This is a genomic window from Sinomonas atrocyanea (assembly GCF_030812675.1).
GTDB classification, from domain to species: Bacteria; Actinomycetota; Actinomycetes; order Actinomycetales; family Micrococcaceae; genus Sinomonas; species Sinomonas atrocyanea_B.
The window spans coordinates 171,710-363,276 of record NZ_JAUSTE010000003.1 but is presented as its reverse complement, the minus strand read 5'-3'; the positions used below and the strand labels follow the sequence as shown (position 1 = coordinate 363,276).

The 191,567-nt window shown below is 70.5% G+C and carries 180 protein-coding genes, 1 tRNA gene, 1 rRNA gene and 1 pseudogene (1 of these 183 cut by a window edge); 79 read left to right on the top strand and 104 right to left on the bottom strand.

Annotated features, from left to right (window positions below; translation table 11 throughout):
- The 4 genes from J2W20_RS07515 to J2W20_RS07500 all read right to left on the bottom strand — a co-directional run.
- A 16S ribosomal RNA gene (locus J2W20_RS07515) occupies positions 1 to 61 on the bottom strand; the annotation flags it as partial.
- 459 nt (positions 62 to 520) lie between these two features.
- Positions 521 to 4,393, bottom strand: coding sequence for a 1,4-alpha-glucan branching protein GlgB (gene glgB, locus J2W20_RS07510; RefSeq protein ID WP_307005841.1), 3,873 nt, complete (start codon positions 4,391 to 4,393; stop codon positions 521 to 523).
- Positions 4,390 to 6,186, bottom strand: coding sequence for a maltose alpha-D-glucosyltransferase (treS, locus tag J2W20_RS07505; protein WP_307005862.1), 1,797 nt, complete (start codon positions 6,184 to 6,186; stop codon positions 4,390 to 4,392). Before treS ends, glgB begins: the two co-directional genes overlap by 4 nt.
- 79 nt (positions 6,187 to 6,265) lie before the next feature.
- The gene (locus J2W20_RS07500) at positions 6,266 to 8,293 is read right to left on the bottom strand and encodes an alpha-1,4-glucan--maltose-1-phosphate maltosyltransferase (protein ID WP_307005840.1); all 2,028 of its coding nucleotides are present in this window, start codon (positions 8,291 to 8,293) and stop codon (positions 6,266 to 6,268) included.
- A 191-nt stretch (positions 8,294 to 8,484) separates the two neighbouring features.
- On the opposite strand from J2W20_RS07500, the gene glgP reads away from it, so the two are divergent.
- Entirely contained in the window at positions 8,485 to 11,100 is a 2,616-nt protein-coding gene (glgP, locus tag J2W20_RS07495; protein WP_307005839.1) for an alpha-glucan family phosphorylase, read from the top strand.
- Here glgP and J2W20_RS07490 read toward each other — a convergent pair whose 3' ends face one another.
- Genes J2W20_RS07490 through glgX form a run of 3 tightly spaced genes read right to left on the bottom strand, consistent with a single transcriptional unit; the run spans position 11,101 to position 13,951 of the window.
- Positions 11,101 to 11,433: a barstar family protein gene (locus J2W20_RS07490; RefSeq protein ID WP_307005838.1), complete on the bottom strand. Its 333-nt coding sequence runs from the start codon at positions 11,431 to 11,433 to the stop codon at positions 11,101 to 11,103.
- Positions 11,433 to 11,885, bottom strand: a complete 453-nt coding sequence (locus J2W20_RS07485; protein ID WP_307005837.1) for a ribonuclease domain-containing protein — start codon at positions 11,883 to 11,885, stop codon at positions 11,433 to 11,435. Before J2W20_RS07485 ends, J2W20_RS07490 begins: the two co-directional genes overlap by 1 nt.
- Positions 11,882 to 13,951 (bottom strand): glycogen debranching protein GlgX, encoded by a 2,070-nt coding sequence (gene glgX / locus J2W20_RS07480; protein WP_307005861.1) that lies wholly within the window; start codon positions 13,949 to 13,951, stop codon positions 11,882 to 11,884. The genes J2W20_RS07485 and glgX overlap by 4 nt, the downstream gene beginning before the upstream one ends.
- 174 nt (positions 13,952 to 14,125) lie before the next feature.
- On the opposite strand from glgX, the gene J2W20_RS07475 reads away from it, so the two are divergent.
- Positions 14,126 to 14,920 carry a carbon-nitrogen hydrolase family protein gene (locus J2W20_RS07475; RefSeq protein WP_307005836.1) on the top strand — a complete coding sequence of 265 codons (795 nt, stop codon included), beginning with the start codon at positions 14,126 to 14,128 and terminating at the stop codon, positions 14,918 to 14,920.
- A 161-nt stretch (positions 14,921 to 15,081) separates the two neighbouring features.
- On the opposite strand, the gene rlmB is transcribed toward J2W20_RS07475, so the two are convergent.
- The 6 genes from rlmB to J2W20_RS07445 form a co-directional block, all read right to left on the bottom strand.
- Positions 15,082 to 16,086: a 23S rRNA (guanosine(2251)-2'-O)-methyltransferase RlmB gene (gene rlmB / locus J2W20_RS07470; RefSeq protein WP_307005835.1), complete on the bottom strand. Its 1,005-nt coding sequence runs from the start codon at positions 16,084 to 16,086 to the stop codon at positions 15,082 to 15,084.
- Positions 16,087 to 17,607, bottom strand: coding sequence for a cysteine--tRNA ligase (gene cysS / locus J2W20_RS07465; protein WP_307005834.1), 1,521 nt, complete (start codon positions 17,605 to 17,607; stop codon positions 16,087 to 16,089).
- Positions 17,608 to 17,707: 100 nt separating this feature from the next.
- A complete protein-coding gene (locus J2W20_RS07460; RefSeq protein WP_307005833.1) occupies positions 17,708 to 18,040 on the bottom strand; it encodes a hypothetical protein in 333 nt (110 codons plus the stop codon).
- Between the two features lie 66 nt (positions 18,041 to 18,106).
- Entirely contained in the window at positions 18,107 to 18,592 is a 486-nt protein-coding gene (gene ispF, locus J2W20_RS07455) for a 2-C-methyl-D-erythritol 2,4-cyclodiphosphate synthase (RefSeq protein WP_307005832.1), read from the bottom strand.
- Between the two features lie 55 nt (positions 18,593 to 18,647).
- A complete protein-coding gene (gene ispD / locus J2W20_RS07450; RefSeq protein ID WP_307005831.1) occupies positions 18,648 to 19,415 on the bottom strand; it encodes a 2-C-methyl-D-erythritol 4-phosphate cytidylyltransferase in 768 nt (255 codons plus the stop codon).
- Between the two features lie 102 nt (positions 19,416 to 19,517).
- Positions 19,518 to 20,000, bottom strand: coding sequence for a CarD family transcriptional regulator (locus J2W20_RS07445; protein ID WP_066495480.1), 483 nt, complete (start codon positions 19,998 to 20,000; stop codon positions 19,518 to 19,520).
- A 281-nt stretch (positions 20,001 to 20,281) separates the two neighbouring features.
- Here J2W20_RS07445 and J2W20_RS07440 point away from each other — a divergent pair, with 281 nt between their 5' ends.
- A complete protein-coding gene (locus J2W20_RS07440; RefSeq protein ID WP_307005829.1) occupies positions 20,282 to 20,887 on the top strand; it encodes a hypothetical protein in 606 nt (201 codons plus the stop codon).
- 222 nt (positions 20,888 to 21,109) lie between these two features.
- On the opposite strand, the gene J2W20_RS07435 is transcribed toward J2W20_RS07440, so the two are convergent.
- Together J2W20_RS07435 and J2W20_RS07430 are read right to left on the bottom strand one after the other, a co-directional pair.
- Positions 21,110 to 21,790 (bottom strand): response regulator transcription factor, encoded by a 681-nt coding sequence (locus J2W20_RS07435; RefSeq protein WP_307005828.1) that lies wholly within the window; start codon positions 21,788 to 21,790, stop codon positions 21,110 to 21,112.
- Positions 21,787 to 22,968 carry a sensor histidine kinase gene (locus tag J2W20_RS07430; RefSeq protein ID WP_307005827.1) on the bottom strand — a complete coding sequence of 394 codons (1,182 nt, stop codon included), beginning with the start codon at positions 22,966 to 22,968 and terminating at the stop codon, positions 21,787 to 21,789. The genes J2W20_RS07435 and J2W20_RS07430 overlap by 4 nt, the downstream gene beginning before the upstream one ends.
- A gap of 173 nt (positions 22,969 to 23,141) precedes the next feature.
- On the opposite strand from J2W20_RS07430, the gene phoU reads away from it, so the two are divergent.
- A complete protein-coding gene (phoU, locus tag J2W20_RS07425; protein WP_307005826.1) occupies positions 23,142 to 23,801 on the top strand; it encodes a phosphate signaling complex protein PhoU in 660 nt (219 codons plus the stop codon).
- Positions 23,802 to 23,876: 75 nt separating this feature from the next.
- Here phoU and J2W20_RS07420 read toward each other — a convergent pair whose 3' ends face one another.
- From J2W20_RS07420 to J2W20_RS07405, 4 genes are all read right to left on the bottom strand, one after another.
- A complete protein-coding gene (locus J2W20_RS07420; RefSeq protein ID WP_307005825.1) occupies positions 23,877 to 24,623 on the bottom strand; it encodes a phosphoglyceromutase in 747 nt (248 codons plus the stop codon).
- Positions 24,620 to 25,447: a class I SAM-dependent methyltransferase gene (locus tag J2W20_RS07415; protein ID WP_373457970.1), complete on the bottom strand. Its 828-nt coding sequence runs from the start codon at positions 25,445 to 25,447 to the stop codon at positions 24,620 to 24,622. Before J2W20_RS07415 ends, J2W20_RS07420 begins: the two co-directional genes overlap by 4 nt.
- Positions 25,448 to 25,526: 79 nt before the next feature.
- Positions 25,527 to 25,850 (bottom strand): DUF2516 family protein, encoded by a 324-nt coding sequence (locus J2W20_RS07410; RefSeq protein WP_307005824.1) that lies wholly within the window; start codon positions 25,848 to 25,850, stop codon positions 25,527 to 25,529.
- Between the two features lie 9 nt (positions 25,851 to 25,859).
- Positions 25,860 to 27,029 (bottom strand): trans-sulfuration enzyme family protein, encoded by a 1,170-nt coding sequence (locus tag J2W20_RS07405; protein ID WP_307005823.1) that lies wholly within the window; start codon positions 27,027 to 27,029, stop codon positions 25,860 to 25,862.
- A 163-nt stretch (positions 27,030 to 27,192) separates the two neighbouring features.
- Here J2W20_RS07405 and tmk point away from each other — a divergent pair, with 163 nt between their 5' ends.
- Genes tmk through J2W20_RS07390 form a run of 3 tightly spaced genes read left to right on the top strand, consistent with a single transcriptional unit; the run spans position 27,193 to position 30,628 of the window.
- Positions 27,193 to 27,855 (top strand): dTMP kinase, encoded by a 663-nt coding sequence (gene tmk / locus J2W20_RS07400; protein WP_307005859.1) that lies wholly within the window; start codon positions 27,193 to 27,195, stop codon positions 27,853 to 27,855.
- On the top strand, positions 27,852 to 28,994 hold the full coding sequence (locus tag J2W20_RS07395; protein WP_307005822.1) for a DNA polymerase III subunit delta': 1,143 nt from the start codon (positions 27,852 to 27,854) through the stop codon (positions 28,992 to 28,994). The genes tmk and J2W20_RS07395 overlap by 4 nt, the downstream gene beginning before the upstream one ends.
- A gap of 8 nt (positions 28,995 to 29,002) precedes the next feature.
- Entirely contained in the window at positions 29,003 to 30,628 is a 1,626-nt protein-coding gene (locus tag J2W20_RS07390; RefSeq protein WP_307005821.1) for an alpha/beta hydrolase, read from the top strand.
- Between the two features lie 25 nt (positions 30,629 to 30,653).
- Here the strand turns inward: J2W20_RS07390 and J2W20_RS07385 are convergent, their stop codons facing one another.
- A complete protein-coding gene (locus J2W20_RS07385; RefSeq protein WP_307005820.1) occupies positions 30,654 to 31,370 on the bottom strand; it encodes an HAD-IA family hydrolase in 717 nt (238 codons plus the stop codon).
- A 224-nt stretch (positions 31,371 to 31,594) separates the two neighbouring features.
- Between J2W20_RS07385 and J2W20_RS07380 the strand changes: the two genes are divergently transcribed.
- Positions 31,595 to 31,667 (top strand) — tRNA-Thr (locus J2W20_RS07380).
- A 74-nt stretch (positions 31,668 to 31,741) separates the two neighbouring features.
- Here the strand turns inward: J2W20_RS07380 and J2W20_RS07375 are convergent.
- Positions 31,742 to 31,948, bottom strand: a complete 207-nt coding sequence (locus J2W20_RS07375) for a DUF4177 domain-containing protein (protein ID WP_307005818.1) — start codon at positions 31,946 to 31,948, stop codon at positions 31,742 to 31,744.
- 226 nt (positions 31,949 to 32,174) lie between these two features.
- On the opposite strand from J2W20_RS07375, the gene J2W20_RS07370 reads away from it, so the two are divergent.
- The 7 genes from J2W20_RS07370 to J2W20_RS07340 all read left to right on the top strand — a co-directional run bounded on the left by J2W20_RS07370 (position 32,175) and on the right by J2W20_RS07340 (position 37,646).
- On the top strand, positions 32,175 to 32,498 hold the full coding sequence (locus tag J2W20_RS07370) for an EthD family reductase (RefSeq protein WP_307005817.1): 324 nt from the start codon (positions 32,175 to 32,177) through the stop codon (positions 32,496 to 32,498).
- A 333-nt stretch (positions 32,499 to 32,831) separates the two neighbouring features.
- On the top strand, positions 32,832 to 33,569 hold the full coding sequence (locus J2W20_RS07365) for a response regulator transcription factor (protein WP_307005815.1): 738 nt from the start codon (positions 32,832 to 32,834) through the stop codon (positions 33,567 to 33,569).
- Between the two features lie 449 nt (positions 33,570 to 34,018).
- Complete coding sequence (locus J2W20_RS07360) at positions 34,019 to 34,291, top strand: hypothetical protein (RefSeq protein WP_307005814.1); 273 nt, start codon at positions 34,019 to 34,021, stop codon at positions 34,289 to 34,291.
- Between the two features lie 283 nt (positions 34,292 to 34,574).
- Positions 34,575 to 35,033, top strand: coding sequence for a hypothetical protein (locus J2W20_RS07355; protein WP_307005812.1), 459 nt, complete (start codon positions 34,575 to 34,577; stop codon positions 35,031 to 35,033).
- 369 nt (positions 35,034 to 35,402) lie between these two features.
- The gene (locus J2W20_RS07350; RefSeq protein WP_307005811.1) at positions 35,403 to 35,909 is read left to right on the top strand and encodes a hypothetical protein; all 507 of its coding nucleotides are present in this window, start codon (positions 35,403 to 35,405) and stop codon (positions 35,907 to 35,909) included.
- Positions 35,910 to 36,053: 144 nt separating this feature from the next.
- Complete coding sequence (locus J2W20_RS07345; protein ID WP_307005810.1) at positions 36,054 to 36,695, top strand: hypothetical protein; 642 nt, start codon at positions 36,054 to 36,056, stop codon at positions 36,693 to 36,695.
- A gap of 474 nt (positions 36,696 to 37,169) precedes the next feature.
- Positions 37,170 to 37,646, top strand: coding sequence for a hypothetical protein (locus J2W20_RS07340; protein ID WP_307005808.1), 477 nt, complete (start codon positions 37,170 to 37,172; stop codon positions 37,644 to 37,646).
- A gap of 58 nt (positions 37,647 to 37,704) precedes the next feature.
- On the opposite strand, the gene J2W20_RS07335 is transcribed toward J2W20_RS07340, so the two are convergent.
- From J2W20_RS07335 to J2W20_RS07325, 3 genes are all read right to left on the bottom strand, one after another.
- Positions 37,705 to 38,103 carry a YybH family protein gene (locus J2W20_RS07335; RefSeq protein WP_307005806.1) on the bottom strand — a complete coding sequence of 133 codons (399 nt, stop codon included), beginning with the start codon at positions 38,101 to 38,103 and terminating at the stop codon, positions 37,705 to 37,707.
- 66 nt (positions 38,104 to 38,169) lie between these two features.
- Entirely contained in the window at positions 38,170 to 38,829 is a 660-nt protein-coding gene (locus J2W20_RS07330) for a cyclodeaminase/cyclohydrolase family protein (protein ID WP_307005805.1), read from the bottom strand.
- Positions 38,830 to 38,831: 2 nt separating this feature from the next.
- Entirely contained in the window at positions 38,832 to 39,317 is a 486-nt protein-coding gene (locus tag J2W20_RS07325; protein ID WP_307005858.1) for a magnesium transporter CorA family protein, read from the bottom strand.
- Here J2W20_RS07325 and J2W20_RS07320 point away from each other — a divergent pair.
- The gene (locus tag J2W20_RS07320; protein WP_307005803.1) at positions 39,282 to 39,554 is read left to right on the top strand and encodes a hypothetical protein; all 273 of its coding nucleotides are present in this window, start codon (positions 39,282 to 39,284) and stop codon (positions 39,552 to 39,554) included. The two genes, J2W20_RS07325 and J2W20_RS07320, sit on opposite strands and share 36 nt — an antisense overlap.
- Here J2W20_RS07320 and J2W20_RS19200 read toward each other — a convergent pair.
- Together J2W20_RS19200 and J2W20_RS07315 are read right to left on the bottom strand one after the other, a co-directional pair.
- Positions 39,479 to 39,658, bottom strand: a pseudogene (locus J2W20_RS19200) (magnesium transporter CorA); the annotation flags it as partial. The gene J2W20_RS07320 and the pseudogene J2W20_RS19200 overlap by 76 nt on opposite strands.
- A 188-nt stretch (positions 39,659 to 39,846) precedes the next feature.
- Positions 39,847 to 40,503: a hypothetical protein gene (locus J2W20_RS07315; RefSeq protein WP_307005802.1), complete on the bottom strand. Its 657-nt coding sequence runs from the start codon at positions 40,501 to 40,503 to the stop codon at positions 39,847 to 39,849.
- Between the two features lie 201 nt (positions 40,504 to 40,704).
- On the opposite strand from J2W20_RS07315, the gene J2W20_RS07310 reads away from it, so the two are divergent.
- The 3 genes from J2W20_RS07310 to J2W20_RS07300 are packed head-to-tail and all read left to right on the top strand — an operon-like array spanning position 40,705 to position 43,784.
- A complete protein-coding gene (locus tag J2W20_RS07310; RefSeq protein WP_307005801.1) occupies positions 40,705 to 41,529 on the top strand; it encodes a slipin family protein in 825 nt (274 codons plus the stop codon).
- Between the two features lie 15 nt (positions 41,530 to 41,544).
- Positions 41,545 to 42,621, top strand: coding sequence for a hypothetical protein (locus J2W20_RS07305; protein ID WP_307005800.1), 1,077 nt, complete (start codon positions 41,545 to 41,547; stop codon positions 42,619 to 42,621).
- Complete coding sequence (locus J2W20_RS07300) at positions 42,618 to 43,784, top strand: cytochrome P450 (protein ID WP_307005799.1); 1,167 nt, start codon at positions 42,618 to 42,620, stop codon at positions 43,782 to 43,784. Before J2W20_RS07305 ends, J2W20_RS07300 begins: the two co-directional genes overlap by 4 nt.
- 15 nt (positions 43,785 to 43,799) lie before the next feature.
- Here J2W20_RS07300 and J2W20_RS07295 read toward each other — a convergent pair whose 3' ends face one another.
- Complete coding sequence (locus tag J2W20_RS07295; protein ID WP_307005798.1) at positions 43,800 to 44,531, bottom strand: hypothetical protein; 732 nt, start codon at positions 44,529 to 44,531, stop codon at positions 43,800 to 43,802.
- A 170-nt stretch (positions 44,532 to 44,701) separates the two neighbouring features.
- Here J2W20_RS07295 and J2W20_RS07290 point away from each other — a divergent pair, with 170 nt between their 5' ends.
- The 4 genes from J2W20_RS07290 (at position 44,702) to map (ending at position 48,712) form a co-directional block, all read left to right on the top strand.
- Complete coding sequence (locus tag J2W20_RS07290) at positions 44,702 to 45,418, top strand: response regulator transcription factor (protein WP_307005797.1); 717 nt, start codon at positions 44,702 to 44,704, stop codon at positions 45,416 to 45,418.
- Positions 45,415 to 46,758, top strand: a complete 1,344-nt coding sequence (locus J2W20_RS07285) for a sensor histidine kinase (protein WP_307005796.1) — start codon at positions 45,415 to 45,417, stop codon at positions 46,756 to 46,758. Before J2W20_RS07290 ends, J2W20_RS07285 begins: the two co-directional genes overlap by 4 nt.
- Positions 46,759 to 46,896: 138 nt before the next feature.
- Positions 46,897 to 47,901: an FUSC family protein gene (locus tag J2W20_RS07280; protein WP_307005795.1), complete on the top strand. Its 1,005-nt coding sequence runs from the start codon at positions 46,897 to 46,899 to the stop codon at positions 47,899 to 47,901.
- Between the two features lie 28 nt (positions 47,902 to 47,929).
- Entirely contained in the window at positions 47,930 to 48,712 is a 783-nt protein-coding gene (map, locus tag J2W20_RS07275) for a type I methionyl aminopeptidase (protein WP_307005794.1), read from the top strand.
- Positions 48,713 to 48,772: 60 nt separating this feature from the next.
- Here the strand turns inward: map and J2W20_RS07270 are convergent, their stop codons facing one another.
- Entirely contained in the window at positions 48,773 to 51,766 is a 2,994-nt protein-coding gene (locus J2W20_RS07270; protein WP_307005793.1) for a transglycosylase SLT domain-containing protein, read from the bottom strand.
- 157 nt (positions 51,767 to 51,923) lie between these two features.
- Between J2W20_RS07270 and J2W20_RS07265 the strand changes: the two genes are divergently transcribed.
- On the top strand, positions 51,924 to 52,547 hold the full coding sequence (locus tag J2W20_RS07265) for a hypothetical protein (RefSeq protein WP_307005792.1): 624 nt from the start codon (positions 51,924 to 51,926) through the stop codon (positions 52,545 to 52,547).
- Between the two features lie 54 nt (positions 52,548 to 52,601).
- Here the strand turns inward: J2W20_RS07265 and J2W20_RS07260 are convergent, their stop codons facing one another.
- The 11 genes from J2W20_RS07260 to J2W20_RS07210 form a co-directional block, all read right to left on the bottom strand.
- A complete protein-coding gene (locus tag J2W20_RS07260) occupies positions 52,602 to 53,468 on the bottom strand; it encodes a sigma-70 family RNA polymerase sigma factor (RefSeq protein ID WP_307005791.1) in 867 nt (288 codons plus the stop codon).
- 167 nt (positions 53,469 to 53,635) lie between these two features.
- Positions 53,636 to 53,881, bottom strand: coding sequence for a carbon storage regulator (locus J2W20_RS07255; RefSeq protein ID WP_307005790.1), 246 nt, complete (start codon positions 53,879 to 53,881; stop codon positions 53,636 to 53,638).
- 36 nt (positions 53,882 to 53,917) lie between these two features.
- On the bottom strand, positions 53,918 to 54,913 hold the full coding sequence (locus tag J2W20_RS07250) for a hypothetical protein (protein WP_307005789.1): 996 nt from the start codon (positions 54,911 to 54,913) through the stop codon (positions 53,918 to 53,920).
- On the bottom strand, positions 54,891 to 56,927 hold the full coding sequence (locus J2W20_RS07245) for a flagellar biosynthesis protein FlhA (protein ID WP_307005788.1): 2,037 nt from the start codon (positions 56,925 to 56,927) through the stop codon (positions 54,891 to 54,893). Before J2W20_RS07245 ends, J2W20_RS07250 begins: the two co-directional genes overlap by 23 nt.
- Entirely contained in the window at positions 56,924 to 58,093 is a 1,170-nt protein-coding gene (locus tag J2W20_RS07240; protein WP_307005787.1) for an EscU/YscU/HrcU family type III secretion system export apparatus switch protein, read from the bottom strand. Before J2W20_RS07240 ends, J2W20_RS07245 begins: the two co-directional genes overlap by 4 nt.
- Positions 58,093 to 58,851 (bottom strand): flagellar biosynthetic protein FliR, encoded by a 759-nt coding sequence (locus J2W20_RS07235; protein WP_307005786.1) that lies wholly within the window; start codon positions 58,849 to 58,851, stop codon positions 58,093 to 58,095. Before J2W20_RS07235 ends, J2W20_RS07240 begins: the two co-directional genes overlap by 1 nt.
- A 7-nt stretch (positions 58,852 to 58,858) precedes the next feature.
- Positions 58,859 to 59,134, bottom strand: coding sequence for a flagellar biosynthesis protein FliQ (gene fliQ, locus J2W20_RS07230; RefSeq protein ID WP_307005785.1), 276 nt, complete (start codon positions 59,132 to 59,134; stop codon positions 58,859 to 58,861).
- Positions 59,131 to 59,976, bottom strand: a complete 846-nt coding sequence (gene fliP / locus J2W20_RS07225) for a flagellar type III secretion system pore protein FliP (protein ID WP_307005784.1) — start codon at positions 59,974 to 59,976, stop codon at positions 59,131 to 59,133. Before fliP ends, fliQ begins: the two co-directional genes overlap by 4 nt.
- A 29-nt stretch (positions 59,977 to 60,005) precedes the next feature.
- Positions 60,006 to 60,449 carry a flagellar biosynthetic protein FliO gene (gene fliO / locus J2W20_RS07220; protein WP_307005783.1) on the bottom strand — a complete coding sequence of 148 codons (444 nt, stop codon included), beginning with the start codon at positions 60,447 to 60,449 and terminating at the stop codon, positions 60,006 to 60,008.
- Entirely contained in the window at positions 60,450 to 61,139 is a 690-nt protein-coding gene (fliN, locus tag J2W20_RS07215) for a flagellar motor switch protein FliN (RefSeq protein ID WP_307005782.1), read from the bottom strand.
- The gene (locus tag J2W20_RS07210) at positions 61,136 to 62,131 is read right to left on the bottom strand and encodes a flagellar motor switch protein FliM (RefSeq protein WP_307005781.1); all 996 of its coding nucleotides are present in this window, start codon (positions 62,129 to 62,131) and stop codon (positions 61,136 to 61,138) included. The genes fliN and J2W20_RS07210 overlap by 4 nt, the downstream gene beginning before the upstream one ends.
- 103 nt (positions 62,132 to 62,234) lie before the next feature.
- Between J2W20_RS07210 and J2W20_RS07205 the strand changes: the two genes are divergently transcribed.
- Positions 62,235 to 62,474, top strand: coding sequence for a CsbD family protein (locus J2W20_RS07205; protein ID WP_307005780.1), 240 nt, complete (start codon positions 62,235 to 62,237; stop codon positions 62,472 to 62,474).
- 17 nt (positions 62,475 to 62,491) lie between these two features.
- Here the strand turns inward: J2W20_RS07205 and J2W20_RS07200 are convergent, their stop codons facing one another.
- Both J2W20_RS07200 and J2W20_RS07195 read right to left on the bottom strand, forming a co-directional pair.
- A complete protein-coding gene (locus tag J2W20_RS07200; protein ID WP_307005779.1) occupies positions 62,492 to 62,791 on the bottom strand; it encodes a hypothetical protein in 300 nt (99 codons plus the stop codon).
- 120 nt (positions 62,792 to 62,911) lie between these two features.
- Positions 62,912 to 63,400, bottom strand: a complete 489-nt coding sequence (locus J2W20_RS07195) for a hypothetical protein (RefSeq protein ID WP_307005778.1) — start codon at positions 63,398 to 63,400, stop codon at positions 62,912 to 62,914.
- 159 nt (positions 63,401 to 63,559) lie between these two features.
- Here J2W20_RS07195 and J2W20_RS07190 point away from each other — a divergent pair, with 159 nt between their 5' ends.
- Complete coding sequence (locus J2W20_RS07190; protein WP_307005777.1) at positions 63,560 to 64,297, top strand: phosphotransferase family protein; 738 nt, start codon at positions 63,560 to 63,562, stop codon at positions 64,295 to 64,297.
- A 46-nt stretch (positions 64,298 to 64,343) separates the two neighbouring features.
- On the opposite strand, the gene J2W20_RS07185 is transcribed toward J2W20_RS07190, so the two are convergent.
- The 7 genes from J2W20_RS07185 to J2W20_RS07155 all read right to left on the bottom strand — a co-directional run bounded on the left by J2W20_RS07185 (position 64,344) and on the right by J2W20_RS07155 (position 68,638).
- Entirely contained in the window at positions 64,344 to 65,141 is a 798-nt protein-coding gene (locus tag J2W20_RS07185) for an OmpA/MotB family protein (RefSeq protein ID WP_307005776.1), read from the bottom strand.
- The gene (locus J2W20_RS07180) at positions 65,138 to 65,938 is read right to left on the bottom strand and encodes a motility protein A (protein WP_307005775.1); all 801 of its coding nucleotides are present in this window, start codon (positions 65,936 to 65,938) and stop codon (positions 65,138 to 65,140) included. The genes J2W20_RS07185 and J2W20_RS07180 overlap by 4 nt, the downstream gene beginning before the upstream one ends.
- Positions 65,939 to 65,950: 12 nt before the next feature.
- Positions 65,951 to 66,241, bottom strand: a complete 291-nt coding sequence (locus J2W20_RS07175) for a flagellar FlbD family protein (protein ID WP_307005774.1) — start codon at positions 66,239 to 66,241, stop codon at positions 65,951 to 65,953.
- Between the two features lie 534 nt (positions 66,242 to 66,775).
- Positions 66,776 to 67,273: a hypothetical protein gene (locus J2W20_RS07170; RefSeq protein ID WP_307005856.1), complete on the bottom strand. Its 498-nt coding sequence runs from the start codon at positions 67,271 to 67,273 to the stop codon at positions 66,776 to 66,778.
- A 23-nt stretch (positions 67,274 to 67,296) separates the two neighbouring features.
- The gene (locus tag J2W20_RS07165; RefSeq protein ID WP_307005773.1) at positions 67,297 to 68,073 is read right to left on the bottom strand and encodes a metallophosphoesterase family protein; all 777 of its coding nucleotides are present in this window, start codon (positions 68,071 to 68,073) and stop codon (positions 67,297 to 67,299) included.
- Entirely contained in the window at positions 68,070 to 68,378 is a 309-nt protein-coding gene (locus tag J2W20_RS07160; protein ID WP_307005772.1) for a hypothetical protein, read from the bottom strand. The genes J2W20_RS07165 and J2W20_RS07160 overlap by 4 nt, the downstream gene beginning before the upstream one ends.
- Before the next feature lie 53 nt (positions 68,379 to 68,431).
- Positions 68,432 to 68,638 (bottom strand): hypothetical protein, encoded by a 207-nt coding sequence (locus tag J2W20_RS07155; RefSeq protein WP_307005771.1) that lies wholly within the window; start codon positions 68,636 to 68,638, stop codon positions 68,432 to 68,434.
- A gap of 87 nt (positions 68,639 to 68,725) precedes the next feature.
- Between J2W20_RS07155 and J2W20_RS07150 the strand changes: the two genes are divergently transcribed.
- The 4 genes from J2W20_RS07150 (at position 68,726) to J2W20_RS07135 (ending at position 72,333) form a co-directional block, all read left to right on the top strand.
- On the top strand, positions 68,726 to 69,067 hold the full coding sequence (locus J2W20_RS07150; RefSeq protein ID WP_307005770.1) for a helix-turn-helix domain-containing protein: 342 nt from the start codon (positions 68,726 to 68,728) through the stop codon (positions 69,065 to 69,067).
- Positions 69,068 to 69,270: 203 nt separating this feature from the next.
- A complete protein-coding gene (locus tag J2W20_RS07145) occupies positions 69,271 to 69,954 on the top strand; it encodes a hypothetical protein (protein ID WP_307005769.1) in 684 nt (227 codons plus the stop codon).
- Between the two features lie 249 nt (positions 69,955 to 70,203).
- On the top strand, positions 70,204 to 71,490 hold the full coding sequence (locus J2W20_RS07140; RefSeq protein WP_307005768.1) for a hypothetical protein: 1,287 nt from the start codon (positions 70,204 to 70,206) through the stop codon (positions 71,488 to 71,490).
- 156 nt (positions 71,491 to 71,646) lie between these two features.
- Positions 71,647 to 72,333, top strand: coding sequence for an SRPBCC family protein (locus tag J2W20_RS07135; RefSeq protein ID WP_307005767.1), 687 nt, complete (start codon positions 71,647 to 71,649; stop codon positions 72,331 to 72,333).
- A gap of 156 nt (positions 72,334 to 72,489) precedes the next feature.
- On the opposite strand, the gene J2W20_RS07130 is transcribed toward J2W20_RS07135, so the two are convergent.
- The 3 genes from J2W20_RS07130 to J2W20_RS07120 all read right to left on the bottom strand — a co-directional run bounded on the left by J2W20_RS07130 (position 72,490) and on the right by J2W20_RS07120 (position 74,182).
- Entirely contained in the window at positions 72,490 to 72,975 is a 486-nt protein-coding gene (locus J2W20_RS07130) for a hypothetical protein (RefSeq protein WP_307005766.1), read from the bottom strand.
- 24 nt (positions 72,976 to 72,999) lie between these two features.
- Complete coding sequence (locus J2W20_RS07125) at positions 73,000 to 73,521, bottom strand: helix-turn-helix domain-containing protein (RefSeq protein WP_307005765.1); 522 nt, start codon at positions 73,519 to 73,521, stop codon at positions 73,000 to 73,002.
- A gap of 61 nt (positions 73,522 to 73,582) precedes the next feature.
- Positions 73,583 to 74,182 (bottom strand): hypothetical protein, encoded by a 600-nt coding sequence (locus J2W20_RS07120; protein WP_307005764.1) that lies wholly within the window; start codon positions 74,180 to 74,182, stop codon positions 73,583 to 73,585.
- 998 nt (positions 74,183 to 75,180) lie between these two features.
- On the opposite strand from J2W20_RS07120, the gene J2W20_RS07115 reads away from it, so the two are divergent.
- The 6 genes from J2W20_RS07115 to J2W20_RS07090 all read left to right on the top strand — a co-directional run bounded on the left by J2W20_RS07115 (position 75,181) and on the right by J2W20_RS07090 (position 82,488).
- A complete protein-coding gene (locus J2W20_RS07115) occupies positions 75,181 to 75,765 on the top strand; it encodes a TetR/AcrR family transcriptional regulator (RefSeq protein ID WP_307005763.1) in 585 nt (194 codons plus the stop codon).
- A gap of 592 nt (positions 75,766 to 76,357) precedes the next feature.
- Positions 76,358 to 77,383, top strand: coding sequence for a branched-chain amino acid ABC transporter permease (locus tag J2W20_RS07110; RefSeq protein WP_307005762.1), 1,026 nt, complete (start codon positions 76,358 to 76,360; stop codon positions 77,381 to 77,383).
- Positions 77,335 to 78,576 (top strand): ABC transporter substrate-binding protein, encoded by a 1,242-nt coding sequence (locus J2W20_RS07105; RefSeq protein WP_307005761.1) that lies wholly within the window; start codon positions 77,335 to 77,337, stop codon positions 78,574 to 78,576. The genes J2W20_RS07110 and J2W20_RS07105 overlap by 49 nt, the downstream gene beginning before the upstream one ends.
- 68 nt (positions 78,577 to 78,644) lie before the next feature.
- Complete coding sequence (locus J2W20_RS07100) at positions 78,645 to 80,351, top strand: branched-chain amino acid ABC transporter ATP-binding protein/permease (protein ID WP_307005760.1); 1,707 nt, start codon at positions 78,645 to 78,647, stop codon at positions 80,349 to 80,351.
- A gap of 2 nt (positions 80,352 to 80,353) precedes the next feature.
- Positions 80,354 to 81,043, top strand: coding sequence for an ATP-binding cassette domain-containing protein (locus J2W20_RS07095; RefSeq protein WP_307005759.1), 690 nt, complete (start codon positions 80,354 to 80,356; stop codon positions 81,041 to 81,043).
- Positions 81,044 to 81,072: 29 nt separating this feature from the next.
- Positions 81,073 to 82,488, top strand: coding sequence for an amidase family protein (locus tag J2W20_RS07090; protein ID WP_307005758.1), 1,416 nt, complete (start codon positions 81,073 to 81,075; stop codon positions 82,486 to 82,488).
- Between the two features lie 633 nt (positions 82,489 to 83,121).
- Here J2W20_RS07090 and J2W20_RS07085 read toward each other — a convergent pair.
- Entirely contained in the window at positions 83,122 to 83,619 is a 498-nt protein-coding gene (locus J2W20_RS07085; protein ID WP_307005757.1) for a MarR family winged helix-turn-helix transcriptional regulator, read from the bottom strand.
- A 388-nt stretch (positions 83,620 to 84,007) separates the two neighbouring features.
- On the opposite strand from J2W20_RS07085, the gene J2W20_RS07080 reads away from it, so the two are divergent.
- From J2W20_RS07080 to J2W20_RS07050, 7 genes are all read left to right on the top strand, one after another.
- Complete coding sequence (locus tag J2W20_RS07080; protein WP_307005756.1) at positions 84,008 to 85,051, top strand: flagellar motor switch protein FliG; 1,044 nt, start codon at positions 84,008 to 84,010, stop codon at positions 85,049 to 85,051.
- A gap of 45 nt (positions 85,052 to 85,096) precedes the next feature.
- The gene (locus J2W20_RS07075) at positions 85,097 to 86,287 is read left to right on the top strand and encodes a helix-turn-helix domain-containing protein (protein WP_307005755.1); all 1,191 of its coding nucleotides are present in this window, start codon (positions 85,097 to 85,099) and stop codon (positions 86,285 to 86,287) included.
- Between the two features lie 72 nt (positions 86,288 to 86,359).
- Positions 86,360 to 86,875, top strand: coding sequence for a response regulator (locus tag J2W20_RS07070; RefSeq protein ID WP_307005754.1), 516 nt, complete (start codon positions 86,360 to 86,362; stop codon positions 86,873 to 86,875).
- Positions 86,876 to 87,348: 473 nt separating this feature from the next.
- Positions 87,349 to 87,735: a hypothetical protein gene (locus J2W20_RS07065; protein WP_307005753.1), complete on the top strand. Its 387-nt coding sequence runs from the start codon at positions 87,349 to 87,351 to the stop codon at positions 87,733 to 87,735.
- An 85-nt stretch (positions 87,736 to 87,820) separates the two neighbouring features.
- Entirely contained in the window at positions 87,821 to 89,380 is a 1,560-nt protein-coding gene (locus J2W20_RS07060; RefSeq protein WP_307005752.1) for a signal peptidase I, read from the top strand.
- A complete protein-coding gene (locus tag J2W20_RS07055) occupies positions 89,377 to 89,700 on the top strand; it encodes a hypothetical protein (protein ID WP_307005751.1) in 324 nt (107 codons plus the stop codon). Before J2W20_RS07060 ends, J2W20_RS07055 begins: the two co-directional genes overlap by 4 nt.
- A gap of 40 nt (positions 89,701 to 89,740) precedes the next feature.
- Positions 89,741 to 90,253, top strand: a complete 513-nt coding sequence (locus J2W20_RS07050; RefSeq protein WP_307005750.1) for a hypothetical protein — start codon at positions 89,741 to 89,743, stop codon at positions 90,251 to 90,253.
- Here the strand turns inward: J2W20_RS07050 and J2W20_RS07045 are convergent.
- From J2W20_RS07045 to J2W20_RS07030, 4 genes are all read right to left on the bottom strand, one after another.
- On the bottom strand, positions 90,150 to 91,862 hold the full coding sequence (locus J2W20_RS07045; protein ID WP_307005749.1) for a sensor histidine kinase: 1,713 nt from the start codon (positions 91,860 to 91,862) through the stop codon (positions 90,150 to 90,152). The genes J2W20_RS07050 and J2W20_RS07045 overlap by 104 nt on opposite strands.
- A 539-nt stretch (positions 91,863 to 92,401) precedes the next feature.
- Positions 92,402 to 92,659: a hypothetical protein gene (locus J2W20_RS07040; RefSeq protein WP_307005748.1), complete on the bottom strand. Its 258-nt coding sequence runs from the start codon at positions 92,657 to 92,659 to the stop codon at positions 92,402 to 92,404.
- A gap of 305 nt (positions 92,660 to 92,964) precedes the next feature.
- Positions 92,965 to 93,831, bottom strand: a complete 867-nt coding sequence (locus J2W20_RS07035; RefSeq protein ID WP_307005747.1) for a PASTA domain-containing protein — start codon at positions 93,829 to 93,831, stop codon at positions 92,965 to 92,967.
- 192 nt (positions 93,832 to 94,023) lie between these two features.
- On the bottom strand, positions 94,024 to 94,788 hold the full coding sequence (locus J2W20_RS07030; RefSeq protein ID WP_307005746.1) for a DUF6994 family protein: 765 nt from the start codon (positions 94,786 to 94,788) through the stop codon (positions 94,024 to 94,026).
- Between the two features lie 94 nt (positions 94,789 to 94,882).
- Between J2W20_RS07030 and J2W20_RS07025 the strand changes: the two genes are divergently transcribed.
- Positions 94,883 to 95,707 (top strand): SHOCT domain-containing protein, encoded by an 825-nt coding sequence (locus J2W20_RS07025; protein WP_307005745.1) that lies wholly within the window; start codon positions 94,883 to 94,885, stop codon positions 95,705 to 95,707.
- Between the two features lie 223 nt (positions 95,708 to 95,930).
- Here the strand turns inward: J2W20_RS07025 and J2W20_RS07020 are convergent, their stop codons facing one another.
- Genes J2W20_RS07020 through J2W20_RS07010 form a run of 3 tightly spaced genes read right to left on the bottom strand, consistent with a single transcriptional unit; the run spans position 95,931 to position 97,734 of the window.
- A complete protein-coding gene (locus tag J2W20_RS07020) occupies positions 95,931 to 96,305 on the bottom strand; it encodes a shikimate kinase (RefSeq protein WP_307005854.1) in 375 nt (124 codons plus the stop codon).
- A gap of 29 nt (positions 96,306 to 96,334) precedes the next feature.
- A complete protein-coding gene (locus tag J2W20_RS07015) occupies positions 96,335 to 96,646 on the bottom strand; it encodes a putative quinol monooxygenase (RefSeq protein ID WP_307005744.1) in 312 nt (103 codons plus the stop codon).
- 50 nt (positions 96,647 to 96,696) lie between these two features.
- The gene (locus J2W20_RS07010; protein WP_307005743.1) at positions 96,697 to 97,734 is read right to left on the bottom strand and encodes a LacI family DNA-binding transcriptional regulator; all 1,038 of its coding nucleotides are present in this window, start codon (positions 97,732 to 97,734) and stop codon (positions 96,697 to 96,699) included.
- 193 nt (positions 97,735 to 97,927) lie between these two features.
- On the opposite strand from J2W20_RS07010, the gene J2W20_RS07005 reads away from it, so the two are divergent.
- From J2W20_RS07005 to J2W20_RS06965, 9 genes are all read left to right on the top strand, one after another.
- Positions 97,928 to 99,271 carry an NAD(P)H-dependent oxidoreductase gene (locus tag J2W20_RS07005; protein WP_307005742.1) on the top strand — a complete coding sequence of 448 codons (1,344 nt, stop codon included), beginning with the start codon at positions 97,928 to 97,930 and terminating at the stop codon, positions 99,269 to 99,271.
- A gap of 89 nt (positions 99,272 to 99,360) precedes the next feature.
- Complete coding sequence (locus J2W20_RS07000; RefSeq protein ID WP_307005741.1) at positions 99,361 to 100,389, top strand: DctP family TRAP transporter solute-binding subunit; 1,029 nt, start codon at positions 99,361 to 99,363, stop codon at positions 100,387 to 100,389.
- Between the two features lie 80 nt (positions 100,390 to 100,469).
- Positions 100,470 to 102,368: a TRAP transporter large permease gene (locus J2W20_RS06995; RefSeq protein ID WP_307005740.1), complete on the top strand. Its 1,899-nt coding sequence runs from the start codon at positions 100,470 to 100,472 to the stop codon at positions 102,366 to 102,368.
- Between the two features lie 37 nt (positions 102,369 to 102,405).
- The gene (locus J2W20_RS06990) at positions 102,406 to 103,458 is read left to right on the top strand and encodes a sugar ABC transporter substrate-binding protein (RefSeq protein ID WP_307005739.1); all 1,053 of its coding nucleotides are present in this window, start codon (positions 102,406 to 102,408) and stop codon (positions 103,456 to 103,458) included.
- Between the two features lie 21 nt (positions 103,459 to 103,479).
- Complete coding sequence (locus J2W20_RS06985) at positions 103,480 to 104,982, top strand: sugar ABC transporter ATP-binding protein (protein ID WP_307005738.1); 1,503 nt, start codon at positions 103,480 to 103,482, stop codon at positions 104,980 to 104,982.
- Positions 104,979 to 106,082, top strand: a complete 1,104-nt coding sequence (locus tag J2W20_RS06980) for an ABC transporter permease (protein WP_307005737.1) — start codon at positions 104,979 to 104,981, stop codon at positions 106,080 to 106,082. The genes J2W20_RS06985 and J2W20_RS06980 overlap by 4 nt, the downstream gene beginning before the upstream one ends.
- Positions 106,079 to 107,005: an NAD-dependent epimerase/dehydratase family protein gene (locus J2W20_RS06975; protein ID WP_307005736.1), complete on the top strand. Its 927-nt coding sequence runs from the start codon at positions 106,079 to 106,081 to the stop codon at positions 107,003 to 107,005. The genes J2W20_RS06980 and J2W20_RS06975 overlap by 4 nt, the downstream gene beginning before the upstream one ends.
- Positions 107,002 to 107,910 (top strand): NAD(P)-dependent oxidoreductase, encoded by a 909-nt coding sequence (locus tag J2W20_RS06970; RefSeq protein ID WP_307005735.1) that lies wholly within the window; start codon positions 107,002 to 107,004, stop codon positions 107,908 to 107,910. Before J2W20_RS06975 ends, J2W20_RS06970 begins: the two co-directional genes overlap by 4 nt.
- Complete coding sequence (locus tag J2W20_RS06965) at positions 107,907 to 108,875, top strand: amidohydrolase family protein (protein ID WP_307005734.1); 969 nt, start codon at positions 107,907 to 107,909, stop codon at positions 108,873 to 108,875. Before J2W20_RS06970 ends, J2W20_RS06965 begins: the two co-directional genes overlap by 4 nt.
- Before the next feature lie 254 nt (positions 108,876 to 109,129).
- Here the strand turns inward: J2W20_RS06965 and J2W20_RS06960 are convergent, their stop codons facing one another.
- The 10 genes from J2W20_RS06960 to J2W20_RS06915 all read right to left on the bottom strand — a co-directional run bounded on the left by J2W20_RS06960 (position 109,130) and on the right by J2W20_RS06915 (position 119,003).
- On the bottom strand, positions 109,130 to 109,837 hold the full coding sequence (locus tag J2W20_RS06960; protein ID WP_307005733.1) for an IclR family transcriptional regulator: 708 nt from the start codon (positions 109,835 to 109,837) through the stop codon (positions 109,130 to 109,132).
- A gap of 339 nt (positions 109,838 to 110,176) precedes the next feature.
- Complete coding sequence (locus J2W20_RS06955; protein ID WP_307005732.1) at positions 110,177 to 110,968, bottom strand: SDR family NAD(P)-dependent oxidoreductase; 792 nt, start codon at positions 110,966 to 110,968, stop codon at positions 110,177 to 110,179.
- Positions 110,969 to 111,131: 163 nt separating this feature from the next.
- The gene (locus J2W20_RS06950; RefSeq protein WP_307005731.1) at positions 111,132 to 111,944 is read right to left on the bottom strand and encodes a sugar phosphate isomerase/epimerase family protein; all 813 of its coding nucleotides are present in this window, start codon (positions 111,942 to 111,944) and stop codon (positions 111,132 to 111,134) included.
- Positions 111,945 to 112,042: 98 nt separating this feature from the next.
- Positions 112,043 to 112,792 carry an SDR family NAD(P)-dependent oxidoreductase gene (locus J2W20_RS06945; protein WP_307005730.1) on the bottom strand — a complete coding sequence of 250 codons (750 nt, stop codon included), beginning with the start codon at positions 112,790 to 112,792 and terminating at the stop codon, positions 112,043 to 112,045.
- 223 nt (positions 112,793 to 113,015) lie between these two features.
- Positions 113,016 to 114,437: an MFS transporter gene (locus tag J2W20_RS06940; RefSeq protein WP_307005729.1), complete on the bottom strand. Its 1,422-nt coding sequence runs from the start codon at positions 114,435 to 114,437 to the stop codon at positions 113,016 to 113,018.
- Between the two features lie 134 nt (positions 114,438 to 114,571).
- Positions 114,572 to 115,573, bottom strand: a complete 1,002-nt coding sequence (locus J2W20_RS06935) for a Gfo/Idh/MocA family protein (protein ID WP_307005728.1) — start codon at positions 115,571 to 115,573, stop codon at positions 114,572 to 114,574.
- Positions 115,570 to 116,472: a sugar phosphate isomerase/epimerase family protein gene (locus J2W20_RS06930; RefSeq protein ID WP_307005727.1), complete on the bottom strand. Its 903-nt coding sequence runs from the start codon at positions 116,470 to 116,472 to the stop codon at positions 115,570 to 115,572. The genes J2W20_RS06935 and J2W20_RS06930 overlap by 4 nt, the downstream gene beginning before the upstream one ends.
- Positions 116,473 to 116,474: 2 nt before the next feature.
- Complete coding sequence (locus J2W20_RS06925; protein ID WP_307005726.1) at positions 116,475 to 117,047, bottom strand: VOC family protein; 573 nt, start codon at positions 117,045 to 117,047, stop codon at positions 116,475 to 116,477.
- Positions 117,044 to 118,030 (bottom strand): LacI family DNA-binding transcriptional regulator, encoded by a 987-nt coding sequence (locus tag J2W20_RS06920; protein ID WP_307005725.1) that lies wholly within the window; start codon positions 118,028 to 118,030, stop codon positions 117,044 to 117,046. Before J2W20_RS06920 ends, J2W20_RS06925 begins: the two co-directional genes overlap by 4 nt.
- A complete protein-coding gene (locus J2W20_RS06915) occupies positions 118,023 to 119,003 on the bottom strand; it encodes a Gfo/Idh/MocA family protein (protein ID WP_307005724.1) in 981 nt (326 codons plus the stop codon). Before J2W20_RS06915 ends, J2W20_RS06920 begins: the two co-directional genes overlap by 8 nt.
- Before the next feature lie 248 nt (positions 119,004 to 119,251).
- Here J2W20_RS06915 and J2W20_RS06910 point away from each other — a divergent pair, with 248 nt between their 5' ends.
- From J2W20_RS06910 to J2W20_RS06900, 3 genes are all read left to right on the top strand, one after another.
- Positions 119,252 to 119,899, top strand: coding sequence for a bifunctional 4-hydroxy-2-oxoglutarate aldolase/2-dehydro-3-deoxy-phosphogluconate aldolase (locus J2W20_RS06910; protein WP_307005723.1), 648 nt, complete (start codon positions 119,252 to 119,254; stop codon positions 119,897 to 119,899).
- Positions 119,896 to 120,450, top strand: coding sequence for an AAA family ATPase (locus J2W20_RS06905; protein ID WP_307005722.1), 555 nt, complete (start codon positions 119,896 to 119,898; stop codon positions 120,448 to 120,450). Before J2W20_RS06910 ends, J2W20_RS06905 begins: the two co-directional genes overlap by 4 nt.
- Before the next feature lie 314 nt (positions 120,451 to 120,764).
- Positions 120,765 to 121,346: a recombinase family protein gene (locus J2W20_RS06900; RefSeq protein ID WP_307005721.1), complete on the top strand. Its 582-nt coding sequence runs from the start codon at positions 120,765 to 120,767 to the stop codon at positions 121,344 to 121,346.
- 86 nt (positions 121,347 to 121,432) lie between these two features.
- On the opposite strand, the gene J2W20_RS06895 is transcribed toward J2W20_RS06900, so the two are convergent.
- From J2W20_RS06895 to J2W20_RS06850, 10 genes are all read right to left on the bottom strand, one after another.
- On the bottom strand, positions 121,433 to 123,118 hold the full coding sequence (locus J2W20_RS06895; RefSeq protein ID WP_373457972.1) for a thiamine pyrophosphate-dependent enzyme: 1,686 nt from the start codon (positions 123,116 to 123,118) through the stop codon (positions 121,433 to 121,435).
- Positions 123,119 to 123,259: 141 nt separating this feature from the next.
- On the bottom strand, positions 123,260 to 124,294 hold the full coding sequence (gene dmpG / locus J2W20_RS06890) for a 4-hydroxy-2-oxovalerate aldolase (protein ID WP_307005719.1): 1,035 nt from the start codon (positions 124,292 to 124,294) through the stop codon (positions 123,260 to 123,262).
- Positions 124,291 to 125,235: an acetaldehyde dehydrogenase (acetylating) gene (locus tag J2W20_RS06885; RefSeq protein WP_307005718.1), complete on the bottom strand. Its 945-nt coding sequence runs from the start codon at positions 125,233 to 125,235 to the stop codon at positions 124,291 to 124,293. Before J2W20_RS06885 ends, dmpG begins: the two co-directional genes overlap by 4 nt.
- Entirely contained in the window at positions 125,232 to 126,026 is a 795-nt protein-coding gene (locus J2W20_RS06880) for a 2-keto-4-pentenoate hydratase (protein ID WP_307005717.1), read from the bottom strand. Before J2W20_RS06880 ends, J2W20_RS06885 begins: the two co-directional genes overlap by 4 nt.
- Before the next feature lie 16 nt (positions 126,027 to 126,042).
- Positions 126,043 to 126,990 carry a 3-carboxyethylcatechol 2,3-dioxygenase gene (locus J2W20_RS06875; protein ID WP_307005716.1) on the bottom strand — a complete coding sequence of 316 codons (948 nt, stop codon included), beginning with the start codon at positions 126,988 to 126,990 and terminating at the stop codon, positions 126,043 to 126,045.
- A gap of 28 nt (positions 126,991 to 127,018) precedes the next feature.
- On the bottom strand, positions 127,019 to 127,882 hold the full coding sequence (locus tag J2W20_RS06870) for an alpha/beta fold hydrolase (RefSeq protein ID WP_307005715.1): 864 nt from the start codon (positions 127,880 to 127,882) through the stop codon (positions 127,019 to 127,021).
- A 20-nt stretch (positions 127,883 to 127,902) separates the two neighbouring features.
- Positions 127,903 to 129,741, bottom strand: coding sequence for an FAD-dependent monooxygenase (locus J2W20_RS06865; protein ID WP_307005714.1), 1,839 nt, complete (start codon positions 129,739 to 129,741; stop codon positions 127,903 to 127,905).
- Between the two features lie 264 nt (positions 129,742 to 130,005).
- Positions 130,006 to 130,728 carry a GntR family transcriptional regulator gene (locus tag J2W20_RS06860; RefSeq protein ID WP_307005713.1) on the bottom strand — a complete coding sequence of 241 codons (723 nt, stop codon included), beginning with the start codon at positions 130,726 to 130,728 and terminating at the stop codon, positions 130,006 to 130,008.
- 68 nt (positions 130,729 to 130,796) lie between these two features.
- The gene (locus J2W20_RS06855; protein ID WP_307005712.1) at positions 130,797 to 131,405 is read right to left on the bottom strand and encodes a cysteine hydrolase family protein; all 609 of its coding nucleotides are present in this window, start codon (positions 131,403 to 131,405) and stop codon (positions 130,797 to 130,799) included.
- Positions 131,406 to 131,415: 10 nt separating this feature from the next.
- The gene (locus tag J2W20_RS06850) at positions 131,416 to 132,528 is read right to left on the bottom strand and encodes an alcohol dehydrogenase catalytic domain-containing protein (RefSeq protein ID WP_307005711.1); all 1,113 of its coding nucleotides are present in this window, start codon (positions 132,526 to 132,528) and stop codon (positions 131,416 to 131,418) included.
- Positions 132,529 to 132,719: 191 nt separating this feature from the next.
- On the opposite strand from J2W20_RS06850, the gene J2W20_RS06845 reads away from it, so the two are divergent.
- The 3 genes from J2W20_RS06845 (at position 132,720) to J2W20_RS06835 (ending at position 136,349) form a co-directional block, all read left to right on the top strand.
- Positions 132,720 to 134,057, top strand: coding sequence for an MFS transporter (locus J2W20_RS06845; RefSeq protein ID WP_307005710.1), 1,338 nt, complete (start codon positions 132,720 to 132,722; stop codon positions 134,055 to 134,057).
- A 170-nt stretch (positions 134,058 to 134,227) separates the two neighbouring features.
- Complete coding sequence (locus J2W20_RS06840) at positions 134,228 to 135,421, top strand: NAD(P)-dependent malic enzyme (protein WP_307005709.1); 1,194 nt, start codon at positions 134,228 to 134,230, stop codon at positions 135,419 to 135,421.
- 232 nt (positions 135,422 to 135,653) lie between these two features.
- Positions 135,654 to 136,349, top strand: coding sequence for a hypothetical protein (locus J2W20_RS06835; RefSeq protein WP_307005708.1), 696 nt, complete (start codon positions 135,654 to 135,656; stop codon positions 136,347 to 136,349).
- Positions 136,350 to 136,696: 347 nt separating this feature from the next.
- On the opposite strand, the gene J2W20_RS06830 is transcribed toward J2W20_RS06835, so the two are convergent.
- Genes J2W20_RS06830 through J2W20_RS06820 form a run of 3 tightly spaced genes read right to left on the bottom strand, consistent with a single transcriptional unit; the run spans position 136,697 to position 140,695 of the window.
- Positions 136,697 to 137,167: a hypothetical protein gene (locus J2W20_RS06830; RefSeq protein ID WP_307005707.1), complete on the bottom strand. Its 471-nt coding sequence runs from the start codon at positions 137,165 to 137,167 to the stop codon at positions 136,697 to 136,699.
- On the bottom strand, positions 137,164 to 139,380 hold the full coding sequence (locus J2W20_RS06825; RefSeq protein WP_307005706.1) for a hypothetical protein: 2,217 nt from the start codon (positions 139,378 to 139,380) through the stop codon (positions 137,164 to 137,166). Before J2W20_RS06825 ends, J2W20_RS06830 begins: the two co-directional genes overlap by 4 nt.
- A complete protein-coding gene (locus tag J2W20_RS06820) occupies positions 139,373 to 140,695 on the bottom strand; it encodes a hypothetical protein (protein ID WP_307005705.1) in 1,323 nt (440 codons plus the stop codon). The genes J2W20_RS06825 and J2W20_RS06820 overlap by 8 nt, the downstream gene beginning before the upstream one ends.
- A gap of 316 nt (positions 140,696 to 141,011) precedes the next feature.
- On the opposite strand from J2W20_RS06820, the gene J2W20_RS06815 reads away from it, so the two are divergent.
- Complete coding sequence (locus J2W20_RS06815) at positions 141,012 to 142,010, top strand: IS481 family transposase (RefSeq protein WP_307005704.1); 999 nt, start codon at positions 141,012 to 141,014, stop codon at positions 142,008 to 142,010.
- Positions 142,011 to 142,077: 67 nt separating this feature from the next.
- On the opposite strand, the gene J2W20_RS06810 is transcribed toward J2W20_RS06815, so the two are convergent.
- Positions 142,078 to 142,314: a hypothetical protein gene (locus J2W20_RS06810; RefSeq protein ID WP_307005703.1), complete on the bottom strand. Its 237-nt coding sequence runs from the start codon at positions 142,312 to 142,314 to the stop codon at positions 142,078 to 142,080.
- A 117-nt stretch (positions 142,315 to 142,431) separates the two neighbouring features.
- On the bottom strand, positions 142,432 to 142,668 hold the full coding sequence (locus J2W20_RS06805; protein WP_307005702.1) for a hypothetical protein: 237 nt from the start codon (positions 142,666 to 142,668) through the stop codon (positions 142,432 to 142,434).
- 149 nt (positions 142,669 to 142,817) lie between these two features.
- Here J2W20_RS06805 and J2W20_RS06800 point away from each other — a divergent pair, with 149 nt between their 5' ends.
- Positions 142,818 to 143,252, top strand: coding sequence for a hypothetical protein (locus tag J2W20_RS06800; protein ID WP_307005701.1), 435 nt, complete (start codon positions 142,818 to 142,820; stop codon positions 143,250 to 143,252).
- Between the two features lie 133 nt (positions 143,253 to 143,385).
- Here J2W20_RS06800 and J2W20_RS06795 read toward each other — a convergent pair whose 3' ends face one another.
- Together J2W20_RS06795 and J2W20_RS06790 are read right to left on the bottom strand one after the other, a co-directional pair.
- Positions 143,386 to 146,607 (bottom strand): UvrD-helicase domain-containing protein, encoded by a 3,222-nt coding sequence (locus tag J2W20_RS06795; protein ID WP_307005700.1) that lies wholly within the window; start codon positions 146,605 to 146,607, stop codon positions 143,386 to 143,388.
- Positions 146,604 to 149,297, bottom strand: coding sequence for a PD-(D/E)XK nuclease family protein (locus tag J2W20_RS06790; protein ID WP_307005699.1), 2,694 nt, complete (start codon positions 149,295 to 149,297; stop codon positions 146,604 to 146,606). The genes J2W20_RS06795 and J2W20_RS06790 overlap by 4 nt, the downstream gene beginning before the upstream one ends.
- Positions 149,298 to 149,445: 148 nt before the next feature.
- Here J2W20_RS06790 and J2W20_RS06785 point away from each other — a divergent pair, with 148 nt between their 5' ends.
- The 4 genes from J2W20_RS06785 (at position 149,446) to J2W20_RS06770 (ending at position 154,056) form a co-directional block, all read left to right on the top strand.
- Positions 149,446 to 150,882: a wax ester/triacylglycerol synthase domain-containing protein gene (locus J2W20_RS06785; protein WP_307005698.1), complete on the top strand. Its 1,437-nt coding sequence runs from the start codon at positions 149,446 to 149,448 to the stop codon at positions 150,880 to 150,882.
- 9 nt (positions 150,883 to 150,891) lie between these two features.
- Entirely contained in the window at positions 150,892 to 151,695 is an 804-nt protein-coding gene (locus J2W20_RS06780) for an alpha/beta fold hydrolase (protein ID WP_307005697.1), read from the top strand.
- Positions 151,692 to 152,453 (top strand): maleylpyruvate isomerase family mycothiol-dependent enzyme, encoded by a 762-nt coding sequence (locus J2W20_RS06775; RefSeq protein WP_307005696.1) that lies wholly within the window; start codon positions 151,692 to 151,694, stop codon positions 152,451 to 152,453. Before J2W20_RS06780 ends, J2W20_RS06775 begins: the two co-directional genes overlap by 4 nt.
- A gap of 109 nt (positions 152,454 to 152,562) precedes the next feature.
- On the top strand, positions 152,563 to 154,056 hold the full coding sequence (locus J2W20_RS06770; RefSeq protein WP_307005695.1) for a long-chain-fatty-acid--CoA ligase: 1,494 nt from the start codon (positions 152,563 to 152,565) through the stop codon (positions 154,054 to 154,056).
- 18 nt (positions 154,057 to 154,074) lie between these two features.
- Here J2W20_RS06770 and J2W20_RS06765 read toward each other — a convergent pair whose 3' ends face one another.
- The 7 genes from J2W20_RS06765 to J2W20_RS06735 all read right to left on the bottom strand — a co-directional run bounded on the left by J2W20_RS06765 (position 154,075) and on the right by J2W20_RS06735 (position 160,552).
- Entirely contained in the window at positions 154,075 to 154,869 is a 795-nt protein-coding gene (locus J2W20_RS06765) for a potassium channel family protein (RefSeq protein ID WP_307005694.1), read from the bottom strand.
- A 63-nt stretch (positions 154,870 to 154,932) separates the two neighbouring features.
- Positions 154,933 to 156,189, bottom strand: a complete 1,257-nt coding sequence (locus J2W20_RS06760; RefSeq protein WP_307005693.1) for an ABC transporter substrate-binding protein — start codon at positions 156,187 to 156,189, stop codon at positions 154,933 to 154,935.
- Positions 156,186 to 157,304 carry a branched-chain amino acid ABC transporter permease gene (locus J2W20_RS06755; RefSeq protein WP_307005692.1) on the bottom strand — a complete coding sequence of 373 codons (1,119 nt, stop codon included), beginning with the start codon at positions 157,302 to 157,304 and terminating at the stop codon, positions 156,186 to 156,188. Before J2W20_RS06755 ends, J2W20_RS06760 begins: the two co-directional genes overlap by 4 nt.
- On the bottom strand, positions 157,304 to 158,185 hold the full coding sequence (locus J2W20_RS06750) for a branched-chain amino acid ABC transporter permease (protein WP_307005691.1): 882 nt from the start codon (positions 158,183 to 158,185) through the stop codon (positions 157,304 to 157,306). The genes J2W20_RS06755 and J2W20_RS06750 overlap by 1 nt, the downstream gene beginning before the upstream one ends.
- A 5-nt stretch (positions 158,186 to 158,190) precedes the next feature.
- Complete coding sequence (locus J2W20_RS06745) at positions 158,191 to 158,901, bottom strand: ABC transporter ATP-binding protein (RefSeq protein WP_307005690.1); 711 nt, start codon at positions 158,899 to 158,901, stop codon at positions 158,191 to 158,193.
- Positions 158,888 to 159,670, bottom strand: a complete 783-nt coding sequence (locus J2W20_RS06740; protein ID WP_307005689.1) for an ABC transporter ATP-binding protein — start codon at positions 159,668 to 159,670, stop codon at positions 158,888 to 158,890. The genes J2W20_RS06745 and J2W20_RS06740 overlap by 14 nt, the downstream gene beginning before the upstream one ends.
- A 90-nt stretch (positions 159,671 to 159,760) precedes the next feature.
- A complete protein-coding gene (locus tag J2W20_RS06735) occupies positions 159,761 to 160,552 on the bottom strand; it encodes an NAD(P)-dependent oxidoreductase (protein ID WP_307005688.1) in 792 nt (263 codons plus the stop codon).
- Positions 160,553 to 160,639: 87 nt separating this feature from the next.
- Here J2W20_RS06735 and J2W20_RS06730 point away from each other — a divergent pair, with 87 nt between their 5' ends.
- Positions 160,640 to 161,347: a GntR family transcriptional regulator gene (locus J2W20_RS06730; protein ID WP_307005687.1), complete on the top strand. Its 708-nt coding sequence runs from the start codon at positions 160,640 to 160,642 to the stop codon at positions 161,345 to 161,347.
- Between the two features lie 47 nt (positions 161,348 to 161,394).
- Here the strand turns inward: J2W20_RS06730 and ligM (J2W20_RS06725) are convergent, their stop codons facing one another.
- Positions 161,395 to 162,810 (bottom strand): vanillate/3-O-methylgallate O-demethylase, encoded by a 1,416-nt coding sequence (gene ligM / locus J2W20_RS06725; protein WP_307005686.1) that lies wholly within the window; start codon positions 162,808 to 162,810, stop codon positions 161,395 to 161,397.
- Positions 162,811 to 162,996: 186 nt separating this feature from the next.
- On the opposite strand from ligM (J2W20_RS06725), the gene J2W20_RS06720 reads away from it, so the two are divergent.
- From J2W20_RS06720 to J2W20_RS06685, 8 genes are all read left to right on the top strand, one after another.
- The gene (locus tag J2W20_RS06720; RefSeq protein WP_307005685.1) at positions 162,997 to 164,403 is read left to right on the top strand and encodes an aminomethyl transferase family protein; all 1,407 of its coding nucleotides are present in this window, start codon (positions 162,997 to 162,999) and stop codon (positions 164,401 to 164,403) included.
- Complete coding sequence (locus tag J2W20_RS06715) at positions 164,396 to 165,526, top strand: 4-oxalomesaconate tautomerase (RefSeq protein ID WP_307005684.1); 1,131 nt, start codon at positions 164,396 to 164,398, stop codon at positions 165,524 to 165,526. Before J2W20_RS06720 ends, J2W20_RS06715 begins: the two co-directional genes overlap by 8 nt.
- Positions 165,527 to 165,562: 36 nt before the next feature.
- On the top strand, positions 165,563 to 166,516 hold the full coding sequence (locus tag J2W20_RS06710) for a VOC family protein (protein WP_307005683.1): 954 nt from the start codon (positions 165,563 to 165,565) through the stop codon (positions 166,514 to 166,516).
- Positions 166,517 to 166,565: 49 nt separating this feature from the next.
- The gene (locus J2W20_RS06705) at positions 166,566 to 168,068 is read left to right on the top strand and encodes an aldehyde dehydrogenase family protein (protein WP_307005682.1); all 1,503 of its coding nucleotides are present in this window, start codon (positions 166,566 to 166,568) and stop codon (positions 168,066 to 168,068) included.
- A gap of 318 nt (positions 168,069 to 168,386) precedes the next feature.
- Positions 168,387 to 169,205, top strand: coding sequence for a methylenetetrahydrofolate reductase (locus tag J2W20_RS06700; RefSeq protein WP_307005853.1), 819 nt, complete (start codon positions 168,387 to 168,389; stop codon positions 169,203 to 169,205).
- A gap of 6 nt (positions 169,206 to 169,211) precedes the next feature.
- Complete coding sequence (purU, locus tag J2W20_RS06695) at positions 169,212 to 170,084, top strand: formyltetrahydrofolate deformylase (protein WP_307005681.1); 873 nt, start codon at positions 169,212 to 169,214, stop codon at positions 170,082 to 170,084.
- Positions 170,085 to 170,123: 39 nt separating this feature from the next.
- Positions 170,124 to 171,536: a vanillate/3-O-methylgallate O-demethylase gene (gene ligM / locus J2W20_RS06690; protein WP_307005680.1), complete on the top strand. Its 1,413-nt coding sequence runs from the start codon at positions 170,124 to 170,126 to the stop codon at positions 171,534 to 171,536.
- 60 nt (positions 171,537 to 171,596) lie between these two features.
- Positions 171,597 to 172,217, top strand: coding sequence for a PadR family transcriptional regulator (locus J2W20_RS06685; RefSeq protein ID WP_307005679.1), 621 nt, complete (start codon positions 171,597 to 171,599; stop codon positions 172,215 to 172,217).
- Between the two features lie 70 nt (positions 172,218 to 172,287).
- Here the strand turns inward: J2W20_RS06685 and hxlB are convergent, their stop codons facing one another.
- Genes hxlB through J2W20_RS06660 form a run of 5 tightly spaced genes read right to left on the bottom strand, consistent with a single transcriptional unit; the run spans position 172,288 to position 176,455 of the window.
- A complete protein-coding gene (gene hxlB / locus J2W20_RS06680; RefSeq protein WP_307005678.1) occupies positions 172,288 to 172,842 on the bottom strand; it encodes a 6-phospho-3-hexuloisomerase in 555 nt (184 codons plus the stop codon).
- The gene (locus J2W20_RS06675) at positions 172,832 to 173,485 is read right to left on the bottom strand and encodes an orotidine 5'-phosphate decarboxylase / HUMPS family protein (RefSeq protein ID WP_307005677.1); all 654 of its coding nucleotides are present in this window, start codon (positions 173,483 to 173,485) and stop codon (positions 172,832 to 172,834) included. The genes hxlB and J2W20_RS06675 overlap by 11 nt, the downstream gene beginning before the upstream one ends.
- A gap of 18 nt (positions 173,486 to 173,503) precedes the next feature.
- Entirely contained in the window at positions 173,504 to 174,466 is a 963-nt protein-coding gene (locus tag J2W20_RS06670; protein WP_307005676.1) for a sugar kinase, read from the bottom strand.
- The gene (locus J2W20_RS06665; protein WP_307005675.1) at positions 174,463 to 175,227 is read right to left on the bottom strand and encodes a fumarylacetoacetate hydrolase family protein; all 765 of its coding nucleotides are present in this window, start codon (positions 175,225 to 175,227) and stop codon (positions 174,463 to 174,465) included. Before J2W20_RS06665 ends, J2W20_RS06670 begins: the two co-directional genes overlap by 4 nt.
- Before the next feature lies 1 nt (position 175,228).
- Positions 175,229 to 176,455 carry an MFS transporter gene (locus J2W20_RS06660; RefSeq protein ID WP_307005674.1) on the bottom strand — a complete coding sequence of 409 codons (1,227 nt, stop codon included), beginning with the start codon at positions 176,453 to 176,455 and terminating at the stop codon, positions 175,229 to 175,231.
- Between the two features lie 254 nt (positions 176,456 to 176,709).
- Here J2W20_RS06660 and J2W20_RS06655 point away from each other — a divergent pair, with 254 nt between their 5' ends.
- The 5 genes from J2W20_RS06655 to J2W20_RS06635 all read left to right on the top strand — a co-directional run bounded on the left by J2W20_RS06655 (position 176,710) and on the right by J2W20_RS06635 (position 183,482).
- Positions 176,710 to 177,471, top strand: coding sequence for an IclR family transcriptional regulator (locus J2W20_RS06655; protein WP_307005673.1), 762 nt, complete (start codon positions 176,710 to 176,712; stop codon positions 177,469 to 177,471).
- A gap of 296 nt (positions 177,472 to 177,767) precedes the next feature.
- Positions 177,768 to 179,363: a kelch repeat-containing protein gene (locus J2W20_RS06650; RefSeq protein ID WP_307005672.1), complete on the top strand. Its 1,596-nt coding sequence runs from the start codon at positions 177,768 to 177,770 to the stop codon at positions 179,361 to 179,363.
- Between the two features lie 79 nt (positions 179,364 to 179,442).
- Positions 179,443 to 179,820 carry a hypothetical protein gene (locus J2W20_RS06645; protein ID WP_307005671.1) on the top strand — a complete coding sequence of 126 codons (378 nt, stop codon included), beginning with the start codon at positions 179,443 to 179,445 and terminating at the stop codon, positions 179,818 to 179,820.
- Positions 179,821 to 179,836: 16 nt separating this feature from the next.
- Positions 179,837 to 180,616 carry a C1 family peptidase gene (locus J2W20_RS06640; RefSeq protein ID WP_307005670.1) on the top strand — a complete coding sequence of 260 codons (780 nt, stop codon included), beginning with the start codon at positions 179,837 to 179,839 and terminating at the stop codon, positions 180,614 to 180,616.
- Between the two features lies 1 nt (position 180,617).
- The gene (locus J2W20_RS06635; RefSeq protein WP_307005669.1) at positions 180,618 to 183,482 is read left to right on the top strand and encodes a hypothetical protein; all 2,865 of its coding nucleotides are present in this window, start codon (positions 180,618 to 180,620) and stop codon (positions 183,480 to 183,482) included.
- A gap of 21 nt (positions 183,483 to 183,503) precedes the next feature.
- Here J2W20_RS06635 and J2W20_RS06630 read toward each other — a convergent pair whose 3' ends face one another.
- The 5 genes from J2W20_RS06630 to J2W20_RS06610 all read right to left on the bottom strand — a co-directional run.
- A complete protein-coding gene (locus J2W20_RS06630) occupies positions 183,504 to 184,805 on the bottom strand; it encodes an FAD-dependent oxidoreductase (protein WP_307005668.1) in 1,302 nt (433 codons plus the stop codon).
- Positions 184,806 to 184,913: 108 nt separating this feature from the next.
- Positions 184,914 to 186,128: a formaldehyde dehydrogenase, glutathione-independent gene (fdhA, locus tag J2W20_RS06625; RefSeq protein ID WP_307005667.1), complete on the bottom strand. Its 1,215-nt coding sequence runs from the start codon at positions 186,126 to 186,128 to the stop codon at positions 184,914 to 184,916.
- Between the two features lie 410 nt (positions 186,129 to 186,538).
- Positions 186,539 to 187,204: a LysM peptidoglycan-binding domain-containing protein gene (locus tag J2W20_RS06620; RefSeq protein ID WP_307005666.1), complete on the bottom strand. Its 666-nt coding sequence runs from the start codon at positions 187,202 to 187,204 to the stop codon at positions 186,539 to 186,541.
- Between the two features lie 302 nt (positions 187,205 to 187,506).
- Positions 187,507 to 190,899 (bottom strand): DEAD/DEAH box helicase, encoded by a 3,393-nt coding sequence (locus J2W20_RS06615; RefSeq protein ID WP_307005665.1) that lies wholly within the window; start codon positions 190,897 to 190,899, stop codon positions 187,507 to 187,509.
- A gap of 72 nt (positions 190,900 to 190,971) precedes the next feature.
- On the bottom strand, positions 190,972 to 191,567 hold the 3' portion of the coding sequence (locus tag J2W20_RS06610) for a hypothetical protein (protein WP_307005664.1). It continues 55 nt past the right edge of the window; only the last 596 of its 651 coding nucleotides appear in the window; its start codon lies beyond the right edge, outside the window; it ends in the stop codon at positions 190,972 to 190,974.

Below are 191,567 nucleotides of genomic sequence, written 5' to 3'. Positions count from 1 at the left end.
CTTGCATGTGTTAAGCACGCCGCCAGCGTTCATCCTGAGCCAGGATCAAACTCTCCGTCAAAGAACACACCAGCCAGGCACCCCAGGAAAATGAGGCAACCCGGCCGGCAGAAAATGATCCGGCATCAAACACCCGCCACCATGCACAGGGGCGCACAGCAGCAGGCACATTTGACAACCATAAAAAATGGCATCAACAAACTTGGCACACTATTGAGTTCTCAAACAACACGCCGCACCCGGTAACAACCACACCAGCCAAACCGGCCAGGCCCTCCCGGAGCAACTTCTCTAACCTACCCGTTCGTTCTTTCCGAGTCAAACCGCGCTGGGCGGCTCGATGACTGTTCGGGAACTGTCGGGGTTTGGTTGCGCCTTCCGGGATGTTTCCCGGTCTCCGGCGCGGATAGAACTATACCACCGGTCCGCAGGCAACGCCAACCGGCCCCCAACGCGCAGTGGGGAGGCGGCGGACCGCCTCCCCACAGCACTGGGCGAGCCGCTTCGCAGCGGCCCGTGACTACTCGGCTGCCTCGGCGGCGACGTCGGGGACGAGGTACACCACGCCCAGCGGCGGAAGGGTGAGGACTGCCGAGGCCGGCTTCCCGTCCCACTCCCTTGCTTCCGCGACGACGAGCCCGCCGTTCGTCACGCCCGAGCCGCCGAACTCGGTGGCATCGGTGTTCACCAGCTCCCGCCAGCGGCCCGCCTGCGGCAGGCCGACGGTGTAGTCGATGTGCGGGTTGCCGGCGAAGTTCGCGATGCACACCAGGGGGGCACCGTCGTCGGACCAGCGGATGAAGGAGATGACGTTGCGCTCCGCGTCGTCGCCGCGGATCCACTCGAAGCCGGCCGGGTCGTTGTCCTTCTCGTACAGCGCCGGCGTGGACCGGTAGACCGAGTTGAGCTCGCGGAAGAGCCGCTGGACGCCCTGGTGCGGCTCGAGGTCAGCCATCCACCACTCGAGCCCGTGCTCCTGGTTCCACTCGGCCTCCTGCGCGAACTCGCAGCCCATGAAGATCAGCTGCTTGCCCGGGTGGGCCCACTGGAAGGCGTAGAAGGCACGCAGGTTGGCCAGCTGCTTCCACCGGTCGCCCGGCATCTTGCGCAGCATGGACCCCTTCCCGTGGACCACCTCGTCATGGCTGATGGGGAGGAGGAAGTTCTCGCTGAACGCGTACACGATCGAGAACGTCATCTTGTTGTGGTGCCAGGACCGGTTCATCGGGTCCTCGTGCATGTACTGGAGCGAGTCGTGCATCCAGCCCATGTTCCACTTGATGCCGAAGCCGAGGCCGTTGAGCGACGTGGGCTTCGTGACGCCGGGGAAGGCGGTCGACTCTTCCGCGATCGTCACGATCCCGGGATTGCGCTTGTAGGCGGTCGCGTTCGTCTCCTGCAGGAAGGAGATGGCCTCGAGGTTCTCACGGCCGCCGTACTGGTTGGGCCGCCACTGGCCTTCCTCGCGGGAGTAGTCCAGGTAGAGCATCGATGCGACCGCGTCGACGCGCAGCCCGTCGATGTGGAACTCCTCGAGCCAGTAGAGCGCGTTCGCCACGAGGAAGTTGCGCACCTCGGTGCGCCCGAAGTTGAAGATGAGCGTGCCCCAGTCGGGGTGCTCGCCCTGCATCGGGTCGGCGTGCTCGTACAGCGGTTCGCCGTCGAACTTGGCCAGTGCCCATTCGTCCTTCGGGAAGTGCGCGGGGACCCAGTCGACGATGACGCCGATACCGGCCTGGTGCAGCCGGTCGACGAGGTAGCGGAAGTCGTCCGGGTGGCCGAAGCGCGAGCTCGGCGCGTAGTAGGACGTGACCTGGTAGCCCCACGATCCCCCGAACGGATGCTCGGCGACCGGCATGAACTCGACGTGGGTGAAGCCCATGTGCGTGACGTACTCGACGAGTTCCTCGGCCAGCTCGCGATAGCCCAGGCCCGGCTTCCACGAGCCGATGTGCACCTCGTACACGCTCATGGGGGCGTTGTGCGGATCCTTCGTGGCCCGCGCGGCCATCCACTCGTCGTCCTTGAAGGCGTAGTTCGACTCGTCGACCCGGGAGGCAGTGTGGGGCGGGACTTCCGTGGCGAACGCCATCGGATCGGCGCGCTCGACCCAGTGGCCGTGCCGCGTGAGGATGCCGAACTTGTAGCACATCCCTGCTACAACGCCGGGGATGAAGATCTCCCAGACGCCGGAGGTCCCGAGGCTCCGCATCGCGTGCTCGCGCCCGTCCCAGCCGTTGAAGTCGCCCTTGACCTGGACGGCCTGGGCGTTCGGCGCCCAGACCTTGAAGGACGTGCCCTCGACGTTCCCGAGCACGGAGTGGTGCCTCTCCACGTGGGCGCCGAGCGCCTTCCACAGCTCCTCGTGGCGGCCCTCCCCGATGAGGTGGAGGTCGAGCTCGCCGATGCTGGGCATGTAGCGGTACGGGTCGTCGACCGTGACGAGGTGGCCGTCCCCGTACTCGACCTCGAGCCGGTAGTCCGGCACGTGGCCCGGGTCCGCCTCGGGAACGGTCCCCGCCCACACGCCGTGCGACTCGTGGGCCAGCGGGACCCGGCCCTGGGGCGTAACCGCCGTGACCGAGCTAGCGAGGTGCTTGAGGGCGCGGATGGTCACCGTTCCCTCGCCGTCCAGATGCGCGCCGAGGACGGCGTGCGGCTGGTGGAATGCTCCGGCCGCAACCTTCGCCAGGACGTCCCCGTCGACGGGGATGGGCGCCTTCTCGCCGGCGCCGGGGACGGTTCCCGAGGGTGCCTCGACGGCGTTCCCCGCCAGGCTCTGGGCGCGGACCGCGCCGTCATGCTGTGCGGCGGTCTGCCCTGCAGCGCCCTGCGCTGCTCCCCCTGCATGCTCTCCGTGTGCCACGTGCGCCTCCTCTCCGGGCGGCGGTGCTGCCGTCCCGACTGCTGCCCCCTCCGGTGTGCCTGCGGGCCCACCGGGGATGCCTTCCCGTGATCGGTCCTGTGATTGGCCCTGGTCCCGGCCGCCCGGAAGCCAGGCCCCCAGCGCCGTGCGTGCGGCGTGCAGGGGGATCTCGGCCCATGCCGGCCGGTTGCGCTCCTCGTACGAGACCTCGTACAGCGCCTTGTCGAGCCACAGCGCGTCGAAGAGCGCTGTACCGAAGGGGCTCTCGCCTCCTGCCACGGAGGCGTACCCATCCCAGTAGGCGCGCCCTGCGGCGTCGGCCCAGCCCTCGGGAACGCGCGCGGCGGGATCGGTCCGCCGTGCGGCCCCGGCGGCGTAGTCGAAGGAGCGCAGCATCCCGACGACGTCCCGCAGGACCACGTCGGGCAGGCTGCGCTCGGCGACCGGCCGAAGCGGCTCGCCCTCGAAGTCGAGGATCGCAAAGGGCCGCTCGCTGCCGGCGAAGTGGAGGATCTGGCCCAGATGCAGGTCACCGTGGATCCGCTGCAGGACCAGGCCCTCCCGGGCTGCGGGCAGGGCCGCCAGCAGGGAGTCGAGGGCGGCATCCGGCACCCCCACGCTCGTGCGGACCTCTGCCCACGCGGCCCGCAGCCGCTCCGAGAGCCGCCCGATGAACGTCTCGGCGGCCCCGGGGTCGAGCGTCTCGGTCCCGAGCGTCGTCGCAAGCGCCGTGTGGATGCGCGCGGTGGCCGCCCCGAGCCCGCGGGCTGTGTCCGAGATGTCACGTCCGTCCGCTGCGGCGTCGAGGGCGACGCCCCACATGTCCGCGCCGCCGGCGAGGAACTCGTGGGCCACAGCGAGCTGGCCCTGCGCTCGGCCCCCCGACTGCCGTTCCCACCCGGCGTCGATCCAGCCGAGCGCCGTGGGAGCGTCAGTGGCGTGGGCGCGGGCCAGGGCAGCCCCCAGCTCCACCTCGGGGTTGAGCCCCTCGGAGAGCTGGCGGAAGACCTTGACCATCGCATCGCCGGCAGCCGAACGGACCACAATCGAGGTGTTCGACTGCTCGCCCCGCAGCACCGACGCCGTGAGGGCGCCGCCGGGGAGGCCAGCCTGCCCGCTCGAGGACCCCACCGCGTCGGCGTGGTCTCCCTCGACCGCGGCGCCGTCCGCCATGAGGCCCAGGAGCGCCGCCGCGAACACGGGCTCGTGGACGGCGTCGTACACCCAGACGACCGTTCCGCCCGGCCCGCCGACCTTGCCGATGAGGGCAGCCTCACTGCCCTCGGCCGGCTTCTGGCGGAGGCTCAGCGGAACGTTGAGGACGGTGTCGAGCCGGCCGGCGCTGGCCCGGATGAAGTGCACCTCCAGGCGCGGGGCGTCGGGGCCCCCGCCCGAGAGCACGAGGCCGCCCACCGGCTGGAACTCGACCTCGCGGCCCTTGGCCGGGAACCACCGCTGCTCGGGGATCCACTCGGTGAGCAGCGCCTCCAAGGACGGGAAGAGGCCTCGGGTCTCGGTGTCCGTCACTGGACCAGCTCCCCGGCCGGGGACTCGGGCACAATGACTGGCAGCGCCGTGGTCAGCGGGCTGGTGGGCACGGAGGCGGCGTTGCGGACGCGCAGCCAGAAGTACCCGTGCGCCCCGAGCGTCACGTGGAAGCGCCCGTCCTGCCCCACCTGCGAGAACGGCTCGCCCCCGAAGATGTCGCGCAGGCCGCGCCCGGCGAACTCGGGCAGGTCGAGCGCGGTGGCCACCGGGTGTCCGGCGAGGTTGAAGACGCAGAGGATGGCCTCGCCGCGCCGGCCGTGCGCCACGTCGTCGGGCATCTCCCTCAGGTAGGCCAGCACACGCTCGCTGTCCGCCGGGACGTTGCGGTAGCCGCCGAGCCCGAAGACTGGGTGCGCGCGGCGCACCCCCAAGATGTTGCGCATCCACCGCAGCAGGCTGCCGGAGTGCGCCATCTCCGCCTCCACGTTCGCCATCCCGTAGTGGTACACCAACGACTGGATGGTGGGGAGGTAGAGCTTCCCCGGGTCCGCCGTCGAGAAGCCCGCATTGCGGTCCGGGTTCCACTGCATCGGCGTGCGCACCGCGTCGCGGTCCTCGAGCCAGATGTTGTCCCCCATCCCGATCTCGTCGCCGTAGTACAGGAACGGGCTGCCCGGCAGCGAGAGCAGGAGGGCGTTGATGAGCTCGATCTCCGCGCGGGAGTTGTCCAGCAGGGGCGCCAGGCGGCGGCGGATGCCGACGTTGGCCCGCATCCGCGGATCCGAGGCGTACCAGCCCAGCATGGCCTCGCGCTCCTCCACGGTGACCATCTCGAGGGTCAGCTCGTCGTGGTTGCGCAGGAAGGTGCCCCACTGCGCGCCGCCGGGGATGGCCGGGGTGTCCACCATCGTGTCGATGATGGGCTGCGACTTCTGGTCGCGCAGCGCGTAGTAGAGGCGCGGCATGATCGGGAAGTGGAAGGCCATGTGGCACTCGGGCTCGGTCTCGGTGCCGAAGTACTCCACCACCTCGTGCGGGGGCTGGTTGGCCTCGGCGATGACGATGCGGCCCGGGTAGTTGTGGTCCATGAACTCGCGCAGCCGGGCGAGGAAGACGTGCGTGGCCGGGAGGTTCTCGCAGTTGGTCCCCTCCTCGGCGTACAGGTACGGGATCGCGTCGGCCCGGATGCCGTCCACTCCCTGGTCGAGCCAGAACTGCACCACGTCGAAGATCGCCTGCTGGACCTTGGGGTTCTCGTAGTTCAGGTCAGGCTGGTGGCTGAAGAAGCGGTGCCAGAAGAACTGCCGGCGGATCGGGTCGAAGGTCCAGTTGGACTCCTCGGTGTCGATGAAGATGATGCGGGCGTCCTGGTACTTCTCGTCGGTGTCGCTCCACATGTAGAAGTCGCCGTAGGGGCCGTCCGGGTCCCGCCGGGACTCCTGGAACCAGCGGTGCTGGTCAGAGGTGTGGTTGAGCGGCAGGTCGATGATGATCCGCACGCCACGGGCGTGGGCCTCGGCGACGAGCCGCTGGAAGTCGCTGATCGAGCCGAACTCGGGCAGCACGGACTCGTAGTCGGAGACGTCGTAGCCGCCGTCGCGGAGCGGGGACTCGAAGAACGGCGGCAGCCACAGGCAGTCGACGCCGAGCCACTGCAGGTAGTCCAGCCGGTCGATCAGGCCCTGGATGTCCCCGGAGCCGTCCCCGTTCGCGTCGTTGAACGCCCGCACGAGGACCTCGTAGAAGACCGCCTTCTTGTACCAGAAGGGATCGTGCTTGAGGCCTGGTGCGTTGACGTTGAAGTTCGGCTGTGCCTGCTGGCCGATGTTCATGGACTCGGAGGTCTCCTTAGCGGCGGGGGTCACGCTGGTTCGGGTCTACGCCACGTTAGCGTGGCGCCTGAAGGACCGGCTACCGACGCACGTGGAGGATGTGCGCCGGCTCGGCGTGCGCGTCGAGCCGCACGTAGTTGTGCTCGCCCCACATCCACGACTGTCCGGACAGGAGGTCGTCGACGCGGAACCTGCCCTCGAGGTCGAGGTCCTCGCGGTCGAGGTGCAGCGCCGGCAGATCGAGGGTGACGGTGCTCTCGCGGGCGGAATGCGGGTCCACGTTCACCACGACGATGAGGGTGTCCTTGGTCCCGTCCGCGTTCTCCTTGTGCTTGGAGAACACCACCGTCGCATCGTCGGTGCTCGAGTGCAGGGTGAGGTTCTGCAGGTCCATGAGCGCCGGGTGCGCGCGGCGGATCTCGTTCAGCCGCGTCAGGTACGGCGCGAGGGAGCGGCCCGCGGCCTCCGCACCGGCCCAGTCCCGCTGCTTGTACTCGTACTTCTCGTTGTCGATGTACTCCTCGGCACCCGGGCGGGCCACGTGCTCGAACAGCTCGTAGCCGGCGTAGACGCCCCAGAGCGGGCTCGCCGTCGAGGCGAGGACGGCCCGGATCTTGAACGCCGGCCAGCCGCCGTACTGGAGGTACTCGGTGAGGATGTCCGGGGTGTTCACGAAGAGGTTGGGCCGGTAGAACGGGGCCCAGTCCTTCGAGATCATCGTGAAGAACTCCTCGAGTTCCACCCGAGTGTTCCGCCACGTGAAATAGGTGTACGACTGCTGGAAGCCGGCCCGGCCGAGGGCCTTCATCATTGCCGGCCTCGTGAAGGCCTCGGCGAGGAAGACGACGTCGGGACTCTTCTTGGCCACCTTGCCGATGAGCCACTCCCAGAACCACACGGGCTTCGTGTGCGGGTTGTCGACGCGGAAGATCTTCACCCCGTGGTCGATCCAGAGGTTCACGATCCGCAGGATCTCCTTGGAGAGCCCCTCCGGGTCGTTGTCGAAGTTCAGCGGGTAGATGTCCTGGTACTTCTTCGGCGGGTTCTCGGCGTAGGCGATCGAGCCGTCGACGCGGGTGGTGAACCACTCGGGGTGGGATGTGACCCACGGATGGTCCGGCGAGGCCTGCAGCGCGAGGTCGAGCGCCACCTCGAGGCCGAGCTCCTCGGCGCGGGCGACGAACGCGTCGAAGTCCTCGAACGTGCCGAGGTCCGGATGGATCGAGTCGTGGCCTCCCTCGGCGGCGCCGATGGCCCACGGCGAGCCGGGATCGCCCGGGTCGGCGGTGAGCGAGTTGTTCGGCCCCTTGCGGAAGGCACGCCCGATCGGGTGGATCGGGGGCAGGTAGATCACGTCGAAGCCCATGGCGGCCACCCCGGGGAGGCGCTCCGCCGCAGTGTGGAGCGTGCCGGAGGTCCACGCTCCGGTGGCGTGGTCTCGCACGGCGCCCTCCGAACGGGGGAAGAACTCGTACCAGGCGCCGCGGCCGGCCCGCTCGCGCTCGACCAGGAGGGGGTAGTGCTCGCTCTCCGTGACGAGCTCGCGGATCGGGAGGCGCTCGACGGCGGCCCGCACCTCGGGCGCGTCCCCCGCCGCGAGGCGGTCCTCGACCGTGCGGGAGGCGTCGGCGAGGGTGTACGACGCCGAGCGGAGCGTTGCGCGGTCCGCCTCGCTGCGCTCGTCCTCCTCCGCCGCGGCCGCGAAGAGCGCGGCCCCCTCAGCGAGCATGAGCTCGACGTCGATGCCGGCGGCGACCTTCACGGCAGCGTTGTGGTGCCACGTCCCGTAGCGGTCATGCCAGGCCTCGATGGTGAAGGTCCACTCGCCCTCCTTGGTGGGGGTGAGGATGCCGTGCCACCGGTCCAGGCCCTGGCCCAGTTCCCGGAGCCGGACGCGCTGCTTCTCCTTGCCGCGCGGGGAGTAGAGGACCGCGCTCACGCCGAGCGCGTCGTGGCCCTCGCGGAAGGCGGTGGCGCCCACCACGATTCCCTCGCCCGCGACGGCCTTCGCGGGGAAGGCCCCACCCTCGACCACGGGGGAGACGTCCGTGATGGGGAAGCGGCCGAAGCGGAGCTTGCCGGGGATGTGAGGTTCGACAGCGGGCACAGGTTGTCCTTTCGCGTGACGGGCGTGGTCCTTGAAGGCCTGTCCATCCGTCACGATAGCCCGGCGCGCGGACGATTGCGAAGGACGTGACTGGCCGCCAAGTGGCACACTCCCCGACCAGTACCCGCAGTTCACCGCCATGTAACGTGGCGCTCTTCATCGGTGCTCGCGGCTCGGCTAGTGTGGCGCAGGTGAAGGCCATCCGTAGATTCACCGTCCGCACCGTGCTCCCCGAGCCGATCGCCGCGCTCGACACGCTTGCCACGAACCTGCGCTGGTCCTGGCACCAGCCGACCCGTGAACTGTTCGCCGGCCTCGACCCCGAGCTGTGGGAGGAGAGCCGGCACGATCCGGCGGGCCTGCTGGGCCTCATCACCCGCGAACAGCTGCAGCACCTGGCACTCGACCCGGACGTGGTGTCCCGCGTGCGCGCGGCCGAGGAAGACCTGCGTGCCTACCTCGAGGAGCCGCGCTGGTACCAGGGGCTCGGTGACGCGGCGCCGAAGTGCATCGCCTACTTCTCCCCCGAGTACGGCATCACGGAGGTCCTCCCCCAGTACTCCGGCGGCCTCGGGATCCTCGCAGGTGACCATCTCAAGAGCGCCTCGGACCTCGGCGTGCCGCTGATCGGCGTCGGCCTCCTCTACCAGGCCGGCTACTTCAAGCAGTCCCTCTCCCGCGACGCGTGGCAGCAGGAGACGTACCCGGTGCTCGACCCGGACGCGCTGCCCCTGACGCTGCTCAAGGAGGAGGACGGCACCGCCTGCGTGGTGACCCTGCCGCTGCCGAACGGCCGCAAGCTCCACGCCCACATCTGGCGGGCAGACGTGGGCCGCGTCCCGCTGCTGCTGCTCGACTCGAACATGCCGGCGAACGACGACGGTGCCCGCTCCATCACCGACCGCCTCTACGGCGGCGGCGGGGACCACCGGCTCCAGCAGGAGCTGCTGCTGGGCATGGGCGGGGTGAAGGCCCTGCGCATCTTCCAGCGGCTCACGGGCGGACCCGCCCCCGAGGTCTTCCACACGAACGAGGGCCACGCGGGCTTCCTGGGCATCGAGCGGATCCAGGAGCTCATGTCCGCGACCCCGCCGCTCACGTGGGACGAGGCACTCGTGGCCGGCCGTGCCTCCACCGTGTTCACGACGCACACGCCCGTGGCGGCCGGCATCGACCGGTTCGACGCGGCGCAGATCAAGTACTTCTTCGACGCCGGCCTGGCCCCGGACGTGCCCACCGCGAAGGTGCTCGAGCTGGGGCGCGAGAGCTACGAGGGCGGCGACCCCTCGGTGTTCAACATGGCCGTGATGGGCCTGCGCCTCGCGCAGCGGGCCAACGGCGTCGCGAAGCTGCACGGCCGCGTCTCGCGGGAGATGTTCTCGGGGCTCTGGCCGGGCTTCGACCACTCCGAGGTGCCGATCACGTCCGTCACGAACGGCGTGCACGTTCCCACGTGGATCGACCCGAGGATCAACGCGATGGCCGAGGACCTCGCTCCCGGCGGCGGGGTCGGCGGGCGCTGGGACGTCGTCTTCAACGTCACGGACGAGAAGATCTGGCAGATCCGCCGCGAGCTGCGGGCGCGGCTCATCGAGGACGTGCGCCGGCGCGTGCGCGCCGCGTGGCACAAGCGCGGCGCGGGCGAGGCCGAGCTGACCTGGACCGACTCGATCCTGAGCCCGGACGTCCTCACCATCGGGTTCGCGCGCCGCGTCCCCACGTACAAGCGCCTCACCCTCATGCTCCGCGACCCGGCGCGCCTCAAGCGGCTGCTCCTGGACCCCGAGCACCCGATCCAGATCGTGATCGCCGGCAAGTCGCACCCGGCGGACGATGCCGGCAAGAAGATGATCCAGGACCTCGTCCGGTTCACGGACGACCCGGAGGTCCGCCACCGCATCGTGTTCCTGCCGAACTACGACATCGCGATGGCGCGGACCCTGTTCCCGGGCTGCGACGTGTGGCTCAACAACCCCCTGCGCCCCCTCGAGGCGTGCGGGACGTCCGGGATGAAGGCCGCGATCAACGGCTCGCTCAACCTCTCGGTCCTCGACGGCTGGTGGGACGAGCTCTACGACGGCTCCAACGGCTGGGCGATCCCGACCGCGAGCGGCGGCGCGAGCGCCCAGGAGCGGGACGACATCGAGGCCGCAGCCCTCTACGAGCTCATCGAGACCCAGGTTGCCCCGCGCTTCTACGGCCACGCCGGCACGGACACCGGGGCGGAGTCCGCCGGCGCTGCGGGGCCCTCGTCCGGCCGCACCGAGGGTGCACCGACCTCGTGGATCTCGATGATCAAGCACACCCTCTCGTTCCTCGGCCCCGCCGTCTCGGCGGACCGGATGGTGGGCGACTACGTCACGGAGCTGTACACGCCCGCGGCCCAGGCCGGCCGCGCGGCGGTGGCGGACGACTACCGGGCCGCACGCGAGCTCGCCGCGTGGACCAAGCACGTGCGCAGCAACTGGTCCCAGGTCCACGTCGAGCACATCGACTCCGGCGGCCTCTCGGAGGTCCCGCAGATCGGCGACAAGCTCAACGTCAGCACCTACCTGAACCTCGGCGTCCTCAACCCCTCCGACGTGCTCGTGGAGCTCGCCTACGGCAAGGTGGACGAGGCCGACCAGCTCACGGGGGTGGGCCTGACGGAGCTCGAGCCGAGCGAGCACCTCGGCAACGGCCGCTACGTCTTCACCGGGGCGGCGACGATCGAGCACTCGGGTGCGTTCGGCTACACCGTGCGCGTCATCCCCCGGCATGACGGGCTCGCGTCCAAGGCCGAGCTCGGCCTCGTGGTCAACGCCTGATCAGGCGTCCACGACGCGCACCGTGAGGGCATCCTCGCTCACGCCGACGGCGTCGGCGAGGATGCCCTCCACGGCGGCGAAGGCAGCAGTGGCCCGGAAGGCCGGGTGCACGCGCCATTCGATCTCGAGGGGCGCCCCCTCGCCGTTGGCGAGCTCGGAGGCGAGGTCCTGGAGGCAGTCGTTGAGGGCATCGAGGTTCGCGCCGTAGTAGTCCGGGAAGCCGAGAGCGGCCCCGAAGGCGACGAGCACCTCCCGCTTGGACGGCGCGCCCGGGACGACCACCCGGCGGCGCTGTCCGGAAGGTCCGGAATGTCCGGAATGACCCTGTGCCATCACTGGTCCTCCCTGATGAACCGGAACGACGCATAGTGGTCGTCCGTGTAGTAGGAGTCGCCCTGCTGGCCCGCCACGATCCGGCGTGCGCCGCGGTCCGACGAGCCAGGCGTGGTGACGGTGTACTCGTGGTAGTAGCCGCTGGGCCTCGCCGGCAGGATCTTCTCGAAGTTGCTGTAGACCACCCCGTCGCGGCTGTACGGGTACGGGCCGCCGCGGGCAATGCGCGCGAGCGTGTCACGGGCCTCGCGCGGCAGCTGCGACGCCCTCACCTCGGCGAGCCGGCTCGGGTTGGTCCGCGCCGTGGACGGGGCCGCGACGGGAGCGGAGGCGGACGGCGAGGGCGAGCGGCCGGCGTCGGCCGTCAGCCCGCCGCAGGCGGACAGCAGGCCCGGGACCGCCACCGCGAGCAGCACGAGGGGCACGGCCGCCCGGTGCAGGGCCGGCCTCATGCCGCGGACCGGGCCCGGTAGATCGTCAGGGAGTACGGCTCGGCGGCGTCCTGCTGCCCGGAGGCGAACACCGTGCCGATGCGCTGCTCGGCGTGGCGGGCGGTCGAGTAGCGCAGCTCGTAGGCCATAGCACGCCCCTTGGCCTCGGGGAACGTCACCACGGTCCGCTCGGGGCTGCCGTTGACCACCACGAGGCCGTCGAGGTAGCCGTCCTTCGAGCCGAGGAGGAACTGCAGGAGCCGCTCCCGCGGGTCCTGCCAGCGTCCCGGGTCCATGGGCTCCCCGTCCGCGCCGAACCAGTGGAAGTAGTTGCTCTCCTCGCGCGCCGGGTAGCTCGGGGGCTGGCGCTGGAGGAAGTCGCGGCGGATGCGGATGAGCCAGGCCGTGTGCTCGAGCAGGTGCTGGCCCGTCGAGTCCAGGTTCCAGTTCAGCCACGTGAGCTCGTTGTCCTGGCAGTAGGCGTTGTTGTTGCCCTGCTGGGAGCGCCCGAACTCGTCGCCGGCCGTGATCATGGGCACCCCGAGGGAGACCATGAGGGTGGCCATGAGGTTCTTCCCCGACTGGATGCGCGCCTCGAGGATCGTCTCGACCTCGGTGGGGCCCTCGAAGCCGTGGTTGTAGGAGCGGTTGTGGGTGGCTCCGTCCCGGTTCTGCTCGCCGTTGGCCTCGTTGTGCTTGCGGTGGTACGCGGTGAGGTCTGCGAGCGTGAAGCCGTCATGGGCAGCGACGAAGTTGACCGAGGCCAGGGCGGTGCGGCCCGACGCGGCGAACAGCCCGTGCGAGCCCGAGAGCGCGTCGGCGAGCCTCGCCGTCGGGCCCCCGAGGCCGCCGGCGTCGAGTTCGGCGCGGTCGGTGAGCCAGAAGTCGCGGACGGTGTCGCGGTAGTGGTCGTTCCAGTCCGACCAGCCCAGCGGGAACCGCCCCGTCTGCCAGCCGCCGAATCCGAGGTCCCAGGGCTCGGCGATCAGCTTGGTCCGCGAGATCACGGGATCCGCGGCGGCCGCGACGAGGAAGGGGTGCGCCGGTGTGAAGGAGTGCTGGCCGTCGCGGCAGAGGGACACCGCGAGGTCGAAGCGGAAGCCGTCGATCCGGTACTCCTCGGCCCAGAGCCGCAGCGAGTCGAGGGCCAGCTGGACCACGCGCGGGTTCGAGAAGTCGAGCGTGTTGCCGCAGCCCGTCGTGTCGATATAGCGCCCCTCGGGGTCGCAGCGGTAGTACTCGTGGTCGCCGAGGCCGCGGAAGCCGACCACCGGGCCGTCCTGGCCCTCCTCCGCCGTGTGGTTGTAGACCACGTCCAGGAAGACCTCGATGCCCGCCTGGTGCAGGAGCTTCACCATGCCCTTGAACTCGTCCTGCACCGCCTGCGGGCCGGCCGCGCGGGCGGACTCGGTGGCGTACGCCGGGTGGGGGGCGAAGAACGCCGCCGTGTTGTAGCCCCAGTAGTTGGTCAGGCCGAGGTCCTGGAGGTGCGACTCGTCGAGGTGGAAGTGGACGGGCAGGAGCTGGACGCTCGTGATGCCCAGCCGCCGGAAGTAGTCGATCATCACCGGGTGAGCGAGGCCCGCGTACGTTCCGCGCAGCTCCTCGGGGATGTCCGGGTGGAGCATGGTCTGGCCCTTGACGTGGGCCTCGTAGACGATCGTGTCCCGCAGCGGGACCGTGGGGCGGTCCACGTCGCCCCAGTCGAAGCCGTTGTGCACCCGCACGTTCAGCCAGCGGCCCTCGGCCTCCTCGACCGCCCGGCCGTAGGGGTCCAGGAGGAGCGTGCCCTCGCCGGGTGCCGGCGCCTCCCCCGCCTCGTCGGTGCGGGCGGCGAACGCGTACCGGGTGCCTTCGGGCATGCCCGGGATCAGGCCGTGGTGCACCCCGTCCGTGTACTCCGTCAGGGGCGCCTTGCGCCAGGCGCCGCCGTGGTCGAGGAAGTGGACGTCCACCGCGTCGAGCCCCGGGGCGTATACGGCGAGGTTGACGGTATGGGTTGCCTGCTGCTCGGCCGAGCGGGCAGGGGTGAGTCCGAGCGGAAACGGCTGCGACGGCGTCACCACGAACGCCAGCGGCATCGTCATGTTGCTCATGCTCATAAGCATCCTTGGCCCGGGCGAGCCGGGCCGTGGTCCTTCCTCGTCGGTGTCGGGGTCGACAAGAGCGTGGGGCCACCCTCGGCACGCTCATCCTAGTATCCGCACGCGATCCGCCGGGAAAGCCGGGCCTTCTGCGACGCCTTCGGACATACTGGTGCCATGCGGATCGCACTCGTCCAGCTGACCTCATCCGGCTCCGTCGAGGAGAACCTCGCCCTCGTCCGCGCGCGCGTGGCCGAGGCGGCGCGGCGGCACGCCGACGTCGTTGTGTTCCCCGAGGCGACCATGCGTGCCTTCGGGCACTCGCTGACGGAGATCGCCGAGCCCCTCGACGGGCCCTGGGCGCAGGCGGTGCGGGCGGCCGCCGACGACGCCGGGGTGATCGTGGTGGTGGGCATGTTCACGCCCGGGGAGGCCGGCACTGTCCGGAACACGCTCCTGGTCCACGGCCGCGGCGTCGACACCCACTACGACAAGATCCACCTCTACGACGCGTTCGGCTTCCTCGAGTCGGACACCGTCACGGCCGGCAAGGAGCCTGTCACGTTCACGGCCGGCGGCGTCACCTTCGGCCTCGCCACGTGCTACGACGTGCGCTTCCCGGACCTCTTCACCGCGACGGCCGACGACGGCGCCCAGGTCCAGCTCGTGTGCGCCTCGTGGGGACCCGGGCCCGGGAAGGCCGAGCAGTGGGACCTGCTCGTGCGGGCCCGTGCCGTGGACTCGACGTGCTTCGTCGTGGCCGTGGGCCAGTCCGACCCGGAGGCCGCGGGCGTGGACGCCAAGCACGGGGCGCCGACCGGGATCGGCCGCTCCGCGGTGGTGAGCCCGTTCGGGCACCTGGTCGAGCGCGCCGGGTCCGGGCCCGAGACGCTGTACGTGGACCTCGACATCGCCCAGGTGGCGAAGGCGCGCGAGGCCTTGCCTGTCCTCGCGAACCGCGTCCGGTTCTAGCCCGAGCCACCCCGCGCGACGCCGAAGTCAGCCCGCGCGACGCCGAGGTGCCCCTGCAGGCGAGGTCTGACACGCCTCGCTCCACGCCTCGGCGGCCCATCGCCGTCGTCCGCCGGAAGCCCCGGGCGACCTCGCGCGCCCACGGGGCGACCTCGCGGGCGCTACTTGGCCTCGGCGGCAGCCCGGCGGGTCGAGACCTCGTAGAGCGAGATCGCCACGGCCATTCCGGCGTTGAGGGACTCCATGTCCGAGTCGATCGGGATCGAGACGATCTGGTCGCACAGCTCGCGCGTGAGGCGGGAGAGGCCTTTGCCCTCGGACCCCACCACGAGGCACACCGGCTCGGGTGCCAGGGCGAGGCCGGGCAGCGAGACGTCGCCGTCCCCGTCCAGGCCGAGCACGAAGATGCCCAGCTCCTTCATCTGCCGCAGCACCGTGTTGAGGTTCGGGGCCTTGGCCACCGGGACGCGGACCGCCGCGCCGGCAGACGTCTTCCACGCCGAGGCCGTCATGCCCACGGAGCGCCGCTCCGGCACGATCACGCCGTGCCCCGAGAATGCCGAGACCGAGCGGATGATCGCGCCCAGGTTGCGCGGGTCCGTGATCCCATCGAGCGCCACGAACAGCGGCGCGTTGGCGATGTGTCCCCGCCGCCACTTCTCGATGGTCTCCTCCGCGAGCTCGAACGCGTCCGGGTAGTCGTACGGGGGAACCTGGAGCGCGACGCCCTGGTGGATCGCGTCGTCCGTCATCCGGTCGAGCTCGGGCTTCTGCGACTCCATGAGCGGGATGCCGGCCTCGGCGGCGAGCTTCATGGCCTCGCGCACCCTGTCGTCCATCTCGATCCGCACGGCGACGTAGAGGGCCTTGGCCGGCACGCCGGCGCGCAGCGCCTCGACCACCGAGTTGCGTCCGGTGACCATCTCCTCGGCGCCCTTCGAGCGGCCGGTCCCGCCGCGGCCGGCGGCGAGCCGCCCAGGCTGCCCGGTGCGCTTGGCGGCCGAGCGCTCGGCCAGCTCCTTGGCCCGGTGCGCCTTGTGGTAGACGCGGTCCTCGGCCTTGGGAGTGGGGCCCTTGCCCTCGAGGGCCTTGCGGCCGTGGCCGCCGGTGCCCGTGGTGGGGCCCTTCTTCTTCCGGGTTGCTCCCGGGCGTCCCTTGGCGGCCATCTAAACTCCCATTCGGTTGGTCTGTGCGGTGTGCGGGGCGACGAGGCTCCAGGCGGCACCGTCGGCTGAGTCTTCGACGGCGATGCCCGCCGCCGAGAGGGTGTCGCGGATCGCGTCTGCGGCTGCCCAGTCCTTCGCGGCCCGCGCGGCGGCCCGCGCCTCGAGCTGCGCGTCGACGAGGACGGCGAGGGCCTGGTGCGCGGCGCTGTCGGACGACGGCGTGTCGGTGCGGGCGGCGTCGAGGCCGAGGACGGCGGTCATCGCCAGCACTTCGGCCAGCGCCGCGGAGGATTCCTCGGCGTCCCCGTCGGCCAGGGCCGAGTTGCCGCGGCGCACGGTCTCGTGGAGCACGGCCAGGGCCTGGGGGATGTTGAGGTCCTCGTCCATGGCCTCCGCGAACGCCTCCGGCACGGAACCGCCCGCGGCCCCGGCACGGCTCGCGAGGGGCGAGCCGCCGCCGTCGTACGCCGGGTCCCCGCCGGCCCGGGCACGCGCCTTGGCGATGAAGCCGTCGATGCGCTCGACAGCGGCGGCAGCCTCCGTGAGCGACGTGGGCCGGTAGTCGAGCACCGAGCGGTAATGGGCCTGGCCGAGGTAGTAGCGGACCACGCGCGGGCTGGCGAGCGCGAGCATCTCGGCGGGCGCGATGACGTTGCCGATGGACTTCGACATCTTCTCGCCCTCGAAGGTGACCATCCCGTTGTGCATCCAGAAGTTCGCGAACTGGTCCCCCGCCGCGGCGGACTGGGCGAGCTCGTTCTCGTGGTGGGGGAAGCGCAGGTCGAGGCCGCCGCCGTGGATGTCGAAGCGGGGGCCGAGGTACTTGGTGGCCATCGCCGAGCACTCGAGGTGCCAGCCCGGCCGGCCGCGGCCCCACGGCGAGGGCCACGACGCCGTCACCGGCTCGCCGTCCTTGTGGCCCTTCCACAGCGCGAAGTCGCGGGGGTCCCTCTTCCCCCGCGGATCCGCGTCCGTGGCCGCCTGCATGTCGTCGATCCGCTGGTGGGTGAGCGAGCCGTACTCGGGCCACGAGCGCACATCGAAGTACACGTCGCCGGAGCCGTCCCCGGCCGGGTAGGCGTGGCCGCGCTCGATGAGCCGGGCAATGAGCTCGTGCATCTCGGTGATGTGGCCGGTGGCCCGGGGCTCGTAGGTGGGGCGCTGGACGCCGAGGACCTTGTAGGCGGCCTCGAACTCCTGCTCGTAGCGGTAGGCGAGCGCGAACCACTCCTCGCGGGGGAGGTACGTGCCCTCGGGGACGAAGTCCGGGGCGAAGCTCGCCTCCGACTTGGCGAGGATCTTGTCGTCGATGTCCGTGACGTTGCGGACCACGGTGGTCTCATAGCCGCGGTAGGCGAGCCAGCGGGTGAGCTGGTCGAAGACGATCGCGGAGCGGACGTGCCCCACGTGGGGGGAGCCCTGCACGGTGGCGCCACAGTAGTACACCGAGGCCTTGCCGGGCTCGAGTGGGACGAAGTCACGGACTTCGGCTGTGGCGGAATCGTAGAAGCGCAGGGTCACTGGATAAGGGTATACGGGTGGGCGGGCGGGACGACGGCGAGGTCCGCGACGACGGCGAGGGCCGCGACGACGGCGAGGGCCAGGCTGCCCGGCGCCCGGGTCAGCTGGGGCAGACCTTGCCGATGTTGTTGAGCGCGTCCGAGAACTGCTTCTGCTGTTCCGGCGTGGCCACGGCGGTCGACGAGTCGGCGACCTTCTTCTGCATGTCCGCCATGCCCTGGATGATGGTCCCGATCGAGGGGTCGACCTTCTTCGCCAGGTCCGCGTAGTGGTCGGCGATCTGCTTGGCCTGCTGGACCTGGTTGCCGGTGGGCTTGAACTGGTCGTTGCTGAGCAGCTTGCAGCTTTCCTGGACGCTGAGGCGGCCGTCTGCGCCGCAGGCGGTCAGCAGCATCGTGGCCGCGAGGGCGGTGGCGAGCAGGCCTCTCTTCATGCAGTGGCTCCCTGGGGATCGGCGACGCGCTGCGTCGCGGGCGGGTGGTCGGAACGGCCCACCAGTCTACCGGACGGCAGCGACGAGGGCGGTGGCGAGGGCTGCGACGCCCTCCCGGCGGCCGGTGAAGCCGAGGTGGTCGGTGGTCGCGGCGCTCACACTGACGGGCGCGCCGACGATCTCGGACAGGAGCGCCTCGGACTCTGCGCGGCGGGGCCCGAACTTGGGACGCTGCGCGACGAGCTGCACGGCGACGTTCCCGATCTCGTATCCGGCGTCCCGCACGATCCTCGCCGCCTCGCGCAGCAGCGTCGCCCCCGAGGCCCCGGCGTACTCGGGGCGATCCGTGCCGAAGTGGGTGCCCAGGTCGCCGAGGCCCGCGGCGGAGAACAGCGCGTTGGCCGCCGCGTGGGCCACCGCGTCCGCGTCCGAGTGGCCGGCGAGCCCGCGCTCGCCCTCCCACAGGAGCCCCCCGAGCCACAGCGGGCGGGGCGCATCCTCGGGCGCGAAGGCATGGACGTCGATGCCGATCCCGGTGCGGGGAAGGGTCATGGGGCTCTCCTGGGGTTCCGGGGGTCCGAGGGTGTTCCGGGGTTGTTTCTCGGGCTCAGCCCTGGGCAGCGACGAGGGTCTCCGCGACATGGAGGTCCATCGGGGTCGTGACCTTGAAGGCCTGCAGGTCGCCGGGGACCACGTAGACCGGGGTGCCGATCGACTCGAGGAGCATGGCGTCGTCCGTGATCGCGGCGGCCTGCTCCGGGTCCCACGTCGCGGCCAGCTCGTGGGCGCTGCGGAGCGCAGCGACGTCGAACCCCTGCGGCGTCTGCACGGCGCGCAGCTGCTCGCGCACCGCGGTGCCGGTCACGACCTCGGCCGCGACCGCGGCCGCCTCGCCCTCCGTCGGCGCGGTCGACTTGATGGTGTCCACCACCGGGATCGCGGGCACGACGGCGCCCGCTCCCCTCTCGAGCGCCTCGGCCACCCGGTGGAAGACCTCCGACGGCGTGAGCGGGCGCGCCGCGTCATGCACGAGCACGTGGACGGTGCCGGGGGCCAGGGCAGCGAGGGCCGCGCGGACGGAATCCGCACGCGTCTGCCCACCGGGCACCGCGGTGATCTCAGGGGCCAGCTCACCGAGTTCCTCGGCAAAGGTGCGGCACAGCTCCGTGAGCTCGGTGTCCCCTTCCGGGACCGCGACGCAGATCTGCCGGGCAATCCCGGCGCCGGCCGCCCCGCGGAGCGCGTGGAGGAGCAGCGGCGCGCCGGCGAGCGGAACGAGCGCCTTGGGGACGCCGTACCCGAGCCTCGTCCCCGAGCCCGCCGCCACGATCACGACAGCGGTCGGGGACGCAGGCTGGGGGGAGGCATCAGTCATGGGCTCCAGCCTAGACGAACGGCCCGGGACGCCCGGAAACGCGCGAAGGCCCCGGCATACGCCGGGGCCTTCGCGGACATCCTTGCCTCTTGAGGGCCTGCCTCAGGAGGCGAGGACCTCGTCCAGGACTGTCGCAGCCTGCTCCTCGTCCGTCTTCTCGGCGAGCGCGAGCTCGGAGATGAGGATCTGGCGGGCCTTGGCCAGCATGCGCTTCTCTCCCGCGGAGAGTCCGCGGTCCTGATCCCGGCGCCAGAGGTCACGCACGACCTCTGCCACCTTGATCACGTCGCCGGAGGCCAGCTTCTCGAGGTTCGCCTTGTAGCGGCGGGACCAGTTGGTCGGCTCCTCGGTGAACTCGGCACGGAGGACATCGAACACGTGCTCGAGGCCTTCCTTGCCCACGACATCGCGGACCCCGACAAGGTCCACATTCTCGGCCGGTACTTCAATCGTCAGGTCACCCTGAGCCACTTTGAGCTTGAGATACATCTTCTCTTCGCCCTTGATCGTGCGCATCTTGATCTCTTCGATCTTGGCTGCACCGTGGTGGGGGTAAACAACCGTCTCGCCAACCTCAAAAACCATGTGGACATTCCCCTTTCCCGCAGACTAGTCTACCACGTTCCCCCTCCGGACCGGGCCCCCGGTCGCCCCGCGAAGCCCGGAATCACGCGGAAGTGGAGCCCTTCCGGTACCCCTAGGGGGGTTGACCCAGCGCGAAAAGCATGCTTCACGTCCGCGTCGCGCGCGTGCCGCGTGCGGTCAACAAGGGCGGGGTGGGGCAGTCGCGCCGAATCTACAGAACGTCGAAATTGGCGATACGCTAGGGGCGACCAGACACCTCACACCCTCTTCAGGAGCCAGCTGTGCGTTTTTCTGCAACGAAGCCGGCCAAGCGCGTCGCTGTCCTCGCCGCGCTGGGCGTCGGCCTGCTGACCGCCACGGGCTGCGGCTACATCAACGCCCAGCAGACCACCCACGTGTACTCCGCCTCGGACGGCGTCCGGGCGGACGTCGGCTCGCTGCAGCTGCGCAACATGCTCATCGTCTCCGCTGACAGCGCGGCCACCTCCTCCGCCTCCGCGGGCACCGCCGGCGGCCCCGGCCGCCTCGTCGGCACGGTCTTCAACCCGACCGAGCAGGACATGACCCTCACGTTCAAGGATGGCTCCTCGACCGTGCGCATCGACGTCCCGAAGAAGGGCGAGGTCCAGCTGGCCAAACCCGGCAGCAACGTGTCCCTCTCGCACGCGGGCGGCATCCCCGGCGCGCTCGCGAAGGTCTCGTTCACGGCCGGCAGCACGAGCCAGGACGTCCAGGTCCCGATCGTGGACGGCACCCTGTCCGAGTACCGCCAGTACATCCCGAGCCCGTCCGGGTCCGCCTCGGCCACCCCGTCTGGCTCGGCCACGGGACCCGCCACGGCGCCCGCGAGCCCCTCGGAGTCCGCCTCGGCCACTCCGAGCCGCTGACCCCACCGCCCCACCGGGCGCCGCCACGCGTCGCCTGACGCAGCCGCGGACGACGCCGGCCGCTCACCCCGCGCGGGGTGGGCGGCCGGCGTCGTCCGTCTGGGGGTCACTTCCTGAGAGTCACCTTCTGTGAGTCACATGAGGTGACCTCCAGGAGGTGACCCACAGGAGGTGACCTTCAGAAGGTGCCCCCCTCCAGAAAGCACCGGGGGCGAGCGGAACTCAGGGCTCGAACTTGTAGCCCAGTCCGCGCACGGTGACGAGGTGGCGCGGGTTCGAGGGGTCGGGCTCGATCTTGCTCCGCAGGCGCTTCACGTGCACGTCGAGAGTCTTGGTGTCGCCCACGTAGTCCGATCCCCACACCCGGTCGATGAGCTGCCCCCGGGTGAGGACGCGGCCCGAGTTCCGCAGGAGCATCTCGAGCAGCTCGAACTCCTTCAGCGGCAGGGACACCTGCTCGCCGTCGACGCTCACCACGTGCCGGTCCACGTCCATGCGCACGGGGCCGGCCTGCACGGTCGAGGAGATGAGCTCCTCCGGCTCGCCGTGGCGGCGCAGGACCGCCCGCACCCGCGCCACGAGCTCGCGCGAGGAGTAGGGCTTGGTCACGTAGTCGTCGGCGCCGAGCTCCAGGCCCACCACCTTGTCGATCTCGGAGTCCTTCGCGGTCAGCATGATCACGGGGACGCCCGAGCGGGCGCGGAGCTGCCTGCACACCTCCGTCCCGGGGATTCCGGGAAGCTGGAGGTCGAGGAGCACGAGATCGGCCCCGTTGCGGTCGAACTCGGCCAGGGCGTCGTTCCCGTTGTCGACGACCTCGACCTCGTAGCCCTCCTTCGCCAGAAGGAATGAGAGGGGGTCGCTGAACGACTCCTCGTCCTCGACGATCATGATCCTGCTCAAGCCATCGCTCCTTGCTCCGGCGGCCGGCTGGCCGCGCTCTGGTCTTCCGTGCCGCCCTCCATGTCCGGCAGGCGCACCGTGAAGGTCGAGCCCTTCCCGGGCTGCGACCACACGGTCACCTCGCCGCCATGGTTCTCCACGACGTGCTTGACGATGCTCAGGCCGAGGCCCGTCCCGCCTGTCTGCCGCGAGCGGGCCGCGTCCGCGCGGTAGAACCGCTCGAAGACGCGCTCCTGGTCCTCGGGCGCCATGCCGATCCCCTGATCCGTGACGGACACGGACACGAGGCCGTCGCGGTGCCGGAGGCCGATCCCCACCGTGGTGTTCCCCGGGGAGTACCGCACGGCGTTGTCGATGAGGTTGCGGAAGGCGTTCGTCAGCAGGTCCGGGTCGCCGAAGACCTGGGCGTCGACGCGGCCGCCCACCCGGACCTCGATGTCCTTGGCCTCGGCAGCGAGGCGGGAGCGGTCGACGGCGTCGGCGACCACCTCGTTGATGTCCACGGCCTTGCCCTGGTGCACCACGTCGGCACCCTGGAGGCGGGAGAGCTCGATGATGTCCTGCACGAGCGCGGCCAGCCGGCTGGCCTCCTTGTGCATGCGCGCTGCGAAGCGGCGGACGGCGTCCTCGTCGTCGGGGCTTGCCTCGAGCGCCTCGGCCAGCAGCGAGATGGCGCCCACGGGCGTCTTGAGCTCGTGGGAGACGTTGGCCACGAAGTCGTTGCGGATGCGCTCCGTGCGGGTGATCTCGGTCCTGTCGTCGGCGAGCAGCAGGATGTACTCGTCGCCGAGCACGGCGGCGCGCACGTTGACGATGATGGTGCCCTGGCCCAGCGGTCCGCGCGGCAGCTCGAGCTGCTTCTCGAGGATCACCCCGTTCCCGCGGACCTTCGCGGTCATCTGCAGCAGCTCGCGGTGCACGACCGTGTGGCCGCGGACGAGCCCGTAGGCGTAGGCGGCAGGGCTCGCGCGGACCACGCCGTCGACCGCGTCGACCACGACGAAGGCCTGGCCGAGCACCGAGAGGACGTCCGCGGCGCCCTCGGGGAAGCTCGGCTCCGCGGCCGGCCCCTCGAGGAGCTGGCGCTGGCGCTGGCTCGCGCTGAAGGCGAGCACGCCGAAGGCGCCGAAGGACAGGCCGATCAGGGCCGCCACGATGCCGACGACGAGAGGGTCCACGCTCCTTAGCTTAGGCCGCGACCCACCGTGGGCGGACCGCCCTGGTGGCTGGCGGGGGCCGGTTCAACTAACGTTCACCTCAAGGCGGCGAACTGTTCATGGACCGCTGGAAGTGTGACGAGTCGGAGCGCCCACCGGGGCTCTGCCTCGTCGAGCCGTGAAAGGACGCCACCGTGCGAAAGGTATTCCAGGAGGAGTTGCAGAAGGTCCACGAGGACCTCGTCGAGATCTCGCGCCTCGTGGCCACCGCGCTCGACCGGGCCGTCGAGTCGCTCACGAACGCCGACGTCGAGCTCGCCCAGGAGGTCATCGCCGCCGACGCGCGGATCGACTTCCTGCAGACCGCCCTCGATGAGAAGGCGATCGAGATCCTCGCCCTCCAGGGCCCCGTCGCGTCCGACCTGCGCATCATCGTGGGCTCCCTGCGGATGAGCGCGTCCCTCGAGCGCATGGGCGACCTCGCCCGCCACGTGGCCCAGCTGACCCGCCTCCGCTACCCCGAGAAGGCCACCCCCGAGTCCCTCGCAGGCACGTTCGCCCGGATGGCCGAGCTGGATGCGGAGATCATCAACGAGGTCACCGCCCTGCTCGAGGACCACGACCTCACCCGCACGAGCCGCATCCAGGCCGCGAACGCCGAGCTCGACGAGCTGCATGCGGGCATCTTCCGCGCCATCGCCGACCAGACGTGGACCGGCTCGCCGTCGGTGGCCGTCGACGTCGCGCTCCTGAGCCGCTACTTCGAGCGGTTCGCCGACCACGGCGTGTCCGTGAGCCGGAAGGTCTCCTACCTCGTCACGGGCGAGTGGGACGGGGACAACACCTCGAACTGAGCCGAGTACGACGCCGGCCGCCCACCTCGCGCGAGATGGGCGGCCGGCGTCGTACTCGGGTCTACCTGCGGGACCCTACTTGCGGCCCTGGTTCTTGACGGCCTCGATCGAGGCGGCGGCCGCCTCCGGGTCGAGGTAGGTGCCGCCGACGGTGACGGGCTTGAAGTCCTCGTCCAGCTCGTAGACGAGCGGGATGCCGGTGGGAATGTTGAGGCCGGCGATGTCCTCGTCGCTGATGCCGTCGAGGTGCTTCACGAGCGCACGCAGCGAGTTGCCGTGGGCCGTCACGAGGACCACCTTGCCCTCCCTGAGGTCTGCCTTGATCTCGGACTCCCAGTAGGGCAGGAGCCGCTCGAGGACGTCCTTGAGGCACTCGGTGCGCGGGATGTCGTCGCCGAGGTCGGCGTAGCGGGGGTCGCCCACCTGCGAGAACTCCGAGTCGTCCGCGAGGGGCGGCGGCGGGGTGTCGTAGGAGCGGCGCCAGACCATGAACTGCTCCTCGCCGAACTCCGCGAGGGTCTGGGCCTTGTCCTTGCCCTGCAGCGCGCCGTAGTGGCGCTCGTTGAGGCGCCAGGAGCGCTTGACGTCGATCCAGCCGCGGTCCGCGACGTCCAGGGCGATGTTCGCGGTGTTGATCGCGCGCTTGAGCCGGGACGTGTAGAGGATGTCCGGCAGCAGGCCCTTGTCGGCGAGCATCTGCCCGCCGCGGCGCGCCTCCTCGCGGCCCTGGTCGTTGAGGTCCACATCCACCCAGCCGGTGAACAGGTTCTTGGCGTTCCACTCGCTGTGCCCATGGCGCAGCAGGATGAGCGTGTAGGTCATGGGGCCATGCTATCGGGCGCGACCGCGGCCCACGCGACCGTTACTTCGCCGAGCCGCCACCTGCTGGGGCCGTGGAGCACCGGCCATCCGGAGGCCTTCACGGCCCGGCACATGGCGAGCCACCGCTGCCGCACGCCGAACGGGGCGAGCGGCGCGGCGGCGAGCCACGCGGCGTCGAGCGCGGCGAGGAAGGCGTGCACGCGCTCCCCCGGCACGTTGCGGTGGATGAGGGCCTTGGGCAGGCGCTCGGCGACGTCGGAGGGCCGCTCGAAGGAACCGAAGCGGACGGCGAGGGAGAGCGCGCGGGGGCCAGCGGCGTCGAGCGTCACCCAGGCGGCGCGGCGGCCGATCTCGTCGCACGTGCCCTCGACGAAGATGCCGCCCGGGGCCAGGCGCGAGCGGACGAGGTCCCAGATGTCCGGGACGTCGCGCTCCTCGTACTGGCGCAGGACGTTGAAGGCGCGCACGAGCGCCAGCTGGCCGTCCACGGGGAGCTCGAAGCCGCCCACCCGGAAGTCGAGGCCCTCGCGCTCGAGCGGCTTGGCGGCCGCGACCCGGCCCGGCTCGATCTCGATGCCGGTCAGGCGCAGGTCCGGGCGCACCTCGCGCAGCCGGAGGAAGAGCTCGACGGCGGTGATGGGAGAGGCCCCGTAGCCGAGGTCCACGGCGTGCGGGGCCAGCGGGTGCAGCAGGAGCCGGCGCGCCTGGGTCCCGGTGATCCACCGGTCGACGCGGCGCATGCGGTTGGGGTTGGTGGTGCCCCGGGTCACGTTGCCGACGACGCCGCCGCGCACCACCCGCACGGGCCTCGCCTTCTGCACCACGGACGCCAGCCTAGCCGTCCGCGCCGGTCCTGCGGGGTGACCCCGCGGTCCCCCGGGGTGACGTCGCGGTCCGGGAAGGTCAGCGGTGGGCGACCGCCGGGCGGACGTCGGCGAGGTAGACGCCGGCCGCGGTCACCGCGGCGATGTTGAACAGCCCGTAGCCGCCGAACCCGAAGATGAAGCCGCTGCCCTGGGGCAGGGTGACCCCGAGCACGGTCACGAAGGCCGCCGCGCCGGTGACGCCGAGCCAGAAGCCCTTGGTGCGCTTCATGCGCGCCTCGAACATGGGCGCCTTCCGGATCAGGCAGTCCACGAACGCCCAGACCGCGACGGCAGCACAGATCAGCCCGGTGACGTAGAACGAGGCGAACTGGATCCAGAGGATGAGGAATTTGCCGTCCACGCGATCAGCCTACCGTCCGGAGTCGAGCGCCTGGCGGAGGTCGTCCCACAGGTCCTCGACATTCTCGATCCCCACGCTGAGCCGCACGAGCCCGTCCGGCACCGTCTCCGGCTCCGCGAGGTGGCGGCGACGACGCTCGATGGTCGACTCGACGCCGCCCAGGCTCGTGGCCGGCAGCCACAGCGCGACCCGGCCCACGAACGCGTCGGCGGCCTCGGCGCCGTCGAGCTCGATGCTGATGACCGAGCCGAAGCCGGCCAGCTGGGCGGCGGCGCGGTCGTGCCCGGGGTCCGAGGGCAGCCCGGGGTAGCGCACGCGGGAGACGGCAGGGTGGGCGTCGAGCCGGCGCGCGAGCTCGCCCGCGGTGGCCTGCGAGCGCTCGACGCGCAGGGTCAGGGTGCGCAGGCCCCGCAGCCCGAGCCAGGCCTCGACCGGGCCGGCGATCGCCCCGTGCAGGGTGCGGTGCTGATGCAGGCGGGCGCGCAGCTGCTCGTCCGCCGTCACGGTGACGCCGAGGAGCACGTCGGAGTGCCCGGCCAGGTACTTGGTCGCGGAGTGGACCACGACGTCCGCGCCGACGCCGAGGGGCTTCTGCCCGAGGGGGGTGGAGAACGTGTTGTCGACGACCACGAGCACGCCCGCGGCGTGCGCGGCGGCGACGAGGGCCGGGAGGTCGGCGACCTCCATCATGGGGTTCGTGGGGCTCTCGACCCACAGCACGTCGGCACCGTCCAGCGCCGCGACCGTGGCGCCCGTGTCCTCGATGTCGACCTCGAGGAGCGTCAGCTCGCCGCGCTCCGCCTTGAGCTGGGCGAGGCCGAGGGTGCCCGAGTAGGAGTGCCGGGGCGCCACGAGGACGCCGCCCACGGGGACCAGGCTGAGGGCCGCGGCCACGGCGCCCATCCCCGAGCTGAACAGCAGCGCAGGCAGCGGGGAGCCCTCAAGCTTGGCCACCGCGTCCTCGAACGGCTCCCACGTGGGGTTGGAGAACCGCGCGTACCCGCGGGCGCCCTCGCCCACCCCGCCGAGGCCCACGAACGTCGAGGAGAGCACGATCTCCGGGTTCACCGGGGAGTCCGTGCCGCGCTGGGGCCGGCCCGCGGCGACGGCCAGGGTCTCCGGGGCCAGGGCTGCCAGGGCTGCGTCGTCGAGGTGCGGGTACGCGGGGTCGGCTGTCATGCGTCCCAATCTAGGACACGGTGAGCCCGGACACGGCGAGCGGTATCCACAGGGGCCCGGGGCCTTTGCGGCGACGGGCGCATCCACCGGTAACCTAGAAGCGGTGATCTCCCCCGTCGTCCCCCAGTCCAGCCCCCAGCCCAGAGTTCCGCACGGCTCAGGCCTGCGCTCCGCCGCGGGGCTCTTCGTGGCGTTCGAGGGCGGCGACGGCGCGGGCAAGTCGACCCAGGCCCGGCTCCTCGCCGAGGCCCTCCGCGCCGAGGGGCACGAGGTGCTCCTGACCCGCGAGCCGGGCGGGACGGAGATCGGCGAGAAGCTGCGCGGCCTCGTGCTCGAGCACGGCCACGGCGAGATCGATCCGCGCACCGAGGCACTCATCTTCGCCGCGGCCCGCGCCGCCCACGTGGCCCAGTCAATCCGCCCCACCCTGGAGCGGGGCGCCGTGGTGATCACGGACCGGTACATCGGTTCCTCGGTGGTCTACCAGGGCGTGGCGCGCGGGCTCGGCCCCGAGGAAGTGCGCGGGCTCAACGAATGGGCCACGGAGGGCCTCTGGCCGGACGTGACCGTGGTGCTCGATGTGGACGAGGGCGAGGGCCGGGCCCGCCGCACCGCAGGGCGGGGCGAGGAGGACCGGCTCGAGTCCGAGTCCGACGACTTCCACCGCAGCGTGCGCAGGGCCTTCCTCGACCTCGCCGCCGCCTATCCGGAGGCCTACCTCGTGCTGGACGCGGCCCGGGCGCCCGAGGACCTCGCGGCGGACGTGCTCGGGCGCGTCCGGGCAGCGCTCAGCGCGCCCGCGGCGGCCGGCGGGGCGCCCGCATGAGCGTCTGGGACGAGCTGCGCGGCCAGGCCCCCGTGGTCGAGCAGCTGCGCCGCGCCGCCGCCGGCGACGGGCTCACCCACGCGTGGCTGTTCACCGGCCCCCCGGGCTCAGGCCGCTCGACGGCGGCCAAGGCCTTCGCGGCCGCCCTCAACTGCGAGGCCGACGACGTCATGGCGCGCGGCTGCGGGCAGTGCCCCGGCTGCCAGGCGGTCCTCGCCGAGACCCATCCCGACGTCGAGTTCGTGCGGACCGAGAAGGTGACGATCACGATCGACGAGGCCCGCGAGATGGTCGCCAAGGCCGGCGACCGCCCGCAGACCGGCCGCTACCGGGTGATCGTGGTCGAGGACGCCGACCGCATGGCCGAACGCACCACCAACGTGCTCCTCAAGGCCATCGAGGAGCCCACCCCGCGCACGGTGTGGATGCTGTGCGCCCCCTCCCCCGCCGACGTGCTCGTGACCATCCGCTCGCGCTGCCGCCCGGTGGGCCTGCGCCTGCCGCCGGTGCAGGACGTCGCCGCGCTGCTCGTGGAGCGCGACGGCGCCGACGCGCACCTCGCGCTCGAGGCGGCCCGGGCGGCCCAGAGCCACATCGGGATCGCCCGACGGCTCGCCAATGACCCCACAGCGCGGCAGCGGCGCACCGACACCGTGCGCGCGCCGCTGGCGCTCGCCACCGTCTCCCAGGCCGTGGCCCTCGCCGAACAGCTCGTGAAGATCGCCACCGAAGAAGCGAACGCGTCCAATGACGAGCGCGATGCCGCGGAGCGGGCCCGGCTGCTCGAGACCCTCGGGGTGGCCGAGGGCGACAAGCTGCCGCCCTCGCTGCGCGCGCAGGTCCGCCAGCTCGAGGAGGACCAGAAGCGCCGGGCCAAGCGTTCGGTGACGGACTCCCTGGACCGCACCCTCACCGACCTGCTCTCGTTCTACCGGGACGTGCTGATGGTCCAGCTCGACGGCGGCCTCGAGCCGGTCAACGCCGAGCTGGCCGAGGACATCCGGGCGTTCGCCGCGCAGTCCACGCCCGAGGCCACCCTGGCCCGCATGGACGCCATCAACACCACCCGTCAACGCATCACCACCACGAACGTCGCCCCGCTGCTCGCGGTCGAGGCGATGGCCGTTGCCCTGATCTGAGGAGACCCGTGACGTTCCCTGCTTCCCCGCGCCCCGCCGGCTCCCGCCCGGGCCCCAGCGCCGCCGCAGCCCGCCTGCGGACGGTGCGGGGCGGCGTCGTGCGCGAGAGGCCGCGGCACGCCAGCGCCGCGGCAGCGCTGGCCGCGATCGTGACGGCCCTCCTGGTCCTCACCGGCTGCACCCCGTCCGCGGGCGGCTCGCAGCCTGGCAGCGATCCCGCCGCCACCCAGGGCGCCCCCGCGGGCCTGGAGAAGTTCTACACGCAGAACGCGCAGTGGAGCCCGTGCGAGGGCGGCAAGTTCGACTGCACCACCGTCAAGGTGCCGGTCGACTACGCCAACCCGGGCGGCGACACCGCCGACCTCGCGCTCATCCGCCTCAACGGGCGCAACGCCAAGGGGAGCCTCCTGGTCAACCCCGGCGGTCCGGGCGGGTCCGGGTACGACATGGTCAAGGACTCGGCCCAGACCATGTTCTCCGCGAAGCTCCTCGACTCCTACAACGTGATCGGCTTCGATCCGCGCGGCGTCAAGCGCTCGGCACCGGTGACGTGCGTGAGCGACCAGGAGCGGGACGCGCTGCGGGAGTTCACCGCCGACCCCGGCACCGACGCCGGCCTCGCGGCGACATTCGCGGAGCAGAAGAAGCTCATCGACGCGTGCGAGGCGCACAGCGGGCCCATGCTCGCCCACACCGACACCGTCAGCGCGGCCAAGGACATGGACATCATCCGGGCTGCGGCCTCCCGGCAGGTGCAGCTCGACTACCTCGGCTACTCCTACGGCACGTTCCTAGGCTCGACCTACGCGACCCTGTTCCCGGACCGCGTGGGCCGCATGGTGCTCGACGGCGCGCTGGACCCCTCGCTCGACAACCACGAGATCACGCGCGGCCAGGCGCGGGGCTTCGAGGCCGCCGTGCACGCGTACGTGCGCTCGTGCCTCACGCAGTCCGACTGCCCGCTCTCCGGGTCGGAGGACGCCGGGGTGGCGAAGATCCAGGCCCTGCTCGCGACCGTGCGGCAGAGCCCGCTGCACACCAACAGCGGCCGCACCATCAACGCCACGGACTTCGTCAACGGCTTCATCCTGCCGCTGTACAACGACAAGAACTGGCCGGCCCTGACCCAGGCGCTCGTGGGCGCGTTCAAGGGCGACGGCAGCGGCATGCTCCGGCTCGCGGACATCGCCGCGGACCGCGAGCAGGACGGGAGCTACAGCTCCAACAGCAACTTCGCCTTCATGGCGTACAACTGCCTCGACTACTCCACGGACGCCTCCCCCGCCGCAATGCGCGCCGAGGCGGCCCAGCTCAAGCAGGACTCGCCGACGCTCGGGGAGTTCTTCGCCTACGGCGGGGTCAACTGCCGCGACTGGCCGTACAAGCCTGTCCGCACCCCCGCCCCCGCGCACTACACGGGGCAGAGCCCGATCCTCGTGGTGGGCACGACCGGCGACCCGGCGACCCCGTACGAGTGGGCCGGGAACCTCCGCAAGCAGCTCGGCAACGCTGCCCTCCTGACGTGGAAGGGCGAGGGGCACACCGCCTACGGGCGCGGCTCGACCTGCGTGGACAACGCTGTGGACTCCTACCTCGTGGACCGGAAGGCGCCCACCGACGGCACCCGCTGCTGACCGGACGGCTCAGCGCCGGGCCGGCTCAGCGCTGGGCCGGCTCGTCGGGCCAGAGCAGCCCGGGCAGGTCCGCGATCGAGGGCACGACGGCGTCGGCTCCGGCGGCGCGCAGCTCGCCGGCGGTCTGCGCTCCCGTGAGGACGCCGACCGCGCCGCCCGCGCCCGCCCGCCGGCCCGAGACGATGTCGGCCTCGGTGTCGCCGACCACGACGACGTCGCGGACGTCCTCGACATCGAGTGCCAGGACCGCCGTGAGGACCATGTCCGGATAGGGGCGGCCGCGGCCGGCGTCCTCGGAGCAGAGTGAGAGGTCGGCCAGGCCCATCCAGCCGAGCGCCTCGAGGACGCTGTTCTGGGTGTGGCGCCCGAACCCGGTCGCGAAGCACACCTTGACGCCGCGCTCCCGCAGCAGGTGCACGGTCTCCTCGGCCCCCGGGACGGCCGCCACGGCCCCGGCCGCGATCATCGCGTCGTACGCGTCCGAGAAGGCGCGCGAGGCCGCCCGGGCGGTGCCGCCGTCGTCCGTGAAGACGCGGGAGAAGAGCTCCGCGCGGTCCAGGCCTGCGCTGCGGCGGGACTGCGCGAGCGCGTCCGCGAGCCGCTGCCCCTCCACTCCGCACGCGTGCAGCACCTGTTCGACTGCGTGTTCGGCGGCCCCGCCGTCCGTCACGGTGGTGCCGTTCATGTCCAGCACGGCAAGGCGTGGCGTGCGCTCGGGAGCCGGCCGCAGGTGCAGCGTCACGGATGGGACCTCGTTCCTCTTGCCGGCACTCCTCCTGGCCGGGGTCTGCCGAGCATCCCAGCCGCCGCGGTCAGGCGCCTGAACGCGCCGGGTACGCTCGGTGAACAGCTTCCGGGCGCGCGGGCCAGAACGCCGCTGGCAGCCCGCGGCCCGTTTTGACCCCGGCCGAGGCGCTCGACTACAGTTGTCTCTCGGTGGTTCGACGAACGGCGGACCGCTGGAACGCCTCCTTAGCTCAGACGGTAGAGCGTCTCACTCGTAATGAGAAGGTCAGCAGTTCGATCCTGCTAGGAGGCTCAGATAGCCCCTTCTGGTCTGCGGAAACGCAGACAGGAGGGGCTTCTTCGCGTTCAACGGCCCCTCCCTGCCGGCTAGGCGAGGCTCTCGAACACCATCGTCGCCTGGATGCGGTCACCGCCCCCGAAGCCCTTGCTGCCGCTGCTGGCAGTGGTGATGGTGTGGAGCCGGTAGCCCTTGGCGGCCTGGTTGTTGATGACCTTCTCGAGCTCGGTCAGGTTCCCCGACCCGGTCCCCCAGAGCTTCTCCTTCAGGATCACCTGCAAGACGACGTACTGCATGACACGGTCCCCTTCCGCTGCTTCGCCAGTCGCCCGCCATGCTACCGGGGCGGGAGACCCGGCGGCAGGCCCCGCGACCGCCCTCAGAAGCGCGATGCGGCTGCGCACGGCATACGCACAACTGCGTATTCACCTTCCCGGAGTGCGGCGGGACCATGGTCCTACGGGGACCGCCGGGGGCCGCGCTCGGACATCCCGAGCCGGAAGACGCACGGAAGGCACTCGCATGCACAAGCTGCTCGTCCTCTACCCGGAGCCTGCAGACCGGCAGGCCTTCGCCGATTACTACGAGTCGACCCATCTGCCGCTCATCGCCAAGATCCCAGGCATCCTCGGCTACAGGTACTCCCTCGACGTCTCCCCCGGCCCGGACGGAGCGCCATACTTCGCCGTGTTCGAGTGCGACTTCGCCAATATCGACGTCTTCCGACAGGCGATGGCCTCACCGGAAGGACAGGCGGTCGGTGCTGATGTGCCGAACTACGCCACGGGCGGTGCAGTCCTGCTCGACTACTCAGTCGCGGAAGGGAGTGCTGCTCGGACCGGCTGACGCAGGCCTCTCCCTACCGGTGACGGCTTGGCCTCCCCGGCGTCCGCCGCCCTGCTCACCTTCGCCCCCGCGCCGGGACGGTGCGCTTTGGCAAGGCCCGCGACGATGATTCGCGGCCCAGTCACAGCTCCGAGACTGCGGGTTCGGTTGTCCGCGGCCTCAGAGGCGCCAACCGGACGTCAAGTCTCAGTAAGGTGCCCCCATCCGCGTCCGCCACCGGCGCCTCGCCCGGCGTGGGTCCTCGGTCAGGACGATGCGCCCTTGTGCCCCTTCGACCCTATTTCTACCCTCATGCGCGTCCGATCATCCATCAAGGATCCGGGGAGGCGCGCGATGGAGCCAGATGCGAAGCTGGCGGGAGAGCTCCTGGAGCTCTGCGGCAGAGGCGAATACCTGCGCGCAGCCAGCGAGCTGCTGCTCGAGCTCTTCCCCGGCGAGAACGTGGCGTGGAACGTGCTCGATGTCCAGGCACCCAGCGCCGAGGTCCGCCCGTACCCCGATCGCCCGTACCCGGATGTGTCACAGATCCTGCTGGACGTGTGGGAGGACCACCCTTTGGTCCGCAGTTACGTCGGCGACGGCGGCGCCGGGGTCTGGCAGCCGCGGCGGCTCAGCGACCTCGTCACGGACCGGCAGCTCTACCGCACCCGCGCCTACAAGGAGGGCCTCGAGCCCCTCGGGTCGAACCGTCAGCTTGCCTTCTTGGTCGCGAGGCCCTCGAGGTTCAGTATCCGCGGGTGGGCGATGAACCGGGCAGGAGTCGACTTCACCGACCACGAGATGGACGTCGCACGGCGCATCCAACCGGTGCTGAGGCTGGTCGACGCGGCCTTTTCCGGAGGCTTCGGGGACCGTCCGGGAAACTCCGCCGCGTGCGAAGAATTGACTGCGCGGGAGCTGGAGATCCTGGAGCTCGTCTCCAAGGGGCTCACCAGCGGGGCCGCAGCCCATCTGCTCGGAATCAGCCCGCGGACGGTGGCGAAGCACTTGGAGCACGCCTACGCGAAGCTCGGCTGCACGAACCGGGTCGATGCCCTCAGGACGCTGCGCGAGGGGCGCCAGCCGACCTGATGGGCCGGCGCCCAAGATCCGGGGGCGGCAGACCCCGGCGCATACGCACAACTGCGTATTCTCCCCCGGTTGTGGCTTCGGTGAAACTGATGCCACCGGGCGGCGCTCCCGAGCGGAGGGCGGCCCGGTGACGCGCGCAGACTGCGCCCACGGGCGGCACCCACCGCCCGCCCATCTGCCTTTCCGCCGCCGCCTTGCCCATTTGAGGAGAGAATCATGTCCGTAAGACCACCCGCCGGCTCTCGCCCCTCGCCGCGGTCGCGGCCGTCCTTCTCGTCGCACAGCCTGCCTCGGCTGCTGTGTCCAGACCGCCCACCATTCAGGAATGGAGCGCTACCATCGCTGCTGGCAATGGGTGCTCCTTCCCCCTTGAGATCACCGGCACCAACGGCAAGCTCACAGTGATCACCTTCAAGACCGGAGACGTCTTCCAAGTCGGGAAGGGAGTCGTGCTCACCTATCGCAATCTGACGAACGGGAAGACCTACGCTGTGAACACCGCAGGCTCGGTCGACCGCTTCGTGCAGAACGCCGACGGCACCCAGACCGTCTACCTCTCAGGTCACAACGGGTACGTCTACTTCAACACTGACGCAACCGGCCCCCGGGTGATCCAGTACACCGGCCGACTCGTCGTCACCACCGACGCCAGCGGCCAGAACACGCTCTCTGTCGTCTCGCAGTCCGGGCAGTCGGTCAACGTCTGCGCCGCCCTCGCTTAAGCTGGCTGCAGACTCCGAGGACGGTGCCGCAGCCAGCGAGGAGGGCATCCAGGCGTGGACGCCCTCCTCGCTGGCCCTGGTTTCTCGCCTCGAGGGCGATGAGAGAATCCGATCGCTCTGTGCCCGCGCGGCGCGGCCGAGGAGCACACCGTCGACGTCGAGTGCCGCCAACAGGTCGTGGCCCGGCGGCCAAGTCTGCGACTGGGATGTCCCGTATACATTGCACATCGCCGCTGACACACTGGGAGCGATCCTCGACTACCACTCACCATGGAGGTTGGACATGGACGAGGACGCCGGCGCCCGCAGTGAGCTGTCCGCCCGGATTGAGGAGCGGCGGGGAACGATCCGGGATTTCCTCCGCCGTGCCCGTCCGCGACGGAGCCGCCTGACCAATATCAGCATTGTCGGCAGTTCCCTGGCCGCAGCCTTCACCGTTGGTCCCGCGGCCGGAGGAAGCAGGTTCACCGATGCGGTGAAGAACCTGTTCGCGCTTCCCGACGACTCCATTGTCTGGCGTGTCCTCTGCCTGGCTGCGGTCCTGCTCTCGGTCGCCGCCGCCGTAGCGACCAACCTGGCCAACTCAGCCAACGTCGCCTCCCAGGTGAGCGCGGCAGAGGCATGCCTTGGAGAGCTGGAGGGACTGCAGCTCTCCCTGTCGCTCGGGAACGTGCCCCTTGACGACGTGATCCAGGCCTACCGCCAGTCGATCACCAAGGTCTCATTCCTCACCGGTTCCTGAAGGGTCCCAGTGGTCGTCGGGCGGGGCCGGGATACCGCGCGGCCTCCCGGAATCGGCAGCGGCTACTCCTCGACGAGGATCACCATGGTCTCAGCCAGCACGCCGTCATACTCCATGGCCTCGGCAGCTGCCCGGGCGGCCATGACGGCATCCATGTCGGCGACATCCATCAGCACCGCCACCTGCGTCTCGAAGGGGGCCGGCGGTCCACAGGCCCGGTGCGCAGGAGGCTACCGTCGGATCCGCACCCCGCAGAAGGGCATTCATGCCCGTCATCTCGCTCGGTCCGGGGCTGCCGGGCATAGCCGTTGCCAGCCGGCGCTGCTCCTCCTCCTTCACTGCGGGAGGTCGGAGGAATATGCTCCCGCCATGGGGGTCATCCGGAGGATGAACAGGGGCTGGGGCTCAGCAACGCTGGCCATATCCGTAGCGATCGTTCTCACGGGCTGCACCACGGCGGCCGGCCTCCAGGCAGCGCCCGGCGGTGCGGGCCGGATCAGCACGGCGTCCCCGGCCTCGCCCGCCGTCGCAGAGCATGAGCTCTACAACCTGGCCACCGATCTCTTCTTCGTCCACCTGCCCCCGGGGTCGACCAGGACCGCTCAGAAGTGCACCCCGGCGCTCGATGACCCGCGCGGCGGCGGCCGCTGCACGGTCGACTTCACCAGCGCGCTGACACCCCAGACCGTCTCGGACTACTTCACGCGGAGCGCCGCACTCAACGGCTGGACGGCCGAGCAGAAGGGCGGGGACGGCAGCACGTTGTCGTGGTCCACGACCTATCGCAGCGGCAGCCGTGCCCACGCTGTGCTGACCCCGCTCGACCCACAGAGGGCATCCCCGCCGTACGCCTATGAACTCGCCGCGTCCGTCTGATCGAGGGCAAGGGCCCCGGCGAAACCGCCGTCGCCCAGCAGAGGATGGCCCGGGCTCCATCCCGAGGATCGAGGCGAACCGGTTCGTGCGGACCTGCCGGGAGCGCTCGCCGAGGTCAAGGCGACGGATCGCTAGGCTGTGAGCGTGCCGCCGATCCCCAGCCCAAGTCCGCTGGACGTAGTAGTCCACACGGACCCTGCCCCGTGGTGGCAGACGCTGGCGCCCTATGCTCCCCTGCTCGCGGCCATCATTGCGGCGTGGATCGCGTGGCAGACCCTCAAGGAGCGGAGCCGGGCAGACAATCAGGCCGAGTGGTGGCGACGGGCGCAGTGGGCCATTGACTCCTCCCTTTCAAGCGACCCTGACCAGGCGGAAATGGGCCAGAAGGCCATCGAGGTGCTCGGCCGCAGCAAGCTGGCCGCCGAGGAGGAGCTCGAGCTCCTCAAGGTCGCCACGGCCGACCCCCTCGAGGTCTTCGAAGCGGAGTCGGCGCTGGGCGGCGTCGATACCGGATCCCGGGTGGTGGACGGAGCCGCGGGGCGCCCGGACAATGACGGGGAAGGCGAGATGACCGCACAGGCATCGAGGAGAGTGACGACGAGCATGACGGAGAAGGCGCCGGTCCCCAAGTCCGACGGCGCCGCCCCGGTGCGGCGCCGGTCCTCCAGTAGCCGCGACCGCCGCGTCCAGATCGCCGCGGCGAAGGCCCGGGTCACCCTGGACAGGCGGCTGCGCGTCGATACCCCCAAGTGGATCATCGACCTCGCCAACGAGAAGGCCAGCTGAGGGCGACCGGTGCCTGGCGACGCCGGCGCCCGTGCGCCCAGAAGGCGCCCGACCGGCCAATGGCCCTGATGGGCCGGGCGCCAGTCGGACGCCCCCCGGCGCACGCACGCGATCGACACAGCAGGGGTCGGACGTCGCACGCTGCCACCGTTCTACCAGAGCGGACCCGCCCGCGACAGGGCTGCCCCCGCGAACGCACCGGGCTCGAAACGCCCGCCGTCCTGCAGTAGCCCGGACGGGCGCCCCCGGACAGCTCCCGGCACAGAAATGGAGGGGCCCCAGCTGCCGGGGCCCCTCCACGGGGTGCGGATTACCAATCCGCGATGAGGATCCTTGATCGGGAGAGGAAGCTCAACCGCACTCCTACCCGGCACCTCCCCCAGTGAAACGCCGCAGCCGGTTGCGGGCTCTCTGTTCACCGCGCACCGGCCCCGGCTCCCGCGCGCGTCCTCGCTGCGCACATAGGATCCGGGCGTGAGCACGCCCCAGCACCGCAGCTCGGCCCTCCACGCGCTCGGCCTCGACGCCGCGTGGCTCGCCGCCCGCATCGAAGAAAGCCCGGTCCTCCTCGACCTCACCGACGGCATGCCCCGCTTCGAACGCGCCGTCCCCCGCAGCGGCCCCGAGCAGTTCGCCGTCATCCTCTTCGACCCGGCCGACGGGACGCGTCTGATCGTGGAGGTGCAGGCTGGCGACGCCGACACCGACCAGCTCGCCCGGGCGCTCGACCTCTGGACGACGGAACGCAACCGCCTGCCGGTGGCCCACCGGGTGGTGCTCGCTGCTGAGCACGTCCCCGACGACGTCGCGCGCGCCGCTGCGCTGGCCAGTGCCTCCGCCCCGGTCGAGCTCCTCGAACTCCTTGCCGAGCGGACCGGCAAGATCGTCACGGTGCACGGGGAGCCCCTCCCCCTCCCCGGCGCGGACGGCCCCGTCGCGCCAGCCTCCTGACCCACCGGCGGGGGCGTTGCTGCCCGACCCCATCAGGGGCGCCGGTTCTCGGGCAGCGCTAGTCCGTCACCGTGTCCGCGTGGCGGTGGGCGACCTTCCAGACTCCGCCCTCGCGCCGGTAGACCTGGGTCGCGCGCAGCGTGTAGGTGCGCGGCTCTCCGTCGACCGACACTGAAGTGTGCTCCAGCCCCACGGTGTAGGCCGCGTCTCCCACCACGTCGTACACCTGGAGCTCGAATTCGTAGGCCGTGCAGTCCGAGAAGCTCTGCTCGAGGAAGCCGAACACCTCCTCGACCTCGCGGTGTCCGTACGCGTTCCGCCATGCGCCCAGGATGCTGACGGGCTCATCGCTGGCCCAGATGGCCCTGCGGGGACCGGCGTCGCCGTTGTGCAGGGCCACCTCCGCGTCACGCAGGGTGGTCCTGACCCAGGTGAGGAAGTCCTCCAGGTCGGTCACTCCGTCACGGTACGTCCGCGGCCGTCACCGTGGCAACGGCGCGGCCAGGGAGTGCTCCGCGGACGGTCAGACGGTGCCCGTGGGGGCCGCGCGCCCGTCGACGTCGGCGGTCAGGCTGTCGATGCGGGCGATCGCGCGCTCAAGCTGTTCGACGCTCTCCCACAGATCCGGGTGCAGGTCCCGGACCTCCTCGAGGCTCTTCCCGGCCGACCGCAGCGATGCCAGATCGAAGCTGACATTCGTGCGGGCACCGGCCACGGCGGCCCGGAGCGCGCCGAAGGCGACCACGACGTCGGCGATGAGGGCGCGGTTGCCGTTGGCCGCCAGCCACGCCAGGTCATCGATCGCCCCGACGGCGTGCTCGCCGAGGACGGCGGACGCCTTGGCGGCGTCGACGCACGCCCGGTGGATGGCCTCGTCCCGCTGGGGACCCGGCTTCATGCGGAAGGCAGCGCCGAAGGCGCGCGAGGCCGCGGCATCCTCGTCGGCCAGCCGGAGGGCGGTCCCGCGGAGGGACTGCGCCCTCTCCCGCAGGCCGTCCACTTCAGCGCGGCGCGGCCCGTCCGCTTCGGTGTAGCCGGCGACCATGGACGTCAGGGAGGCCGCGACCGCGAGCATGACGCCGGTTCCGGCACCGCCGCCGGGCGAGCCGGTCGACTGCGCGAGGGCGTCGGTCCAGGCCTCGACCGTCGAGGAGCGGGTGGTGGCAGTCTGGCGTTCGTCCACGATCAGATCCATTCCTTGCGGCGGAAGAGGATGTACAGCCCGACGCCGCCGCCGACGATCATGCTCAGCGACAGGACGAGCCCGAGGGTGCTCTGGAATCCGAGGAAGGGCACGTTCTGCCCGAAGAACCCGGTGACGGCGGTGGGGACAGCGATGATCGCGGCCCAGCTCGTGAGCTTCTTCATGACGAGGTTCATCCGGTTGCCCTGGATGCTGATGTGGGTCTCGAGGATGCTGCTGACCATGTCCCGCAGCGACTCGGTCCAGTCGGAGGCCCGCAGGACGTGGTCGTAGACGTCCTGGAAGAACGGCTGCATTGCCGGGTCTGCGATCTCGAGGTCCCGGCGCAGGACCGTGTTGAGGACCTCGCGCATCGGGAGGACGACCCTGCGGAGCCGCACGAGGGCCTTGCGGAGCTCGAACGAGCGCCGCTGCAGGTCGTGGTCCGAGGAATGGTCGTCGAAGAGCGCGTCCTCGAGGTCCTCGATGCGCTCGTCAAGCTCCTGGACGACGTCGAAATGGCCGTCGACGAGCAGGTCGATGAGCCCCAGAGCAGGAAGGCCACCCCGTGGCCCGCGACGTCAGTTTCCCGGTCCCAGCGCTCCATGAGCTGCTCGGGCGAGAAGCCCGGCCCGTGCACGGTCACGAGGGCACGCCGGGTGATGAACGCCTTGACCTCGTTCACGGCCAGGTCACTGCCCTCGGGTGCGAGCGAGGCCTCATAGGCGGCCAGGAACAGGTGCGTGCGGTAGCGGTCGAGCTTGGGACGCTGGTGGTCATGGAGCGCGTCCTCGACGGCGAGGCGGTGGAGTCCGAGGATCGTCTCCATAGCGCCGAGGTCGTCATCGCTGGGCGACTCGTAGTCGATCCAGACCGTCGCGCCATCCTCGCCGAGGAGCCCTTCGATCTCCTCGAGTGCGAGGTCCTCGCGCTCGACCTTGCCGTCGCGGTACAGGCGGGTACGAACCATTCCGCAATCCTAGTCAGGCCGACCTTGGGGCCAGCTGGGTCCGGGGGTCAGAGGCCGAGGACGTGGAGGGCAGTGGTCCAGTCGTGCGCGATGGCGGTCTGGGCGGCCGCGAGCCGGACCGTGTGCGCGCAGACGGCTCGGTGCAGCGTGTTCTCCACGGCGTCCTTGGGGTTGGTCGTGCCGGCGGCGCCGGGCCTGTTGGGTTCGGGCCAGAGGTTGGAGACGGAGTTCGAGCCTCCGAGCTCGAGGCTGACCAGATGGTCATACTCCGTCGTGGGGGACGCGCTCTCGCCGTACTCCCGCAGGCTCTCGGCCTTCACCTTCGCGGTGGCCGCCGACGACGGCCTCACGGCAGCGGTGTAGCCCGCCTTGCAGATGGTCGAGTCGATCGTGGCCTGCGTGACCGCCGGGTCCACCGCGCCCGGCGTGCAGGCCGGGTCGGGCAGGTACTTCCCCGCAGTCGCATCGACCGCCCGCGCCTGGCAGTGGCCGGGCGCCAGCTGCTCGTCGAGGGCGACCTGGGAGGGTGAGTGGACCTCCTTGATCTGCCCCTGGCCGGCGGGCTCCGACGGCTGGGCCGACGCCGGGGCGGCGTGGCCGCCGGCGTCGATGGCGGTCCCGATGGAGGCGGCGGAACAGGCGGTGGTTGCGGTCAGGAGGGCGGCGACGGACGACGCGGAGGCAAGGAGGCGGAGAGCATTCATAGCCCTCCATATGTAAGCCGTGCGCGGCGGAGCCCGGCGTCGGCGCGCCGTAACGGTGGGCAGGCCGGGGCCGACGTCTTGCGTGCTCGAGGGCCGTCCGCCCCTAACCCTTCCGGCCGGCCGCGGGGAAGATGGACGCCAGGACCGTTGCGCTGCCCGACGGGGAACCTCCTGCGGTCCGCGCTCCAAGGAGGGATCGCGATGGACGCCGTCTCCCTGACCGTCCTCATCATCGTCATCGTGGTGGTCCTCGTCGCGGCGAGGATGTCGGTCCGGATCGTCCGGCAGTACGAACAGGGGGTCCTGTTCCGCCTCGGCAGGGTCGTCGGGGTGCGGCTGCCCGGGCTCCGGTTCATCATCCCGGTCGTCGACCGCCTGCCCCTGGTGAGCCTGAGGATCGTGACCATGCCGATCCAGTCGCAGGGCATCATCACCCAGGACAACGTCAGCGTCGACGTCTCGGCCGTCGCCTACTACCGGGTGGTGGACGCCGTGAAGTCCGTCGTCGCCATCGAGAACGTGGCCGCCGCCATCGACCAGATCGCCCAGACCACCCTCCGCAAGGTGGTGGGCCAGCACACGCTGGACCAGACGCTCTCGGAGACCGGCCGCATCAACGCCGACATCCGCCAGATCCTCGACGTCCTGACCACCGATTGGGGCGTCGAGGTCACCCTCGTGGAATTGAAGGACATCCAGCTGCCCGAGAGCATGAAGCGGGCCATGGCGCGGCAGGCCGAGGCCGAACGGGAGAAGAGGGCCAAGATCATCGCCGCGGAGGGGGAGGCGATCTCAGCCACAGCCCTGGGCCAGGCCTCCGACACGATGATGGCCCACCCGCTCGCCCTGCAGCTGCGCAACCTCCAGAGCCTCGTGGAGATCGGGGTCGACAAGAACACCACGGTGGTCTTCCCCGCCCCGCTGATGAGCATGATCGGAGAGCTGTCGGCCTTCATCGCCCGGGAGAACCAGGCCGCCTCGACCGTGGCCCCCGGCGATGCGAAGTCCCCCGTCAAGGCCGCGTGAGGCGTGCCGATGGACATGACGTCAGCCCCTGCCCTCCCCGGAGCCCCAGTCCCGGCGCGCCGGGCCACCACGGCAGCCGAGGACACCCTGTCCCTCGTGGCCGGGCTGTGGCTCCTGACCGGGACCTACGTCGACGGATGGGCCCACAACAACCTGGCGCACCTCGAGACGTTCTTCACGCCGTGGCACGCGGTCCTGTATTCGGGCTTCGCAGCGAACGCGGTGTGGATCGGCTTCCTCGTGTGGCGCCGCCGCCGTCGGGGGAGCCGGTGGATGGACGCCGTCCCCGCCGGCTACGGAGGGGCCGCCATCGGCGTCGTCCTCTTCCTCGTCTCCGGGGTGGCGGATCTCGCGTGGCATTCGGTGTTCGGCATCGAGCAGGACATCAAGGCGCTCTTCAGCCCCTCCCATCTCGGGCTGGCCACGGGCGGCTTCCTCATCCTGGGCGCACCGTTTGCTGCCGCCACTGCCGCGCCGCCCGGACGGACGACGCCGGCCCGGCTCACCACGGCCCTCGTCAGCGCCGCCCTGTGCGGCATGGTCGCCATCTTCATCCTCCAGGAATTCGCGGTCTTCGCGCGCCACGGGCTCATCCAGACCTACGGGCCGCCCGTCGGCGGGGTCAGGCCCGTCCTGCCGGCAACGTCGGCGAGCACCATCGTGGCCCTGGGCTCGTTCCTCGTCTCAACGGCCGCGCTCTTCGTCCCCATCCTGCTGGCGGCGTCCCGGTGGCGGCTCCCGGCCCTCGTGCCGGCGCTGCTGACCTTCGTGCCGTCGGTGGCCCTGCAGGCCATGGTCGCGTTCCGCGACGCGCGGCTTGTCCTCGCGGCGGCCGTGGGTGCGGCCCTGGTCTGCCTCACGTGGCTCGTCCTGAGGCCACGTCCGGACCGGCGCGTCCGCCTGCGCGCCGCGGCGGCCCTCGCGCCCCCGCTCTTCTGGGGCCCCTACTTCGCGGCAGTGGCCTCCGCGGACGGTCGGCTCAGCTTCTCCCCGGAGATCTGGGCCGGAATCCTCGTCTGGACCGCCCTCGAAACGCTGGCGATCGCTGCGCTCCTCGTGCACCGTCGCCCCGATGCCCTGGAGGAACCATGAGCCTCGTGTCCGAACTGCCGGCACGTTTCGACCCCTTCCCGCTCTACCGGGAGCTCCGGGAGGACTCCCCCGTGCTGTTCGACGCCGCACAGGGTGTCTGGCACCTCTTCCGGTACGACGACGTCCAGCGGGCGCTCTCCGAGCACGCCGTCTTCTCCTCCAGGATGCGGGGAGGCCGAGAGCCGGACCAGGACCACCTCTTCGCCTCGAGCCTCATCAGCACGGACCCTCCGAGGCACCGCCAGCTCAGGTCCCTGGTCTCCGAGGCGTTCACACCGCGGGCGGTGGCCGCCCTGGAACCGCGCATCTCCGAGATCGTCGAGGAGCTCCTCGACCGGGTGGGCGCCACGGGCTCCATGGACCTCATCGACGACTTCGCCTATCCGCTGCCCGTGATCGTCATCGCGGAGCTCATGGGCATCCCCGCCGAGGATCGCGACCGCTTCAAGCGGTGGTCGGACACCGTGGTGAGCCAGGTCCGCGACTACGAGGACAGCCCCGGCCGGACGGCGGCGCAGCAGGAGATGGCCGAGTACTTCTTTGCCATGATCGAACGACGGCGGCGCGATCCGGGAGAGGACCTCATCAGCCGGCTGCTCGCCGCGCAGGTCGACGGCGAGCACCTGAGCGTGATGGAGCTGTTGGGCTTCTGCGCCCTGCTGCTGGTGGCCGGCAACGAGACGACCACCAACCTCCTCGGCAACGCCGTGCTGACGTTCGCGGAGTGGCCGGGCACGATCGACCGGCTCCGGGCCGAGAGCGGAGCCCTGCCCTCGGCGATCGAGGAGGTGCTCCGCTTCCGCTCGCCCGTCCAGTCCATGTTCCGGGTCACCACCCAGGACACCGTGGTGGGCGGCACCGCAATCCCCGCCGGGTCCCGGCTGGCGGCCTGGATCGGCTCGGCGAACCGCGACGGCCGGCAGTTCCCGGATCCGGACGCCTTCACCCTCGAGCGGCACCCGAACCGGCACCTCGCCTTCGGGCAGGGCATCCACTTCTGCCTCGGGGCGCCCCTGGCCCGGCTCGAGGCCCGCGTCGCCCTCTCCGCCCTCCTGGCCCGCCTGCCGGGCCTGTCCCTCGCGCCGGGCGCGCCCCTGGAGCGCATCGACAGCACGATCATCTTCGGGCCCCGACAGCTGCCGGTGCACTGGCAGCCAGCCTGACGCCCGGGAGGCCGCTCAGCTCCCGGCGCTGGGAGACGGCGACGGGGAGGCCGGAGCCGACGGCGCGGGAGCCGACGGCGAGGGCGAGACAGGAGCCGATGGCGAGGAGGAACTCTTCGGCTTCGCCGGGGCCTTCTGGATCGCCTCGGCGAGCTTCTTGACGCCGGCGCCGTAGGTCCCGTCGAGCGCGTGCGCCTTGATGGCCTGCGCATCGGCGACCTCCTGCCCGGGCGCGGCCCCCGCCAGGGTCCACAGGTCATCGCGGAGCTTCGCGGGGAGGTGCCGGAAGGCCGCCGGGAAGCGGTTGGCGGCGGCCCGGGCCACGGCCTGGGCATGCTGGCCGTACTGGGCGCTCCCGTCCTGGCGGATCACGACGGCGAGCACGCGCCGGAGCGCGGCCCTCGCCGGATGCTTCGCGGAGGAGGCAGCCGCGCTCGGCGACGGCGCTGCACCCGCCGCCGCGGGGACTGCCGGCTGGAGGAGCGATGCGTCCTGGACGGCAGCAGCTCCAGAGTCCGCCGCAGCGACGTCCGCGCCGAGGCCGTCGAGCGAGGTCAGGCCCGCCAGCGACTCGTCCGCCTGCGGCTGTGGTGCCTGCGCGGCCGGGACCGGGGTGCTGTGGGCCTGGAGTGCGACGGCCGTGCCGCCGCCCGCAAGGAGCACGGCGGCGAGCGCGGAGGCGGCGCCGGTGGCCCAGCGTCGGCGGGGGCGCCGCGGGAAGGTGGCGGGGTCTGGCTGGGGGAACATGATGGTGCCTTTCGGAGCGCGGTCGGTGGCGGCCCGGATCGGACCTGTCCGCCGATCCGCTGCCCAGCATGGCGAACCCAGGCAAGCGGGGTGTTCGGCGGATGTTCGGGGAATGTAAAGTCGGCGCCCAGCGGCGGCCGCCACGCGCCGTCGTGCGTTTGAATGAACCTGTGGAAGATCGCAGCGGCAGCACCGGCGAGGGACGGGGGCTGGTCCTCGTGGTCGAGGACGAGCACGCGATCGCCGACCTCGAGCGCCTCTACCTCAGCCGCGCCGGCTATGGGGTGCACGTCGAGCGCGACGGCGGGGCGGCGCTCGCGCGGGTCCGGCAGCTGCGGCCGGTGGCGATCGTGCTCGACGTCGGGCTGCCGGGGCTCGACGGGGTCGAGGTGTGCCGGCGGCTGCGGGAGGCCGGCGACTGGACGCCGGTGATCTTCGTGACCGCGCGCGATGACGAGGTGGACCGGGTGCTCGGCCTCGAGCTCGGGGCCGACGACTACCTCACCAAGCCGTTCTCCCCGCGCGAGCTCGTGGCGCGGGTGAAGAGCCTGCTGCGGAGGGCGGCCGGCCCTCGGCCGCCGCGCGTGCTGGGGGTAGGGACAGTCCTGCTCGACCTCGAGCGGCGCACGGCCGAGGCGGACGGCCGGCCCCTCTCCCTGACGGCGATGGAATTCGATCTCCTCGCCCATCTCATGTGCGAACCCGGGCGCGTCTTCAGCCGCGAGCAGCTCCTCGCGGCCGTGTGGGGCCAGGCGGACTACGGCGGCGGCCGGACCGTCGATGTGCACGTGGCCCAGCTCCGCGCCAAGCTCGGCGCAGCGAGTCCCCTCCGGACGACCCGCGGGGTGGGCTACAGCGTCTCGGACGACCCGGACCGGCGCCCGTGAGGGGCTGGTTCGGGTCCCTGCACTTCCGGGTCACCGTGGTCATGGCCGCCGTCGCCGCCGCCGCAACGCTCGTCGCGGGCCTCGTCGGGGCCCAGCTGATCCGGTCCGCGGCCGTCGACCAGGCGCGCTCGAGCCTGGCCCGGGAGGCCACCGCCCTCAGCGCCTCGGGCAGCGTGACCGACTTGGCCTCCCTGCGCGAGCTCGCGTTCGGAGAGGCCGGCCGGATCGCGCTCATCCAGCCGGACGGCACCGTCACCGGCGCGGGGCGGCGCCTCGTCAGTGCCGACGCCGCGGCGAAGGTCCGGGCCGGCCGGGCGGTGTCGCAGACCGAGATCGTCGCTGGGACCCCCGTGGTCGTCGAGGCCCGGCCCATCGCGGCCGGCGGCGGACTGGTCCTCGCCGAGCCGGTCTCCGCCGTGACGCAGGCCGCCGGCCCGCTCGTGGCACGCCTCGCCTGGGCCCTCGTCCTGGGGTTCGTGTGCGCAGTGCTCGGCGGGGCTCTCGTGGCCCGCTGGGTCGCGACGCCGCTCACCCGCCTGGCCTCCGCCGCGCGGCGGCTGGCGGGGGGCGAGCGGGGGGTCGCGGTCGACGGCGGCGGGCCGGCTGAGATCGACCAGGTCTCCCGCGCACTGGCGGCCCTCGACGGATCGCTCGCGACGAGCGAGGCACGCCAGCGCGAATTCCTGCTCTCGGTCTCGCACGAGATGCGTACCCCCCTCACGGCCCTCCAGGGGTACGCGGAGGCGCTCGCCGACGGAGTCATCCCGGCCGAGGAGGTCCCGCGGGTGGGCAGGACCCTCTCCGCGGAGACCGAACGGCTGGACCACTTTGTCCGGGACCTGCTCGAGCTCGCCCGCCTCGAAGCGGACGACTTCCGCATCGACGTCCACGAGGTCGACGCCGCGGAGCTGCTGCCCGCCGTCGTCGAGGCGTGGCGCGGCGTGTGGGAGCCCGCGGGGATCGCGATGCGGGCCGAGGCAGCCGGCTCGCTCCGCGTCGACACCGACGCGAGGAGGCTCCGGCAGCTTCTGGACGGCCTGGTCGAGAACGCCCTGCGCGCCGCGCCCGCCGGCGCCCCGGTGGTGCTGGCCGGACGCCGGGAGCCCGGCGCCGTGGTGCTCGAGGTGCGGGACGGCGGTCCCGGGCTGAGCGAGGAGGACGTGGGCAGGGCCTTCGACCGCGGCGCGCTCCGCGACAGGTACGCCGGCGAGCGTAGGGTGGGCACCGGGCTCGGCCTCTCCATCGCCTCGCGACTCGCCTCCCGGCTCGGGGCCGAGCTCGCCGCCGGCCATGCCCCGGAGGGCGGCGCGGCGTTCGCACTGCGGATGCCCGCGCTCTGACCGTCGGTGCCGGCCCGTTCTGGACACCCGGGCCCTGCGCCCCGGCGCCTATGCTGGACGCAGCAGGGATCCCATGCCCTGCGCCAGACGCAGGTGTCCCACCGGCGGATGGCGCGGTGGCAACGAAGGGAGTGCTCGGTGCGGCTGCTGGTGGCGCGTCTGCGCGCCTTCGCGTCCCTCGGCCCCGCGGAGGAGGACCACTGGCCCGCCCTGCGGATGGTCCTGGGCGTCGGAATCCCCACGGCCGCGCTCCTCGTGGCCGGACACCCGGAACTCGTGATCGACGCAGTCTTCGGCGGCTTCGCCGGAATGTACGGTCGCGGCACGAACCGGTCGGTCCGGCTGCGGCACCAGTCCGCGGCAGGCGCGCTGCTCGTGGCCGGCGTCGGGCTCGGATCCGCGCTGTCCGCCCTGCAGGCCCCGGCCGTGACGCTCGTTCTCGCGGAGGCAGCGTTCGCTGGACTCGCCTCGCTGGCCGCCGATCGCGTCGGGTTCCGTCCCGCGGGCCCCTTCTTCGCCCTCTTTGCCTTCGGAGCGTGCGCCGCGCTCGACCGCGCCGACCCTGGCGTCGCGACCGCGGTGGCCCTCGCCGCGGCCGTGTTCGCCATCGCGATCGGCGCCTCGTCGCGCCGGGCCGCGGTGCGCCCCGCGGTCAGACCGCCCCGGGTGCCTCCGTCCCCGCGGAGGGCCGGCGGCTACGTGCTCGCGGTCTCGGCGGCCGGCCTGGCAGCGCTGGCGCTCGGCATCGGGCACCCCCACTGGGCCATGGCAGGCGCCGCGGTCCCCCTCTCGGCCACCGGCTTCCACGGTCGGCTGCGGCGGGGCCTGCACCGAGTGGTCGGCACGCTGGCCGGGCTCGGCCTGACGGGCGCGATCCTCGCCTTCCACCCCACGCCGCTCGTCATGGGCGCGCTGGTCGTTGCGCTGCAGTTCCCCACCGAGCTCTTCATGGCCCGCCACTATGCCCTGGCCCTGTTCTTCTTCACGCCGCTGATCCTGCTCATGACGCGGCTCGCGCTGCCCGGGCCGGCGCAGGCCCTGATCGCGGACCGGGCCGTCGAGACCGTCCTGGGAGTACTCGTCGGGTTCGCGGTGGTCCTCATCGACGCGGGACTGCCGCGCCGCGTCCGGGCGATGGGCTAGGGTCAAGGAGCACAACGAGAGGCATCACATGGTCGAGATCCTGAGCCCCACGGAGCTGGAGCGGGCGAGGCGCACCGGGGCGCTCGTCGCGGACATCCTGCAGGCCCTCAAGGCCCGCAGCACTCCTGGCACCAACCTGCTCGACATCGACGGCTGGACGCGGGCGATGATCGCCGACGCCGGGGCGCTGTCCTGCTACGTCGACTACGCGCCCCCGTTCGGCCGGGGACCGTTCGGGCACTACGTCTGCACGGCCGTCAATGACGCCGTGCTCCACGGGATGCCCCACGACTACGCGCTGGCCGACGGCGATCTGCTCACCCTCGACCTCGCCGTCACCAAGGACGGGATCGCCGCGGACTCGGCGATCAGCTTCCTCGTAGGCGAGTCGGAGCGGCCGGAGAGCACGGCGATGATCAGGGCCACCGAACGCGCCCTGGATGCCGGCATCACCGCAGCGGTGCCCGGGGCCCGCATCGGCGACATCTCGAACGCGATCGGGAGCGTCCTGGGCGCCGAGGGCTATCCGGTCAACACCCAGTTCGGCGGCCACGGCATCGGAACCAGCATGCACCAGGACCCCCACGTGCCCAACAGCGGACGGCCGGGCCGGGGCTACCGGCTGCGGCCTGGCCTGCTGCTGGCGCTGGAGCCGTGGATCATGGAGGACACGGCCGAGCTCATCACTGACGCCGATGGGTGGACCCTGCGCAGTGCCACGGGATGCCGCACGGCCCACAGTGAACACACGATCGCCATCACCGAGGACGGTGCCGAGATCCTGACGCTGCCGGCGGACCTCCGCCGCTAGAGGCACATCGTGGAGGGGTCGGGGGCCCTCCTCGGCGAGGCCGCGGCCGTCGCCCGGCGCTCAGAACTTGGCCATGCGGGCCTTGACCTGGGCGACGTAGACCTTCGTGTCGTCGTACATGCCGCGGCTCTGGACCGATCCGAGCCCCTGGTAGTAGCCGGCGATGGCCTCGTCCAGGTTCTTCGCCTCCGCGGTGAGCCACCGGAGCATTGCGACGCCGCCGGCTATGTTGTCTGCCGTCCTGTTCAGGTCCAGTGTGGGACGTCCGGTCATCCCGGCCAGCCAGTCGCGGTTGGCGGGCATGATCTGCATGACACCGATCGCGCCCACTGGAGAGGTGACGTTCTGGCGGAAGCTGGACTCCTGCTCGGCGACCGCGAGGGCCAGGGCCGGGTCGACGCCCATCTGCACGGCGGTCTGGCGGACCATGGACTGGATCTGGGCTGCCGTCTCAGTGTTCACGGCGGGCGGCGGGGTCGGCGCGGGGGCAGGGCTCGGCGTGGGGGCAGGAGCGGGCGGCGGGGCGGGGATCGGTGTGACCGTCCCGCTGGCCGCGCCCACCGACGCGATGACCTTGATCCCGGAGCTCCTGTTCCACTCGATCCTTCCACCCTCGAAGTTCTGGGCGACGCCGCCGCTGATCGCGTACTCGCCGCTGGTGGGATAGCCCATCTTGCCGTTCTCGTAGCCCATGCTTCCCCAGGCCGCCCGGATGGCGCCCATGGACTCGTGCGCCCCGGTCTTGGGGGACCACATGACGGCGCCGCCCTCGTACTGCTGGTAGACGCCGCCGTTCTTCAGTCCGCCGATCTCGCCGCTCGTGGGGTAGCCGAGGGCGCCGTCCTGCGCACCCATGCTGGTCCAGACTCCGCGGATCGCCCCGAGGGACTCGTGTGCCCCGGTCCTCGGCGACCAGACGATGGTCCCGCCCTGGAAGGACTGGGAGACCCCACCGCCCCTGAGCCCGGAGGCTTCCCCCGAGGTGGGGTAGCCGAGCTTCCCGTTCTGGGAGCCGAGGCTTGACCAGGCGGCACGGATGGCGCCGACCGATTCGAAGGCTCCGGTCGCCGGGGAGAACACGATGGCACCGCCCTCGTAGGACTGGGAGCTGCCGCCGCCCTTGAGGCCGGTGATCTCGGCGGAAGTCGGATAGCCGAGGTCGCCGTTCTGGGCCCCGAGCTTCAGCCACCTGTCGCGGAGCGGGCCCGTCGACTCGAAGGCGCCCGTCTGGGGCGACCACACGATGGCCCCGCCCTCGTACATCTGGGAGACGCCGCCATTCCTCAGCCCGCCGACCTCGCCCGAGGTCGGGTAGCCGAGCCTGCCCTTCTCGAGGCCGAGCCGCTGCCACGCGCCGCGGATCGCACCCATGGACTCGAAGGCGCCCGTCTGGGGCGACCACACGATGGCCCCGCCCTCGTACATCTGGGAGACGCCGCCATTCCTCAGGCCGCCGACTTCGCCCGAGGTCGGGTAGCCCATCTTTCCGTCCTCGAGGCCGAGCCGCTGCCACGCGCCGCGGATCGCCCCCTTCGATTCGAACGCACCATTCTGCGGTGACCAGACGATCGCACCGCCCTGGTACATCTGGTACACGCCGCCGTCCTTGAGGCCGCCGATCTCATCGGACGTGGGGAAGCCGAGCGACCCGTTCTCGAACCCGAGCCGCTGCCACACGCCGCGGATCGCCCCCTTGGAGACCCGGGCTCCCGCGGAGGGGGTCCACACCACGGCCCCCCGCTGGTACATGTGGTAGAGGCCGCCGTCCCGGAGGGTGCCGATGCCGCCGAAGCCCGGCCCCAGCCCGAACTGCGCGGCCTTCGCGTCCATCAGGGCCGCCACGTTCTCCGGCACGGCGCCCTTGGAGGTGATGCTGACCGTCGCGGAGGCGGCGCCGGCGGCGTTGATGCTCACGCGGGTGCCCCCGGCCGTGGTGAAGGTCTGGCCCGGCTGCCAGGCGAGGTTGGCTGCATAGACGCCGGAGAACGGTTTGGTGGTGGGCGGGATGAGGAGCGACTCGCTCTCGTCGAGGCCGCCCTTGATGATCTGCACTCCCTGGTTGCCCGCCAGCGCCGTGGGCGCGTCGTACCCGACCGGCGCCCGGTACTGCAGGTAGTACCACTCGCCGGTGGAGGGGTCCTTGAACTTGGCTGCACGGCGCGGGGCCCCGCCGGCCCAGGGCGTGAGGGTGTACGTGGAGGCCGCGCCGGGGGTGCCGATGTTGGCGATCTCGTCCCCGCGGCCCATGCCCCCGTACTCGTAGAGGTAGGCGTTCAGCTGGGGCTGGCTGTACCGGGAGATGCCCATGAGGTCGGTGCCGTCCCCGTACCCGCGGGTGCTGCAGGAGGTGTCCGCGAAGCGGGCCCCGGCCCGGACGGCGTCCACGGCCCCGTTGCTGCACTGGAGCGTGTTGGCGTGGCCGATCCCGAGGATGTGGCCCATCTCGTGCGCGGTCACGGGCCCGGTGAAGCTCGAGGGCCGCGGCAGCAGGATCCGCCCGCTGGTCTGGCTCGCCGCCCAGCCGGCCCCGAGGTTCCCCTTGCTGCCGGAGACCAGGATGTCGTCACGCGGCACGGCGAGCAGGAGGACTGTCGAAGAGCCGGGAGTCCAGCCGAGTTCGCGGGACACCGTGCTCATGATGGTGCCGAAGTCGTCGCCCGAGGAGGCCGAGGTCTTGAACCCCGCGACGACCTTGGTGACGCGCAGGCTGATGCGGCCGGCGGACATGGCGGACCAGTAGCTGCTCGCGGAGGCGACCGCGTTGCGGTAGGCGGTCACGTCGAGGGCCGCAGCGTCTGCGGCGCTCTTGTCCTTGGTCTGCAGGGTGACGATCGTGACGCCCACCTGGGCCGCGCGCTGCGGGTAGCCGGCGGTGACAGCTGCGGCGAGGGCGGCGTGTGCGGGTGCTCCTCCGAGCAGGGACGGCGCCAGCGCGACCGCCAGCGACGCGGCGGTGGAGGCGACGGCGCGCGCGTTCTTGGCAGCGTGGCCCCCCAGGGCATCGCTCCTGGGCCTCCCGGCGGGCTCGGCGCGGTGCTTCGGACTGCGGCGCATTGGGTAGTCCTCCATGGGCGACTGGTTCCAGTGCGAATACTACGGTGAATTTGACATGTACAACTAATTCCCGGCCATTTCCCGGTCCCGCTCGCTTTGACATGTACAATCAGGCGTGCCCGGGAGGGACAGCCCGGGACCGAGGAGACATGCCCGCATGAGCCACATCAGCCCTGCCATTGCCGCGATCGTGCTGGAGGAAGGCGACCGCTTCGCGCTGCTCGCCGGCGGCGAGGAGCGCACCGGCACGGTGGCCGGCAGGACCGACACCGGATGCCTCCGCTTCACAGACGACGCCACCGGACGCACCGTTCTGGCCGACCTGTCCCACTGGGACGCGGTGCGGCTCGACAGCACGAGGCTCGCCCGGCGCCCCGACATCCGCCCGCACTGGCTGCGCGACGAGATCGCCGCGGACCCGGGCATGCTCGGCCTGGGGGCCCTGCGGCACGCTCCCCTCTGCCCGCGGGGCATCCACAGCCTCATCCTGGACGACCCGGCGACGGGGATCCGGTACGCCGTCGACGTCCAGCACGGCTCCTGCGACGAGGACCAGCTGGCCCGCTCGTCTGCCGCTGCGCGGGCCGAACAGCACCGCAGCCCCCACACCACCGTGGTCCCGGTCGTGGTCGCCGAACGGATCCCCGTGTCCGTGCGGGCCAGGGTCGAGCTCGGTATCGAGGCGAGGGCTACCGACATGGGCCGGGGCATCAGCCTTGAGCTCGTCCCGGTTCCGAAGGAGTGCCCCGCGCCGTTCGCAGGGCTCATCGGCGCCGCCTGAGCCGGCGCCGCCGCTGCCGCGAGGGGCCGCGGGGCCGTGTGGCCCGGCGGGCCGCTACGACTCCGCGGCGAAGACCGCAGGACCGGCGAACGCGCGGGCGGCCATGGAGGCGGCCTCGCGCCGGAGCCCGCCCCGCCGGATGCCGTTGGCGGCGGCCGCGAAGGCCTCGAGGTACGGCACCATCCTCGCCGAACCGGTCGCCGGGGCCTGAACAGCCCCGAGGAGCTCGGGGCTGTTCAGGGCCTCACGGTCGGAGAAGTGCCGCTCGAGGCCCTCGCGCAGCAGCCGCATCGCCTCGCTGCGCTGCTGCGAGACGGCGGAGGAAGTGATGCCAAGCTCGGCGGCGACATCCTTGACGGCACGGCCCTCGAGGTAGATCGCGGTGACAATGGAGCGCAGCCGCTCGGGAAGCGCCTGCACTGCGGCCCGGAGGTACTGCGTGCGCTCGGCCGCAAGCACGGCATCCTCCGGCGCGACCGCCTCGGCCACGAGCGCCTCCGCGGCGTCGTCGAGGGCCCCCACGGTGCGGGAGGCGTCGGCGAAGGTGTCCCGCACCTGCTCGCGGGTGAGCCCCAGGGCGGTGGCGAGCTCGTCCTCGGTGGGCTGCCGCCCGAGCCCGCCGGCGAGCGCCTCGGCGGTGGCCTGGACGGCCTTGATGCGCTTGCGCGTGCCGCGCCCCGCCCAGTCGAGCGAGCGCAGCTCGTCGGAGAGCGCGCCCGTGATGCGCCGCCTGGCGTAGGCGCCGAAGGGGACGCCGGTCGAGGGGTCGTAGGAGTCCGCGGCCAGCACGAGGCCCAGCGCACCCACGGAGGCCATGTCCTCGCGCGAGAGGTGGGTGGCCCGCGCGCACAGGTCGGAGACCAGGTAGCCGACGAGCGGCAGATTCTGCAGGACGAGGCTGTTGCGCTCTCCGATATCCACGTGCACCCCTGTGAGACCAAGCCGGCGTGAAGCCCATGGAGGGACATCGACGACCCCAGCCGTCACCTCATTGGACATGTACATTCTTATCCTGACAACGTTGTACATGTCCATTCGCCGCGCGTGACACACCGTGTCATGCGCGAAAAAAGGGGTGACGCCGCCTCTCAGGCCTTCTCGGTGGGCACGGCAGCGGGGGGCAGGCCGCGCAGCACCTCGGCGGCGTCGGCGTGCGTCGCGGCGCGGTTCGCATCCGCCACGGCCTCGAAGATCTCCTCGCGCTTGACCGTCAGGTGGCGCGGTGCCTCGATGCCGATGCGGATGCCCTCACCGCCTCGGCTCTCGAGGAACGTGATGACGATGTCCTCGCCGATCATGATCTTCTCACCGGGCTTGCGGGTCAGGACGAGCATAGTGTTCCCTTCCGTGGGTAGCGGGCGTGGCGCCCTCTAGAGCACCGTCCGTGGTGCTGGCGATCCGTCCACCCAGCCTAGGGGAATCCCCAGGCGGTTGACGGTGTGGGCTGTGCGGGTCTCCCCTGCGCCGAGGACCGCGAGCGCGTCGACCGGCAGGGTGCCGCGCACCCGGTCGGTCCACTCCGCGGTGTCCTCCGGCTTGTGGCGCGCGTCCACCGCGAGCCAGACCTGGTCCGCGGCGAGCTCGGCGGCGGCCTCGAGGTGGGGCAGCCCGTCGGCGAACGGGCCGAGCGAGCAGGCAACGAGGACGGCCCTGCCCTCCTCGACGGCGGCGGCGCGCGCCGCGACGGCATCCCACCGGCGGTCGAGGTGCGGCCGACCCGCGAGGCCGACGGCGCCCGCCCCGTACAGCTCCCACCCCGTCTTCGGGCCGGGGTGCTCCGCGGGCCCGAACTGGTCGACCGGCCCCGCGTGCTCGGCCATCGACTGCACCACGTCGCCCGCCGCTCCCCCGACTCCGAGGACCAGGACGAGGTCGCCGGGGGCGGAGAGCGGCGTGGGGACCGCGCCGGCGTCGACCTCGCGGCGCAGCCGCTGCAGGAGTGCGTCGAAGTCGGTCGCCTCGGTTGAGACGGCTCGGTGGGGCCGGTCTGCGGCAGGTGCCCCGGCAGCCCCGGGACCTCCGCCTTCACCAGGGTCGGCGGCGGGTCCGGGGCCGTGAGTCCTGGCGGGCCCGTGCACCGTGCGGAGGGCGTCCTCGGCGCTCTCCGCCTCCTCCAGCAGCGCGGCGATCCCGGTGCGGGCCGTCAGCAGGTGCGGGAGGGCAGGGCCGGCCGCCGGGGTGGGTGCCCCGACCTCGTCCGGGACGTGGACCGTGACCTCGATGTGGCGGCGTCCGAGGAAGCCGCCGAGGCCGCTGTCGAGGACGCGCTCGGCCCGGACGATCCGTGCCGCGGCGCCGTAGGTCTGGACGGCCTCGCGGGCGAGGTCGTCGAGGGAGGCGCCCCTAAGCTGGAACTGCTGAGCCAAGGCGCACCACCCCGATCGTCTCGATAGCCAGCTCCGCGGACGTCACCTCAGCGTAGGAGAGCACCGGGACGCCGGCGGGCGGGTGGGGCACGAGCCGGCGCAGCGCCGGCCTCAGCATCGGCGCGCACACGAGCACCGCGGCCCTGCCGGCGGACTCGGCGGCGGCCACGGCGGAACTGAGCGAGGTCAAGATCGCGTCGAGCTTGCCGGGGTCCATCACGAGCTGGGTCCCGGTCTCCCCTGGGCGCAGGTCCTGGACGAGGGTCTGCTCGAGCACCGGCTCCACGGTGATGACGGAGAGCCTGCCGTTCTCGGCGAACCGCGCGACGAGGGCCGGCCCGAGGGCCAGCCGCGCCGCCTCGATGAGGCCTTCGGGATCGGCGGAGGCCTTGGCCCGCAGCGCGAGGGCCTCGTAGATGCGGGTGAGGTCGTTGATGGGCACCTGCTCGGACAGGAGGCCCTGGAGCACGCGGTGGAGCTCGCCGAGGGTCAGCAGCGCCGGGGTGAGCTCCTCGACCGCCGCCGGGCTCGTGGCCCGTACCCCCTCGGTGAGCACCCGGACGTCCTCGCGCGAGAGGAGGCGGGCGGCGTTGGCGGTCACGATCGAGGACAGGTGGGTGACGAGCACGCTCACGCGGTCGATGACGGTGGCACCGGTCATCTCGGCGCTGTGGCGCATCTCCGCGGGGATCCACTTGCCGGCGAGGCCGAAGACGGGCTCGACGATGGCGGTCCCGGGCAGCGCGTCGAGGAAGTCGCCGAGCGCGAGGAGCCTGCCGGTGGGGGCGGTGCCGCGCCCGGCCTCGACGCCGGCGACCCGGATGGCGTAAGTGGCCGGAGGGAGCTCGACGCTGTCGCGGGTGCGCACGGCGGGGATGACGACGCCGAGGTCCATGGCGACCTTGTGCCGCAGCGACTTGACCCGGGCCAGCAGGTCGTCCGGCGAGCCGCCCACGAGGTCCACGAGGTCCGGGGCGAGCAGGATCTCGAGCGGATGGACACGCATCTGCTCGAGGAGCAGCTGGTTCGGGTCCGGCTCCGGTGCGGCGTCCGCGGAGGCGGCGGCAGCAGCGGCGTCGTCCGCGGGCTTCACCCGGCGCGAGGCGAGGATGAGGACGGCGCCGACGCCGAGGAAGGGCAGCGGCGGCATGCCCGGGATGAGCGCCATGACCACGGCGGCGCAGCCCGCGATGAGCAGGGCGTTGCGGGACTGGGAGAGCTGCTTCGACGCGGCCTGGCCGAGGTCCGCCTCGGCATTGGAGCGGGTGACGATCATGCCCGTCGAGACGGCCATGAGCAGGGCGGGGATCTGGGTGACGAGCCCGTCGCCCATGGTCAGGAGGCTGTAGGTCCCCACGGCGTCGCCGAGGGACAGGCCGCGCTGGGCCATGCCCACGCCGATGCCGCCGACGATGTTCACCACGATGATCACGATCCCGGCGATCGCGTCTCCCTTGACGAACTTCGACGCGCCGTCCATGGCGCCGTAGAAGTCGGCCTCGGCGGAGACCTCCGCGCGCCGCTGGCGGGCCACGACGTCGGTGATGAGCCCGGCATTGAGGTCGGCGTCGATGGCCATCTGCTTGCCCGGCATGGCATCGAGCGTGAACCGGGCCCCGACCTCGGCCACACGCTCGGCGCCCTTGGTGACCACGACGAACTGGATGACCACGAGGATCACGAACACGACCGCGCCGATGATGAGGGACCCGCCCACGGTGACCTTGCCGAACGCGGCGATGACCTGGCCCGCGAAGCCCTGCCCGAGCACGAGGCGCGTGGAGGCGACGTTGAGGCCGAGCCGGAACAGGGTCGCGACGAGCAGCAGGGAGGGGAACACCGAGAAGTCGAGCGGCTTCTTCACGAACATGCTCGTCAGCAGGATGACCAGCGCGAGCAGGATGTTGCACACGATCAGGACGTCGAGCAGCGGCGCCGGGACGGGCACCACGAGGAGCAGGACGATGCCGACGATCCCGATCGGCACGGCGAGCCGGGAGAGGGTGCGGTTCACAGCGGGGCTCCTCGGGTGGGAACGGGCGGGGCGGGCGGGACAGCAAGCGCGGGCGGGACACCAAGCGCCGAGCGCCCCGCAAGCACCGCCGGCCGCTGCGGGACGGTGTGGACGCCGGCCGCCGCGCCGCGGGCCTTGAGGGCCATGACGAACGCGAGGACGCCGGCGACGGCGGTGTAGAACTCGAGCGGGATCTCCTGCCCGAGCTCGCACGCGCCGTGCAGGGCCCGGGCGAGCGGGACGTCGCGGACCATGGGGACGCGCTCCTTCTCGGCCTCCTCGCGGATGCGGGCGGCCACGGTCCCGGCGCCCTTGGCGACGATGCGCGGGGCGGACTTGCCGGGCTCGTAGCGCAGGGCCACGGCCACGTGGGTCGGGTTGACGAGGACGACGTCGGCACTCGCCACGGCGGCGATCATGCGGTTGCGGGACATCGCCAGCTGCCGGGAACGTCGCTGGGAGCGGACGAGCGGGTCGCCCTCGCTCGTCTTCGCCTCCTCCTTGACCTCCCGCTTGGTCATCCGGGTCTTGGTGCGGTTGCGGCGCATCACGACCGCGACGTCCGCGATGGCGAGCAGGACGCCCGCCGCGACCGCGAACTGCAGCAGCGATGCCGCGCCGTTGCCCGCTTCGGCCAGCAGGCCCGTGATCGGGAGTCCCCCGGCGGAGAGCAGGACGGGCACGAGGCCCTGCACCACGTTCCACAGCACGAGCCCCACCACGGCGGTCTTCGCGAGGGCCTTCACACCGCCCCAGAGGGCCTGGACGCCGAACATGCGCTTGAGCCCCTGGGCGGCGTTGAAGTTCTCGAACGAGGCCTTGAACCGCTTCACGTGCACGCCGCCCTGCAGGGCCGAGCCGGCGAGGACCGCGGCGAAGACCGCCGCGACGAGCGGCCCGACGGTGCCGGCGAGGGAGCCGAACCCGTCGGTGAGCGCCGCGACCGCCTTGGCGGGATCCGGGCTCGCCGCGACGGAGGCGGCGGTGAACAGCTGGGCGGCGCCGGCGTCCGCGGCGCGGGAGACGGTGGAGGGGAGCATGATGGCCCCGACGCCGACGGCGAGCCACGCGGTGAGGTCCTGCGAGCGGGAGAGCTGGCCCTTGGACCGGACCTCGCGCAGGCGCTTGTCGGTGGCCTTCTCGGTGCGCTCCTGGGAGTCCGCCATCACCTCACCCCCATCAGGAGGGAGGCGGCCTGCTGGGCGAGCGCGGCGACGACCCGGGGCAGGGCGAGGAACATGACGCCGGCAAGGCCGAGCGTGATGAGGACCTTGAGCGGGAAGCCCATCTGGAACGCGTTGAGGGCGGGGGCGACGCGGGTGAGGAGGCCGAGCCCCACGTCGGCGAGGAAGAGGACGGCCATGAGCGGACCGGCGATCTGGACGGCGGAGACGAACATGCCGGTCGCCGCGGTGGCCATGGCCGCCACCGGCTTGGCCAGATCGAGGCCGCCGCCGAGCGGGATGGCAGTGACGCTGCCGGTCAGGCCCGCGAGGACCACCTGGTACCCGTCCGAGGAGAACAGGAGCGCGAGGGCCGCCATCTGCACGAGCCGGGTGAACTGGGCCCCATTGACCATGCTCTGCGGGTCGTAGCCCTGCGCGAGCTGGAACCCGCCGGAGAGGTCGATGAGGGAGCCTGCAGCCTGGAGCGCGGCGAACACGAGGTAGACGAGGAAGCCGAGGGCGAGGCCGGTGACGAGTTCGAGGACGAGTCCGGTGACGAAGCCGGCCGTGTCGAGCGGCTGCCGCCCGGCGGCCGCGCGGGAGGACACGGCGAGCCCGAGCCCCACGCCGAGCATGGCCTTGATGCGGGCCGGGAACGCGTTGTGGGAGAACGGGGGCGCGATGAAGAGGAATGCCGTCATGCGGACCGCGGCGAGCATGACGGCCTCGATCCAGCCCTGGTCGATGGGGATGTCCATGCGGCCCTCACGCCGATCCGAGGAGGGAGGGGATCCTGGCGAAGAGGTCGTTGGTGAAGGAGACCATCTCGGAGATCATCCAGTGCCCGCAGACCACGAGGGCCACGGCCACGGCCACGGCCTTGGGCACAAACGAGAGGGTGGCCTCCTGCAGCTGGGTGATCGACTGCACGAGGGAGACCGCGAGCCCGACCACGAGGGCCGTCACGAGGACCGGGGCGGAGAGCTTCGCCGCCGCGAGGAGGCCCTGGAGCAGGATGTCGAGGACCGCGGAGGTGTTCACGAGGGACCTCCGTGGTAGCTCTGGATGAGCGCGGTGATGATGAGCCCCCAGCCGTCCACGAGGACGAACAGCAGGATCTTGAACGGCAGCGAGATCATCACCGGCGGGAGCATCATCATGCCCATCGACATGAGCGCGGCGGAGACCACGAGGTCGATGATGAGGAACGGGATGAAGATGACGAACCCGATGATGAACGCCGAGCGCAGCTCCGAGATCATGAACGCGGGGATGAGGGTCTGCAGCGGGGTGGCCGCGGGGCTGGCGGGGTTCTCGAGCCCGGCTGCCCGGGTCATGAGGGCGATGTCCTCCTGGCGCGTGTGCGCGACCATGAACTTGGACAGCGGCCCGCTGGCCGCCGTGAACGCGTGGCCGAAGTCGAGGTGGCCGCCGAGGTAGGGCTGGACGGCGAGGTTGTTGATGTCGCTGACCACCGGCCACATGATGAATAGGGACAGGAACAGGGCCAGGCCGGCGAGGACCTGGTTGGGCGGCACGGACGCGAGCCCGAGCGCGTTCCGGGTCATCGCCAGGACCACGAAGATCTTGGTGAACGAGGACATCATGAGCAGCAGCGCGGGCGCGACCGAGAGCAGCGTGATGCCGATGAGGGTCACGACCGCGGAGGACGGCGCGTTGTCCGGCGTGTTGATCTGCAGGGTCAGTCCGCCGCTGCCGCCGGGGGCGGCCGGGGCGGTCGGGTCGCCGGGGCCAGCCGGGGCGGTGGGCTCGAGCGGCAGGCCGGCGGCGTGGCCCGCCGCGGCCCCGGCCAGGAGGAGCGCGAACGCGGCGAGGGCCGCGAGGGCGAGGAGCACGACGGCGTGGGGCACCCACGCGGGCACCCGCGCCCTCCCTGTGTCCAGCGAGAGGGTCACGGCCGCCGCCCGGCGCGCAGCGCGCCGGCTGCGAGCCGCCACGTGCCGGGATCGAGGATGGAGCCGGCCAGCGGTGCCGGCTGCTCAGCGAGCCGTCCCTGCTGGGCTGCCAGCTCGGCGTCGAACGACGCCGCGTGGCGGGCCGCGCGGCGGGTCGCGGCGGCGGGTGCCTCAGCCTCGACGGGTTCCGGGGCCGGGGCCTCGGCAGTGTGCAGGACGCTGATGCCGTGCTCGGTGACGCCGAGCATGAACCGCTTCCCGTCCGTGTCCACGAGCACCACGGAGGCCTTGGGCCCGACGCTCTGCCGGGAGACGACGCTCAGTGGCCTGCCCTTGGCCGCCGCCGGCCCGCGGCGCAGGCGCCGGTACAGGAGCCACATGACCCCCAGCACGGCGCCGAGCGAGACGAGGACCCGCAGGCCCAGCATGAGCGAGTCCATTCAGCGCTGGGCCTCGGCGGTGTCGAGGATCCGCGAGATGCGCACGGCGTAGTCCTGGTCGACGACGACGACCTCGCCGAGCGCGATCCGGCGCCCGTTGAGGAGCACGTCCACGGGCGCCCCGGCCGAGCGGTCGAGCTCGATGACCTTGCCCGGTTCCATGGCGAGGGCCTCGCGGATGCTCATGCGGGTGCGGCCGATCTCCACCGTCAGCGCCATCTCCACGTCCTGGATGCGCCCGAGCCGGTCTGCGAACGTCCCGGGGTCCTCGGCCTGCCAGGCCTCGTCCGCGAGCCGCACGGCGAACCAGCCGAAGGGGGCTGCGCCGTCGGAGATCTCGTATACCGCGACGCCGTCGGCGTCGGGTCCGCCGGTGAGGAGCCCTGCCGGGTCTCCCTCGACGAGCTCGGACAGGACTCCGTCGCCGAGCGCCGCGGCGGCGCGTTCGAGCGCGGGCCGGAGCACCGCCGTCGTGCGCGCGGCCGGCCCGCCGCCCGCCTCGGCGACGAAGCCGGTGTCCACGAGGCCGAGCGCGATCTCCGCCGTGGCGGGCCCGATGAGGGAGGCCGAGACCACGGCTGCCACGGGGGCGGGAACCCCTGCGGCCGGTCCGGAGACGCGCAGGCCCGGGACGGGGAGGGCGGCCGCGAGCTGCTCGGCGGCAGAGGCGGTGCGGGCCGGGGTGCTCACGGGCGGTACTCCTTGATGGCGACGGCGGGGTGGGATGCCGGGGGGTGGGGTGTGGCAGGGTGCGAGGCGGGCACAGCGGCCGGCCTCTGGGGCGCGGCGTCGGGCGGTGGCGCGGTGAGCGCGACGATGCGGGCCGCGGCCCGGGACCCGCTGCGGACCACCATCGCCTGGGCGAGGTCCCGCCCACCCACGCTCACGCGGAACGGCTCGCGTTCGTGGTGGGGCAGCGAGATGGTGTCGCCGACGGCGAGGGCGAGGACCTGTTCCGGAGTGATGGTCGCCTCCGCGAGCCGGATGGCGACCTCGACGGGCACCTCGGCGAGCTGGCGGCGCACCAGCTGGGGGGCGTCCTCGGCGCTGGCCACCGGGTTCACGGCGCCCAGCTGCGGCAGCAGCGCGTCGGCGGGGATCGCGACCGTCACCGCGGTGGCCGACTCCCCTACCCGGACGGTGAACGCGACGACCACCATGAGGTCCGCGGTCGCTGCCGCCTGGGCGAACTGGGAGTTGTGCTGGATGGACTCGACCCTGGCCGTGGCGGGCAGGAGCGGGCCGAGCGAGTAGGCGAGGACGTCGAGCGCCTCGTCCACGAGGTTCTTCACCAGCGCGTGCTCGAGGGGGGTGAATTTGCGTTCGAGGCCGGCCGTGTCCACGTGGCCCCCGAGCATCCGGGCCACCCAGCCGAGGGCGGCCGGGGTGGGGAACTGGACGACCATCTTGGCCGGGTGCTCGCCGAGGACGCAGCGGACCATCGTGGTCACGGGGACGAGGGAGGCGACGTACTCGTCATAGGTCTGCACCAGGAGGGACTCGGTGGTGACCGTGGACTTGGTGCGGACCTTCGCGGTCAGCTGGGTGCCCCACTGGCGGGCGAACGAGTCGAAGGCCGCCTCGAGGATGCGGCTGTGCTCGCGCGCGAGAGTGGTGGGACGCCGGAAGTCGTACGGCTCGGCGGTTTTGGCCTGGGGCATGCCGAGGTCCTGCGCAGTCACGCCCTTCACTATCGGCAGGCGGCGCGGCGCGGTAAGGGGCTCTGGCCGGTTCCGCGGACGCGGAGTAGCGTCATTCCCATCCACACCGTCAGGAGGATCTGCCATGGGACTCGAGGACAAGTTCGACGCCGCCGCAGACAAGCTCAAGGGCAAGGTCGAAGAAGCGGTGGGCAGGGCCACCAACGACCGTTCGAAGGTGGTCAAGGGCAAGATGGACCAGGCCAAGGGCGGCCTGAAGGACACGGTCGCGGACCTCAAGGCCCACGCGAAGGACAGTGCGGACGAGGCAGCCAGGGACCGCCGGCGCACCGGCGAGACGGGCGGGGACCGGCTCGCCCCCTAGGCCGGCCCCTTCCCCGTCTACTCTTCCGGTCCCTCGTCTTCTCCGGCGGAGGGGTACCCCTCTTCCTCGGCTCCGGCCGGGTAGTCCTCGTCGCTGCCCGGAATCCCCTCGGCCTGCTCCAGCAGGTCAGCCTCCGAGGCCTCGGCGTCCATGCGGGGCCGGGACGCCTCCTCGGACGGGAGGACCGGGGCGTGCTGCTCGGCGTAGTCAGCCTCCGGTGCCTCCACCGGCGGGCTGCCGACAGGATCGGCCTGCGCCGCGGGCTCCGCCGGAAGGGCCTGCTCGAATGCATCGGCCTCGGGCTTTTCCTCAGTCATCGCCATGCCTCCAACTGTGTGTTCCGGTGGTACCCCCAGTGCGTTCCCGGCCCACGGCGTCCCCAAACCGCCCGCAGGCGCACGTCCTCAAGCCGGCTCGCACACCACGAGCGGGTCCATCTAGCCCGCGAAGGTAAGGCTGACGGTGAGCGGTGCCGAGGGGAACTGGGTGCCGATGGTGGAGGACTGCGCGCCGAGCGCTGCGGCGGTGGGGCGGAGCGGGCCGGCGAGCACGATGGCGATCGAGCCGAGGACGGCGACCACCTTCGTCGCGGCGGTCGCCAGACCGTGGTGCCAGGGGCTCCTCGGCGCGTAGACACGGGCCACGACGTAGGACGCCAGGGCCGCCCACGCCTGGACCGCCGCATAGACGCCCAGGGCACCGTCGCGGTCCAGGGCCGTGCGGTCTGGGGTGAGCCGCCCGTCCGACTCGACGTCGCGCCGGCATTCCTCCAGCACCCGCGTAACCAGCCGGACGACGTCCTCCTCGATCTCCCCGACCCACGCGCTGATGTCGGGAAGCCTCTGGTCCGCCTCGGCCAGCTCGCGCTCGAGGGAGTCGATGCGCCGCTCGACCTCGGTGCGGAGTTCCTCGCTGGGCCCGTTCATGGCGCTCCCCTTCGCGTCGCGCACCTCTCGCCTCCGTGGAGCACCGATTCTGCACGCTGCCAGTGCCGTGGTCCAGAGTCGAACGGCCCAGACGCCCCTGGCCCCCGTCGGGCCGCGGGCCCCCTGGTGCTCGAGGGGAGCCCTGCGATGATGGCGCGCATGGAGAACGTCGAAGTCGTCGTCGCCCATCAGGCCCGCGCCACCGTGAGGGTCGGCGACGTGTTCCTGAAGATCGACGCCGACCAGGCGCACCTCGACACCGAGGTCGCGGCCATAGCGCTCTCGCCGATCCCGGCCCCGGAGGTCCTGTGGCAGCAGCCGTCCGTGCTGGCGCTCAGGGCCGTCCCCGGAACGGCCCTCGGCCGGCTCGGGGAGCCTTCGCTCGCCTCCGCCCCGGCGTGGTCAGCTGCAGGCGAGACCGTGCGGGCGCTCCACCAGGCCCCGCCTCCGCCGTGGAAGGCCCGGAGCCTGGAGGACATCGCAGAGCGCCTCGACGAGGAGTGCCGGCTGCTCATCGGCTCGGGCATCCTCCCAGCCGCCCTCGTCACCCGGAACCGCCAGATCGCCGAGACGGCGCTGCGGCCGGTCGCACCAGTGTTCATCCACGGAGATCTGCAGCCGACCCACGTGTTCGTCGAAGGCGAGCGGATCACGGGCGTGATCGACTGGTCAGAGGCTGGCCGAGGCGACCCGGTGTTCGACCTCGCCACCCTGACTCTGGGCCACCCGGAGCGCCTCGGGAACGTCCTTGCCGGCTACGGCGGAGACGTGGACGCCGAGGCGGTCCGGGCGGCGTGGTCGCTGCGGAGCCTGCTGGCCGTCCGGTGGCTGGTCGAGCATGGCTTCGATCCCGCCGCACCGGGCGCCGAGATCGATGTGCTCCGGGCCCGCATGTGAGCGGCGCGGGTGCCCTGCCAACAGCGCCCCCTCCCTGGGGCCCCGCCTACTTCTGTCCCGCCCGGGCCTTGAGCGCCTCCGGGATGAGCGCCCGGACCTCCTCGGACTGGTCGGAGAGCACGACGACGTCGACGCGGCGGTTCTGCTCGTAGTCGGCGTCGCTCGTGCCCGTGTTGGCGGGGCGGGACGAGCCGTAGCCGGTGGCGCCGATGCGGGCGCCCGGCAGCGCGTCGCGCTCGACCATGACGCGCAGCACCTTGGTGGCCCGCTCGGAGGAGAGCTCCCAGACCGAGGGGTAGCCCGTGATGAGGTTCGCGGCGTGCCCCTCGACCGAGACGTGCAGCGGCGTCGGGACGATCACGGGCGTGATCGCGTCGAGCACGCCCACCGCGCGCGGGGTGAGCGCCGAGCTGTCCGGGCTGAAGAACGTCTGGGACCCGACGAGCCGCACCGTGAGCCCGCGCTGGTCGATCGTGAACTGCACGTCCCCGAGGAGGCCCTTCGCGTCGAGGCGCGCGGTCATCTGCTCCTTCAGGGCCGTGAGCCTCTCGACCTCCTTGGTCGCCAGGGCGAGGCTCGAGAAGCCCTCGGTGTCCTTGCTGGCCTTGTCCGGCGGGACCACGGTGCCGGTGGCGGTGTCGATCTTCTGGGTGACAGTGGTGCCGAAGCCCGTCGCCAGGGAGTTGCGCAGCTTCTCGAACCGGTTCTGGTCCACGGTGGACATCGCATAGAGCACCACGAACAGGCAGAACAGGACCGTGATCATGTCCATGTAGGAGATGGCCCAGCGCTCGTCGACGTGGAAGGGCTCGGGGGGCTTGCGCGGGGTGCGGCGTCGGCTCACGCGGCGGCCCTCATCTTCTCCTTCGCGTCCGCCCTGCCCCGGTCCTTGACATGGTGCTCGGGGACCATTGCGCGGAGGCGGTCCGCGAGGAGCATGGGCTGGGCCCCGCCCTGGACGGCCAGGATGCCCTCCATGATGAGCGTCATGCGCTCGATCTCGAGCTCGGACAGGCGGGTGATGCGGGCCGAGATCGGCAGCCAGATGAAGTTGGCGGAGAGCAGGCCCCACAGGGTGGCAATGAACGCGCTGGCGATCATCGGGCCCAGTGACGTGGGGTCGGAGAGGTTCTCGAGCACGTGGGTGAGCGAGACCACCGTGCCGATGATGCCCATGGTGGGGGCGTAGCCGCCGAGGGCTGCGAAGAACTTGGAGTCGGCGTGGTCGGCGCGGGACTTCGTGCCGATCTCGTCCTCCATCATGATGCGCAGCTCCTCGGCGTCGGTGCCGTCGGCCACGTTCTGCAGCGCGCGCGAGAGGAAGGGGTCCTTCGTGTCAGTGGCCTCGGCCTCGAGCGAGAGGAGGCCCTCGGCGCGCGCCTTCTCCGCGAGCGCGATGATCTTGTCGATGCTCTCCTGCGGCTTGGGGGCGCGGCCGGTCGCCGCCCGCGGGACGGCGCGGAAGGCGCGCAGCGTGTCCTTGAGGGTGTTGCCGGCGAGGCCGACGGCGATGGTGGCCCCGAAGACGAGGATCATGGGCGGGGGCAGGATGAGGGCCGTGACGCTCGCGCCCTCCATCGACACGATCGCGACGACGGACCCGAACGCGAGGACGAGTCCGACGATGAGTGACGGGTCCATGGTGGTGTTCTCCTAGCGCTGGGTGGGGCGCAGGGGTGTGGCCCCCGGGCCTGGGTCGTTCTCCGCTGTCCCCCGCACGAGGCTGAGCTGTTGCCCCTGGCCCACCGTGAGCCCGCGTGCTGTGGCGAGCACGAGGGCGCGGTAGTCCGCGATGAGCCCGATGATCTCGGCGAGGCTCTCCCGCACCACGTACGTGGCGCCCCCGACCATCACGAGGGTCGTGTCAGGGTTCTCCTGCACGCGCTCGATGAGGTCGGGATTGACTGCGAAGCGTGACCCGTTGAGGCGGGTGACTGCGATCATGGGGCCGTTCTTCTGCTCGGGGGCGAGGCTCAGTGCCTCGCCCCCCACTATCGGCCGCCGCACCCGCGCCGTAAGGCCACCTCATGGCCCCCGGAGAATTAGCGCTTTGGTCGGGATGAGGGGGTGTCTCCCGTCCTCAGCGGACGAACCCCTGTCTCCTCCATTTGGCAAGACCCAAAGGACTTCGAGAGCAAAACTGTCTCCCCTGAGTCCAGGGACTCGGAGGCGGAGTCCTCGGCGTGCCAAGCTCGTCGTGGCCCGGAATGAGAGAGTCGGTAGCGTCCCCTCGCGTGAGTCTCCGTGACACCTGGCGCACGGCGTCGGTAGGCGATCCGCAAGCTGCTTCTCCTGGAGCACGGTGCGGTCGAAGCAGTCTGCGCCGAGAACGCCCCGGTCTTCCTCACGCGTCAGAGAGCGCTGCGCTGCGCGGCGTTGAAGAATATCCGGCTCCGGCCCTAACGCAGCCGGGGCAGAGCGTATAGCGGGCACCGTCCAGATGCCCTAGAGCGCAGCCCAGAATAGGAGTCTGTCTTGCTACCTCCCGGGACGGGCGAGGCGCCCCTCGATGTACCGCTCGACCACCTGGAGTTCGCGCGGCGTAATGCCGTAGACGGGACTCGGCGTGATGGGCTGGACCCCCGCGTGCAACGCCCATGCTTTGGCGCGATGCTGCTGCCTGAGCTGGTCGTCGATCCACACCGCTGCGTCCGGACCGGTCTCGCGCACATGCTCGCGTACCACTGCGGCCTTGTTCCATGTGCCCCAGGTCGGCGTGCCGGCCTCGAGCACTGGCCACTCCAATGAGCCACGCAGTCCGATGCTTTCGCCGAATGTCGGCGCTTCGTAGCCCCACGATGTGACCCAGTAGCCAACAATATGCTCCTTGGCGATCAGCGCGTTGAGAGCCTGGACCATGGCCGGGGCGACCTGAGCGTCCGTGTAGGGGTAGGCAGTGACGAACCCGCCGGGCCATGGCGGCTCCTCGTCGTCGCGGCGGGCAGCCTCCGCGATAAGCACGCCGTCGACGTCCAGGTACAGGTGGACGAGGGGGCCGCTCAGAGCTTCCTCGGCAGAGGCTCGACTACGATCAGCCCGTCATCATGGGAGCTGACGATGGCGCTGTTGGACCCCCAGTAGGTCTCGTGCGGTAGGACGTGGACGATGGTGGAGGTGCCGTCGGGCCATCCAAGGACTTCGGTGTGACGCTGGTGCCAGTGCCCGGCGAACGCGAGGCGAGGCCGCATGGATTCGACCACGTGCTGAAGCAGATCCCGAGTGCGGCGGCTCGCGAAATCGATCTCGCGCGGAAGCTTCAGGTCGTGTCGGAGGCCGGTCACACCAGCCGGCACGTCGTGGCAGATGAGAACGTCAATGGGGCCACGTGAAATGAGCAGCTCGGCCTCGAGGGCCGTCGGCTCTTCGAGGTCGGCCCACAGGTCTTTGCCTTCGGTCCGCCATTTCCTGTCAACGGAATATGCACCCCCGAGTGCCCCTATCCGCAGTTCTCCGACTTCTAGAACCGTGCCTCGTGGGATGTACGAGACGTGGTCCGAGAGACGCCGGGTGCCGTCGGCCTGCAGCGGAAGGCCCCGAAGCTCCTTGTGGTTGTCATGATTCCCATCGGCGAAGAGGAATTGAACCCCGGCCGACGCGAGTTCATGCTCCAGGCGACGGTCGAACTTGCCTTTCTCCCGCCCAGGCCAGCGCACGGCCAGATCGCCGACGTGGAAGAGCGTCTTGATCCCTAAACGCCCAAGGACCCGCACCGTATGGCGCGCGATCTGAATGTCACCGTGCCAGTCACCGGCAACCGCGAAGGTGTACGGATTCACTTTTCCAGCCTCTCGATACCAGCCACCGGGGTGGTCCCCCGGACTGTAGGTACGCCGTCACCTCGAACGTCGATGAGAAATACAGCGGGTAGCCCCATTTCGAGCCGGAGGATTCCGAGCAGGGGGACGGTCTCCCCATCCCTCCGGAGGACTGCGGCGTCATAGTCGCCGACAGGCCCTCCGGCTGGCATCCGATTCAGAGTGCTTGATTCAGGGCCGCCGATGTCCAGGATGTAGACCGAGGCCGACTCAGTCACGACGACGTACTGCCCGAAGTCGAGATCAGTAACCACCACTGGTGACACGGACCGCGCCTCCTCCCGGCTAGGTGACGCCGTCTCATCGGATCTCCCTGAATTCATGCCGCCGCGCCGTGAGTTTCGGCATCGGCTGCATGCCGGGACTCAAGGCTTGGAAACACGACGGCGAGGAAAGAGGCCCTGTCTTCTTCGCCGGTGAAGTAGCGGAGGTCTTGGTTGGCGTCGAAGTACTGGGGGATGCAGTTCAGGAACGTGCGGAGGTCACGCACAGAGACTTCATTGGACAGGTTGAGGGCGACGTGCACGGCCAAAGTTTGTGTTCCTCGTCTCGTATCGACGGATGTCGAACTAGTTCTACAGACAACGAGATTCCATCTTAGTGACATGAGTGGGTGCCTGTTCCCCGCGAGGTGTCCGCCGACCGTCTTGAGCGTTGGCAGCGACGCCGCAAGCAGGTCGGGGCGCGCATCCGTGAGCTCCGCACTCAACGTGGGCTCACCCAGGAAGCGCTGGCGTTGGAGTCAGGCCTGGACCGCACGATGGTGATCTACGTTGAGTGGGGACGCAACGGCCTGAGCTACGAGCGGCTCTGGGACATAGCGGAAGCGCTCGGCGTCGACGTTTCCGACCTGTTGATTCCGTCGCGGACGGAACCGCAGCGACGCGTCTTTCGGGGTGGCCGCCGCGCGACGACCCGGCTGGAGGACGGCCCAAAACCTGGGCACGACCAATAGCCGGGCGGCCGTGTTGAGCGACGCCGAGCGAAACAAGGGTGAATCAGAGCGAAGGTTCGCCGAAGGCGTGAGGCGCCCTTGACCTTGAGTAAAGGACTTCTGAGTGCGCGATACGAGTTCGATGACGAGGTCGCACGCAGGTGCTCGGGTGACCCCTGCGTGTCAGCCCGCCGTGATCGGGATGCGGATGCGATGGTCTGCTCATGGATGCACAGACTTGGCTGGCCGTCGCTGCCGGGGTCGTCTCGCTCGTGGCGCTCTACTTCACCGCTATGGCAGGGAGGGCAGCGCGAAGCCAGGCTGCGGTGGCGAAGGAACAGACAGAGATTGCCAAGGCGCAGGCGAGAACCGCCGCCGAGCAGACTGCCATACAGCGCCAGCTGCGCGAGGACGCGGCCCAGCCCTACGTATGGGCAGACTTGCGTGAGGACGCCACGCAGGCGGCGCTCCTCCATCTCGAGCTGGGCAACAGCGGGCCGACCATTACAACCCACGTTCGTGTGACCGTCAAACCGCCCTTGCCCGCCACGGACAACAACATAGAACAGGTACGAGCCATCGAGGCTCGTCTCGCCACAGGAATAAAGTCGCTTGCTCCTGGCCGGATCCTGAGGTGGAACCTCGGCGTGGCACACCGAATACTGGCACTTGAGGGCGGACACCGACGGACGATCCGTGTTGAGGCAAACGGGCCATTTGGGCCTCTTGCGCCTCTCGAGTACGACGTCGATCCTGACGACTGGCGGCTCATGAGGGCCCAAGGGCAGGGCAGCCTTCATCTCGTTCGGGAATCCATCGACCGGGTGGCCACAACAGTTGACGTGCTGGCCTCGGAAGTGCGCCGGCTGGCTCGGCACGAGGACGATGAGCCGGATGTGGGCCAGTAGAAATTGTGCAGCCTTTTGGAGAAGTCCGAACAAAGCAAGTAATTCGGTGAGAGATGCGCCTCCGGCCTCAGCCCTGCTGGCTCGATCGGGCTGCTGACCGGCCCCTCTGCTTCACTGGAAGGATCGTCGACGAGCGTGTCTTTGGCGACCTGCGGTCAGACTCTCTTGCGCGAATATTGGTCTGGAAACTTGGGTGGGTCTGAGCGCGCACTTCTCCAACCGAGAACCAGCGGCAGCTATGGTGATCAGGTGGTGGACGCAGAAGGCGACCGGCGGCGGGTGGACATCCTGCGGGGATCTGCGGTCGTAGGGCTGATTATCACGTCGCCGGAGTGGGTCCACCGGCGGGTCGATGGCATCGTCCTAGGCCCGGACGGCGAGACCACGCGTTCCTCCTCGTATGACTTCACCCTGCCCCGTGATGCGCCAGCCCCGGGCCCTGATGGACGCGTCCTCCTGCCACTGTCCTTCATACGCAAGGGAGCCCTTCGCCGCTTCAGCGCGACCGGCCCGGACGGACGCACGCCCGCGCCTGTTCTGACGCGCACGGAAAACACAGCGGTCGCCGCTGGGATGCTAGCGTCCTTCTTCCCTGACGACGCGAAGGGTGGTGACCTGGAACAGCTCATCCTCGATGTAGTCGACTATGCGGACGGCAGCGCCGACGGCGAAGAGGCGCTGGGACGCCTGCTCGACGGCGCACGCCAGGCACTAGAACCCAACGCGGCGGAGGCAACGCTCGACCAGGCCTTGGACGTTTTCGAGAGCCTAGCGCGGACCCTGATGGATCACTTTGTCCTCTTAGTCGAAGTCGACGCCAGGATCCTCGGGATGCGGTCCATCGTGAAGATCTCCTATGAACAGGAGCTCGTCTTCAGGCGCCGTCCTTGGGAGCACACCACAGTCTTCACCTTCCCGGTCCCCGACTTTGGCAGTGCGCGCAGTCACCATGTAGAGGTTACCGTGCCGGCGGCCCTTTCCATCCGTGAGCTCTCCCTACGCGACAAGGCCACCCACGACCACGTCCTCGACCGGCCAGAGGGGAACGCAGCCCTCGGACATGTCTCGCTTAGCCCGGGGCACCGCTTCAGCCAAGCGACCGTCCGGGTCGAAGCGTGCCCAGCTCAATCCGGCATAACGGGGTTCACGACGGTCGCCAACATTGCTGTATTTCTCCTGACAGCCCTACTGGTCCTCGAGAAGATAGGAGCGACCCACCTCCTCGCGAGGGGGTTGCCCCTGCAGTCCTCCGCGGCGTCGGTAGTCCTCTTCGCCCCTGCCCTGCTCCTCTCCTGGTTGGCGAGGACAGCCGAACACGACTTGGTCAGAGTCCTCTTCAAGCCATTGCGTTTCAGCCTGGGACTCTTCGCATTGTTCTTCCTGACGCTAGGGGTGCTGGCAGCAGGGCCGCTCACTATGGAGGGGCGGGCAGTGGCCTGGGCCCTAGTATGGATCGCATCAGGAATCGGAATACTAGGGTTTCTCGGGTACAGGCTGAACGTACGGCGTTTGCGTCTGAAGCGCCGTGGCGAATGATTCACGGCCCATCCCCCACCTTTCGTGAACGAGCCTAGACTGGGGCAGAGAACGCCGTCGGATGAGGAGGGGAGGATGGCCATGGCCGCGACGCACCGTGCAGGCGCTTCACGTCCCCGGAGCGCCTCGCGCGAGTTCCCGGCCCATCCGCTCGACGTGGTCGTCGACCTCGGGGCAGGATCCCTCCTCGGCGAGAGGCCGGTCCGCGACCCCGACGGCACCGAGCGGGGGCTAAGAGCACTGCTGAGCCTCTCCCGTCGAACCTTAGAGAAAGCGTCCTCCGGCGACCAGGACTCCGCCGCGCGTCTAGAGCAACCTACATCCGCGGTCCAGGAAACGATCGATGTTGCCGTCCCCGTTGCGACGGCGTACGGCCAGTGGACCCAGTTCGAGTCCTTCCCGCACTTCATGGGAGGCGTCGAGTCGGTGGTACAGCAGGACGACACCCACCTGCACTGGACCACGAAGGTGGCCGGGCAGACCCGCGAGTTCGACACGGTGATCACCGAGCAGAACCCGGACGACCGGATCGCGTGGAAGAGCATCGACGGCCCCAACCACGCGGGCGTCGTGACGTTCCGGCGGCTCAATGATGCCGAATCCCGGGTGTCGGTCCAGTTCGACTGGGAGCCGGGCTCCGCGACCGAGAAGATCGGTGCGGCTTTCGGTGCCGACAACGCCCAGGTCAAGAGTGACCTGAAGAGGTTCAAGGACTTCGTGGAGTCCCACGGCGCGACCGGCGGATGGCGCGGCTCTGTGAACAAGTCGTCGCCCCAAGCCGAAGGTGCCGAACAAGGCAAGCAGGATCCACCCGTCGTGCAGGGTAGTTCTAGGCACCGCTGACGCGGCCCGGTCCGCATTGACCCGTGTGAGTCGCGGCTCCGCAGATAGTTTCGGTATTGAGCTTCAGGAGGGTATCAGAGGTGACTGGCTCGAACGGGAGCCCCAGCACCTCACAGGATGAAACCGCCTGACCAAACGGGTGGGCGACGGAGCCGGTTACTCATCTTCGGGCTCCGTTGCTGGGGGGCCGATCGTGTAATCCTTCAAAAACTCATCCATCTCAACGGGGTCGATTTGGAGATCAACCGTGCCCTGACGAACCAGCCCGACAGTCGGAACCGGGACGCGCAAGCGAGTCGCGAAAGTGCTGATGGCCTCCCGAAAGTAAGGGAAGACAGTCATGAAGGCTACGCGTTCGAGGAAGTCAGCCATGCATGCACCAGAAATAGAGATCTGCTCCTCAGCCGCCCACACGACGGTATGGTCGGTGTAGAAGGAACAATCTTCCATCACAAACTTGAAGCCGAATGAGGTCGACAATGTCCCACCGTCGAACCCAAGATTGAACTTGACGCCTTGCCCTATATCGTCATCATCGACAGGCGCCCCACGTCTGGCTTGGAAAGAATCTTGGATCACATTTTCCGGCTGGATTAGACCCAACAACTCAACGACGTCATCGATACGCTTGATGGTGGCCACCTATGTTGCTCTTCGTCGGTCAGGTCACGCAGCGAGAAGGAAATCGGTCCGTTTGCTCTCAGCCGCCATCTTGCCAATGTGTGAAGAATCAAAAGCTCCGCTTGCCCAAGACGCAGCGGCGACATCTGAACGAACCGTGCGCGTGGTTTCACCAGCGCGCGCCGGCGCCGCCTCTAGAGGCTCAACGGAGCAAGCCGCCGAGGCTCTATCATCACGCGCTGCTGTAAGATCATGAATCTGGATCCACCCGTCACCGCGTGATTCGAGCTGGCCTTTGTCAGCAGCCACATGATGGGTGACTAGTGCGCCTACAGCGTGGGCGTAACTCGAGATTCGCGTCAGCGTCGCCGGCGTCACCATCCGCTCGAACTCGGAAACGGCCTGCTGGGTGATGCCCAGCATCTCAGCAACATCCTTCTGCTTCAGCCCGCTTTCGACCCTGACAGCGACCAGACCGCTGACGAGCTCGAGATTTTGCTTGGCCAGATACTTCGCCCGACGTCGGGAACTCTTGGTCCCGAAGGAACGATTGTGGTCCGTAGGCATGTCCAGATCCTCCCACACAAGCTGTGGCTTGTACAAGCTCCCGTGCTCACCGAGCAGCCGCTCACGTGTCCAGGTCGAGCAAGCGATCTACCAGGTTCTCCACTTCGCAGGGCAGGTTCCAGTGCTGGGAGCGGCCAAGCTCACACCGCTTCTTCGCGTAGACCATCTGCCTCGTCTGCTCATCGCTGACCTGCTTCGCATCGCCAGCGACGTCTTTGAAGTGCGCATGGAGGGCGACCAGGTATGTCGACCATTCACCGTCGGGCTCGTAGTGGTAGTGGCGGAAGAGCTGCCGAGGGACACCCTCGATCAGTGGGTCTAGCGTATGACGCAACTCATAGTATTGTTCGCCCCGTCTGAACGCCTTGATGGGCTTGTCCCTATCAGACGGATTGGTGCAGCCAGCCGCCGCGGTTTCGAAGATCGCTTCCAGCTCTCCGATCAGCGTTTCGCTCACCACGATGGGCAGCTGATCGAACCAGTCACGGACCGCGGCGATGCCTTCGTTGTCAGGGACGTAGTACGAATGCCAAAGATAAGGCGGGTCGGCTGGTCGGCAACAGCGAGAGTTCTTCGCATCTTCTGCGTCCGCGCCGACCGAGTAGACGAAGGTACGAGGGCCCGGTGGTCGAGGGACCGCCATCTCACCTGGTGCAGTCAATGACTCTCCTACAAAGGGCAATTCTCTTGTGGGGAGCCTACAGGGTGCGCCAACAGTCGTGGGGCAGACGCATCCGCTCAAGACAGCACCCAACCGCTATTGCGGCGCCTGTCCGAGGCTCTGGCCCGAGCGTTGCGACGCTTCATCCCATAAGACGATCTGGCGGAAGGATCCGCAGAGTAGTCCTAACGATGTCGCGAGCAGCCCTGCTCGCGGGCGGTGGGCGCGGCCAGGTGCTCGGGCATCGCGGGGGTGCGCGACACAGTGCTCGATGGGCGCCGACGTGCCCGACGACCTGGAGGGCTGCTTTCTCTCGGATGACTGGTCGGTACGCGATAAAGACGCATTCGTCGAGCAGACCGTTGAGCTCGGCGGCAGAGGAGATACAGCTGGCCGGGGCCCGCAGATCCGGGAGGAGGTGAAGACGGCTGCCCCGATTGGGGATGGGTCATGAAGTGTGAACCGGCACTCGGTGCATGCTCGCTGCGGTGTTTTGGCTCTTCGCATCTCGGTGAGACCTATCAACACGACACTCCATTGTCGATCAAGAGCGCATCCTGCCGAAGCACCTATCAATCTAGCTAAGGCGTATGGGTAACTGACAGCTTCTCAGCAGCCTCTTGGGATTTCCGAGTTAATGAGGATCTTGGACCACGACCTACGGCGACGTCCGAGTGAGAACAACGGATCAGGACCCCATTTTCGCACCGACGCACTCGAGAAGGCGGGGGGCCGAGATGGGAATGTGGCCAAACCACCTGTTCACCGACCGCCGCGTCAGCGGGACCGTGTCAGCCCACAGCGCACTCGGAGACAAACCCCCGATCAGCCAGCCTCGACCAGCCGATGGCCGGGCACAGCTGGTACCGGCGCCGACACATTGAGACGCATATCACAGACGAATCGATGATGCGTGCATAATGAGTTCCCTCGAATGATCTGGCTTTGTCTCCGCTGACTCGCGGGCCGGGCCTCTGTGTGCACAGGTGGGATTTACGATGCGTGCCGATGCTCATCACAACAGGCTGCAGCTGGTTCGCGCCGCACGGGACGTCATCGGGCAGAAGGGCACGACAGACGTAAACGTCCGTGAGATTGCCTCCGCGGCCGGCGTGGGGACTGCCACCCTGTATCGGCATTTCCCGAACAAGGAGGTGCTGATCGATGAGGTTTCTGTGGTGCGGTGGTCCCGCATGGAAGCCTTCGCCCGTCACGGCGTCCGGGCAGCGTATACCCCTGTCCAACAGGTGCTGGCCATCCTTGAAGCTTTCACCCGTATGACGACGACTGACGACAGGTTCATAGCTGCAGCAGGGCTGAAGGTGGGTCATGCGCCGCCTCGTGCCCTCCAGCCGATTCGCCAGTCCTTCGACCCCTTGTTCGCCGCTCTCTGGGTGGAGGCCCAGCGGGAAGGCATGCTCCGCCGCTCCGCGGATCCCCGCGATGCCGTGGAGCTTGCTGGCGCCATCCGCGATGGCAGCCGTCGCATCCAGATGATGACTATGCTGACCGCCGGGATCTGCACCGGGGCGGTCGAGGCCGAGGCTCTGGTTTCCCAGATGTTTCTGAAGCGTTCGAAGTGAGAATCTTTCGGCGGAGTTTTCTCACATCCCGTCGCGGTGGCCATCTCGCTGGCAGCCTCTCTGCATGGCATTTCTCCGAAACGACTCGACGCATCCAGCGGGCATCGGTGTTCCCGGAACTGCGCACCGGTCACGTTCCGGTGCCCTTTCAGCCGTTGAGCTCACGGCAGGGTGCCTAGAACAGTTTTCCGGACGGACCGGCGGACCTCCATGGCGCCCCGGCACCCGTGAGCCCGCCAAGGCTTGGGTGGGTTCTACACCGAACGCACTAGCTACCGCCGCCATGCGGTTGATCTGCGGCAGCATCTCGCAGCCGGAGTCCTCGGCCTACCGGCCTCAGCCGTTCCCTGTAGTGCCGCCTCCGGCCGAATCCTTCTCGGAGAAGCCGCGTACGCCACCGGCGGTATGCCCACCAGGAAGACCTACCTCGGTACAGCACCCGTACATCTCTGAACCAGGCCGATAGCCGGACCTCCGCAGGCGACTGCCCTTTGCCGCCAAGAATCGCGGGCCGCGGGTCGCACACGCCCGGAGCAGCGGTGCAGGCCTCCCGGAAGCGGAACTGGCCTGCGGGCCCTGCTTCCGCGGAGGGGTGATCGTCGGGATCTGCTCCACCCATATTGATGTCGCTCAAGGGCTGGGACCTCAAGGAGCCGGCCCCTACAAACATTTGCGTTGCCGCCTCTTTGGCAGTGCATTGATCTGCACGGAGGAGAATTTGGAAAGTCTAGTCAGCCTGTTGCTCTCCATCGTCACCCTATTCGGCTTCTACTCCCTATTGGCGTTCGGCCTCGGGATAATCTTCGGCCAGTTGGGCGTGGTGAATGTAGCCCACGGCGAGTTCGTCATGGTCGGGGCCTTCCTGATGTACGCACTGGCAGCCGTCCCCTTCTGGCCCCGGCTGCTCCTGGTGCTCGTCCTCGGGTTGGCGCTGGGCGTCCTCACCGAGCGGCTGGTCCTGTCAAAGCTGTATGCACGGGGATTCCTGGCAACGCTGCTCGCCATGTGGGGGGTGGGAATCGTGCTGCGACAGGGCGCGGACGCCATCTTCGGCTCCACCCCGGCGGCAGTGGCGGCCCCAATCTCCGCCAGCGTGGACATCCTCGGCGTCCAGTACCCCCTGTACCGGCTGCTGGCCACGGGAATCGCGCTGTTGGTCGTGGCGGCCGGGCTGCTGGTTCTCTACCGGTCCCGACTCGGTATGGCCATCCGGGCCACGGTGGACAACCGCACCATGGCCTCACTGCTGGGCATCCCGCCCACTCTGGTCATCTCCGGGACGTTTGCGGCAGGGACCGCCTTCGCCGTGCTCGCCGGGGCGCTGCAGAGCCCGATGCTCGGGGTCACCCCAGATGTGGGTGTGTCATTCCTGGCACCGGCGTTCTTCGCCGTCCTGATCGGGCGCCCGGGATCGCTTCCGGGTTCGGTCTTCGGGGCCTTCGTCGTCGCAGTGCTCAGCACCGCCCTGCGCACATATCTCGACGAGACCGTTGCCCAGCTGGTGCTCTTCACTCTTCTGATCGTTCTCATCGCAATTCGCCCCAATGGAATCTCATGGAGGAAGCCTCAATGGAGAATCGCCCCCACTCCCGCAGCGCAGAACGGAACCCCGGCATGAACCGGCCACGGCGCGTGGCCACGCTTGCAGCCGCCCTCCTGGCGGCCGCGGTCGCCATGACCGGATGCGGTGCAGCTGCGACCGGCGCCCAATCACAGAACACGGAGAAGGTGCTCAAGATCGGCCTGATCGCCCCCGTCACAGGGCCGGCAGTGCAGGAAGGACTGGCGCTCCAGCGCGGGTTCGAACTGGGGGTCAAGAAGATCAACGATGCCGGAGGCGTGTTCGGGCATCCCGTGCAGTTCGTCATGGTCGACGACCAGGCCAACGCAGCGAAGTCGACCCAGCTGGCCCAGCGCCTGGTCACGCAGGACAATGTGGACTACCTGTTCGGCACGATCCCCGGGGACACCACGGCCGCCGTCGGCAAGGTGTCCGAGGCATCGAAGGTGCCCTTCTCCTCGGTGGTCCTGGGCGACGCGCCCTTCTGCGGACCGTACTTCTACCCGCTGGGCGAACCGGACATGTCGATGCTGGACGTGATCGTCCCGCAGATGATGAAGAAGTACGGCAAGAAGGTGGCCATGGTCGGCAACGACTACGTGTTCCCGCGAGGATACCTGGCCAAGGCCCGCACGATGATTGAAGCCGCAGGCGGCAGCGTAGCCGTCGAAGAGTACTCCCCGCTCGGAACCGCGGACTGGCAGCCAGTGATCAACAAGCTGTCGGCCGCCAAGCCGGACTGGATCCTGTCCGCCGTCGTCGGTGGGGATGCGACGTCCCTTGTGACCCAGGCAGACCAGGCCGGGCTCCTGCACACCACCGGGTTCAGCGGGGTGAGCATCATGCAGGACTTCTACCCAGGCCTGACCAATCGGGTCGAGGGCATGCAGCTCCCGGGCCGGTACTCCGACCAGCTGCCCGGTCAGGCCAACGCGGACTTCGTCCAGAACTTCCGCAAGGCGTACAACTTCAACTCCCCCATCCCCGGTGTGGCTGCAAATGCCTACGAAGGCGTCCAGCTTGTCGCACGCGCCGTCGAGAAGGCTGGGTCCACCAACGCAGACGCCATCACGTCGGCCCTTTCTGGCGCGAGCGTTGACAACGGGGTCTTCGGAAGCGGGCACTTCACCAAGGACCGGCGCTTCGTCACCCAGATGTACCTGCTGAACATCCAGGCCGGCGGCAAGTACGTCCCGACGGAGCACTTCGACGCGCTTGAGAACACCGGAGGGTCGCAGTGCAGTTCCTGAAGCCCCTGACGAGACTGCACGGACGGTTTGAGCGCCGCCACGCTCTGGCTGCCGGAATCGCTGTCGCTGTGCTGGCGATCGCCCCCTACCTGCTGCCTGCGTATCCTCTGGCACTGCTGACGCTCTCGCTGGCCTACGGGCTCTTCGCCTTCGGCCTCGACCTGAGCTGGGGGCGTGCGGGAGTGATCAGCATCGGCCATGCAGCGTTCTTCGGACTGGGCGCCTACGGCTCGGCGATCGCAGTCAACGCAGGCGTCCCTGCGGCGGCCGGGGTGGTCGCCGCACTCATCCTCTCCGCCGCGATCGCACTCGGGATCGCCCGCGTGGGGCTGGGCCGCAAGGCGCTTGCCTCGACCATGGCCGTGCTGACCCTCGCACTGACGCTGCTCGCCGAACAGATCGCCAGGTCCTGGCTGTCCGTCACGAACGGCAGCAATGGACTCTTCGTCCCGGCGGGCGGTGTCGTCGACAGCTACTACCGGACCGCTGCCGTCGTCCTTGCAGCAGTGCTGGGAGTCTGGTTCTTCGTGCTGCGCGGACCCCTGGGGCGACGCCTCCTCGCCGTCCGCGTCAACGAGCAGCGCACCGAGCACCTGGGTGTGGACCCGTATCGGGCCAAGACCTACGCCTTCGTCCTGAGCGCACTGGTGGCAACCGTGGCCGGCGCCACCGCTGCCCCGGTGATCGGCCTCGTGTCCCCGTCCACGGCCGGGATCGTCATGTCCACCCAGGTCCTGGTGTGGCTGGCGGTCGGCGGCCGGGGCACGATCCTGGGCGCCTTCCTGGGCGCAGGGATCGTCACGGTGGGACAGGAGTACCTCGGGGATGCGATCGGCAGCTGGTACCTCCTGGCCATGGGGGTGATCTTCATCCTCGTCGTCCGCTTCGCCCCGGGAGGTCTCGTCGGCCTGCTGGCCAAGGCGAGCAGGACGCCGGTCTCCCGCTCGTCCGCCCAGGACACCGTCATCCCCGGCACCCGGCTCTCCAGGACGGGCACGCAAGGGCCCTCCGCCGCGGCCGGCCCGGGCCCCAGCCCCCGGAGCGAGGAGGACTGGGACGCCGCCCTGGCCGACCTGGACCCTCCGGCACTGAACCTGCGCGACGTCACCAAGTCCTTCGGCCCGGTACCTGTCGTACGAGGAGTGACCCTGGAGGTACCCCGCGGTCAGATCGTCTGCCTGATCGGACCCAACGGGGCCGGCAAGACCACTCTCCTGAACCTGATCGCAGGCGACCTTCCGCTGACCCGAGGCCAGATCCTCCTCCGCGACAGGGAGGTCACCTCCTGGAGCGCCCACCACCGGGCCGCACTGGGCCTCGGACGGCTGTTCCAGATACCCAGCCTGTATCAGGAGCTCACGCCGGCCCAGAACATGGCCATGGCCCGCACAGAAGCATTCCAGCACGTCGACCTCCCCGCGGAGCTGGAGCGCTTCACCCACAGGAACGACGTCCTGACCCAGGACCTGCCGCTTGCGGACCAGCGCGCGCTGGAACTCGCCATGTCCATCTCGTGGGGACCGGAAATCGTACTGCTGGACGAACCCGCGGCAGGACTGTCCCATGAGGACTCGGTCGGGCTGGCCCAGACACTCCGAAGGGTCAACAGGATGCTGGGGTGCACCCTCGTCATCGTCGAACACGACATGGACATCGTCCGCCAGCTCGCAGACCGCGTCGTCGTCCTGGCCGACGGCCAGGTGCTGGTGGACGGGCAGATGGACGAGGTCTCCGCCAACGCGGACGTCCGCAACGCCTACCTGGGAGCGGTGTGAAGATGCTCGAACTGACAGGCCTCACGGCCGGATACGGCAAGACACGCGTAGTCGACGACGTCACCCTGTCCATCCACAGCGGCGAGGTGACCGCCCTGCTCGGACGCAACGGAGTGGGCAAGACCACTCTGCTCCGCAGCATCTTCGGCCTCTGCGACGTCCACCAGGGCCGGGTGCGCATAGACGGCACACCAGTCCCCCCGGGCAGGCCTGAATACCTCGCCCGCCGCGGATTCAGCTACATGCCCGATGACAGGGGCGTCTTCCCCACCATGACGGTCGAGGAGAACCTGCAGCTCGCCCGACGCCGAGGATACGAGCCCCCCGTCGACGTCTACTCGCTGTTCCCCCTCCTCACAGAACGTGCCGGCCAGCCCGCTGGCCAGCTATCCGGAGGGCAGAAGCAGCAAGTCGGCATCGCGCGATCAATCCTCGCCGGAGAGCAGCTGATCGCCATCGACGAGTTCTCGCAAGGACTGCAGCCGTCCTTGGCCCAGGCCGCCCTCCAGACACTGCGCGAGGTAGCCGCAGCAGGGAAGGCAGTCCTCTTCATAGAGCAGGGCCCTGCCCTGCCCCTGGAGTACGCAGACCGGGCCATCGGCATGGTCAAGGGCCGCATCGTCCTGGATGAACCGATAACCGCCCTCCGCGAAGACCAGAGCTCACTGACCGAGCTGCTGGTCATCAGCTGAAGACCCCACCCCACCCTGAGAGGAACATTTTGTCTGAGCACATCTGGCAATGGACCGCCACACAGACCGCCGAAGCCATCCGCACAGGGACCATCTCGTCCCGCGAAGCCACAGAATCCGTCCTCGAACGCATCGACGAGGTCAACCCCCGCATCAACGCACTGGCCGAGGTCTCCCACGACGAGGCACTGGCCGCCGCGGACGCGGCCGACCGCCAACAGGCCGCCGGCCACCTGAACGGCCCGCTCCACGGCGTGCCCGTCACGATCAAGATCAACAGCGACCAGTCCGGCCACGCCACAACCAACGGCATCACGGCCTTCAAGAACGCAGTGGCCGACCAGGACGCCCCCCACGTCGCCAACTGGCGAAAGGCAGGCGCCATCTTCGTCGGACGCACCAACACCCCAGCCTTCTCCATCCGCTGGTTCACCGACAACGACCTCCACGGACGCACCCTCAACCCCTGGGACCCGGAGCGCACCCCCGGCGGCTCGAGCGGCGGAGCAGCCGCCGCAGTCGCCACCGGCATGGGGGCACTGGCCCACGGCAACGACATCGGCGGATCCATCCGCTACCCAGCAGCAAGCTGCGGCGTCGTAGGCATCCGGCCCACAGTCGGACGCGTGCCCTCCTGGTACGGGCCCCGAGACCAGGACCAGCTGCTGGGCGTGCAGAACATGCTCGTCCAAGGCCCGCTCGCCCGAACGGTCGCCGACGCCCGCCTCGGCCTCACCGCCATGGCCGCATGGAGCCCGGAGGACCCCTTCTGCGTCCCCGTCCCCCTCACCGCAGAACCCCTCCCGCACCGGACACGGGTCGCCGTCGTCCGCGAGGTCGGCATCACGCCCACGGACCCCGCAGTCGACGCGGCCCTCACCAAGGCCGCAAAGGCACTCGAAGCCGCAGGACACCTCGTGGAAGAGGTAGAACTGCCCGTGCTCGCCGACGCATGGAAGCTCTGGTGGCAGCTCGTACAGGGCATCGAATTCAGCGAACTCGCTCCCAGCATCGAAGAGTACGGCGACAGCGCCATCCAGAAGTCCGCCGAGAACCAGTTCGCAGTAGCACGGAGAATGTCCGACGACTTCGGGCTGGACGCATACATGCGGGGATACGCCCGCCGCGGAACGCTCATCCGGGAAATGCAGCTCTTCCTGCAGCAGTACCCCCTGGTGCTCACCCCCGTCTCCGCCGAACGCACCTTCGAGATCGACGCCGACCTCCAGGGCGTGGACAGGATGCAGGAAGTCATCAACGCACAATGGCCCATGATGTCACTCGCCGCCCTGGGCTTCCCCGCCCTGTCCGTACCGGCAGCCGCCCCCGGTGGACTGCCCATCGGCGTCCAGATCACCGGCCAGAAATTCCGCGAAGACACCCTCTTCCAAGCAGGTGAAATCATCGAGGCCCAGTCAGGCGTGACCACGCCCGTCCAAGCCTGACCGAGCTGACCGAAGGCCCATCGGCGTGCCGATCGGCCGCGCACGACGGCGCCGCCCGCCTTCCGAGGCGAGCGGCGCCGTGGCACGCTTCGAGCTAGACGGTATGGAGTGACCGCCTTGGTGGGTGGTTGCGGGCCGGGGCCTCGCTCTGGCCCACGCGACCCGGGGGCGGGTGCGCGCGGTACCCCGACTCGACGGGGGGTCCGGACAGGGCACCGCGCGGTCCAGCTCCCCCCATAACTGATAGGCAAGCTCGACGGATCTGAAGCTATGGCCAGCGTCGAGCGGTGTCAAATGGGCCGCCTGCGCGGCTGGGCGCCCGGGATTCCAGGCGACGGCGTCCGGGCAGCTACATCGCGGACTGGACGCCCCCACGGCCGGACGTCGCTTTCATGCAGAGCCGCGGGTCAGCGGCCGATGAGGACTTGAGCGGGAACGGTCAGGGCCGGTGTGCGGAGCGTCCACCTACTGGGCTGCAGGCTGAACGGGACGCGGAATCGGTCCAAGGTCGGCGCCCGTGCGCCGGCGGTCCGGTTTACTGGGCCGCCGGACTCGTCGTGGGCGAGGGCTGGGAGCGATCGGCGTTCCGTCCCTGGCCTGCCCGAGAGACTGCCACCGTGCCCGGCAGGGCCCCTAGGCTCCCGCCGCGGCTGGGTCGTCAGTCGGGCCGGTGAAATCCATGCGCACGGCGAGGGCCCCGGAGAGTTGTTCGAGGAGCCGGGCGAACTCGCCGAGGCCGACCCCGGCACCGATCTCGGCCAGTGCGGCATCGACGATGCCGTCGAACTCGGCGAAGGCCTCGTCCATGACGGCCTTCCCGTCGGGGGTCATCACGATGAGGAGGCGGCGCCGGTCCGCCGGGTAGCTTGTGCGGGCGGCGTATCCGCGCTGCTCGAGCCTGTCCAGCAGCGGAGTCAGAGTTCCCGAACCCAAGCCCAGCCGTGCGCCGAGATCTCGGGGCTGGATCGGACCTTCGCAGTAGATGTAAGACAGGGCAAGGTAGTCGCTTCGGCCCAGCCCCAGCCTTCTGGCGTAGGACCGCCGGGAAGCGTCGCCGACCTCCATGAGCCGCCGGATTGCGCGCGCGGCCGCCCCACCCGTGGCCAGCGCGGGAATGGCTGTCTCCCCCATGGCTGCTGCTTCCCATCTTCCGAAACGAGATCGTGCGCTCGTCACGGTAGGGCCCGAACCTGTGAGCAGGCCCGGCGCGCCCCGGGCGGAATTGACAGGCGATGTCAATTCAATCGATAATCAAGCGACTCGAATACCGATTATTTGCACAGTCGGTTGGTTCGAGCCCCCGGCTGTCAGGAGAATGGCGGCCCCTCCATGCCCAGGCACCTCTGAGTCCTACGGTGCGGCCGCCGCGATTCGGCCTCCGAGGAATGAAAGAACCATCCACTATGGCCAACACAGCCAAGACCCTTCCGGGCGCACCCGTCGGTGCGGCCACACGCCCGGGGCCAGCGCGGATTCCCGGCGGCCTCCCCCATCCCTGCTGCTTCATGGTCGCCGCGGCGTGCGCGAGGGCGTGGGCATGACCGGGGCGGGCATCGCGGTGGCGCTGACGGGCATGCAGAAGGCAGCGATCGTGCTGATGCAGATGAGCACCGAGTCCGCGGTGCGGGTGATGGCCCAGTTCACCGAGGCCGAGGCAGAGGCCGTCGCCGCCGAGATCGTCCGGCTCGGCCGGGTGGACGCCGACGTGTCCGAGCAGGTCATCGCCGAATTCCACGACCTCGTCGTCACCGGCCGCCGACCGGTGCTCGGCGGACGCGCCCTCGCGCAGGGGCTCCTGCAGGCATCCCTCGGCGCCGACCGCGCCGAGGGCGTGATGGGGCGGCTGGCTGCGAGCATGGCGGGGAACGCCTTCGAGTTCCTCGAGACAGTCGACACCGGCCATCTGCTCACCGTCCTCGACGGCGAGCTGCCTGAGACGGTGGCCCTGATCCTGGCCCATCTGAGGCCCGAGACCGCGTCCCCGATCCTGGCCGGCCTCGGCCAGGCCCAGGCCACCGAGGTCGCCCGCGCACTGGCGACGATGGGGCCGAGCACTCCGGAGACCATCGGGCTGCTCGCCGACGAGCTCAGGTCCAGGCTCGGGACTGCCGGCCAGGGGACCAGGCAGCCGGCCGAGGCCCTGGGCGGGATCCAGCCCCTGGTCGACATCATCAACCGGTCCGACGCCGCCACCGAGCAGGACGTCATGGAAGGCCTCGACGCCGTCGACCCCGTCCTGGCGGAGGAGGTGCGGGCGAGGATGCTGACCTTCACCGACCTGGTCAAGTTCGAACGCCGCGACATCCAGCGGATCCTCCGCGGTGTTGAAGGCACGCTGCTGGCCAAGGCCATGAAGGGCGCACCGGCCCCGGTGGTGAAGGCGATCCACGAGAACATCTCCGACCGCAACCGCGACCTCGTCGAGGCCGAGAGCAAGGCCCTCGGCCCGATCCGCGCTTCCGAGGTCCAGGAGGCCAGGGCCCAGGTCGTCTACCAGATCCGCGTCCTCGAGGCCGCGGGCGAGATCACCGTGCGCCGCGGGGACGAGGACTTCATCTACTGAAGGCCTGACTCGTCGAGAACACGAGAAAGAGTAGGAGGCAGGGCCGTGGGGACCGAGTTCGGCAGGCAGCTGCAAGCCCAGCGCAACGCGCGGGGCCTGACCCGGCACGACATCGCCAGCGCCGCATGCCCGGCGGACTACATCGCCCTCATCGAGGAAGGGCGGCGCGAGCCCACCCCCGAGGTGATCAGGGAACTCGCCGGCCGCCTCCAGCTCACCCCGGCCCAGCTGGACGCCCGGGACCAGACGCCCTCCCCTGAGGAGGCCGCCTACCTGCTGCATTCGATGGCCGCCCGGCAGTCCCACGACCTCCGCGAATACGACAGCGCCGCCGCCCACGCCGCCCAGGCAGCCCACGCCGCGCGGGAGGCCGGCAAGAAGGGCGCCTGGTGGGACATGACCTCCCTCCACGCCGAAAGCCTGATGAAGCTCCGGCAGTTCGCGAAGGCCGCAGCCCTGGCCCGCACCCTCCTCGCGCACCCCCTCGGTGCAGCCGGGCCCCTCACCGCCCGGGCCCACGACCTGCTCGCCCGCTCGGAGCGAGGACGGGGACGGATCGGCGCCGCCGTCGAGCATGCGCGCGAGGCCGTGCGGGCTGCGGCGACGGCCCTGCCCCGGACCCCGGTGCCGCTGGAGCCCCTCCGGACCCTCGTGGAGTCCCTCGCCGATGCCGGGCACCTCGAGGAGGCCTGGGACTACTGCGGCATCCTGGCAGACCTGGCAGAGGACGAACCCGACGGGCCGCTGCAGGGCACAGCCCACGCCGCCATCGGCAACGTCGCGTTCCTGCGCGGCGACCACAGCGGGGGCGCCACTCGCCACGCCCGCGCGGGCAGGGCCCTCTCCCCCGCGAACGACATCGGCCTCTGGGCCGAGTTCAGCAAGGCCGCAGCCTCCGCACGGATCACCGGCGGGGACCTCGGACCCGAGACCGCGAACGCCCTCGAGCGGGCAGAACTGGCCTACTCCGTCATCGGCGGCACCCGGGAGGACCAGATCGAGCTCTCCCTCCTGCGCGCCCGCTGGCTCTACGCCACCGGCAGCCCCGCCCAGGCCCTGGCGCTCCTGCGCGACGTGCACGCCGAGAAGCACCTCCTCGCCCACCACCACGCCGCCCACGCCTCCCTCCTCCTGGGCCGGGCCCTCGGAGCCGCCGGGCAGCAGGAGGAGGCCGACCGCGTCCTCGATGCCGCCGCGCACCAGCTCGCCCTGGCCGGCATACGACCCCAGACCTAGATGAACCACGGCGCACACGTGGACCCGGCCGCCCGCAGCACCGGTCCCAGCGACGGCGGACAAGGACGAGGGATGAGAGGCGAAGGGCGCATCAGGGTCTTCCTGCTCAGTGGCTACAGGCCGCTGCGGACCGCGCTGCGCGAGATGCTCGGGGACGAAGGCATGGACGTCGTCGGCGAAGCGGAATCCGCCGCAGAGGCGCTGCCCCTGCTCCTGGACCTCGCCCCCGACGTCGCGGTCCTCGACGAGCACCTCCCCGACGGCGAGGGCCACACCCTGTGCCGGCAGCTGCACGAGTCCGGCACCCGCACCCGCTGCGTCATCCTCACCAGCTGGCTGCCGCAGCCGGCCAGGACCCCTTCGGCAGGCGGCCCTGTCTTCCTGCTGCGCTCGATCGCCGACAACGGCGTCCCGCAGGCGATCCGGGCAGCGGCCGGGCCGGAGGCCCGTCCGGCGGCGCGTGTCCAGACCCGGCCCCGGGCTGCCCCACCGCCCAGCCCGAGCCCTCCTGACCGCAGCCCCAACACCCTGTGCACCAGGCCCCTCCCTCAGAGCCGACAGGTGCAGTCCTTTTCGTCGGGGCGGTAGTTGCCAGGCCGGTGCCGGTGGAGGCGGTCCCGCCGGCGAGGGCGGCGGCGACGAGGGCGAGGGCGGTCTTCAGCAGGCGCCCCCTTTCCTGAGCCGCGGCCCCGATCTGGAGGCCCACCCGTTCGTCCCGAATCCGATCACCCCATTGCAGGAGCCGAGAACGCCCGATCAGGGCCGCGGCACAGGAATCAGTACGGAGGTCCGGGGGAAGTCCAAGGCTTCTCGCAGGATCGCCCAAGAACAGCTTTCGGGAACGGTCGGCGGCCCTAGCGTGGAGGTGTCGGGTGGTCCTCATCCATCTACCGCTCCAGCAGCTGGGCGGTGGCAGCCCGCGGCCCAGGTTCGGGGGAACCTCTTCCTCTCGGTCAGCCGCTGTGAGCCCCATTGCCTCGACACCCCTTGTGAGAGCCAGGCCTGAGCCTGGCCAGCCGTCCCGGGCACCCCCGGTGCCTGCACGACCGAAAGAGAAACCAATGCGCAAGTCCCAGAAGATCGCCCTCGCCCTCGGCCTCGGCGCCGCCGCCCTCGCCGGCGGGACCGCCTTCACCGGCACCGGCCTGGCCACCACCGCCCCCACGACGCAGTTCCTCGGCGGTACCGTCTCCCAGAGCGTCACCGGCGCGACCCTGTCCGGGGTCGACTACTCGTTCGCCAATGCCCCGGCCAACACCGAGGTCAGCTCGATCGCCCTGACCTTCGCCAACACCGCCGACGGCCACACGGTCGCGGTGGCACCGGCCGGCGGCACCGGGTCCTTCACCTGCTCGGCCGTCTCCAACAACGCCTCGACCTGCACCTTCGACGGCGCGGCGGACACCGGATACGCCGGCCTGACCAGCCTGGACGTCACCGTCAGCTAGTCCCGAACGGCGGTGCGGCCCGCCCCTCGGCGGGCGGGCCGCACCATCCACACCCCTGCCGCCGCTGCAACCTGTGAGGACCACCGTGAGGAACCTGCTCCGACGCCTCCTCGCCGTCACGGCCGCCGCCGCGGCCGTCACGGGGGCGCTCCTGGGGGTCCTGCTGGCCAGCGGCCACGCAGCCGTCGTGGTCACGCACGGGGTGAGCATGAACCCCGTCTACTACCAGGGCGACCTCGTCGCCGTCGCCCGCGCCGACGCGTACCACGTGGGCGACATCGTCGCCTACCACGTCCACGGCGGGACCGAGATAGCCCTCCACCGCATCATCGGCGGCGACGCGAACGGGTTCACCATCAAGGGCGACAACAACCAGTCCACCGACATCGACCACCCCGCCGCCGACCAGATCATCGGCCGTGCCGTCCTGCACGTGCCCCAGGCCGGCACCGCCCTGAAGGCCCTCACCAGCCCGCCCGTGCTCGCCCTGGCCGCCTTCGCCCTCCTCGGCGGCGGCACCACCGTCCTCACCCGCCGCCAGCGCCGACGCGCCCGAAGGAGAACCAGCATGTCCCGCCACCTCGAGACCGGCGCCCCTTCGCGCCCCCTGGCACTCGACCAGCTCCTCCAGCGCCCCCTGCGCGCCTGGACCGCCGGGACTCTGGTGGCCCTCGCCCTCTCCGCCGCCCTGGGCGCCTGGGCCTGGTCCGGGCCCACCGAGGCCGGCGCCCCCACCTCCCAGGCCGTCCAGGGCAGGAGTATGGACTTCTCCTACTCCGCCCCCGTCCGGCCCAGCCCGGCCTATGACGGGACCACCGTCTCGTCTCCCGACCCGGTCTTCCGCAAGGTCCTCGCCGGCTCCGTCACCGTCGCCTACACCTACCACGGCCCCGCCGGCACCGCCAGCGCCGCCGCTGAACTCTCCGCCCCCGGCGGCTGGCACGCCACCATCCCCCTCACCGGCCCCCAGCCAATCGGCGACGGCGGCACCGGCAAGGCCGTCCTCGACCTGGCAGCCCTCGAGGCCCGCGCCCAGGCTGCAGCCCAGGCCACCGGAACGACCACCACTCCCCTGGCAGTCGCCCTCGTCCCCACCGTCCACGCCGACGGCACCGACTACGCACCCGCGCTCAAGCTCACCCTCGCCCCCCTCCAGCTCAGCCTCTCCGACCCCACCGGGCTCAGCACCGGCCAGAAGGCCGCCGGGCCTGCGGCGCCGGCCGCGAAGGAGCGCTCCCTCGCCCTCGGCGCCTGGTCCCTGGGCGCGGCGGCAGCACGGCCGCTGTCCGCGGGCGCCTTGGCCGCCGCCGCCCTGGCCCTCGCCGGGGTCGCCCTGGCTGCCCGGCGCCGCGGCCCGCAGGATGAGGCCGCCCGGGTCCGGGCCAGGTGGGGCTCCCTCATGGTTCCCGTGCACCCCGTCCCTGCCGCCCCGGGCCGGGCGACCGTCGACGTCGACGACATCGCGACCCTGGCCCGGCTCGCCGAACGCTACGGGCTGCTGATCCTGACCTGGTCCCGCAGCGGCGTGGAGACCTTCATCGTCAACGACGAGAACATCACCTACCGCTACCGCACCGGCGCCGCCCAGGTGCCCCTGTCCGAAGCCGGTGCCGAGGAAGGCGCCCGAGGAGGCCACACCAGATGATGACTGAGAGCAGCGAACCCGTGGACGACCGGCGCCACCACCCGGAGGAGACCACCGTCCAGGACCAGGTCCGGGACATCCTGGCCGAGGCCCTGGCCAGCCCCCGCCTGCCCGGGCACGCCAAGGCCAGGCTGCGCGCCATCCTGGCCGAGTACCCCGACCGTCCCGAGGAAGCCCTCCTCGAACACCTGCGCCTGATCCGCACCGGGCCAAGGCTCCAGCGGGCAGGAGCGCCCGGCGTCCTGGCCAGCAGCGCGGACCAGCCGCCGGTGCCGCCGCTTCGGGTGTTCCGACTGCCCGAACCCGCCCCGGCCTCCTAGGCTGGGAGCACCACTTCCACGACTGGTCAGGAGGCCGCAGATGCACCGCCCTCCCGGCAGGCCCGCCCCGCGCACGCGGGCGGGACTCCAGCGGGTCCCCCTGCTGGACCCGGGCGTGCTCGCCGAACTGGAGGAAGAGATGCCCGGCGCAGGAGCCAGGTTCGCCTCGTCCTTCACCGGGATGTGGGAGCGGCGCCTGGCCCGCATCGAGGCGGCCCTGCAGGGCGCGGACGCCGAGGAGTCGCTCGAGGCCGCACGGAGCCTGCGGGTCTCCGCGATCATGGTCGGCGCCCCGCGCCTGGCCGGCGAGGCCGCCGCGCTCGAGGGCGCCCTGCGCTCAGGGGCAGCAGCCGTGCAGCTGGGGCGGGTCCGCGCCTGCGGTCAGCGCACGGTCGCCTCACTCCGGCAGCGCTGCGTCCGCCAGGCCGCCGACGGTGACGCGGCCGGGGTCACCGTCTTCCCTGATGGCCGCTGCGGTGCCGCTCCGCCTGCGCCGCCGGCTGCTGCCCCGGCCCCGGCCCCTGGTCTGGAGGGTCGGGCAGGAACACTGTGAATGCCGTCCCGGCCCCCGGCGTGCTCGTGCACTCGATGCGGCCGCCGTGGGCCTCGGCGATGGACCGGGCGATCGGCAGGCCAAGGCCCAGGCCCGGGATGCGGGCGGCTCTGGAGCCGGGGGCCCGGTAGAACCTCGTGAATACGGCCGCGGCTTCCTCCGGGCTCATGCCGATGCCCGTGTCCTCGACCTCGAGCACGATCCCGTCTGCTGCCCGGAAGGCCCTGGCCGTCACGCTCCCGCCGGGGCGGGTGTACTTGACGGCGTTGGAGAGGAGGTTGTCCAGCAGCTGCGCGATCCGCACCGGGTCAACCATGCCCGGCAAGGCCTTGGACTGGGTGTCGTCCTTCAGGGTTACCCCGGCCGACCGGGCCGCGGGAGCCGCGGCCGCGACCGCGAGGCGCACGATAGCGGCGACGTCCGCCGGCTCGGGGCGCACGTCGATACCCCCGGACGCCGCGGCGAGCAGGTCGCCGACGAGGCGGTCGAGGCGCTCCGCGTTGCGGCGGACGACCTCGAGCCCGTGCTCGGCTCGGGTCGGGATGCCCGGAGTCTCCTGGACCAGGTCGAGGTAGCCGACCATCGAGGTGAGCGGGTTGCGCAGCTCGTGCGAGACGTTCGCGAGGAAGATGTCCTTTGCCGCCAGGGCCTCCATCAGGGAGGTGACGTCGCTGAAGGCGAGGACGGCGCCGTCGGGGCTCCCATCCGGGCCCTGCACGGGACGGGCTGAAGTCGAGAACACCCGCTGGGTGGGCCCTTCCCCCAGCCGGACCAGGAAGTCCGAGAAGGCCTCCCCCCGCATCGCCCGGACCACCGGCTGGCGGTGCGGCGGCAGCGGCGCCCCCGCCAGGTCGAACACCCTGGGCCAGTCCTGTCCGATGCCGGGGACCCTCCCCGCCAGGGCCTTGTTCAGGTACTGCTGCCGGTTCGCCACCGCGGTGGCGCCGCTCGCGTCGAGGGCCTGGACCCCCACCGGGATCGTCTCCAGCACCGTGTCCAGGAGCCTCTTCTCCTTCGCCTGGGCATCCAGCGCCTCCTGCAGCCGCCCGCGGGCGGACTCGAGGGCGCGGCGCTGGTCCCGGGTCGCCGCGGCGAGCAGGTGCACGACGGCACCGGCTGCAAGCATCATGGCCGGCAGGACCATCACATCGGCGTACTCCCCCGGGGCCGAGGACCCGGCCAGGACCAGAGGAGCCCACACCATGGCCAAGGGCCCCAGGAAGGCCGCAGCCATGCAGAACCCCGGACGCAGGCCCGACCAGGCCAGCCACACCACTGGCACGACCCCCAGGGCGCCCAGCTGCATCTTGGTGTCGAGCCCGGCCACGCGGACCATCCCAATCGGGACGAAGTCCAGCAGCGGCAACGCCAGGGCCGCACCGGCGGGGGCCTTCCCCCAGGGGACTGCCGCACCGAGGGCGAGCAGGAGCACCTGGCCCGTAAGCGCCGCCCCGAACAGGGGCTCCGCGAGGATGTCGGGATGCCACACGGCCACGACCCCGGCAACCAGCGCGATCGCTGCCGCCAGGGGCACTTGGCTCAGCAGCACCTGCTGCCGGCGGGACATCCCGTGCACGAACATCTGCACGAACCAGTCCCAGCCTCGCACCGCTCCCACCCGCGCACCACCGCCCCGGAACATCCAGACATCCTGTCACGTGTCTTGACAGCTTTTTGGGCACAGGTTACACCAGCACTCTCAGGTACGGCAGGGCGGCGCCGGTCGCGACCCCGAGGACGCGACCGGCGGAGGCAGGGCGGACAACCGTGGCCCTGGGGGTTCCTGCAGAACCTGCTCGGAAGCACATGCAAACCACGGGGGAGCCGGAAGGTCACGGCACCTGCCGCGGAGGCCGAGGGCCGAATGCACGAGAGGTCCCGTGGGCTCTCGCAGACCGAATTGGCCGGCACAGGTTAATCGTCCAGCTGCATCTCCCTGCCTGCGCCTGGATCTATCATCGGCGGCTATCAAAGGTCCCGAAGGTCTGCACATAGTCGATGGCGGCCTGCAGGGCGTCTCTCACCGGGGTCATGTTCCGCTGGACTTGGGAGGGGAGCATGCCGCCCCCGCTCAGCGGAGAGATCTGGTCGACCCTCGATGATGTCACCCGCAAGAGGCCAGCCGTGCTCTGCAAGACCAGCCACCCGCTAGGACAGGTGTCCTCTCTCGGCGACTAGTCCACTGTTGAGCAGGTTGAGAAGGAACCGGCACGGCCACGGCTGCCCGCACTGGCTGCATCCGTCACCGATCAGGGGGCCGCCGGGGTGGTGCGCCTGGACCGCAGGCTCCCATGTGTCGACGTTGTACCGCTGGCGTGTGCTCCCGTGGAGCTTCGTGTGGGCGACTTGGCGGAGGATCTCCTCGTACACGGGCCCCGCTGGCTCATCGTAGGTCTTGGCATCCATTCGGTCCCTCCCCCGAGGTATCCTCCTGACGGTGACAGCAGCTCCTCCTCACTGTCAGCGACGGGCTTGGCCCGCTGCCCGATTTCACAGCACTCTGCGCAGCGGTCAGATGATGTACCGCCAAAGGTTCCTTGGACAGGACAGCGAAGCGTGCAGCGTTCAGCACCTTCTGGTATCGCCAAGAGGGCCGTGGGTCAGCCGAGAGAGCATCCGATCTGGTCAGATCCGTCCAGCCCGCACGCTGCGCGACCCAGAAGGCTGTCCGCACGGCCTTCCAGCCCCCACGGCAAGAATTTGGCTTCCTGCTAACCGGCGGGGTAGCTCCACTCCCAGCCACTGGTCACTCCCGATGGGAGCCAGATGAGAGTTCCTGCTCCGGGAGGAAGATCGAATGCCATCTGGCCAACGACCTTCTCGCTGGGCCCGATTTCGTCCGGAATCCTCTTGGCGGGAGCTATGCAATTGATGTTGTCGATGCGACCGTTGACGGTTGTCCCGTTACTGGCGATTGCCTTCCATTCGAAGATGGGGGTGAATTTCGGGTACGAGTCATGTGCCAGATCCGCTGTGGTGGTGATCTCCATGTCAAGGACAATTGTTTGGCCTCGGGTCGGCGCGAACAGGTCCGACTGACACCGGGCATTTGCAGTGATCCCGGTGACTTTGATTTGTACCATGGTCGCGTCGTTGGACTGGAGTTTCAGCCCGTCACCGACGTGTGCGATGAGGTTCCCTCTGATGCTCCGGGGGGGACCTGCGGCGGCTGAGGCGGCGGCAGCGGCTGCGGCCGCGTCTGCATCGGACTTGGCTTTGGCGTCCTTCTCCGTCATGTCTACGTCAAGGACCAGAGGGGTTCCTTGAGGGAGGGATACGCCGGCGGCTGGCTCCGTTCCGGTGATCTTCGCAGAATCCGGGGCGTTGTCGAACTGGCTCCCATCCGGACCACGAAATACGAAGTGGATGCCCAGCGCAATGAGGCCGGACTGCGCGTCGCCGAACCTCTTTCCCACCACGGACGGCATCGTCCGACCAGGGCTGGCCGAAGGCGTGCTCTGCGCGGTCGACGACGCCTGAGGGGAACCGCATCCCGCGATGCCCATGATGAGTACTGCCGCAAGCGCGACGACGTTGACTGTGCTGGCGCTGCTAGCACACCGCGGAGCTGCCTTCACGTTCCCCCTTTTACCCTGTGCAAAGCGCGGTTCAATCGCCCGCGCTCAGGTCAAGTTAGCACGACAGAAGCGGGTTTTAGGCTCTTGGTCGAGAGAGTCTTGTACATGTCCAAACGCCTGTCCCATTGGCCGCCTTTGGGACTGCCGTCGTTGATGGTCATCTAGGTCGACGTCGAGAGCCCTCCCCTGCCTCTATCGGACCTCGACCTCGGGATGGTGCTCGGCGACCCAGTCCGCCATCCGCTTGGCGCGTTTGGCGATGAGTTCCAGTGAGCGTTCCTGGCACTCCACGTACTCTTCCGTGGTGGTCGGTGTGCCGGGGCGTTCGAAGTTCTCGAGCGGCAGGTAGAACAGGACCTCGTCGTAGGCGCGGGTGACGAGATCCTGCAGGTGGAAGAAGCGCACGAATTCGGCGAACCCGTCGAAGAGTGCGAAGAAGTCGGCGTAGGCGCTGATGACGCTGGCGAGCGGGCTCCAGGGCCCCCCTGCGTAGTGCCGCCGGATGCATTCAAGGGTGAGGTCCATGCGGTCACCGATCTGATCGCCTTCGGGCCCGAACCCTCGCGCTGTGTTCATCGTGCGGCGATCCTTCTTCCTGAGCGGCCAGATCATCGCACTGCCGATGGTGTACGGCGGGTTCAGGTAGCGGGACTTCTGGTCATCGCTCAGTTCCTCCCGGGCTGCGACGAGAGCCGGCGGCTTCAGCCACGTCGTGTAGGAATTCGTTATGGCGTCGCTGCCGTAGCAGTACCTAGCTCCCGAGGCGTCGGTGAAGATCAGGTATTCATTCTTGCCAGCCGACGCAATGCTCGGAATGAAGAGGACACCCGAGCTCAGCTCCTTCGTCCAGAGCAGTTCATGGTCGGCCCGGAGCCTCTGGCTGTCCCTGTCAGCGTCGGGCCTGGTTTTCGCAGGCGTGTCCGTCTTGTAGTCGAATGAAGTGTCGAAGACGCGCATGACGGCAGTCTACGGGCCCCCGGTTCATCGGACGCGAAGGCGGCAGCAGCGTAGGGCTGGCAGACTTTCACTAAGGGGTAGATAGAGTACAGCTATGGCTACAATCTCTCGGACTGTCCAATGGACGTTGCTCGCTGACATTGACACGGTGCTTGATCTTCTTCCGCCCGCAATTGAAAAGGCGACGTTCAAGCTCGCGTCTCTCTCGCCCGAACAGGTTCTCGTAGACGTGCCCAGAGCAATCCTGCGCGACCGCTGGGCAGCGAAGATTACAGGCAAGATGACCCCCGCCAACGATAAGACCTTCATTGATTGGCGCGTTGAAGGCCTCGGCAACAGGCATTACGAGCACCTCGTCAAGATCGCAGAGGGGCTGCCAGAGGACCTTCTCGATGACCATGGCATCAAGGCTGCGGCGAGCCAGGATTACCTTCGGCTGTTTGGATGGAAAGAGATCGCCCACTTGGCAAATGTTCTCGAGCGGGAAGAGCACGTGCACGCCATCGGCGTCGGTCTTCTTGACAACAAGAACGGTATCGCCGCAGTAACCAGCCGCCGACTCCTCTTCCTTGAGAAAAGCATCGGCTCTGAGAGCCTGACGTCATTCTCGATCAACGGCATCCAGGCCGTTGATGTGAAGAAGGCATCGATGAGCCTGCGCTCATCCGGCGAGACGCTAACGATCAGCCATCTCGGTACCACCGCGATCATCTCGAAGTTGGCGCACGGGCAGGGGGATTCCTTGCTGCGGGCCATCAGAGGAGCACAAGAGTCACAAGCGGCATCTGCGCAGCCGGCTGCACAAGGACCCGTGGACACGGTCGGTCAACTGGAGCGGCTGGCCGAACTGTTTGACAGAGGAGTCCTTACCCAAGAGGAGTTCCAGCAGCAGAAGAGAGCCATTCTGCAGAAGTCGTAGACCTATGGGATCTGGTCGTCGGGCTGCGCTCCGAGGACCATCAATGGTTCCTTTGATTGGAACCTCCGCGGTCCACCTCTAGTGCCGAAATGCGCCTTGCGGGGCTGCTGCGGGTCAGGCTCCGACGGGGCGAGCTCCACAGTTTTCCAGACCGACGATGATGGCACGTACGAGGTCGCCGACCGGCGTGGCTGCATCCACGCGGAAGCCGGGCTCATCTGGGTCAAGGGGTTCGAGCGTGGCGAGCTGGCTCTCGAGGAGGCTTGCGGGCATGTACTCGTGGGCGCGGCCGGCAATCCTGCGTGCGATGTCCTCGTGGCTTGCATCGAGGTGGATGAAGACGGCCGACGGGGCGAAAGTGCTGAGGTATTCGCGGTAGCGGCGACGCAGGGCCGAGCATGCGACGACTGACGGCTGCCTGCTTGCTGCGGAGCCCGACGGCATCTAGCCACGGCCATCGGTCATCGTCTGTCAGGGGGGTGCCGGCCCCCATCTTCGCCTTGTTCTCGGCGGGATGGAGGTCGTCGGCGTCGATGAACACCCTCCCCAACGCGGCAGCGAGCGACGAAGCGACGGTCGTCTTGCCGACCCCGGACACGCCAGTGACGAAGACCGTGCCGATGCCGTTCACAGGAGGCCCTGCTCGTCGGTGCCGGCCGGGATCGGGACCATCTTGGTCACGACGGTGGGCGAGGCGAGGAAGGGGGCGACTGCCGCGTCGAGGGCTTCGACGGCTGGACCTTTGGCGTGGGCGTCGAGAAGTTCGGCGGTGGTCCACTTCTCGAGCATGGTGATGGTTCCGTCTTCGGCGTCGTGGATGGCGTAGAGGAGGCAGCCTTCTTCCTCGTGGACGGCGGGGATGGACGAGCGCAGCGCTTCGCGCAGCTGGTCCTTCTTGCCCGGGGCGGGGTGGAAGACGGCGGTGACGACGACGGACATGGTGCTCCTAGGGGTTTGTTGCTGCGAGTGCGGCGGCAAGCGCTGAGGGTTTAGGTGGTCGGGGTGCTCTGGCGGGCAGGGGCGCTGCTGGAGCGCCGGACGAACTCGGCGTCGACTTCGATCCGGCGGCGGTGTTCGGGGAGGAGGCCCTTCGCGCGGCCGACCGCGAGGTCCACCGAGTGGACCGCGAGCATCTCGATGGGCTGCCGGACCACGGTCAGGGGCGGGGAGACGAGCTCGGTCCAGGGGTTGTCGTCGAAGACGACGAGGCTCAGGTCCTCCGGAACGTGGATCTCGGACTGCTTGATCCTCCGCAGGGCCGAGCGGACCTGGGCGGTGTTGCCGACGATCAACGCAGTGGGCGGTTCCGGCATGCTCAGGAGGGCCCCGACCGAATCGCTCCCATTGTCTCCGCGGAAGGGGATGTGGTGGACGAGCTCGTCATCCACCGAGAGGCCGGCAGCCGCCATGGCCCGCCGGAAGCCGGCCACGCGGTCCCGCCCGGTCGAAGTCGCGGCCGGTCCGGAGATGAACCCGATGCGGGTGTGCCCTAGACCGATGAGGTGGGCGGTGGCAACCTCGGCCGAGACGTCGTTGCGGATGGTGACGACGTCGATCTGCTCGAGCTGGTCGATCTCCCGGTCGACGAAGACCACGTTGATGCCCAAATCGATGAGCCTGGCCCACTTGTCGACGTTGTCCCCGGCGGGGGTGGCGATCACCGAGGCCACGGACCTTTCGATGAGCGTGGCGATGGACTCGGCCTCGAGGTGGGGGTCTTCCTGCGTGGTGAGCACGACAACGTGCACCCCACGCGCGCGGGCCTCCCAGACCACGCGGTCCGCGAGGCGGGCGAAGAACGGGTTCGCGAGGTCGGCGACGACGAGGCCGATCGTTGAGGTCGTCCGCTGCTGGAGCTCGCGGGCAGCGGCGCGCGGCCGGTACCCCAAGTCCTCGATGACCTCGAGGACCTTCGCCCGGGTCGTGGGCGCCACAGGCCCGGTGCCTTCGTTGAGCACGCGCGAGACGACGGCGACGGAGACACCCGCTTCGCGGGCGACGTCGCGGATAGTCGCTGGCTTCTTCACCGGCTCCTCCTAGGTCGTGAGGGAAACACTAGACCAGTTTCCCGAGGGGTGATTGACGTCACTCCCGGTCCACTGGTACAAAAGTGTAACCGTTACCACTTAGGGAACCAAGCGAGCGACGAGAGAGTCGGGCAGAGCCGGCACGAAGTCCCTGACTCACCCCGTCGGCCGCCCGATCACAGGAAGAAGCACCGTGAACCTCCACTCCCTCCTCGAGCAGCGCGAAGCCGAAGGCCACCCGATCCGCGTCGGCCTCATCGGCGCCGGCCGGTTCGGCACCATGTACCTCTCCCAGGCCCGCAACATCCCCGGCGTGCACGTCGTGGCCATCGCGGATATCAATACCAAGCGCGCTGAAGGCGCCCTCGAGCTGGTCGGCTGGCCGGCCGATGCCGTCTCCGCCACGATCGAGGACGCCATCGCCCAGCGGGGCACCGCGGTCGTCGCGAATGCCTCCACCCTCTTCGAGGCGGACATCGACATCATCGTCGAGGCGACCGGCAACCCGATCGTCGGCATCGATCACGCGCTGCGGGCCATCAGCACCGGCAAGCACATCATCATGGTCACGGTCGAGGCCGACGCCCTGGCCGGGCCGGCCCTGGCCCGCCGGGCCGAGGAGGCCGGCGTCGTCTACTCCATGGCCTACGGCGACCAGCCTGCCCTCATCATGGAGCTCGTCGACTGGGCCCGCACGTCCGGCTTCGACGTCGTCTGCGCGGGCAAGGGCGCGAAGTACCTGCCCCACTACCACGAGATGAACCCCGACAACGTCTGGGAGAACTGGGAGTTCTCCAAGGAGCTCACCGACTCGGGCCAGCTCAACCCCTACATGCACACCTCCTTCCGCGACGGGACCAAGGCCGCCATCGAGATGGCCGCGGTCGCCAACGCCGCCGGCCTGGTCCCCTCCGACAGCGGCCTGACCTTCACCCCGGGCAACGTGGAGGAGATCGCCACCATCTGCCGGCCCTCCGCAGTCGGCGGCGTGCTCGCCCACGAGGGCTCGGTCGAGGTCATGTCCAGCGTCACCCGCGAGGGCGACTGGATCCCGTTCAACACCCAGGAGGGCGTGTTCGTCGTCGTCAAGGCGACCAACGACTACGTCTCGGGCTGCTTCACCGAGTACCCCTGGCACCCGGACCCCACCGGCCAGTACGCCGCGCTCTACCGCCCATACCACTACGTCGGCCTCGAGCTGAACATGTCCATCGCCAATGCCGTCCTGCGCGGGATCTCCACGGGATCGCCCAAGGGCTTCTTCGGCGACGTCGTTGCCACGGCCAAGAAGGACCTCAGCGCCGGGGAGTTCCTCGACGGCGAGGGCGGCTACACCGTCTGGGGCAAGCTGGTCTCGGCCGAGACCTCGGTCCGGGAAGGCCTCCTGCCTGTCGCACTCGCCCACCACGTGGAGCTGAAGAACAGCGTCGCCAAGGGCGAGCACGTCAAGTGGGACGACATCGTCATCGACGAATCGCTCGCGACCGCCCTCGAGCTGCGCCGCGAGACCGAAGCCCTCATCCGCGCCACCGTCTGAATCCCGGCAGCGTGCCGGGACGGCCCCGAAAGGCAGCCCGGCACGCTGCACGAACCTGCCCCACCCTTCCAACGATGAAAGGACCACCCATGACGAGACGAGCCGGCTGGCTTGCCGCCCTCGCTGCCGCATCCGTCACCGCCCTAGCCCTCAGCGGCTGCTCCGGAGGCGCTTCCGCCGCCGCGAACAGTGTGGAGGTGAAGCTGTCGATCCCCGACCCCATCGGGTCCTCGGTCGGCGCGGCCGCGCAGCACTTCGCCGACGTCGTGAAGAGCAAGTCGAACGGCAAGGTCAAGGTCACGGTCATTCCCAACGGCACGAGCTTCGGCGGAGACCAGAACGCCGCCGTGTCGCGGGTGCAGAGCGGGTCGCTGGACGCGGTCATCCTCTCCACCTCGGTCTACGCCGGGACGGACAAGAAGATGAACGCGGTGAGCCTGCCGTACCTGTTCTCCTCTGTGGACCAGGAGGTGAAGTACCTCAATGGTGCTCCCGGGAAGGAGCTGCTGGGGGATCTTGGCCAGAGCGGCACGAAGGGCCTCGCCATGCTCTCGCGGACCCCGCGGGAGGTGACCAACTCGGTCCGCCCGATCCAGACGCCGGATGACCTCAAGGGCCTGAAGATCCGTGTCCCGGGCAATCCGCTGTGGACCAAGTTCTTCAGCGCCGTCGGGGCCAGCCCGACGCCGCTGGCATTCTCCGAGGTCTACACCGCCCTGCAGACGGGAGCGATCAGCGGCCAGGAGAACCCGGTGGAGGTTCCTGCCACCAACAAGTTCGCCGAGGTGCAGAAGTACCTCTCCATGACGAACCACATGGAAGACGCCTTCGTCCTGGCCTTCAGCGACAAGAAGTGGGCCGGACTGGATTCGGACGCCCAGCAGGCCCTGCAGGCCGCGGCCGATGACACCGCCGCGTTCAAGACGAAGAACGACGCCGCCCAGGCCGACCAGCAGGTCAAGCAGCTGGAGTCGGGTGGGGTGAAGGTCAACGACCTCTCACCCGACGGCGCCGCGAAGTTCAAGCAGGTCGCCCGCGCGCTCTATCCCCAGTTCGCCGACACCGTCGGCGGCGCCGACTTCCTCAAGAAGACCGTCGATTTCGTCGACGGTCAGTGACAGCCCGCCGGCCCGTGGCTGGCCGTCCTCAGCACGGCCAGCCACGGACCCCAACGGGATCCGCTAGGAGAGCAAGCCCCATGGAAACAGTGATCGACGAGAGCACAGGCATCGTCAGGACCGAGGAGCAGGCCGAGGCCCACGGCCCGGCGGCCTGGAGCGGCACGAAATGGCTCGACAGCGTCTTCGAGGCAATCGTCGCAGCAGCCATAGTCGTCGAATTCTTCGTGGTCCTGTTCAACGTCCTGTACCGGCTCGCGACGGGGAATTCCGTCACCTGGACGCAGGAGGTTTCCGAGTTCGCCCTCTACATCGCGGCGTTCGTGGGAGGGGCGATCGCCTATGCGCGCGGTGCGCACATGTCGATCCAGATCCTCGCCGACAGGCTCCCGGACCGTTGGCGGGCGTACCAGCGCGCCTTCGTCGACGCGGTCGTCCTCGGCATCTCGGCGGGCATGCTGGCGGTCTTCGTGCCCGTGCTCCTCCAGCGCTCCGGCGAGTCCACGCCGATCCTGAACGTCCCGCAGTCCTACGTCTCGCTGCCCTTCGCCGTGGGACTGGCGATGACGTCGTGGTTCGCCCTGGTCAAGCTGGTCCGCGGACCGCGCCGGGCGGCCCTGGGCGGGCTGGTCCTCGCTGCGGCGGCAGGCGCAGGGGTCCTGGGCCTGCAGCAGGCAACGCTGGCGATGAGCTCGGACACGCTCCTGGTCGTGGTGCTCGTCTTCCTCTTCGTGGTCCTCTTCCTCGGGGTGCCGGTCGCGTTCGTCCTCATGCTCGGCTCGGGCGTCTACATCCTCTGGGGCGGGCTGTCCGACCTCTCGGCGGTCCCCGTCGGGATGCAGTCCGGCGCCAATTCGTTCCTGCTCCTGGCGATCCCGTTCTTCATCCTGGTCGGAGCGCTCATGAGCCGCGCAGGGCTGACCGCCCCGCTGGCGAAACTGGTCGACGCCGTCCTTGGCCGCATCAGGGGCGGGGCGCTGATGGCCGTCGTGGTGACGATGTACGTCTTCTCCGGCATCTCCGGATCCAAGGTGGCAGATGTCGCCGCCGTCGGCACCACCATGCGGGACATGCTCGAGGAACGGAAGGTCGCCCGAGGCGAGGTCGTCGCGGTGCTGTCGGCCTCGGCCATCATGGGCGAGACCGTTCCCCCGAGCATCGTGCTGCTCATCCTGGGCTCCATCACGTCCCTGTCGACGACCACCCTCTTCATGGCTGGCCTCGTACCGGCGGGGGTGCTGGGAGTCTGCGTGATGCTCCTGGTCTTCTTCAGGGCCCGCGGGACAGCACGCGCGTCCCGGAGCTCCATTGCCGAGAAGGGCCGGACGGTTGCCCTGGCCCTGCCCACCCTGATCCTTCCCGCCGGGCTGGTGGCCGGGATCGTGACGGGCGTGGCGACCCCCACCGAGGTCTCAGCTCTGGCCGTGGCCTATGCCTCCGTGCTCGCCTGCGTCTCCCGGCCCGACCGGGCGGCGCTCTCGTGGCAGGCCCTCCGCGAGACGGTCACCACCGCGGGCATGGTGCTGTTCATCATCGCGGCAGCGTCCCCGTTCGCCCAGACGCTCGCCACCGCAGGGGTGTCCGCAGCGATCGCGGACGCCATGTCCGGGCTGTCGGACTCTCCCTTCCTCTTCATGCTGGTGAGCATCGTCATCCTGATCGTGATGGGCCAGCTGCTCGAGGGGATGCCCGCGGTGCTCATCTTCGCCCCGCTGCTGCTCCCGATCGCCGTCCAGTTCGGCATCAACCCCGTCCAGTACTCGATGGTCCTGGTCATGGCCATGGGCATCGGCTCCTTCGCACCCCCGGCCGGCATCGGGTTCTACGTCGCCGCAGCAACCGGAAGGGAGAGCGTCGAAGGGAGCATCCGGCACTTCCTCCCGTACCTTGCCGTCCTCGTCGCCGGCGTGCTCCTGCTGGCGGCCGTCCCCTGGTTCAGCACCGTCCTTCCCACCCTCATGGGGCTGAGCACCAACTGACCCTCCCCCTCTTTTTTCAACGATGAAAGGAACTCCGATGACACGACGAACCAGCTGGCTCGCAGCCCTTGCAGGCGCCTCCGTGGCGGCCCTCGCCCTGAGCTCATGCTCGGCGACCCCCGAAGGCTCCAGCTCCGGGGCGACCGCCAACCTCGCCTCCCAGGTCCAAGCGGACCAGAAGACCGATGTGGCCACCTTGCAGAAGAACCTCGGCACCCCGACCCCGAAGTCCGGGGTGAAGCTGTGCTACGTGACCCGGACCCTGGCCAACGAGTTCTGGGGCTTCGAGCGCGACGGCTTCGAGTCCGAGGCCAAGAAGCTCGGTGTGCAGTACCAGACCTACGCGGTGAACGACGAGTCCTCGATCACCGAGCAGCTGGACAAGGCCCAGAGCGCACTGAACCAGGGCTGCTCCGCCATCCTGGCTTCCCCGATCTCCGCGACGGCGCTGGACACGGTCTTCAAGGCGGCCCTGGCCAAGGGGGTGCCGCCGATCGTGCTCAACGACGCCAAGGGGACCGTGCCGGGCGTGGTGTATGTGGGACCCGACGCGGAGACGATCGGGCAGAGCGCTGCCGACTACATCGCCAAGCAGCTCCCCAACGGGGGCAAGGTCGCCCAGATCGAGGGCGACCCCGGCTCGTCCAACGCTCTCAACCGCGGCAAGGGCTTCAAGGAGGGCCTCGCCAAGCACCCGAATCTGAACCTCGTGGCGTCCCAGACGGCCAAGTGGGACACGAACCAGGCCCAGACGATCGCCAATGCGATGCTCACCGCCAATCCGGACATCAAGGCGTTCTACTCCCAGAACGATGGGATGGGGCTCGGGGTCCAGGCAGCAATCGATGCCAAGGGCCTGACCGGCAAGGTGATGCTCGTCGGCACGGACGGCATCCCGCAGGCGAAGAAGCAGATCGCGGCCGGCACCTACACCGCCACGGTGAGCGAGCGGCCCACCACAGAGGGTGCGACCGGCGTCGACACCGCGCTGTGGCTGCTGGCCGGCAAGCAGGTCCCGGCGTGGGTCGATGTTCCGGCCTTCGTCGTGGACAAGCAGAATGTCTCCCAGTACATGACCGGCATGCCCTGATCGGGCACGACAGGACACACCATGACTGACACCCTCCTTGAGATCAGGAACGTCGCCAAGTCGTTCCCCGGCGTCCGGGCACTCGACGACGTGAGCTTCCACCTGGACCGCGGCGAGGTGCTGACCCTGGCCGGCGAGAACGGGGCCGGGAAGAGCACCCTGCTCGGCATCCTGGGCGGTTCCCTGACCCCTGACCACGGAACGGTGACGGTGGACGGGGTCCGGCGCAGCGAGTACACGCCGCGCCGGGCCCTGGCCGACGGCGTCGTCATCGCCCACCAGGAACCGGCCATTGTGCCCCAGCTGACCGTCGAGCAGAACCTCCTGCTCGGCAGGAGCGCCAAGGAGCGCCGCCAGGCAGCCAAGGCAGTCGAAGGGGCCCTGGCCGACGTGGCCGCCATGGGATTCCCGCTCAAGGGCACCGCCCGGATGGCGGACCTCAGCCCGGCCCAGCGGCACGCCCTCACGATCGCCAAGGCCTTCGCCTTCGGCGCCAAGATCGTCGCACTGGACGAGCCGACGACCTCGATGCTCGAGCACAACGTCGAGGCCGTCCTCAAGCGCGTCCGCCAGATCGTCACGGACCGGGGCGTGGGAGTCATCTTCGTCTCCCACAAGATGCCCGAAGTCATGCGCGTCTCCGACCGCGTCGTCGTCCTGCGCGACGGCCGCGTCGGCTTCGAGAAGCGCATCGCCGACACGAGTGTCGAGGAGATCGTGCGCAACATGGTCGGACGCGAGCTGCTCGGCTTCCGCAGGCAGCACCCCGTCTCCGACGATGCTCCCGTCGTCTTCCGCGCCACCGGCATCGCCAGCCCGGCCTCGCCGCACGCGAATTCCCTCGAGGTCCGCCGCGGCGAGGTGCTGGGGATCGCCGGCCTCGTCGGCTCGGGCCGCACCGAGCTGCTCCGCGCCCTCATCCGGGCAGACCGCGGCGCCTCCGGAGAGGTGGAGATCGACGGGAAACGAGTGCATCTCCGGACCCCGAACGACAGCCGCGCCGCGGGCATCGCCTTCATCCCCGAGGACCGCAAGCAGCAGGGCCTTGCACTGCAGATGCCCGCGTACGCCAACATCGCCCTGGCCGGCGCCAAGGAGCTCAACGGGCCCGGACCCTTCACCAGCCCGCGCCGGCAGGCCGCGGTCGCCCAGGAGATCGGCGCGTCGCTGGCCCTCAAGCCGGCCAACGTCCGGCTGCTTGCCCGCCAGTACTCCGGCGGCAACCAGCAGAAGATCGTCATCGCCAAGTGGCTGCGGCGTGGCTCGCGGGTCTTCCTCTTCGACGAGCCGACCAAGGGCGTCGACGTGGGCGGCCGCGCCGAGATCTACCACGTGATCGACGAACTGGCCGCCGCCGGCAACGCCGTCATTGTCGTCTCCTCCGACCTGCCCGAGATCATCTCCCTCAGCGACCGGGTCCTGGTCATGCGCGGCGGCCGCATCCTCTCCGAACATGTCGGCGAAGACATCAACGAACACAGCCTCGTGGCCAGCGCCATGGGGATCGCGAAGGAAACCACATGAACAAGGACAGCGCGGCTCGCCCGAACGGACGCAGGCGTCCGGTCAACATCCAGGCCCTCGGCATCGTTATCGCCGCCGTGGTCATCTTCCTCGGACTCGGCCTGCTGAATCCGAACTTCCTCAACATCAACAACCTCCGCGACGTCGCGGTCTCCGCCTGCGTCAACGCCCTCATCGGCATCGGGCTGACCTTCGTCATCGTCACCGGCGGCATCGACCTCTCCGTGGGATCGATCGCCAGCTTCGTCGGCATCGTCTCCGCGGACCTCATGGTCAACGCAGGGGTCTCCCCCGTCGCAGCGCTGCTGGTGGGCCTGGTACTCGGCTTCGCCGCCGGGGTGGTCAACGGACTCCTGATCACCCTGCTGAAGCTCCCGCCCTTCATCGCCACACTGGGCACGATGAGCATCTACCAGGGCCTGGCCTACGTGACCACCAACGGCACCCCCGTTTACAACGTCCCCTCCTCCTTCGTGTTCATGCTCAACAGCTACATCGGCGGCATCCCCATCGTGGTCGTGGTCGTCATCGTCGTGGCCATCCTGGCCTGGCTGCTGCTCCGCCGCACCGTCTTCGGGCAGAACGTCATCGCCACGGGCGGGAGCGAGGAGACCGCCTGGCTCTCCGGCATCCGGGTCAACCGGGTCAAGCTCCTCGTCTACGGCATCTCCGGACTCCTCGCCGCCCTGGCCGGCATGGTCGTCGTCGCCCGCATCTCCGCCGCCCAGTCCGAGGCCGGAAGCCCCTACCTGCTCACCGCGATCGCCGCGGCCGTCATCGGCGGCGCCAACCTCATGGGCGGCGAGGGCCGCATCGGCGGCACCCTCATCGGTGCCCTCATCCTCGGCGGACTCACCAACGGCCTCGTGCTGCTGAACGTGCCGAGCTTCTACGAGCAGATCGTCACCGGCGCCGTGGTCGTCGTCGCGGTCGCCGTCGACCAGATGAGCAAGGGCTGGCCCATGCTCCGCCGGGGCAAGGGCGACACCGACAAGGGCGCGGCTCCTGGCGCTCCCGCAGCTGCGGAGGCCCCGGGAACGAGCGCGGATCAGGCAAGCGGGAGCAGCGGTACGAGCCCGCGGACCGGGGCGTCCCTGTGACCCCCAGTCACGCCCACGGGTCCGGGCGGCGAGTGCTCGTCACCGGCGGCAGCGGCCTCATCGGAGCCGCCGTCGTCGGGCACCTGGCCGCCCTCGGCCACCACGTAACCGTCCTCGACATCACCGGCGCCAGGGTTCCGGAGGGTGCGGCGTCGTTCACCCCGGGCACAGTCACCGATGCGGAGACCGTACGCCGCGCCGTCGCGGGCCAGGACGCGGTCGTCCACCTGGCCGGCCGTGCCGGGCTCGACCGCGGCACACCGGAGGAGATCTACGCCGCCAACGCCCTCGGCACCTTCATCGTCATGGACGCTGCAGGGCAGGCCGGGGTGGCGAAGGTCGTGTACGCCTCGAGCATCAATGCCTTCGGCCTCCCGCTGAACCCGCACGATGTCCTCCCCTCCCGCTACCCCTGGGACGAGGATGAGCCGGCAGCCATCGCCGACGCCTACTCCCTCTCGAAGCAGGCCAACGAGAACGCCGCCACAGCCCTGGCGTCACAGCACGGGACGGAGCTCACCGGACTGCGCTTCCCTCTCGTCCGGGACATCTACGAAGACGAGGGGACGGTGTTCGCCCGGCACATCCGGGGCGGGATCGAAGAAGACCCGAGGAGGCAGGCCTGCGAAGGCTGGACCTACCTCGACGTCCGGGACGCGGCCGGTGCCGTCCAGGCGGCACTCTCCCACCCGACCCCTGCTGCGCCCGGTATCCTCGTCGCCGCCCCGCAGACCTACCTGCGCCAGCCGACCGAGGATGCCCTGGAACGCTACGCCCCCACGGTCCCGCGCGACCCGGTCGCCGGCCGGGACGTCCCCGTCTCCCTGCGCCGCTCGCACGAGCTGCTGGGCTTCAAGGCCGAGCACACGCTCGAGCAGCTCTCCGAAGACCTTCTCGTCGACCTTGACGAGGTGAACCCGTGACAGAGCAGCCTGCTGTCTCGCTCCTGGGCCTGGGACGGATGGGCCTGCCCACCGCCGAGCGGCTCCTCGAATCCCTCGGCAGCCTGACTGTGTGGAACAGGACAGCTTCGAAGGCCGATGCCCTCGCCGCCCGCGGGGCCCGCCTCGCCGCGTCCCCCGCGGACGCAGCCGCTGACATCGCCCTGACCGTGCTGACGGACCTGTCCGACGTCGAGGACGTCCTCCGGGGCGAGGACGGGCTCCTCGCGGGCTGGCACCGCGCGAAGACCGACCATCCCGTGCTGGTCGTCCACGGGACCGTGTCCCCCACCGAAGTCGCCGAGCTCGCCCAAGAGCTCGCCATGGATGGCATCGGCGTCGTCGACGCTCCCCTCAGCGGCGGCGTCGCCGGAGCCGAAAGCGGCACCCTGAGCGTTATGGTCGGCGGCCAGGACTGGGCCGTCGCCAAGGCCATGCCCGTGCTCGAGAACGTCGGTGCAACGGTCATCCACTTCGGGCGGCCGGGGAACGGGGAGATCGCCAAGGCCTGCAACCAGGTCATCGTCGCCAGCACAGTGACGGCAATCTCCGAAGCGCTCGTCCTCGCCGACGCCTGGGGACTCGACAGAGCCCAGCTCCTGCGGATCTTCGGCGGCGGGCTCGCGAACTCCGAAGTGCTCCGGCAGAAGCGCGACCGATGGCTCACCGGCGACTTCACCGGAGGCGGAAGCGCGGTCAACCAGCTCAAAGACCTCCGCTTCGCCGCCGACACCGCCGCCGCCAAGGGCCTGCGTCTGCCCGTGTCCCAGACCCTCAAGGACGTCTTCGAGCAGATGATCGACGAAGGGCTCGGCGACCTCGACCATTCCGCCGTCGAACTCACCATCGCCGGCACCATCGAGAAGACCAGGAGCACCGCGACGTGACGCTGGAAGTCATCGACGCCCACCACCACCTCTGCCTGCTCAGCGCAGCGAGCTACCCCTGGCTCGAGGGCCAACCCCAGAAGCGCTACCACGGCGACGACCTGCCGCTGCGGCGGGACTACCTCCTCGACGACTATCTGGCCGACGCCGCCGGCCTCGCAGAGATCGATGCCCGCCTCGTCGGCTCCGTGCACATCGAGAACGGCGCAGCCGACCCCCTGTGGGAGGCCGAATGGGTCGACCGGGTCATCGCCCACGGGCCCTTCCCCACCGTCCAAGTCGTCAAGGTTGACCTCACCGCGCCCGACGCGCACGACCAGCTCGCAAAACACCGAGACCGTGCATCGGTCAGGGGCGTGCGGGACATCCTCAACTGGCACCCCGATCCCTACTACTCCCACCGCGACCGCGACGACCTCTTGCAGGACCCCGACTGGCTCAGGGGCTTCCGGGCCCTCGGCGACCTCGGCCTCTCCTTCGACCTGCAGGTCTTCCCTCACCAACTGGCCGACGCCGCCCGCCTGGCCGCCGACCACGGATCGACCCCCATCGTGCTCGACCACGCCGGCATGCCGATCGAACGCGACGACAACGGCCTAGCTGAATGGGCGAAGGGTATGCGCCTCCTCGCCGCCGAGCCCAACACCACCGTCAAGATCTCCGCCCTCGGCACCAACGACCACACCTGGACCACCGACAGCATCCGCCAGATCGTCCTCACGACCATCGACTTCTTCGGCCCGCAGCGCTGCATGTTCGGCAGCAACTTCCCTGTCGACGGTCTCTACTCCACCTACACCGACGTCTTCCGAGCCTTCGACCACATCACCGCCGACCTCTCCCAGAACGAGCGCAAGAGGCTGTTCGCCGGAACCGCCCGTGAGTTCTACAGGCTCGGCACCGCCCACCCTCAGGCGGACCCTGCTCCCACGTCGATCCCCTCTGGCGGAGACTACAGAGGATGATCAGCCGACGCGTGTAGTCCATGCGCCGCGCCGAGCACCAGCCACCCGGCCCACGAGGTCCGACCTTCTGGGACTCGTGAGTCCGAGAAGCCGGATCTCGAGCGGTCTTTCGGTAATGGTTCCTTTGATGAGACGGTCATGCCAAGGCTGCGAGGAGCGGCATTCCGCCGCCCTGATCCGTTCTGGCCGATCTGGGGTCAGTCACCGCTCTTCGGGGAACTCCCAACAGCTGCGTAAGGGTGGCTGGCTGCCAGTCAGCCGGCGCGTAGCTGGGTTCCGCGCTGGCGGAGCGCTCGACGAGCTGTCTGCGCTGCGATCGACCGGGCCGCGCGGCCGTAGGCGTTGGCTCCCTCTTCGGTGAGCCGCACTCCTGTGAGGGATATGCCCACGGCGAAGGCGGGCGATGGGGTCTGCGAGGGAACGGCGGCAGCGATGGCCGTTACGGCCGGGTGGACCTCCCCGAACTCGAGGGCGAAGCCTCGCTCCCTGACCTGCTGGAGCTCGCTTTGGAGCCGGTGGGACACCCGGCTATCCCCTGCAGGCAGGGACGCCAGTAGCGCCCTCCCCGCCGCAGTCGAAACGGCGGGCAGTCTGTCCCCGGGTCTGCCCGCTGCCATGAGCGGGGCCCTCCCTTCGTGCCGGGCCATGACCAGCACTTGGGGACCGTCGAGCATGACGAGTTGCACGAGTTCACGGCCCGCAATGCTCGATCTGGCGCACGCCTCGTGGAACGACTGAACTTCTGGGAAGGAGTTCACATAGGCGCCGCCCAGTTCGGCCAGACGCCGGCCCAGCCGGTAGCCGTCTGCTCCGCGCTCGAGCAGGCCGCCCATCTCGAGGGCGGTGCACACCGATACAACTGAGCCCCGGGCAGCGCCGAGCGCGTCCGCAATCTCGGTCACTGCCATAGGTTCCAAGGGGTGTGCCGCCAGGATCGCGAGCAGCTCGATGGAGCGGTTCACGGCCATAGATCCTGCCATTGGGGGGCCTCTCTGAGAACGGCAACGTGATTCACGACAACCAGGCGGCGTCGTTGGGGACCACCGTGGACCTGGGCTGAAGACCGCGTGGCCGGCTCCGCTGCCCTCGGAAGCGTGCGGTAACGGGGGCGGATCGGGAGAGGCAACCCTCACCGTCGGCTTTCCCGGGTGGTGCGACGGTAGGCACCTGAACCATCTAGCCGGCCGACGACGGCGACGGCTGATCGGGACGGCTCCGAGCACTGGCGCGCCTGCCGCCAAGTCGTCCTGGGGGCGACGCCTGTATGGCGTCGCTCCCCCGGTACCGATGCAGGTCAAGCTTCAGGACCTTGAGCTGGGCCGACCGGGAATGTGGCTGAGAATGGACTTGGTGAAGCCGCCATCGACGCAGATGTCCTGCCCGGTGACGTAACCCGATAGCGGGCCCACGAGGAATTCGATCACGTTGGCGATGTCGATGGGATCCCCGATCCTCGCCAGCGGGATGATGTCCTCCCTCGCTTTCTTGAGCTGCGGATCGGCGTACATCTTCTCGGTCATGCGTGTATGGGTCATGCCCGGGGAGACCACATTCACACGGATTCCGTCGGGCGCCCACTCCAGCGCGAGGGTCTGGGCAAGCATGGTCAGTGCAGCCTTGCTCGGGCTGTAGGCGCCTGATCCGGCGTGCGGGAGCTGACCGGACATCGAAGAGGTGAAGCAGGCGGCGCCGCGGCTCTCCCTCAGGTGCGGGTAGCTCGCCTTGGCCAGGAGCCACGCTCCGCGGAGGTTGACGGAGAACATGCCGTCCCAGTCCTCGAGCGACAGGTCGCAGATTGCGCCCGGACTGGCGATTCCGGCGTTCGCCACCAATGCATCCAGGCCGCCGAACTCTGCTGCTGCGGCCTCCACCAGCTGACTGGGCACGTCGGGATTGCCGAGGTCGCCCGCCAACGCGATGGCGGTCCCTCCCATTGACTGGATGGATCGGACGACTTGATCCTGGCCGCCGTTCGGCTCGTGTCCGCACACGGCGATCATCGCCTGCTCGCCCCGGGCAAGGGCCGCCTCTGCAAGCCTCACGCTTGCAGACGCTCCTATGCCGCTGCTTCCACCGCTGACCAAAGCCCTCATTGCACACACTCCTATTCACAGGGATTCACATGGGAATCATTTGGATTGGTAAGTAGATCGGGCGGCTGCGGCCTGTGGGCGCAGTTCGCCTCGCACGAAAGAGGAAGCCGACGCACGGCCGACGCGACAGTCCGTCAGCCACCTCGGCCCCTCGCCGAGAGGGTTACTCCCCTAGCTCCCAGCCTCGGTTCCTGAGCTCGTCCAGCGCCTTCTTGAATTCGTGGACGGGGTTCTCTTCGCGGATGACCTCGAGGACGACGTTGTCGATGCCGCAGGTTGCCTTGACGGCGGCGCCGAGTCCATTCCAGTCGATCACTCCGGTACCGATCGGGTCATGTCCCCAGGCTTCCGTGCCGGTATCGGAAATGTGGACGAGCCCGATTGACCGGTGGTTCGCGAGCAGGGCCGCCACGGGGTCCTCCCCTATGTAGGCGGCGTTCGCGACGTCGTACACGATCTTGAGCGAATCGTCGTTGACCGCCTTCACGATTCCTGCCAGGTCCCGGATGCTGGGCGCGAAGCAATAGGGGGTGTTCTCGAAGAGGAGCCGTGTGCCAGCCTGTCTGGCCATCGGAATCAAGGCCTCCAGGCTCTCGTGCATCCATCCGTGGACGTTCTCGAGGGATGGGGAGATCATGGGGCGTCTCGTGCCCGGGGATATGACGACCTCGCGGGCGCCCCAGGCTGCAGCCAGGTCGATCACCGACTTGATGTGCTCGATGCTCTTGCGCCGCATGTTGGCGCCGGGGCTGGCCAGGTTGATGTCGTATCCGCCGGCATTCAGCGACCTGATCGTGGCGCCGTATTCGTTGAGCCTTGCATGGATGGTCGATCGGTCTGAGTCGGATATTTCGTCCGGCCAGCAGTGCGGAGAGCTGATCGGAACTTCGAAAGTGTCGTACCCGTTGTCGGCCAATTCCGCGATTGCCTCGATCGCCGTTTTTGACCAGAGATAGGAGAATGTGTTGATGATCATTGGGCTGTCCTTCTCAGTTCTGTACCCAGGCTCTGCCGCAGGCAGGTCCTGGCCGAAATCCGGAGTTGTTCGTCCTTAGTTTTGCACCGGCCTCGAGGTCAGGTTCCGACGCCGAGGTGGGCTCCGCCGGCCACGTCGAGGGTCACACCGGTGATGTACCGGTTGTCCGGGTCGGCGAGGAAGAGGATGGCGCGGGCGACCTCGTCGGGTTCGGCGAACCGTCCCATCGGCAGCTGGGCGGCGCGCCGGGCCCGGTTGGCGGCTGCGTCCGGGCCGGTGTCCTTGGCGAACTGGGCCCACATGGGGGTGTTGACCGGGCCCGGTGCGACGGCGTTGACGGAGATGCCGTGGGGGCCGAGGATCTGGGCGAAGGACCACATGATGTGGAGCACCGCGAGCTTGCTCGCGTTGTACGGGAGGTAGTTGCTGCGGGCCTCCTTGGCGGCCACCGAGGACAGGACGACGATCGCGCCGGCGGTGCCGGTGCCGGTCATCGAACGGGCGGCCTCGCGAACCATCGAGAACGTCCCGGAGGCATTGATCCGCATGACGGATTCGAACTCTTCGGTCGTCGTCTCCATCAGGTCGGGGGTCGGGCCGAGCACCCCCGCGGCGTGGATGAGGACGTCGATGCGGCCGTATTTCCCGGCGGTGTCCTCGATGACGCCGGCGCACTGCTGTTCGGAGGTGATGTCGAGGGGGAAGAAGTCCGCCAATTCCTGGCCGGCCTTCGGGGCGCGGTCGGCGCCGACGACGACGGCGCCGGCCCCGGTGAGCGCCTCGACGACGGCGTTGCCGATTCCCCCGCTCGATCCGGTCACCAGGACGACCTGGCCTTTGAGGCTCATGCGGTCTTCACCCTCGTGGTTGCGCTGGCCCGTCGGTCGTCTGCACCAGGTGTTTGAGCTGCTGACTTCATCTTCGAACGTTCCTTTCGGTGGGGTGCCCGTGCTGCGTGGCCGGGTTCTGGGCTTGCCCTGCGGTCGCTGTTGGGAGGCGCTCCCCACAACGACCGCGGGGCGGCCAGGCGCGTTCCGGGGGTGGTGGTTCGGCTCGAAGACCAGATGGCGTCTACGAGCGGGAGCGCTTCGTCTGGCCCGGCGCCGAACCGATCTCGGCAACGAGGTTCTCGCCCTCGAGTACTTCGCGGTCGGCCAGGGCCACGGTGGCACGGGGGGCACGGCTGCCGGTCTCCGGGAGGGTGATGTAGACGATGAGGCAGAGGGCAACGATGACGATCATGTAGATCGCGGTGTAGGTGGGGTGCCCGGAGCCGACGAACGCGGCGGCGATCAGCGGGGCGGTGCCGCCGAAGACGGCGATCACGATCTGGTGGGCGAGGCCGATGCCCGAGACCCGGACCGCGGCCGGGAACAGCTCGGCCTGCATGGTCGGGTACACGGCCTGCCAGATGCCCAGGACCACCCAACCGGAGGCGGAGACCAGGACGTAGACACCGAAGCCGGGCTGGTTCAGCAGCAGGAGCAGGGGGTAGAAGAGCACGACCATGCCGATGGCGCCGATGATCGGGAAGATCTTGCGCCGCCCGAGCCGGTCCGAGAGCGCACCGCAGATCGGAACGATGACGACGAGCAGTGCGAGGCCGATGACGCTGCCGGCGAGGGAGGAAGCCAGGTCCCGGCCGGTGGTGAGGCTGGCGTAGGTGGGGAGGAAGGTGGCCCAGGTGTAGTAGGCCACCGCAGGGGCCGAGAGCGCCGCGGTCTGCAGCAGGGCCTTGGGGTGCTCGCGGAGCAGGGCCCACAGGCGCGACCACGCCGACCGCTGGTCGACGATGGCCGTCGCCTCGAACTCGGGCGTCTCGTCTGCTCGGGCCCGCATGATCAGGCCGATCACGCCCAGGACGCCGCCGACGATGAAGGGCAGCCGCCATCCCCAGGCGGCCAGGTCGGCCTTGGAGAAGGAAGAGGTCACGATCGCCCCGGCGCCGGTGGCCGCGAGGGTCGCCAGGCCGCTGGCCATGTTGGAGAAGGAGCCGAACAGGCCCCTCCTGTTCGCGGGAGCGTGCTCGACCATGAAGGCGATCGCACTCTGCGCCTCGCTGCCGGCCGAGATTCCCTGGAGGAGGCGGGCAACCAGGAACATCACCGGTGCCAGGTAGCCGATCGCCGCGAACGGCGGGGTGAGGCCGACGATGAGGGAGCCCAGGGCCATCCCGGAGATGGAGAGGGTCAGGACGGCCCGCCGGCCGAACCGGTCGGCCAGAGGGGAGATGATGATCCCGCTGAGCGGGCGCACCACGAACCCGATCGCGTAGGTGAGCAGCGCCGCGATCAGGGATGCGAAGGCCGAGTGGCCCGGGAAGATCTGTCCCGAGAACACCGCTGCCAGCAGCCCGTAGACGTACCAGTCGTACCACTCGACGAAGTGGCCGAGCGTGCCGGCGATCATGTTCACGGGGCGGGCCGGGCGGCCGAGCGCGTGGGGCGTCGTCGGCACGTTGGACGTCCCGAACGGATCTTTCGAGGTCGTCATTGAACTCTCCTTGCTCCTGGGGTGTTGCTGGGTGGTCTGGGTGGTTGAGTGAGATCGATTGCATTACAGGGCGATGAGCGGTCCCGGGCGAGGATCCCGTGCCCGAAGGGCTCTGGATCAGGACGGCTGCGGGCTCAGCGCCGGGCGGTGTTGGTTGCGTGGCTTTCCCATTGGCGGCCTTCCTGTTCACCGGTCGGCAGCCCGGCGGAATGGAGGATGCGCTCGAGGAGCCTCTGGGTGGCGACGGCGTCGCGGCCGCTGGTGAGGGGCTGGCTTCGGTCTGCCAGGCGGTCGAGGAAGTGGTGCACCGCCTCGGCGAAGCCCAGGGTCTCCGTGGCGGTGGCCCAGCCGAAGGCCTCCGAGCTGAGGTCACGGACGGTGGTGGTGCCGTCGACGGTGATCGCGACGGACTCAGGGGCCCGGATCTCGGCGGAGCGTCCGGCGCCATAGGCGTCGAGTTTCTCGTTCCAGGCGCCCGCGGTGCGGGCAGCCATCAGGACCCCGGTGCTGCCGGTGTCGAAGCGGATGAGCGCGGCGGCCCCGTCCTCCTGCCAGGGGTCCTCGCCCGCGGCGTGCGCGCTCACCTCGACGGCCTCGCCGCCGCAGTACCAGCGCAGCAGGTCGACCATGTGGATGGCGTTCTCGAACGTGGCGCGGTACTCCGACCCGGGCCTGTTCTTCTGCGCGACGCAGAACGCCGCCCCATCGGTTCCGAAGGCCTCGCGCCCTGCCACATAGACCGGGGCGTAGCGGCGGTTGAAGTCGACCATGAGGATGCGGCCGTGCTCGTCGGCGAGGTCGGCCAGGCGCTCGGCCTCATCGGCCGAGGGCGCGAGGGGCTTCTCGCAGAACACGTCCACGCCGCGGCGCAGGCAGGTCTCGACGGCGTGCGCGTGCTCGGAGCGCGGGGTCAGGACGAAGACGGCGTCCAGGTCCTCGGCTGCGAGCATGTCCTCGACCGTGGTGTAGGCGGCGCCGAAACCCCAGCGGCGCATCAGCGCCCCGGGGTCGGGGCGGCGCGAGACGAGCGCGGCGAGCTCGACGTCGTCCCGCTTGACCAGGCTGGGCAGCTGGGCGATGGAGGCGATGTTTCCCGCTCCGACGACGCCGACGCGGATCCTGGCCTGCGCGCTCACCGGGCGCTCCCGGGGACAGCCGTCTGGGCGAGGGCGGCGCGCACTGCGGCCGCGGACCGGGCGAAGCCGACCGCCGGCTCGGGCAGGTCCTGGGGGTGCCAGCGGTACTCGTACTCGAGGGAGAGGACGTCGTCGTAGCCGAGAGCGGCGAGGGAGGCGAGGATTCCGGCCCAGGGCACGACGCCCTCGCCGACGACGCGGGAGCGCACGGCGCGCTCGGACGCTGCGACCCGGGCGGTCTCGGAGGCCTGGAACGGTGCGTCCGGGTCGGTGAAGACGAGGTCCTTCACGTGCACGTGCCCGATGAGGTCTCCCTGGACGCGCAGCGCCTCCTCGTAAGGCTCGTCGTGGGTGAACGTCAGGTTGGCCTGGTCGTAGAGGACCCGCACCGCCTCATGGTCCACTTCCCGCACGAGCCGTGCCGTCTCGGCCGCGGACTGGGTCATGGTCCCGAAGTGGTTCTCGACGCAGAGGCGAACCCCGGCGTCGGAGGCTTCCGGGGCCAGCGTGCGCAGGGCTGCGACGAGCCGGTCCCAGTGGGCGCCGTGGTCCCGGTCGCCGGGGTGCCAGGAGCCTGCGTAGACCCGCAGCCGGGCGGCGCCGACGGCCTGGGCGATCTCGATCGCGCCGCGGAACTCGTCGACCGCGCTCCGCCACTGGCCCTCCTCGAGGGCGTTGATCCCGGTCGTGTAGGGGGTCAGTCCGACGATCGGGACGCCCAGGTCCTCCGAGGCCCGCCGGGCCTCTCGGGCCGAGCGCCGGTCGCGCAGCGGCAGCGCTGAGCGGTAGCCGTCCTGGTAGATCACCTCGGCGGCGTCGAGCCCGGCGGCCGCGAACAGCGCCAGGGCCTCGGGGACGGTCTGTCCCGGGGTTCCGAGGGTGTGGCCTGCGAGACGCATGGTCACTGGTCCTTTCTGGGGTTCTGGGGGGCTGCGGCGAGCCAGTCTGCGGGGCCGACCAGGGGCGGCGGGTCGGCCACCCTGGAGCGGTCGACGATCTCCATCAGCAGCCCCCAGGGGGTGAGGAAGTAGGCCCATCGGTTGCCCGCGACCCTGGGGCTGTCGCCGGCGACCTCCTTGCGGTCGCCGAGCACCCGCACGCCGGGGATGCTGCGGAGCGCTGCGAGGGCCTCGTCGACGTCGTCCACAACGAAGCACAGGTGGTGGCCGCCGGCGTCGCTGTGGCGGGGGTGCTCGGTGCGGCGGTCCGAGGTGTCCCACTCGAACAGCTCCACGTTCAGGTTCGGAGGCATGCGCAGCATTGCCAGCGTCAGGCGCGCGTCCTGCGGCACGGCGAAGTTCTCGGGCATGAAGTCCGCGTCGGGTCCCCGGGTGGAGCGGTAGAGCTCCTCGGCGCCCAAGGCCTCTACGAAGAACCGGACCGCCTCGTCGAGATCGGGCACGGTGAAGGCGACGTGGTCGGCGTGCCGGAGGCCGGGGACGCGGGCCAGCTTCCCATGCGTGGGGGCGCTCATGGCCGTGGCCCTGCGGTGGAGGCCCGCACCAGCAGCTCCGGCTCCAGGACGATATGCCCGGCCGATCCGTCCGCTGCCTTCTTCTCGGCGAGTTCGATCGCGATGCTGCCCATGTCGGCGATCGGCTGGCGGACCGTGGTCAGGGCCGGGTTGAAGCGGGCTCCCAGGGCGAGCCCGTCGAAGCCGACCACCGAGACGTCCTCGGGGACGCGGAAGCCCTGGGAGGCGAGGGCGGAGATGACCCCGAAGGCGACCATGTCGTTGGCTGCGATGATCGCCGTGGGCCGGTCGGCCATCGCGGCGAAGTGCGCGGCGGCACGCCCGCCCGCCTCGGTGTCGGCGCCGCTGTCCAGGACGATCGGCTCGCCCTCGGCCAGGTCGCGGTAGGCGTCCATGCGGTCCTGGGCGGTGTGCGTTCCTGCGATGCCCGAGACGTAGCCGATCCGGCGGTGGCCGAGGGAGCGCAGGTGCTCGAAGGCGAGCTTGATGCCGCGGCGGCTGTCGACCGTGACGGTCGGGACGCCGGCGTTCTGGTCCACGCGGTCGATCACGACCAGCCGCTGCCCGAAGTCGAACTGCATCAGCGCGTCGATGTCCACCCGCGTCGAGGGGGCGATGATGCCGAACGGCGCGTACAGCGACTGCATCGCCGTCAGGTACCCGGCAGTCTGCACGTCGTCGCCGTTGGTGACGCACAGCATCAGCTGGTAGCCGCGCTCCCCCGCCGCCTCGGTCATCGTCTTGGCGAGCTCGGCGAAGAAGGGGTTGGTGATGTCAGGCACGATCAGCGGCACGAGGGTGCTCGTCTTGCGCCGCAGGGCCTGGGCCAGCGGGCTCATCGTGTACCCGAGCTTCTCCGCAACGCGCAGGATGTGCTCGCGCGTCTCCGCCTTGACCGCTTCCGGGCGGGAGAAGGCGCGCGAGACCGTGGAACGGTGCACGCCCGCTTCCCTGGCGACGACGTCGATGCTGAGATCAGCCACGGTGTACTCCTTCTCGTTGGACCTCGTAGGCGTGCCAGATGATCCGCATCGCGTCCTCCAGCTCGCCCAGCGTCGGCATTCCGCGGAAGCCCTCGCCTAGGGTGCGCGCAACCTGCCGCACGAACGGATCGTAGAGAGGGTCGCTGTCGACGTTGATGACGGCTCTCTCGGTGCGCCCGTCGAGCCCGGTGAACACGGCCGACCCGTCCGTGTCGATCGAGGCGAATCCGGCCTCGCCCGCGGACGAGTAGCTGCAGTAGCGCTGCAGCTCCGAGTGCGGGAACGCATACCCCACTTCGACGATCGCCTCCCGGCCGTCCGGGGCGGTCAGGACCAGGGTTGCGTGGTCCTCGACGGCCCCGGCGTGAAGGGCAGAGGACAGCCGCGCGGTGACCTCGGCGCCCGTGTTGCCGCTGCCGCGCAGGAACAGGTCGGCGAAGTGTGGGCCCAGGTTGGCCAGGCAGCCGCCGCCGGCCCGCTCCGGGTCGAGCATCCATGGGTTGCCGTTGCGCTCGTAGCGCTCAGGGGGGCCGGCGATGAACGAGAGCCTCTCGTACACCGGCCGGCCGGCCTTCGCCAGCCAGCTGTCCACCGGGCCGCCGCGCTGCACCAGCGGAACGGTGGCCGGGACCCCGGCCTCCTCGGCGGCGCGCCGGACGTCCTCCAGCTGCCCCAGTGAGGTGCCGATCGGCTTCTCCACGACGAAGGGAACGCCCCTGCCGATCAGCGCCCGGCAGATCTCAGGCATGCGGTCATGCGGGCTGAAGACGTAGGCGAGCTCCACATCCTCCAGCTCTAGCAGGCGGCGCCAGTCGGCCTCGACCGGGGCGCCCCACAGTTCGGCCAGTTCCCGCACGCGTCCCGGGTCCTCGTCGGAGAGCCCGACGACATCGTGCACCTCGGCCATCGCCGGAGCACAGAGCGGGACGTGCCAGTGCGAGGCCCCGAAGACGACGGTGCGTGCCCGGTTCACGAGGACACCCCGAGTCCGGCTTGGCCGCCGGGCGAGCGGTGGCCTGGGGTCGAAGCGCTCTCCCGGCCCGTACCGAGATCGGCCCCGGCAGCGTCCCGCAGGGAGAACCAGACGGCGCCATCGGCTCGCGGTTCGAAGTGCACCATCGGGAATCTCCTCAATGAGATCGGTTGCTGAGATCGGTTGCATTCACCATAGGGACGGTGAGAGAGTCTTGTCAACGGATCATTTCCACGGGAGGAACCCAGATGTTCACCAAGCTTCGGACACTGCGCACGATCGATGACTCCGGGGCGGTCCTCATCGTCCGTCTACCCGATGCCGACACCGCCGAACGCGTCGCGCACGCCGCGATCGACGGCGGGTTCCGAGCACTCGAGATCACCCTGTCCATCCCAGGCGCGGTGGACCTCGTCCGCCGCCTGGCCGGCCAGTACGCCCCCGAAGGCGTCGCGGTCGGCGCAGGGACGGTCCTGGACGGCCACGCCGCATACGAGTGCATCCGCGCCGGGGCGGCCTTCCTGGTCAGCCCGCAGCTCAACCCCGAGATGATCCGCGTGGCGAACCGCTACCAGGTGCCCACCATCAGCGGCGCGTCCACCCCGACAGAGCTGCTCGAGTCGGCCGAGGCCGGCGCGGACATCCTCAAGCTCTTCCCGACCGAAGGCGCGGGCATCCCCTACGCCAAGGCCGTGCTCGCACCCCTGGCGCACCTGCCGATCATGCCCGCCGGCGGCGTGACGACCGAGAACGTCGCCGAATGGTTCGCCGCCGGCGTCTCCGGCGTCGGGGTCGGCAGCGCCGTAACCAAGGCATGGCAGCCCGACGGCGACTTCACCAGGGTCACCGCCGCCGCCAAGGAGTTCCTCGCAGCCGTGGAGGAAGCGCGCCGATGACCGAGCCGACCCTGCGCATCATCATCGGCACCGCCGGCTCCGGCAAGTCGACCGTAGCCCAGCACCTCGCCCGCGAGCACGCCGCGGCCTACCTCGACAAAGATGCGATGAGCGCCCGCTTCGTCGAGGCCGCCCTCGCTGCCGCCGGCTACGATCCCGGAGACCGCGAGTCCAACGAGTTCTACCTCGAGCACATCCTGCCCCTCGAATACGACTCACTCCTGGACGTCGCCGGAGCCAACCTCCGCCTCGGCCGCCCCGTGGTCATCGACGCCCCGTTCAGCCCATACCTCTCCGACCCCGACTTCATCACCGCCGCCCGGAATCGCTTCCAATTGCCCCCGGTCGACGTCGAGGTGATCCGCGTCCGCGTCTCCCCCACCACACTCCAGCAGCGCCTGCGGGAACGCGGCCTCGAGCGGGACCGCTGGAAGCTCGCCCACTGGCACGAATACTGGACGAAGCACGGTGGCCAGGAATGCACCTGGACCGGCGTCCGCCTGACTGAATTCGACAACGACACATTGGCGGACCACCGGCCGATGCCCTGACGATTCGACGCCGCTCTCTCAGACCAGTGAACAGCAGTTCGAAGCAACCCACGCGTCCACCGCTCGGGGGGGCGTCCTCGCCGTGGACACAGACTCAACTCGATGCTTCTGAGTGCGGATGACCACATAGGGCAGCGCACCAAAGATTCCTTTAACGAGACGTCCATGCCGGACAGAACCTCCTCCCCGGCACGGACAGAACTTCCTTGAAAATTCAACGGAGTGTGTGGGGCTTGGTTGTCCAAGCAATGTGTCTCACTCCAGTATTCTCAACATCAATGAGATTTGGCCTTTGACTGGACGGCGGGGACGGGATGGCGCGACTTGGCTATGCGCGGGTGAGTTCTGCGGAGCAGGACACCGCCCTGCAGATCAGGGATCTAGAGGCCGCGGGGTGTGAGCGGATCTACCGCGACCACGGAGTCAGCGGCACCAGGGCCAGCCGCCCCGAGCTGGACAGGATGCTCGACCGCCTCAGCCGCGGCGACGAGGTCGTCGTGTGGAAGCTGGACCGGCTCGGGCGCAACACCCGCAACCTGCTCGAGCTCCTCGACACCTTCAAGGCCAAGGGCATCAAGTTCCGCTCCCTGCGCGACGGCATCACCACCGACCCCGACACCGAGCTCGGAGGCGCCATGGCCCAGGCCATGATCACCATCATCTCCGCCTTCGCCCAGCTCGAACGCGACCAGCTCTCCGAACGCACCAGAGCCGGCATGGCAGCCGCCGCGGCCAACGGCCGCCGAGCCGGCCGCCGCGAAGTCACACTCGATGACCCGAGGGTGAAACGGGCAAGGGAGCTGAAGGCCCAAGGCCTCAAGCCGGCCGACATCGGACGGGTCATCGGCGTCGGCCGGGCAACTGTCTACCGCTACCTGAGCCTCGAGCACGGCTGAGGCCACGGTGACGCAGGTCCGCTTGGAGCGGATTCCCGGGCAGGCGGCTGCGGGGCTCGCGCCAGGAGGAGCGATGGGCATCCCGTTCAGTAGGCCTTGACGCGCTGCTCGACGATGAGGTGGATGAGGGCGAAGGTGCCCTCCTCGTCGATGGCGCGCAGGGCGTTCTCGAGGGCGGCCGGGACGTCGGCGTCCTTCTCGACGCGGACGCCGTAGCCGCCGAAGGCCTGGGCCATGAGGGCGAAGTCCGGGTTCTTCAGCTGGGTGCCGGAGACGCGGTGGGGGTAGTGGCGCTCCTGGTGGGAGCGGATGGTGCCGTACTCCTGGTTGTCCATGACGACCACGAGCGGGGTCGCGCCGTACTGGGCGGCGGTGGCGAGCTCCTGGCCGTTCATGAGGAACTCGCCGTCCCCGGCGATGGTGACCACGCGGCGGCCGGGGTTCGCGAGCGAGGCGGCGATGGCCGAGGGCACGGAGTAGCCCATGGAGCCGTTGCGGGCGCTGATCATGGACGCGTAGCGCTGGGTGGGGAAGTAGCGGTGGGCCCAGTTGGTGTGCTCGCCGGCGCCGAGGGTGACCATGGCGTCCTCGGGCAGCGAACGGACGAGGTGGGCCATGAGCGTGTCCATGCGCGCGGGCCCGTCCGTCGGCGTGGCCGGCGGGAGGGCGGCGAACTTCTCCTGCTCGCCGCGCATGCGCTCGGTCCAGGCCTTCCACTGCTCGCGGGCGGGCAGGTTCATCAGGACGAGGTCGCGCACGAACGAGTCGGGCTTGGCCACGATCTGGTAGGAGACCGGGCCCGAGCGCCCGCGCAGCGACGGGTCGATGGTGACGAGGAAGTTCTTCTTCGCCCAGTCCTGGCGCACGAGGAAGCCGTCGGTGATGACGTCCCCGGGTACGGTGCCGACGAAGACGAGGAGGTCCGTCTCCTCGAGGAGGTTGTAGGTCGGCTTGGGGCGGCCGTAGCCGATGGGGCCGACGTAGGAGGGGGAGTCGAACGGGATGGTGCCCTCGCAGCGCCATTCCGCGGCGGCGGGGATGCTGTGGTCCTCGAGCCAGTTGGTCAGGGCGGTGGCGCCGTCCTGGGTCCAGTCGTTGCCGCCGACCACGAAGAGCGGCTTCTCCGCCTGGGACAGGGCGGCCTTGAGGGCCTTCCAGTCGGTGACGGTCATGCCGCCCTCGGCCACCGGGATGACCGGGTGGATCGTCGCGTCGACCTCCTGCTGGATGATGTCCTCGGGCAGGCCCACGACGACGGGGCCGGGGCGGCCGCTCATCGCGGCGAACATGGCCTCGGCGACGATCTCGGAGGCGCGCTCGGGGTGGTCGAGGACCATGACGCGCTTGGCGCCGGTGTCGAACCAGGACTTGATGTCGAACTCCTGGAACGCCTCGCGGTCGCGGTGGGCGAACGGGATCAGGCCCACGAACAGGACCATCGGGGTCGAGTCCTGCCAGGCGGTGTGCAGGCCCACGTGGGCGTTCGCGGCGCCGGGCCCGCGGGTGACCATGGCCACGCCGGGGAGCTGGTTCATCTTCCCGTCCGCCTCGGCCATATACGCCGCGCCGCCCTCGTGGCGGCAGACGATCGTCTCGATGTCGGCTCCGTGCAGCCCGTCGAGCACGTCCAGGAACGACTCGCCCGGGACGACGTACGTGCGCTTGACGCCGTGGGCTGCGAGGGAGTCGACGATCACGTGCCCAGCGGACTTGCGCGCGGGCAGGACGGCCCCCTCTTCGCCTACGGGCCCGGATGCCGGTACAAGCGTGATCGCGGTTTCGGCGGGGAGTGTTTCCGTTGGGAGCGTCATTGCTTTCCTGGTCTCCGACTGTGGTCCTGGCGGTGGCTGGGCTAGGGCGACCGCGCCCGCAGCCGCGCACGGGGAGAGCGACTGCGGGCGGGGCCGCGGTTCTTAGGCCTTCGACCGGAGTAGGTCGAGGGCGACGTCGGCGATCATGTCTTCCTGGCCGCCGATGAGGCTGCGGCGGCCGACCTCGACGAGGATGTCCCGGGCGTCAAGGCCGTAGGTCGCCGCGGCCTTCTCTGCGTGGCGCAGGAAGGAGGAGTAGACGCCGGCGTAGCCGAGGGTGAGCGTCTGCCGGTCGACCTGGACGGGGCGGTCGTGGAGGGGGCGGACGAGGTCGTCGGCGGCGTCCTGGAGTGCGAACAGGTCGGCGTGGTGCTGCCAGCCCTGGAGGGTGGCGACGGCGACGAACGGCTCGATGGGCGTGTTCCCCGCTCCTGCCCCGTGCCCGGCGAGGGAGGCGTCGACACGGTAGGCGCCTTCCTCGACGGCCACCACCGAGTTCGCGACGGCGAGGGAGAGGTTCTGGTGCGCGTGGATGCCAATCTCGGTCTCCAGCCGGAGGGCGTCCCGATAGGCGCGCACGCGGGCCCGGACCCCGTCCATGGTCAGCCCGCCGCCCGAGTCGGTGACGTAGACGCAGTTGGCCCCGTAGGACTCCATGAGGAGGGCCTGCTTGACCAGCTCCTCGGCGGGGGCCATGTGGGACATCATCAGGAAGCCGGAGACGTCCATGCCCATCTCACGGGCTGTGGAGATGTGCTGGGCGGAGACGTCGGCCTCGGTGCAATGGGTGGCCACCCGGACCGAGCGGACTCCGAGGTCGTAGGCGCGGCGGAGCTCCTTGACTGTGCCGATGCCCGGCAGGATGAGGGTCGTCAGGCGCGCGTTCTGCACGGATTCTGCGGCGGCCTCAATCCATTCCCAGTCGGTGCTGCTGCCCGGGCCGTAGGTCAGGCTGCTGCCGGCGAGCCCGTCCCCGTGGGAGACCTCGATGGCGTCCACTCCGGCGGCGTCGAGCGCTGCGGCGATCTTGCGGACGTTCTCGACGGAGAGCTGGTGGCGCACGGCGTGCATGCCGTCGCGCAGGGTCACGTCCTGGAGGAAGACGCGCACGGGCGAGTCGTTCGTCTCGGTGGTCATCGGGTTGCTTCCTCTCGTGTGGTGACGAGTTTCTCGGCGACGCGCAGTGCCGCGGAGGTCATGATGTCCAGGTTGCCGGCGTAGGAGGGCAGGTAGTGGGCGGCTCCCTCGACCTCGAGGAAGACTGTCACCCGGGTGTAGCTCCCGCTTCGCCGCTCGGCCGGGACGAGGGGGTCGACCTCGGGCCCCTCGTCCTGGAACTGGACGCCCTGCTTGAGGCGGTAGCCGGGGACGTACTCGGCGACACTGGCGGCCATCTGGGCCACGGACTGCTCGACGGCAGCGCGCCCGGCCTCGTCGAGGCGGTCCACGAGGCACAGCACGGTGTCGCGCATGATGACGGGCGGCTCTGCGGGGTTGAGGACGATGATGGCCTTGCCGGCGGCGGCGCCGCCTACCTCGACGATGGCCTCGGAGGTGGTCTCGGTGAACTCGTCGATGTTCGCCCGGGTGCCGGGGCCGGCCGACTTCGAGGCGATGGAGGCGACGATCTCGGCGTAGTGGACGGGGGCGGCCCCGCCCACGGCCGCGACCATGGGGATGGTCGCCTGGCCGCCGCAGGTGACCATGTTCACGTCGGGAGCGTCGAGGTGCGCCTCGAGGTTCACGGGCGGGATCACGAACGGCCCGACTGCGGCCGGGGTGAGGTCGATGAGGCGCTTGTTGTAGGGGGCGAGGGCCTTGGCGTTGTGGACGTGGGCGCCGGCGGAGGTCGCGTCGAAGACGATCTCGATCCCGTCGAACTCGGGCATGGCGATCAGGCCTTCGACGCCGTCCGAGGTGGTGGCGACGCCGATGCGGCGGGCGCGTGCAAGCCCGTCCGAGTTGGGGTCGATGCCCACGAGGGCGGCCATCTCGAGGTGCTCCGAGAGCCTCTTGACCTTGAACATGAGGTCGGTTCCGATGTTCCCGGATCCGATGATCGCGACCTTTGCGGTCATGGCTTCTCCTGGTTCAGTGCGGCCCGGACGGTCCCGAGGCCGGTGATGGTTGCTTCGATGGTCTGGCCGGGGAGGAAGGGGACCATCGGTCCCAGTGCCCCCGAGAGGACGACTTCGCCCGCGCGCAGGGGACGCCCGAGCCGGGCAGCGGTCTGCGCGACCCAGATCAGGGCGGCCACGGGATCGCCGAGGCACGCGGCCCCCGTTCCGCGCGACACGGTTTCACCGTTGCTCGTGAGGGACATGTCCACCTCTGCGGGGGTGAATTCCTGCAGGGTTGCCCTGTTCTCTCCGAGGACGTAGAGGCCGCTGGAGGCGTTGTCGGCCACGGTGTCGACGATGCTGATGTCCCAGTCCCGGATCCGGCTGTCGACGATCTCCAGGGCCGGGACGGCGTAGTCGACGGCACGGCGCACCTGGTCGGGGGACGGGTCGTCGATGTCGGCGGCGAGCACGAATGCGATCTCGGCCTCGACCTTCGGCGCGATGAGGGCGGTCCCGTCGACCGGGCCCTCGCCGGAGACGAGCATCTCGTCCAGGAGGACCCCGAAGTCGGGCTGGTCCACGCCGAGCTGCTTCTGGACGGCGGCCGAGGTCAGGCCGACCTTGCGGCCTGCCCGTGATGCTCCGGCGGCGACCCGGCGTTGGATGCCGAGCTCCTGGACCTGGTAGGCGGCGTCGAGGTCGCTGCCGAGCAGGTCGCGCACGGGCGGGCACGGGGCGCCGCTGAGGAGGGCCTGGTAGAGACGCTCGTCGGCCTCGGCGACGGCGAGGCTGGCTGTCTGTGTCATTCGTCTTCCTCGTGGGTCAGGGCTGCTTGAGGACGGCTGTGGTCACGCCGAAGCCGGCGATGTATTCCTTGATCGGCCGGTAGAACTCGTAGGTGACCTCGTATTCTCCGCAGGAGCGGAGCGCGGAGTAGGCGGCCACCCAGGTGCGCACCTCATGGGAGGAATGCCCTGCGACGCGGTTCATCTCCTCGGCCTGGTAGGCGTCGAAGTCCTCGACTCTGCCGGACTTGCAGACCTCGAGGAAGGCCCGGTCCCAGTCGGGGTTGAGGTCCATGATCTCTGCCTCGCCCCGGGCGAAGGCCTCGGCGGTGGCGATCGTGCGCGCCTCGCGGACTGCCCTTGCCTGGGGGGTGGGGTGGCGGCCGACGGTGAGGAACTCCCGCTGCTCGGGGGTGGCGGTCGCGATCTGCGGCACGGGCGGGTCGTGGGAGAGGCCGCCGGAGCCGATGAAGAGCACCCTCTTGTCCGAGTCCTTGAAGAACTCGCCGATGGCCTGCCCGAACTTGCGGATGCGCTGGACCTTCGAGAAGGGCGGGGCGACGGAGTTGACGAAGACGGGGATGACGGGCTTGGCTGCGGCATCTCCGTTGTAGAGGATCTCCATGGGCTGGACTGCGCCGTGGTCGACTTCCATCCGCCGCGAGATCGCCGTGTCGATGTCGCGGTCGATCACGAACTGCGCCAGCTCTCCGGCGAGCTCGGTGGGGACATCGAGCTTGCCCTCGAAGGAGTTGTAGTCCCCGGTGCCGTAGGCCTCGTAGCCGATGCAGAACGGGGGCATGAGGTCGTAGAAGAATCCGTTGTAGTGGTCGGGGCCGAAGTTGACCACGAGGTCGGGGTCGAAGTCGGCCACGAACTGGCGCGCCTGGTCGAAGGCGGCCTCGACGGCGGCCTTGGCTTCCGCGGGCGGGTTGGCGTGCTCCAGCAGCGGGCTGTGGGACATGCACACGAGTGCCTGGGTCATGGCTTCCTCCTGCTTTCTATCTCGGGGCTCAGCGACCGAGGCCGCGGGCGCCCAGGTACTGCTTGATGACCGTGTTGAACTCGTCGGAGCGCTCCACCTGCGACCAGTGGCCGCACTGGCTGAAGATGTGGGCGTCCGCGTGGGGGATCACGTTGAGAAGGTCCCAAGTGCGGGAGACGGGGATGACCACGTCCTGCACCCCGTGGATCAGGAGCACGGGCACCTCGAGCCGCGCGAGGGCGTCGAAGTCGAGGGGGAGCTCGAAGCGGTCGCGGTCGCGCGCCTCCACCACGCGGACGAGGCGGTCGGAGGCGGTGTCGTTCAGGGCCGAGGCGTAGCGGAGCGAGACGAGCTCGTCGGTCACGAGCGACTTGTCCACAACGAACTGCTCGAGGGTGCGCCGCACGCCCGCCTCGCTCAGCTCGGGGTTGGAGTGGCCGGCAAGGGCCGCAGTCTTCTTCGCCCCACCGGTGCCCATCGACACGACGCCCAGGAGGCGGTCGGGGTGCTCGATCGCGAACTGGAACGCGACCCAGCCTCCGAGGGAGTTGCCCACGATCCAGGTCTTCTCGATGCCGAGGGCGTCCAGCACGCGCACGGCGTGCTCGACCCAGGCCTTGATCCCGTACTCGGTGCCCTCGGCGTCGACGGTCTGGCCGTAGCCGATGGAGTCGATGGCGATGCACCGTCCCAGCTCGGAGATCTGCGGGAGGTTGAGCCACCAGTTCGCGGCGGCGGTGACGCCGGTGCCGGAGCCGTGGAGGAAGAGGATGGGCGTCCCCTCGCCGAGCTCGTGGTAGTGGGTCAGCTCGCCCGGTGCGGTCTCGAGCCACTTGTCCTCGAGCCCGAAGAAGGCGTCGGTGGTGTAGGCGGGGATTTCGACGGTTGGCATGTGGATTTCCTTGTCTGTGGCTAGTGGGCGGAGAGGACGCGGTCGGCCACGGGGGCCGAGAGGACGTGGCCGAGCGCCTCGCGCAACTGGGCTTCGGCCTCGTCCGGGTCCCAGACGGCCTCGCTCTGCCGCCAGGCGACATACCCGTCCGGGCGGACCAGGATGGCTCCGGCCTCATCGACCTCGCGGATGCGGGCCCAGTAGGCGTAGGGGTCCTCGTAGCCGGGCTCGCCGACGACGACGGTCCGCAGGAACGCGAGACCGAGCCTTGAGGCGGCCTCCTTCCACGCCTTCCCCGACAGCCCGGTGACGAGCGTGACCCGGCCGTGCCCGGTCACGTCCAGAGTGGAGGTGCGCCGGCCCGATCGGTCCACCAGCCAGGCGTGGGGCAGCTTCGCCCCGGGGCGTGTGGTCGCCTGGAGGTAGAGCTCGGCGTCCCGTTCGAAGACCTCCTCCCCGGCCTTGGTGTCCGGCACGACGGCGGTGCTGGCGTAGCGCTGGTTGAGCTCGACTCCCTGCGCGTTGAACTCGTGGTCCTTCAGCTCCAGGGCCTCGGCCATCTTGGCGCGCAGCTGCGCTCCCTCCGGGGTGGCGGCCCGGAGGCGGGCGAGGCCCGCCTCGACGGTGCGGGTGCCGTTCCCGGCGTCGGTGACGAAGCACTCCCTCAGCGGGGCATAGTCCAGGCGCGACTGGTTGGCGCGCGCGACGATCTGCGCACCGACGGGGGCGCGTTCGGCGGAGTAGCTCTCGAGCAGCTCGGGGCCGGCGTGGCCCTTGATGACGTAGGCGAGCTTCCAGGCAAGGTTGAAGGCGTCCTGCATGCAGGTGTTGGACCCGAGGCCGCTGCTCGGCGGATGCCGGTGGGTCGCATCGCCGCCGCAGAAGACCCGGCCCTTGGACATGGTCAGGGCGTGCTGCTGGTTGACGTACCAGACCGAGGTGCCCTCGATCTCGGGCTCGAGCGTCGGGTCTCCGACGAGGGTGCGGATCTGGGAGAGGACCTTCTCGTGGGAGAGGTCGGGTTCGCCCGCGTCCTTGTCGAAGCCCCAGCCGGCAATCCACTCGTTCCAGGGCCGGATGCACCGCAGCAGCCCCATGCCGATTTCGCCGAAGTCCGCAGCCGGGTTCATGATCCAGTGCAGGATGCTGGGGCGGTGCTGGACGTACTGGGAGAGGTCGGCCCGGAAGCGGACATAGGCTGTCCCGGCCCTGGCCGTGTGGCCGACGAACTCCAGGCCGAGCTCCTCCGCGACCTGGCTCTTGGCCCCGTCCGCGCCGATGAGATAGCGGGCGCGGACGCTGTACTCCTGGCCGGAGGTCCGGTTGAGCAGGCGGACCGTGACCCCTTCCTCGTCCTGCTGGTGCCCGAGGTACTTGGTGGAGAAGGCGACCTTCGCGCCGCGCTCGGCCGCGTTCTTCACCAGGAGCGGCTCCATGTAGGTCTGCGGGATGTCCAGCATCGTGCAGGGGCTGCCCTTGACGTAGTCCCCGGAGCGCAGGTCGCCGGTTCCCCACGTCTGCAGGCGCGCGACCTCGGGACCGGCCAGCGAGGTGGTGAAGAGGGTGTCCCCCATCTTCTCCCACGGCACCGCATAGAGCTTCGCCTCCTCCTCGAGGCCCAGGTCCCGCAGCACCTCGACCGCGCGCTGGTTCGTGATGTGCGCGCGGGGCGTGTTCGCCAGCCAGGACCACTGGGAGACCATCATCGTGCGCACCCCGTAGGTGGCCAGAGCCAGAGCCGCCGTCGCGCCCATCGGCCCGGTGCCGACGACGAAGACGTCGGTGTCGAAAGAGGTATCGTCCACGTGGCGGTCTCGGATGTCCGCGGCCCCGACGATGTCATTGAAATTGGATGTCATGGCCCTCACGTCCTTGTGTGATCTGCGGCATGCCTTCAAGACTACTAGCATGCTAGCCGGTAAACAAGAGGCCGGGGATGAGTGAGGCCCCCTCCAGCAGTTAGGAGGGGGCCGGTCGAATGGAGCGGTGGGTCGGGCTCAGGCAGCGCCCACAGCCGCCAGCTTCCGCGGACGGGGACGGGGACGGCGCCCGGTGCGACACCGCGTCCGGCTCCGTTGCGAGTGGCGGATGCCGCCGCCTCCCGTAGTCGAGGTGCTGAAGCGCTACGAGGCGCGCTCCCCCATCCGCTGCGGGGCTTCCTCGAAGAGCGAGGTGGTCTCGAGGATGTGCCGCTCCATCTCGGCCTCCGCTGCGACCGGGTCTTGGGCGTCGAGGGCTTCCCGGATGCGGTTGTGGTCCCGCTGCCGCTCGTCGATATGGGAGGCCAGGGGATGGGGTGCGCCATGGGTGTTGATGAGGAAGTCGCTGAGGTCCCACATGCGCCGGCTGGTGGTCGTGATGATCCGTGAAGCGGCCATCCGGTGGATCTGCTCGTGGAACTGGCGGTTGAGCTCCCGGTATCCGCGGGCCCGCACGAGGTCGTCCGGGTTCTGCGCGACCTCGTCGATCCGAGCCGAGATGGCGTCGAGGTCACGGATGGCCTGCGGGGTGCTCCGCGTGGCCGCGACCGCCGCGATGGCGCCTTCGAACCCGGCGAACATGCGGAAGAAGTCGTGGACCTCCTGCTGGGGGTATGCGGTGACGACGCAGCCGATCTGAGGGAGGATCTCGACGAGTCCGTCGCCGGCAAGGAGACGGAGCGCCTCCATCACGGGCTGCTTGCTGACCCCGAATTCCCCTCGCAGGTCAGCGACGGACAGGCGCGCGCCTGCGCGGATCTCACCCTCGAGCAGACGGGTCTTCACTGCGGCGTACACGTGGGCGGACAGCCGGCCGCCGGCGGCAGGGGCCGCCTGTGCTGAGGATGAGAAGAGGTCGTTGGCCATAATGCTAGTATTCCAGCTCCTTCGCGAGGGGTGGGGACCAGCAGCGCCGCCGGCCCCCACCCGAGTTGTCACGCGCTGTGGGCGGGTGCGAAGGCGCGGGCCACGTCGGCGACCTGCACCGACGGGGCGAGCAGCCCCATCGACTCGACCGCCGCCTCATGGACCGCGGCGGTGGCCGCGGAGCAGGCGTCCTCGACGATGAAGACCTGGTAGCCCCGGTCGACGGCGGCGCGCGCAGTGCTCTCGACGCTGACGTTCGTGGCCACTCCCGCCACGAGCACCGTCTTGATGCCGCGCCCCGCGAGGAGCGCCTCCAGTTCGGGGGTCATGCCTCCGACGGACTGATGCGTGACGACGGCGTCGTCCGGGTGCGGCGTGAGGGGCTCCACGATCTCGGCGAGAGGGCTGCCCTCCTTCAAGGACCCTCCCTGGACGACGCCCTGCAGCAGGGGCGAGTTGGGGACGAGGTCGGTGTAGTCGGGGCGGAAGGCCACCCGGGTGTACACGATCGTGCTGCCTGCTGCGCGCGCGGCGTCGAGCAGGTCGCCGACCTTCTGGACCACCTTGCGTCGCCAGACTTCGTCGAAGAAGAAGGGAGCGAAGGCGCCCTCGGCGCTGATGACGTCGCCCTGGCAGTGGATTGCGAGGACAGCGGTCGTGGTGGGATCGAGTTCCATGGCCGGCTCCTTAGCTTCCGGGGGTGACGACGACATTGGTGAAGCCGCCCTTGCGCTTCTCGACCGCGTCCAGGGCCTCGTTCACCTCGGACAGCGGATAGACCTCGTGCTCGAAGACGGAGAGGTCGAGCGTGCCCGCGGCTGCCATCTCGGCCATGTCCTGGGCATCCCCCACGGTGAACCAGAGGGAGCCGATGATGCTGATCTGGAAGCACATGAGCCGGAACATCTCGACCGGCAGTTCTTCCGACATGCCGCCGATGCTGGCCATGCGGCCGCCGCGCCGGAGGGACTCGATCCCGGAGAGCGTGGTCTCCTTCGGAGCGCCCGGGCCGATCGCGTCGACGAAGATGTCCGCGCCGAGGCCGCCGGTGTGCCGGCGGACCCAGTCGCCTTCGGGCTCGTCGCCGTAGGAGAGCGTGTGCACCCGGCGCGGATCGAGCTGCCGCACACGCTCGAGGAGCTCGCGGTCTCGGGCGACGGCGAAGACCTTGGTCGCACCCATGCCCAGTGCGTTGAGCACCGCGCCGAGGCCGAGCGTGCCGGTCCCACCGTGCACCAGCACTGACATGCCGGCCCCGGCCCCGGCCTTCTTCAGCGCCGAGTACGACGTTCCCAGATACCCGAATCGGCAGGCCTCCTCGAAGGAGATGCTCTCAGGGAGGACCACGACGCCGTCGGCCGGGGCCTTCATGAACTCGCAGAAGCCCCCGTGGGGGTAGTCCTCGAAGATCTCCTGGGAGCCCGGGCCGAAGCCGAAGTAGCCCTGGAAGGTGTAGGCCGGGTCATTGATCCGCTCCCCGCGCCGGGAGGCGTGCGAGTCGCCCGAGTCGCGTCCCGGGTTGACGTACACCCGGTCTCCGGGCTTGACGTTGCGCACCTGCGAACCGACGGCCGAGACGACGCCGGCGGCATCGAGCCCGTAGATGGCGGGAAGCTTCGGGAGCGGCAGGAATGGGAACCACTCCGGGTAGGTCGTGATGACGTTGCGCAGGTTCGGCACGACGTTGCATGCCTTGACCTCTACGATCACGTCGTTCGGCCCGGGAGCGGGCTTCTCGATCTGGTCGATCTGGAAGGGCTTGCCAACCTCGTGGAGGCGCGCAGCCTGCATCAGGCTCATCTCTGCTCCTTTGCAGCAGTGGGGAGAAGGCATCGGTGCGATTGCACCGGCTGTGATCCACGCTACAAACAAGCATGCTGGCATGCAAGCATTCTTGCCTCTTGCATGTGAGTGTGACCTGTCTTACTTTTGCTACTGGCATGCTAGAAGACCAATGCATGAGACCCATCCACCGCACCAAGGAGAGCAGTATGTCGACGACGACATCTCCGGGCCGATCGGGAACGCCGGCGCGCGTCGCCGCAGCAAGCCTCATCGGAACCACCATCGAGTACTACGACTTCTTCATCTACGGAACGGCGGCCGCCCTCGTCTTCCCAAAGCTCTTCTTCCCCGAGGCAACGCCGCTGCTCGGCTCGCTGCTGGCATTCGCCACCTTCGGAGTGGGCTTCCTCGCCCGCCCCCTCGGCGGGATCGTCTTCGGGCACTTCGGTGACCGTGTGGGGCGCAAGAAGATGCTCGTGATCTCGCTCGTGGGCATGGGCGCTTCGACGTTCCTCATGGGACTTCTTCCCGGGTACGCCCAGATCGGCCTGGCCGCGCCCATCCTGCTGACTGTCCTCCGCCTCGTCCAGGGATTCATGGTGGGCGGCGAGTGGGGCGGTGCCACTCTGATGGCGGTGGAGCACGCACCGCGGGGCAAGAAGGGGTTCTACGGCGCCTTCCCGCAGATGGGCGCCCCAGCCGGGACGAGCCTGGCCACGGTCGCGTTCCTCCTCATGGCGCTCCTGCCGAATGACCAGTTCCTCGCCTGGGGCTGGCGCATCCCGTTCCTGATCAGCGCGCTGCTGGTCGCAGTGGGCCTCGTCATCCGCCTGACCATCGCCGAGAGTCCCGCCTTCGCGGCCGCCCGGCAGAAGCAGGACCTCGTCCGCGTCCCGATCGCCGCCGCGTTCCGGAAGCACCCCAAGGAGATCTTCCTGGTCGCCGGAACGTACCTGAGCCAGGGCGTCTTCGCCTACATCACGATGTCGTACCTGGTCAGCTACGCCACCGCCAGCGTGAAGATCGACCGGGTGGCCGTGCTCCTGAGCGTCTTCGCCGCCGGACTCGTCGCTGTCGTCCTCTACCCCGTTTTCGGCGCACTCTCCGACAAGTGGGGGCGGAAGACGATGTACTTCCTCGGAGCCACTGCCATGGGCGCGGTGATCTGGCCGGCATTCATGCTGATCAACACTGGCAGCGTTTTGAACTTCCTCGTCGCCGTGGTCCTGGTATTCGGCGTCGCCATGGCCCCGGCCGCCGGTGTGACGGGGTCGCTCTTCGCGCTCGTCTTCTCGCCCGAGGTCCGGTACTCCGGGGCATCGGTGGGCTACACGATCAGTCAGATCGCCGGCTCCGCCTTCGCCCCGATGATCGCCACTGCACTCCTGGCCTCCACCGGGACCAGCGACTCGATCGTGGTCTACATGGTGATCGTGTCCGTCATCTCGATGGTGTCTGTGGCACTCCTGCCGGGCGGTTGGGGCCGACGAGAAGTGGGCCAGCAGGCCCAGGCCGAAGAGGCGTCCAGGGCTGCAGCCATCTGAGACGGTTCGGCATCCACGGGCCCCGGGCAGCGATCCTGCTCGGGGCCCATGTTCTTCCCCGCGGCCATTGGGCCGCTCTCAATGGTCGGATGCCGTTCTGACTACACCTGACCTTCCAACCAGGCGCCCGCCGCGAACAGGGCGGGAAACCCACCATCCAAGGAGACAACATGACTGCCAGCGCCAAGTTCGTTCGTTCCGTCGACGCGATCAGCTCGGAGGAGATCTTCGCCGCGCACGAGGGCGGGAAGCTCTCCGTCGCGGTGGAGCGCCCGCTCGCGACGAAGCGGGACCTCTCGATCGCGTACACGCCCGGAGTCGCGCAGGTGTCCCGCGCGATCGCGGCCGACCCCTCTCTGGCCCGGACGCACACGTGGGCCTCGCGGCTGGTCGCGGTGGTCTCGGACGGGACGGCGGTGCTGGGGCTGGGGGACATCGGCCCGTCGGCGTCGCTGCCGGTGATGGAGGGCAAGAGCGCCCTGTTCAAGACCTTCGCCGGGCTGGACTCTATCCCGATCGTGCTGGACACGACGGACGTGGACGAGATCGTCGAGACGATTGTGCGGATCGCGCCATCATTCGGGGCGGTGAACCTCGAGGACGTCGCCGCGCCGCGCTGTTTCGAGCTCGAGGCCCGGCTGATCGAGGCCCTGGACATGCCGGTGATGCACGATGACCAGCACGGCACTGCCGTGGTGGTCCTGGCGGCGCTGACGAATGCCGCGACGGTGGTGGGCAAGGAGCTGTCCTCGATGCGGGCCGTGATCGCCGGCGCCGGGGCAGCCGGGATCGCGATCGCCGAGATCCTGCTCGCCTCGGGCCTGACCGACGTGGTCCTGCTCGACTCCAAGGGCGCCATCCACGCCGGCCGCGGCGATCTGGCCGAGCCGAGGAACGCGATGAAGGCCGAGTACGCTGCCCGGACCAACCCGCGCCGGGTTGCCGGCGGCACGGCGGAGGCGCTGGCCGGGGCGGACGTGTTCATCGGGGTCTCGTCCTCGACGGTCCCGGAGGAGCACCTGGCCGGGATGGCCGAGGGCGCGATCGTGTTCGCCCTGTCCAACCCGGACCCCGAGGTCGCCCCGGACGTCGCCGCCCGCCACGCGGCCGTCGTGGCCACCGGCCGCAGCGACTTCCCGAACCAGATCAACAACGTGCTCGCCTTCCCGGGGATCTTCCGCGGCGCCCTGGACGCGGGGGCGCGCCGGATCACCCCGGCGATGAAGATCGCCGCCGCCCGCGCGATCGCCGGGCTCGCCCTCGACGGGCTCTCCGCCGACTACATCGTCCCCAGCCCCCTCGACCCCCGCGTCGCCCCCGCCGTCACCGCCGCGGTGGCCGCGGCGGTCGTCCCGGGCGAGTAGGCGCTCCCTCCCCGCCGGGCCGGAGGGGGGCTGGGCGCCGCGCCTCGCGACCGGATCAAGAACGGGGGGAACCAGAACAAAGGCGCGTACACGCCAAGCGTTACAAGACGAACCCTGAAGATTCGCGCGGGCGCGAGGTCCAACTCTTTCCGTCTCGCAAACCATCGTTTCCAAAACGATCGCGGGCGGGGCTGCGAGGGACCTGACTGCTGATCCGGTTAGGCTCTGTGCCATGGGTTGGGGGAACTTCTTTCGCGCACCACTGGCTTCATGGAACGGTCCGGTCGACGGCTGGGTGCATTTCACTCCGTCCACCGGCCGCCCATGGCAGCCGGAGGTCTACGTGCGAACGTCGGGGGTCTACCGCTCCTGGCCCCTTAGGTTCCGGGATGCCGAGGGACTCAAAGCGGTGTGGGCGCGGCTGGAAGAGTTCGCTGGAGCCGGCGGCACAGTAAGGGCGCTTCTGGGCAACATTGCATGGGCGGATTCGCATCAGGCCCTCCTCGAACAGCCGGACCGCGCCCTCCAAGCGGTGACGCTCGAGGCTGAGAAGCGCCCAATAGCCTCCGATGACGGGGCCGTCGCCCATCCTCAATCCGTCTCGGTTGCGCTGCTTGCAGAACCGGAGCGGGTTTCCAGCGGGCCATTGTCCGAGGAAGCCTTCGTGGTGATCCGATCCTTTCTGCCCGCCGAACCTGGACCGGACGACCACGCCTCCGCCGACGAGCTCCGGAAGCTCCTCGATGAGCATTGTCGACCGATGACGGCGTGGGAGCGTCGGCGAAACCGGCCCGTCATTGAGCGCCGGAGCGAAGCCAAGCTGTACGCAGACAGGCGCACTCGGAGAGTTGGCTGGGCCTCGTGGGTGGCCAGTGTGGGGACGGTAGTCGCTGGCGATGCCGCGCTGAACTGGCTAGGGATGAAATAAGCGAAGGTCCCAGACCTAGACGGCACCGTCCCTGCCGTGTTAATTGCCCCCGCCCGCTCACCGGGCATCTTCTCGGGCGGTCCACAGGGGAAACAGACGCCTCCGAAATCTCGGACTTGCAGCTCACTGCGGGCGCCGTCGTAGCGTCCGGTGGACGGCCGGCTAGCGGGAGACCAATGCTCCCCCTTGCCCGAGGCCCACGGTTTCCCGGCCTTAGTATCAGTTCAGCGAATTGACCCGCGGGGTAGCATGGCGCTATTCAGCGGAGCCACACAGCAGGCTTTTGCGCGGGTGATCGAAGCGAATTCAGACCCGTTCGTTTCGGTGTCACTGAACCATTGAGGGATTCATTCCCAGGCGTCGACGGCGTGAAGCGTCCGGACGGAGGCGCCACTCTCGGTGGCGTCTCGCTGCTCCTGCTCGCGGACCTGATGGTGGAGGGCAAGGGCGTACCTCTGCAGTGAGGCGTGGCGGTCAAGGGTCTCGGAGAGGTCCCTCCTAAGTTCTGAGATCGTCTCGTCACGCTTTTGGAGCTCCTGGCGCAGCCGTGCTGCGGCTGTTGGGTCGATGTCACCCGGCACCATGGCGGAGACCTCGGCCGGTATCCGCTCGACGAGGGCATCGAGGAGGGCCCCGTAGTGGGTCTGGGAGCTTCCGTGGGAGAAGCGCCCGATGGTGGCCATGCCCAGTCGCGTGGGCGCCTTGCCTTTCGCGGCAGCTAGGACGGCGGCGATGAGTGCTTTCAACGGCACGGGAACGTTTTCAGAGGTGAGTGCGTGCCGGAGGGCTTCGGCGAGCTCTTTTGCGCTGAGGTTCATTCCCATTCCTTTGTCCGGGCTGCTGCGGCGTAGCGTCCCGGGAGCTCTGCGAGGGCGAGGTCCCGGAGGTCGGAATCAGAGCGGCCTTCGAATTCTGCCTGGAGTTCCGGTGCATCGGCCTCGATCTTGCGTCTGGACCTCTCGAACACGCCTGGCTTGCCGTCAAGGCCTCTCCGGCGCAGTTCAAGGCGGGCCCTGTTCCCCTGCGTCAGAGCAGAGTTGCGGCACACGTTAGGGCGGCAGAGCCTGAAGTCCGCCTCGGCTTCATTGCCGCAGAGCCCCCCGGGTCCGTGGACGCAGACCGTGAATTCCCCGACATAAACGTTGGGGTTGGCCTTGGCGATCTTCTTCAGCTGCCTCGCGGTGACCGGGGCGTTCGCGAGCTCATGAGCGTCTGCATCCTTGAGGACGACCTCGAAGCGGTCCTTCCCGGCGCCTGTGACCAAGCCGGGGTCGTCCGCGATCTGCGCGGCGGCATCGATGAGGGTCTGAGCGGTCGCGATCATCCGGGCCTCCTCGATCGATTCGGGGTCCGCGATGTAGACACTGTTGGGCAGGTGACCGTAGTAACCTTCGGCGACCTTCCGGCTGGACCAATGGCCCTGGGCTGCAGCAAGAGCGTCGCCCCAGGCCTGGTTAGCGTAGGCCTCAATCCCGGTGATCCGCACAGTGCGGTGCGGCAGCCATTTGGGCATCTCGGGCAGCGGCGGCATGAAGCCAAGCGCGCACAGGTGCTCGGCACTCGATTCAAACCTGCGCAGGTACGGCCCGGCGAGCTGGATGCTGTGCGCGGAGCGGTCCTCGACGGATCCGCCTCCTAGGTACGGGTGGAACAAGAGCTCCTCGCCGGTCTGCGGGTGCAGCGCAGGCGGGAGCCGGTACAGCTCCTTGAGGCGGTGGACAACCTCAACCGCGCGGATCACGTCCTCGCCGACAACCCAGGTCGCATTAGTAGGGGTTCGGTTCTTCACAAGGTAGCCGCGCATGCGCATGACCGGGACGTCGAGGTCCCCCCGCTCATAGGTGCCCGGGCGGAGGCAGTCGTGTGGGAGGGCCGCGAGTTCGCGGTCCCGCACGGTCGTGAAGATGGTGGTCACAAATGCGCTGGCGTAGCCGAGGACCGTCGCCCAGTGGTCCAGGCCCAGACCATACCGGGTGGCCGGTAGCCCACGGATCCAGGGGCGGCTCACACCGTCGGGCCCAATGATCTGCTTGACGGGGAGGTCGAAGCCGTCCTCGTCGAACGAGAGCCCCCGCTCACGGCGGATTCGTTCGACGATGCGCACCAGCTCCGTAGGCCGGCTCTTAAAGACCTTGTGGTCGACGCCGGCAAGCTTGAAGAAGGTGGCCCAGGCCGGTGAGGCTTGCCCGGTCAGCGGCATGACGGCGGCTGGCAGCGCCCGTCCCGAGCGTTCCCAATCCTCGAGCAGCTTCCGGACCGCCGCGGTCTGGACGCGTTTGGACTGGCCAGTTAGGTCGGGAGCTGCTGCGAGACGCCCGAGCCGGGCGAAGACATCATCGGCGCAGTGGTCCAGGATCCACAAGCACAGCCCGAGCACGGGTCCGCACAGCTCGGGTGCCGGACGCTCAACGTTCTCTCCCCGGGTCGGTACCTTGAACACAGTGTCGACTGCCCTCCCATCGAACGGCCGGCCGCCGAACATCTGCGGCAGGCGCAAGACGTCCCTGACCGCCCAGAGATTGCCCAGAGGCCGGGCGTACCCGGCGAGGGTCTGTGGTGAGGCTTCGGGGAGTTGTTCGCGCAGTGCCCGGGCGAAGGCGTTCCAATGCTTCGTGGACATGCTGGTCCATCCGTTCCGATCGATGATCGATAAGGAGACGGCGAAGCAGAGGACATAGGCCACAGCACTCATGGGCTTGATGGGCCGCTCCGCGGCCGCGGCGCCGGCCATGACGGCATTCGTGTCCAGGCCCGAGCGTCCGTCCTCGGCCAGCCCGGGGTTGAGCCGGAGCAGGATCCAGTCCTTGACGGTTCCCCGCCATCGGGCAGGAATCCCGGTAAAGTCCAACGAGGGGATGCCTTGATTCACCACTGGGTAGCCAGCGAATGACCAGAGGTCGCGACTGTACCGGAGGGGGTCCGTGATGCTCTCCCCGTCCGGGATCAGATCCCGGAGGTCAACGCTGTCGTCCAACCGGTGGGCTGCGCCCTGGAGTGGGAGGCTGTGAATTCGGGCGGTGATCTCAGTCACGGATCCTCGTTTCGACATACACGCAGGCGATCAGGGCTCTGGCGTTCTCTATCTGGTCGGGCGGGGCCGCATCGACCAGCGGCTGGGGGAACTGCTCCAGGGACTTCCTGGCCAGCGTGTTCAGCAGTGGTGCTTCGCCTGAGAGCCATTCGTCGGGCTCGTAGCGTCGGATTCCGTCGGTAAACTCGACCGCAGCGATAAGCCCCGGGATCGTCTCCGGGACGCGGTACCCGTTCGGGCAAATGAAGCAGGCCACTGGGCCAAGGCCGCACGGCTTCTCAGCGTCAGTCGGCGACTGGCCATTGCTCACGCATGCTGCGACCCCAACGTCCATCACCGCCTCCGCGCCCGACAATGCCCTGACCGCGTCCTCAGGTGCTGGCCCCGTCACGTCCTGAAACGGGTTGCCGCTCGTCTTCTGGCGCCAGTAGGCCGCCACCTTGGCCTGCGTGTCGAGAAGGCCCGGCACCAGGATGACATCCGGAACTGCATCCGCCAGGTACAGGCGGCTAGTGGCAGGCTTCTGGCCGATCACCTGGAACCGCTTGTGCTTCCCGCGCAGCAGGGCCGCTTTGCGAAGCCGACGGAAGCTCACGGACGTCGGCAGCGAAACTTCCCCGGCTAGGCCCGTGGTCGCCTTCTCCCACCACAAATTGACTGCACTGCCGTTCATGACCGTGGTCTTCCCTGTGCAGACGAATAGAAGCCGGTCGAAGTCTTCACCCTCGTTCCGGATGTGTCTCTCGACCCGTGTGGCAGCGGTGACGAATTCGAGGAGTCCGCCATAGCTGAACAGTCCTCCCGCGGGGGCGGGAGTGCGCAGGACCTCGCGATTGCGGGCCTTGATGCCGGTCACGAAGGCCGCATCGTCGTTGACCCGTTCGATTGAGTCGGCTGTGTAGGACAGGATGGTGGAGAGGTTCGGACCCTTATTGTCGGCCAGCGCCAGCAGGACCATGGCTGCGGCCAGGTCATCCCGTTCCACTCTGAAAGCAGCAGGGCAGTCCGTGCGACCGCCTAGAAGGCGGTCCGCATCAACGGTCAACCAGTCCCTCGGGAGGGAACCGAGCCCGTCCGTTACGGCCTGACGGTGGCGGATGAACCACCGGCCGACCCAATCCTTGGCGATGCGCTCGATCTCATCTGCCACGTCCGGGGCGTAACCCGCGACATCGGGTTCGTCGACGACGAGGGACCTCGCCGAGAGGTAGGCGCGGAACCCTTCTCCGTCTTCGCGGATGGACGGAAATGCGCGAGCGAGGAAGGTCCGGAGGCTTCGCTGCGACGCCCCGCGGGGCGAGCTCGCGATGATCATGCCCCACACATCCCCTGGTGTCAGACCACCCGAGCGTAGATCCGTGACCGAGCGGTGTTCCTCGAGCAGCGCTAGGAAGACTCGTGCGTTACCGAGATGCTTAGCCAGGGTCGTCAACGAAGTCCATGTGCCTCCGTTCACGTACAGCGACTCGAGAAGGGCTACGGTGAGCTGCTCGCCTGCCGGTGTCGCGGGCAGGCGTGAGAGCCTAGATGTAGTACCCAGGGACGTTGTTTGATCTGGGTGCTGTGATGTGACGAGAACCTCCCGGCAGAGTGGAGCTGCTACCGCTTCCGCTCTGAACCAGGAGGTTCTCGTGTCTCACGCTAACGCGGCGCTGACTCCGCGCCAACGCCTCCGGCTTGCCCGGCTGATCGTGGACGATGGCTGGTCGGTCTCGGCCGCAGCCGAGTACTTCCGCGTCTCGTACCCCACCGCGGCGAAGTGGGCCCGCCGCTATGTCGAGCTCGGGTCCGAGGGAATGGGCGACCGATCGAGCCGGCCTCACTCCCATCCGAACAGGACCCCGCAGCCCAAGGTGAAGAAGATCGTGCACCTTCGGATCAGAAAGCGCCTCGGCCCCGTCCAGATCGCTGCCAGGCTCGGGATGAGCGCCTCGACCGTCCACGCCGTCCTGGTCCGCTGCAGGCTCAACCGGCTCTCCCACATCGATGTGAAGACCGGAGAGCCGGCCCGCCGCTACGAGCACGAGAAGCCGGGTGCCCTGATCCACGTCGATGTGAAGAAACTCGGCAACATCCCGATCGGCGGCGGCTGGCGGTCCGTCGGCCGGGCCCAGGGCGGGAAGAACCGCGCAGCAACCGACGTGAACCGGCGCAAGGGCAACAACCGCGGCCCGCTCACCGGCCACGCCTTCGTCCATACCGTCATCGACGACCACTCCCGCGTCGCCTACGCCGAGATCCATGACGACGAACGAGCCGACACCGCCATCGAGGTCCTCCAGCGGGCTGTCTCCTGGTTCGCCGACCGCGGCGTGCGGGTCGAGCGGGTGCTCTCGGACAACGGACCCGCCTACCGCTCGCACGCCTGGAGGCACGCCTGCACCGAGCTGGGGATCAAACCGAAGTTCACCCGGCCCCGCCGCCCGCAGACCAACGGCAAAATCGAACGCTTTCACCGCACCCTCGCCGAGGGCTGGGCCCACACGAAGCACTACAACTCGGAATCAGCCCGCCGCGCCGCGCTCCCGGCATGGCTCCACTTCTACAATCACCACAGGCCCCACACCGCCATCGGCAAGCTCCCGCCCATCAGCCGGATGCCAAACAACCTGGCTGGGCACTACAGCTAGCGCCTCGCGGCCCAGGGCACGGTGGTCTGAGGCGCGGTGACCCGGATGCGGGCTGACAGCTGCGGGCTCACACGGGGAACCGCAGCAGGTGCCAGTAGGGCGAGCCCGGCGTGACGTAGGCCCACTGGTACTCGTCGACCCCGATGCTCGGCAGCCACAGCCAGTTGCCCACCACCACGAGGCCCGGACACGAGTAGCCGCAGGCAGGGGGAGGCGGCGGGGCCGCGGCAGCTTCCACTGCCGGCCCGATCAGGAGCAGCGAGGCGGCGACCGCCACCGTGCCCCTGAGCTTCTTCATCTTCATGGTCCATCCTGTCGAGACCCCGAGACCAGGAGACAGGTTCCCTCAGTCCAGCCATTGTCCCGGCCGCCGGTCTCCCCGGTCAACGGACGGCGGCCCGAAGTCAGTGCGGACCATCACCTATCGGCCCGCGAGGTCGTCTGCCACCCGCCGGAGGTCTTCCATCCAGCCCTTCGACCGGTTCGGCTGCCGGCCGGCACCTTCGAAGTTCTGCAGCGCCTCGGCGAGGCTGTCCAGGGCGGCGGAGATGTTGGCCTTCACGGCGTTGTAGCCCTCGTTCGAGCGCGGGTCCGAGGAAACACCCGCGAGCAGCTCTGCTCCGGCGCGCACCACCAGGGACGCCTCACGTTCGTTCATGGGGGAACTTCCTCACGGGGGAAGGAGCGGAGCCGGGCCAGAGGAGACGCCGCGGACGGCCGACGGCCGTAACGGACCAGTATCCTCCACTGCGGGGCCTGAGGACAGCGGCGAACTCTGGGCCGGGAAGCGTGCGGTACCGTGGAGGGATGCCCTACACTAGCTCGCCCCTGGCTCCGAGGGGTGGCGAGCGGGCACTGACCATCCCCGAACTGGCCGACGTCCTCGGCGCCGACGCCTTCAGCAATCCGCGCTACCACGGGTACGGCGAGTGCGACGAGGAGACGAGGCACCAGCTGCACAGGGTGCGCCACGCGCCCGAGGCCCTGGTCCGCATCTACCGCGCCCTTCCCCCCGGCGTCGGCCAGATCAACTCCGGTGACTGGGTCACGCTCTCCCAGGACTACGCGCGCCAGCACGCGATGCGGGACGACGACGCAGCCAACGACTGGCCGATCGTCTTCGCCGACGTCCCGGCGCGCACTGTGATCACCGACGGCAAGGACCTCGACCAGTACGGGTACGCCGGGCCGCCGCTCACGGGGCTTCGGGACAGCGCCGCGGGCGACAGTCTGGCCCCCTAGGCCCCACCTTGAGGGGTCATATCCCAACGTTGAGGGGTCATATCCCTCAGGGACATGACCCCTCAACTCAGGGACATGACCCCTCAACTCAGCCCGGAGGACCCGTAGGCCCGGCGGCGCGGGGCGCCTGGACTCACGCCACCTCGTACACCCGCCCGAGCGCCGGCAGGTGCATGAGCACCCGCACCACGGGACGCCCGGTCGCAGCCTGGACCGCGCGCCGGTAGGTGTCCATCTGCCCGAGGTAGTGGGCGCGGATGTGCCCCGCCGGGTCGTGGCCGGGATACGTCTTGTGGTCCACGAGCACGAACCCGTCCGGGCCCTCGAGCAGCAGGTCGATCCAGCCCTCCATGGTCTGCCCCTCCGGCCGCCAGCCGATGGCCGCCTCGCGGTGGCGCACCCAGCCGGGGAACTCGGCGTCGAGCCACGCCTCGAAGCGCTCGCCGGCGGCCGTGAGCAGCGAGGCGTCGATGGTCCGCGCGACACCCCAGCGTTCAACGAGGCGCTCGGCGAGGCGCGTGCGCCCGGCGGGGTCGAGGGTGCGGAACTCCGTCCCGAGGTAGGCGTGCACCGCGCTGCCCACCGCGCCCCAGTCTTCGGAGCCGTGCGCTGCCAGGGGCGTGCCGAGCACGGCGGCCTCCCGGATCTCGGCCTCGAGCCCCTCCGAGGGCACCTCGCTCGCCTTCAGCCGGGCCGGCCGCCGCACGACGCCGGTCCCCGCCGCGGGAGGGTCGACGAACCGCGGCGACCACTCGCCGTCGTCCGTCACCGGTTCCGCCGGCTGCAGGCACGCGAGCCGGGCCGGGACCGCTGTCTCCCGGCACACCGGCACGGATCCGTCGGCGGGCTCCTCGGCCGCCTTCCACGCGACGAGGCCCTCGATCCCGAGGTCGTTGAGCAGCCCCGGGGAGCCGTTCTTCGCCGTGAGCACGGTGGTCTCCGCGGCGCGGGTCATCCCGACGTACATGAGCCGGGCCTGGTTGCGCTGCTCGCGGGCGAGGAACCGCGCGGCGGCCTCGGACTGCTGGGCCCGCTGGTCCAGCCCCGACCCGCCGTAGGGGAACGGGCTGGGCCACAGCCGGATCCACCGCCCCGCGAGGGGATCGGCGAGGTCCAGCTCGCGGGTCTGCTCCACACCCGTGCCGAACGGGCGCGCCTTCGCCTCCTTGTCCAGGCTCTCCATGACCACCACGGGCCACTCGAGCCCCTTGGCCCGGTGGTACGTGAGCACGTTGACCACATCCGGGCCGGAGTTCTCCGCCGACTCGTGCTCGTCCGAGGCGAAGAACTCGAGGAACCCGCGCAGCGTGGCCGGCTCCCGGAGCGCCCGGCACCGCTCGTAGTACAGCTCCACGGCGCCCCGGAACGCGTCCAGGTTCCGCAGCCGCCGCTCGGGGGCGGACCAGCCGGCGATCAGCCGCGGCAGGCCCAGCACGCCGGTCACGGCCTCGAGGACCTCCGTGGGCGTCGCGGCCGGGGCCTGCCCGCGCAGCGTGTCGAGGGCCGCGACCACGGGCGCGGCCCGCCACGCATCGTGCACCAGGCGGGGGCCGGCCACCACCTCGCCGGCCTCGTTGCGGACCCGCTCCCGGGGCACGACGGCGCCGAGCAGCTCCTGCTGCCACACCAGGTGCGAGGGGTGCTCCGGGTGCAGGGCCACGAGCTCGGCGAGGGCCACGGTGTCGTACCGGTCGGCGACGTACGCCATCCCGGCGCGGGTGAGCTGCACCTCGCGGGCGCCGCCGAGGGCGCGCGGGTCCAGGCTGGCCCGCAGGCCCAGCGCGTCGAGCGCCGCCGCGACCGCGCGGACCTCGGCGTTGGTGCGGGCCAGGACGGCCACGTCGCAGGGCCGCAGCCCGGGGCGCCGTTCCAGCAGGTCCTTCACCCCGGCTGCGGTGGCACGGAGCCGGTCCTCGGCCCGGCCCGCCGGCCGGGTCCATGCCTCGACGCTCCCCGTGTCCGCGCCGTAGGCGGCGGCGCGGGCGGGCGGCAGCTCGAGGTGCACGGACTCGGCCGCCATCCCATGGTCGGCGAAGACCCGCTCGAACACGGCGTTGGAGAGGTCCACGACCGCCTGCCGCGAACGCCACGTGTGCGAGAGCTGCTCGCGCCGCTCGGCCGGGACCTGGGCCATCACGGCCTCCATGAGCTCCGGGTCCGTGCCGCGGAACTCGTAGATGGCCTGCTTCGGGTCCCCCACCCACACCGAGCGGCGCACGAGGGCTCCGAGCTCGAGGAACAGGGCCAGCTGCAGCGGGCTCGTGTCCTGGAACTCGTCCACCACGAGCACGTCGATGCGGGCGCGGAACGACTCCCGGAAGGCGCGGTTGTGCCGGGCCAGGTCGAGGACCCTGGCCTCCTGGTCCACGAAGTCCATGAGGGCGTTCTCGCGCTTGAACTGCTCGTACGCGTCGAGGGAGTCCGCCGCGCAGCGGAACAGCCCGCGGACGTAGCCCTCGAGGTCCGCGTGGAGCACCGGGTTGGAGAGCAGCCCCGCGGCGATCCGGTCGCGCAGCGGGCCGAAGATCTTCTTCAGCGGCGCCGGGGCGCCCGAGCCGAGGAAGCCGCGCCACACCTCCCACGGGGTCGTCTCGACGCTCTGGGCCCGGGCGATCCTGTCGAGGACCTTGGGGTGGTTCTCCTGGAAGGACTTCGTGGTGAGGTTCGCGGCGCTGCCGTCCTCGTGCACGCCGCGGGCCACGGTCCGGTCCAGCTCGGCCCGCAGCGCGTGCAGCTCGCGGAACCACTCGGCGCGGCGGTCCTCCCCGGGCGGGTCCAGGAAGCCCCGGAAGCCGGCCCACGAGGGGTCGGCGCACGCCCGCACGGCGTTGGCGTCCAGCTGGTTGGCGCGGGCCAGGTTCACGATCCGCTGGAGGGTCTCCTCCCACGACTCCACCCCGTACCCCTGGGCGAGGTCGGGGTGGGTGCCCAGGCGTACGGCGATGGGGGCGAGCTCCTCGGCGTGCCGGGCCCGGACCTCGTCGGTGGCGAGCCGGAACATGGCCTGGAGCTGGTCCTCGCCGATCACCTCGAGCGCGGGGGAGAGGCCGGCGTCGATCGCGTACTCCGCGAGCAGCTGCCCGCAGACGCTGTTGACCGTGCCGATCAGGCTCGCTCCGAGCTGTTGGGACGCCGCCGCGAGGGCAGGCGACGTGCGCTCGGCGTCGAGGAGCCGGGCCGCGATCCGCTCCCGCAGCTCGCCGGCGGCCTTCTTGGTGAAGGTCGTGGCCATGATCTTCTCCGCCGGGGTGCCGGCAGCGATCTCCTGGACGATCTTCTCCGTGAGCGTGTAGGTCTTCCCCGTCCCCGCGCTCGCAGAGACCATCGTGACGTTCTGCAGCAGGCGCGCGCTCATGAGTAGTCCCCCTTCAGCCCGCACAGGGCCCCGAACCGGCAGAACCGGCAGCCCGGCTCGACGTACAGGCGGCCCACCGCGGTCTCCGCGTCCTTGACCGTGGTGGGCTCCCCGCCCTCGGCGGCCGCCGCCTCGGCCTGCGCCGCGGCGAACGCCTGCTCCACAGGCCCGGTCGCCGTCACCCTGCCGGCGAGGACCTGCTCGACCGTGAACTCGGCCGACCGCACGGCCCGGCCCCACAGCTGGCCGGGGTCCTCGTCGCGCGGGATGGCCGTCCCGAAGTGGGCGTGCGCGGAGGCGAACGCGTGCTGCTTGAGGAGGAAGTACGCGGTCGGGTCGTCCGGCGGGGCCTCGCCCTCGTGCAGCGCCCACTGGTACAGGGCCAGCTGCAGGGCGGTGCCCTCCTTGATCTTCTGGCGCAGGTGCTTGGCGGAGCTGTACCACTTGAGGTCCACCACCACGGTGCGGCCCGCCTCGTCGATCCCCACCGCGTCCGCGCTGCCGCGCACCGGGACGGTCAGGACGCCGTCCCTGGTCACCAGCTGCAGGTCCTTCGCGACCGGCTTCTCGACCTCCTGCAGCGTCACGCCGCCCTTCTCGAGGCCGCGGAAGAATTCCCGCGCGGCGACCGTGACCGCGTCCACTACCGTGAGCCGGCGCGCCTTCTGCCCGGGCAGGAGCAGCTCGGAGGCGAGCTGGGGGAGCAGCTCATCGATGACCTCGGCGATCTCCCGGTCCTCGGGCACGGCCCGGTGGGCCGCCCGCAGCCGCCCGTGCAGGACCTCGATGACGCGGTGCGCGAACGAGCCGATCATGCGGCTGCCCTCCGGGATGTCCGCCGCGTCCGGCACGCGCAGGCCGCCCTTGCGTTCGAGCGCCCACCGCATCGAGCAGCCCAGCAGCACGTCGAGCTGCGAGTAGGACATGGTCTCCGGGGCCAGCGCGGGGTTCGCCCCGACCTTCTGCACCGGAGCGGGCGCCCCGGGCCGGCGGGCGGCGGCCCGGGCGAGCCGTGCGGTGCGGCCGGCGAGGCGCCACATGCCGTCCCCGTCGGTGAGCTGCCGCGGTGCCCGCGTGGCCCGCTCGATCCGCCCGCTGAGTCCGGCCCCAGTCCCGGCCGGGGGGCCGTAGCGTTCCACGAGGGATTCGAGCAGCGGATTCGGGCCCACGCGCTCTCCGTTGCGCTGCGCGGCCTGCACGAGCACGAGCCTGCGGCACCGGGCCGCCGCGGCGAGGGTCCCGCGCACCGCCAGCGCCGTGAGGTCCTGCGGGGTGGGCAGCTCGACGCCAACCCGGGCGAGCGAGGCGGCGTCGTGCGGGTCCCAGCGCCGCACCGTGGGCGCGGAGGCGGACTGGAACCCCCACCAGAGGACGTCCTCGACGTCCTCGCCGAGCTCCACGAGGTGGTTCAGGCGCAGCCAGGGCGCCGCCTCGGCCGGCACGAGCGCCTCGGCGCCGGGCGTGACGACGGAGGCGATGATCCGCCGGAGGTCCCTGCGGCCGACGTGCCGCAGCGGGGCCACGAGCGCCAGGACGCGGCGCAGCTGCGCGGCCGTGGGCTGCAGCCGCGGCACTGCGGCGGCCCGCGCCGTGAGCGCCGCCGCGAACCAGGCCGTGGCGTCGACGAGCTGCGCCCCGCTGGGCAGCCGGTGCTCCGCCTCGGGGAGCAGGCCCGTGCTGAAGAGCCGATCCAGGGTGGCGGCGAGCTCGGGGCCGAGGGCCTCGTCCTCGCCGATCGCCCGGATCGCGGCGTCCCACACGGGCCCGCGGGTGCCGGGCTCGCGGCTGAGCGCGCGCAGCAGGTGCCGGGCCGCGCGGCGCTTGACCGGCGAGTCCTCCAGCGTGAGGAACTCCGCGAGCAGGTGTACGTTGACCGGCTCCCACACGAGCTCGAAGAAGAGGGGGATGAGCTGGTCCTGGGCCCGCCACGCCGACCGGGCGCCCACGCCGAGCCGCGGGCTGCCGTGCTGGGCGAGGTACTGGTCCAGCACTCCGGTGGGGTCCGAGCAGACGACGGCGGTGCTCCCGTTGGCGTTGGCCGCGAGCCAGCGTGCGGCGTGCTCGGCGGCCTCCCACTCGGTCTCCGCGGCCAGGACCGTCAGCTCGGGCGTGCGCGCGGGCTCCGGGGCCTCGCTGATCCTGACCCCGCGCCGGCGCAGGGCCCCGATGATCCGGCGCCACACGGCCGGGAAGGTCTCCTCGGGGTGCTGGAGCACGAGCTCGTCGATGCCGAGCGGCAGGGGAGAGGACTCGAGCTCCGCGAGCAGCTCCACGACGTCGTCCGCGAGCGATGGAGCGAGCGGGCCGTCCGCGGCCAGCGGGCGGCCCGCGTCCCTGCCGAGGCGCTCCGCGGCGGCGAGGGTCTCCAGCAGGGGCGAGGCCGCGCCGTCGAGCGTGCCGTCCCAGCCGTTGGCGACGGCATCCTCGCGGGCCGCGAGGAGCTCGTGGGCGGTGGACCAGGGATCGGCGGCGAGCGAGTGGTGGAACCACGCGCCGGGCGCGTCGAGGTGCTCGAGCCGGCGCAGGTACTGGCTCACGCGCTCGGCGTTGGGCACCTCGGGGCGGGTGAGCCCGAGACGCGTCTGCAGGAGTCCGATGAGGTTCTTGCGGCCCACCCGCACGCGGTTAAGCCCCGGGCTCGCGTACGCCCACGGCGCGCGATCGAGGAACCACCCGAACTCGACGATCATCTCCTCACCCTAGCCAACCCCTCCGACAGAACAGGCTCCGGGGGCGGAACGTGGCGATCGGGCCGGATGCACCTACCCGCCGAGAGCACCTGCACCTACGCTGGCCCCCACGCCGGCGACACGGCGGGAATCCAGCGGAGGAGCAGCGGTGACGCGGACACCGATCGAGCGCATCAGCAGCAACGACCTCACCGTGCTCGCGACCGACCGCGGCCCCGCCCCCATGCAGATCGCCGCGGTCCTCGAATTCGGCCCGGGGGCCGCGCCCACCTTCGGCGAGGTCGCCGCCGCCCTTCAGGAGCGGATCCCCGGGGTCCCCCGCCTGCGCCGCCGGCTCCTGGCGCCTCCGCCCGGCTGCGGACGGCCGGTGTGGATCGACGACCCGGAATTCACCCTGTCCCGCCACCTCGCCGAGGCCCGCCCGCTCGCGGCCGGCGAGCGGCTGCTGGACGCCGCCGCCCGGATCGCGTGCCAGCGGCTACCGCGGGACCGGCCGCCGTGGGCGGCGCACTGGCTGCCAGGCGGACCGGGCGGGCCGGCGGCCCTCGTGTTCGTGGCCCACCACGCCCTGGCGGACGGGCTCGGCGGCCTCGCGGTCCTCGCCGCCCTCGCGGATCCCGCGCCGGGCGCCACCCCCGCGCCGGGCGCCACCCCCGCGCCGGGCGCCACCCCCGCGCCGGGGGCCACGCCCGCGCCGGGCGCCACCCCGCCCGCACCGCCTCCACCGGCCTTCCCCCAGCCACCACCCCGGCCGAGCGAGCTCTTCGTGGACGCCTGGAGCGAGCGCCTCGGCGCCCTTGCTGCGGCCCCGCGCACGCTCGCGGCGGCCGCCGCCGGGCTGCGCGAGCTCGGACTGCTCGGCCGCCGCAGCGGACGCCGCGGGAGCAGCGGCGGCCCCAGGGAGCGGCTGCGCGCCCCGAGCACGGCGTTCAACCGGCCCACGGGCAGCCGGCGCCGCATCACCGCCCTCTCGGTCCCGCTCGAGGACGTCGTCGGGGCCGCCCACGCCCGCCGCTGCACCGTCAACGATGTGCTCCTCGTCGCGGTCGCGGGCGCCCTCGGCACCGCCCTGCGCGCCCGCGGCGAAGCGCCCGAGCGGTTCGTCGTCTCGGTCCCGATCTCGTCCCGTCGGAGAACGGAGGCGGGCACGCTCGGCAACGCCAACGGCGTGGTCCCCGTCGAGGTCCCCGCAGACCCCGACCCCGCCGTGCGCCTCGCCCGCGTCGCCGCGCAGTCCCAGGCGCGCCGCAACGCGCCCCGCGGGGCCTCCGCCGGCCCGCTCGGCGTCGCCTTCCGCGCGCTGGCCCGCGCCGGCGCCTTCCAGCACTTCATCGACCGTCAGCGCCTCGTGAACACGTTCCTCTCGAACATGCGCGGACCCGCCGAGCAGCTCTTCCTCGCCGGCCACCCGATCACCCGGATCGTGCCCGCGAGCATGACCCCCGGCAACGTGGGCGTGTGCTTCACAGTCCTCTCCTACGCCGGCCAGCTCGTCGTCGCCGTCCTCGGCGATCCGGACGTGGTCCCCGAGCAGGATCGGCTCACGGCGCTGCTGCACCGTGAACTGGTCCGGTTCACCGGGTAGCGTGGGCCCATGGAACGTCTCACCTCAGCCGACGGAACCACCATCGCCTACGACCGCCTCGGCACCGGGGCCCCGCTCATCCTCGTCTCGGGAGCCACCGTGGACCGCCTCGGGGACGCCCACCTCGCGGACGCCCTCGCCGAGAGCTTCACGGTCTACAACTACGACCGCCGCGGGCGCGGCGACAGCACGGACACCCTGCCGTTCGCATCGGAGCGGGAGATCGAGGACATCGGCGCCCTCCTGGACCGCGCCGCGCACGACGGCGGGACCGCGGCCGCCGTCGTCGGCCTCTCCTCGGGCGCTGCCCTCGCCGCCCGGGCCGCCGCCGTGCTGCCCGTGCGCGCGCTCGTGATGTGGGAGCCGCCGTTCATGACCGACGACGGCGGCCGGGCCCGCGCCCGCGAGTACACCGAGACCCTCGACGCGAGGCTCGAGGCCGGGGACCACGACGGCGCCCTGACCACCTTCCTGCGCTACGTCGGCCTGCCGGACGCGGCGATCGACAGCACCCGCCAGTCGCCCACGTGGGCCGCCGCCGTGCGCCTCGCCCCGACCCTCGCGTACGACAACGCTGCGATGGGCCGGGACGGCGTGGTCCCGCAGGACGTGTTCGGCAGCATCGCCGCCCCGACCCTCGTCCTCACCGGCGGCGCGAGCCCGGCGTTCATGCCCGCCGCCGCCCAGGAGGCCGCGGCGGCCATCCCCGGCGCCCGCACGGGCACGCTCGAGGGGCAGACCCACAACGTCGACGCCGCCGTCTTCGCCGCGGCCGTGAAGGAGTTCCTCGCGGCGCAGCAGACGCCCGCGTGACGCCCGCCGCGCCGGCCGACGCACGCAGGGAGGCCTTCGGCGAGGCCCTCGACCGCGTCGCCGCGCTCGCCGGGGGCTTCGCCGACGCCGCCGCGGGGGCCGCAGACCAGGATCCGCACCTCGCCCAGCCTGTGGCGGCCTGCCCCGGCTGGACGGTGCGCGACCTCGTGGACCACCTCGCGGGCATCCACCGCTGGGCTGCCGCCGCGCTCGGCGCCGAGCACGCCCCGCGCCTCGAGGGCCGCCCGGAGACGGAGGCGCCCGTCGGCTGGTACCGGGCGAGCGCGGCGCACCTGGTCGCCGTGCTGCGCGCCGCCGGGCCCGACGCCCCCGCGTGGACGCTCTGGGGCGAGCGGACGGCGTCGTTCTGGGCCCGCCGCCAGGTCCACGAGCTTGCCGTCCACACCTTCGACCTCCTCGACGCCCTCGGCCGCGCGGACGCCTGGAGCATCCCCGAGGACCTCGCCCTCGACGGCATCCGGGAGGTCCTCGAGGGCTTCTACCCGCGCCAGGTGAGGCTCGGCCGCTCGGGGGGACTGCCCGGCGTCGTCTGCTTCGCCGTGACGCACGACGACGGCCGGCCGGCGGAGGCGCTCGTCACGCCGGCGGTGGCCGGGAGCGGCGGCGACCAGGCACTGCTGGGCACGGTCGAGGGCCCGGCAGCGGAGCTCTACCTGGGGCTGTGGGGACGGCGGCCGCTGCCGGGCGCCCCCGAGGACCTCGCGGCGGCCCTCCGCGACGCCCACCTCGCGCCGTAGCCTGCTGCCCGCGCGGTCTGGGACTGGATTCCGATTGACCTGAGACTCAGTTTCACGGTTCAATCATCTGTGGCCTACGCCACAGTAGCTTCCTGCCGAGGAGTCCCCAATGAACCTTGCCGCGTACCTCGAGTCCACCGCCGTCGCCCACGGAACGCGCACCGCCATCACGTGCGGCGGGGAGGCCTGGACGTACGCGGACCTCGCGGGCGCGGCCGCCCGCGTCGCCAAGCTGCTCGTCCGCTCGGGCGTGGAGCCGGGGGACCGGGTCGGGGTCATGCTGCCCAACGTGCCCGAGTTCGCGGCCCTCTACTACGGCGCCCTCCGCGCGGGGGCGGTGGTGGTGCCCATGAACCCCCTGCTCAAGCAGCGCGAGATCTCCTACTACCTCGAGGACTCCGGCGCCACAGTCCTCTTCGCTGCGGAGGACGTCGCCCAGGAGGCGGCCGAGGGCGCCCACGCCGGCGGGGCGCGGGTGGTCGCCGTCGGCCGCGGGACGTTCACCGCGGCGCTCGCGGACGAGGAGCCGCTCGGACAGGTCACCGAGCGCGCGGACGGGGACACCGCCGTCATCCTCTACACCTCCGGCACCACCGGCCGTCCCAAGGGCGCCGAGCTGACCCACAGCAACCTCATCCGCAACGCGGACCTGACCGTGCGCACCCTGCTGACGCTGACGTCCGAGGACGTGGTCTTCGGCGGGCTGCCCCTGTTCCACACCTTCGGCCAGACCTGCGCGCTCAACACGACGGTCATGGCAGGCGCGGCCATCGCGCTGCTGCCGCGGTTCTCCGCCCAGGCCGCGCTCGAGATCATCGACGCCCAGCACGTGACCGTGTTCGCCGGCGTCCCCACGATGTACAGCGCGCTCCTCGCCGTGCCCGACCACCGCAGCTACGACACATCCTCGCTGCGCGTGTGCATCTCCGGTGGCGCGGCTCTGCCCGTGGAGGTCCTGCACCGGTTCGAGGACGAGTTCGGCTGCATCATCCTCGAGGGCTACGGACTGTCCGAGACCTCGCCCGTGGCCGCGTTCAACCACCCGGACCGCCTCCGCAAGCCCGGCTCGATCGGCACCGCCGTGGAAGGCGTCGAGCTGCGGGTCGTGGGGCTCGACGGCGAGGAGGTCCCGCAGGGCGAGGTGGGCGAGATCGCGGTGCGCGGGCACAACATCATGAAGGGCTACTGGAAGCGGCCCGACGCCACGGCCGAGGCCATCCGCGACGGCTGGTTCCTCACGGGGGACATGGGCCGGTCCGACGCGGACGGCTGCTACGCGATCGTGGACCGGAAGAAGGACCTCATCATCCGCGGCGGCTACAACGTCTACCCGCGCGAGGTCGAGGAGGTCCTCTACGAGCATCCGGCCGTCGCCGAGGCCGCCGTGGTGGGCGCCCCGCACGCCGAGCTCGGCGAGGAGGTGGTCGCCGTCGTCGCCCTCAGCGCCCCCGGTGCCGCGACGGCAGACGAGCTGCGCGAGTTCGTGAAGTCCCAGGTGGCCGCCTACAAGTACCCGCGCGAGGTGCGGATCGTGGAGCAGCTGCCGAAGGGCCCCACCGGCAAGATCCTCAAGCGGGACCTGAGGGCCGAGCTGGCCGGCTGAGCCGGGCGGCTCCGGGCGTCAGGCCCCGGGCCAGGTGCCGCGGCGCTCGGCCTCGCGGGCCTCGAGCGCCGCGGTGAGCCGCTCGACCCGCTCGGTCAGCGCCTGGACCTTCGCCTCGAGGCTCTGGTCGATCGCCTCGACCTCGGCCTCCACGTCCTGGACCTCGGCCTCGACCTCTTCGACCCCGGCCTCGAACTCCGCGGCGGTCTGCGACGTCATCGTCTCGACGAGCCACGCGGCGATGGAGGCCGTGACCACGCCGAGGACGGCGATGCCGGAGACCATGAGCGCCGCCGCGACGAGCCGGCCGATCACCGTCACCGGGTAGTGGTCGCCGTAGCCCACCGTCGTGATCGTCTCCAGGGCCCACCAGATCGCCGCCCCGAAGCTGCGGATGTTGGACCCCGGCACGTTCTGCTCGACGTCCTCGACCGTGAGCGCCCCGCAGTACATGAGCATCCCGGCCGCGGCGATCACGTAGACCACGAGGCGGCCGCGCAGGGCGTAGCCGGCCTTGTTGTGCACCACCCGGAGGAACGTCACGAGCCGCAGCGGCCGCAGCGCCGGCAGGGCCAGGATCGCGAGCTCGTGCAGGTTGCGCACGAACCACCGGCCGCGCCGGGGCGCGAGCCACAGCTGCCCCGCATAGTCCACCACGAACACGGCCCAGGCTGCCCACAGCAGCCCCTCCGCCCACGCGCCCTCCCGCGGCGGCAGATTGCCGATGACCTGCACCGAGTAGGCGCCGAGGAACACGACGGCGGCCACGAGCGTGGGCCACTCGGTGAGCTTGCGCCAACGGTCCTGCGTCATGCCCGAAGGGTACCGCCGTCCGGCGCCGTCGTCAGTCGCCGCAGGAAAAGAGGTGGGCGACCGTCAGCCGAACTTCTGGGCCGTGGCGTAGCCCTTGCCGTTGTACTTCTGGACGAGCACGGAGGAGATGGCCGGCTGGCCGTCCATGGTGGTGTCCACGCTCGTGCCCTGGAGCATGAGCGGGGCGTTGAAGCCCTTGATGCTGCGCAGGGCCTTCATGAAGGAGTCGCGCGTGGGATCGGTCATCTTCTGGAACGCCTGGTCGAGCGTGGCTCCGGCGATGTAGCTCCACATGCAGTGGGGGAACGCCGGCATGCCCTGGTAGTTCGCGTACTGCTTGAGGTCGGAGAGGAACTTGACCACGTCCTGGTCCTTGGCGAACTCCGGGCTCTGCGGGGCCTTGGAGAAGGCCACCGAGTAGATGCCAGGGTAGGCCGAGGCCCCGCCCGGCTGCAGGATGGCCGTGGGGCTCGAGGTGTTCGAGGGCAGGAACCAGCTGGGCTTCCAGCCGATCTGCTGGGCCTTCTGCAGGGTTGCGATCGTCAGCGGGGTGATGGACATGGCGTTGAAGAACACGTCCGCGCCGGTCGCGGCCAACTGGGTGATCTGTGCGTCCACCGACGTGTCGGTGGCCTCGTAGGTCTGCTCGCCGACCACGCTGATGTTCGAGGCGCCCTTGATCGCGTCCTTGAAGCCGGAGACGTAGCCCTTGCCGTAGTCGTCGTTCTGGGACAGGATCGCGACCTTGTGCGTCCCTCCGGAGGAGGCCAGCAGCTTGCCGAAGGCCCCACCCTCGTTCTGGTAGGCCGGCACGAGGCCGAGCTGCCACGGGCTCTGCTTCTGGTCGCTGAAGGTCGGATCGCCCGTCATGACGAGGACCTGGGGCACCTTCTGGCTGATGGCGGCCTCGCGGAACGCGCGGTTGGTCGGCGTCCCCAGGCCCACGCCCTCGGCGAAGACGTTGTCCGAGACCATCTGCTGGAAGTTGGAGAGCGACTTCTGCGGGTCGTAGGCGTCGTCGTAGGTCTTGATGTCCACCTTGCGGGTCTTGCCGTCGCCGAACTTCACCCCGCCCTCGGCGTTCTTGGCGCCGAAGTAGGCCTTGACGCCTGCGACGGTGCAGGTGCCGGGGCCAGCGGTCGCGCCGCTGAGGGGGGTGGTGATGCCGAGCGTGATGCTCGTGTCCGTGATGCCGGGCGATGCCGCCGTGCCCCCGCTGCCGCTCTGCGCGCTGCCGCGGCATCCTGTCAGCGAGAGCGCAAGGACCGACGCCATCGCGACGGCGCCGAGGAGCCCCCGTGTCCCTTTCCGAACGTTCATGATCGACCGTGCCTCTCTGTTTTCTCGGGTGCCTCCGGCGCCGCGTCCGGGGTCGGAACCTGCGCGGGAGTGTTCTGCGGGGGAGTCCCCGCAGCGCTGGAGTGGTGCTTGTCGGCGGCGGTGCCCGCCGGCGGGGCGGCGCCGCCCGCGCGCGATGCGGTGCCGCGGCGGCCGAGCCGCCTGAGGACGCGGGGCAGGCTCACGAGCCCGTCGGGCAGGAGGAACAGCACCGCGAGGAGGATCACGCCCTGGCTGATGGTGGTCAGGTTGGGGTCGATGGCGTTGGTCAGCTGCGGCACGAGGATGTAGTACGCCCCGCCGATCAGGGAGCCGACGATGCTGCCGGCCCCGCCGATCACCATGGCCGCGAGCAGGCTGATGGAGTGGCCGAAGCTGAGCGTCTCGGGGGAGGTGTACTGGACGGCCGCCATGTAGAGGAAGCCGCTCGCGCCGCCGAACACGGAGGCGATGGTGAAGGCGAGGACCTTGGTCCAGTACGGCGAGACGCCCATCGAGGCCGCCACCGACTCGTTGCCCTTCACCACGGCGAACGCGCGCCCGTACTTACCGCGCACGAGCCGCCGGGCCAGGAGGAATCCGACGCCGGCCACGACCAGGACGATGTAGTACTGCCACTGGTCGTTGAACAGGCCGGACCAGTCCGGGGCGTTCGAGAAGATCGCCGAGGTGCCCTGGGATCCGCCGGTGAACGTGTCGAGCCGCTTGGCCAGCGGGACGCCCACGATCGGCAGGGCGATCGTGACCATCGCGATCGCGAGGCCGCCGAGGCGCGCGGCGGCGAGGGCCACGAGCAGCCCCACGATCCCGGTGATGACGGCGGCCGCGACGAACACGAGGACGATGTTCCAGCCGTGGGTGACGCCGTAGGCGGTGACGTAGGCGCCCAGCCCCAGGAAGAAGATCTGCCCGAGGTTGACCTGGCCGGTGTAGCCCATGACGATGTTCAGCCCGAGCACGGCCACGGCGTATACCCCGATGCGCACGAGGCTCTGGTTGGCGATCGCGGGCAGGAAGAGCGGGGCCGCGAGGAGGAGGATGGCGACCAGGACGGCGATGCCGATCCGGGCCCCCCGGGACTTCAGTGCTGCGCCCATCAGACCCGCACCACGACCTTCCTGCCGAACAGGCCTTGGGGACGGAGGACCAGGATGACGAAGATCAGCGCGAACGGGACGGCGATCTTGAGGTCGTGCCCGATCAGCGGGACGTAGACGGCGACGAGGTTCTCGAGCACCCCGATGCCCCAGGCGGCGGCCACGGCCCCGATCGGGCTGTCCAGGCCGCCCAGGATCACCGCGGCGAGCGCGTAGACGAGGGCGCCGTCGAGCATCCCGGGGGTGAGCGTCAGCTGCGGGCCGACGAGGGCTCCGGCCATGGCACCGAGCGCGGCCGCGAGTCCCCAGCCGACCATCAGCAGCCGCCCCACCGGGAGGCCGGAGAGGGCGGAGGAGGCGGGGTTGTCCGCCACGGCCCGCAGCGCGAGCCCGAGCTTGGTGCGCATGAACAGCACCTGCAGCAGGACCATGATCGCCACGATCGTCACCGTGGTGGCGAGGGAGCGGACGCTGACCACCGCGCCGAGGACGTTGACGCTCGTGAGGGGGAACAGGGAGGGGAACTGCAGGTTGTTGTAGCCCCACAGGACCGCGACGATGCCCGTGACGAGGGTAAGCAGGCCGATCGTGACGACGACTGCCGTGTCCGGGTCGCCGCGCTCGAACCGGCGCATGAGGAACCGCTCGACGAGCGCGCCGAGGCAGAACGAGAGGACGATCGCCAGGAGCACCGCGGCCAGGAGCGGCAGCCCCGCCTGCACGAACGCATACGCGAAATAGGCGGAGAGGACGGCGAGGCCGCCCTGGGCGAAGTTGATCAGGCCCGTCGCCTGGTTCACGAGCACGATCGCGAGGGCGAGGGCCGCGTAGATCGAGCCGGTCGAGAGGCCGTCGACCACGAGCTGGATGAAGGTCTCCATCGGGTTCAGCCCCCCAGGTAGGCGCGGCGGATCTCGTCCATGCCCTTGAGCTCGGAGGAGGTCCCTGTCAGCACGGTCCGCCCCGTCTCGAGCACCGTGGCGGTGTCGACGAGGGAGAACGCGAGGTTGGCGTTCTGCTCGACCACGAGCATCGCGATGCCCGATTCGACGCGGAGCCGGCGGATGGCGTCGTAGACCGTCTTCGCCGTGCTGGGCGCGAGGCCCAGGGAGGCCTCGTCGAGCAGGAGGAGCTTGGGCTTGGCCATGAACGCCCGGCCCACGGCGAGCATCTGCTGCTCGCCGCCGGAGAGCGCCGCGGCCCGCGAGCCGATCCTGTTCCGGAGGTTCGGGAACAGCTCGAGGCAGTAGTCGATGTCCTTCTCGATCTGCCTGCGGTCCTTGCGCAGGTAGGCGCCCACGGCGAGGTTCTCGCGCACGCTGAGCTGGGCGAGCGTGCCGCGGCCCTCGGGCACGTGCGCGATCCCGAGCCCGGCGACCTGGTCGGGACGCAGCCCGCGGATGTCCCGGCCGGCGAACCGGATGGTCCCGCCGGTGCGGACGGTGCCGCTGATGGCACGCAGGGTGGTGGTCTTGCCCGCGCCGTTCGCCCCGAGAACGCCGACGGCGCCGCCCTCCGGCACCGTGAGCGAGACGCCCTCGAGCACCTGGACGGGTCCGTAGGAGGCAGTGACGCCGTCGAGTTCAAGCAGCGTCATCGGCCGCGTCCTTCCCGATGTAGGCCTCGATGATCCGCGGATCGGCCTGGGCCTCGGCCGCGGTGCCCTCCATGAGCTTGCGGCCGTGGTCCAGCACCACCACGCGGTCCGTGAGGGCGGAGATGAGGCCCATGTGGTGCTCGACGATCACGATCGTGATGTCCTGCTGGTCGCGCACCTGCTTCACGGTGGCGATGAGCTGCTCGACCTCGCCGTGGGAGAGGCCGGCCGCCGGCTCGTCGAGCAGGAGCAGCGACGGCCGGGCCAGGAGGGCCCGCCACAGCTCGATGCCCTTGTGGAGCCCGTGCGAGAGCTCGTCCGCGGGCCGGTCCGCCGCCCACGCGAGGCCCGCGCGGTCGAGGAGCCCGAGCGCCTCGGTGCGCATGGCCCGCTCGGCCCGGCCGGTGAACGGCAGTCCGAGGGCCCAGGAGAGCGGCCCGCCCGGCAGGCGGGTGTGGCCGCCGAGGACCACGTTCTCCAGGACGGTGGCCCGCAGCTGGAGTGCAGGGTGCTGGAACGTGCGGGAGAGGCCGATCCGGGCCAGGTGCGAGGGCGCGCGCCCCACGGCCTCGGTGCCGTCGATCGTGATCGAGCCGGAGCTCGGCCGGTAGTGGCCGCTGATGCAGTTGAAGAGCGAGGTCTTCCCCGCCCCGTTGGGGCCGACGAGTCCGAAGATCGTGCCGGGCTCGACCTCGAAGCTCACGTCCTGGAGCACCTTGACGCCGCCGAAGTGCAGGTTCACGTCGCTCAGGCTCAGGCGTGCTGCCATCGGCGTACCTCCGTTGTGCGTCTTTGCCCGCGGCCTGTGGAACGGATCACAGCCGCTTGGCATTGAAGCTACGGATCGGAGACGAGATTGTCAACGATTTTGGATGCCGGATGGAGGTGCCGCCGCGGACACCGTGCGGAGCCACTCGATGGTCGCGTCCGTCATGGGGTGCGCGGAGCCCAGGGCATCGAGGTAGGAGCGCACCTCGAGCATCTCCTCCTCGCGCCGCACGGCGTGCCGGCGCGTGCCCTCGAGCAGCCGCTGGACCAGGGCCGCCCCGTCCGGGCCCAGCTCGGCGGCGATCTGGTCGGTGACCCAGCCGGCGGCCCCGACGGCGCTCGCCGCCGTCACCGCCTCGAGGATGGTGGCGGCGAGCCCCTTCATGAACACGCTGCGCAGGAGCTTGAGGCCGGCGGCGGCGCCGGGCTCCGGGCCGGCCGACGTGGCCGGGATGCCCAGTTCGGCGAGCTGGGCGGTGAGTGCGGCCTCGCCGGGGCCGCTGACGAGCAGCGGCGTGGCGATCCGCGCCCGGGGGACCGGGGCGAGGACGGCGACGTCGGCGAAGCGCACCCCGGCCCCGGCCGCCTGCTGAGCGAGGCGGCGCTTCTCCTCGGGCGCCGCCGTGTTGAGGTCGGCGAAGACCGCGCTGCGCGCCATCGCGGGCAGCGCCTCGGCGAGGGCGGCGGAGGCCGCGCGGGCGCCGACGAGGCTCAGCACGAGGGCGGCGCCCGTGACGGCCTCGGCCGTGCCGGGGACGAGCACGACGCCGGGCGGGGCGGCGGCGGCGCGGGGATCCGCGGCGGCGACGTGTGCCCCGTGCGCGGCCAGGTCCGTCGCGTAGATGGTTCCGGCCTCACCGAGGCCCAGGACGGCGATGCGCATGCGGTCCTCCCGCGATTGGTTCTAAGATTGTAGACAATATCGCGGCTCCGTCCGGGCCGCGAGGGCTCTCCAGGAAGCGAGCGGACCATGGCGCCAGCAGCGGTGAACGAGGCGACGGCGGCCGTGTCGCCTGCGGGCGGCGCGCCCTCCGAGGGTGGGGCCCACGCACCGGTGACCGACCAGATCCGCGACGCGATCGTCCGCGGCGAGTACGCGCCCAACCAGCGGCTCATCGAGGCGGACCTGAGCGCCGCCTTCTCCGCCAGCCGCGCCACCGTGCGCACCGCCCTGCTGGAGCTCGCGGGCGAGGGCCTCGTGGAGCGCCTGCCCAACAAGGGCTCGCGCGTGCGGGCCATCTCGGTGGACGAGGCGATCGAGATCCTCGAGGTGCGCATCGGCGTCGAGGGCCTGTGCGCCGCGAAGGTCGCCGAGCACCTCACCGACGAGCAGGCGGCCGAGTTCGCCCGGCTGAGGGACGACATGGCGGCCTCAGTGGAGGAGGGCGACCTCGTCGAGTACTCCCGCCTGAACAGGGCCCTCGATGTCCGGGTGCGCGAGCTCAGCCACCACGCCACGGCCTCGGACGTGCTCGCCCGGCTGCACGCCCAGAGCGTGCGGCACCAGTTCAGGCTCTCGTCCCGCCCCGCCCGAGCCAAGGTCTCCGTGCTCGAGCACACCGCCATCATCGACGCGATCCTCGCCCGCGACCCGGAGGCCGCCGAGCGGGCCGTCCGGGCCCACCTGCTCAGCGTCATCGAGGCCCTCCGGGAGGTCACGGCCCGCGAGGCCGTCTAGCGCCGAGGGCGCCGGCAGGGCCCGGAGCGGCCCTGCCGGCGTAGGGCTCAGGATCCCGTGGTGCGCCAGCCGCCGTGGTACTCGGTGCGCGCGGTGACGGAGTACGGGGCCGGGCTCACCACGGCGCGCACCGCGAACTGCTCGTGCGGCTCCACGGTGGTCTTGCGGGAGCCGCCGTCGGGCTCGCCCCACACCACGCGCAGCTCCGTGCCGAGCTCGACGTTCGGGTCCACCGTCGCGAGCGAGAGCCCGCGCCGCTCGTTCGCGGTGACGCCGGTGAAGAGCGAGAGCCCCACGACGGTGCCGTCCGCGTCCACGACCGAGTCGTAGTTGGACGAGCCGTAGTTCGCGTTCGGCAGGTCGAAGAACTGGTATCCGGGCCGGTCCCGGTCGAGGAAGGATGCCCAGATCGCGGCGAGGTCCTCGTCGTTCCAGGCCAGGGTGACCTTCTTGCGCTGGGCGGCCGGGTCGAGCTTCTCGAGGGCGTCGCGGCCGATGAAGTCGTGGTCGAACTTCACGAACGAGCCGTAGCCGAGCTCCCACGGGTTGAGGTAGTAGTCCTCGATGTCCGCCGAGACGAACGAGCCGGCGAGGGCGTTGATCGCCTCGTAGCCGTCCGCGGGGAGCCACTCGCGGTAGGCGCGCTCGCCGTCGCCCGTGTAGATCGCCGGGAGCGGCGAGGGGATCCAGCCGGACTCGAGGGTGTTGGAGGAGTACGCCCGGGAGCCGCAGGGCTCGATCCCGAACTCGGCGCCGGCGGACAGGACGGCGTCGCGGACCCGCCCGTGCTGCTCGTAGGGGCCCCAGATCTCCAGGCCCGGCGCGCCGGCCATGCCGTGGCGGAGCGTCCGGACCCGGCCGCCGGCGATCTCCATGTGGCCCATGTGGAAGAACTTGACCTTCTCGACCGGTCCGCCGGCGAGCTTCTCGATGATCTGCCACGCGTTCGGGCCCTGGATCTGGAACCGGTAGTACTCGCGGGAGACGGCCTGCCCGTAGGGGCGGGAGGGGGAGCGGTCGTCGTAGGTGTACTCGACGTCGTACCCGCCGGTCTCGGCATGGAACTGCAGCCAGTTGGCCACCGGGGCGCGGCCCACGAACACGTACTCGTCCTCGGCCTCATGGAAGAGGATGCCGTCCCCGATCACGCCGCCGTTCGAGGCGACCGGGACGAACTGCTTGGCCGTGTCCACGGGGAAGTTGGCGAAGCTGTTGATGCCCGTGGCGGACAGGAGCCGCAGGGCGTCCGGCCCCTTGAGGAAGAAGTTCACCATGTGGTGCGACTGGTCGTAGAGGACCGCGGCCTCGCGCCAGGCCTTCTGCTCGCGGCGCCAGTTGGTGAACTCCGCCGGCACCACTGGGTAGATGTACGTGCCGAGCTGGGAGTTGCGCAGGTGCTCGACCGTGCTCTGCGGCGTGCCTCCGGCCGCATCGAGCACTTCTTGGAGGTTCTTCTCTGCCATGGGTTCTCTCCTTCGGTCTCGACGAGTGCTTCCGACAGGAAGGAGCCGCAGCACTGACGACGCGATTGGTGACAATAATGTATTCGATACCTTGACCGGAGGCTAGGCCCGTGGTTGTCTGGCAGGACACCCCCTCCGGGGCCCTCGTCGGGGCCCGGCCGACACGCGCGAAGGGAAGGGTCGACGATGACCGCAGAATCACTGGCAGGCACCGGGCAACGGGCCGCCACCGAGTCCCTGGCGGAGGCGATCGCCCGAGCGGGCGGCCCTGTCGAGCTGCTGCGCAACCAGGACTGGCCCGCGTTCACGTTCCCGGTGGCGCCCGAATTCACGAACTGGCGCGACGAGCAGCGGGCGTGGAACACGACCGTGGCCCTCATGGACCAGTCGCACCACATGACCCAGCTCTTCCTCGGCGGCTCGGACCTCATCCCGCTGCTGTCCTCGATCTCGCCCAACACCTTCGGCACCTTCCGCCCCGGGGTGGCCAAGCAGCTCATCGCGGTCAACCAGGACGGGTACCTCATCGGCGACGGCATCCTCTTCTACCACGAGGACGCCCCCGAGGGGCTCGTGCTGATCGGCCACCACCTGCTCATCGACTGGGTCCGCTTCAACGTCGAGAAGGCCGCGGCCGCCGGCCAGGACGTGCACCACCGCCTCGAGGCCAACTCCCACATGCGCCAGGGCCCGCCCACGTTCTACCGGTACGAGCTGCAGGGCCCGCGCGCCAACGAGGTCATGGAGAAGGTCTTCGCCGGACCCATCCCGGAGATCAAGTTCTTCCATATCGGCGACGTCCAGATCGCCGGCCGCCCGGTCAAGGCCCTCCGCCACGGGATGGCCGGCCAGCCGGGCTTCGAGTTCTACGGCCCCTGGGAGGACCACGAGACGGTGCTGGCCGCCCTCATGGAGGCGGGCGAGGAGTTCGGCATCCGCCGCGTCGGCGCCAAGGCCTACTCGGCCTCCCCCCTGGAGTCCGGCTGGGTGCCCACCCCCTTCCCGGCCATCTTCGACGACGACCTCGCCGAGTACCGCGCCTGGCTCCCCGCCGCCCGCGCCGGGTCGATCGGCGGCTCCCTCTACTCCGAGGACGTGCACGACTACTACATGACCCCCTACGACATCGGGCTGGGCCGGTCCGTGCGGTTCGACCACGACTTCCACGGCCGCGAGGCCCTCGAACGGCACGCCGAGAACCAGCGCCGCCGCAAGGTCACGCTCATCTGGGACGCCGAGGACGTCGCCGCCGTGGTGCGCTCCCAGCTTGAGCCCGGCACCCCGGCCAAGTACCTCGACTTCCCCAAGGCCCGCTACGGGCTGTTCCAGATGGACGAGGTCATCCACGCCGGCCGCCGCGCGGGCATCTCCACCGACGCAGGCTACGTCGCCTACGACCAGCTCTACATGTCCCTGGCGACGCTGGACGCCGACGTCCCCGACGGCGCCGAGGTCGAGGTCGTCTGGGGCGAGGACCCCATCTCCCGCAAGGCCTCGGTCGACGCCGACCACCGCCAGGTCCGCATCCGCGCCACGGTGGCCCCGGCCCCGTACCACGAGTTCGCCAGGACCGTGTACCGTGCCAATGCCTGATGGGATCCCCTGCCTCCTGATGCGCGGGGGCACCTCCAAGGGCGCGTACTTCCTCGCCTCAGACCTGCCCGCGGACCCCGCCGCCCGCGACGAGCTCCTCCTGCGCATCATGGGCACGCCCGACCCGCGCCAGATCGACGGCCTCGGCGGCGCCCACCCGCTCACGAGCAAGGTCGCCGTCGTCTCCGCCTCGCCCGATCGCGGAGGCGGCGGCAGCGGATCGGCCGACGTCGACTACCTCTTCCTCCAGCTCGGCGTCGACGAGGCCTTCGTGACGGACCGGCAGAACTGCGGCAACCTCCTGGCCGGGGTCGGCCCCTTCGCCGTGGAGCGCGGCCTCGTCCCCGCGGGGCCCGAGCGCACGGAGGTGCGGATCCGCATGGTCAACAGCGACAGCGTCGCCACCGCCCGCTTCGCCACCCCTGGCGGCGCGGTGGACTACGACGGCGACCTCGCGATCGACGGCGTGCCCGGCACCGCGGGGGCGATCTCGCTCGACTTCGAGGACACCGCGGGCTCCTCGACCGGGGCCCTGTTCCCGACCGGCAGCGTCCTCGACACGGTCGAGGGGGTCGAGGTGACGTGCGTGGACAACGGCATGCCCAGCGTCCTGATCCGCGCCGCCGACCTCGGCGTGCGCGGCGACGAGGCGCCGGCCGACCTCGAGGCCGACGCCGACCTCGCCGCCAGGATCGCGAAGATCAGGGCCGCCGCGGCCGAGCTCATGGGCATGGGGGACGTGAGCGGCACGACGGTCCCCAAGCTCGTCCTGCTCTCCGCCCCGCGCGCCGGGGGAGCGGTCGCCACCCGCAGCTTCCTGCCCGTGCGCGTCCATACCTCGATCGGCGTGCTCGGCGCCCTCACCGCCGCGGCCGGCGTGCTCGCGCCCGGCTCGGTGGGCCACGCCCTCGCGGCCCTGCCCGAGGAGGGCGCCCCGTTCCGGATCGAGCACCCCACCGGGCACTTCGACGTCGACGTGGCCCTCGCACCGGCCGCGACTGCGGGGAGCGGCACCGCCGGCGAGGGGGGCGCCCCCGGAGGGCTCGCCGTCGTCCGCTCCGCAGCCCTGCGCACCGCCCGGAAGATCTTCGACGGGCGCGTCTTCCCGCGCCCCCGCCTGTAGCAGCCCCACGCGCCCGCAGCACGAAAGAGGACAGCAATGACCGACTACACCTCGTTCGACGTGGCCCACCTGGGCAACGTCGAGCTCCTCACCCCGACCTTCGAGAAGAGCCTGTGGTTCTTCCAGGACCTGCTCGCCATGCGGGTCGTCGCCGAGGCCGGGGACTCCGTGTACCTGCGCACGTGGGACGAGTACCAGCTCTACACGATCAAGCTCACCGCCTCGGACGACGCCGGCGTGGGCCGCACCACCTTCCGCACCACGAGCGCCGAGGCCCTCGACCGGCGCGTGCGGGCCATCGAGGAGATGGGCCTGGGCATCGGCTGGGAGGACGGCGAGGTCGGCACCGGCCGGACGTTCACCTTCCGCGACCCCGACGGGCACGAGATGGGGATCTACTACGACACCGAGCGGTACGAGGCCACGGACGACAGGCCGGCACTGAAGAACCAGGCCTCCCGCTTCCCCGGCCGCGGCGTCAACGCCCGCCGGCTCGACCACATCAACTACCTCGCCAAGGACGTCGTGGCCAACGGCGAGTTCGTCGCCAGGGCCCTGCGCGGGCGCGAGTCCGAGCGCATCAAGCTCGACGACGGCGGCTACGCGGCCTGGTGGTTCCACTTCAACAACAAGTCCTACGACATCGTCTACTCCGACGACTGGCTCAAGCACGGCAACCGCCTCCACCACGTCGCCTTCGCCCCGGACACCCGCGAGGACATCCTCAAGGCCGCAGACATCTTCCTCGAGAACGGCATCCACATCGAGTCCGGCCCGCACAAGCACGCCATCAACCAGACCTTCTTCCTCTACGTCTGGGAGCCGGGCGGGAACCGCATCGAGTTCGCCAACGCGGGCGCCCGCCTCCTGCTCGACCCCGACTCGCCCGTGGTCGAGTGGAGCCAGGAGGAGCGGAAGAAGGGCCAGGCCTGGGGCATGAAGACCATCGAGACCTTCCACACGCACGGCACGCCAGCCGTGCGGCAGTGACACCCTAGAGGTACCCACCCACAACACCGCACGAAGGAGTGTGGAGACCATGACCGAGACACTGGACCCCGCGGCCCCCGCGGCGCCCGTCACCACGGGCCTGTACATCGGCGGCGCCGAACGCCGGGCCGCCGCGACGCTCGAGGTGGCTGACCCCGGCAAGCCCGGGACCGTCGTCGGCCACGCGGCCGCGGCGAGCGCGGCCGACGTCGACGACGCGATCGCCGCCGCCAAGGCTGCCTACCCGGCCTGGAGCGCGCTCGGTGCGGCCGAACGGGCCGAGCGGATGAGGTCCGCGATCGAGGGCATCGCGGAGGCGCGGGACGAGGACGCCGCGATCCTGTCCCAGGAGAACGGCAAGATCCGCCTCGAGGCATGGGTCGACTCCCTCGTCTTCGAGATCCGCTGGAACCTCGCCCTCGCGCTCGCCGACCAGGTCGACGCCGCGACCGTCCTGGCGCCCGCGCCGGGCATCCCGGTGACGACGACGGTCGCGTACCAGCCTCTCGGCGTGGTCACCGTGATCGTGCCGTTCAACTGGCCCATCGCGATCCTGGGCGCCTCGCTGCCGCACGCGCTCCTGGCCGGCAACACCGCGATCGTCAAGCCGCCGCCCACCACCCCGCTCGCCACCACCCGCGTGGTCCAGCGCATCGCCGAGAAGCTCCCGCCCGGCGTGCTCAACGTGGTCACCGGCAAGGACGCGGACATGTCCGCGCTCATCACGAGCCCGGACATCGCCAAGGTCTGCTTCACCGGATCCGTCGCGGGCGGCAAGAAGATCATGGAGATGGCCTCGGGATCCCTCACCAGGGTCACGCTCGAGCTCGGCGGCAACGACCCGGCCGTGATCCTCGAGGACGCGACCCTCGACGACGCCGAGCTGGACCGCCTCTACGCGGCCATCTTCGACACCACCGGCCAGATCTGCATGAACGCCAAGCGCGTCTACGTGCACCGCTCCCGGCTCGACGACGTGGTCGCAGGCCTCGCCGCCCGGCTCGAGAAGGCCGTGATCGGCTACGGCCTCGACGAGGGCACCACCATGGGCCCGCTGCACTCGCCCGTGCAGAAGGCGTTCGTGGCCGAGCTCATCGAGGAGGCCAAGGCCTCCGGCGCCGACGTGCGAGAGTTCGGCACGCTGCCCGCCGACCCCGAGCTGTCCGGCGGCAACTTCCTGCGCCCCGCGCTCGTGGTCGACCCGGACCCGGCGCTGCGCGTGGTCACGCACGAGCAGTTCGGCCCGGTCATCCCGATCCTCCCGTTCGACACCGAGGAGGAGGCCGTCCGGGCCGCGAACGACACGTGGGCCGGGCTGTGCGGCTCCGTCTGGTCCGCGGACCCCGCGCACGCGGACCGGATCGCCCGCCAGCTCGTGTGCGGATACGTGTGGGTCAACGACCACGGCGCCACCCGGCTCGACCTGCGCGCGCCGTTCGGCGGCATGAAGCAGTCCGGGCTGGGCCGGGAGCAGGGGATCGAGGGTGTGCGCGCCCTCCAGGACACCCGCTCGGTGGCCCACCTCGACCCGGACGCCCTCGCGGCCGGGTAGCTGTACCCGGCCAGGACAATGCCGGCCAGGACAATGGGGGAGCGGGCGCAGGCGCCGACCGCGGCGCGGCGCCCGCGCCTGGCCCTCCTCCTCGCCTCCGCCCGCCCCGGGGGTTCTTCACCGGCCGCACCGCGGCACGTCGTGGCAGCGCGCAGAACTCTGACCGCAATACCTATGGACATTCCCTATGTAGATAGTTAGATTCAACACAGGACGCAACGTGGCGCCCGTGCGAAAGGAGTCCCGAACGTGGCAAAGAGCGCACCCGCGGCGAACCGCGAAGCATCGCTGCAGCTGATCGACAACTTCTCGCTCGAGATGACCGGCAAGGACGTGCCGGGCCTGCTCGAGGCCAAGGACCACATCCCGGCCGGCACGCGGATCAACATCACCTTCCTCGGCAACGAGGACCTCGAGATGCGGGTGGCCGCGGCGAAGGCCGTCCGCGAGCACGGGTTCACGCCCGTCCCGCACATCTCCGCGCGCCGGCTCAAGTCCCAGGGCGAGCTCGAGGAGTTCCTCGGCCGCCTCCAGGAGGTGGGCGCGAGCGAGCACGTGTTCACCGTGGGCGGCGACCCGTCCGTCCCGGAGGGCCCCTACGAGGACTCGCTCGCCGTCATCTCCAGCGGCGTGCTCCAGCAGTACGGCGTGCGCGAGGTCGGCATCGGCGGCTATCCCGAGGGCCACCCCGACATCTCGAAGGAGACCCTCGCCCGGGCCCTCGAGGACAAGGCCGCGGCCTTGAAGGACCAGGGGCTCGGCGCCGTCATCCTCACCCAGTTCGCCTTCGACACCGAGCCGGTGGCCGAATGGATCGCGGGCGTGCGCGCCAAGGGCATCGAGGCCCCCATCCGCGTGGGCACCCCGGGCCCGGCCGGGATCAAGCGACTCCTGGGCTTCGCGCGGCGTTTCGGCGTGGGCGCCAACGCCATGATCGTGAAGAAGTACGGCTTCTCCCTCACGAACCTGCTCGGCGAGGCCGGGCCGGAGCACTTCGTCGACGACCTCGCCTCCGCCCTCACGGACGCGTGGCCGCACCCGGGGATCCCCGGCAAGGTCGGCCTGCACTTCTACACGTTCGGCGGCCTCAAGGCGACCGCCGACTGGGTGCGCACCTTCACCGCCGAACGGTCCTAGGCCGCCATGGCACTGCACACCGAAGCCCGGAAGGACCGCGCCTGCCTGATCGTGCACGGGCCCGACAAGGCTGGCATCGTGGCGGCCGTCGCGGCGCTCGTGACCCGCAACCAGGGCAACATCGTCACGCTCGACCAGTACTCCACCGACCCCACGGGCGGGGACTTCTTCCAGCGGGTCGAGTTCATCCGGCCCGACCTCGCGCTCGCGATGCCGGATCTGGAGGCGGACCTTGCCGCGACCCTCGGCCCGCTGGACATGCAGTGGACGCTCACGGACCTGTCCGTGCCCAAGCGGATGGCCATCATGGCCTCGACCTCGGACCACTGCCTCCTCGAACTGCTGTGGCGGCACCGGCGGGGCGAACTGCCCGTGACCATCCCGATGGTGATCTCCAACCACACCAACACCGCGGAGGACGTGCGCTCGTTCGGCATCCCGTTCTTCCACGTCCCCTCCGCCGGCCCGGACAAGTCCGGCGCCGAGGATGAGATCCTCAAGCTCCTGGCGGGCAACGTCGACTTCGTGGTCCTCGCCCGCTACATGCAGATCATCTCCGCGGACTTCCTCGACCGGGTCAGGGTCCCGCTGATCAACATCCACCACTCGTTCCTGCCGGCGTTCATCGGGGCCGCGCCCTACCGCAAGGCCAAGGAGCGCGGCGTGAAGCTCATCGGCGCGACCGCCCACTACGTGACCAAGGACCTCGACGAGGGACCCATCATCGAGCAGGACGTGGCCCGCGCCACGCACGCCCACACCGCCGCCGACCTCCAGGCCCGCGGCGCCTACGTGGAGCGCGCCGTGCTCTCCCGCGCCGTGCAGTGGCACGCCGAGGACCGCGTGATCCGGCACGGCAACCAGACCATCGTCTTCTGACCCCAACCCCAGACCCTCCCGAAGAGAAAGAGGTTCACCGTGGCACCGAAGAATCTGCAGGAAGTCCTCGACGCGTCCAAGGGCGCCGTCGACCTGCTGCGCAACTCCCAGATCGGCTCCTACATCTACCCGGTGGTCCCCGCGGACTTCCAGAACTGGATCAAGGAGCAGAAGGCGTGGCGCGAGACCGCCGTGCTGTACGACCAGTCGCACCACATGGACAACCTGTTCCTCAAGGGCTCGGACGCGATCAAGCTCATCACCGCGACCGCGATCAACTCCACCGCCAACTTCCCGGTGGACAAGGCCAAGCAGTACGTCCCCACCACGGCCTCGGGCCACGTCATCGGGGACGGCATCCTCTTCCGCGAGGCCGAGGACGAGTACGTCTACGTGGGCCGCGCCCCCGTCACCAACTGGCTCCTGTACCAGGGCGAGACGGGCGGGTACGCCAACCTCGACATCACGGCCGACCGCCGCTCGCCCTCGCGCCCCTACGGGCACGCCGTCTCGCGCCAGTACTACCGCTTCCAGATCCAGGGCCCGAAGGCCTGGGCGGTCATCGAGAAGCTCAATGGCGGCCCGGTCGAGCAGCTGAAGTTCTTCAACATGTCCACCATGACGATCGACGGCACCACGGTCCGGACCCTCCGCCACGGCATGGCCGGCGCCCCCGGCCTCGAGGTGTGGGGCCCCTACGCGGACCACGACCGCATCATGAACGCGATCGTCGAGGCCGGCGCGGAGTTCGGGCTCGTGCCCGTGGGCTCGCGCGCCTACCCCTCCAACACCCTCGAGTCCGGCTGGATCCCCTCGCCGCTCCCGGCCATCTACACGGGCGAGGCGGAGCGCGGCTACCGCGAGTGGCTCCCGGCGGACGGCTACGAGGCCACGGGCACGCTGGCAGGCTCGTTCGTCTCGGACAGCATCGAGGACTACTACCTCACGCCGTGGGAGCTCGGCTACGGCTCGTTCGTGAAGTTCGACCACGACTTCATCGGTCGCGACGCCCTCGAGAAGATGGACCCGGCCACGCAGCGCCGCAAGGTCACCCTCGCCTGGAACGCCGAGGACATGACGAAGATCTTCGGCTCCCTCTTCGACGTGGACGGCCCGCAGTACAAGTTCTTCGACCTGCCGCTGGCCAACTACGGCTCGGCCAACTACGACTCGGTGGTGGACGCCGACGGCAACGTGGTCGGGTTCTCGATGTTCACCGGCTACAGCGCGAACGAGCGCCGCGCGCTCTCGCTCGCGACCGTGGACCCCAACGTGCCCGAGGGGGCCGAGCTCAAGGTGGTCTGGGGCGAGCCCGACGGCGGGAGCCGCAAGGCCGCCGTCGAGCCCCACGAGCAGATCGAGGTCCGTGCCGTGGTCAGCCCCGTCCCGTACTCCACCGTGGCCCGCACGGAGTACCACGGCGGCTGGCGCACCAACTACCAGACGGCCTAGGTTGGGAACTCGGCACGGGGCACACCGCCCCGTGCCGAGTCCGTGTCTCAAGGAGGTCCGATGAGCCTGAGGTTCGCGCTGCTCGCCCTGCTCCGGGTCGGCCCGCTCTCGGGCTACGACCTGCAGAAGCAGTTCTCCCTCTCGGTGGGGCACGTGTGGCACGCCCCCGACTCCCAGATCTACCCCGAGCTGCGCAAGATGGAGGCCGAGGGCCTCATTGAGGGCGAGGAGCAGGCCAGAGGCCAGCGCGCCACGCGCCGGGTCTACCACGTCACCCCGGCGGGGGAGCGGGCCTTCCTCGACTGGATGGGCACCCCGCTCGAGTACGCGCGGGTCCGCGACCCCGCCCACCTGCGCGCCGCCTACCTCGAGGCGGCCACGCCGGCGGCGGCCCGCGAGTTCTTCCGCGCGCACATCACGCAGTGGGAGGGCGAGCTGGCGCAGTGGGAGGGCGAGCTCCGCCGCATCGACGCCGTCGCGAACCCGATGCTGGCCCGCAGGCTCGCGGTGACCGAGCCCGGGGCGCGCGAGCGGACCGTGGCCTTCAAGCGCTTCACCTACGAGGGCCTCGTGGACCGCGCACGGTCGGAGATCGCCTGGGCGCGCCGCGGCCTCGAGCTCGTCGAGGGTCTCGAGGCGGCCGACGGCGGGTGGGCCGGCACACGCGCCACCGGCGCCTGATCCGGCGCGGCCGCCCGCCTACTCGGGTCCGCTGCCTACTCGGTGCCGCCCGCCTACTCGGGTCCGCCGCCTACTCGGTGTTGGCGTGCGCCGCCCGGGCGGCGGCGTTGTCGACCTGCCTCCGCCCGGCGAGGATCAGGCACGCCGCGTCCAGCGCCAGGTGGGTTGCCTGGTCGAACAGGCTCGAGAGCGGCTGGATGCTGGGGGCCTCGCCCGGGCGCCGGTACTTCGTGGCGGCCGGGAGGACGAGCCGCGTCCCGGCGAGCTGACCGAGCGGGGAATCAGGGTCCGAGGTGACCGCGTGCACCCGTGCCCCGGCCGCCGCGGCGGACTGGGCGATCTGCACGGTGTGGCCCGTGGTGCCGGACCCGGAGACGGCCACGAGGAGGTCTCGGGCGCCGACCGCCGGGGTGGTGGTCTCTCCGATTACGTGGACGGTCAGGCCCAGGTGCATGAGACGCATCGCGAAGGCCCGCGCCATGAGGCCCGAGCGGCCCTCGCCGGTGACGAAGACACGCGGCGCCTCCTCGAGCGCGTGCACCGTCGCGTGGAGCTCGTCGCGGTCGACACGCGCGAGGACCGGCTCCAGTTCGCGGGCGATCGTGGTCAGGGGATCATCGGCCACTGCGGGTCCTCTCGGGGCTGTTCAGGCTGTCGATGCGGTCGCGGAGCTGCTCCGCGGCGGCGAGGGGATCGGGCGCGCCCGTCACGGAGCCGCCCACGATCACGCGCAGGCGCGGGAGGGCGGCGAGCGCCGGCAGGTCGTCCACGCCCAGTCCGCCGGCGAGCGCGAGCCTGCGTCCGGCCGCCCACTCGCCGAGCAGGCTCGCGGGGCCGGCGTGCGCGGCCTGGACGTCCTTGGCCACATGGGCGGCCAGGACTACCTCGTCGGGCAGGTCTGCGGCGAACCCGGCCCGCCGCTCCTCGCTCGTGGCCATGAGGTCGACGACGGTCTCCGCACCGTGGTCCTGCGCCGTCCGGACGGCCTTCTCGATGGTCGCGTCATGGGCGACGCCGAGGACGGTCGCCGACCGCGCGCCGGCCTCGAACGCCATCCGGAACTCGGTCGCGGCGTCGTCGGCCGTCTTGAGGTCCGCGAGGACGGGGGTGGACCCCGCTGCCGCTGCGATCTCGGCGAGCAGCCCCATGCCGTGCGCCTTGATGAGCGAGGTGCCCACCTCGATGACGTCGGCAGAGGGGGCCAGGGCCCGCGCGAGGGCGAGCGCCCGCTCCCGGGGGATGCGGTCGAGTGCTATCTGGAGCTCCACAGGGGTGTCCTCCTCGGGTCAGGGAGCCGGCGCCAGGGTGGCGGCGGCGGTGAAGGCGGCGAGCTGCTCCCGGGTGGGGAGGCCGTCGCGGTCGCCGCGGTGGGTGGTGGCCAGGGCGCCGACGGCGCTCGCGCGCTCGAGGGCGGAGGCGTCGTCGAGCCCGTCGAGGAGCGCGCTGATGAAGCCGGCGGCGAACCCGTCGCCCGCCCCGACGGTGTCGACCACGCTGACCCGGAAGCCCGCGTGGTCCCACCGGCCCCCCGCGGTGTGGAGGGACGCGCCGGCCGCGCCGTCCTTGACGGCGACCCGTGAGGCGCCGAGCGCGAGGTAGAAGTCGGCGATGCCGTCGGCGCTGTCCCGGCCGGTGAGGAGCAGCCCCTCGGCGCGGCCCGGCAGGACCCAGTCGGCCCTGCTCGCGACGGCGTTCGTCCACTCGATCAGCTCGGCCTCACTCGTCCACAGGGTGGGCCTGATGTTGGGGTCGAAGGAGACGGTCGCGCCGTGGGCGCGGGCCACCTCGAGGGCGCGCAGTGCGAAGGCCCGGGTGCTCGGCGAGAGTGCGAGCGGGATGCCGGTGAGGTGCAGGTGCCGGGCCGAGGCGATGCACGCGTCGGCCGCCTCGCTCGCGGCGAGCCGGCTCCCGGCGGAGCCCGCGCGGAAGTACCGCACCTCGGGGTCGCCCCCGAGGGACAGGCCCTTGAGCTGGAAGCCGGTGGGGGCGGTGTCGTCCACCGTCGCCGCGCCCGTGTCCACGCCCTCGGCGCGGAGGGTCTCGAGGGCGTACGTCCCGAACGGGTCGGCCCCCACGCGCCCGATCCAGCCCGACCGGTGGCCGAGCCGGGCGAGCCCGACGGCGACGTTGGTCTCCGCGCCCGCCAGGCCGCGCTCGAACGTGGTGACCTCGTGCAGTGGGCCGGGCTCGCACGCCATGAACATGGCCATGGCCTCGCCGAACGTTACGGCGTCCAGGTCCGGGCTCATGCCGCGGCCTCCTGCCTCGGCGACCCGGCCTCCACGGTGTTGCCCAGCTCTCCGAGCCCGTCGATGCGCACGGAGACCGAGTCCCCGGGCGTGAGCGGGACGTCGCGTCCCGGAGCGCCGGTGAGGACGAGGTCACCCGGCCCCAGGGGCATCAGCTGGGCGAGATAGGCGAGGATCTCGCCCGGGTCGCGGGCCAGCCCGGCCGTGGACGCCCGGCTCGCCTCGGCCCCGTTGACGTCCACGGTGATGGAGAGGTCCGCCGGGTCGAGGTCCGTGTCGATCCAGGGCCCGACGGGGGTGAACGTGTGCCGGCTCTTCGCAGCGGTCCAGAGCGGGTCGCCTCCCTGGGCGTCCCGGTCCGTGACGTCGTTGGCGACGGTGATGCCCAGGACGCAGGAGAGCAGGTCCGAGGCCCGCACTCCCGACGTGTCCCGGCCGATCACGAGGGCGAGCTCGCCCTCGGCCACGGTCCGGCCGGCGTCGTCCGGCAGCCGCAGCGCGGCCCCGGGGCCGACCACGGTGCGGGCGGCCTTCAGGAACGCCCGCGGGGGGAGGGCCCGGTCCTCGGGGCCGGTGTTGCGGGCCATGCCGACCACGGTGCGGGGCTCGACCGGCGCGAGCAGCCGGGCCCCGGCGGCGGGGATGCGGGTGCCGGTGTGCCGCGGCCGGCCCGCGAAGGGGTCGGCGAGCACGGCGAACTCCCCGCCGTCCCAGCTCGCGTAGTCCGTGCCGCCGGCATGGGCGATCCTGCACACGCGCATCTCAGGACTCCGCGGTGCGGAGCGTGGACCGGGACGGCGCGGCCGCGCGGGGCCGGACGAAGGGGATGAGCACGGCGGATCCGGCGAGGCTCGCGGCCATGAGCAGGAAGGAGGCGCTGCTCGAGCCCGTGGCGCCGTCGAGCCAGCCCACGAAGTAGGAGCCGACGAAGCCGCCGAGGGCGCCGAGGGAGTTCACCAGCGCGATGGCGGGGCCTGCCACCTCGCGCGGCATGAGCTCCGGGATCGCGGCGAAGAACGGCCCGTACGGGGCGTACATGGCCGCGCCCGCGACCACGAGGAGGACGAAGGCCGCCCAGAAGTTCTTGGGCCCGATGAGGTAGGAGCCGTAGAACGCGACGGCGCTGAGCGCCAGCCATGGCCAGACGTAGCGGTTGCGGTGGCCGGAGAGGTCCGAGAGCCGGCTGTTGACGACCATGAGGATCACGGCGAACACGTACGGGATGGCGGAGATGAGGCCGGTCATCCCGATCCCCTCGCCGCTCGCGGCCTTCACGATCGACGGCAGCCAGAAGACGAACCCGTAGACGCCGAGGCTCCACAGGAAGTACTGCACGGACAGGATGACGACGTTGCGGGACCGCAGCGCGCTCCACAGCGAGGCTGCCGGGGTCATCGCGCGCTGCTCGGCGTCCAGGGCGTCCTCGACGTAGCCGCGCTCCTCCTTGCTGAGCCAGGCCGCCTGGTGCGGGTGGTCGGCGACGAGCGCCCGGAACACGAAGGCCCAGACGATGGCCGGAACGCCCTCGATGATGAACATCCAGCGCCACGACGTCGCCTCGACGAGGTAGCCGGAGACCGCCGTGAGCCACAGGACCGTGACCGGGTTGCCGAGGATCAGGTAGGTGTTGGCGCGTCCGCGCTCGGCCTTCGTGAACCAGTGGCTCAGGAAGATCACCATGGCCGGCAGGACGGCGGCCTCGACGACGCCGAGGAGGAAGCGCACCACCATGAGCCACGGGACGGAGGAGACCACGCCCTGCAGGGAGGCCAGCACGCCCCAGGCGAGCAGGCTCCAGAAGATCAGGGTGCGGGCGCTGCGCCGCTCGGCATAGATGCCGGCGGGCACCTGGAAGAGGAAGTAGCCAAGGAAGAACAGGGCTCCCAGCAGCGCCGAGACCCCCGCATCCAGATGCAGGTCGCCCTTCATCCCGCCGGCCACGCCGATCGAGTAGTTCGAGCGGTCCAGATAGGCCAGCGAATAGGTCACGAATGCAATCGGAAGGAGCCGGGCCCAGCGTGCATGGCCAGGAGAGGCCGCGGCCGCCCGGGTGGACCCGGGGCGCATGGCGGAGTCGGACATGAGATCACCTCACTGTGATGTTCCATATGATGGAAGGGCTTGTCGCCACTTGGAATCCAGTCTGCGCCCTCCCGCGCGGGTGCACAAGGGGTCGCGACCAGAAATTTCCTCCTACCGGCATCCCCTCCCATATCGTGGAATGGTTCTGGCATACTGGGGCCATGACCCAGACTCCTCCTGACATGGTCGGGAAGGCCCTGCTGCTGCTGACTCTGCTCGGCGACTACCCCGACGGGGCGTCCCTCTCGGAGGTGGCGAGGAGGGCCGGGTTCCCCCTGAGCACGGCCCACCGCCTGGCCGCCGCCCTCGTGCGGGACGGCTACGCGTGCGTCGACGAGGTCAGCCGCCGCTACAGCCTCGGGCTCCAGACCTTCTCCCTGGCCAGCCGCGTCGCCCACCGGCACGGGTTCGCAGGCTCCGCCCTGCCCGTGCTCCGCCGGCTCGCCGACCAGACCGCCGAGAGCGCGCTCATGTCCGTCATCGACGGGCACCACCAGCTCTACGTGCACCACGTCCAGGGCAGCCACTCGGTGAGCGTCAGTGGAGAGCCTGGCCGCCGGGGGCCGCTGCACTGCACCTCGATGGGCAAGGTGCTCGTCGCCTTCGCCTCCGAGCCCGCCCGCACTGACCTCGTGGAGACCCTCGAGCTCACGGCATTCACGCCGCACACCATGGTGGACAGGGACCAGTTCCGGCGGGAGATCGAGGCGGTCGCCGGACAGGGCTACGCGATCGCCGACGAGGAGCACGAGGCCGGAATCCGCGCGATCGGCGTCCCCGTGCGCAACCCCGATGGCCTCGCCGTCGCGGCGCTGTCCGTCGCCGCCCCTGCCTACCGCGTGAGCCGGGAGAAGCTCCTCGACTACCTCCCGGCGCTGCACGAGGCCGCGCAGGAGCTGACCGTCCTCCTGCCCCCGCGCTGACCCCAGCGCTGTGACCGGGCCCCTCGGCTGGGCCCCCGCACGGCGCAATCGAGGGTCTTGACGGCGCTGGCCCGTAATTAATAAAATCGAGTGACAAATCAATCGCTCGGCCCGACATCCCCAGCATCGGGGCCGACGCACTCCAGTCGGCACCCCGCCCGCCCCACTCCGGGGCGGCCCGGGGCCCGGCCGCTCCGCCCGGGGCTCGAGGGCTTCCCCCGTCCCACGGCTTCACCGCACACGGTGCGGTTCTCCATCAGCCGGGCGGCCGCGGCCGCCCCTGCGAAAGGGCCTCCATGGGAACATGGGCAGCTCTCGCGCACCAGCCGACCTTCCCCATCGGGACCATGCTCCTCCTCACCGACGGCACCGTCATGTGCCAGTCGGGCGGATCGCGGAGCTGGTGGCGGCTGACGCCCGATGAATCCGGCAGCTACGTCGGGGGGACGTGGACACAGCTCGCCGACATGCACAGCTCGCGCCTCTACTACGCCTCCGCCGTGCTGCGCGACGGCCGCGTCCTCGTCGCCGGCGGCGAGTACAGCGACGCCGGCTCCGACACGGACACGGCGGAGATCTATGATCCCGCCGCCGACACCTGGACGAGCATCGGCAACCCCGGGTGGGGTCGCCTCGGCGACGCGGCCGCGTGCCTGCTCGCCGACGGGCAGCTCCTCGCGGGAAACCTCAGCGACGGGCGCACCGCCGTCTACGATCCCGCGGCCGACGCCTGGACCGCCACCGGGACCATGGCAGCGCGCTCCAACGAGGAATCGTGGACGCTGCTCCCGGACGGCTCAGTGGTCACCGTCAGCTGCGCCAACCATCCCCACGCCGAGCGGTACATCCCGTCCACCGGCGCATGGATCAGCGCCGGCTCCACCCCGGTCGAGCTCGTCCAGGCCTCCTCGATCGAGATCGGCCCCGCGCTGCTCCTGCCGGACGGCCGGGTGTTCTGTGCCGGCGCAACCGGCCACACCGCCCTCTACACCCCCTCCGGGAACACGACCGGGACCGGCTCCTGGGCCGCCGGGCCGGACTTCCCGGCGGACGCCCAGGGCAGGCTGCTCAAGGCGAAGGACGCGCCCGCCGCGCTCCTGCCCAACGGGCGGGTGCTCTGCACGGCGGGACCCGCCGGGGACGCGGCGGGGGACTGGCCCACGCCGACGATGTTCTTCGAGTTCGACGGCGCATCCCTCACCCGCGCCGCCGACCCGCCGAACGCCGACCAGGTCATCTACCAAGGCCGCATGCTCCTGCTCCCGACCGGCGAGGTGCTCTACGGGGCCCAGACCGCCGCCCTCTACGCCTACCAGCCGGACCCCGGGGGAGACCCGGCGTGGGCGCCTGCCATCGCCTCCGTACCCACGAGCCTCGGCATCGACGGCACCTACACCCTCACCGGGATCCAGCTCAACGGGCTCTCCCAGGCCGTGGGCTACGGGGACGACGCGCAGATGGCCACGAACTACCCCCTCGTCCGCCTCACCGGCACCTACTCCGGCAAGGTCCGCTACCTGCGCACCGCCCAGCATTCGACCATGGCGGTCGCCACGGGCAGTGCGGCCGTCTCGACCCAGTTCACCGTGCCCCACGACCTCGAGTTCGGGCCGTACGAGCTCAGCGTCGTGGCCAACGGCATCGCCTCCGCACCGGTGGCCGTCACCGTCGGCCTCGGATCCGGGCGCGCCCAGTACCTCGTGGTCGACACCTGGACCCCGAGCCAGGACGGCGCCCTGTGGGCGTACGTCGGGGGCGCCTGGCGCGGCCGCGTGATCGGCCAGTCGGAGCTCGTCGGCGTCGCGCAGGACCTCTTCGCCGCGGAGGCGGTCGACGTCTGGTGGGACTCCACCGGCCTCGTCACCGCCAGGGGCTGGTCCTCGCCGCACTGACCGCGCGCTTCCCGCACCGCCCTCCTTCGCACCCGCCCTCGCTCCTCGCACCCGCCCTCCCGCCCTTTAGGAGCCAGCCATGAACACCCCCTCGCAGGCCGTCATCGACCAGCTCGACGCCGCCTCCAACGCCCTCGCGGCCGCGCCGTCGTCGGCGTCCCAGCCCGCTGCCCCGCCCGATCCCGGTGCGGCCGCGGCGAAGCAGCCCACCCCCGGCGCCGCACCCGCAGGGACCGGCGGCAACGCGACCACCCACTACCTCGTCCTGGACCACTACGCCGCCGGCGGCCCGGCAGCGCTCTGGGCCTACGACGGCGCAGCCTGGCGCGCCGGGCTCATCTCCGAGCCCGGCGACGAGCAGGGATTCGTCCAGGTCGCCTTCGCCGCGAACCGCGTCGACGTGTGGTGGGACACCGGCGGATCACTCAGCGTGGTCCGCTCCTGGAAGTACCTCTGAGAGCCGAGGACCAGCCATGACCGCAGCAGCAGCCCCGCGCACCGCCCACTCCTACGGTTGGGTGCCGGACGTCCCGGACCAGCGCGACCACCTCTTCGCCGCGCCCCGCGAGGTGATGGGCGCCCTCCCGCCCTCCGTGGACCTCACCGCAGCCTGCCCGCCCGTCTACGACCAGGGCCAGCTCGGGTCCTGCACGGCCAACGCGATCGCCGCCGCCCTCGAGTTCGACGCCGACAAGGAGGGCATCGCCGGCTACACCACGCCCTCGCGCCTGTTCATCTACTACAACGAGCGCGCCGCGGAGCACACGGTGGCGAGCGACGCCGGCGCCCAGATCCGCGACGGGATCAAGTCCGTCGCAGCCCAGGGCGCCTGCCCGGAGACCGAGTGGCCCTACGACATCGGCCAGTTTGCGGCGAAGCCGGGCGAGCAGTGCTACATCGACGCCAAGCAGCACCGCGCCATCGCCTACCAGCGCGTGGCGCGGTCCATCGCCCAGATGCAGGGCTGCCTCGCCGCCGGCTACCCGTTCGTGTACGGCTTCACCGTCTACGAGTCCTTCGAGGGCCCGGAGGTCGCCCACACCGGCGTCGTGCCCATGCCGGCCCCCAACGAGCAGGTCCTCGGCGGCCACGCCGTCCTCGCGGTCGGGTACGACAACGCCACCCAGTGCTTCCGGGTACGCAACTCGTGGGGCGACGGCTGGGGACAGGCCGGCTACTTCACCATGCCCTACCAGTACCTGCTCTCGACGGGCCTGGCCAGCGATTTCTGGACCGTCCGGACCGTCGCCTGACATGCGCGGCGACCCCAGCACTCCACGGGCGGGAGCGCTCGACATCCTCGAGCTCCGGGTCCACGGCGTCCGCAACACGCCGCCCCAGGAGATGCTCGGGGTCGCCGTCGACGAGATCGAGGTGGCGCGCGACGGCGCCATCCCGCTCGCCGACGGGCTCGCCGGCTTCTACACGGCCAAGGCCCCCGCCCCGGACGCCCCGACGCGGATCGAGGCCTACAGCTGGGGGCACCTGGACCGCTTCGCGAAGGGCCGCGGCTTCCTCACCGGCGTGTGGCGCACCGCGTACAACGTGGTCTGGTTCCTCGTCGCGCCGTTCGGCTTCGCGAACGCCGGGTACTGGGCGCGCGCGTTCGAGACCGACCCCGGCCGCGAGGGCGGCCTGCGCACCGGCAGCGGCGGCGGCATCACGCGGCTGTTCGGCCTCGCGCTCACGCTCCTGCTCACCTCCGCCGTCTCGACCGTCGTGTTCGACCTCGTGGCGGTCCAGTGCTTCCTGCCCGTTGACCGGGCCGGCACGTGGCGCGTGTGCAGCGCCCTGCCCGCCCAGCTCGACGGGCTCGGGCAGTGGACGCGCGGCCAGCGGCTGGCCCTGTTCTCCCTCGCGCCCCTGGCCGCCGTCGCCGCGATGGCCATCCTCGGCCTCATCAGCGACGTGCGGTTCCGCACCCGGATCCACGACGCCGCCAGGGTCCGCGCGGCGCAGGGCGCCCCGGACGCGCTCCCGCTCGCCGTCCCCGAGATGTGGATGCGGCGGCGGGTCAACTCCCCGACGGGCCTGACCCACCTCGCGGCGAGCCTCGACCTCGTGGTGGCCACGCTCGCCTGGGACGCTGCCCCGCACGACGGCGCCGCCGCACCGACGCTCTTTGTCCTCGCCCTCGTGCACCTCGCCGCCTCCGCGGCCATGATCGCCTTCTGGGCGAGGTCCGTGCGGGCGCCGCACCCTGTCCCCGGCGGCGAGGGCGCGCTGCGGCGGTTCGCCGGCAGCCGCGATGCCCAGGCGGGGCTGCTGCTGGTCCTGGCCGCCGCCATCTACGTGCTCTGCCTCGTCCTGGAGATCTGGGGCGCTGGCACCGACGTCCCCGGCCCGTTCGGCGGCGGGCAGCTCACTCCGACCCTCATCCTCGTGGCGCTCACGGTCCTAGCCACCGCGGGCTGCGTGGTCCGCGCCGGCTACAACGAGTGGATCGCGGCCGCCGTCCTCGCCACCGGGACCGCGGCCCTCTGGGCCCTGCTCGCCGGTTGGCTGGATCCCCTCTGGCCGGGGGCGAACGCGGCGGCGCTGGCCGTCGTCGTGTTCAGCGGCGTGGCGGTCGTGGTGCCCTACCTGGCCCTGCGCCGCCGGAACGCGCGCGCCCGCGAGGAGGCCTGGCACGGCGCCGGGCCCGGGGTCTTCATGTTCCTCGGGCTGCTGGTCGGGGCGTTCCTCGCGAGCGCCCTCGCGCTCGGAGCCGGCGCGTGGCTGCGGTCGGGCCGCTTCCAGACCGGCCCCGTGCCCGGGGACCCGCTCTTCCGGGCCGTGTCCCTGCCCGGCGGCGCGCACGACATCGCGGTGCCGATCGCCTTCTGGGCCTTCGGCGGCGTGCTCGGCCTCATGGTCGCCGTGGTGATGCTCGTGCTCATCGTCGTGGGGCTCCTGAAGCTGCGCAGCACGACCATCGACGAGCCTGCCATCGACCCGGCGGAGGAGTGCTACCGCCCCGAGATCGCCCGGCAGCGCCGCGCGAGCGCCTTCCTCCAGCGCTCCGAGCCGCTCCTGCACTTCCTCGCCTGGACGGTCGGGGTGGCCGTGGCGGTCTCCCTCGCGCTCGCCGTCCTGTGGCAGTACCGCGACCGCAGCGGGCGCTGGGCCTGGGTGCGCGGCGTGCTCGCCGGGGCGTTCGGCCGGGACTCGGTGGCTGGGCTGTGGCAGGCCGGCCAGCTGATCGTCCTCACGGCCGTGGTGCTCGGCGGCGCGGCCGTGCTGGCCCTCGCCGTGGCCAAGGCGGCCGCCCCGGACGCCGCGCGGCCGCTGGGGCTGCTGTGGGACCTCATGGCGTGGCTCCCGCGCGCCGCGCACCCCTTCGGGCCGGCGTGCTACAGCGAGCGGGCCGTCCCCGAGCTCGCGGACCGGATGATCCGCTGGCTCGAGCCGGACGGCGCCCCGGACCCGAATCGCAGGGTCCTGCTCGCCACCCACAGCCTCGGCACGGTCCTCGGCGTCGCGGCGCTGTTCCATCTCGCGGCGACCGGGCATGCGGACCTGCTCCCGCGGGTGCGCCTGCTGAGCTTCGGAATGCAGCTGCGCCCGTACTTCGGGCGGTTCTTCCCGGAGCTGTTCGGGCCGGACGTGCTCGGCACGCCCGGGGTGGCGGCGCCGTCGTTCTGGACCGCGGACCCGTGGAAGGGCAAGGACCTGCCGGTCCCCGCCGCCCCGCCGCGCAGCCGCGCCCGCGTCCTGGCCCGCGTGGGCGCGCCCGCGGGCCCGGTCTCCGGTGCGCCCGACGCCGGCCGCTCGCCGGGCGCGGGACCGCTCACCGCGCTGCTCGGCGCGGCCCCGGCCCCGTCCGGGCGCCAGGGCATCAACGGGCAGGGCCCCGACGGGCAGGGCGCCGCGCAGGCCGGCCAGGCGCAGCCCGTGTGGCTGAACCTGTGGCGGCGCACCGACTACCTGGGGTTCCCGGGCTATTCGTACGCCCGGGACGCCAATGTCCTGGACCGGCTCGCCCTGGAGATGGAGCCCGACTCCTACATGGCCCAGGTCGCGACCCACGGCAACTACCTGCCCACGGCCGCCTACCTCCAGGCGCGCCGCGACCTGCTCCTGAACTGGTGGCCGCCCGAGAACGCCGCATCAGGACATGCCGCAATCCCGGGGGAATAGCGGCATGTCCTGATGCGGCGTTCAGCGGGGCCCGAGGCGCTCGAGCCGCCGGGCCCAGCTCGGGGCGGGCTCGGGCCGCGGGCCGATCGCGATGAACCGCGCCGGGAGCCGCTGCAGCAGCGGGAAGCGGCCCAGGATCTTGAGCGGCAGCGGCAGGGTGTCCGGCGATGTCGCGAGGGCGCCCCGGAGGGCCCGGTTCACCACCCCCCGGTGCGCGAGGCGCTGGAACGCCTGCACGAGTCTCGTCGGGGGGAGCCGGCGCCGCTGCACGGACGCGAGCACGTCCTCAGGGACGGGGCCGGGGGAGCGGCGCATCCACTGGCCCACGATCCGGGCGGCCGCCACGGCGTCCTGGATCGCGAGGTTGATGCCCACGCCTCCGACGGGGGACATGGGGTGGGCGGCGTCGCCGATCAGGAGCAGGCCGTCGCGGTGCCAGGTGTTGAGCCGCTCGATGCGCACGTCGAGCAGCTTGACGTCGTCGAGCTGCTCGGGCGCGCCGTTGAGGCGGTCGGCGAGCCACGGCTGCAGCCGGGCGAGCCGCGCCCGGAACGCGTCGAGGCCCTCCGCGCGCAGGGCCTCGTCCTGGCCCTTGGCGATGAGGTAGCCGCACTGCCAGGTGTCACCCCGGTCGATCATGACCATGAACTCGCTCCCGGAAAGGCGCCCGACGCCGCCGTCCGGGTCGCCGGGCTGCCGCGGGAGCCGGAACCACTCGACGTCCACGGGGACCCCGAAGGCCCGGGGGGCGAGGTTGGCGCCCACGCGCACTGCGGACCATCGGCCGTCGCAGCCCACCACGAGGTCCGCGGAGAGGGTGTGCTCGGCGGCCTTCGGCTCCGCTGCGCTGTGCCCACCCGCCGCCGGGCGGTAGTCGCGCCAGCGCACGCCGGAGACCCGGCCGGCGTCGTGCGTCAGGCCCACCACCTCCGCCGAGCGCAGCAGCGTGAAGTGCGGTTCGCGGTCGGCCGCGTCGGCGAGCATCTCGAGGAAGTCCCACTGCGGCACGAGTGCCACGTGCCGGTGCAGGCCGGGCAGCGACCGGCCCAGGTCGGCGAGCCGCACCGTGCCGGCGTCGAGCTGGATCTCCGCCTCCTCGAGGAGGCGGTGGGGGAGCGCGGCGAAGGCTGACCCGAGTCCCAGCTCGTCGAGGAGCGTGAGGGTCGAGGCGTGGACGGTGTCGCCGCGGAAGTCGCGCAGGAAGTCGGGGTGCTTCTCGAGCACCACGGTGTCGATGCCGCCGCGGGCCAGCAGCAGCCCCAGGACCATGCCCGCGGGGCCGCCGCCCACCACGGCCACCCGCGTCCGCTCCGGTGCAGCCATGGCCCAAGGGTACGCGTGCGCGGCCCGTTCCGTGCCGCCGCGCGCGGAAAGGGCGGCCGACGGCGCGAGGAGAGTCGCGCCGTCGGCCGCCCGTTCGTGGGCGGAGCCTCAGTTCTTGAGGTAGCCGTTCGGGTTGAGGACGTACTTCTTCGCCGCGCCCTTGTCGAACTCCTCGTAGCCGCGCGGTGCGTCGTCGAGGCTGATGGCCGTGGCGTTGACGTTCTTCGCGATCGAGACGCGGTCGTGGAGGATCGCCATCATCAGGCCCCGGTTGTACTTCATGACCGGGCACTGTCCCGTGGTGAAGGACAGGGACTTGGCCCAGCCGGTGCCCAGGCTCAGCGACAGCGAGCCCTTCTGGGCGTTCTCGTCGATGCCGCCCGGGTCGCCGGTGACGTAGAGCCCGGGGATGCCGAGGGCTCCGCCGGCGGCCGTGATGTCCATGAGGTCGTTCAGCACCGTTGCCGGCGCCTCCTTGGCGCCCGAGCCGTGGCCCTTGGCCTCGAAGCCCACGGCGTCGATGCCGCAGTCGACGAGCGGTTCGCCCAGGATCTGCTCGATCTGCTCGCCGGGGCTGCCCTTGGTGAGGTCCACCGTCTCGCAGCCGAAGCTCGCGGCCTGCTTGAGCCGGTCTGCGTTCATGTCGCCCACGATCACCACGGCGGCGCCCAGCAGGAGCGCGCCCGTCGCCGCAGCCAGGCCCACGGGCCCCGCGCCGGCGACGTACACGGTCGAGCCCACGCCGACGCCGGCCGTGACCGCGCCGTGGAACCCGGTCGGGAAGATGTCCGAGAGCATGGTCAGGTCCATGATCTTCTCGAGCGCCTGGTCCTTGTCCGGGAACTTGAGGCAGTTGAAGTCGGCGTACGGGACGAGCACGTAGTTCGCCTGGCCGCCGACCCAGCCGCCCATGTCCACATAGCCGTACGCGGAGCCGGGCCGGTCGGGGTTGACGTTGAGGCAGATGCCCGTCTTGCGCTCCTTGCAGTTCCTGCAGCGGCCGCAGGCGATGTTGAACGGGACCGAGACGAGGTCTCCGACCTTGAGGAATTCGACGTCGGGGCCGGTCTCGACGACCTCCCCGGTGATCTCGTGTCCGAGGACGAGGTTCGGCGGGGCCGTGGTGCGGCCGCGGACCATGTGCTGGTCGGACCCGCAGATGTTGGTGGCGACGGTCTTGAGGATGACCCCGTGGGGGACCTTCCGGCCCACGTTGGCCGGATTGACCCCGGGGCCGTCCTTGAGCTCGAACGTCGGGTAATCGATGTCGATGACCTCGACCTTGCCCGGCTCCTTGTAGGCGACTGCCTTGTTGCCTGCCATTGGTTGGTACCTCTCTGCTCCAGTGAAGCAGGGGCCCCCGCCCCTGCGGTGCTGATTCAGTGGACCGTCTCAGGCGTCAGCAGCGGCTTTGGGGGACCGCGTGGGTTACCGCTGACGTCGTCGTGTGGCGGTTCTCGAACCCTAGGCACGCCGCGCACGGGGGTCAAGGGCTGGAGGTCCCCGCAGGACGAGCAAGCCGCAGGACGACGACGGCACAGCGCAACGACGCCGCAGCACGACGACGCCGCACCCGCTCCCCGTCCGGCTCCCTGGGGAGCGGCGAGGTGCGGATGCGGCGTCGTGCGGGCGGGCTGGGCCTCAGGGGGGCGGGCCCAGAACTCGCCCAGTAGCCCAGCGAGCGGGACGCCCCGGCTAGCAGGGCGCCCCGCAGGCGGGACAGGGCTCCGGGATCAGGCCGGGAGCTGGAGGACCTGACCGGGGAAGATCAGGTTCGGGTTGGCGATGGTCTTGGCGTTGGCGTCCGCCAGCGCCTGCCAGCCGCCCTTGACGTTGAGCTTCTCGGCGATCTTGCCGAGGGTGTCGCCGGAGACGATCGTGTAGGTCTTGCCGCTCACGGCAACCTCGGCGGCGTGGCGGGCCGGAGCCTGCTGAACCGGGGCGGCCTGCTGGACGGGGGCGGCCTGCTGGACCGGGGCCTGCTGGACGGGGACAACACGCTCGACCGGAGCGGACTGCACCTGGATCGGGCTCGGGTTGGCGCCAGCCGTGCCGGAGAGGCCGAGCTTGGCCGAGCATGCGGGCCACGCGCCCCAGCCCTGGCCGGCGAGCACGCGCTCGGCCACGGCGATCTGCTGGGAGCGGGACGCCGTGGTCGGCGAGCCCGTGCCGCCGTACGCGGCCCAGGTGCTCGGGGTGAACTGGAGGCCGCCGGAGAAGCCGTTGCCCGTGTTGATGGACCAGTTGCCACCCGACTCGCACTGGGCGAGCGCGTCCCACGTGGAGCCGTCGGCCGCGTTGGCGGCGGGCGCCCCGAGGGCGGCGGCGCTCAGCGCGGCGCCGGACGCGGCGACGAGGGCGAGGGAACGGCGTGCGGCGGTAAGGGTAATCTTCTTCATAGGAAACTCACCATGCTCGGGACTCCACCGGCACTCCTTCCGTCCCCGGAATTCGTCGTGCGCCGCCGGCCCCTGACAGCTCGAAGGTCAGGTCAATGGTGTCTGCGCAGACGGCGGCGAACGGTGGACGGCAGCACCCGGCATATGTGGCCAACGGCTGTTGGCCGCAGGCTTTATGACGCCTCGCAGAGAGCTATCGCGGGCGAAGTCCGTTATCGAACTGATACCTACGGTAGGGTACAAATCCTCTGTTGCCAAATCGTGACCCAGGGAAGTGTCGGTGAAGGCCACCGCGGTGGGGTCTAGGCGAGGAGTCCGCGGACGTCGTCGGCCGTCAGGGACGAGGAGAACACCGCGTCATCGTCCATCACGGAGGAGAACAGGGCAGCCTTCTTCTCCTTGAGCTCCATGACCTTCTCCTCGATGGTGCCCTTCGCCACCAGACGATACGTCATGACCCTCCGGGACTGCCCAATCCGGTGCGCCCGGTCCACCGCCTGAGCCTCCGCCGCCGGGTTCCACCACGGGTCGAGGAGGAAGCAGTAGTCCGCCTCCGTGAGGTTGAGCCCGAAGCCGCCGGCCTTGAGCGAGATCAGAAACACCGGGGCCTCGCCCTCCTTGAACCGGGAGACCACCTCGCCGCGGCGCCGGGTCGACCCGTCGAGGTACTCGTAGGCGATCCCCGCGGCGTCCAGGCGCTCCGCGGCCTTCTTCAGGAACGAGGTGAACTGGCTGAACACGAGGGCGCGGTGGCCCTCGGCCACCACGTCGTCGAGCTGCTCGAGCAGGGCGTCGAGCTTCGCGGGCACCACGCCCTCGTGCGAGTCGTCCACGAGCGCAGGATCCAGCGCCATGAGCCGCAGGAGGGTCAGCGAGCGGAAGACGATGAAGCGGTTGCGGTCGAGGTCCTCGACCAGGCCCAGGACCTTCTCCCGCTCCCTTTGCAGGTACTGCTGGTAGAGCGAACGGTGCTTGGGGGAGAGCTCGACTTCGAGGCGCTGCTCAAGCTTCTCCGGCAGCTCCGTGGCCACCGCCTCCTTGGTGCGCCGCAGCATGAGGGGGCGCACCCTGCGGCGGAGCCTCCCCAGCCGCTCCGCGTCGCCGCCCTTCTCGATGGGCCTGGCGAAGTCCTGGGCGAAGTGGTTCGCCGCCGGGAACAGCCCCGGCGAGACGATCGCGAACAGGGCCCACAGCTCCATGAGGTTGTTCTCGAGAGGGGTGCCGGTCAGGGCGAGCTTGAAGGGGACGTCGAGGTCGCGCGCGCACTGGTGCGCCTTCGTGGCGCGGTTCTTGAGGAACTGGGCCTCGTCCATGATGAGCCCGGACCAGTCCAGGGCCGCGTACGCCTCGAAGTCGAGGCGGAACAGGGCGTAGCTGGTCACGACGATGTCCGCGCCCTCCGCCGTCGCGGCCACGGGCGTGCCCGACTTGCCCTGCGTGTCCGTGAGGGCGACGGTGCGCAGACCCGGGGCGAACCGGGCCGCCTCGGCCTCCCAGTTCGGCACCACTGACGTGGGGGCGACGACGAGGAACGGGGGCTTCGCGGCCGGTTCCGACTCCGCTTCGCTCTGCTCGGCCGCCGGGGTGGCCGGGTCCGGTGCGCTGCGCGCATGCAGGATCAGGGCGAGGGTCTGGAGCGTCTTGCCGAGGCCCATGTCGTCCGCGAGCACGCCGCCGAGGCCGTGGCGGTGCAGGAATGCCAGCCATTGGAAGCCCTCGTCCTGGTACGGGCGCAGGGTGGCGTCGAGCCCCCCGGGCACCGGTACCGGGTCGAGGGCGTGCGGGTCGAGCAGCCCCTCGACGGTCCGCTTCCACCGGGCCGGCTCGACGGTCTCGCCCGCGAGCTCGGCGATCTCGTCCCAGAGCCCGGCCTGGTAGACGCTCAGCCGGGGAGGCCGCTTCGCGGGCGGGCCCTCGATGCGCCATTCGCGCAGCTCGTGGGACTCGTCGATGATCCGCTTGAGCCGGCGGATCTCCGGGGTGTCGATGCGGAACCAGGTCTTGTCCGGCATGAGGACCTTGTCCCGGCCGCGGGCCAGGGCGGTGAAGACGTCCTGGAAGGGGATGCTCCGGCCCTCGATCTTGACCATGAGGCCGAGGTCGAACCAGTCGTTCTTCTCGGACTCGACAGCGCTGAGCACGAGCTCCGGGGTGCCCTCGAGCCTGCGGTAGTCCGGTCGGGTGCCCTCGATGCGCACGGCGACGCCCTCGAGCCGTTCCAGGGCCGGGAGGATCCGCTCGGCGAAGTCGGCTGTGTCGAGGTCCTCGAGCCGTGCGGGCCCCACCGGCATGCCCGGCAGCGGGCTGTCGGCGAGGACCTCCGCGACGGCCCGCAGGGCGCCCTCCTCGGCCGCCTCGTCCCGGTGGAAGCCCTCGCCCGGGACCGGTGCGAGCGGAACCTGCCGCACGGCGTCGCCCGCCGGATACTCCCAGTGCCAGGCGAGCCGCAGCTCGTCCCGCGGCCCGAAGCTCGCGGTGAGCACGAGGAGGGGAGGCTCGACGGGCGGGAGGTCCACGCCGTCGTCCGCGGTGATCGTGACCGAGCGGGCGAGGTCGGGGTAGAACTCCGCGACGAAGGCCTCCCGGTCCGCGGCCGGGATCTCGACGCCCTCGGGGGTGCCCAGGAGCGCGCGCTCCCGCTCGCCGAGCCGCGCCTCGGACTGGGCGAGGACGATCAGCTCCTCGTCGGCGCCGGTGCGCACGACCGCGTACGTGCCGTGGTCGCCGACCGTCCCGGCACGCTCCGTGGGCAGGGCGACGCCTTCGACGGCGAGGGTCGGGACGAGCCGTAGCGCTGCCGGGTCGTCCGTCCCGGGCAGGGCCTCGAGGCCGACGACGGCGGTCCCCTCCGCGAGGGTGACCCCGGTTCCGCGCCGGGCGGCGACCAGTTCGAGGCCGAGCGGGCCGGCGGCTCCGAGAAGCGTCCACAGCAGGGGGCTCGTGAACTCGTCCAGGTACAGCCAGGGGTCATTGCCATTCCAGTAGCCCGATCCCGTGCCGAGGCGGAGGGCCTGCAGTTCGCGGAGCAGCTCGAAGTGGGGCGTGTGGAAGTCGCCGGCGTGGTCCGGGCGGCCGAATCGGCTCCAGGACAGGTCGCCGCGCAGCCACCGGCCCGTGGCGGGGTTGTACTCGACCGGCCGCATGCCGAGCCGGTGCTCGCGCCGGCGCCGGCCCCGGGACCGTGCGAAGCCGCCGAGGCGGGCCTCGAGGTCCCGGAGCTCGAATTGGAGTCCGAGCCGGCCCGAGCGCCCATGAAGGTGGCGCTCGCCGGCCGGGTTGATGATGCGCCGCAGCTCGCCCTTCCAGGCCGGCTCCGCCGCCCGCGCGGCGTTCTTCTGGGACGCGTCCGCGCGGAGCCGCTGGGTGTTCGCGGCGAGCACCACGGCGGCGACGTGCTTGCAGTCCGCCGAGATCGGGCAGGTGCACCAGCCGCCGGCGTAGCGGTAGGTGGCCTGCTGGGGCTTGAGGTAGACCCCGACCTCGTACGGCTCGGCGGCCGTGCCGAAGACCTCGGCCGTCAGCTCGGTGATCTCGGGGTGCCAGGCGAGGTTCTCGACCCGTCCGTCCCTGGCGTAGGCGTGGGCGCGGGACATCGCCGCGGCCCCGATCCTGTTGACCATCCCGGCCACGTCCACGAGGGGCAGGGCTCCGCCTCCGGTGCCAGCATGCTGGCCGGGAAGGGAGAGGGGTGCCATGCCTTTATCGTCCCATGCGCCGCCGACAGTCCTGGGCGGGAGGGTGCCGCTAGGGTGCGGGGCGGCGGGTCCCTACGAGCAGCCCTGGCCGGCGGGATTCGCGGTGCAGTCGTCGGCGTAGAGCTTGACCTCGGACCGCCAGACGCTCAGGGCCTTCGGCATGCTCGGGACCGGGGCGTTGCCGGCGATGGCCTGGTAGGGGCCGCCGTCCACCGAGAACTCGCCGGTGAAGACGGTCGTCAGGCCCACGTTCACGTCTCCGGTCGCTGCGTAGACGTGGCTTGTGACGGTCTTCTCGCCCCACCGCGACTCGGGGAGGGGACCGCCGGGCACTGCCGTGACCAGACTCGTCCCGTCGCCGTAGCTCCAGCGGTACTCGCTCGGCGTGACGCGGATGGCGACCTTCTTGCCCACGATCGTGATCGAGAAGGACTGGTCGGAGGGCTCGGCGTAGATGTTCGTCTCCGCGCCCTTGAGCGTGTGGCGTCCAGGCTGGCTGCCGAGCTTGGGGCCCTTGATCGGAAGTTCCCTGAGCTGCTTCTCCGTCACCGCGATGACGACGTCGCCCGGCCGTTCCGGCGGCTTGCCCGGATAGAGGCAGGCCTGTTCGAGCCGCTCCCACGGCGCACCCTTCTTCCGGGTGTCCTGCCTCTCCCACACGACCATCT

Bases quoted from the DNA above. Each gene is read 5' to 3' on its own strand.
- J2W20_RS06790 (WP_307005699.1), bottom strand. From the start codon at position 149,297: ATGATCGTCGAGTTCGGGTGGTTCCTCGATCGCGCGCCGTGGGCGTAC.
- J2W20_RS06800 (WP_307005701.1), top strand. From the start codon at position 142,818: ATGCCCTACACTAGCTCGCCCCTGGCTCCGAGGGGTGGCGAGCGGGCA.
- J2W20_RS07300 (WP_307005799.1), top strand. From the start codon at position 42,618: ATGAGCCTCGTGTCCGAACTGCCGGCACGTTTCGACCCCTTCCCGCTC.
- J2W20_RS06955 (WP_307005732.1), bottom strand. From the start codon at position 110,968: ATGAGGGCTTTGGTCAGCGGTGGAAGCAGCGGCATAGGAGCGTCTGCA.
- J2W20_RS06810 (WP_307005703.1), bottom strand. From the start codon at position 142,314: ATGAAGATGAAGAAGCTCAGGGGCACGGTGGCGGTCGCCGCCTCGCTG.
- J2W20_RS07065 (WP_307005753.1), top strand. From the start codon at position 87,349: ATGCGCAAGTCCCAGAAGATCGCCCTCGCCCTCGGCCTCGGCGCCGCC.
- J2W20_RS06770 (WP_307005695.1), top strand. From the start codon at position 152,563: ATGAACCTTGCCGCGTACCTCGAGTCCACCGCCGTCGCCCACGGAACG.
- J2W20_RS06795 (WP_307005700.1), bottom strand. From the start codon at position 146,607: ATGAGCGCGCGCCTGCTGCAGAACGTCACGATGGTCTCTGCGAGCGCG.
- J2W20_RS06780 (WP_307005697.1), top strand. From the start codon at position 150,892: ATGGAACGTCTCACCTCAGCCGACGGAACCACCATCGCCTACGACCGC.
- J2W20_RS06630 (WP_307005668.1), bottom strand. From the start codon at position 184,805: ATGGCTGCACCGGAGCGGACGCGGGTGGCCGTGGTGGGCGGCGGCCCC.
- J2W20_RS07305 (WP_307005800.1), top strand. From the start codon at position 41,545: ATGACGTCAGCCCCTGCCCTCCCCGGAGCCCCAGTCCCGGCGCGCCGG.
- J2W20_RS06635 (WP_307005669.1), top strand. From the start codon at position 180,618: ATGCGCGGCGACCCCAGCACTCCACGGGCGGGAGCGCTCGACATCCTC.
- treS (WP_307005862.1), bottom strand. From the start codon at position 6,186: ATGAACATCGGCCAGCAGGCACAGCCGAACTTCAACGTCAACGCACCA.
- J2W20_RS07405 (WP_307005823.1), bottom strand. From the start codon at position 27,029: ATGACAGCCGACCCCGCGTACCCGCACCTCGACGACGCAGCCCTGGCA.
- J2W20_RS06620 (WP_307005666.1), bottom strand. From the start codon at position 187,204: ATGAAGAAGATTACCCTTACCGCCGCACGCCGTTCCCTCGCCCTCGTC.
- J2W20_RS06650 (WP_307005672.1), top strand. From the start codon at position 177,768: ATGGGAACATGGGCAGCTCTCGCGCACCAGCCGACCTTCCCCATCGGG.
- glgX (WP_307005861.1), bottom strand. From the start codon at position 13,951: ATGACGATGCCGCTGGCGTTCGTGGTGACGCCGTCGCAGCCGTTTCCG.
- J2W20_RS06840 (WP_307005709.1), top strand. From the start codon at position 134,228: ATGACTGCCAGCGCCAAGTTCGTTCGTTCCGTCGACGCGATCAGCTCG.
- J2W20_RS06980 (WP_307005737.1), top strand. From the start codon at position 104,979: ATGAACAAGGACAGCGCGGCTCGCCCGAACGGACGCAGGCGTCCGGTC.
- J2W20_RS07255 (WP_307005790.1), bottom strand. From the start codon at position 53,881: ATGCTCGTCCTGACCCGCAAGCCCGGTGAGAAGATCATGATCGGCGAG.
- ispD (WP_307005831.1), bottom strand. From the start codon at position 19,415: ATGACTGATGCCTCCCCCCAGCCTGCGTCCCCGACCGCTGTCGTGATC.
- J2W20_RS06905 (WP_307005722.1), top strand. From the start codon at position 119,896: ATGACCGAGCCGACCCTGCGCATCATCATCGGCACCGCCGGCTCCGGC.
- J2W20_RS07085 (WP_307005757.1), bottom strand. From the start codon at position 83,619: ATGGGGGAGACAGCCATTCCCGCGCTGGCCACGGGTGGGGCGGCCGCG.
- J2W20_RS07375 (WP_307005818.1), bottom strand. From the start codon at position 31,948: ATGCAGTACGTCGTCTTGCAGGTGATCCTGAAGGAGAAGCTCTGGGGG.
- J2W20_RS06655 (WP_307005673.1), top strand. From the start codon at position 176,710: ATGACCCAGACTCCTCCTGACATGGTCGGGAAGGCCCTGCTGCTGCTG.
- J2W20_RS06750 (WP_307005691.1), bottom strand. From the start codon at position 158,185: ATGGAGACCTTCATCCAGCTCGTGGTCGACGGCCTCTCGACCGGCTCG.
- J2W20_RS07070 (WP_307005754.1), top strand. From the start codon at position 86,360: ATGAGAGGCGAAGGGCGCATCAGGGTCTTCCTGCTCAGTGGCTACAGG.
- dmpG (WP_307005719.1), bottom strand. From the start codon at position 124,294: ATGACCACCGAGACGAACGACTCGCCCGTGCGCGTCTTCCTCCAGGAC.
- J2W20_RS07460 (WP_307005833.1), bottom strand. From the start codon at position 18,040: ATGAAGAGAGGCCTGCTCGCCACCGCCCTCGCGGCCACGATGCTGCTG.
- J2W20_RS07105 (WP_307005761.1), top strand. From the start codon at position 77,335: ATGGAGAATCGCCCCCACTCCCGCAGCGCAGAACGGAACCCCGGCATG.
- ligM (WP_307005686.1), bottom strand. From the start codon at position 162,810: ATGGCAGAGAAGAACCTCCAAGAAGTGCTCGATGCGGCCGGAGGCACG.
- J2W20_RS07355 (WP_307005812.1), top strand. From the start codon at position 34,575: ATGGACGAGGACGCCGGCGCCCGCAGTGAGCTGTCCGCCCGGATTGAG.
- J2W20_RS07125 (WP_307005765.1), bottom strand. From the start codon at position 73,521: ATGCCTACGGACCACAATCGTTCCTTCGGGACCAAGAGTTCCCGACGT.
- J2W20_RS07370 (WP_307005817.1), top strand. From the start codon at position 32,175: ATGCACAAGCTGCTCGTCCTCTACCCGGAGCCTGCAGACCGGCAGGCC.
- J2W20_RS06835 (WP_307005708.1), top strand. From the start codon at position 135,654: ATGGGTTGGGGGAACTTCTTTCGCGCACCACTGGCTTCATGGAACGGT.
- J2W20_RS06830 (WP_307005707.1), bottom strand. From the start codon at position 137,167: ATGAACCTCAGCGCAAAAGAGCTCGCCGAAGCCCTCCGGCACGCACTC.
- J2W20_RS06865 (WP_307005714.1), bottom strand. From the start codon at position 129,741: ATGACATCCAATTTCAATGACATCGTCGGGGCCGCGGACATCCGAGAC.
- J2W20_RS07015 (WP_307005744.1), bottom strand. From the start codon at position 96,646: ATGTCCGTCGTCGTCACCGCCGTCTTCCACCCCGCCCCGGGCAAGAAG.
- J2W20_RS07490 (WP_307005838.1), bottom strand. From the start codon at position 11,433: ATGGCACAGGGTCATTCCGGACATTCCGGACCTTCCGGACAGCGCCGC.
- J2W20_RS06820 (WP_307005705.1), bottom strand. From the start codon at position 140,695: ATGATCATCGCGAGCTCGCCCCGCGGGGCGTCGCAGCGAAGCCTCCGG.
- J2W20_RS07295 (WP_307005798.1), bottom strand. From the start codon at position 44,531: ATGTTCCCCCAGCCAGACCCCGCCACCTTCCCGCGGCGCCCCCGCCGA.
- J2W20_RS07270 (WP_307005793.1), bottom strand. From the start codon at position 51,766: ATGCGCCGCAGTCCGAAGCACCGCGCCGAGCCCGCCGGGAGGCCCAGG.
- J2W20_RS06995 (WP_307005740.1), top strand. From the start codon at position 100,470: ATGGAAACAGTGATCGACGAGAGCACAGGCATCGTCAGGACCGAGGAG.
- J2W20_RS06735 (WP_307005688.1), bottom strand. From the start codon at position 160,552: ATGCGCATCGCCGTCCTGGGCCTCGGTGAGGCCGGAACCATCTACGCG.
- J2W20_RS06730 (WP_307005687.1), top strand. From the start codon at position 160,640: ATGGCGCCAGCAGCGGTGAACGAGGCGACGGCGGCCGTGTCGCCTGCG.
- J2W20_RS06710 (WP_307005683.1), top strand. From the start codon at position 165,563: ATGACCGACTACACCTCGTTCGACGTGGCCCACCTGGGCAACGTCGAG.
- J2W20_RS07030 (WP_307005746.1), bottom strand. From the start codon at position 94,788: ATGCGCGTCTTCGACACTTCATTCGACTACAAGACGGACACGCCTGCG.
- J2W20_RS07445 (WP_066495480.1), bottom strand. From the start codon at position 20,000: ATGGTTTTTGAGGTTGGCGAGACGGTTGTTTACCCCCACCACGGTGCA.
- J2W20_RS06990 (WP_307005739.1), top strand. From the start codon at position 102,406: ATGACACGACGAACCAGCTGGCTCGCAGCCCTTGCAGGCGCCTCCGTG.
- J2W20_RS06805 (WP_307005702.1), bottom strand. From the start codon at position 142,668: ATGAACGAACGTGAGGCGTCCCTGGTGGTGCGCGCCGGAGCAGAGCTG.
- J2W20_RS07055 (WP_307005751.1), top strand. From the start codon at position 89,377: ATGATGACTGAGAGCAGCGAACCCGTGGACGACCGGCGCCACCACCCG.
- J2W20_RS06940 (WP_307005729.1), bottom strand. From the start codon at position 114,437: ATGACGACCTCGAAAGATCCGTTCGGGACGTCCAACGTGCCGACGACG.
- J2W20_RS07190 (WP_307005777.1), top strand. From the start codon at position 63,560: ATGGAGAACGTCGAAGTCGTCGTCGCCCATCAGGCCCGCGCCACCGTG.
- J2W20_RS06925 (WP_307005726.1), bottom strand. From the start codon at position 117,047: ATGAGCGCCCCCACGCATGGGAAGCTGGCCCGCGTCCCCGGCCTCCGG.
- J2W20_RS06760 (WP_307005693.1), bottom strand. From the start codon at position 156,189: ATGAACGTTCGGAAAGGGACACGGGGGCTCCTCGGCGCCGTCGCGATG.
- J2W20_RS06885 (WP_307005718.1), bottom strand. From the start codon at position 125,235: ATGACCGCAAAGGTCGCGATCATCGGATCCGGGAACATCGGAACCGAC.
- J2W20_RS06745 (WP_307005690.1), bottom strand. From the start codon at position 158,901: ATGACGCTGCTTGAACTCGACGGCGTCACTGCCTCCTACGGACCCGTC.
- J2W20_RS06870 (WP_307005715.1), bottom strand. From the start codon at position 127,882: ATGCCAACCGTCGAAATCCCCGCCTACACCACCGACGCCTTCTTCGGG.
- ispF (WP_307005832.1), bottom strand. From the start codon at position 18,592: ATGACCCTTCCCCGCACCGGGATCGGCATCGACGTCCATGCCTTCGCG.
- J2W20_RS07095 (WP_307005759.1), top strand. From the start codon at position 80,354: ATGCTCGAACTGACAGGCCTCACGGCCGGATACGGCAAGACACGCGTA.
- map (WP_307005794.1), top strand. From the start codon at position 47,930: ATGGTCGAGATCCTGAGCCCCACGGAGCTGGAGCGGGCGAGGCGCACC.
- J2W20_RS07315 (WP_307005802.1), bottom strand. From the start codon at position 40,503: ATGAATGCTCTCCGCCTCCTTGCCTCCGCGTCGTCCGTCGCCGCCCTC.
- rlmB (WP_307005835.1), bottom strand. From the start codon at position 16,086: ATGGCCGCCAAGGGACGCCCGGGAGCAACCCGGAAGAAGAAGGGCCCC.
- J2W20_RS06910 (WP_307005723.1), top strand. From the start codon at position 119,252: ATGTTCACCAAGCTTCGGACACTGCGCACGATCGATGACTCCGGGGCG.
- J2W20_RS06740 (WP_307005689.1), bottom strand. From the start codon at position 159,670: ATGGCAGCACGCCTGAGCCTGAGCGACGTGAACCTGCACTTCGGCGGC.
- J2W20_RS07235 (WP_307005786.1), bottom strand. From the start codon at position 58,851: ATGGACATCCCCATCGACCAGGGCTGGATCGAGGCCGTCATGCTCGCC.
- fdhA (WP_307005667.1), bottom strand. From the start codon at position 186,128: ATGGCAGGCAACAAGGCAGTCGCCTACAAGGAGCCGGGCAAGGTCGAG.
- J2W20_RS06930 (WP_307005727.1), bottom strand. From the start codon at position 116,472: ATGCGTCTCGCAGGCCACACCCTCGGAACCCCGGGACAGACCGTCCCC.
- J2W20_RS07320 (WP_307005803.1), top strand. From the start codon at position 39,282: ATGGTCGTCGAAGAGCGCGTCCTCGAGGTCCTCGATGCGCTCGTCAAG.
- J2W20_RS06640 (WP_307005670.1), top strand. From the start codon at position 179,837: ATGACCGCAGCAGCAGCCCCGCGCACCGCCCACTCCTACGGTTGGGTG.
- J2W20_RS07475 (WP_307005836.1), top strand. From the start codon at position 14,126: ATGCGGATCGCACTCGTCCAGCTGACCTCATCCGGCTCCGTCGAGGAG.
- J2W20_RS06670 (WP_307005676.1), bottom strand. From the start codon at position 174,466: ATGAGCCCGGACCTGGACGCCGTAACGTTCGGCGAGGCCATGGCCATG.
- J2W20_RS06665 (WP_307005675.1), bottom strand. From the start codon at position 175,227: ATGCGCGTGTGCAGGATCGCCCATGCCGGCGGCACGGACTACGCGAGC.
- J2W20_RS06715 (WP_307005684.1), top strand. From the start codon at position 164,396: ATGCCTGATGGGATCCCCTGCCTCCTGATGCGCGGGGGCACCTCCAAG.
- J2W20_RS06765 (WP_307005694.1), bottom strand. From the start codon at position 154,869: ATGACGCAGGACCGTTGGCGCAAGCTCACCGAGTGGCCCACGCTCGTG.
- J2W20_RS06615 (WP_307005665.1), bottom strand. From the start codon at position 190,899: ATGGCACCCCTCTCCCTTCCCGGCCAGCATGCTGGCACCGGAGGCGGA.
- J2W20_RS07205 (WP_307005780.1), top strand. From the start codon at position 62,235: ATGGGACTCGAGGACAAGTTCGACGCCGCCGCAGACAAGCTCAAGGGC.
- J2W20_RS06645 (WP_307005671.1), top strand. From the start codon at position 179,443: ATGAACACCCCCTCGCAGGCCGTCATCGACCAGCTCGACGCCGCCTCC.
- J2W20_RS07180 (WP_307005775.1), bottom strand. From the start codon at position 65,938: ATGGACCCGTCACTCATCGTCGGACTCGTCCTCGCGTTCGGGTCCGTC.
- J2W20_RS06685 (WP_307005679.1), top strand. From the start codon at position 171,597: ATGAGCCTGAGGTTCGCGCTGCTCGCCCTGCTCCGGGTCGGCCCGCTC.
- J2W20_RS07050 (WP_307005750.1), top strand. From the start codon at position 89,741: ATGCACCGCCCTCCCGGCAGGCCCGCCCCGCGCACGCGGGCGGGACTC.
- J2W20_RS06705 (WP_307005682.1), top strand. From the start codon at position 166,566: ATGACCGAGACACTGGACCCCGCGGCCCCCGCGGCGCCCGTCACCACG.
- J2W20_RS07000 (WP_307005741.1), top strand. From the start codon at position 99,361: ATGACGAGACGAGCCGGCTGGCTTGCCGCCCTCGCTGCCGCATCCGTC.
- J2W20_RS07040 (WP_307005748.1), bottom strand. From the start codon at position 92,659: ATGGATGCCAAGACCTACGATGAGCCAGCGGGGCCCGTGTACGAGGAG.
- J2W20_RS06720 (WP_307005685.1), top strand. From the start codon at position 162,997: ATGACCGCAGAATCACTGGCAGGCACCGGGCAACGGGCCGCCACCGAG.
- J2W20_RS07195 (WP_307005778.1), bottom strand. From the start codon at position 63,400: ATGAACGGGCCCAGCGAGGAACTCCGCACCGAGGTCGAGCGGCGCATC.
- J2W20_RS06855 (WP_307005712.1), bottom strand. From the start codon at position 131,405: ATGGAACTCGATCCCACCACGACCGCTGTCCTCGCAATCCACTGCCAG.
- J2W20_RS07485 (WP_307005837.1), bottom strand. From the start codon at position 11,885: ATGAGGCCGGCCCTGCACCGGGCGGCCGTGCCCCTCGTGCTGCTCGCG.
- fliO (WP_307005783.1), bottom strand. From the start codon at position 60,449: ATGGACTCGCTCATGCTGGGCCTGCGGGTCCTCGTCTCGCTCGGCGCC.
- J2W20_RS06950 (WP_307005731.1), bottom strand. From the start codon at position 111,944: ATGATCATCAACACATTCTCCTATCTCTGGTCAAAAACGGCGATCGAG.
- J2W20_RS06850 (WP_307005711.1), bottom strand. From the start codon at position 132,528: ATGAGCCTGATGCAGGCTGCGCGCCTCCACGAGGTTGGCAAGCCCTTC.
- J2W20_RS07310 (WP_307005801.1), top strand. From the start codon at position 40,705: ATGGACGCCGTCTCCCTGACCGTCCTCATCATCGTCATCGTGGTGGTC.
- J2W20_RS06875 (WP_307005716.1), bottom strand. From the start codon at position 126,990: ATGACCCAGGCACTCGTGTGCATGTCCCACAGCCCGCTGCTGGAGCAC.
- J2W20_RS06880 (WP_307005717.1), bottom strand. From the start codon at position 126,026: ATGACACAGACAGCCAGCCTCGCCGTCGCCGAGGCCGACGAGCGTCTC.
- J2W20_RS07025 (WP_307005745.1), top strand. From the start codon at position 94,883: ATGGCTACAATCTCTCGGACTGTCCAATGGACGTTGCTCGCTGACATT.
- J2W20_RS07240 (WP_307005787.1), bottom strand. From the start codon at position 58,093: ATGGCGGACTCCCAGGAGCGCACCGAGAAGGCCACCGACAAGCGCCTG.
- J2W20_RS07200 (WP_307005779.1), bottom strand. From the start codon at position 62,791: ATGACTGAGGAAAAGCCCGAGGCCGATGCATTCGAGCAGGCCCTTCCG.
- J2W20_RS07145 (WP_307005769.1), top strand. From the start codon at position 69,271: ATGGATGCACAGACTTGGCTGGCCGTCGCTGCCGGGGTCGTCTCGCTC.
- J2W20_RS07350 (WP_307005811.1), top strand. From the start codon at position 35,403: ATGGGGGTCATCCGGAGGATGAACAGGGGCTGGGGCTCAGCAACGCTG.
- J2W20_RS06860 (WP_307005713.1), bottom strand. From the start codon at position 130,728: ATGGCCAACGACCTCTTCTCATCCTCAGCACAGGCGGCCCCTGCCGCC.
- J2W20_RS06985 (WP_307005738.1), top strand. From the start codon at position 103,480: ATGACTGACACCCTCCTTGAGATCAGGAACGTCGCCAAGTCGTTCCCC.
- J2W20_RS07265 (WP_307005792.1), top strand. From the start codon at position 51,924: ATGAGCCACATCAGCCCTGCCATTGCCGCGATCGTGCTGGAGGAAGGC.
- J2W20_RS07420 (WP_307005825.1), bottom strand. From the start codon at position 24,623: ATGACCTACACGCTCATCCTGCTGCGCCATGGGCACAGCGAGTGGAAC.
- J2W20_RS06755 (WP_307005692.1), bottom strand. From the start codon at position 157,304: ATGGGCGCAGCACTGAAGTCCCGGGGGGCCCGGATCGGCATCGCCGTC.
- J2W20_RS07395 (WP_307005822.1), top strand. From the start codon at position 27,852: ATGAGCGTCTGGGACGAGCTGCGCGGCCAGGCCCCCGTGGTCGAGCAG.
- J2W20_RS07175 (WP_307005774.1), bottom strand. From the start codon at position 66,241: ATGATCGCAGTCACCCGCCTCAACGGGTCACGCTTCGCAGTCAATCCC.
- J2W20_RS06845 (WP_307005710.1), top strand. From the start codon at position 132,720: ATGTCGACGACGACATCTCCGGGCCGATCGGGAACGCCGGCGCGCGTC.
- J2W20_RS07365 (WP_307005815.1), top strand. From the start codon at position 32,832: ATGGAGCCAGATGCGAAGCTGGCGGGAGAGCTCCTGGAGCTCTGCGGC.
- J2W20_RS06945 (WP_307005730.1), bottom strand. From the start codon at position 112,792: ATGAGCCTCAAAGGCCAGGTCGTCCTGGTGACCGGATCGAGCGGGGGA.
- J2W20_RS06700 (WP_307005853.1), top strand. From the start codon at position 168,387: ATGACCGGCAAGGACGTGCCGGGCCTGCTCGAGGCCAAGGACCACATC.
- purU (WP_307005681.1), top strand. From the start codon at position 169,212: ATGGCACTGCACACCGAAGCCCGGAAGGACCGCGCCTGCCTGATCGTG.
- J2W20_RS06900 (WP_307005721.1), top strand. From the start codon at position 120,765: ATGGCGCGACTTGGCTATGCGCGGGTGAGTTCTGCGGAGCAGGACACC.
- J2W20_RS07115 (WP_307005763.1), top strand. From the start codon at position 75,181: ATGCGTGCCGATGCTCATCACAACAGGCTGCAGCTGGTTCGCGCCGCA.